We start from the raw sequence: 181,124 nt of genomic DNA, 5'->3' as shown, positions 1-181,124 counted from the left end.
ACATAAAGAAACTCGGCAACATCCCCGACGGCGGCGGCCACAAGGTCCTGGGCCGTCAAGCGGGCCGCAAGACCCGCTCCGGGGCCGGCTACAGCTACATCCACACCGCCGTCGACGACCACTCCCGCCTCGCCTACAGCGAAATCCACGCAGACGAGACGAAAGAGACCGCCGCCGGCTTCTGGACCCGAGCCCAGGCCTACTTCACCTCCTGCGGGATCACCGTCGAACGGGTCCTGACCGACAACGGCTCCTGCTACAGGTCGCAACTCTGGCGCGACACCCTCAAAGCAGCCAGGATCACCCACAAACGGACCCGCCCCTACCGTCCGCAGACCAACGGCAAGGTCGAACGCCTCAACCGCACCCTCCTCGACGAATGGGCCTACGCCAAGCCCTACCGCTCAGAAACCGAACGACGCGAAGCCTTCCCGCAATGGCTCCACACCTACAAACACCACCGCGGCCACACCGCACTCAAAGGCCAACCACCCGCAAGCCCCGTCCCCAACCTCACAGGTCAATACACCTAGGGCGTGTCCGCAAAGTGATTGGTTCGTTGGTAAGTCGTGGTGAGGCGTCATGAGTTGAGTGATGAGTCGTGGGCTGTGGTGGAGCCGTTGTTGCCGCAGTCGCGGATGGGGCGGCCTGTGCGGGACCGGCGGCAGGTGATGAACGGGATCTTGTGGAAGCTGTCGACCGGGGCGGCCTGGCGGGATCTCCCGGAACGGTACGGGCCGTGGAAGACCGTGTATGAACGCTTCCGCCGCTGGTCTGCGGACGGCACCTGGGACAGGCTCCTCGCGCACGTCCAGCAGCACTCCGACGCGGTCGGCCAGGTCGACTGGTCCCTGGTCTGTGTCGATTCCACGACGGTACGGGCCCATCAGCACGCGGCCGAGGCCCGAAAAGGGGGCTCTGGGCGGGTGGGGCCCTTGGCCGGTCCCGGGGCGGACTGACCACCAAGATCCACCTGGCCTGCGACGGGCACGGGCGGCCTCTGGCCTTCACCCTGACCGGCGGCAACACCAACGACTGCACCCAGTTCGAACCCGTCATGAACAGCATCCGCGTAGCCCGGCCCGGCCCGGGAAGGCCCCGCACCCGGCCCGGCCGGGTCGCCGCCGACAAGGCGTACTTCTCCCGCGAGATCCGCGCCTACCTGCGTAAACGAGGCATCGCCTGCACGATCCCCGAACGCACCGACCAGATCAACGGCCGGCTCCGGCGTGGCGAAAAGCCCTGCCGGCTCGACCGCGTCTCCTACCGACGCCGCAACGTCGTCGAACGCTGCATCGGCCGCCTCAAACAAAACAGAGCCCTCGCCACCCGCTACGACGAACGAGCCGTCCACTACCAAGCCATGGTTACCCTCGCCTGCCTACAACTCTGGCTCCCATGACTTTGCGGACACGCCCTAGGAGGCCGGGGCGGCGCCGGGTTCGAGGCCCGGTCAGGCCTCGGGTACTGACGGTGTGGGGATGAGTGACGTGTCGAAACACTGGTTGACGATGTCGGTCACCAGGTCCGTCACGCGCAGGCCGGAACGCCATCCAGGCGGGAGCCCGCGCGCGCCGCGCCCGTACGCCCCGAGTCAGGACAACGCCTGTGCCCGGAAGGACCACCCATCGACCCGAACCACCCTGGGCCGCTGAGCAGCGCAGGCGGCCCCCGGCCGCGACCCGGGCCAGGTCGATGCCGGTCGTCTCGCCGCCGCACATGTCTGCCCCCAGGTGGTGTAGCCGAGGTTCAGATGCCCAAGGCCGACCAGGCGCTGCACTTGGGCGACGAACGCCCGGGTGAATAGGCGCTGCGCCGACGGCTCAGCCGGGGGCAGGGGCGCCAAGATGCCACGACCGTACCCGGCCTGCGGATGCGCTCGTCGGCGAACTATTCCATAGTCGGCATGTCGAACGTTCGTGATGACTCCGGAAAGGGCCGAACTGTGCGAATAACTGGGCTTGGGCATGCGGGACTGTTCATCGAAACCAACGCGGGATCGGTGCTGTGTGATCCGTGGGTCAACCCTGCGTTCTTCGGCTCGTGGTTTCCGTTTCCGGACAATACTGCCCTGGACTGGGCGTACTACGGAAAGGCGGCGGACTTCCTCTACGTCTCCCACCTGCACAGAGACCATTTCGATGCGGAGAACCTGCGCCGAAACGTACGCAAGGATGTCACCGTGCTCCTACCGGCCTTCGCCACCGACGAAATGGAGGTCGAACTGCGCGCGCTTGGATTCGGCCGATTCCTGCGAATCCCGAACGCGGTCCCGGTCGAACGGGACGGTCTGCGCATCATGATCACCGTGCTGAGTGGTCCGGGCGACGGTCCCATCGGCGACTCCGCTCTGTCACTTGATGACGGGGAGACCGTGCTGCTCAACCAGAACGACGCCCACCCGTTGTCCGTCCCGGCCATCCGCGAGTTCGGCGAGGTCGATGCGTACTTCGCGCAGTTCTCCGGCGCGATCTGGTACCCCATGGTCTATCGGCTGCCGCACTCCGCGAAGCGCAAGCTCGCGGCCCGCAAGCGCCAAGGCCAGTTCGACCGTGCGGTGCGCTACATTGACGCGGTCCAGGCGAAACACGTATACCCCAACGCTGGGCCACCGTGTTTCCTTGACGAGGATCTCTTCGACATCAACGGCACCGGTCTGGACGGAGAAAGCATCTTCGTCGATCAGCGGGAGTTCCTGGAACAACTCGCAGAAGTCCGGCCGAGCGTATCGGCGCACCTATTGTTGCCGGGGACGGTGGTGGAACCGCAGGCAGCCGTATGCGAACCGGTACACCGCTACTCGACCAAAGAAATCGATTACATCTTCGACCACAGGCGTGAGTATCTGCGCGCCTTCGCCCAAAGGCAGCAGCACACGCTCGCCGCCGAGCGCGCCAGCAGGGCTCACGCGCTGCCGCGCGAGCGCCTGCTGGCCGAGCTCAAACTCTGGTGGGAACCGCTGATGGCCCGGGCCGACCGGATCTGCTCGGGGATCGGCGGGCCGGTGCGGATGGATGTCGACGACATCCCGATAGTCCTCGACTTCCCCGTGCGGGAGGTCCGGCTGTGGGATGGGGAGCGTTGCCGGTACACGCTGGCCGTCGCAGGCGACCTGATCGCCACCAACATCGCACGGCGTGAGGTTGACTGGTCCAACAGTTTGCTCCTGTCGCTGCGGTTCACCGCCAGCCGGATCGGCCCGTACAACGAGTTCCTGTACGTATTTCTGAAATGCCTGTCACCGGAGCGCATCGACTACGTGGAGAATTACTACGGTTCCATCGAGGACGAAGGCGAGGAAATCGAGATCGACGGCTGGCGAATTCAACGGTACTGCCCCCATCTCGGTGCGGATCTGAGCAAGTTCGGTACGGTTGAAGGCGCGGAGCTGACCTGTACAATGCACGGCTGGCGATACAACCTGTCCGCAGGCCGCTGTCTTACCTCGGACGGCCACGACATACGCGCCACCCCCCTCGCCTGACGTCCAGTGGCCGCCGAAATCGTCCCCGCCAGCCCCTCGATTCGAGGTGCCTCGGGCGGGACCGCATCCGTCACTCGATTAGCCGAGGGTCGTTGCAGGTGTAGATCAGCACCTGATGCGAGGGAGACATGGTGGGCCGTCGATTGTGATCGAGAAACTGGAGTTCCAGCGCAATGGAGGCTGGCAGGTCCGGTTCATGAGGGGCCTGGTGACCTTCCTGGTGGGCCACTCAGGGGCGGGCAAGTCCACCGCGTTGGAGGCGCTGCTCTACCCGCTAAGCCTGACCACGGCGACGATCACGCCGGAGGTCAGCGCCTGTCAGCAGATCCGGCTGAGTCATACCCCCTGGTTGGCTGGCTGGTCAATGCCAATGGGACCTGCGCAGCCCCCGAGGGGATGTTCGTCGAACCAGCGGTGGCCGAGAATTTTGTTCGCTATTACCACCCGGACGTCGATCTGCCCTCTCATGAGTGATCGGGTCCAAGATCTGTCATGCTGAATATGCGGTGCCGTCCAGTTGCTCTGGCGTTGCGCCTGGTGTGGAAGCCCCACGGGTAGAGCATCACACGGCGTTGAGACTCCGGCGGCCCCGCCATCACACCTTGCCGAGTACGCGCAGGCTATTCGAGTGCGGCACACTCACCCAATACGTGGTGGACCCCAGAGTGTGACCGGCGCATCCAGGCCATCGCCCACTAAGCTGCGGGTCAGGAAGAGTCCTCCCCGCCAGCGCGGGGGTGTTCCGGGCATCTGCGTGCCCTGCGCCGCCCCAGCGGCGGCTTCCCCGCCCCGGCGCGGGGGTGTTCCGGCGTCAGCCTCGGTGGAGGTAGCCGGGTGCTGGTATTCCCCGGTGCGGAAGTGTTCCGGAGAGCCCTCGCACCGCGCCCCAGGCCGAGCGGGCCTCCCGGCCGGCGCGAGGGTCCTCCGCTCGCCAAACCTGCGGAGATCAAGGGAAAAAGAACGAGACCGCACCAGCGCGCGGCACCCCACTCCCCTACGGCTCTGGACCACCGCCTGGCACTGCGAAGTTCGAACAATCTTCCTCGATCGGATGCCATCTCCACGTACCCTGACCAGCGCTCCAGAGCGCCTGACGCTCCATCAGAACGAGCGTCAAGATACCTCTGAGAGCGTCATTTCAGCGTCAAGACATCGCCCTTAACGCACATAGGGCACATCATGCGCACCCGCCAAAGCCGCAGGTCAGCGGCCCTTTACGGCAGGCTCAAGGATCGCCACGCACTCCACATGATGCGTCATCGGGAAGAGGTCGAAGGCGCGGAGTTTTCGGGGCTTGTAGCCGGCCTCTCGGAAGTAGGCCAGGTCTCGGGCCAGGGCCGCCGGGTCGCAGGCCACGTAGGCGATGCGGCGGGCGCCCAGGGTGGCGATGTGTTTGACGACCTGTTTGCCGGCGCCCGCGCGTGGGGGGTCCAGGACGATCAGGTTCGTCTCCGTGATGTGGGTGCGCGGCAGGACCTGGTCGACCTTGCCCTGTTCGATCCGGACCCGGGGCAGGTCCTGGAGGTTGTGGCGCGCGTCCTCCACCGCTCGCTTGCCCGACTCGATGCCCAGCACCGCGCCGGTCTCGCCGACCCGTTCCGCGATGGCGCCCGCGAACAGGCCCACCCCGCAGTACAGGTCGAGCGCCGTGTCGCCCTTCCTCGGCATCAGGCCCTGCATCACGGCCTCCACCAGCATCTGGGGTGCCTCAGGGTGTACCTGCCAGAAGCCGCCCATGCCGACGCGGTACGTACGGCCGTCCGCCCGCTCGCGGACGAACGCGCGGCCGTGCACCCGGTGCACTCCCCCGTCGTGCTCCTCGACCCGCAGGACCGACACCGGCTTGTCCAGTTCGACCAGCGGCAGCCTCCCGCCGGGCCTCGGCGCCAGGACGACCTGGCGGTCGCCGGAGCCCGACGCGCCGATCGCCTCCACCGTCGCGATCTGCGGCCAGCTGCGCTTCTCCACGCCCAGTTCGCTGACGGCCTCGGTGGCGATCATGCAGTGGTCGACCGGCTCGATGTCGTGCGAGCGGTGCTTGCGCAGGCCCGCGCGGCCGTCCTCGTCCACCGCGTACTGCACCCGCGAGCGCCACGCCGGCACCTCGCCCGCCGGCAGTTTGTCGCCGGGCGCGGGCATGACGGTCCCGTCCCACCCGGCTTCCTCGGGCGTCAGGCCCGCGAGCCGCTGGAGCTGTTCGGTGATGACCTCACCCTTGAGCCGCCGCTGGGCCCCGGGCTTGGCGTGCTGCCAGTCGCAGCCACCGCACCGGCCGGGGCCCGCGTACACACACGGCGCCTCGACCCGGTCCTTGGACGCGTCGAGGATCTCCACGGCGTCGGCGCGCAGGAAGCGGGAGTCCGCCTCGCCCTCCGTCACACGGACCCGGGCCTTCTCGCCGGGCAGCGCGTGCCGTACGAACAGCACCCGGCCCTCGTCGGTACGGGCCACACAGTGGCCGCCGTGCGCGACAGGGCCGACCTCGACCTCGTACTCCTCCCCCACCAGCGACGCCTGCTCGGAAGAAGGCTGCGGTTCTGTCTGCATGAGGGACCGGCTCCAAAGATAAAAAGATAAAAGGAAGAGAAGTGGGGAGAGCGTCAGCGGGGCAGTCGCGCCGATGCGTGTTCCCGCGCAGCCCACCAGTGTACGTGCGCCCCGTCCCGCCGCCCGCCACCCCGAAAACCGAAGCCCTCAGCCCTCAACCCTCAGCTCTTGTTCGTCGGCTCCTTCGGCCTCTCGTCCACCGGGCCCCGCCGCACCGCGCCCGGTGCCTGGTACACCGCCCTCTTCTTCGCGCGCTTCTTCGCCCGCTCCGAGGACTCCAGCTGGTACGGCACCGAGGTCACCATCACCCCCGGCGTGAAGAGCAGCCGCCCCTTGAGCCGCAGCGCGCTCTGGTTGTGCAGCAGGTGCTCGTACCAGCGGCCCACCACGTACTCCGGGATGTAGATGCTGACGGCGTCCCGCGGGTTCTCGGTGCGCAGGCCCCGTACGTACTCGATCACCGGGCGGGTGATCTCCCGGTACGGGGAGTCCAGGATCTTCAGCGGCACGTTGATGCCCCGCCGTTCCCACTCCTCCCGCAGCACCTTCGTCTCCGCCGGGTCGACGCTGATGGAGAGCGCCTCCAGGGTGTCGGAGCGCATCAGCTTCGCGTACCCGAGGGCGCGCAGCGTCGGCTTGTGGAGTTTGGAGACGAGGACGATCGAGTGCACGCGGGACGGCCTGACGCTGTCGTCGGACGGGCCCTCGGCCGCCGCGATCTCCTCGGCGACCCGGTCGTAGTGCTTGCGGATCGCGGTCATCACGGCGAAGAAGATCACCATGCCGAGCAGCGCGACCCAGGCGCCGTGGGTGAACTTGGTCGCCAGGACCACCACGAGCACCAGACCGGTGAAGAACGCGCCGAAGGCGTTGATGGCCCGGGAGCGGACCATGTGGCGGCGCTTCGCCACGTTCTTCTCGGTCCTGAGGTGGCGGTTCCAGTGCCGGACCATGCCGGTCTGGCTCAGCGTGAAGGAGACGAAGACCCCGACGATGTAGAGCTGGATCAGCCGCGTCGAGTCGGCGCCGTAGATCCAGACGAGCAGCGCCGCCGCGCCGGCCAGCAGGACGATGCCGTTGGAGAACGCCAGGCGGTCGCCGCGGGTGTGGAGCTGGCGGGGCAGGTAGCGGTCCTGGGCGAGGATCGAGCCGAGGAGCGGGAAGCCGTTGTACGCGGTGTTCGCGGCCAGGAACAGCACCAGCGCGGTGGCCGCGGCGAGCACCACGAACAAGAACGTTCCGTCACCGAAGACGGCGGCGGCCACCTGGGAGATCACCGGGTTCTGGACGTAGCCCTGCCCGACCGGGATCCCGCTGCTCCTCAGAAGGTCCGTCTCGGGGAACTCCGCCATCTTCACGTGCGTGGCCATGGCCAGGCCGATGATGCCGCAGAACATGGTGACCGCGAGCCCGCCCATCAGGGCGAGGGTCGTGGCGGCGTTCTTGCTCTTGGGCTTACGGAACGCCGGGACGCCGTTGCTGATCGCCTCGACGCCGGTGAGCGCGGCACATCCGGAGGAGAAGGCGCGCAGGAGCAGGAAGACCAGCGCGAAGCCGGCCAGTCCCTGGTGCTCCGCCTTGATCTTGAAGTCGCTGGTCGGGGAGTGCATGGTCTCGTTGAGGACAATTCCGCGGAACGCGCCCCAGAGGATCATCAGGAAGACGCCGCCGACGAAGACGTACGTCGGGATCGCGAAGAGCTTGCCCGACTCCCGTACCCCGCGCAGGTTCATCACCGTCAGCAGGATGATGATCCCGACGGCGCACGCGACTTTGTTCTCGATGACGAAGGGGATCGCCGAGCCCAGGTTCTCGACCCCGGACGAGATCGACACGGCCACGGTCAGGATGTAGTCGACCAGCAGCGCGCTGGCGACGGTGAGACCGGCCTTCGGCCCGAGGTTCGTGTTGGCGACCTCGTAGTCGCCGCCGCCGCTCGGGTAGGCGTGCACGTTCTGCCGGTAGGAGGCGACGACCGTGAACATCAGGACCACGACGGCGGCGGCGATCCACGGGCTGAAGTGGTAGGCCGACACACCCGCGACGGACAGGACCAGGAGGACTTCTCCCGGTGCGTACGCCACCGAGGACAACGGGTCGGAGGCGAAGACGGGCAGCGCGATGCGTTTGGGGAGGAGAGTCTCTCCCAGCCTGTCGCTACGCAGCGCCCGCCCGATGAGAATCCGTTTGGGCACGTCGGTCAGTTTGGACACGCAAAGGATCGTATGCGTTCGAACGATGGGCTGTGCAGGCAGCACCGCCTACTGAGATGGCGGCAACGACGGCGTTGCCGCATAAGCTCAGGTGCAGGGGACACCGTATACGGTGTCCCGCCGGTCGGGCGGTACGCCGAAAAGGAAGAGTGAACAGGGTGTTTTCGCAGGTCAGCGAGATGACCAGGACTGCGGGGTAAGCGCACGTGCACATCGTCATCATGGGATGCGGCCGGGTGGGAGCCGCACTCGCGCAGACCCTGGAGCAGCAGGGGCACACGGTCGCCGTGATCGACCAGGACCCCACGGCCTTCCGTCGGCTCGGCTCCGGTTTCGGCGGCCGCCGGGTCAGCGGCGTCGGATTCGACCAGGACACCCTGCGGGAAGCGGGGATCGAGGACGCCGGCGCCTTCGCGGCGGTCAGCAGCGGCGACAACTCGAACATCATCGCGGCGCGCGTCGCCCGGGAGATGTTCGGCATCGAGAACGTCGCCGCCCGTATCTACGACCCCCGCCGCGCCGAGGTCTACCAGCGCCTGGGCATCCCGACCGTGGCCACGGTCCGCTGGACCGCCGACCAGATGCTGCGGCGGCTGCTGCCGTCCGGCGCGGAGCCGCTGTGGCGGGATCCGAGCGGCGGGGTGCAGCTCGCCGAGGTGCACACGTCGGCGCACTGGATCGGGCACAAGATCAGCACGCTCCAGGAGGAGACGGGCGTCCGCGTGGCGTTCCTCACCAGGCTGGGCGAGGCGATGCTGCCGACGTCCCAGACGGTGCTCCAGGAGGGCGACCTCGTCCACGTGATGATGCGTACGGACGAGATCGAGAAGGTCGAGGCGTCATTCGCCGAGGGCCCGGACGAAGGCGGGAACTGATGCGCGTCGCGATTGCCGGGGCCGGGGCGGTGGGCCGTTCCATCGCGGGCGAGCTGCTGGAGAACGGTCACGAGATCCTGCTGATCGACAAGGCACCGACCGCCATCTCGGTGGAGCGGGTGCCGTTGGCGGAGTGGCTGCTGGCCGACGCCTGTGAGATCACCTCGCTGGACGAGGCCGCGCTGCAACGCTGCAACGTGGTGATCGCCGCGACCGGCGACGACAAGGTGAATCTGGTCGTCTCGCTGCTCGCCAAGACCGAGTACGGGGTGCCGCGGGTGGTGGCCCGGGTGAACAACCCCAAGAACGAGTGGCTGTTCAATGAGTCCTGGGGCGTCGACGTCGCGGTCTCCACGCCGCGTCTGATGTCGGCGCTGGTGGAGGAGGCGGTGAGCGTCGGCGATCTCGTACGGCTGCTGCGTTTCAGCCACGGCGACGCGAACCTGGTCGAGCTGACGCTGCCGCCGGAGTCCGCGGTGACGGGCACGCAGGTCGGGGACGTGGTCTGGCCCGAGGACACCTCGCTGGTGACGATCATCCGCGGCACGCGCGTCCTGACGCCGAATCCGGAGGAGACGCTGGAGGCGGGCGACGAGCTGCTGTTCGTGGCGGCGCAGGCGCGCGAGGAGCAGCTGGAGGACCTGCTGTCGGTACGCCGCGAGGAGACGGACTGACGGGCCGGCTGACAAAAAACGGCTTCGGGCGCCGGACCGACTGGTCCGGCGCCCGAAGTGCGTCTTGTACGGGGATCCCGACTTATACGGGGGTCCCGTACCGAGCGGGCTCTACGCCTCCCGCCGGTGGCTCACCGGGCCGTCCGACGTCCCGGCGGCGGCGGCCTTGCGGGCCTTCTCGGCCTCCTCCTCCGCCTCCATCTCCGCGAACACGTCGATGGGCGGCGGCGCCTTCGCCAGGAAGACCCAGGTCAGCCAGACCGCCAGCAGGAACGGCGGGATCTTGAGCGCGACCAGGACCCAGCCGAGCTGCGCCGTGTCGGCCCACCAGTACAGCGGGAAGAGGATCGCGCACTTGGCGAGGAGGATCAGGCCCCACGCCCAGCTGGCCTTCGCGTACGCCTTCTTGCGGCCGGGGTTACGGGTGCGCCAGGAGAGGTTCTCCTTGAAGACCGGGCCCAGGATCAGACCGATCAGCGGCACTCCGGCGGCGGCGGTCGCCAGGTACGCGATGGCCAGGCCCAGCGTGTAGAGCATGCCCGGCAGGTAGAAGTCCTTGGCGTTGCCGGTCATCATCGCGAAGACCACGCCGAAGGCGACCCCGAAGACCCCGCTGAACGCGTGTTTCACCGTGTCGCGGCGGACCAGCCGGACGACGAGGAGCACCAGGGAGACCCCCACGGCGGCGATGGCCGACGTGTGGAGGTCCTTGTTGATCGTGAAGATCGTGACGAAGAGCAGTCCGGGGAGGACGGTCTCCACCATGCCGCGCAGGCCGCCGAAGGCCTCGAAAAGCGCCGCCTCGGTGACGGCTTTCGCGTCGGCTGCCTGCTGGTCTGCCGTGGCGGGAGAAGCGGGTGGGGCTGTCGAGGCGGCGGGCTTGTCGAGTGACGTCACCGGCTACTCCTGTCCGAGCGGTCGGATTTCGTATTTGGGATTGAACAGCACCCGGCGGCCGTGGCTCATGGAGATCCGGCCGGAGGCGATCAGCTTGCGGCCCGGCTCTATGCCCACGATGGAGCGCCGGCCCAGCCACACGACGTCCAGCGGCGCGGTGCCGTCGAACAGCTCCGCCTCCAGAGCGGGGACTCCCGCCCGTGGACGCAGGGTGACCGTCCGCAACGTACCAGCCACCCGGACGATCTGGCGGTCGCTGCACTCGGAGATCCGCGTGCAGCCCGACGCCTGCGTGTCCTCCCGCAGCTCCTCGGACTCCAGGTCCTCCTGGGAGCTGGACAGCCGTTCGAGCATCCGGCGGAAGCGGCCGCTCGGCTTCTCAGCACTCATACCTTGAGGGTACCGGGCCCCGGGCTCCGCGTTCGCGGGTCTCGCACTGGGTTTCGAACCGGGTTTCGGACCGCGACACACCCCCCGTTCGAGTCGTATTCGCATCAACGTTCGAAGCGGTAGCCCATGCCCGGTTCGGTGACGAAGTGCCGCGGGTGCGAGGGATCCGTCTCCAGCTTCCGGCGCAGCTGGGCCATGTAGACCCGCAGATAGTTGGTCTCCGTGCCGTACGAGGGCCCCCAGACCTCCTGGAGGAGCTGTTTCTGGCTCACCAGCCGGCCCGTGTTCCGTACGAGGACCTCCAGCAGGTGCCATTCGGTGGGCGTGAGCCGTACGTCCCGTCCCTCGCGGTGCACCTTCTTCGCGGCCAGGTCGACGGTGAAGCCCTCCGTCTCGACCAGGGCCACTCCCTCGTCGCCGTCCCCGCCGACCGGTTCCGCGCGCCGGACGGCGGCGCGCAGCCGGGCCAGCAGCTCGTCCATGCCGAAGGGCTTGGTGACGTAGTCGTCGGCGCCCGCGTCGAGCGCCTCGACCTTCTCGTCCGAGGTGTGGCGGGCGGAGAGCACGAGGATCGGGACACGGGTCCAGCCGCGCAGGCCCTTGATCACCTCAACGCCGTCCATGTCCGGCAGCCCGAGGTCGAGGACGACGACGTCGGGGTGGCGGGCGGCGGCGAGTTCGAGGGCGCCCGCGCCGTCGGCCGCCGCGTCCACCTCGTACTTGCGCGCCTTGAGGTTGATCACGAGGGCGCGCACGATCTGCGGCTCGTCGTCGACCACGAGCACCCTGGTCATAGGGGTCTGCCTTTCTGCGGGCCCGGTCATGAGCTGACGCGGGCGGGTTGTCCCGAGGGGGCCGGCGCGGGCCCGGGGGCCGCTCGGAGCGTGAGGACCATGGTCATGCCGCCGCCGGGGGTGTCCTCGGCGGCGAGGGTGCCGCCCATGGCCTCGGCGAAGCCGCGAGCCACCGCGAGGCCGAGGCCGACCCCGGCGCCGCGCGGCGCGTCGCCATGGCGCTGGAAGGGTTCGAAGATGCGGTCCTTGGCATCGTCGGGGACACCGGGGCCGCTGTCCACGACGCGTACCTCGACGCGCGTGCCGAGGGTGCTGGCCGCGACGACGACGGGCTGTCCGTAGGGGCTGTACTTGACGGCGTTCTCCACGATGTTGGCGACCGCGCGCTCCAGGAGACCGGGGTCGACGGCGACCATGGGCAGCGATTCGGGGACGTCCAGGACGACGCTGCCGTCGGGTACGCCTCCCAGCGCCATCGGGACGACCTCGTCGAGGTCTATCTCGCGGATCAGGGGGGTGACGGTTCCGGTCTGGAGGCGGGACATGTCCAGGAGGTTCCCCACCAGGTGGTCCAGGCGGTCGGCGCCGTTCTCGATGCCCTCCAGCAGCTCCGCCCGGTCCTCCTCCGACCACTCGACGTCGTCGGAGCGCAGTGAGGTGACCGACGCCTTGATGCCCGCCAGCGGGGTACGGAGGTCGTGGCTGACCGCCGCGAGCAGCGCCGTACGGATCCGGTTGCCCTCCGCCAGCGCCCGCGCGTGCTCGGCCTCCCCCACCAGCCGCTGCCGGTCCAGCACCACCGCCGCCTGCGCCGCGAAGGCCGCCAGCACCCGCCGGTCCTCCGCCGGCAGCACCCGACCCGACAGCGCCAGCGCCATGTGGTCCCCCACCGGCATGTCCACGTCGGCGGCCTCGGGGCGGTCCACGGGCGCGGGCCCCACGCTGCCCGCGCGGGTCCAGGGCTCGACGTCGCCGCCGCGCTCCAGGAGGGCCACCGACTCCATCGCGAACGTCTCGCGCACCCGCTCCAGCAGGGCGTCCAGCGTCGTCTCGCCGCGCAGGACACTGCCCGCGAGGAACGACAGGATCTCGGACTCCGCCCGCAATCGGGCGGCCTGGTGGGTACGGCGGGCCGCCAGGTCCACCACCGACGCGACGGCCACGGCGACCGCGAAGAAGATCGTGATGGCGACGAGGTTCTTGGGGTCCTGGATGGTGAGGGTGTGGGTGGGCGGGGTGAAATAGAAGTTCAGCAGCAGGGTGCTCACGGCGGCGGAGGCGAGGGCGGGCCGCAGCCCGCCGAGCAGCGCGGACAGCACGGTCAGGAACAGGAAGAGCAGGACGTCGTTGGCGAGTCCGAGTGTGTCGTGGAGGGCTGTGAGCAGCAGCGACAGCAGGACGGGCGCGACCACCCCGACCAGCCAGCCCCAGATGATCCGCTGACGGCCCAGGCGCGCGCCGCGCGCCACCGGCAGGCCGCGCCCCTTGGCCACCTCCTCGTGCGTGACGATGTGGACGTCGAGATCGGGGCCCGACTCCCGGGCCACGGTCGTGCCGACGCCGGGGCCGAACACGTACTGCCAGGTCTTGCGGCGGCTGGAGCCCAGCACGATCTGCGTGGCATTGACGCCCCGGGCGAATTCGAGCAGCGCGGAGGGGATGTCGTCGCCGATGACGTGGTGGAAGGTGCCGCCGAGGTCTTCCACGAGGGTGCGCTGGACGGTGAGTTCCTTGGGCGACACGGCGGTGAGGCCGTCGCTGCGCGCTATGTAGACGGCGAGCACCTCGCCGCCCGCGCCCTTCTCGGCGAGGCGGGCCGCGCGGCGGATGAGCGTACGGCCCTCGGGTCCGCCGGTCACGCCGACGACGATGCGTTCGCGGGCCTGCCAGGTGGAGCGGATGTTGTGCTCGCCCCGGTACTCCTGGAGGTATTCGTCCACCCGGTCCGCCACCCAGAGCAGCGCCAGCTCACGCAGCGCGGTCAGGTTCCCGGGCCGGAAGTAGTGGGAGAGGGCCGCGTCGACCTTGTCGGGTTTGTACACGTTCCCGTGGGCCATGCGGCGGCGCAGGGCCTGCGGGGACATGTCGACCAGCTCGATCTGGTCCGCCCGCCGCACCACCTCGTCCGGTACGGTCTCCCGCTGCCGTACGCCCGTTATGGACTCGACCACGTCACCGAGTGATTCCAGGTGCTGGATGTTGACGGTGGAGACGACGTCGATGCCGGCCCTGAGCAGGTCCTCGATGTCCTGCCAGCGTTTTTCGTTGCGGGAGCCGGGGACGTTCGTGTGGGCCATCTCGTCCACGAGGGCGACGGCGGGGTGGCGGGCCAGGACGGCGTCCACGTCCATCTCGGTGAACAGCGTCTCCCGGTACTCCAGCTCCCGGCGCGGGACCTCTTCGAGGCCGTGCAGCATGACTTCCGTACGGGACCGGCCGTGATGCTCGACGAAGCCGACGACGCAGTCCGTACCGCGCTCGACCCGGCGGTGGGCCTCGGAGAGCATCGCGTACGTCTTGCCGACCCCGGGCGCCGCACCCAGATAGATCCTCAGCTTGCCGCGTCCCATGGCCCCATTGTCGTCTTCCGTACGCTCCGGCGCGTCCGGCCCGCGGTGGTCGTCGCGGGCCGGACGGGCCGGGTGGTGTCCTGGCGCGGTCAGCCGGCCAGTTCTTTCAGGGCGGTGTTGAGGGCGAGGACGTTCACCGTGGGCTCGCCGATGAAGCCGAGCGTGCGCCCGTCGGTGTGGTCGTCGACCAGCCGGCCGACCTGTGCGGCGGTGAGGTGGTTGCGCTCCGCCACCCGGTTCACCTGGAGCCGGGCGTAAGCCGGTGAGATGTCCGGGTCGAGGCCCGAGCCCGAGGAGGTCACCGCGTCGGGCGGCACCTCGGAGGGCTCGACCGGGTTGCCGGGGGTGGAGTTGTCCTTCACCACGGCGGCCTTGGCGTCCTTGACCCACTGGATCAGCTCTTCGTTGTCGCCCGAGCGGTTGGTCGCCCCGGAGAGGATCAGCTTGTACTGGGTGTTGACGGAGTTGCTGCCCAGGCCGTTGGAGGGGCGCGGCTGGAACCACTTGAGGTCCGGCGCGGGGGTCTCCTGGCCCTTCTTCAGCGGCAGGTCGTAGCGCTGGCCGATGAGCGAGGAGCCGACGACCCGGCCGTCCGATGTCACCTCGGAGCCGTTCGCCTGATGGGAGAAGAGGCCCTGGGCGACGCCGGTGACGGCCAGCGGGTAGAGCACGCCGCACAGGACGGTGAGGACGATGAGGGCGCGCAGGGCGGCCCCGAGGAGCCGTGCGCCGCCACTTGCGGAGCTGTTCATGAGAGACATGCCGTTCACCCGATGCCGGGGATGAGGGAGAGGAGCAGGTCGATGATCTTGATCCCGATGAACGGGGCGATCAGCCCGCCGAGGCCGTAGATCCCCAGGTTTCTCCTGAGCATCCGGTCGGCGCTCGTCGGCCGGTAGCGCACGCCCCGCAGGGCGAGCGGCACCAGCGCCACGATGACCAGCGCGTTGAAGACGACGGCGGAGAGGATCGCGGACTCGGGCGAGGACAGGTCCATGATGTTGAGCCGGTCCAGGCTCGGGTAGGCGACCGCGAACATCGCGGGGATGATCGCGAAGTACTTCGCGACGTCGTTGGCGATGGAGAAGGTCGTGAGCGCGCCGCGCGTGATGAGCAGCTGCTTGCCGATCTCCACGATCTCGATGAGCTTGGTGGGGTTGGAGTCCAGGTCCACCATGTTCCCGGCCTCCTTGGCGGCCGAGGTCCCGGTGTTCATGGCCACGCCCACGTCCGCCTGCGCCAGCGCCGGAGCGTCGTTCGTCCCGTCGCCGGTCATGGCGACGAGCTTGCCGCCCGCCTGTTCCCGCTTGATGAGGGCCATCTTGTCCTCGGGGGTGGCCTCGGCGAGGAAGTCGTCGACGCCGGCCTCCTCCGCGATGGCGCGGGCCGTGAGCGGGTTGTCGCCCGTGATCATGACGGTCCTGATGCCCATACGGCGCAGCTCGGCGAACCGCTCGCGCATGCCCTCCTTGACGACGTCCTTGAGGTGGATCACCCCGAGGACCCGGGCTCCCGCGCCGTCCTCCACCGCGACCAGCAGCGGGGTGCCGCCCGCCGTGGAGATCCGCTCGGTGAGGGTCCTGGCCTCGGCGGAGGCGCGGCCGCCGCTCTGCTCGACCCAGGCGACGACCGAGCCGGTCGCGCCCTTGCGGATACGGCGGGTGGCGCCGTGCTCCGTGAGGTCGACGCCGGACATCCGGGTCTGGGCGGTGAAGGCGACCCACTCGGCGCCGGCCAGTTCGCCCCGGCCGCGCTCGCGGAGCCCGTACCGCTCCTTGGCCAGGACCACCACGGACCGGCCCTCGGGGGTCTCGTCGGCCAGCGAGGAGAGCTGGGCGGCGTCCGCGAGTTCGGCGGCCGTCACTCCGGCGACCGGGACGAACTCGGCGGCCTGCCGGTTGCCGAGGGTGATGGTGCCGGTCTTGTCCAGCAGGAGTGTGGAGACGTCCCCTGCGGCTTCGACGGCCCGGCCCGACATGGCGAGCACGTTGCGCTGCACCAGCCGGTCCATGCCCGCGATGCCGATCGCGGAGAGGAGCGCGCCGATGGTGGTCGGGATGAGGCAGACCAGCAGGGCCGTCAGCACGATCAGGGACTGTCCTGCGCCCGCGTAGACGGCGAACGGCTGGAGGGTGACGACGGCGATCAGGAAGACGATCGTGAGGGACGCGAGCAGGATGTTCAGCGCGATCTCGTTGGGCGTCTTCTGCCGGGCCGCGCCCTCGACCAGTTTGATCATGCGGTCGATGAAGGTCTCGCCGGGCTTGGTCGTGATCTTGATGACGACCCGGTCGGAGAGGACCTTCGTACCGCCGGTGACGGCCGAGCGGTCGCCCCCGGACTCGCGGATGACGGGCGCGGACTCGCCGGTGATGGCGGACTCGTCGACGGAGGCGACCCCCGCGACGACGTCCCCGTCGCCGGGGATGATGTCCCCGGCCTCGCAGACGACCAGGTCGCCGATGCGCAGCTCGGTGCCGGGCACCCGCTCCTCGGCGCGGCTCGCGGGGTTCCTCTCCACGAGCCTGCGGGCGACGGTCTCGGTCTTGGCCCGGCGCAGGGTGTCCGCCTGCGCCTTGCCGCGGCCCTCGGCGACGGCCTCCGCCAGGTTGGCGAAGATCGTGGTCAGCCAGAGCCAGGCGGCGATGGCCCAGCCGAACCAGTCCCCCGGATGAGTGAGGGCCAGGACGGTGGTGAGGACGGAGCCCACCTCCACCACGAACATCACGGGCGACTTGACCATCACCCTCGGGTCGAGCTTGCGCACCGCCTCGGGGAAGGACGTGATCAGCTGCTTGGGATCGAACAGACCCCCGCCGACGCGGCCGTCCCCCGGGCCGTGGCCGCCGGGTATGTCGCTGTGCGGCGCACGGGTCGGAGTGACAGTGGACATCGGATCCTCGTGCTCGGGACGGACGCTCATGACCCCAGCCCCTCGGCCAGCGGGCCCAGGGCCAGCGCCGGGAAGTAGGTCAGAGCGGTGACGATCAGGATCGTGCCGACGAGCAGCCCGACGAAGAGCGGCTTGTGGGTACGGAGGGTGCCCAGCGTCTCGGGCACCGGTTTCTGCTCGGCGAGCGAACCGGCCAGGGCGAGGATGAACACCATGGGGAGGAAGCGGCCGAGCAGCATGACGATGCCGAGGGTGGTGTTGAACCACTGGGTGTCGGCGTTGAGCCCGGCGAACGCCGAGCCGTTGTTGTTGGCCGCCGAGGTGTACGCGTACAGGATCTCGGAGAAGCCGTGGGCGCCGGAGTTGGTCATGGAGTGGCCCGGGGTGGGCAGGGCCATGGCCACGGCGGTGAAGCTCAGGACCAGCGCCGGGGTGATCAGGATGTAGAGCGCGGCGAACTTGATCTCGCGGGTGCCGATCTTCTTGCCCAGGTACTCGGGCGTCCGTCCGACCATCAGGCCGGCGAGGAACACCGCGATGAGCGCCATGATCAGGATCCCGTAGAGACCGGAGCCGACCCCGCCGGGCGCCACCTCGCCCAGTTGCATGCCGAGCAGGGCGATACCGCCGCCGTAGCCGGTGAACGAGGAGAGGAAGGCGTTGACCGCGCCGGTGGAGGTGAGGGTGGTGGCCACCGCGAAGATCGACGAGCCGCCGACCCCGAAGCGGGTCTCCTTGCCCTCCAGGGCGCCGCCCGCGGCCTGGAACGCGGTTCCGCCGTGGTGGAACTCCGTCCACAGCATCAGGGCGGTGAAGCCGATCCAGATCACCACCATGGCGGCGAGGATCGCGTAGCCCTGCTTGACGCTGCCGACCATCCTGCCGAAGGTGCGGGTCAGGGCGAACGGGATGAGCAGGATCAGGAAGATCTCGAAGAGGTTGGAGATCCCGTTGGGGTTCTCGAAGGGGTGGGCGGAGTTGGCGTTGAAGTAGCCGCCGCCGTTGGTGCCCAGCTCCTTGATGGCCTCCTGGGAGGCGACGGCGCCGCCGTTCCACTGCTGCGAGCCGCCCATGAATTGCCCGACCTCGTGGATGCCGGCGAAGTTCTGGATCGCGCCGCAGGCCACCAGGACGATCGCGCCGATGACGGCGATCGGCAGCAGGATCCGTACGGTGCCGCGCACCAGGTCCGACCAGAAGTTGCCCAGCTCGCCGGTGCGGGAGCGGGCGAAGCCCCGTACCAGCGCCACCGCGACGGCCATGCCGACGGCGGCCGAGAGGAAGTTCTGGACGGCGAGGCCGCCGGTCTGTACGACGTGGCCCATGGCCTGCTCGCCGTAGTACGACTGCCAGTTGGTATTGGAGACGAAGGACGCGGCGGTGTTGAACGCCTGGTCCGGGTCGATGGAGGAGAAGCCCAGCGAGCCGGGCAGACCGCCCTGGACCCGCTGGAGCAGGTAGAGGAACAGGACGCTCACCGCGGAGAAGGCGAGGACGCCGCGCAGATAGGCGGGCCAGCGCATCTCGGTGGTGGGGTCGGCGCCGATGATCCGGTAGACGGCCTTCTCGGCCTTGAGGTGCTTGGACGAGCTGTAGACGCCTGCCATGTAGTCGCCGAGGGGGCGGTACGCCAGCCCGAGGGCCACGGCGAGCGCGACCACCTGGAGCACGCTTGCGGGGACGGGACCCATCACTCAGAACCTCTCCGGGAAGAGGAGGGCGAGGACGAGATAGCCCAACAGGGCGACGGCCACGACCAGGCCGGCGATGTTCTCGGCGGTCATAGCTTCGCGACCCCCTTGGCGATGAGGGCCACCAGCGCGAAGACCGCGATCGTGGTGACGACGAAGGCCACGTCGGCCATCGTGTGCTCCTAGATGATTTCCGGGAAATGTGACTTCCTGAGGAAACCCCCTGTTTTGAGCGGTCCCGCAGTTGTTGACGTCTCCCATACGTCCCCGGGCGCCGGCTTGACGGACTCCTTACGGACGGGCCCGTGACCGTCGGACAGGGCACCGGAAAAAGCACCGGAAAAGGCCAGTGGGCCGCACCCCGGCGAAGGGGTGCGGCCCACCGGCCACAGGTTCGGGAAAGGTCGTACGGTCTCGTACGGCGGAGGTCAGCGCACCTCGGTGATCTCGGGACCGCGCTGGAGCGAGCCCATGCCACCGGAGAAGCGGGATCCTTCCTGCTCCTCCTGCTGGACACCCTCGGCGACCATCTGCGCGTCGTCGGGCAGCTTGAGGACGATCGGGTCACGCGGCGCCATCGGGCCGTCGCCGCGGACGACGACGGTGTCCCGGAAGATCTGCTCCAGGAGCCCCGCCGCCTCGGGCTGGACGGCGCCCTGGCCGGAGATCACCCCGCGCAGGAACCAGCGGGGGCCGTCGACACCGATGAAGCGCACCAGCTGGATGCCGCCGGTGCCGTCCGGCAGCTGTACGGGCACCTGGGCCCGCAGCTCCCAGCCGAGCGGGCCCTCGACCTCGTCGATGATGCCGCCCTGCTGGGTGATGCCGGAGGCGATCTCCTCGCGCACCTCGCCCCAGATGCCTTCCTTCTTGGGCGCCGCGAAGGCCTGGAGCTGTACCGCGCTGTCGCGCAGGACGATGGTGGCGGCGACGATCGCGTCACCGGCGACCTCGACGCGCAACTCCATGCCCTCGACCCCGGGGACGAAGACACCGCCCAGGTCCACGCGGCCCTCGTCGGGCTTGGAGACCTCCGAGATGTCCCAGGGACCGTCGGGGCGGGGGGCCGGGGGAAGATTCACCCGGCGGGAGCCCGACGCGGCCTCGGCGCCGGCGTCCGCGTCGACGCCGTCGACGAACTGCTCGGCCTCGCCTGCCGCGTCCGCCGCGTCCTCTGCGGAACCACTCTTCTTGCGACCGAACACGTTACTGTCCTTCCCGGTCTGATACGACCGAAGCGTATCGATTCCCACCCTGTGCGCCGCCCACGGAGGCGTGGCCCCCGGTGGACCCGAAGCCCCCTTCGGCCCGCGCGGACCCGGGAAGCTCCGCCACCTCGTGGAAGCGCACCTTCTCGACCTGCTGGACGACCAATTGGGCAATCCTGTCGAATCGTTCGAACCGCACACCCTCGCGCGGATCGAGATTCACCACGATCACCTTGATCTCTCCACGGTACCCGGCATCCACGGTCCCTGGGGCATTCACCAGGGCGACACCGCAGCGGGCGGCCAGCCCCGAGCGCGGGTGCACGAAGGCCGCGTACCCGTCGGGCAGCGCGATCGACACCCCCGTCGGCAGCACGGCCCGCTCGCCCGGGGCCAGCTCGGCGGCCTCGGTGGTCACCAGATCGACCCCGGCGTCGCCGGGATGCCCGTACGCGGGCAGCGGGACCTCGGGATCGACCCGGCGGATCAGTACGTCAACGGGGGGACGGCTCATGGGTTCACCTCGACGGCGCGGGGGGCGCCTGGCGCGGTCCGCCGGCGGCGGACCGGTGGCGGAACAGTGGCGGCACGTTACTCACAGCCGCAGACCTTACCCGCGCGGTGGTCCCCGGACAGCACCGTGCCAAGCTTGCGCCCATGGAGCCATCCGCCACGCGCTACGACGAACGTCTGACCGCGCCCCCTTCCTGGTGGGCGATCGCCGCCCTCACCGGGGTCGCGGGCGGTCTGATCCTGCTGCCTCTCGGGCCACTGCCGCTGCTGGGCGGAGTGATCGTCGCGGGGGCCTTCGCCGCCGTGCTGGTCAGCTCCTACGGATCCGTGCGGATCCGGGTCGTGGCGGACTCCCTCGTCGCGGGCGACGCCCGGATCCCGGTCACGGCGCTCGGCGAGGCCGAGGAGCTGGACGAGGAGGAGGCGCGGGCCTGGCGGCTGCACAAGGCCGATCCCCGGGCCTTCATGCTGCTCCGCAGCTATGTGCCGACCGCGCTGCGGATCCCGGTCACGGATCCGGACGACGCGACTCCGTACCTCTACCTGTCCACCAGGAACCCGCGGGCGCTGGCGGCGGCGCTGGAAGCGGTACGAACGGGCTGAGCGCCCGAGACCGCCCGTATGCCCCGAGGCCGGCTGTGCGCCCGAGGACCGGGCGGCCGGCTCAGGCGCCGGCGGAGGGGGCCGGCCCGCTCAGGGCCCCAGCTCCTCGGGCAGCTCGGGCGGCAGCTCCCTGGGCTGCTCCAGCGGGGGCAGCTCGGGCAGTGCCTCCCAGGGCACCTGCCGCGAGCGCAGGTCCTTGCGGACGCGCCCGGCGACCTTCTGGGTGTCCCGGCGGTTCATCATCGCGCCGACGGCGGCGCCGATCATGAACGGGACCAGGTTCGGCAGGCTGCGGACGGTGCGCTTCATGATCTGCTGGCGCAGCTCGCGCTTCATCCGGCCGCTCAGCGCGCTGTTGATCGTCGACGGACGCGTGACGTCGACCCCGCGCTCCTCCGTCCACGCGGTCAGATAGGCGAAGCCGCGCTCCTTGACCGTGCCGGGCGGCCGCTGTCCGTAGACCTCGTGCAGCTCGGCGATGAGCTTGAGCTCGATCGCGGCGACGGCGGTGATCTCCGCCGCCAGCTCGGCGGGCATCGCGGGCGGCACGGGCAGCATCGCCGCCGCGCCGATGCCCGCGCCCACCGTCGAACTGCCGTTCGCGGCGCCCGCGATCAGCTTGTCGGCCAGTTCCTCGGGTCCGAGACCCGGGAACTGGCGGCGAAGCGTCGCCAGATCGCGGACCGGGACCCGAGGAGCGTTCTCGATGATCCGGTCGGCGAGATGGCCGAGCGCCGCCTTGGCGCCCACGCCTCCTTTGCGTACTCCCCGTGTGACGGCTGCCAGGCGCCGGCCCTTGGTCCTGGGGCCGTCGTGGTCGTCCTGGGCCGCTTCGAGCGAGACCGGCAGGCCTCGCTCGTCGTCGTCCGGGTCCGGAAGGAGCAGGAGAGCGGCGTGCTCGGCGGGAGGCTGAGGGCCTCCTGCCGGGCCTGAGCCGCTCTCGAACGCCTCCGGTGGACCCGCAGGGCCGAAGCGCCGTTTCCGGGACGGTGAGTCGCCTGTCACGGCCGGCCCGCCCTAGTCGCAGTCGCGGCAGATCGGCTGACCGTTCTTCTCCCTGGCCAACTGGCTGCGGTGGTGCACCAGGAAGCAGCTCATGCAGGTGAACTCGTCGGCCTGACGGGGCAGCACACGGACGGAAAGCTCCTCGTTGGAGAGATCCGCGCCGGGCAGCTCCAGGCCTTCAGCCTGCTCGAACTCGTCGACGTCGACCGCTGAGGTCGACTTGTCGTTCCGACGGGCCTTCAGTTCCTCAAGGCTGTCCTGATCGACGTCGTCATCGGTCTTGCGTGGGGTGTCGTAATCCGTTGCCATGTCGCTCTCCCCCTCTGGGTTTCTGTGGTGTCTCCAGCGCACGTAACGCGTGAGAGGCCGGACTTGTGCCCGACCTGAGGCGGAGATTTTGCCTCACATCAAGGTCTGTTACTCAATCGACACCCAATCGCACTCCTGCTGAGTGATCGACTTCGGGTGGCGAAGGGGACCGTACACGGTCCTGAGGTCGTGCTACACGGGCGCCACCCCGTGTACTTCCCGTGATCCGGGGCCCTGGAAACCCGGACTTTACCGGCTTTCCGAAGGTGGCTTGATCACAGAGAGTGGATGGGCGTGAATTCGACCCTGTGATCGATCACACAAGCCCCAACCTGGCAGGGGCCCCGAAAATTCCGCGCAAAGCGAACAAAAGCCAGCCTCGTCCGGAATGCCGCGAGCAGCATCTCAGACCGGGAGGGTGACCCGCATCACGAGGCCACCGCCCTCGCGGGGCTCCGCGATGATACGGCCGCCGTGGGCCCGGGCCACGGACCGGGCGATCGACAGGCCGAGGCCCACGCCCTTGTCGCTGCCGGTCCGTTCGGTACGGAGCCGGCGGAACGGTTCGAAAAGATTGTCGATCTCGTAAGCGGGAACGACCGGACCGGTGTTCGACACCACCAGGACCGCCTGTCCCGGCTCCAGCGCGGTCGTGACCTCCACCCAGCCGTCCTCCGGCACGTTGTACCGGACGGCGTTCTGGACCAGGTTCAGCGCGATCCGCTCCAGCAGGACCCCGTTGCCCTGGACCACCGCGGGCGACCGCTCCCCGCGGATGACGACGTTCTTCTCCTGGGCCTCACCGAGGGTCTGGTCGACCGCGCGGTCGGCCACCTCGGCGAGATCGACCGGTTTTCGCTCCACCAGCTGGTTGTCACTGCGGGCGAGCAGCAGCAGACCCTCCACCAGCTGCTCGCTGCGCTCGTTGGTCGCCAGCAACGTCTTGCCGAGCTGCTGGAGTTCACTCGGGGCGCCGGGGTCCGAGAGGTGGACCTCCAGCAGGGTCCGGTTGATCGCGAGGGGCGTACGCAGTTCGTGGGACGCGTTCGCGACGAAGCGCTGCTGCGCCGTGAAGGCACGCTCCAGCCGCTCCAGCATCTCGTCGAACGTGTCCGCGAGCTCCTTCAGTTCGTCGTCCGGGCCGTCCAGCTCGATCCGGCGGGAGAGGTCGGAGCCGACCACGCGGCGTGCGGTACGGGTGATCCGGCCCAGCGGCGAGAGCACGCGGCCCGCCATCGCGTACCCGAAGGCGAACGCGATGATGCTCAGGCCGACCAGGGCGAAGAGTGAGCGGGTGAGCAGGTCGTCGAGCGCCTGGGCGCGCTGGTGGTTGACGCAGCTGTTGATCGCCGCGTTGAACTCGTCGGGGGTGGGCCGGTCGTTCGGGAACGAACAGGTGTCGCTGCTCACCGACCCCGAGACGATCTTGAAGGGGAGGTTGCTGCCCACGTGCAGGGCCTGCGCCGCGAGCAGATAGATGATCGAGAGCAGCAGGATCCCGGCGATCAGGAACATCCCGCCGTACAGCAGCGTGAGACGTATGCGGATCGTCGGACGCACCCACGGCAGCGTCTGGTCGGGCCGCCTGGGGTCCCAGGTCGGCTTCGGAGGTGCCGAGGGCGGCACCGGGTTGGTCGCCATCCGCGTCAGATCCGGTAACCCGAACCGGGGACCGTGACGATCACGGGCGGTTCCGCCAGCTTGCGGCGCAGGGTCATGACCGTGACGCGCACGACGTTCGTGAACGGGTCCGTGTTCTCGTCCCACGCCTTCTCCAGCAGCTGCTCGGCCGAGACGACCGCGCCCTCGCTGCGCATCAGGACCTCCAGCACCGCGAACTCCTTGGGGGCGAGCTGGATCTCCTTGCCCTCCCGGAAGACCTCGCGGCGGTTCGGGTCGAGCTTGATCCCCGAGCGCTCCAGGACCGGCGGCAGCGGCACCGTCGTGCGCCGGCCGAGCGCGCGGACGCGGGCGGTCAGCTCGGTGAAGGCGAAGGGCTTGGGCAGATAGTCGTCCGCGCCCAGCTCCAGTCCCTCGACCCGGTCGCTGACGTCGCCCGAGGCGGTGAGCATGAGGACCCGGGTGGGCACCCCCAGCTCCACGATCCGCCGGCAGACGTCGTCGCCGTGCACCAGGGGGAGGTCGCGGTCGAGCACCACCACGTCGTAGTCGTTGACCCCGATCCTCTCCAGGGCGGCCGCGCCGTCGTACACGACGTCGACGGCCATGGCCTCCCGGCGCAGTCCGGTGGCCACCGCATCGGCGAGCAGCTGCTCGTCCTCGACGACGAGTACGCGCACGTCGCTGTTCCTTCCTCTGGTCGCCCGTCACCTGGGATCAGGGCAGGTCGTCGCACTGGGTGTGCGCCTCCATCCTGCCCGCTACGCCCATAAACCGGCGGTAAGACGAGACCGGGCCCCTGTCGCCGCACGGCGCACGGCCCCCACCGGGCACGACGGGAATACTCAGGATTCTTTGAAGAGTTGAGGTTTCTTGAAGACGGAGCCTGGGGAAAACGACTTCACATCCGAGATCACGCCCTGTTTGTGGCATGTCAGGTCCCACAACTGCCCCCCAGAAGGCAGTGGGCGCGTGATCACCCGCCGTCGGCACACCCCCGTGCCATCGACCACGACGTCGGCACACCCCCGTGCCACTGACCCACGACGAGGGGGCGCAATGGACGCATTCACCGCAGGGCTGCTTCAGCGTATAAAAGCCACGGAAACTGATCTCACACATGCCCGGGAAGCGGGAGACGACTTCCTCGCGGACGTCGAGCAGGAAGAGCTGGACGATCTGCGCCGGCTCGCCGCGGAACATGGCGTGGAGGTCGGCGCGGCCAGCGTCTGACCAGCCCGTACGACGCAGCACCACCAAGCAACGCACCACCACCACTGAACACTGATGAACACCGCTGAAAAAACACACGAAGCACACGCATCACACGGATGACACCACTGAGAACAGCCCCGGTGCCGAGGGGACGGCATCGGGGCTGTTCCGTGTGCCCGGACGGGCGGGGGGCCGTATCCGGTCGTACGTACGTGCCGGGCCCTTGCCCCTCAGTCGTGCCAGGCGCCGTACTCCTCCAGCAGTGTCTGGAGCGGCTCGAACACACCGGGCGGGGCGGCCACCGTCAGGTCCCACGCCGGCCGCTCGCCGGGCCGGCCGCCCGTGAGCGCGCCCGCCTCCCGCGCGATCAGGTCCCCGGCCGCCAGGTCCCACGGGTGCAGCCCACGCTCGTAGTAGCCGTCCAGCCGGCCCGCCGCGACGTCGCAGAGATCGACGGCGGCCGAGCCGCCCCGCCGGATGTCCCTGAGCCGCGGGATCAGCCGGCCGGCGATGTCCGCCTGGTGGGCGCGGACGGTGGTGACGTAGTTGAAGCCCGTCGACACCAGGGCGCGCTCCAGCGGCGGGGCCGGGCGGCAGCGGACGGGCCGGTCGTTCAGGAAGGCGCCGCCGCCGAGGACGGCCCGGAAGGTCTCGCGGCGCATCGGGATCTCCACCACGCCCACCAGCCGCTCCCCGTCCCGCTCGGCGGCGATCGACACGGACCAGGTCGGCAGGCCGTAGAGGTAGTTCACCGTGCCGTCCAGCGGGTCGATGACCCAGCGGATGCCACTGGTGCCGGCCGAGCTGGCGCCCTCCTCGCCGAGGAAGCCGTCGTCGGGGCGGTGTTCGGCCAGGTAGCCGGTGATCAGCTTCTCGGCGGCGATGTCCATCTCGGTGACCACGTCGATGGGGCTGGACTTCGTGGCGGCGACGGTGAGGTCGTCCGGCCGGCCGTCGCGCAGGAGCGCGCCCGCGCGCCGCGCGGCCTCCAGGGCCAGGGTCAGCAGTTCACCCGTGAGGGGGTCGGTGGCCGGTGCGTCGGCGGGTACGTCGTGCGAGGGATCGTGCGGGGCGTCGTGCGGGGCGTCGGTCACAGCGGGCTCCTTCAGGCGTACGGACTGTCGGCGCCCGCGGCGGCGGGCCGCGGGGCCCGGGCCGGGCAGCAACCGACCGGGCAGAGGTCGTGGCTGGGCCCGAGCGCGCCCAGGGCGCAGCGCTCCACCGGCCGCCCCCGTTCGGCGGCGGCGCGCTCCAGCAGGAGATCACGTACGGCCGCCGCGAAGCGCGGGTCCGCGCCCACGGTGGCCGAGCGGCGGACGGGCAGGCCCAGCTCCGCGGCCTTGGCGGTGGCCTCGGTGTCGAGGTCGTACAGGACCTCCATGTGGTCCGAGACAAAACCGATGGGGGCCATCACGACGGCGGGGACGCCCTGTTCACTCAGCGTCTCCAGGTGGTCGCAGATGTCCGGTTCGAGCCAGGGGATGTGGGGGGCGCCGCTGCGCGACTGGTAGACGAGCCGCCAGGGGTGCTCGACGCCGGTCTCCGCGCGGACGGCCTCCACGATCACCCGCGCGGCGTCGAGGTGCTGGGCGACATAGGCACCGCCGTCGCCGTGCTCCTCCACGGGGCCCGAGGTGTCGGCCGCCGCGGTCGGGACGGAGTGGGTGGTGAAGGCGAGGTGCGCCCCCGCCCGTACGTCCTCGGGCAGGTCGGCCAGGGAGGCGATCACGCTGTCGATCATGGGGCGCAGGAAGCCGGGGTGGTTGAAGTAGTGCCGCAGCTTGTCCACGCGGGGCGGTTCGATCCCCTCGCCGACGAGGGTGGCGAGGGCGTCGGCGAGGTTCTCGCGGTACTGGCGGCAGCCCGAGTAGGAGGCGTACGCGCTGGTGGCGAGGACGGCGATCCGGCGCCGGCCGTCCTTGGCCATCTCCCGCAGGGTGTCGGTGAGGTAGGGCGCCCAGTTCCGGTTCCCCCAGTAGACCGGCAGGTCCACGTCGTGCGCGGCGAAGTCCTCGCGCAGCGCGTCCAGGAGGGCGCGGTTCTGTTCGTTGATCGGGCTGACGCCCCCGAACAGGAAGTAGTGCTGGCCCACTTCCTTGAGCCGCTCCTCGGGGATGCCGCGGCCCTTGGTCACATTGGCCAGGAACGGAACCACGGCGTCCGGTCCTTCGGGGCCACCGAAGGACAGCAGGAGCAGGGCGTCGTACGGGGTGGTCGGGTGCTGTTCGGGCATGTTTTGATCCTGCCATCCGCCGGGGTACGACGGACCACCGCGCCCCCTCGGGCGGGTGTCTTTCCGCCGCCCGACCCGGCGGCGGACCGGCGCCGGGTCGGCAGCGGACCGGCGGCGGACGAGCGGCGGAAAAAGCGATGGGCACGCCCGTGATCCGACCGTAGGCTGTGGGCGCCTCAGCGATCCCCCTGAGTGATTCCCCGCCGGAGCGTCGTGTGCTCAGTTCCTACCGCTCGATCTTCTCCGCTCCCGGGACCAGGGGTTTCAGCGCCGCCGGTCTGCTCGGCAGACTGCCGTTCGCGATGCTCGGCATCGGCGTCGTGACGATGATCTCCCAGCTCACCGGGCGGTACGGCCTGGCCGGCGCGCTGGCCGCCACCCTCGCCGCCGCCGAGGCCGTGGCGGGCCCGCAGATGTCCCGGCTGGCCGACCGGTACGGGCAGCGGCGGGTCCTGCGCCCGGCGACCCTGGTCGCGGCGGCCGGCATCGCGGGCCTGCTGGTCTGCGCCCATCGGGGCGCCCCGGTGTGGACGCTGTTCGTCTTCGCCGTGGCCGGGGGCTGCATACCGGGCGTCGGGGCGATGGTCCGGGCCCGCTGGGCGGCGATCCTCCGTGGCTCTCCCCGCGCCCTGCACACCGCGCACGCGTGGGAATCGATCATGGACGAGCTGTGCTTCATCGTCGGCCCGATCGTCTCCATCGGGCTCTCCACCGCGTGGTTCCCCGAGGCGGGTCCGCTGCTCGCCGGTGTCTTCCTGGTGGCCGGGGTGCTCTGGCTGACGGCGCAGCGCGCGACCGAACCCGTACCGCAGCCGTGCGAGCGGCACATCCGCGGCGGCGCGCTGCGCTCCCCCGGGCTGCGGGTGCTGGTGGCCACCTTCGTCGCGACGGGGGCGATCTTCGGGGCCGTGGACGTGGTGACGGTCGCCTTCGCGGACGAGCGGGGGCACAAGGCCGCGGCCAGTCTGGTGCTGGCCGGCTACGCGTGCGGATCGTGCCTGGCGGGGATGGTGTTCGGGCTGGTGCACGTGAAGGGCCCGCCCGCCCGGGGGTGGGTGGTGGGGGTCGGTGTGATGGCGCTGAGTATGATCCCCCTCCAACTGGCCGGGAACCTGCCGTTTCTGGCCGTGGCGCTCTTCGTCTCGGGCCTGTCCGTCGCACCGACGATGGTCAGCACCATGGCCCTGGTCGAAGCGCACGTACCGCGCAGCAAGCTGACCGAGGGCATGAGCTGGACGACCACCGGGCTCGCGGTCGGCGTCGCGCTCGGCGCCTCGACCGCCGGCCGGGTGGTGGACGAGGCCGGGACACGGGCGGGGTACGCGGTGCCCGCCGTGGCGGGAGCGCTCGCGGCCGCGGTGGCGTTCCTGGGGTACCGCCGGCTGCGCGAGCCGGTCACTGTTCGGGGAGGGCACGGGCCGGATGAGCAACGACCGTACAGACACGACGAGCAGGACCGCGTGGCGTAACTGGGCGGGCAACGTCACCGCCCGGCCCGCCCGTACGGTCTCCCCCGCCTCCGTGGACGAGCTGTCCGCGGTCGTCCGCAGGGCCGCCGCCGACGGGCTGAAGGTGAAGGCCGGCGGTACGGGGCACTCGTTCACCGCCGTGGCGGCCACCGACGGGGTACGGATACGGCCCGACCTGCTCACCGGCATCCGGGAGATCGACAGGACCGGGAGCCCGGCCACCGTCACGGTCGAGGCGGGGACCCCGCTGAAGCGGCTGAACGCGGCGCTGGCCAGGGAGGGGCTGTCGCTCACCAATATGGGCGACATCATGGAACAGACCGTCGCGGGCGCGATATCCACCGGCACACACGGCACCGGCCGCGAGTCGGCGTCGATCGCCGCGCAGGTGCGGGCGCTGGAGCTGCTCACCGCCGACGGCTCGCTGCTGCGGTGCTCGGCGGAGGAGAACGCGGACGTCTTCGCCGCGGCCCGGGTGGGCCTCGGCGCGCTGGGGGTGATCACGGCGGTCACGTTCGCCGTCGAGCCGGTCTTCCTGCTGACGGCGCGTGAGGAACCGATGAGCTTCGACCGGGTCACGGCCGAGTTCGACCAGCACGTCGCGGAGAACGAGCACTTCGAGTTCTACTGGTTCCCGCACACGGGGAATTGCAGTACCAAGCGGAACAACCGCAGCGCGGGGCTGCCCGCCCCGCTGGGCCGGGTCAGCGGCTGGGTGGAGGACGAGTTCCTCGCCAACGGTCTCTTCGAGGTCGTCTGTTCGGTCGGCAAGGCCGTACCCATGGTCATCCCGCCGCTCGCGCGGGTCTCCAGCCGCGTCATGTCGGCCCGTACGTACACGGACATCCCTTACAAGGTCTTCACTTCTCCGCGCCGGGTGCGTTTTCTGGAGATGGAGTACGCCCTCCCCCGGGAGCACGTGGTGGAGGCGTTGCGCGAGGTCAAGGCGATGGTCGAGCGGTCGCCGCTGAAGATCAGCTTCCCGGTGGAGGTCCGGACGGCGCCCGCCGACGACATCCCGCTGTCGACCGCGTCGGGGCGGGAGAGCGCGTACATCGCGGTGCATCTGTACCGGGGCACGCCCCACCGCTCGTACTTCACCGCGGTGGAGCGGATCATGGTCGCGTACGGCGGCCGGCCGCACTGGGGCAAGGTCCACACCCGGGACGCGGCGTATCTGGCGGGGGTGTATCCGCGCTTCGGCGAGTTCACGGCCGTACGGGACCGGCTCGACCCGGACCGCCTCTTCGGGAACGACTATCTGCGGCGGGTCATCGGGGACTGACGCCTGTCGGGGGCGCGGCCGGGGCCGGGGTCGTGTCCGGGGTCGTGTGCGGGGGCGGGGGCGTGTGCGGGGGCGTTTCCGCGGGCGGGGTGGTGGCGGAGTGCGAGGGCGACGGGGTGGGGGCCGGGGACGCGGGCGGGGTGCCGCCGCCGTTCTGGCCCGTACCTCCGCCGGGGGTGGTGCCGGGCGAAGGTGTCGCCGGGTCCGTACCGCCGCCGGATTCCCCACCGCTGTCGGTGCCGGGCGTGGTGCCGGGGTCCTGGCCCGGGTTTGGGGTGTCGCCGGGTGACCGGGAGGGGGCGGACCGGTCGTGGCCGCCGCCGACGACGGTCCCGACGGTGGTCCCCTTGCCGCCGCTGAGATCGCGGCCCGAGATCAGTTCAAAGCCGGTGATGCCGATCATCGCCACCAGGAAGACCACGACGGCCGCCCGGACGGGGCGCTTCCACCCGCGGACCCGCGTGCCGTGGACGGTGGCCTCGCCGAACTCCCCGGTGGCCTTGCCGAACTCTCCGTCCGGGGTCCCGCGCGGTTGAGCCTTCCGTAGCGATGTCGGGGCGGCCGGCACCTGACGGCCCTTCGGCTTCGCCTGGACCGTCACCACGCGTATCTGCTCGCCGGTGCGCCGGAAGACGTGCTGGAAGACCGACGCCCCGCAGGTGGCGACCACGCTGACGACGCCGGCGCCGATGATCGTGCCGTACACGCCGAGCTGGGAGGCGAGCACGGCCGCCGTGATCGCCGCGACCGCGCTGCCCGCGACCTGCGGCACACTCAGATCCAGCCGCTTCTGTGTCAGTTTTGCGTCGATCTCTCCCTGGTCCTCTTCCTCGTACCTGCCGTCGGTCTTCCTCTGGTCCATCTCCACCCCCTGCCGACCCATCTGTCCCACCCTGCACCAGGAAGGGACCGTTGAGCGAAGGGAATCGTTCCGCTTCTGTGGATTGTGTGAAGCTTGACACGCGTGTGCGACGGTTGCCCGGGCCCAACTCCCGTGCCGGTGGAGAACTTGGGCGGCGTGCCGCTCCACCCGCATGGCCCAAATGGAGTACTGTGGCGAGCCCTGGGGCCGGACTCCCGCGATCCAGGGCACTTGCCCGACACGCCGGGCAGCACGGCAAGGTTGTGGCAGGCTGCACCCGGGCAGGTCACACTCGACTAGCGGAAGCAGCGACGCACGTGACGTCGGCAGGCACCACCCGGGAGGTCCCCATGCCCGAACTGCGTGTCGTGGCCGTCTCCAACGACGGCACACGACTGGTGCTCAAGGCTGCGGACAGCACGGAATACACGCTTCCGATCGACGAGCGCCTCCGGGCTGCCGTCCGCAACGACCGCGCCCGGCTCGGCCAGATCGAGATCGAGGTGGAGAGCCATCTCCGGCCTCGTGACATCCAGGCCCGGATACGGGCGGGCGCCTCCGCCGAGGAGGTCGCGCAGCACGCCGGCATCCCGGTGGACCGGGTCCGCCGGTTCGAGGGCCCGGTGCTGGCGGAGCGCGCCTTCATGGCCGAACGGGCCAGGAAGACCCCCGTACGCCGGCCCGGTGAGAACGCGGGACCCCAGCTCGGTGAGGCCGTGCAGGAGCGCCTGACGCTGCGTGGCGCGGAGAAGGAGACCGTCCAGTGGGACTCCTGGCGCCGCGACGACGGCACCTGGGAAGTCCTGCTGGTCTACCTGGTCGCGGGTGAGCCGCACTCGGCGAGCTGGACGTACGACCCGCCCCGGCGGCTCGTCCAGGCCGTCGACGACGAGGCGCGCGCGCTGATCGGTGACACGGACGACACGCTCGCCACGAAGGAGCCGAGCTTCCCGTTCGTGCCCCGGATCGCCCGGCTGCCGCGTGACCGGCCGATGGACCGCGCACTCGACCGGGGGCCCGAGCGTGCCTCGCCGCCCGAGTCGGACGAGAGCGAGCGGGACTCGCTGACCAGCCTGCTGGAGGCGGTGCCCAGCTTCCGGGGCGACATGGTGGTGCCCGAGCGGCCCGCGCCGCCCGAGCCGCCGGACGTGGATCCGGGGCCGGCCCCGGACGAGGAGGAACCGGTCGCGCCCGCCGCGTCGGCCGGTGCCGGTTCGGCGTACGCGGACGTGCTGATGCCCCGCTCCGTGGCAGGTCATCGCGACCGGCTCACGGGCACGACGGACCGCCAGGCGGAGGCGGACGGCGTTCGCCCGGGCCGCCGGGCGGCCGTGCCGAGCTGGGACGAGATCGTGTTCGGTACGAGACGGAAGAAGCAGGACTAGTCGGAAGCCCGACAGGGCTGGTCAGACACCTGGGAGGAGCGCCGCCCGTACGTGGGCGGCGCTCCTCCTGTCGTACGGGCCGGACTCACGCCGTCGTACGGATCAGGCACAGGCCCTAGCGCGGGTCCGGGCCCGTGGCGACCGGGCGGGACTCGTCCGAGGACCACTCCGACCAGGAGCCCGCGTACAGGGCCGCCCGGTGTCCGGCGATCTCCAGGGCCAGCACCTCATGCGCTCCGGAGACACCCGAGCCGCAGTACACGCCCACGTTCTTGGTCTCCTCCGTGGCTCCCAGCGCGCCGAAACGGGCCGCGAGGCGGTCGGCGGGCAGGAAGCTCCCGTCCTCGGCCACGTTCTCCGTCGTCGGGGCGGACACCGCGCCCGGGATGTGGCCGCCGACCCGGTCGATCGGCTCCACGTCCCCGCGATAGCGCTCCGCCGCCCGCGCGTCCAGCAGCAGGCCCTCGTCCGCCAGCGCCGCCGCGCCGTCCGCGTCCAGCAGCGGCATCCCGCCCGGCACCGGCGCGAAATCGCCCTCGGCCGGAGACGGGGTGTCGGTGGAGAGCGGGCCGGTCCAGGCCGCGAGACCGCCGTCCAGGACCCGTACGTCCAGGTGCCCGGTCCAGCGCAGCAGCCACCAGGCGCGGGCCGCCGCCCAGCCCTGTCCGCCGTCGTACACCACCACGGGCGTGTCCGCCGAGACGCCGGCCCGGCGCATCACCGCGCCGAAGGCCGCCACACCCGGCAGCGGGTGCCGGCCGCCGGCGCCGGCCGGGCCCGCCAGCTCCGTGTCGAGGTCGATGTAGACGGCGCCCGGCAGATGCCCCGCGTCGTACGCGGGACGCCCGGGAGGCCCGCCCAGGCTCCAGCGCACATCCAGGAGTACGGGCGGTCGCGGCCCGGCTGACTCGCTCGCGAGTTGGGCGGCAGAGATGATGGCAGTCATGGATGCATCCTCGCGCATCCTTCCGTACGGCCACCACAACGGTCCGAGGAGCAGTGACGATGACCGACGCACCGGTCCGGCGTACCCCCGGCACACCCTGCTGGGTCAGCCTGATGGTGCACGACGTGCCCGCGACCGAGGCGTTCTACGGCGCCCTGTTCGGCTGGGAGTTCGCGCCGGGACCGCCCGAACTGGGGCTGTACGTGCGGGGCCGGATCGGCGACGACGAGATCGCGGGCATCGGCCAGCTCCAGCCCAACCCGATGCTCCGCGTCGCCTGGTCCACGTACCTGGCGTCGGACGACGCCGACACGACGGCACGCGCGATCAGGACCAACGGGGGTACGGTCGCGGTCCCGCCGCTGGCGGCGGGGCAGGCCGGGCGGCTGTGCATCGCGTCGGACCCGGCGGGCGCGCTGTTCGGGATCTGGGAGGCGGGCACCCATGTCGGCACGATGGTCTCCGGGCCGCACGGCACCCCCGTCTGGTGCGAGCTGATCACGCCGGAGACGGCGTCCATCGGCGCGTTCTACCGGGGCCTGTTCGCGTACGACGAGAGCGCGGCGGGCCCGGCGGGGGGCGACGGTTCCGGCCCGGACGTCCAGACGCTGGCGCTGGCGGGCACGCCGGTGGCCTCGCTGCACGGCATCGGCAGCGGCCGCTTCCGGGAGCGGCACCCGCACTGGATCGTTTACTTCGAGGTCGACGACACGGACGCCGCCGCGCTGCTGGTGACCGAGCGGGGAGGCCAGGTGCTGCGGGCGCCCCGGGACGGCGCGCACGGGCGGACCGCGATCGTCACGGACCCGGAGGGCGCGCTCTTCGGAATCGTACGGTCACCGGACAGGACCGTACGGTCACCGGAGGGTGGGACCGAACGGTCAACCGGAGGTGACGGGCAGGACGTCCGGTGACAGCGCGCCCGCGTGGGAAGCCGCGCTGGTCATCCTGCGGCGGTGGTGGCGCCGGCAGAGCACCTCGTAACCGACGTCCCCCGTCGAGTGGTGCACATCCCCCACCACCACCTGCGCGCCCTCGACCACCATCCGGCCGCCGACCGTCCTCGCGTTGTGGGTCGCCCGCGCGCCGCACCAGCACATGGCCTCGACCTGGAGGGCCTCGATACGGTCGGCCAGCTCGATCAGGCGCTGGGACCCCGGGAACAGCTTCGTACGGAAGTCGGTGGTGATGCCGAAGGCGAAGACGTCCAGGTTGAGGTCGTCGACGATCCGGGCGAGCTGGTCGATCTGGCGCGGGGCGAGGAACTGCGCCTCGTCCACGATCACGTGGTCGGCGCGGCCGCCGCGGGTGATGTGGTCGACGAGGTAGGCGTACAGGTCCATGTCCTCGTCGGCCTCGACGGCGTCCGTGACCAGGCCCAGACGGGAGGACAGCTTGCCCTCGCCCGCCCGGTCGTCACGCGTGAAGATCACGCCCTGGAGCCCACGCGCCGAACGGTTGTGCCCGATCTGGAGGGCCAGCGTGCTCTTCCCGCAGTCCATCTACTAAGAGTCTCCATGAGGTACAAAGCTAGCAGGCGGAGCCTGCAAGTCGCTTGGCGCTCCACAGATGTTGAGTACTCGTCGGTACCACTCGTCGTCACGCTCAGGGGCGGACGAGAGGTGCTCAAGCAGCCATTCTCTGGCGGCCTCCGGGCTTATCGCTCTGTCCCTCATGACGTCTCCCTACGGTGCTCTACGGCACCGGTGGACTTCCGCTCCGGAATCGTGGAGCGGGCAGTGCCGCTCGTAGGTCTGCCCGCAGAAGCGGCAGTTCGGTGCGGCCCGCAGGCCGCACGAGCACACGGGCCCGACCTGCCGGGGCAGGTGCTCCAGCGCCTCGTGCACGACTTCTGCGGGGACGTCGCCCCGGAAGAAGTCCCACGCGTCGCGCGGTTTGAGGAACGCCGGCGCGAGAAGGAAGCGCCCGTCCCCCTTGCCGGTCTTGGTGTCCCAGGCGAGCTGCTGGCCCACGCCGCGTGCGGCGGGACCGCCCTCAACGGCTCGCTCGAACTTCTCCTTGGAGTCCAGGATGCCCCGTGCGCTGAAAGGCCCCAGGACGACCGTGTGGAGCGGTCCTGAGGCCTCGTACCGCAACTGGCCGACGACGGCCATGCGGTGTGTCGTGGCTCTGACGGTGTCGAGCGCGTCGATGACGCGCTCGGCGACCTCAGCTCCCGTTCGGTTCTCGTTCTCCGGGTCCGTCAGCACCGCTTCCACGGCGCTCTGCTCTCGTTTGCTCACGCTTCTCCCGCATCTCCCGGCCACGGGTGCGCCAGTTGCTGACGGTCTGAGCCGTGACCCCCAACTCGTCCGCGATCTCGTATGTCGTGAGCCCCTGCTCGGTCGCGAGGTAAATGCGGATCTTGTCTCGCTCGTCCGCCTGCACGGCGGCCTCGTGGCCGAGCTGGAGTTCTTCCAGCAGCGCCGATCTCACATGATCTGGCATGGCGATCTTCCTTTTCGGCGGCATGACTGTGGGGGTCTCCTATGTGGTCGGTCGGTGGCAGCGCGAAAACAGTGTGCGGCGGGTGAAGGGCTCTCCGCTGCCGCACACACGTCTTGGCAGGAACTTAACCGAACGTGAGCACGAGGGGGACATCATGCATCGAACTCGGTCATCGCGAATCGTTACGCGTGCCTCCAGAAGCGCGTGCGTGACGGCTTGCGGTGCTGGCCCCGCTCGCGCGACTGGACGCGCGTGCTGGGCATGTCGTGCCGGGTGCCCTTGCGCCTGCCACCGCTGTCTGCGGTGACGACGACCTGGACCTTGTGGGGGGAGAGCACCCGCGTGACCATCCCGTACGTCGGTGACAGCCACCCCTGGCGGGGTGGGAGGATCACCGCTGCGCCGGTGCGTAGAGGCAGCGGGGTCTGGGCTGCGAGAGCGACGCTCACGTCTGCTTCCTCTCCTCCGCGATCTTCTTGCCCTTGAGCGCGCGGCCCCTGATGGCGGAGGGCGATACGCCGCCGATGGCGGCGGCCACGTTCGCCTGGCTCAGGACGCCAGCAAGCTCGGCGTCGTAGATGGCCACGAGGAGATCCTCGGCGGCCGTCTCGGCGGCCTCGTACAGCTTCTCAAGCCGCGCCATCGCGCGGCGCTTCTCGGCCCTCGTGGGGGTGCTCACGCCTCCCCCTTGCCGAACTCGAAGCCGATGACGCGCGGCAGGCGCTCCGTGCTGCGCCACGACAGGACGTTCAGCGACTCACCCTGGACGTGGGCGTTCCACGCCTTCACGACGAGCGCGTACGCGTGGTCGCGGCGGCCCTTGTCGCTCGCGAGGCCGACGTGGAAGCGTCGACGCAGGAGGAGCCGGGGGTCACCGGCCTCCAGGCCGGCGCCCGTATGGACACCCTCGATCCATGTACTGATGTCCGGGGCGTACTCCGTACGCGTGGCCTGCGCGAGCGCGGCCAGGTGCGGCCCCGCCGGGATGCCGGCCTCACGCCAGCACGCATGCCCGGATGCGCCGAAGCGCGTCAGCTCGGGCCAGGCGTGGAACGTGGCCACGATCTCCGGTGTGGTGATCTTCGGGAAGCGCGGCATGCCCCACGGGTCATTGTCTGTCAGCGCCGCCAGGTGGCGGGACGCTGCTGCGAGGCTCGTGGCGTACGGCACGCGCAGCACGTGCGCGGCGGTGCGCTTGTAGCCCTGGTCCACGACTTCGAAGATGTCGCGGGGCTCGCCAGGGAAAATCCACATGCGGAGCGTGACGTTGCCGTTGGCCTGCGCCTTCATGCGGTGCTGGCCGGAGATGATCCGGCCCGTGGTGTCGAAGATGTACCCCTCGGGGGTCGCTTCCCGGAAGCGCCCTCCGGTCATGTCCGCCTGGTACTTGGCGGTGACGGCCGCCGACAGCGGCCGGTTGAGCGGGTGGTTGCGGTACGACACCCAGTCGGACGCCATGTCGGGCGTCACCGTGATGATGCTCGGCACGCTGGGCAGATGAAACCGGCTGTTCTCCGGGACCAACTCGTCCCTGACGGGACGCTCTCTCTCGATCGTCATGCGCGGCTTCCTCTCCCTGGAATGAAAGGAGCCCCTGCCATCTCACTATGGCAGGGGCTCCGGTCGGCCACTTGGTTTGAGTTCAGGCTGGCCAGACCTCGCTACAGGCGTCTCCTGGGGTGGGGTTGACGCGTGCCTCACTCGGACTTTCGCTCCACCGGAGGCGCTGGCCGGGCCCTTCGGGGCGTTCCACCCCTTGAGGTGGCCGGCGTTCCTCTTGGATGTGTCCCACAGTCCGGTGGACCTCGCGGGATCGAACCGCGAACCGGGGTCCATGAACCCCAGCGTGCGCGCTGATAGGGCAGCTCCAGCACGGTCCTGTCCGTCTCGGCGGTGGCGCCCGCCGTTCCGGACCCAGGGAGGCTTCAAGAGGGGCACTCCCAACCCTCGTGAACAGCGGGGAGTCGAACCCCTGAGGCATGACCTCGCGCGGCCTACTGAGCCGCGTACCGGCGAGAACCGACCGGTCTGCTGTCCATGGCGGAGCCCCCACCGCGTGGCAGGGGCTCCGGGTCGTACGTGGTACTAGACGATGTTCGCGGGATGGCGGGCTTCGACCGTCGGCACGGCGCCCCATGTGCGGTAGCAGTGCTTCAACCACGCGGTGGCCTGCTTGAGCGCCCGCTCGCCCTCAGGGGCGTGAACGTCCCCGTTCGGGACGGCCCAGCGGAGCGGACGGACCGTTCCGTCCTCCTCCGTGATCGCGCACTCCGCGAAGAGCGTGCGATCGTAGATCACCCACCAGGACCGCGTGATATCGAAGCTGATCTTGTAGCGCAGCATCGCTCAGCCCTCCCTGGTGACGATGAGCGTGCTCGGCACGCCCTTCACCCAGAAGGGGCAGCGGTACTCGCCGGCAGCCGCGAGGGCGGCCTCCACCGCCCCGTCCTGGAAGTCCCTGTTCGCCTGTGCGGCGCTCATGGCGACCCCGTCGGGGTCCTGCGCCAGCAACCCCGTCACGGCCTCGGCCGAGGCGGCCTGGACCTCTCTCATGCCGCCCTGCGCCAGTACGGCGCCGTCGAGCGTGACCTTGTACTTGTACGTCATGGCTTCCTCTCCGTGGATCCATGTGTACGGACATCATGGCGCGCGATCCCTGGCGCTGTCAGCCGCGTGCCCGATCCAGGCGTGCCAGGCATGCTAGGCGTTCTAATCTCGCCTGACGCGCCAATCGCGCCTAGGTTCCCTGCGTGATCATCTTCGTCCACGACGTCCCGCGCTGGATCCAGGTAGCCGAAGAGCTGCGTAAACGCATCTCCGACGGCACCTACGCGCCCGGCACTCGTGTGCCGTCCGTGATCCAGCTGGGGGCCGAGTTCGGGATCGCCCAGGCGACCGGGCAGAAGGTGCTGCGCGCCCTCCGCGCGGAGGGCTTGATCTACACCATCCCGGGCTTAGGGAGCTTCGTCTCCGAGGACTAGGCGTCCTCGCCGAACCAGACACGGCGGACGTCCTCACGGACCTCCTGACGGCCTCTCTCGCCGTCCTCCCGCTCCTGCTGCGTGCGCTTCGTGCTGGCCGCTCTCATCGGCCGCTGGACGCGTTCCTGCTTCACCTTGGCTCCCTCTCCTTGGCCCCCAGCCCGCCCGGACTCACGTCACGGGCGAGTAGGGGGAGTTCATGAGTCACGCGCCGTCCGACGGGACGGCCAGACGCGTCGTGATCAGGGCGCGCCAGAGGGTGTTGAGCGTGTCGTAAGCGGCGTTCTGGGCGTCTAGGACAACGTCCGAGTCCTTGGTGTCGTCCAGTCCGTACGCCTCCGGCGTATCGGCGCTCTCCGCGTTGAAGCCATGCAGGACGTACGTGCCATCGTCGCCGGACGTCAGGTCCAACTGCTTCATGCCGGTGCGGAAGTCGCTCCTCCCGCTGAGCTGCGCGGTCACACAGACCGCGCCGTTCGCGATGTCGAGCACGTCCAGGTCGACCTCGCGCTCCCATCCGGGGCGCTTCTCGTCCAGCAGGGCGGCGCCCTTGGCGACGCGTGCCGCGTAATCGATCTCGTTCATTGACTTCCTCTCCAAGGAGTCGGTGATCGGACGGCCCCGTGCCGTCAAGAACCGCGCGCTACAACGACGGAGAGGTAATCGGAGCGCGCGGCACTTCAAGACAGGGGGTGAAGGGGCGGGCCCTCCCGCCAGGGGATAGCGGGAGGGCCCTGGTAGCCCGGCGGGGGAACCGGGCTGGTCTATCCGGGGAGCCAGTCCAGGCGAGGCTTGAACGGCTCCGTGCCGAGGGCGTTGCCCTCGCGTTTGGTGAGGTACTTCACGCTGTAGATCGCGGCCTCCCCGCTGTTGCGGGGCACCTCGCGCTCACTCGCGGAAACGTAGAGCCAGCGGCGTGGGAGACGCTGGCGCAGCTCGTCAAGGTCCACGGGCTACCGCCCCGCGATCTCTTCGGCGGACACAAGGTAGCTACGCCCTGTCGAGTCCAAGCGCACGTAACCGAGGCGCCCGCCGTTGGTGACGGCAAGCAGCGTCCCTCGCACGTGAACGCCAAGGGTGGGCCAGATCGTCTCCACCCGGGCGCCGGGCTTAAGCAGCAGAACCTTCACGCCGCTCACCGTCCCGCGATCTCGAACGCGGAGAACAGGCGTCCGGCCCTGCGGCCGGCGACCCACACGATCACGAGCGGCTGGCCCTTGCGGTCCTCCCCGTCCCACACGTTGACCGTGGCGTGCGACCGCTTCGCGTGGTGCATGTCCTCGCGGAGGGTCTCCTCCGAAATGACGCGGTTGAACCGCCAGGATCGCTCCCGGATGACTGGATCGATGATGCTGAGCATGATGCTCGCCCCTCTCCATGGGCATGGTCACTCCGAGTGATCAAGCTCGGGGCGTGGTCCGCTGCGGAACCAAAAGAGCAGCCGTACAAGACGGCTGCTCGATGGCTCTTACAGAAGAGCCTTACGCGCTCGCGCCCGATGGGCGTGAACGGCAAGCAGTGCGCAAGTGCGGCAAAGCCGCGTGCCGTTGGGCCGGAGGCGCGTGTTCTCGGGCGTGAACTCATGACCGCGCTTGCAGTGGGTCTGGGCGCGCTTGACCGCCCCGGCAAGGCCACGTCGCACGTTCTCGCGGTTGGTCACCGCTTCTAGATGAAGCGGCGCCACACAGTGCCGCACGCGGCACAGGTGATCCAGCTGGAGTCCAGCGGGAATCTCGCCATAGGCGAGTACGTACGAGACGCGGTGAGCGGCTGCGTGATGCGCGCCGATCCTGATCCGTCCGTAGCCTTTGGTGGTGGTGGACGCAGTCCACAGCATGCAGCCCTCCCGGTCGGGGAGGGCCACCTTGGACCAGAAGCGACGTTCGTCGCTCTCTGTGAGTTTCAAGCGGTGCCGTCCTCTCGTACGGGCACCCGATGGCGCTACAGGTCAGTAAAGCGACGTGAGCGCCCACACGCTGAGCGTGCGGTACTCGCCGGTCACGGCGTTGCGCAGCATGTAGCGCTCACCCTGGACGGCGCGCATCAGGCGCCAGGTGCGGGGCGTCTTGTCGCCCGGGGCGGTACACATGCGTCCGACGTTGTTGAAGCGGTCAACAGTGAACATGATCTCCCTCTCCAAGAGATCACGGTCCGACTGATCCTCGGACCGTGCTTCCAGCCGTAGAAGCAAGGGGGCGCACCCCTCTCCGAGGTGCGCCCGATGCTCCGGCGGTTGGTCAGTGGCCCGGGAAGCGGCAGTAGGAGCTGCACTGGCCGAGGCGGTGCGCCTCGGCAGCGGCAGCGGTGTCGCGCAGGTAGTTCGCCGGCAGGACGGTCAGCAGGGGCTCGGCCCCCTTGGCGACGCCCTCCGGAACTCGGTCCGTCACGGCGTAGGCCGTGACGACCAAGCACCCGTGGCCGAGGTAGTCCTCGCCGATGAAACGCGAAGGCCACACGGTCTGTGCGAGGTAGCTGCTGTCCGCCGCGTTGCGAGCGTGGACGAGCATTCCGTCCGTGAGTTCATGCACACGAACGGCCGTGCGGGCCGTCCGGAAGTTGCGCTGCTCCATGATCAGTTCCTCTCCAAGGCTGATCAAGCCGCCCGGGGATCAAGCCGGGCGGCCGGGTGACTTGCCCATCAAGCGGGTCGTACTCAGATGCCGTGCGTGTCGCCCTCTTCGGGGTCGTCGTCCGCATGGGCGAGCAGCCACTCCTTGGCGACCTCGGGGGCGCCCAGGGCGGTGAGCATGGACGCCATCGCGTCCACCTCGGAGCACGTCATGCTGGGCGCGGTGTCCCGCGCCGTGACCTCGTCCCCGAACGCGTCGATGAACGCGGTCCGGGACTCTTCGCTGATCTCGTGCGACATGTGATCCCTCTCTCGAATCACGCTTCGCGCTCTGCAAAGCCAAGGGGGCGCGCGGCTCTCTCTTTCCGCGCACCCGATGGCTCGACAGTCGCTCAGGCGACGTCAGCGATGAACTGGGCCCATCCGCCCTCGTAGTGGTTGTTCGTGCCCTGGACGATGTCTTCGTCCGTCCAGTCGTCATCGCCGTTGGCGAAGGCGTCCTTCACCCAGTAGCGAGCCTCCGCAAGCTGCTCGGGAGTGGCCGTGCTCATGTCGATGCTCTTGCGCTTCATGTGATCCCTCTCCAGTGATCAGACGACTCATCAAGCGAGCAGGGAGATCAAGCCCTGCCCACATGACGAGTGACGGGCCGCACATGGTCATCGCGTCACTTCGTGATCGATGACCTGCGCTACAACCCCACGCACCTCAGTGCGTTGCGCTGTAGCACTCTGCGAGCCCCTGACGCGGTTTTGACGCGCTGCCAGGACCCCGTTGAAGGGGCGGCGCCGGTATGGCGGCCGGCGCGCCGTACCCCGCAGGAGACGGCCCGTCAATGTCTTGTGGTGTTGCCGCGCCCCACTTGAAGGGGCGCGTTGTACTGCGACGTCCTATCGCTGCGCCGGTCAACGTGGGGGTAACCCACTCGGGAACGCGCTCTCAGTGCCTTGCACTCACCCGCCTGACGCCTCGAAGCGCCTACGGGTGGACGTTGCGTATGTGCAGTACGCAGGGGCCGCATTGGCTTCTGGCGTGATCAGTGGAGCGTCTCCGTGCGGAGACTCCGAGCCACTGATGCCCATCCCTGCTGTCCTGTTGTTGGTCATGTGAACGAGTAGTGAAGACTGGCTCGTTCTTGCCCTGCGTATCGTCCAAGTTCTTCCCGTTTCGGGGTTCCCCTTGGCGATGACCTAAGACTGCACTGTGCCAAAGCTCTTTGGCAAGAGGGTCGGGAAGACTTCTTCATGATTCTTTTGAACCAGCGCTCTGAACTGCGCTTATGAGGGTTGCCTTAGCGGGGGCGACTTTCTGAACCGGATTCACTTTGAAAGCTGCTTTGGCCTTGAGCGCAAGATCCACGGTCGTGGGCGAGACGTGAAGACACGCAAGGGCGCGATCCGGTCACACCCCGTGTGAACGGGTGCTGACCAGGGGGAACGCGAGTCCTGATGCACGGTCATGGGCGGGCCCGCAAGGGCGCTGGCAGGGCGCACAGGCGCCCTGTGGGGGCACTTGGGCTCGAAGGGGCGCGGGTCGTACGGCGCGAGGCCGTACGCGGGCACACAGGAGCGCCGGGCCTGACGGCCGGCGGAAGCGTGCGGCGTAGCAGAGGAGTGTCCTCACGCGCGCGTACGCGCGAGCTGACGGCCGCAGGCCGTCGGCTGTGCCCCTCGGGGGCACTGCTCCCCCCTTCCGACGCACGCCCCCGGAGGGGGCTGTCGGTACGACGGATCGGCGTGAGCAGGAGCAGGACCCTGTCCTGCGACATGCGAGCGCAGCTGTGGCCACATGGTGGCCACCCACGCTCATGCGCACGTCGGTGCGCATGCGTGAGCGGATGACCGAAGGTCATCAGCATGTGTGTGCACGTGAGTGCACACAGCTGTACGCGTGAGCTGTGTGTGCGGAGCACACACGCATGCGTGCGCACATGGTGCGCAGCGGATGGCCGTAGGCCATCAGCTATGTGTGAGCCGAAGGCTCACCGCTACGCATGGGGGCAGCACCGCATCGGGAGATGCGGGGTTGTCCGCCTCGCTTCATCGAGCGAGGCACCCTTTCCGCGCGCTTGCGCGCGCGCTCTCTTGCGTGCTGGGCCCTTTGGGCCCCGCTTTGTCCCCTTTGACCCCCCGGTGTTAAACCGGGGTGCCTCGCTCGATCGATGGTGCAACCCCATCGATCGCTGCTAAAGCCCCTAGCGTGTGAGCGGGTTTCAGACCCGCTCCGCAACGCGAAAAGACCCGGTCTTGGGGACCGGGTCTTGAGCGTTCGTACGGAGCGGCCTGACGGCCGCTCAGCTGTGCCGACATTCAACATACGGGTGTCAAGCCCCTGAGTCAAGATCCGGAAGCGGAGCACCCCTCCGCTTTGCCACCGGTACTACCTGTCGTACCCTCCCCGGCCATGGCGACCAGACTCAAGACCCCCGACACCCCCGCACCTCTGGTGAAGTTCACGGTGTACATGTACCCGATGCAGCGTCAAACCCTGCGTGAGCAGGCAGCTCGTCGCGGAATGGCGATGTCGGAGTACATCAAGTTCTTGATCGACAAGGACCAGCGGGGCTTCCTGGAGCAGGGATCATGAGGGCGCGCTACTCCGGCTGGTGCCGGGTTTGCCGCGAACGGATAGCGCCCGGCGAGGAAATCGCCGTCGCCAAGGGCGAGGAGGGCTGGGCACATTGTGACTGTCCCGTTACCTTGGGGCTCTCTGCGGCGCGATCTCCCGCGCTTCATCCGGCCCGCACGGGATTCACTGGCGGCCGCCGTCGCGGCCACACCCGGGGCATCCGCAAGATGACCTGAGCGCGCAGCGCCGCTTTCGCAGGGACCCCCGTTCTGCGGGGGTTCTCCGCGTTTCTACGGCCGTTCACCGGCCTGAATGCCCGGATGTACCCTCCGCTTCCGCGCGGCCCCCCAAGGGGCCCCCAGGCGGGGAGGCGGAGATGGTCAAGCTGATCCAGGGCGACCTTCCGCCCCTCAAGCCCCGCGACAGGCGCTCCTCGACGCTCTCCTCGAAGGAGAAGAAGGACACCATCCTCGCGACCGTCCGTATGGGCGGGAAGATTGTCGACGGGTGCCGTCAAGCCGGCGTCTCGGTCAAGTCGCACGAGTACTACCGCAAGACGGACCCGGACTACCGGGACCTGATGGACCGTGCGCTCCAGGCGCAGATCGAGGGCGCGGAGGCGAACCGCAAGGAGGTCCCCGACTTCCCGGAGTTCTGCGAGAAGTACCTGGGCACGCGGCTCTTCGCGCACCACCTCCAGTGGTACGACCTGCTGGAGGGGCGACCGCCCCGCGACCTTCACCAGCGCCAGCGGTTCATCCAGGGCGATCCGGACACGGTCCTGATCAACACGCCCCCGGAGCACGCGAAGAGCACGACCGTCACCGTCAACTACGTGACGTGGCGGATCGTTCAGGACCCGTCCATCCGCATCCTGCTCGTCTCCAAGACGCAGAGCTTGGCCTCGAAGTTCCTCTTCTCGATCAAGCAGCGTCTCGCCGAGGGCAAGGCATACGCAGACTTGCAGAGGGACTTCGGCCCGCCGGGCGGGTGGAGCGAGGGCAGCTCCACGTGGACGAGCACGCAGATCCGCGTGGCCGGAGTGGACTCCGGCGAGAAGGACTACACGGTGGAGGCCGTCGGCATCGGCGGCCAGATCTACGGCACGCGTACCGACCTGGTCATCATGGACGACTGCGTGGACAACACGAACCACCAGCAGTTCGAGAGCCAGATCGACTGGATCCAGAACATCGTGGGATCCCGCGTGGCCGACGTCGGCGGTCGGATGCTCCTCGTGGGCACGCGCATGGCGACCGCCGATCTCTACTCGGAGATCCTCAAGCCGATCTACTACTCCGAGGGCGTGAGCCCGTGGACGTACCTGACCCAGCCGGCCGTCCTGGAGTTCGCGGACGACCCGAAGGACTGGGTCACGCTCTGGCCGAGGACGAACCGCCCGCCGGTCACCATCGCGGCGCGGAAGCTCGTCTCTCCGGACGAGAACGGCCTGTGGCCCATGTGGCCCGGCCCCTCGCTCGCGAAGAAGCGCCGAGGCATGTCGCCCCGGAACTGGTCCATGGTCTACATGCAGGACCAGGTTGCCGATGACGCCGTCTTCCGCCAGGAGGACGTGCAGGGCTGCGTGGACCGCGCTCGGTACCCGGGCCGTATGTACGACGGCCAGTCGGACCACCGCAAGTTCGGGATGGACGGGCTGCTCGTCATCGCCGGGCTGGACCCGGCCGCAGCGGGCTACACCGCGATGGTGGTCGTCGGGCTGGACCGTCGTACGGGCCAGCGCTGGGTCCTTGAGGTCGTCAACCGCCAGGCCCAGCCGCCGCACGAGATGCGCGCGGAGATGGAGCGCCTGACCGAGCGGTACGGCATCTCCGAGTGGCGCGTGGAGAAGAACGCGTATCAGGCGTCGATCGTCCAGGACCAGCTGATCCGCACGTACATGACCGCCCGCGGCACGCTGCTCAGCGCGCATCAGACGGACAGCAAGAAGTGGGACACGGACTTCGGCGTCGCGAGCATGGCCAACCTCTTCGAGGGCTGGGCCAAGGGCAACAACCTGATCCGCCTGCCGTCCCCTTCGCAGTCCGAGGGCGTACGCGCCCTCATCGAGCAGCTGGTGAGCTGGTTCCCCGCGACCAAGGGTCTGACGGACACGGTCATGGCCTGGTGGTTTGTGGAGATCCGCTGCCGGGAGCTGATGTTCACCGACTTCAACGGCTGGCACACGAGCAACAGCGAGTTCACCTCCGAGCGCGACGCCTCGGGCCAGATGGTCATCGACGTGGACTTCGCCCTGCAACAGCAAGGCGCCGGAGCCTGGGACGGGAGCATGAGTGGCTGGTGAGACGTTCACCGCCGTAACTGCCGAGGTGGCCTTGGGGGCCGCCGCGCGACTGCTCCGCAACGCGGAGCTGGAGACGAACCTGGCCCTGATGGAGCGCATCGAGGCGCTGGCGGACTCGTGGGTGAGCATCGCTCGCCTGCTCATAGAGAGGGACAGCTGATGGTCGATCTTTGGATGCCCGGCGCAATCAAGCGCGCCGTGGGCAACACCGCGCCGATGAACGGCGGCCCGGCCCGAGTCACACACCACGCCACCTCGAACGCCAAGGACTGGACCTTCAAGAACGAGTCGGCCTACTTCGCCGCAGGCGGCCAGGGCGTAGCGCCCCACCTCGTGGTCGATCCGTTCACTGGACAGATCGCGCAGTACTTCCCCGCGACCTCGCGCGCGCTCGCGCTCAAAAACGCCGACGGCGAGCAGACCAACCGAACCGGCAGGTACAACATCCAGATCGAGTGGGTTTTCACGGCCAACGAGATTGTCAGCGGCAAGAAGTACGCAAACCTCAAGAACACGCCCATGAAGGGCTGGCCCGAGGTGCGCGCGTGGCTCAAGTCCCTCGGCATCGCCGAGGGTTTTCCTGGCGGTACGCCTACGTCGTGGAGCCGAGACACCGTTTCGCTCGACATGTGGCGTAAGAGCGGTGGGCATTACACCCACTCTCAGGTTCCGGGCAACGATCACGTCGACTTGCCGATGCCCTCCGAGGTGGCTCTGTTCGGCAAAGCGAGCTACGAGCCCTTCCCCGGTGCCGGTTGGTTTGCGGTGGGCCGCAAGAGCCCGATCGTCGCAGCGATGCACGACCGCTTGGTGGCGGTCGGGTGCGGCAAGTACGCGTCGTCGTCCAACAAGGACGTCATCGGCTCGGGTGACGTGGCGTCGTACGAGGCGTGGCAGAAGAAGTGCGGCTACTCGGGCGCCGCTGCGAAGTGGCCGCCCGGTAAGACCACGTGGGACCTGCTCAGGGTCCCGAACGCATAGCGAACGATCAGGTCGTACCCTGCGCCCTCAGGAGGTGGTCATGGCGGACATATCAGTAGTGACCCGGCGAGTTGAGGCCCTGCGCCGTGACGCGTCCGAGCGCGACTCGCGGCACCAGACGGTCTTCGACGCCCGAGCCCAGAAGCTCGACAACATCATGCCGGGCTCGATGCCGGACGCGTGGCCGCGTCCCATCACCGCGAACGCGATCGACACCGCCGCGCGGCAGCTGAGCGAGAATCTCGCGGCGCTGCCCAGCATCAACTGCGCCTCCGGCGTGATGACGACCGAGAAGAACAAGAAGTTCGTCGGCCGTAAAACCAAGATCGCGTACTCGTACGTGCTGGACTCGAAGCTCAAGTCCAAGATGCCCACCGGCTGCGACTGGTATCTGACCTACGGCGCGATGCCGATCGTCGTGGAGCCCGACTTCGTCCACGGCCGCCCGCGCCTGCGCATCGACAACCCGATGAAGCACTACGCGCAGTACGACCTGAGCGGCAACGTCATCTCGTACACGAAAGTCTGGCGCGAGACTGCGCGCCAGCTCGCCGCGAAGTTCCCGGAGCACGCCGACACGATCATCGGCGGCGACCAGCCGTACGGGCGCCAGGCCTCCGGTGACACCGAGCTGGAGCTGGTGAAGTACTGCGACAAGGACGCGTACTTCCTCTACATGCCCGAGCGTCAGAACCACGTTCTGATGGAGACGGAGAACCGTCTCGGCAAGTGCCCCGTCGCCATCGCGCAGAAGCCGACCTGGGACGACCAGGAACGCGGCCAGTTCGATGATGTGATCTGGCCGAGCCTCGCTCGTAACCGCATGGCGATGTTGGGCCTCCAGGCCACACAGCAGACCGTACGGGCGCCCCTGGCGATTCCGACCGACGTGCAGCGCATCCCCATGGGGGATGACGCGGTGATCCGCACGAACTCGCCGGAGAAGATCCGCCGCGTGGGTACGGACATGCCGCAGGCGGCATGGCAGCAGGAAGCCATGCTCGCGCAGGAGGTGCGCGACGGTACGCGCACGCCGGCGAGCGCCACTGGCCAGGTGGACGCCTCGATCATCACGGGCCGCGGCGTGGACGCCCTAAACGGCGGCTATGACATCCAGATCGCCACGGGCCAGCTGATGATCGGCACGGCGCTTGAGCAAGCGCTGGAGATCGCGTTCGAGATGGACGAGAAGTTCTGGCCCGACGCCAAGAAGTCCGTCTCCGGCGTCATCAACGGGACGCCCTTCGAGGAGTCGTACACGCCCTCGAAGGACATCAAGGGCAACTACAAGGTCTCGGTGTCGTACGGCTTCGCGTCGGGGATGAACCCGAACCAGGCCCTCGTGTTCCTGCTCCAGCTTCGCGGCGACCAACTAGTGCCGCGTGACTTCGTGCAGCGTCAGCTGCCCATGGACGTCGATGTCGCCCAACTCCAGGCGCAGGTGGACATCGAGCAGGTGGAGGACGCCCTCAAGCAGGGCATCTTCGCCCTGCTTGCCAACGCGCCGATGATGGCGCAGCAGGGCATGGACGCCTCGAAGACGCTCCAGCAGGCAGCGAAGATCATCGCGATGCGGGAGAAGGGCATGCCGATGTCCGAGGCGGTCCTCAAGGCCTTCGCGCCCGAGCCCGAGCCGGCCGCCGCGCCGGAGGACCCGATGGCCGCCCTGATGGGCGGGGGCGGCGCACCTCCCGGGATGGGCGGCGGCATGCCGCCCGGCGCAGCTCCGGGCCAGGCCCAGATGGGGCCGGGCGGACAGCCCGACCTGATGAGCATGCTGGCCGGTTTGACCTCCAGCGGGAAGCCGTCCATGTCCACATCCGTCAAGCGTGAGGTACCGGTATGAGCTGCCAGAAGTGCGGCCGGGAAGACGGCCACTGGGTCGGGTGCGAGGCCGCCTCAGGCGGCACGCAACCCCCCGGCGTGCCGCCTGAGGCGGCCGAGAAGGACGGTTGCGAGCACGGTAAGTGCTCCAACGCCAAGCGCCCCGCGCAGGGCAAGGGGCCGAAGCCCAAGTACTGCGACGACCACAGCACCCCCAAGAGCAGGAAGGCGTGACCATGTCCGAAGGATTCGCTGGCGACCCGTTCCACGAGGGCGGCTCGCAGCCGCTCGACAGCCTTAAGGGCGGGATGGAGCAGCCGCATACGCAGATGCCTGCCACCTCCGAGGCGATGACCAACCCGCGCAGCGCCGGTACGGACAACGTCGGCCAGACGTGGAATTCCACCTCGCTCGGCGCCAGCGCCGGGACCACGGGCAGCAACGACAAGAACAAGGCCCACTGAACTACTAGCTACCTACTAGTAGCTCCCGGATCAGTAGTTACGGAGGAGCGATGGCGTCTGGTGGGTACCGCCAGCCCAGCAACCCGGCGCCCGTCAGCGGCCCGGGAGCGATGAGCAAGAGGACGGACGGTGGGCCCGGTCAGCCCGTACGGACCCCGTCGGGCGGCGCGTACGGCGAGCGCAAGGAGCTGGACCAGCTCCAGCAGGGGGCGCCCCTCTCGTCCTCGCCCGGCGGTGACGCGGCCTCCGGGCCGCCCGTAGATCCGACGGCAGGTCTGATCGGCCTGGGCGAGCCGTCGCAGATGCCCGACGTCCCGGTGACGTCCGGCGCCGCCGCAGGCGCGGGGCCGGGCATGGAGGCCCTCGGCCTCCCGAACCAGCCGGACGAGGACATGCGCCGCTTGGTGCAGTACCTCCCCGTGCTGGAGCACATGGCCAACGTTCCCGGGTCGTCCAAGGCGGCCCGGAACCTGGTCCGAGCCGTGAAGGGTCAGGCGTAGCCATGGAGTGGTTTCAAGCGCTCGGGCACATGTCCCGTCTGCTGCCCGACGCGCCTGGGCTCGCCTTCGACTTCGCCCTGAACGGGGCGAACCCCGACGCGGTCGGTTACGGGCTGGCGTACGGCCTTCAGTCCACCGCCACGCCCATCGACGTGTATCCGCCCGAGGGGGCGGTCTGATGGGCCTTGGTGACTTCCTGTCGGACATGGTGGACGGCGCGGCCAACGCCGCGAACACCGTCGACCGGTACATCAACCCGCTCCACCGCGAGGCGGAGTGGAAGGACGGCACTGCCAAGGAGGACAAGAGCCGCAACGCGCCGCTGACCAGCGTCGTAGCGGATCCGATTACGAACAGCCTTGAGCGCACCATGGCCGGGCTGAACTGGGTCTACTCCAACGGAATTTCGCAGCCGATCAGCTCGTACCTCATCAACACCGGGTCGGACCAGGGGGACATCTTCTCCGCGAGCGCCTGGGCGAAGTCCTGGCATGTGGCCGAGCACGTCTCCCCGGGCCAGGCCCTCAGCCTGGGCGTCAAGGACATGGCGAAGGAGGGGGTTACGGCCAGTCCGGACAGCTCCGGGAACATGGATCAGACGGTTCGATCCCCCCTCGCATACGCGAAGCCTGCGCTGAGCAGTCTTCCACCCGGCTTCAACGACCTCCCCGAAGACGAGCAGCAAGCGCTCCTCAAGGACGCGGGCATGCCCGCCATCGGGAACGCGTACGTGGAGAAATTGCGCGCGGACTCAGACTTCTTCAACTACTCGTCCGGAGCGGTCGACTTCGCAGCCCGCTGGTGGCTGGACCCGACGATCCTCGGCGGCAAGGCCGCCGGCGCCGCGCGCGAAGCGACGGTGGTCAAGACCCGCCCGAAGGAGGGCTGGTCCGGCCCGGACATCGACAGGCTGATGGCTGACAGCGCCATGACCAAGGCGCAGCGGTTCCTGTGGGAGAACAAGGACAACCCGGCGCTGGTCAACAACCTGACCATGTTCCAGAAGAGCGCCCTTGGCCCCCGCGCCGGCGGGATCATTTCGACGCTCCGCAGCCCGGAAGAGGTCTCCCTCTTCCTGCGCACGTCGCTGGGCGACGTGAACGCCCGAGGCCTCCTCCAGGAGCGGAACAGTGTGGCCGCGCAGCGGCTGGAGAAGGACACGGGGCGCCTGAGCGAGCTGGACCTCGCGCTCCCGCGCGTGATCGCGCACGAGAACCCCGCCGCCGAGGCGCTGGTCCAGGCGCAGCGCGACAAGCTGACGCAGCAGATCAACGCGGACGAGCTGCTGACGACGCGGTACAAGGGGATGCTCGCCCACTACGGCGAGCTGGACGCGATCAACCTGACGCGCTGGAGCTTCGACCGCGCGCAGCGGCGCACCGCCGCCGCAGCCGAGTTCCGTACGGGTCCCGCCCGTGGCGGGGCCACCAGTTCCCGCCCGATCGCGGCCATCAGCCGCGTGAACTCGGACGACTTCTTCGGCAACCCGCTCACGATGGTGCGCTCCTTCAAGGAGGCGCACCCGAACGGGACGATCCAGCTGGACGACATCCATCCGGACTCGGTCGCGGAGCTGCGCTCCCAGATCGCCCGCATCCCGGCCATCGGGCCGGACATTCGCCAAGACCTGCTGAACCGGTACTTGAAGACGACCACGGAGGGCGAGCGGCTCGACCTCCTGGACGAAGTCGGCAACCTGGGCGTCAATCAGGTGGCGCGCAAGCACGGCTTCACCGGCGACGAAGCCGCCGCGATCTACGACGAGTACCGCAGCGCACTGACCGGCGGACAGGAGAGCCTGCGCCGGTACAGCGCCGGGTCGTTCCCTGGAGAGGCCGTCCACCTAGATGAGTTCATGGGGCACGGCGGCAAGCTGACGGTGCACCCGAACCTCGTGACCCGCCTCGCCAACGATCACGTCCTGATCGACCTCAAGGCGCTGGACACCACGCTCGCGCGCCACGGCAGCGCCATCAAGGCGCTGCGCACCAAGAGCGGCAGCGCGAAGGACTGGATGGTCGACGGCGTCGACTACATGAACCACCTGTGGAAGTTCGGCGCGCTTTTCCGCCTTGGCTACATCCCGCGCGTGCTCGGTGACGACATCGCCGGGCAGATAGCCCGGGTCGGCACCGCCGCCATGGCCATGCGTACGGGCATGGGCGTGAAGAACCTCGCCACCAACCTGGCCCAGTGGAAGACTGCCTCCGCGCGCGAGGCCCAGGAGGCTTCGCTCCGCGAGGGTCTGCGCTACGCGGACGACGAGCTGGCGGCACTGGCGCCGCAGGTGGACCTGATGCGCGTCAAGGTCGACACGCGGGAGATGCTCCAGAAGGACGCCATCAGGCGCTCCAGGGACCGCGTCCGCACGGCGCAGAACCGGGCCAACGCCCTGGACCCGGCGACTACGTCGCCCGTCGTGCTGAGCGCCCACCAGGCGCTCATCGCGAAGCACCAGGGCCTCCTGTCCCGTAACGAGAGCGCCATGACAACTCGCCTCGCCGGCCCCAAGGCCAGGCTGACCGAGCTGGAGGAGCAGCTGGCGTTCCTGCGTGTCAGCCGAGACGACGCCTTCCGCGAGGCGGAGGAAGCGTCCCTGCGCAAGGCGCGCGGGTTCGGACAGGCGAGCCAGCTCCACCGCGAGGTGAAGGCTGGCGGCGGCATCGTCCTGCCGCCCGCCTTCGGCGGCGCCAAGGGCGAGTACTACCAGAAGATGATCTCCTCGGACGACTCGCTGAGGAACCTCTTCGCGACGAACAAGAAGATGGTCCACGGCAACCTGATGCGGTCCTTCTCGCACTCGGGGAAGTCGATGTCGTACCCGCAGGGCGCGCGAGAGTTCGTGGAGTCCTGGCACGGCGCGGTGAACAACCAGATCATGCAGGACGCCCTGGCGCTCCAGGCAGTCAAGGGCGCGTCCATCGAGGACATGACGCACTGGCTGGGCCGCACGCCCGCAGGCCGGGCGTACCGCAAGCGCCTGGGCCTCAAGTACACGTCGAACGACCGCATCGCGACCAGCGTGTTCCACGACGTCCAGGCGTACCTTCCGGACCCGATGGTCCGTGAGGCCGCGCTCGCGGGGAAGGCGGACATCCCCTTCCTGACCGAGGCCGCCAAGCAGGGACGGCACCCCTTCGAGGTGCACACGACCTCTCTGGGCGAGAACCTCGCCGGCTCGAACGTCATGTCCAAGGGCATGGACCGCGTCATCGACAAGTGGTTCAAGGTCGTGGCGTCCATGCCCGCTGATCGAATGAGCCGGCACCCGCTTTTCAACCAGCTCTACGAGGGGCACGCGAAGACCCTGGTCAACCAGGAGTTGAAGCAGGGCCAGAAGGTCACACAGGCGCATGCGGACCAGATCGCGGAGACGGCTCGCCGTCTCGCTCTCAAGGACACGCGGAAGCTGGTCTTCGACATCGCGCACCGCTCCGACGCGGGGCACATGCTGCGCTTCGTGAGCCCGTTCTTTTCGGCCACGACCGAGGCGTGGCAGCGCTGGTCCAGGATCATCGCGGACCGCCCTCAGGTGGTGGGCTATGCGGGCAATTTCTTCAACGCCCCGGCCAGCATGGGCTGGATGCAGGACGCCGACGGCAACAAGATCGGCCTGGACGGCACGGCCATCGATCCCGTGACGGGCAAGAAGCGGCTCGTCCCCAAGGGCGAGCGCTACATCATGGCGCGCGTCCCGAGGTTCATCGCCGACGGCCCCGTCGGCAAGGCGATGGGCATGAACCGCGACGGTGGGATGCTCATCAGCCAGGACAGCATGAACATCATCACGCAGGGTGACCCCTGGTTCAACCCGGGCGTCGGTCCGGTGGTAAGCATCCCCGTGAACGAGTTCGTCAAGGACAAGCCCTCCCAGGGCGAGCTGGCCAGGAAGCTGGGCATCCTGCCCTTCGGCCCCACCGCCGGCTCACCACTCTTCGGGAACACGCCGCTGGGGCGCGCGAGCGACCTCGCGCTCCCGGCCACGGTCAAGAACTTCCTGACGTCGTTCGACACGACGGACGAGCGCTACCAGCGCGTGAAGCTCCAGATCATGCAGAAGGCCGCGTACGAGCACGCGAACCTCGGCAAGCCGATGCCGTCGTCCCGCGAGATCGCGGACATGACGCGGGACTACTGGCTCAAGAGCGCGGTCTGGTCCTTCACCCAGCCGGCCGCCACGCAGCGCCCCGACGAGTATCAGTTTTACCGGGACCAGTACAACAACCTGCGGCGCAAGGACCCGCTCACGGCGGACGAGCAGTTCCTCTCCCGCTTCGGGGAGTCGTACTTCATCTTTGCCCAGGCCACCAGCAAGAACAAGGTCGGCGCCGAGGCCACGAAGGCGGCCGTCGAGCTGTCCAAGAAGTACGAGCAGCAGCTCGCGGCCAACCCCGAGCTGGGCGCGCTCATCATCGGACCCGAGGGATCCGGGCCGTTCAGCCCGGAGGCGTACACGTACCAACTGACGCACCCGCTCGTTCCGGGCGGGAGCGAGATGCAGCGCATGAAGCTGAGCGCCGAGGACGCCATGAACGAGAACCAGCGGCGCCTTGGGTGGGCAAAGTTCACCAAGATGCAGAACGCCGTGACGGCGCAGCTGCACGGTGCCGGCTTCGCGTCCTTCTCGGACAAGGGCGCTGAGCAGTTCGCCGCGCAGCGCGGCGCCATCGCAAAGCTGTACGGAGACCCGCTCCTGCCCGACGGATCGGACAATCCGTACTATAACGAGCAGTGGAGCGCGGACTTCAACACCTTCGACCCGAAGAAGTACGACCGACTCGTCCCTGCGCTGACCAGCGTGGCGTTCTCCGACATCGCGGAGAACCCGAATCGCGGCGACCTGCGGTCGCTCCAGACGTACCTGCAAGGCCGCCAGGAGGCCCTCGCGGAGCTGGCCCGGCGCAAGGCCGCCGGGGGCGCCGGGACGCTCAAGGCGCAGTCGAACACGGACCTCGCGTCCACGTGGTCCCGCTTCGTGGATGACCTGCGCGAGAAGAACACCGCCTTCGGGGACCTGCACAGCAGGTACCTGAGCCGCGACCTCGGAGTGGACGTCGAGACGCTCGCCGCCGAGCTGGACGACATGAGCAGTGAGGAGATGCCGTAGTGGTGATTCAGGCGCCCAAGCCCCCGGGCGGCGGCGAAGCCGCGATCCTGGGGCAGTTCGCCCAGGGCACTCCCACGTCCGGCGATGCCGGGCGCGTGTACATGGGCCGCGTGCCCCTGACCAACGCCACGGACGAGCGCGCCGGCCGCGCCGGCCGCGCGCAGTCGGATCTGTGGGTCACGACGGACGAAGCGCTCAACGACTTCTACGGCTGGAACTCCAAGCGCCAGCGCGACTTCCTCGCGCAGGGCGTCGTCTCCGGACAGCTCGCCCTGGGCGACGGCCCGATGGAGGCCGGGAAGCTGTGGGCCAAGCTCGTCAAGGAGGCCTCCTTGTACGGGAAGGCCGGGCAGAAGGTCAGCCCCTTCGACCTGTTGGGGTCGTACGTGGACGCCGCTGGCGGCTCCGGGAAGTCCGCCTGGACTTCGATGGGCGCCTTCCAGGTCAACACCGTGACCGGCGAGAAGCGGTACATGGGGCCGGGCAAGTACCTGGGCAACGGCAAGGCGCAGCAGACCGACACCAGGACGGACCTAACGGACCCTGACACGGCGAAGGCGATCGCGACCAAGCTGTTCCAGGACTTGATGGGCCGCGACCCTGGACAGGGCGAGCTGGGGGCTTTCGCCACGGCGCTCTCCAGCGCCGAAGCGGCGAACCCCATCACGCAGACGACCACGACCGAGTACAACATGGACACCGGCCAGGCGCTGTCCTCGGACACGGCGTCGTCCGGCGGCGTGAGCGCCGAGGGCAAGGCGTACCTCGGTCAGCAGCAGATCAAGAAGAAGAAGGAGTACGGCGCGGTCCAGGCCGCGACGACGTACCAGAACGCCTTTGACTCCTTGATCTACGGGGCTCCCGAGTAATGGCCACCGGAGAGCAGATCGTTGAGTTGGCCCGGACGTACCTGGGCCTTGCCTACGTGTGGGGTGGCGAGACACCCTCGGGCTTTGACTGCTCGGGTCTGGTGGAGTACGTCTTCGGGAAGAACGGCATCGAGGTTCCGCGCGTCTCGTACGACCAGATCAACGTGGGCCAGAGCGTGCAGCCCAACAAGCTCAGGGCCGGTGACCTGGTCTTCTTCGACACGGACAAGAAGAAGAGCGGCCCGGACCACGTCGGCATCTACATCGGGGGCGGGAAGTTCATCCACGCCCCGAAGACGGGCGACGTGGTCAAGATCTCGTCTCTGTCCGAGGGCTATTACATGGACCGCTGGATGGGTGGACGCAGGGTTCCCGGCGTGTCCACCAGTGCTACCAGCGCGGCCCTGGACGGCCCGGCGGAAGAGGTCGCACCGCACCTCGACGCCACGGAGCTGGCGGAGACGTACGGCATGTCGTACGCGTTCTTCAAGAGCCAGCCCGAGCTGTGGAAGAAGCTCAACTCGGCCGTGGAGGGCCAGTGGTCGCCCGCGAAGTTCCAGGCCGAGGTGAAGAACACGAAGTGGTGGAAGACCAACTCCAGCACTGCCCGTCAGGCGCAGCTCCTGGAGAAGAGCGACCCCGCCACGTACAAGGCGACCATGGAGGGCGCCCGCGCGCAGGCGCAGGCGATGGCCGTCCAGGCCGGCGCCATCCTCTCCGCGAAGAACGTCGAGAAGCTCGCGAAGAACATGGTCACGCTCGGCTGGGAGCAGGCTCAGGTGCAGAACTTCCTGGGCCAGTACATCAAGTTCGGTGCGGACAAGACCATGGGCGGCATCGCCGGTCAGGCAGCCAAGGAGATCCGCAAGCAGGCGTACGACATGGGCGTTTCGGTGACGGACCAGAGCATCCTGAACAACGCGCAGTACCTCGTGCGCGGACTTACGACCATGGAGAAGGTCACCGGCTCCATGCGCGCGCAGGCGGCCGGGCTGTACCCGGCCTTCGCCGACCAGATCAAGGCGGGTGCCAGCGTCCAGGACTTGGCGAGTCCGTACGTACAGGTACTCGCCGGGGAGCTGGGCCTCCCGGCCACGGACGTGGACGCGTTCTCGCCGAAGATCAAGGCGGCGATCAACAGGGTTGGTCCGGACGGCAAGCCGTCTCCGCTCTCGCTGACGGACTTCGTGCAGCAGGTGCGTAGCGATCCCGCCTGGCGCAAGACGCCGACAGCGGGCAACCAGGCCCTGACGATCGGCCGTCAGGTGCTTGCGGACATGGGATTGGCGAGCTGATGGCATCCCTGATGAGCATCCTCCAGCAGGCGGGCTTCAAGGGCGCTGGGCTTCAGATGGCCTACGCCATTGCCATGGCGGAGTCCGGAGGTAACGCCAAGGCCCACAACGGCAACGCCGGTACCGGCGACAACTCGTACGGCCTCTTCCAGATCAACATGCTTGGCGCGATGGGCCCCGAGCGGCGCAAGCAGTACGGGCTGTCCAGCAACGAGGCTCTGTACGACGCGCTGACCAACGCCAAGGTCGCGTACAAGATGTCCAAGGGCGGTACGAGCTGGGGCCCTTGGTCCACCTACGGCAATGGTGCGTACAAGCAGTACTACGGAGGCTCGGGCGCGACCGTCACGTCGTCCGGCTCTGGAGGAGGTACGACAACCACCATGGCGAAGCTCAGCTCCTCCGAGCTGGCCGAGCAGTACGGCCTGACATCGGCGCTGATCAACTCCTCGGGGGAGTTGAAGTCGCTCTTCAACAAGGCCGTGAGCGGGTCCTGGAGCGCCGCGCGCTTCCAGGCCAGCCTCAAGAACACCAAGTGGTGGAAGACGCAGTCCTCCTCACTTCGGAAGTACCTGACGACCAAGTACACGGACCCGGCCACCTGGAAGCAGCAGCGCGAGGCCGCAGGCGCGACCCTCAAGGCGATGGGCATCGCCGTGGGCGTGGCGCCCAGCTTCCTGGTCAAGGACGGCAAGTGGACGTCCTTGCTGAACGACGTGGTGTACAAGAAGGTCGCGCTCGGCTGGACCGACGCGCGAATCAAGGACTACCTCGGCACCAAGACGACCAGCCACGACGGGATCATGTACGGCGAGGCCGGCGAGGCCTTCGACAAGCTGCACGAGGTCGCGTACCTCAACGGCATGAAGTACTCCACGTACTACGCCACCGCCGCTCGAGCGATCGTCTCCGGCAAGAGCACGCTGGAGACCGAGGAAGCAAAGATCCGCGCCCAGGCCGCCGGGCGCTACAGCGCCTATGCCGAGCAGATCAAGGCGGGGCAGAACGTCATGGACCTCGCCGCGCCGTACATCAAGTCCGTGGCGACGATCCTGGAGTCGCCCGAGACGGACATCGACCTCTTCAACGCGCACATCGCGAAGGCGATGACCGCGAAGCCGACCGCAGGCGCGGCCCAGGGCTCGCAGATGCCGCTGTGGCAGTTCGAGAACGACCTCAGAGCGGACCCGCTCTGGAAGAAGACCAACAACAGCCGGGAAAGCATCATGACGGTGGCCCGCCAGGTCGCCCGCGATTTTGGGGTTGCGTACTGACATGAGCGTTCCGATCGAGCAGTACATCCCGGAAGAGTTTCAGGACACGATCGACCTCCCCGCCCCGGGGAGCGAGCTGGACCCCTACGCGGCGGTGAAGTTCCAGGGCACGGTGGTTTCGCAGCGGCGCACCGCCGCGCAGGCCATGGATACGTACAACAAGGCCAAGGCCGAAGCCGCCGCGCAGCTGGCGAAGTACAAGCGGAAGGGCGCCACGGCGGCCCAGAAGACCGCCGCGACCAAGGCGCGCGCCCGCGCGCTCCAGGACATGAAGCTCCAGACCGGGATCCGCAACAACGCCTTGAAGTTCCAGGCGGCTGCGCAGAACGGCATCTACAAGGCCACGGGGCAGTTCGACAAGCTCCTGACCGGGGCGAACAGGGACGCCTACGCGGCCCTCCAGTCCATGTTCAACCAGATGGGCCTGGGCAGTTTGGCGCCCAAGATCTTCGACTACGTGAAGCAGGGCTACGGGGCCGACACCATTGGCCTGCTGCTCCAGGACACCAAGGAGTACAAGGAGCGCTTCGCCGCCAACGACGCGCGCGCGAAGGCGGGCCTGCCCGTCCTGAACCCGGCCGAGTACCTCGCGGCCGAGACGTCGTACCGCCAGATCCTTGACAGCGCGGGCATGCCCAAGGGCTTCTACGACAATCCTGCCGACTTCCGGTCCTGGATCGCTGGCGACGTTTCGCCGACCGAGATCAAGAGCCGCGTGGACATGGCGACGGAGGCCGTCGACAAGACCGACCCCAACTACCGCGCGGCGCTGTACCAGATGTACGGCATCCAGGGGCAAGACCTCGCGGCGTACTTCCTGGACAGGAAGCTCGCGGAGCCGATCCTCAAGAAGCAGGCGGCGGCCAGCGCCATCGGCGCGGCGGCCCTGCGCAGGGGCTTCGGGCTCAACGCCCTGGATCTGGAGGGCTACGCGTCGCTGGGCATCACGGGCGCGGACGCCGAGCAGGCGTACGGGCAGATCGCGGGCGGTTTCGAGCAGATGCTCGGTATCGCCGGGCGCTTCGGGACCACGTGGTCCCAGAAGGAGGCGGAGCAGGAGGTCTTCACGCCCGGCGCGGCCAGCGCCGTGGGCAAGGACAGCGCCTTCGAGAAGGGCAGGAGCCTCAAGTCCCAGGAGCGGGCGATGTTCGCCGGGTCGCGCGGCTCCTCCACGCAGGGCCTCGCCGCAGGCGGCGGCCAGCGGTAGTACCCTGCGCTCAGCCGCGTCAGGGGTCCGCTTGAGAACGGACCTTCAACGAACATCGTGCCGCCTGGCGCCGTACAGCCTTAGCCCCCCGGTCCCTTCCGGGGGGCTTTGTGCTGCCATAGCGCTGATCACGTACATCCGTTAGCAGATGTACCCTCCCGGTCCGACGGACCGACCGGCCCCGTCCCAACAGGTCAAGGCCGGTAGCGGAGCGCGGACCCCCTCCCCAGGGGGCGAGCAGGCCGCGAAGGAATGAGGGAGCGGCAGTGAGCGAATACAGCTTCGGTTATGACCCTTCTGGCGAGCAGCCGGGCCTGGGCGAGACACAGGACCAGCCTCAGGGACCCAAGTGGTTCCGCGAAGGTCTGGACAAGCTCTCCAGCCAGGTAAGCGAGTTGAAGGCGGAGAACGACCGCCTCAAGGAAGCTCAGGTCAAGACCCAGGTGGCTGACGCGCTCAAGGCCAAGGGCTACGCCCCGACGGCGGCAACGCTGTACACGGGTGCGCCCGACAAGCTGGACGAATGGCTGGGCACCCACGGTGCCGCGCTCGCCAAGGTCCCTGTCGACGGACAGGAGCAGGGCGAGACGCAGGCCCAACAGGGCCCCCCGGTCACCGTCGTTCCGGCTGACGGTCAGGAAGCGATGCAGCGCATGCAGGAGGCCGGCACGCAGGGCGTGGCGCCTCCGCAGGGAACCGACCGGGAGCTTGCCGCGGCCCTCAAGGCCGCCAACCCCGAGCAGTTCGCGGCGCTGATGCGCGCCAACGGCTCCCAGCACGACTGGCTGGGCACCGTCTCCTGACCTCTTCCCCGTTCCTACGGCACCCCGGAAGGGGTGAGAGGCCACCATGGTTAACGCATTTACGGACTCAACCGCGATGAGCAACGCCGTCCAGACGGCGTATGACAAAACGTTCGAATTCGCCCTTCGCTCGCAGCCCCTCTTCCGGGCTGTCGCTGACAAGCGTCCCCACAACCTGACCGCGCCCGGTGCGTCGATGGTCCTGGAGCGCTACGCCGACCTTGCGGTGGCGACCACGCCACTGACCGAGACTGCGGACCCGGACTCGGTTGCCATGGGCAACCCGACGACCGTGACGCTGACGCTGAACGAGTACGGCAACCCCGTCTTGAGGACGCGGAAGCTTTTCCTCACGTCGCTGACCGACGTGGACCCCGCGATCGCCAACATCGTCGCTTTCAACGCGGCCGAGTCGATCGACACCGTCGTGCAGACCGAGCTGCGCTCGGGCACGAACGTGATCCAGCGCAAGGCCGGTACGGTCTCGTACGTCACCAACGGCACCGTCTCGCTGCCGGTCGGTACGACCATGGCCGCGACCGACATCTTCAATTCCGCCATCGCGCGGCTGGCTGTGGCCAAGCTGCGGACCAACAAGGCCGTCCCGCGCCGGGGTTCGCTCTACTGGTCGGCGATCCACCCCGAGGTCTCCCACGACCTCCGGGCGGAGACCGGCTCCGCCGGATGGCGTGACCCGCACAACTACAGTGCGGTGGGCAACGTCTGGTCGGGCGAGATCGGCACCTACGAGGGCGCCTTCTACGTCGAGACCCCGCGCGCGTACAACGCCGTGGACGCCGGCACCGGCGACAACACGGTGCGGCGCTTCCGGACCTACTACGCGGGCCAGCAGGCCCTCGCGGAGGCCGTGGCGGACGAGTTCCACATCGTCGCCGGTCCCGTCGTGGACAAGCTCGCGCGGTTCCGGCCGCTGGGTTGGTATGGGATGGCCGGCTGGAAGCTGTACAGGCAGGAGGCGCTCATCCGCGCCGAGACCTCCAGCTCCATCGACTCCAGCTGATGGCGGGCTGGGTCTTCCGGCCCCCCACGGTCGATGAGGGCCCGGCCACCTGGACAGACCCGCTGTTCCTGCGGCTCAAGCTGCCGCGAGGCATCACGGTCCTGGAGGGACCGCCCGGCGCTTACCGGGCGGTCCGCTTCCCGACTCAGGACGAGATCGCGGCGTCTGCGCCAGCGATGTACATGGGCGGCCACGAGTACGTCGTGGACGACGCCACCAAGGCCGCCCTCATCGCCGGAGGCGTGGGCGTGGACGAATCGAACTTCTCCGCTCAGTGAGGGCGACATGGACGACGACAAGGACTGCTGCCCCACCGGGGACGGTGGCAACAGCACCATCACCAACCAGGACGAGATGGAGATCCTGGCACGCACCACGGCCGGGATGACCGTGCGCATCGAGGGCTACCAGGCTGCGGAGCCCCAGCGATGACCTGCTCGACTGGGTGTAAAACCCAGGACCACACGAGCTACGCGGCCTGCCTCTCCGACAAGGCCGTCAAGACGTTCCTCGCCAGCCCCAGCAAGGGGCTGGACGGCTCCACGCAGAAGCGCTGGGACGCGGAGCTGTCCGCGTACCGCAACGCCCGCTCCGAGGGCATACAGCCCGACGGGACGACCATGCGGAAGGTCACGGAGGCCGTGAAGGCCTCCGACAAGACCGGCATGGCGTACGGGCGGGACTTCAATGTGGCGACGCCCATGAAGGCCGAGGCCGCCTGATGGAGATGCGCGTAGGCATCGAGGACGCGAACGGGGACATCCTCCAGATGGACTCCTCGGGGCGGATCACCGCCAACAGCGTGGCGCAGATCGCCACGACCATGTTCACCGAGGCCACCACCGCTCGTCTGACGACGAACAACACCACCACGCAGACGTGGCTGGCCAATGCCAGCACGTGCTGGGTGAGCGTGAACCTCACCGCCCTCTCGGGCGGTACCGCTCCGACCGTGGTCGTCTCGCTCCAGCAGCAGGACGGCAACGCCAACTGGCAGACGCTCGCCAGCACATCGGCGCTCAGCGCTGTGGGCCTGACGCAGTTCTCCGTGGGCGCCGGCATGACCAACGGGGCCATGCTCCTGGCGGGCGGGAACTACCGCTTCTCCTGGGTCATCACGGGCACGCCCGCCGCCTGCTCCTTCCAGATCGCCATGTCGGGCCGCTGATGGCGACCTTCGACCAGCTCGTCTCTCAGGTCCGGCAGAAGCTCCTGGGCTTCTCGATGAGCCAGGAGTCGATGTCCGTGCTGGGCGCGGACATCACTGCTTCCGACATCACCTTCCAGGCCGACGGGGCGACCATCACCAACCTGTCCCGTGGCCTGGCGGAGATCGGGGACGAGCTGGTCCTGGTCCAGAAGTGGGACCAGCAGAGCGGCACCGTCACGGTGCTGGGCGGCACAGCGGGCCGTGGCTACGAGGGCAGCACGGCTGCCGCGCACGCCACGGGGACGCTCATCACAGCGGCTCCCGCGTTCCCTCGCGTGCGCATCAAGGAAGCGATCAACGAGGCCATCGCGGGTCTCTACCCGCACCTGGTCGTGTTCAGCACGACCGACTTCGCGTACAACGCAGCGCAGATCGAGTACCCGCTTCCCTCGGAAGCGAAGGACGTCTGGTACGTGGTGGGCCGCTGGGTCGGCCCCGAGAAGGTCAGCGCTCCGATGCCCAACTGGCGCTACAACCCGAAGGCGTCGCTCGCGGACTTCCCCACCGGGAAGTCGATCCAGCTGTTCGACGGCATCACTCCGGGCCAGAACATCCGCATCGTGTACGCCACGCAGCCAGCGCCTCTGGCGGTCGGTACGGACGACTTCGCGACCGTGACGGGCCTTGCTGGCCGGGTCTCCGACCTGGTCGTCTACGGGGCCGTGAAGCGCCTTCTGCCCGGCCTCCTGGGAGGCCGTCTCCAGCAGCAGGCCATCGAGGCGACCGAGAGGGCTGCACTGGTCACCGTGAAGGACATCTCCGGAGCGACGCAGATGTACGCCTCGCTGTACGCGGAGCGCCTCGAAGAGGAACGGACGCTCATGTTTTCGGAGCTGCCCAATTATGCGACGTTTCAGGGGAGTTGACCGATATGGCGAACAGCTACTTCTACTCGAATACGGCACTCCCCACCGCGCTCACAGGCTCGATCTCCTCGGGCGCCACCGCGCTCAACGTCGGCGCCACCACCGGGTTTCCCAGCTCATTCCCGTACATCCTCGCCGTGGACTATGGCGCCGGGACGGAGGAGCTGGTCTCCGTTTCATCGGCCGCCGGCCTCACGCTGACCGTGGCCCGGGGCTTCGGCGGCACGAGCGCCCAGAGCCACAGCCTGGGCGCTGTCGTACGGCACGTGTACAACAGCGTGGACGCGACCGACTTCCGTACACACGAGGCCGCCACGGCCTCCGTGCACGGCGTGACGGGCGCCCTGGTGGGCGCCACGCAGACGCAGACGCTCACCAACAAGACACTGACCTCGCCTACGGTCAACAGCGGCATCTTCGCCAACGGTGGGAGCTTCGCCGGTACGTACACCGGCACGCCAACGTTCTCCGGCGCGGTGGTGCTCTCCGGCACCCCGAGCATTTCGACCGGCGCCGCCCTGGCGGGCACCTTCACGGGCACGCCGACCTTCTCGGGGGCCCTGACCCTGTCCGGCACCCCGAACCTGACGAGCCTGATGCGCGGCAGCCGTGGTGCTACCACCGACACGCAGTACGAGACGCGCGTGACGGGCGACGCCAGCGCCCGCTGGTACACCCAGGCCGACGGGAAGCTCGCCTGGGGCCCCGGCTCAGGAGCGGTGGACACGCTCCTGTACCGCTCGGGGGTGGGCACGCTGGGCACGGACACCACCTTCGAGGTGGGCGGGGATCTCCACGTCTTCGGCGTGGGCAAGGAGCTGTTCGCCTACAAGGCGGCCCAGACGTCCAGGACGAGCCTGGACGTCCCCGCAGCGGACCCGGACCTCCAGCTGAGCGTGGTCGCGAACGCGGTGTACCGCATGGACGGCGTGCTGTTCTTCGCCGGTGACGCAGGCGCGGCCCAGGGACGCATCAACGTCGACTTCAACGCGCCGGCAGGCGCGACCGGCACGTGGACGGGCACGTTCATCGACCTGTCATCCACGGGCGAGCCGTCCTCCATGCGTCAGCTCGCGACGGACCTCACGGCCGCCCGGGGCGGTGGGGCCTACGGCTCCGGTACGGACGCGGCCGTCATGCTCCGAGGGCTGATGATCACATCAGGCACAGCAGGCTCGTATCAGCTGCTCTGGTCGCAGCTGTCCACCGACACCACGGCGACCATTGTGCGCGCGCATTCCTGGCTCAGCCTTCGACGGGTGGCGTAGCCCATGGCAGGCATCGTCAGCAGGCTCCCGTTCCCGCTCTCGGGCCGTACGGCCACCGCGTCCAGCTCGTTCGGGATGGACGGCGTCCAGTACGCGTACGCCCTGGGCGGGATGCCCTGGCTGACCGCCATCAGCGATGAGCGGACGCTGACGCGCGCAGGCGCGGCCAGCAAGAAAGACCAGGTCGATCAGCAGCAGATCCCCGGCGAGCAGTCGCTCGCCGGCTGGTGGCTGCGGAGCCAGATGTCCTTCATCGGAGGAGCCGGGCTCCTCTACCAGGACCCCTCCAGCGACAACCAGTACGCGATTCGCTACGGCGACTCCGTCGGCGTGAATCCCTGGATCAACGGCGAGCTGACGCTCCTGCGCGAGACGTCCCAGCGCATCGCCGACGGAACGTCGGACAAGCATCTCCTGGTCGGCTGGAACGACGGCACGGACCGCTACTGGTCCGCCGTAGGCAACGTCCTCAAGAGCGACACGGGCGCGGCCACCACGACGATCACGTGGGGCGGCGCCAACGCGATCCGCTCGCTCGCCGCGGACGGGACGAACTACTACGCGGCCGACAACGTCGGCGTGTACAAGGGCGCCGGGAACGGCGCGGGCACCAAGCTCTGGAACACGGGCTCCACGAGCACCGTGGTCCGGTGGGTCAAGGGCCGCCTCATGGCGGGCATCGGAGCAGCCGTCTACGAGCTGGTGGGCGGCGCCCCGCCCACCCTGCCCACGGCCAAGTTCACGCACCTCAATGCCTCGTGGACATGGACGGACATCGCGGAGGGCACGAACGCGATCTACGCGAGCGGCTACGCCGGAAGCCAGTCGGACATCTACAAGTTCGTGCTCGACACGAGCGGGACCGTACCCACGCTCGCCTCCGGCGGCGTGCTTGCCGCCCAGCTTCCGCGCGGCGAGGTCGTGTACAGCATGACCACGTACTTGGGCGCCTTCGTCGGCATCGGCACCTCACGCGGCTTCCGCGTCGGGGAGATCAACGACAACGGGGACCTGAACTACGGCCCCTTGCTGATCGAGAACGCCTTGGGCGTCAAGGCCGTGGCGGCGTACGACCGCTTCTTCTTCGTCGGTGCGACGAACGCGATCGCCAGCGCGAGCGGGCTGTACCGGGTGGACCTCGGTCAGCCCATCCAGGACAACGGCGGGTCCCCGAGCGTGCGCTACGCGTACGCGACGGACCTCCAGTCCAAGCAGACCGGGGAGGTCTGCTCCGCGACGAACTTCGGGAACTCCGACCGCATGGTCTTCGGCGTGGTCGGACAGGGCAGCTACCTGGAGTCCGCCTCCTCGCTGGAGGCGAGCGGCTACCTCCGTACCGGCCGGGTCCGGTACAACACGCTGGAGCCGAAGATCTACAAGTTCGTGTCGGTCAAGACGCCGAACTCCCTGATGGGCTCCGTGGGCGTCTCCGTGCTCGATCCCGGCGGAGCCGACACCACCATCATCACGGTGGCGGAGGGCTCGTCCCTGGCCATCCAGGACGTCATCATGGCCGCGCCCGCCAGCGCGGTGGAGTGGGTGCAGCTCAAGCTGACGCTCACGCGCAGCTCGACCGACACGTCCCAGGGCGGGGAGGTCAACGGGTGGCAGCTCAAGGCCATGCCGGGCGCGGTGCGCCAGCGGATCCTCACGATCCCGTTCCTGTGCTTCGACCTGGAGGCCGACCGCTCCGGCCAGAAGATCGGCTATGAGGGTCGTAGCCTCGCGCGCCTGGAGGCGTTCGAGCAGATCTTCGCGAGGGGAGACGCGGTCTCCCTGCAAGACCTCAAGAACGACACGTCGAGCCTTGTGGTCATTGACGATTACAGGTTCGAGCAGAAGGCGGAGCCCGGCTCCAACCTCTCCACCACGGGCGGAGTGCTGTGGGTAGAGCTGAGAACCATCGCTGATGTCATCACCACGTAAGGAAGCTGCCATGGATCAGAAGCCCAGCGTCGGACGCATCGTCCACTACGTCTCGTACGGCACGCCCGGAGGCGAGTACACCTCGCAGTGCCGCGCGGCCATCATCACCGAGGTCGCTCCCCTCGAAGGCAACGATGCCGCCCAGGCGGACATCGAGAACTGGGACGAAGGCCAGCGCTGCTCCGTCAGCCTCGCGGTGCTGAACCCCGGGGGGATGTTCTTCAACACGCGCCTGTTTCAGGACGAGACCGCCCAGCGCGGCGGTACGTGGCACTGGCCGGAGCGCGTCTGATGCCCATCGACTTCGAGTCCATCCCCGAAGAGGACGCGCACGACTATCCCGTGACGCCCTTCCTGGACTTCGCCAGGGAGCAGGAGCGTCCCGAGCCCGAGGGATCCAAGCGGTTCGCTGCGGCGCAGCGAGAAGTGGAACACCTCTTGGAGGCGGACGCCACGCCCTGGAGCATCGTCTATGCCCTTTGGGGGCGCTTCAAGTTTCTGGACAGCCAGTCGGGACACGTCTACCTGTCGACGGCGTGCCTCCACGAGGAGCACGCGTACTGCCAGGCCAAGAAGGGCCAGGCGGGCCCGAAGAAGCCCGGCGAGTGCAAGTTCTGCACCGCGCGGTGCATCTGCGACTGCCACAAGGAGGCCGACGATGTGGCCTCCTGACCGTGCCATCATCGCGCCGGCCAACGAGGCCGAGCGGGACGCGATGCGCACCGCCCAGCGGGCGCTGAGGCTCAACGAGACGGGCCTCATGGATGAGGCCACCAGGGCCTCCCTGCGGGGCACGCAGGCGCTCTTCAAGCTTCCGGTCACAGGGGTCCTGGACCGGGCCACAGCGGAGGCTCTGGACCGCCTCCGCCCACCATCCCTCCGAGAGGACTAGCGCATGAAGATCACAGGGTTCCAGTTCGGAGCGCTCGCCGTCATAGTCGTGGGCACCGTCGCCCTGATGCTGTTCGACAAGCCCACCGGGTCGTACATCGCGCTGGTGACGCCGATCCTGGCGGCGATGTACCTGGACAACAAGACCGAGAAGCAGAACGTCGTCCTGGACGAGCAGGACAGGAAGCTCGACCAGATCACGCACCAGACCAACGGGATCCTGACCGAGCGCATCAAGACCGCCGTGGGCGAAGCGCTCGCGGAGCGGGACAGGCAGTAGCCTGCCCAACGGCAGCGCACCTCCTGGTGGGCAAACGAAAAAAGAGGGCCCCCTCATCGCGAGGGGGCCTTCTTCATGCGGTCCAGCCTGGCGGCCGGATGATCAATCCCACCGCCAGGGGGCGACCCGGAGAGAGGTCCGGGTGATCAAGCCCAGAAGCCGGGTCGCGTGGCGACCCGTTGTCCCTGGAGAGGAAGCCGCCGGGGACATCCTGTCACGCCTTGGCGCGCTTGGACGAGACGTCCTCCAGCTTCACGCTGATGTCCCGGCTGACCTTCGTCAGCTCGGAGCGCTGGAAGCGCACGACCGTCAGCGGGTCGTCGTACCGGGGGGCCAGCTCCGTGGCCCGCTGGAGGGCGGTCTCGTAGTTCGTGGTCCGCCCGTCGTCGCCGAGGTTGTGCGACTCCATGGGGAGTGGTGTCCCACTGGGGCCCTCCACGCAGTACCACTCGCTATCCATCGATGTCCTCCTTGTGGGACAGGGTGTCGAGAAACTTGATGCGCATGGCCAGAGCACACACGCCGAGCTTGATCGCGTCCGACACGGTCATGCCCGTACCGAGGCATGTGGCGAGGTCGTCGTGGAGGGTCTGGTCGACCCTGGCACCCACCTTGGTGCCGACCTGTGGGACGTCACCCGGCATCGTGGGACACCCGCCTCGCGGTGACGTTGGCGGTGACGTACACCGTCGCGAGGTACGCGACTCCGCCAAGGATGAGGCGGGTCCAGGTGAGGCCTGGCCCGCCCGGCACAAGGCCCGCCGCGAAGACGCTCAGGCCCACGGCCTGGGACGTGGCCCACGTGATCCAGAAGCGCCTACCCACCGTCGGACACCTCCGCCCGGCGCAGCAGCTCTTCGTGCCACGCGTCGGACACGTCCGTGAAGCGGACCATGGGACTGTCGTCGTGGTACTGCATCTCGCTCCCCATCCACTCCGTGGCCAGCGAGCGGAGTTCACGGTCCTCGTAGTAGTTGTGGTCGCGCTCGTCCCGAGGCTGCGCCTCGCGGTCCGCGAAGGTGACTTCCGCGATCAGGAAGAACCGGCGCACCGGTTCCCCGTCGATCCGCAAGCGGTCGATCTTCACCCGGACACCTCCGGGTCGATCAGGTCGGCGGCGGAACGCCACCCGGCGACATGGCGGATCACGTGCTCGGCTTCGCCGGGATACGACCATGGCCCGACAAAGTCCCGGATCTTCTCCGCCAGCTCGTGGGCGTAGGCGTTGCGGTAGGCCGCGAAGTGCTCCTCGATCTGGTCGGCAGACCAGCCCGCTTCGTCCAGGGTGTGCCACAAGGTGCGCTCCGCCTCGGAGCGCTCGGGGTCGATGGCCTTGCTCACACCTGCTCCTCGGGTGGGATCAGCTCGTAGTCCGCGCCCTCCGGCACGGCCGGCGGCTCCGCCATGGGCTTGGCCCAGCCGAGCGTGGGTGGCTGGTACTGCGCCCCGGGCGGCGCGTGGAGGTCCCGCACGATCGGGTTGAAAAGGGCGGACGGTGCCCGAGCGGGCTGCTCGCCCTCCACGAGGGCGATGATCCGCTTGAGCTTGCGGACGAGAGCCTCTTCGTCGTCCTCCGGGAGGAGGGAGACGGTGGACTCCACCTCGCCGTCCGCCCAGAGGAAGCGGACGCTTGAACGCTCACGGGACATGGTCAGGGCCATCAGGCGGTCTCTTCCTGCTTGAAGGCGGCGCGGCGCTCGGCGGCGCGAGACGGCTGGCGTCGTTCGGTGTAGTACCAGGGCCGGAGCTTGATCCACCTGGAGGGCATGCCCCTGGGGCGCATTAGTCGGTCTCCTCTTCGATTCCGTACCGGCGGACTACCGCGAGCTCTGCGCGCAGGTCGTTCACGTACGACTGGAGCGCGCTTTCCGAGCGCTTGATCGCCTCGATGGTTCCGCACAGACCGCGCTGCTCTTCGTCCGCCACGGCCATGACGGCTTCGGCGGCAACAGATGACAGCGGACTGTTGAAATCGGCCCGTACGAGCGCTGTTCGATATCGTTCGCGTCGCTCGCCCTCCGCCATCAGCTGGCCTCCTTCGCGGTGATGGGCTGTATGCCGACGATCCCGGCCACTTGGCCGGGCGTGTGCTTGATGACGAGCGCGCCGTCCACGGCCGTGACCGTGGCGTCCCCGGGGAGCGCCACCTCGTAGAGGTGACCGTCCACGCTGTACGCCACGGCGTACGGCGGGCGGCGCACGGGCTGGGGAGGCCTGGGGTCCAGGGAATTCGGCCCGCACCCTGCGGGCCCCGTCGCGCACTCCTCGGGGGTTCCAATCCCGCAGTGGCAGAGCTGGGGAGGGACCTGCTCCTCTTCCTCGGGCGTGAGGGGCGGCTCCGTCTCGGGCTCCGCAAGGAGACTCACCGCGTCGCAGGCGCACTTGAAGACACCGCCGGTCTGGTCGTGCGGCTCCGCTGCACGGTCCGCGACCGCCTGCCAGTTGGCTCGCCTCTCGTCGCGGTCTCTCGTGGTTACGTCGTACAGCGGAGCCTCGCTCAGCGGGACGGGGGCAGGCGAGTCCGCCTCGAACTCATGGAAACCGTGATCCTGGCAGCCTCTCGGCTTGCCCATGTGCCGGGAGCGGGTGCACCCGCAGGTGCAGACGGGCTCACTCAGCGATGAGACGGCGGACACCGTCTGCTCCTTCGCGTCTGAATACGTCGTTGACATCAGAACCTCTCGGCATGGAAATCGGTCTGGCCTTGGCCTCTTTGGCCAGGAAGGAGCTGAACTTGCCGCCCGCGTCGTCACCGTCGCCGAAGGCGTACACGGTGTCGAAGTCCTCAAGGCAGCGGGAGAAGTGGGCGGCCCACGTGTTCACGCCGGGCACGCCGACGGCCGGCAGGCCGCACATGGACAGCGTCAGCGTGTCGATCTCGCCCTCGGCGACGCAGACGAAGGGCGAGTCCTTCTTCAAGTCCAGGACGTTGAAGAGGTTGCTTCCCCCGTCGGGGAGGGACAGGTACTTCGCGTGCCCCTCGCAGGCGTGCTGCTCGATGCAGCGGAAGCGGATGTTCACCGGCCCGGAGGGCGTCAGGTACGGGATCGCCATGCGACCCGCGTACTGCTCGTGGCCCGTCAGGGGCGTCCTAACGGCGCCCAGGCGGAACTGCCCCGCTTCCAGCTCGCCGAAGCCACGGCCGGCCAAGTAGGCCTGCGCCGCAGCATCCAGCGCGAGGTCTGCTTGGTACCGAGACACCGCTTGCTCGAAGAAGCGCCGCTCCTCAGACGACGGAGTCTGCACGGCGCCGCCTGCTGTAGTCGCGGTTCTGCTCGCGACCGCACGCCCGGCAGCGACGATGGCCGCGAGGATAGACGTACGTGTTCTCGCTGCTGTATGGATGCCCCTGCGGGCAGTGGGTCTTGGCGCGCATGTTCCCGCCGGCGTCCCCCCGCCGGTGATTCTCAATCCCGGCGACGGCTTCGAGATGCGCAGGCGCCACACAGTGGCGGTTCGTACAGCCCTTGGCCTTGACGTGGTCGATGACCAGTCCGTCGGGTATCGACCCGTACGCCAGGGTGTACGAGACCCTGTGAATGAGGACTTGCTTCCCGCTCAGGTAGAACGAGACGTAGCCATCGGGGCGTACGTACTTCGTCCACAACATGCAGCCCTGCTCGTTCGGCAGGGCGACCTTGGACCAGAAGCGACGTTCGTCGCTCTCTGTGAGTATCACGCGCTCCTTCTTCCTGGCGGGACGTATCTGCGTCCCGCCGGTGCGGTATCAGCGCTCTCGCCAGGACGCTGATACCGGCCCCGCGTGGCTCGCTTCGGCACTTCGTGGCCCGAAGCGGCAAGGATCTTGCTGGCCCTGTCGAGAGCGTCTCCACGCGAGCAGCCCTCCATTGCCATGATCAAGTTGAGTGCGGTGCCCTTGGCGTCGCACGAGAAGCAGAAGAAGACGCCCTTGTCGACGTTGACCGTCATGGAAGGGCGTCTCTCCGAGTGCACGGGACACAGCACCGCTGTGTTGCCCCAGCGGTTGCCGTCCAGGTCCACGCCGTAGTGGAGCAGGATTGGGACGAGCGGGATCAGTGGAGAGACTGGATCATCCGACCGAGAACCTCGCGACCGAGTTCGAAATCCATCCGGACCCATCGGCACACCTCCGGGAGCTTTTCCGGCGGCGTGTACATCAGGTCTTCGAGGCCGACCTGATACGCCGGTACCCAGAAGTCCCACTTGGCCACCGGCTTGTACGGCACCTTGATGACCAGGAAGCAGTGGTCCGCTTCCGCGTTCGCCATCTCGGTCAGCGTCTCGCGCTGCCACTTGACCAGCTCGATCTTGACTGCCGCCTTGATCTCCCCGACTGTACGCGGGATGCCAGCGATGTCGCCCTTGTCCTTGTTGCCCGCGAGCGCTCGGCGCTCGGCGAGCGGCCAGTGCTCCTTGAGGAACTTCACGGAGTCGGTCTCCGCTTTGGTGCCCTTCGCCTTCGACTTGGTCACGAGCCCTCCCTGTACTTCGCGAGGGCTTCCCGGACGGACTCCTCGCTGGAGTCCGCCGAGTCCCACCACTCCACGGCGTGCCAGACGTCGGAGAGCCGCTTGATCCGGACTTCGGCCCGGATCTCCCACTGCTGGAGCATGACGAGCAGCTCCTCGGTCTCCGCTGCCGCGTCCGTGGCGTAGCCGAGACCGGCCAGACGGTCGGCCATTTCACGCAGCGCGTAGCGCTTGTTGTTGATCTCCTCCAAATCGCTTGCCCAGCACAGGTAGTTGTAGCTTCCGCCGCTCACCAGCACCCCTGGGCGTGCTTCAAGGCCGCCGCGAAGGCGGCGCGCTGACTGGGCATCTTGAACTCCGTCGCGATCACTTGGCGATGCGGGCAGTGGTGGAACCACGACCAGCCGCCCAGGCGGCGGAGTCGCCTGACCTTCACCTTGACGATCACTGGCACGGGCCAGTTGGGCACGTACTCGGGCAGGTCGTGGGGCAGGTGCTCGCTCACGTGGGACGCCTCCACTCCATGACGAGCACTCCACCCGTACCGGGATCTTCGGCTCCGCCGAGGCGGATTTCCGCCCAAGCGCACTCGCACTGGGCGTCGTCGGAGATCCAAAGCATGTGGCCCTCGCGCTGCGCGTCCAGGATGACGTTCTGGATCCTGTCCGCCCATTCTTCGGCGCTCACGACGTCACGATCCTCACCGGAATGCCCGCCAGCTTGGCGAGCTTGATCGTGCCCTGCGTACCCGAGCCCTCGGGCAGCGGGAAGGCGAGGACCAGGTCCGCGCCCGCCGCGATCATGCGGCGGTTGCGCTCGGGGCCGGCGGCCTTGCCGCGATGTCCCCAGTCGGCGTGGAAGCGCTCGACGGTGCACCCGTCCCGCTGGCCCACCAGCTCGAACCACTCCTGCGCCATCGCGTCCGCCCCGGTGGAGCAGTCGCCGTGCATCAGATGGAAAGCGCCCTGCTCCTGCCAGACGTCGCGCAGCGCCCAGAAGACGGCCTTCCTGTCGGGCCAAGCCCTTGAGCCCGTGACGATCACACGCATGCGTTCTTCCTCTCCTGCTGGTCGCCGCAGCGGCGGCAGATGCGCCACTGGCGGCCGGGGTTGAAGGAGATCGAGCTGTCGTGCTCGACCAGGGACCCGCACCAGCGGGTCCAGCGGTGGGTGGGGCGGCAGAGCCGCCGTACGGCCCACCAGGCGCCAATCGCGGCGCCAGACAGCAAAGGGGCCGCCACGATGGCGGCCCCCAGTACGCGCGCGGCTGTCATGGCTGCGTCTCGGCGGCGGGCGGGTCCGGGAGGATGTCCCGGTCGTGGGGTTCGCCGCCGATCAGCTGAGCAGGCGTGTAGCCGCTGCCCTGAATGGCCGGGCCGGTGTGCCGGGGACGGGACCTGGACGGGCAGGCTGCGGAGTGCCTGGGCGCGGGCAGCTTGCACTTCCCGCACCGCCGGTCGTGGTCGGGCATCACGCTTCCTCCAGGCCCTTGAGGATGTCCGCGTACGCGTCGGCGTCCGCCTGGATCTCCCTGACCTGCTTGCCCAGGGCGGAAGCCCTGGGGCCCGTGGCGGGCGCTGTGCGCCACTCGGAGCGCAGGCGCTCCGCCCTGAGGTCGAGCGTCGCGTGGCGGAGTCTCAGCTCCTTGAGAACGAGATCAGTCATCGCTCTTGGCCTCCAGCTCGGAGGCGGCTTCAATGCACCTCGCGGCCAAGGCACGAAGCTGAGCGGGGTTGAGGGGGTTGCCGTTGTAGGCGACGTCGAAGTTGCCTTCGTCGGCCTGGAGACACAGCGTTCCCTCGGGGGAGAAGCCATCCGTCAAGCTCCACCCTCCGGTGTCGTCAGTCATCGACTGATGGTCACTCATGAGTCCCAGTCCTCTCCGCCCCAGCCGGGCGCATAGCCCCGGGGCGCGTTCACGTAGTCGGAGACGTACGACGTCTCCGCGTCGAGCGTCATCGGAAAATGGTTGTTCGCATCGGCGTCCGCCTTGGCGTGGCGGTTCTTCACGCACGCCACGTGCAGCTCGCCCGTGGGCGTCAGCCCGCACGTGACGATCAGTTCGGGGATGGCCGCGACCTTGCCGTGGATGTCCGAGCGACGCGGGCACGGCCGCTTCGTGCGCTCGCTGTCAGCGGCGTGGTGTACGAGCAGGACGTGAGCGCCCGTCTCGCGCGCCAAGACCTTGGACTGGCGGAGCAGGTCCCGCAGGGACCCCCACTCGTCCCCGGTGTCGTGTCCGATGTCGGACGCGATGTCCACGACGATCTGGTCCGGGTACCGGCCCTCGCGCTCGTGGAACGCGTACGCCTCCAGCCAGACGTCATCGAGCGACGGGTCCGGGCGGAAGCACCAGGTGAGGAAGTCGTACTGCGCCAGCAGGCGCTTGCACTTGTCGGGCTCGGTGCGGAGCCACTCCTCCGTGACGGAGGTGGGCGTACGGGTGTTGATGGCCAGCAGGCGGGACGCGACGGTGTCGGCGTCGCTGTCCGTGGAGAACGCCAGCGTGGGCGTTCGCATGTTCACGAGAGCGTTGAGGACGATGCGGGTCTTGTGGGAGCCGGGAAGCCCGGCGAGCATCGAGACCGACGCCCCCCGGAACTTGATCCCGCGCTCGGACCATGACGCGAAGGGGCTCGCCAGGGGTTCCTTCCCCAGCGAGCCCCTTGCTACAGAGCGGGACAGCGTCTCCAACTAGAGACCTGCCCCCAGAAGCCCGAGCCACGGTGCCGCGTCGCGCGCCGAGAAGATCGGCGGAAGCTCGACGTGTACGACCGGATTCGGCTTGCGGACCTGCTCCAGCTCGGCGAGGAACGCCGCCGTGCGCGCTTCGTCCTCCGCCGTGCGGGCCGGCGCGAAGCGCCCTTCCGGGTCGTTGCGCGTCAAGTGCCTGGACCGTGATGCCATGGGATCACCCCCTCCCCCTCGCCGCCCAGTGTGGCGGCAAGAGGGAGCGAGCGGGAGGGGATCCGCCATCTCAGGCGGGGACGGGGGTGAACTGGCCGAACGCCTGGACGGCTTCGGGGGTGACGTGCCAGCTCTTGTTCGCCTTGTTGAAGCTGACCTGCCCACCCTCGGTGGGGCGGCCCTTACGCATGCCATACTGCGTGACCAGCGCGTCGAACGCGGCCTTCGGACCACCGAAGCCGACGGTCAGCTTGTACCAGCCCGCCTGGCGATACTCGGCGGTGTTGTCCTGCACGGCGGCGCCCCCGGCCGGGGCGCCCGCGTTCTGCCACGCCGCCGGGGCGGTGCCCGGCGCGCCCGGGAACTGCTGCGCGGGCTGCTGGTTGAACTGCTGCTGCGCAGCGGGGAACTGCCCCTGCGGGGGCAGGGCGGGAGCGGGCGGGCCCTGAGGGGCCGGAACGGCGCTGACCGGGCCGAGACCCTGGGCGACGGCCATCTCCGCCTTCATGTGGCTGAACACGGCCGCCGCGACGGACGTGGTGCCGGCGTCCATGAGCGCCTGGTAGCGCTCGTTGATCTCCTGCGGGGTGTTGCCCCGGACCACGATCATCGGACCGCGCCCGTCCATCGAGATCGTGTAGAGGTGGTTGTTGGGGTTCAGAGGAAACTCGGGGAACGAGGGGCCGCTCTCGGCCTCGAAGTCCTCGGTTGCCACGGTCTCGGTTACAGCCTCGGTCGTCATGCGCTCCTCTTCCTGCTCGTGTATGCGCGCTGGTTCATGGCCCGACAGATGCGGCACTGCCGCTGGCCGGCCGGGTCGTTGTAGGTGTTCTTACTGTCGTACGCATGACCTCGACAGCACTTCGTCTTGCGGCCATTGAGGGCCGAGGGGGAATCGCTGCGGCGATTGTTCTCCGCGTACGTCACCGCCTCCAGGTGGAGCGGTGCGACGCAGTGGCGGTTCGTGCACCCGTTGAGCTTGACGTGGTCAACGATCAGCCCGGCCGGTATCGGGCTGTAGGCCAGCTCGTACGAGACGCGGTGGACAAGCGGCCGTTTCCCGTTCAGCCAGAAGACGGCGTAGCCCTTCTTTCCGACACTGTCCAGCCACAACATGCAGCCCTGCTCGTCCGGCAGGGCGACCTTCGACCAGAAGCGACGTATGTCGCGTTCGGAGGCCGGCAACTACTCCTCCGCCCTCTTGTTACGGATGCAGCCCGGGTGGTGGCCGCACGCCTCACAACACGCACCGCAATCACACTGCGTGAGCGTCACTTCTCGTTGTCCCGATGCGTGCCGTGCGTGTGGCACCAGCCCGGAGACCGCTCCGGCTCGGGCGCCGGAGGCGGGGGCGGATTCTTGTCGTCCGCCGCGAAGGCGGCGAACATCAGCGGGTAGTACGCCTGGCCGATGAGCCAGGCGATGGCGGCACCGGTCAGCACGGTGCCCACAGCCCCGAGGTCCATCTAGAAGATCTCCTTCCAGACGACCAGCGCTTCGTTCTCGCCCAACCTGTTGACCTTGGCAATGAGCGCCAGGACGAAGTCCAGGACTTCGTCATCCAGGTTCATGTCCAGGGTCGGCTCGTCCTCGAAGCTGATCTCCGGAATGTGGAAGCCGTGCTCGACAGTGACCGGGTCCTCTTGATCAACGAGCTTCGCTCGGATGTAGCTCACTGCTCTCCTTAGTACGGAGGGTCGTTGCTGGGGTGACCCGGGCTCGCAGGGTCGTAGATGTGGGCCAGGGGCCCGTTCTGCTTCGCGCACGCGCTCTGCACGTCGCAGATGAAGCACGCGTTCGGGAAGCCGTTCGCGGGGAAGCTCCCGCGCTTGATCTCGTCCCACGTCTCGGAGAAGACCGCGCCCACGAACTCGGGCGTGTGCCCGGAGAGGTCGAAGGGCTTGCCCAGCTCGCTCTTCCTGTTCAGGAAGGCGACGCCCCAGTCCACCTGGACGTCGTACTTCACGCGCAGCAGCGCGGCGTACACGCCGAACTGGTCGGGCGTGGTGGGCGCCCGCTTGCCGCTCTTGAGATCGAGGATCCAGAGCTTCTTGAAGACGGGGTCCCAGAAGACCCGGTCCAGGTACGCCTTGATCTCCGGCTCGCAGCCGGGGAGACGTCCGCTGATGTCCAGCTCGATGGCCGGTTCGCCATCGGGCGTGGTCCACAGCTCCCACGGGGAGCGCTGACGCCAGTCGATGTACGACTGGACCAGGCTCGGGCCCATGGCCCGCCACTCCTCCAGGCCCTCGGCCTGGGTGCGACGCCAGAGGTTCTCGTTCGGCTCCTTGGCGCGGATCTCCGCGAGCTGCTTCTCCAACGCGGTGTTCCAGATCAACTGGACCTGCTCCGCGTTCATGTCCCTGCCCCGCTTGGCGTGGAGGTCATAGAACTCGGTCGCCTCGTGCACGGCGGATCCGCCGGCCGACCACACGGCCGGTCTCTGCGGTGCTCCGGCTTTGTACTTGAGCATCCAGCTCTTCGCGCAGCGCTCCATCGTCTCCCTGGAGGAGTGGGAGAGGTGCTTGACCTCGCGCAGCTCACCCGGCTTTCTGGGCCCGCTCACGGTCCACCCGCCCTACGTAGTCGAGGATTTGCTTGGGCTGGGGGTGGTAGATGCGCACGTTCTCCGCGCGCACCCACTTCTGGACGACGTCCTTGATGGCGAAGACCTGCACGAAGATCCAGCGCCCGTCCTCGGTCTCGCCCTTGTAGTGGGCGTCCGCGAAGACGCTGTTGTGCCAGACCCACGCGTGCCGGCGCCCGTCCATCGACGGGAAGACGAGCGTCTTGCCCGCCTCGGGCAGCGGCAGGTCCACGACCTGTCCGCGCCGCTCCTCGCCCAGGGCGCGCTTGTGCGCCAGGTACTCCCGGATGAGCCGGGAGCCGAGGATGTCGCTGATCCCGGTCATGTGCCGTACGCGCGTCCAGCTCACGTCACGTGAGCGCAGAGCGTGAAGCTCCTTGCCCCATGCCAAGCGGCGCTCGGTGGTCCAGTGACGGGCGAGCTTCGACATCTTCTTGCGGACGAGCCAGCGTTCGCGCTCGTCCCGTCCGCCCCAGACGCCGTACTCCTCGCCGATGGAGTCGCGGCGGCACTCCATCCGTACGGGGCAGAAGGAGCAGATCTTCTTCGCCGCGTCCCAGTGCGCCTGGACCTCGGGACTCGGCGGCTTGCCGAGCGCCGGACCGTGCTTGGCGAAGAAGCGCTCGCTGTCCACGCTCCGACAGCTCGCGCGGATGATCCACTTGCGTTCGGGGTCGTACAGGACCGTCCTGGTTACCGGTTCGAGAGCCACAGCGTGACCATCCCGAGTCCGATGGCACCACCGACGACACCGCCTGCGGCGTTCCACGCGAGGCGCCGTACGCCGCTCTGGTGGGCGCGCAGGAAGCGCAGCAGGTGCAGGCGGTCGGTGATACGAGAAAGGCCGCCACGAGGGCGGCCTGACGGGTCGTTCGGCGTGCTCACGTCGACACCTCCGGGAGGTCGTAGCAGTCGACTGCCGTGTGGACCCGGAGAGAGGTCTCCCCGTCACACGCGCATTCGCGCTGGTAGATCTCGCACTCCGGGTCGATGAGGTCGGCGGCTTCGCCGCGCCCGTCGTACCAGCCGTTCGCGTAGATGAGGAATCGCTGATCCGCGCTATCTGGGCCCTTGGCCCAGCGGATCTTCTCCGCCAGCTCGTGGGCGTAGGCGTCGAGGGCGGCCTCCGCCGCTTCGGCACTGGGCGCTCCGAAGGAGAAGCAGAGCCAGGTCAGAAGCTGACCTCGGGCGTTCATCGCGCGCCCCGGCATGCGCAGGGGTACTGCCTCTTGCATCCGGGGCAGACGTCGTACGTCATGCCAGTCCCTTCTTGATCTGCTCCAGCTCGCGCCGGAGGCGTTCGTTCTCCTGCGTCAGGCGGTAGCCCGCCCGGCTGTCTGCCGCGTTGCGGCCGTTGCCGTACGCGTCCCGCAACAGCGGGTACACCGCGTCGGTGACGCCCTCGATGGCCACGTCGGTGGCCCACTCGCCGAACCACATGACGAGTACGGGACCGAGCTGCTCGCGCAGCGCTTCGCGGCGCTGGGCCTTGTTCATGCCCCTCCAATGCGAAGAGCCCCCGGCGGGTGCCAGGGGCTCGTGGGTTGTTGTTGCAGGTCAGGCGGCCCAGATGGGCTCGATCAGATCCGGATTGAACTTGTGTCCGGTACGACCCGACGGGTGGATGATCACAGCCTTGAGGCTTTGGAGCACCAAGGCGCGCTGCCTGTCCAGCGGACGCGTGAGGAAGTCCTCACGCGTCTCGACGTCGGCCGCCTCGGCGGCTTTCGCTTGAACGGCTTTGGCCTCAAGGCGACGACGCTCGTAGAGCAGATCGTCCCGCTCCGCCTCCAGCGGGGGGAGTAGCTCGATCAGCACCGCGACGGAGAGTTTGGCCGCCTTCCTGGCGGCGATCAACTCTCCGATCTCGCTCTGTACCTGAGCGAGCCTTTCCGCGCCGCTCCAGGCGTCGGCGGGCGCTTCACCGCCCCGCCTCCGGCGGTGCCGGTCGGCGAGGACAAGGTCAATGATCAGGTCATCGACCGGCGCGCCGGCGCGGCCGACCTTCCCGCAGCGGAAGTCGGGCGAGTAGTTGTTGCAGGAGTACAGATAGCTCGCCCTCTTGACGCCGCCGCGCATGCCCTTGCCACACGCCCCGCATCGGGCGATGCCGGACAGCAAGTACTTGGCCACGCCCTGACCGCCCCGAGTCGTGCGAGCACGGTCACGGAGCGCCGTGACCACCGCGTCCAGCTCCGCTGGCGAGCAGATTCGCTCCCAGTTCCCGGAGATGGGAGCGCCGTCCGTCCCGGCGACAACCTCACCCCTGTACGTCTTGATGCCCGCGAGGGCGGGGTGCGTCAGGGCGTGCTGAACCGTCTTGTGCCGTACGGCACCCGGCGCCTTCCCGCTCTTCACGCTGCCCACGTAGCGCGCGCCCTGTGCGTTGGTCGGGCCAACGCCGCGCTCGGCCCAGTCGTCCTGGATTGCCGAGATGCGGTCTCCGGCGAGAATCCGGGCATGCCCGGCAAGGATCTCCCGCTTGGCGTCCGGGTCAACGCTGCCGTCGGGCAGCCACCCCCAAGGGCGGCGCCCTCCGTGCAGGAGCTTGCCTTCGGCCACCAAGGCCGCCTGCTTGCGCTTCACGCGCCGACTCGTGTCGGCTGACGACTTGTTGGCGAACGCCACCATGACGCGGGCCATGGTGCGGCCATCGGGTGACGTCAGATCGATGTCGCCCTGATATGAGGAGAAGACATAGCCCGGGTTCTCCTCGTAGATGTCGATCAGGCGCTCAAGGTCTCTCGGCTGGCGAACGAGGCGGTCAAGGTCGTAGACGACGACCCCCTTGATAACGCCGGACTCCAGATCCGTGAGCATCTGCTCGAACTGCGGCCGTACGACCTTCCGCTGATAGGCGGAGAGGTCGTTGTCCTCGTAGTCCCGGGCGATGTCCCATCGCCGAATGCTGGCCAGCGCGTGACAGTCCTCGCGCTGGCGCTCAACGCCAGCGCCGGTGTCCTCCGCGTCGTCCGAGATGCGCTCGTAGGCCCCTACGATGACAGGCACTTGATCCCCCCGTGTTGCCGTGACTGATGCGTCACTGAGGATCGTAGTAGATCGTTCCGGAGAAGAAGACGAGCTCTGGCATGCGGGGTGACGGCCTTTCGGATGTGCGGGCAGCTCTGCGCCCCGGAACGCTGCCTGCGAACCGGGCGACTAGGAGCGTACTTCGAGGAGGGGGACGAGCTGTTCGACGGGGGTCATCGAGCCGTGCATCCCGACCATCGCCGACTCGTGGGGCTCCTGGACCGAGGCGGTGATCACGACGTCGGCGTGGGCCGCCGCGACCACGTCGCCGATCCTGCCGTACACCCGTTCCTCGACCGTGCCCGGCGGGCCGAACCAGCCCGCCTCGACGGCCTCGTCGCGGCTCGCCACCCAGAAACGGTCGCCGATCACGTCGCGCCACACGGTCAGGACGTCGGCCTCGGCGCCCGGGACGGCGTACACGTAGCGGGCGCGGCCCTCGCCGCCCAGCAGGGCGACTCCGGCGCGCAGCTCCCAGTCCTCGTCGAAGTCGATGCGCGACTCCTCGTCGAAGGGGATGTCGATCATGCCGTGGTCGGCGGTGACGTAGAGGGCGGCGCGGGGCGGGAGTTGTTCGGCGAGGCGCTGGACGAGCCGGTCGACGTACATCAACTGGCCGCGCCAGGCGTCGGAGTCGACGCCGAAGCGGTGGCCCTTGCCGTCGACCTCGCTGTAGTACGTGTAGACCAGCGACCGGTCGGCGGCGGCGAGTTGGGCCGCGGCGAGGTCCATCCGGTCCTCGCCGGTGAGCCGGCCGTGGAACGTGCCGCCGCTCAGCGCGACCTGGGTGAGCGGGGTGTTGCGGAAGGTCGGGGACGACACCTGGGCGGTGTGCACGCCGGCCGCGTCGGCGAGCTGGAAGACCGTCGGATACGGCTGCCAGACGTGCGGCGCGGTCCAGGGCTGCCAGCGGAGCTGGTTCATCAGCGCGCCGGTCGCGGGGTCGCGGACGGTGTAGCCGGGCAGGCCGTGCGCGCCGGGCGGCAGGCCCGTACCGACGGAGGCGAGCGAGGTCGCGGTGGTGGCGGGGAACCCGGCGGTGATCGGCCGTCCTGTGGAGCCGCGGGAGGTGCCGAGCAGCGAGGTCAGGTACGGCGCCTCGTCGGGGTGCGCCTTGATCTGCTCCCAGCCGAGGCCGTCGATCAGGAAGACGCAGTTGCGGTCGGCGGGGGTGAGTTCGGGGATCGCCGCCGTCAGGTTCGGTACGCCCTGTCCTGCGGCGAGGGTGGGGAGCAGGTCGGCGAGGGAGCCGCTGCCGTACTCCGGTACGGGGGCGGTGCCGAGGGCGAGCGGGAGTGGGTCGTCGGGCCAGCGGGCCGTGGTCGGGGCGGGGTCGCGGGGCGCCGGCGTCGGCGTGGGGTCGCGGGGCGCCGCTGTCGGCGTGGACGCGGGCCGGGAGCTTGTCCGCGCGGTGGGCGTCGGGGGCTGCCGGGGCTTCGCCGGCTGCGGGCGGGGGCGGGGCCGTGGCCTGGGTGGTGGCTGCGCGGACATCAGCGGGCGGTCGCCGCGGTGGCCGCGGTGGCTTCCGAGAGGGCCTGGGCGAAGGCGAGCGTCTGGCGGACGGTGTCGGGGCCGTCGCCGGCCTCGCTGACCCGCAGGCTCAGGTCGTCGGCGGTCGAGCTGCCCGTGTAGCCGTGGTCCGCCTCGCAGTTGGGGTCGCCGCAGGCGGCGGGCTCCAGGTCGATACGGGAGACCGCGCCCCATCCGATGGTGAGGACGACCTCGCGGGGCAGCGTGCCGGGGGTGTACGACTCCGGGTTGCCGACGACCCTGCTGACCACGACCGACGAGATGCGGTCGATCTTGACGGACTCGGTGGAGGTGGTGGCGTAGGGCGTCGGGGAGCTGGTGTCGGAGGCCTGTTCGTCGGTGTGGCTGACGATGAAGCGGTGGGCCGTCAGGACGAGGACGGTGACATGGCGGCGCACCTCGTTCGCGTCGAAGGTGGTCTCCTGGTGCACCACGTACGACACGATCGGCTCGCCGCCGACAGCGGCCTCCACCGCCTCGGCCACGAGAGCCGGGTAGTAGCCGCTGCGCTCGATCGCCGTGCGCAGCCCCTGGGTCGTCGTACCGGTCTTCGCCATGGGCTCCATCCTACGGTGGCCGGATGGCTTCGGAGGACGGCGTGCGGGGTGGCGTCCGGGCCTGGTCCGGGGCGGCTCGTCTCCCCGGGGCGTGTCCGCCGGATCGTCAGTAGCTCGGCAGGCGGCGCGGGCCGAAGTCGTCGCGGGCGGGGGGCGGGGCGAGGCGGACGCCCGCACCGAGGACGGAGAGTCCGTGGGTGGCGACGACGACGGGTTCGAGGTCGACGGAGACGATCTCGGGGTGGTCGTCGACCAGCCGGGAGACGCGGAGCAGCAGTTCTTCGAGGGCGGGGGTGTCGACGGGCGTGGAGCCGCGCCAGCCGAACAGGAGCGGGGCGGCCCTGATGGACCTGATCTGCTCGGCGGCGTCGCGGTCGGTGGCGGGGACGAGGCGGTGGGCGAGGTCGCCGAGGAGTTCGGAGGCGGCGCCGGCGAGGCCGAAGGAGAGGACGGCGCCGGCGGCCGGGTCGATGGCCGCGCGCACGACGGTGTCGACGCCGCGGGGGGCCATGGACTGGACGACGGGGAGCAGTTCGGCGGGGGTGCCGAGGGCGTCGGTCAGCTCGCCGTACGCGAGGCGGAGTTGGGCCTCGTCACCGAGGTCGAGCCGTACGCCGCCGAGGTCGGCGCGGTGGCGCAGGTGGGGCGCGGTCGTCTTGAGCGCGACGGGGTATCGGAGCCGCGTGGCGGCGGTGGCGGCGTCGTCGGGTCCTGGCGCGGGGAGGGTGGGCCGTACGGAGATCCCGTACCGCCCGAGCAGCGCCACGGCGTCGTCGTCCCCGAGCCTCACCCCCCGGGGATCGGCCACCCCGTCCCCGAGCGCCCGCCGGATGAGCGCCCCGGCCCCGGCCTCGTCGATGGTGTCGTACTCGGGCACCTTCCCGGGCTCGGCGATCGCCCGCCGCCAGTCGGCGTACTGCACCACCTCGGCGAGGGCGCGCACGGCGCGTTCGGCGGCGGGGTAGGCGGGGACGGCCCGGGGGGCGGGGGACGGCTGCTCGGGGGCGGGACCCCCGGCGGGCCCACCGCTCGCCGGGTCCGGTTCCGTCGCCGACAGTGCCTCCGGCAGGCCCGGCAGTTCCACGTGGACCACCGCCACCGGCTTCGGCGGGGCGCCGGTGGTCGCTTCTCTCAGGGCTCGGGCCAGGGCGGTGGCCTCCGTTGTCTCCGCGGCCTCCGTGAGAAGCGGGGTGGACGTTTCGCCCACGTGGGGGATCACCGTGACCACCACCGCGTCGCACGACGGGTCGGACAGGGCCGTGGCCAGGGCCGTACGGAAGTCCGGCGGGGTCGCGGACGTCGTCAGGTCGCGGGGTGGGAGCGGGCGCAGTCCCTCCGCCAGGCAGGCGTCGTACGTGAGGAGCCCCAGGGACTCGGAGTTGCCGAGGATCGCGACGCGGGGGCCCGCGGGCAGGGGCTGGGACGCCAGGAGAAGGCCCGCGTCGACCAGTTCCGTCACCGTGTCCACGCGGATCACGCCCGCCTGGCGCAGCAGCGCCGAGACCGTGGCGTCCGGGATGCGGGTCACCGGCACCGCGTGGCCGGGCGGCGCGCTGCCGCTGTGGCGTGCTCCCTTGACCGCGACGACCGGCTTCACGGCGGCCGTGCGGCGGGCCAGGCGGGTGAACTTCCTGGGGTTGCCCAGGGATTCCAGGTACATCAGGACGACATCGGTGTCCGGGTCCTCGTACCAGTACTGGAGGAAGTCGTTGCCGGACACGTCCGCCCGGTTGCCCGCCGAGATGAACGTGGACAGGCGCGCCCCGCGCCGGTGCAGTCCTGCCAGCAGCGCGATGCCGATCGAGCCCGACTGCGTGAACAGGCCGATCCGGCCGCGCGCCGGCGGCTCCGGCGCGAGGGAGGCGTTCAGCCGCACGGCCGGCGAGGTGTTGATGATCCCGAAGGCGTTGGGGCCGATGAGGCGCATCCCGTACGAGCGGACCTGCCGTACGAGTTCGCGCTGGCGCGCCCGCCCCTCGTCGCCGCTCTCCGCATACCCGGCGGAGAGGACCACCAGTCCCTGGACGCCGTGCTCACCGCAGCGCGCGACCGCTTCGGGCACGCGCCGCGCGGGCACCGCGAGGATCGCGAGGTCGACGGGGTCGGGGATCTCCGCGAGGGAGCGGACGGCCGGGACGCCGTCCAGTTCCCGCGTGTCCGGGGCGAAGGCGTCGTTCACCGCGTACGTACGGCCCGTGAAGCCCGCGGCCGCCAGGTTCCGCAGGACCGTGCGGCCGACCCCGCCCGGCGTACGGCCCGTGCCGATCACGGCGACCGAGCCGGGCGCGAGCAGGCGCTGTACGGAGCGCGCCTCCGCGCGCTGTTCGCGCCCGCGCTGTACGGCGAGCGACGCGTCCGTCGGCTCCAGGTCGAGGGTCAGGTGCACGGCCCCGTCCTCGAAACTGCGCTTCTGGGTGAACCCGGCGTCCCGGAACACCTTGATCATCTTGTTGTTCGCGGGCAGCACCTCCGCCGCGAACCGGCGGATCCCCCGCTCCCTGGCGACCGCCGCGATGTGTTCGAGGAGCGCCGAGGCGATCCCCCGCCCCTGGTGCGCGTCCTGGACGAGGAACGCGACCTCCGCCTCGTCGGCCGGCGCGGACGCGGACCGCCCCCGCTCGTCGACGCGGTCGTAGCGCACGGTCGCGATGAACTCGCCGCCCACCGTCACCGCGAGACCCACCCGGTCCACGTAGTCGTGGTGGGTGAACCGGTGCACGTCCTTGTCGGACAGCCGGGGGTACGGTGCGAAGAAGCGGTAGTACTTCGATTCGTCGGAGACCTGTTCGAAGAAGCTGACGAGGCGCTCCGCGTCGTCGGCCGTGATGGGCCTGATCCGGGCGGTGCCCCCGTCCCGCAGCACCACATCCGCTTCCCAGTGGCCGGGGTACGCGTGCTCCGACGGCGTCTCCATAGGTCGAAGCCTACGGCGGACGGGCGCAGCGGGTCGGCAGGAGTGGACCGTACGGCACGTGAGAGACTGGTCTAGACAACCTCATGATTTCGAACCTCATGAGTCCGGATGAGTCCGGCTCATGAGTCCGGCTCATGATCTCGACCTCGCGACATCGAACCTCGTGACACCGAAGGGCACCACCATGGCAGAGCGACACGTCCACGTCGGCTGGACCGAGGGCCTGCACGCCCGCCCCGCCTCCATCTTCGTCCGTGCCGTCACGGCCACCGGCGTTCCCGTCACGGTCGCGAAGGCGGAGAGCAGCCCGGTGAACGCGGCCTCGATGCTCGCGGTGCTGGGCCTGGGCGCGCGGGGCGGCGAGGAGATCGTGCTCGCCTCGGACGCGGAGGGCGCCGACGCGGCGCTGGACCGGCTGGCGAAGCTGGTCACCGAGGGGCTCGACGAACTGCCCGAGACGGTCTGACCACCGGTCACGGCCGGAGATTGTCCGGGGATCCCCCGAATTCATTTCACGGCTGAGCCGTGGTGCGCGAGAATTCAGCGCACCACGGCTCAGCCTTTTCCGTGCGGGCAGCAGAAAAGAAGTCCTGCGTATTACTTCTCTTTGTATACGGTGTGGATGTTAAGAACGAGCACTCGCGGTGTTTACGGCATGTTGCGAAGGCCTCACCTTTTCCCGGCCCCGCTCCGGCCGCCGCAGCCGGTGCACGGCCGCCGTGCGCTCCGCGTGCAGCGTCGTGAGCGCCCGCGCGCGCTCCGCGTCGCCGCGCGCCACCGCGTCCACGATCGCGCCGTGCTCGGCCCAGGACTCCACGGGGTGGGCGGGCTGCTCAACGACGTACATCCAGGCGATCTTGTGCCGCAGCTGGGTGAGCAGTGAGGTCAGCGCGGGGCTCCCGGAGGCCTGCGCGAGGGTCTCGTGGAACCACGCCCCCAGGGCGCGCAGGTCCTCTCCCTGCCCTCGCCTGGCCCGCTCCTGTCCCAGTCTGACCAGGCCGCGCAGGACCTTGAGGTGTGCTTCGGTACGGCGCTGGGCGGCCCGGGCCGCCCCGAGCGGTTCCAGCAGCAGCCGGACCTCCAGGAGGTCCGCCGCCTCCTGGTCGGTGGGCTCGGCCACACACGCGCCGACGTGGCGGCGGGTGGTCACGAAGCCCTCCGACTCCAGCGTGCGCAGCGCCTCGCGCACCGGGACGCGGGAGACGCCGTACCGCCGGGCCAGCTGTTCCTCGGTGAGCCGGCTGCCCCGCTCGAATACACCGGAGACGATGTCGTCGCGGATCGCCGTGCATACCGAGTGCGCGGGAATGCGCATGTCCGAACCTCCGACTTAATCCGCGCGAAACACTGCCGATTGACTCCTGTTCCGTGACTCTATTGCAATCTTCGCGGATTTCCGATGGGTGCCCGGAATTTGTGCATACCTTTTGGCCAGCCGGCCGGCCGGGGACGGCGCTCGGGCGGGCGATCGGGCGGAGGCGTCAGACGTCCACGCCGTGGGTCCGCAGATACGCGACGGGGTCGATGTCGGTGCCGTACGCGGCGCTCGTACGTGCCTCGAAGTGGAGGTGGGGTCCTGTGGTGTTGCCGGTGGCGCCCGAGTGGCCGATCCGCTGCCCCGGGGCGACCGCCTGCCCCACGGACACGCCGAGGGAGGAGAGGTGCCCGTACTGGGTGTACATGCCGTCGGCCATCCGGAGCACGACGCTGTTGCCGTACGCGCCGCTCCAGCCGGCCTCCACGACGGTGCCCGCGCCGACCGCCACCACCGGGGTGCCGGAGGCGGCGTGGAAGTCGACGCCGGTGTGGCTGCCGGAGGACCAGAGCGACCCGCCGGTCCGGTAGCCGGTGCTGACGTACGAGCCCGCGACGGGTGGCCGGAACGAGCCGAGACGCCTGCGCTCGGCCGCCCTGGCCGCGCGCTGCTTCTCCCCGCGGACCTCCTTGGCGCGGGCCCGCGCGTCGCGCTCGGCCTCGGCCTTCGCGGCGGCCCTGGCCCTGGCCTCCGCCTTCGCCAGCGCCTCGGCCTTCGCGGCCCGGTCGGCGGCCTCGCGCTGGGCGACCGCCTGCGCGTCGATCGTGTCGGCCAGGGTGTCGTCCAGGGCCAGGGCGCTGCTGAGGACCAGTGCGCCGTCGAGGCCGGCCTCCTGGAGGGGCGCGGTGCGCGGGGCGAGCGCGCCGGTGGCGAGCGCCGGGGACGAGAGGGTGCCCATCACGCCGCCGACGGTGAGCGTCGCGAGGCCGGCGATGCCCGCGCCCCTGCGTGTCGTACGGCTCCGGGCACGGTGCTTCCCGGTGGGACGGGTGAATGCCGGCAAAGCGGGGATCCTTTCGTTCCTCTCGCCTGCCGGACAGGGCCTGTCCGATGCCACGGTGGTGGCGGGGTGCCGGCGAAACAACCGGACCGACGCTAGGCGGACGCTCTTTCAATCACCAAACGGGCAGGCCCGTTTGTAGCGCACACCACAGGACCGAACGGACATAAAGGGGAAACCCCGGCGACGTGGCGCCGGGGTTTCCCCTTGTCCGAGAAAGCGTCCGGAAAAGCACCCGGACGAAATCAGCCTGAATCAGCCCGTGACAACCGTCACTTCGCCGATTCCCAGCGCCTCGACCGGTGCCTTGATCTGGGACGCGTCGCCGACGAGCACCGTGACCAGCCGGTCCACCGGGAAGGCGTTGACCGCCGCGGCGGTCGCCTCGACCGTTCCGGTCTCGGCCAGGCGCGCGTACAACTGCGCCTGAAAGTCGTCGGGGAGGTGCTGCTCGACCTGGTCGGCCAGCGTGCCCGCGACGGAGGCCGCCGTCTCGTACTTGAGCGGGGCCACCCCGACCAGGTTCTGCACGGCCACGTCACGCTCGGCGTCCGTCAGGCCCTCGGCCGCCAGCGTGCGCAGCACCGTCCAGAGGTCCGACAGCGCCGGGCCCGTGGACTCCGTGTCGACGGAACCGCTGATGGCGAGCATCGCGGCGCCCGTGCCGTCCGGGGCGGAGCGCAGCACCTGGCCGAAGGCCCGTACGCCGTACGTATAGCCCTTCTCCTCGCGCAGCACCCGGTCGAGGCGGGAGGTGAGCGTGCCTCCCAGGCAGTACGTGCCCAGTACCTGGGCCGGCCAGACCCGGTCGTGCCGGTCGGCGCCGATGCGGCCGATGAGCAGCTGCGTCTGGACGGCGCCGGGGCGGTCCACGATCACGACCCGGCCGGTGTCGTCCGCCGTGATGGCCGGGGCGGGGCGGGCGGCGGCGGTGTTGCCGGTCCACGCGCCGAGGGTCTCGGCGAGCAGCCCGTCCACGTCGACACCCGTGAGGTCGCCGACGATCACGGCGGTGGCGGTGGCCGGGCGGATGTGCGCCTCGTAGAAGGCGCGTACGGCGGCGGCGTCGATCCGGCCGACCGTCTCCTCGGTGCCCTGGCGGGGCCGGGACATGCGCAGCGAGGCCGGGAACAGCTCCTTGGAGAGCTGCTTGGCCGCGCGGCGGCCGGGGTTGGCGGTCTCGTGCGGGATCTCGTCGAGGCGGTTGCGGACGAGCCGCTCGACCTCGGGGTCCGCGAACGCCGGGGCGCGCAGGGCCTCGGCGAGCAGGCCGAGCGCCTTGGGCAGCCGGGAGACGGGGACCTCCAGGGAGACCCGCAGCCCGGGGTGGTCGGCGTGCGCGTCGAGGGTGGCGCCGCAGCGCTCCAGCTCGGCGGCGAACTCCTCGGCGGTGTGCTTGTCGGTGCCCTCGGACAGCGCCCTCGCCATGATCGTGGCGATGCCGTCGAGGCCCTCGGGCTCGGCGTCCAGGGGGGCGTCGAGGTTGATCTCGACGGCCACCACCTGCTGTCCGGGGCGGTGACAGCGCAGCACGGTCAGCCCGTTGTCGAGCGCGCCGCGCTCGGGGGCGGGGAAGGCCCACGGCCTGGCCTCGCCGGCGGTCGGCTGCGGATGGAACTCCATGGTCACGGCAGCGTCGGTCACTGGTCCGCCCCCTCGTGCTCGTCGGTCTCTTCGGCGGCTTCGTCTTCTGCGGTGACCGGTTCGTACACCAGCACGGCCCTGTTGTCCGGGCGCAGCCGGGCGGCGGCGACGGCCTTGACCTCGTCGGCGGTGATGTCGAGCACGCGTGTGACGGCGCTGAGCGCCAGCTGCGGGTCGCCGAACAGCACGGCGTACCTGCACAGTTCGTCCGCGCGGCCCGCGACCGTACCGAGCCGGTCCAGCCACTCGCGCTCCAGCTGGGCCTGGGCCCGCTCCATCTCCTCGGCGGTGGGGCCCTCGGCGGCGAGCCGGGCGAGTTCCTCGTCGACGGCGGTCTCGATCTGCGGGACCTCGACCCCGCCGGACGTCTTCACGTCCAGCCAGCCGAGCGAGGGCGCGCCGGCGAGGCGCAGGAGGCCGAAGCCGGCCGCGACGGCGGTCTGGTCACGCCGTACCAGACGGTTGTGCAGGCGGGACGACTCGCCGCCGCCGAGGACCGTCAGCGCCAGGTCGGCGGCGTCGCACTCACGGGTGCCGTCGTGCGGCAACCGGTAGGCGGCCATCAGCGCGCGCGCCGGGACCTCCTCGTGGATCTCCTCGCGCAGCTGGCCGCCCATGGTCTCGGGGAGGGAGCCGTCGCGCGGCGGCTGCTTGCCGTCGTGGGAGGGGATCGAGCCGAAGTACTTCTCGACCCAGGCGAGCGTCTGCCCGGGGTCGATGTCGCCGACGACCGACAGCACCGCGTTGTTCGGCGCGTAGTTCGTACGGAAGAAGGCGCGCGCGTCTTCGAGGGTCGCCGCGTCGAGGTCGGCCATGGAGCCGATCGGCGTGTGGTGGTACGGGTGGCCCTCGGGGTACGCGAGCGCGGTCAGGCGCTCGAAAGCCGTACCGTACGGCACATTGTCGTACCGCTGGCGGCGCTCGTTCTTGACGACGTCCCGCTGGTTTTCCATCGACTCGTCGTCGAGCGCGGCGAGCAAGGAGCCCATCCGGTCGGCTTCCAGCCAGAGCGCCAGCTCCAGCTGGTGGGTGGGCATGGTCTCGAAGTAGTTCGTGCGCTCGAAGCTGGTGGTGCCGTTCAGGGAGCCGCCGGCGCCCTGGACCAGTTCGAAGTGGCCGTTCCCCTTCACCTGCGCCGAGCCCTGGAACATCAGGTGCTCGAAGAGGTGGGCGAGTCCTGTACGGCCCTTGACCTCGTGCCGGGAGCCGACGTCGTACCAGAGGCAGACCGCGGCGACCGGGGTCAGGTGGTCCTCGGAGAGCACCACGCGCAGGCCGTTGGCCAGCCGGTGCTCAGTCGCTGTCAGGCCGCCGGAACCGGCCTGCGCTGTGGCCGTGTGACCCATGGGCATGTACGTCCCTTCGATCGCGATATGGAGAAGTCCTGCCACTGTATGCAAGCGTGCCGACGCCTGGCGAAGTTCCCGTGCGTCACACGCTGGGAGACGGGGCGAGGTCGGCGTTGTCGGTGGAGCGGTCCACAATGGTCGGCGTCAGTTCAAGTAGTTGCCGTACAGGACCTGTGAAGGAGCCGCAGCAGCGATGGCCCGCCGCAGCACGAAGACCCCGCCGCCGGAGGACTTCGAGGAGAAGATCCTCGACATCGACGTGGTCGATGAAATGCAGGGCTCCTTCCTCGAGTACGCGTACTCGGTGATCTACTCCCGGGCCCTGCCGGACGCCCGCGACGGCATGAAACCGGTGCACCGCCGCATCGTGTACCAGATGAACGAGATGGGGCTGCGCCCCGACCGCGGGTATGTGAAGTGCGCCCGTGTCGTGGGCGAAGTCATGGGAAAGCTCCACCCGCACGGGGACGCGTCGATCTACGACGCGCTCGTCCGGATGGCACAGCCGTTCTCCATGCGGCTGCCCCTGGTGGACGGTCATGGCAACTTCGGGTCGCTCGGGAACGACGATCCGCCCGCCGCCATGCGGTACACCGAGTGCCGGATGGCTGACGCCACGTCACTGATGACGGAGTCGATCGACGAGGACACCGTCGATTTCCAGCCGAATTACGACGGCCAGGAGCGGGAACCGGTCACGCTGCCCTCGGCGTACCCGAACCTCCTGGTCAACGGAGCCACCGGGATCGCGGTCGGCATGGCTACGAACATGCCGCCGCACAACCTCGGTGAGGTCGTGGCGGCAGCTCGCCACCTGATCCGGCACCCGACGGCCGACCTGGAAACGCTGATGCGTTTTGTGCCGGGCCCCGACCTGCCGACCGGCGGCCGCGTGGTCGGCCTCGGCGGCATCAAGGACGCGTACGAGACCGGGCGCGGGACCTTCAAGATCAGGTCCACGGTCACGATCGAGGACGTCAGCGCGCGCCGCAAGGGCCTGATCGTCACGGAGCTGCCGTTCACCGTCGGCCCCGAGAAGGTGATCGCGAAGATCAAGGATCTGGTCTCCGCCAAGAAGCTCCAGGGCATCGCCGACGTCAAGGACCTCACGGACCGTTCGCACGGTCTGCGCCTGGTCATCGAGGTCAAGAACGGCTTCGTGCCGGAGGCCGTGCTGGAGCAGCTCTACAAGCTCACGCCGATGGAGGAGACCTTCGGCATCAACAACGTGGCGCTGGTCGACGGCCAGCCGCTGACGCTCGGACTCAAGGAGCTGCTGGAGGTCTACCTGGACCACCGGTTCACCGTGGTCCGCAGGCGCAGCGAGTTCCGCAGGACCAAGCGGCGCGACCGGCTGCACCTGGTCGAGGGGCTGCTCGTCGCGCTCATCGACATCGACGAGGTCATCCGCCTCATCAGGTCGAGCGACAACTCCGCCCAGGCGAAGGAGCGGCTCATCGAGCACTTCTCGCTGAGCGACATCCAGACGCAGTACATCCTGGACACGCCGCTGCGCCGGCTCACCCGGTTCGACCGGATCGAGCTGGAGAGCGAGCGCGACCGGCTCACCGGCGAGATCGACGAGTTGACCGGGATCCTGGACTCGGACGCGGAGCTGCGGAAGCTGGTCTCGACCGAACTGGCCGCGGTGGCGAAGAAGTTCGGCACCCCCCGGCGCACGGTGCTGCTGGAGTCCGGCGCGTCGACGGTGGCGTCGGTGCCGCTGGAGGTCGCGGACGACCCGTGCCGGGTGCTGCTGTCCTCGACGGGCCTGCTGGCCCGTACGGTCAACGGCGAGCCGCTGGAGGGCGGTGACGGCCGGCGGACGAACCACGACGTGATTCTCTCGGCCGTCCCGGCGACGGCACGCGGCGACGTGGGCGCGGTGACGTCCGAGGGGCGGCTCCTGCGGATCTCGGTGATCGACCTGCCCCAGCTGCCCGACACGGCCTCGGCGCCGAACCTGTCGGGCGGGGCGCCGGTCGCGGAGTTCCTGACGCTGGAGCCCGACGAGGAGCTGATCTGCCTGACCACGCTGGACGAGTCCTCCCCCGGGCTCGCGCTGGGCACGCTCCAGGGTGTGGTCAAGCGGGTGGTCCCGGACTACCCGTCGAACAAGGACGAGCTGGAGGTCATCTCCCTCAAGGAGGGTGACCGGATCGTCGGCGGCCAGGAGTTGCGTACGGGCGAGGAGGACCTGGTCTTCATCACGTCCGACGCGCAGCTGCTGCGCTTCCAGGCCGCGCAGGTACGGCCGCAGGGGCGGCCCGCGGGCGGGATGGCGGGCATCAAGCTGGCCGAGGGCGCGACGGTGATCTCGTTCACGGCGGTGGATCCGGCGGCGGACGGCTCGGTGTTCACGGTGACCGGCTCGCTGGGCACGCTGGACGACTCCGTACGGACCGCGAAGCTCACCCCGTTCGACCAGTATCCGCGCAAGGGGCGGGCGACGGGTGGCGTGCGCTGCCACCGGTTCCTCAAGGGTGAGGACTTCCTCGCGCTGGCGTGGGCCGGCGCGGGGCCGGCGCGGGCGGCGCGGAAGAACGGGGCTCCGATGGAGCTGCCGGCGCCGGACCCGAGGCGCGACGGGTCGGGGACGCCGTTCACGGCGGAGATCGCGGCGCTGGCGGGGCCGGCGCACTGACGAGGCCGCCGGTCGCGTGGGGCTGACGCCTCCTCCGCGACCGGCGGCCGGGCCTTCAGTCGCCGGGCGGGCCTTCGGGTCCGTCCGGCGATCGCGGATCGGGTGCGGTGGTGTCGGGTGCGGTGGTGGTCGGTGGCACGTCCGGACTGTCCTCGTCGGACGGTACGTAACGCATGACGCCCCACATCGCACGGTCGTCGGCGGCGTCCCGCGCGGCGGGGCCCTGGCAGGCCGCCAGCTCCTTGAGGAGGACGTCCCCGTCGATGCCCGCGCCGATCAGGACCAGTTGGGTGAGGCGTTCCTCGCCGGGGCCCCAGGGCTCCGGGTGGAAGCGCAGGAAGCGGCCGACGGTGTGCAGGGCGTAGCGGTTCGCCGGGTCGCCGTCGCCGAAGTCGACAAATCCCTTGATGCGGTAGAGCCCTTCGGGCCGTGAGTCCAGGAACCGCATGACGCGGCGGGGGTCCATCGGGGCGGTGGCCGTGAACGACACGGTGTCGTAGGCGGCGTGCGGATGGCCGTCGTGGGGGCCGGTTCCGGCGTGGTGCGGGTGGGGCTCGTCCGCGTACAGGTCCTCGAACGTCAGCTGACGTACCTTCTCGTCCTCGGCGGACCTGACCGCCGGGTCGAAGAGCAGCTCCGGATCGATCCGTCCGTACGAGGAGGAGATCACCGGCGTCCCGGGGCTCAGCTCGCCCAGGGCGGAGCGGATGCGCCGCCGGTCGCCCTCCACCACCCGGTCGGTCTTGTTGAGGACGACCAGGTCAGCGAGGGCCAGGTGACGGTCGATCTCGGGGTGGCGGGTGCGGGTGGTGTCGAACTCGGCGGCGTCGACGACCTGGACGAGTCCCCCGTACACCGTGCCCGGATGGTCGCCGGTCAGGATCATCCGGACCAGTTCCTGCGGCTCGGCGAGACCGCTCGCCTCGATGACGATGATGTCGATCTTCGCCTCGGGGCGGGTGAGGCGCTCCAGGTAGCCGTCGAGTTCGCTCGCGTCCACGGCGCAGCACAGACAGCCGTTGCCGAACGAGACGGTGGAGCCGACCTGTCCTGCGACGGTCATGGAGTCGATCTCGATGGCGCCGAAGTCGTTGACCACGACCGCGATCCGGCGGCCCGCGCGGTTGCGGAGCAGGTGGTTGAGGAGGGTCGTCTTGCCGGAGCCGAGGAAGCCGGTGAGCACGACCACCGGGATCTGCCGCCTGCCGGCCGGGTCCGTGCCGCTCATCGCCGTGCCTCCGTGTCGGTGCTGTCCATGCTGGTGCTGTCCGTGCTGCGCTGTCCGTGTCGGTGCTGTCCGTGCCCGTGCTGTCCGTGCCCGTGCTGTCCGTGCCCGTGCTGTCCCTGCCGCTTGTTCCGGCGGTCGGCCGTGGAGCCCGTCCGCCCGCTCCAGGGTATGCCGGGGCGTGACACGCGGCCCGGTGGTGGGACGCGCGTCATCGCCCGTACGGGGATCTCTCGTCCAGCAGGGTCCAGAGGGCGGTCTCGTCCTGTTCGTCCATCGTGAAGGCCGCCGTGAACAGGCGCAGGGTGTCGGCCGACAGCAGGTGTCCGCCGAGCGCGCGGGAGACCCGGTCGCGCAGGGCGCGGGGCAGGAGTTCGCTTCCGGCGGCGTCGCCGTTGAGCCAGAGCCAGTGAGCCAACACCCGTGCCACGGCAGCCTGGTTGACCGGTTCGGGGGTGGCGCGGACGACCTGGCGGAGCCAGCGGTCGCGATACGGGCCGGGGCGGGCGAGCAGTTCGGCGAGGTGACGGCCGGCGGCGGATCCGGTGCCGGTGCTTGTGCTCGTACCGGCGCCAGGGGTCGTACCGGCGCCTCGGCTCGTACCGGCGCCTCGGCTCGCATCAGCGGGGGTTCGGGGGTGGGTGACGGCCACGTGGTCCGCTCCTGGGCGTAGAGGTGGCGGGTGCGACACAACTGCGACACAGCGCCGATATTCTGACGAAGACCGCGCATTGGTCCAGACCATAGCGGAGCCGCGGGCGCTGACGCCATGGTCGCCAACTTCTCTTCCCCGGGGAGTGGTTCGGCGATGCGGCGTGTCCGCCGGGGCGAGCCCGCCAGGGCTGTCCGCGAAGTGGGGTCGCTCGCCGAAGCCGCACCTGGAGGTCGTCATCACCCGCTCCGCGCCCAGCACCCCGCGTACCGCCCGCCCGCCGGCCGTTCCCGCGTCGACCGTTCCCGAGCTGCTCGACGCGCGGGCCGCCGAACACCCCGACCGGCTCGCGCTCCGGGTCGTCGGCGGTGGCTCGGTCACGTACCGGCAGTGGCGGGACTCGGCGCTGAGGGCGGCCGTGGGCCTGGCGGAGGCGGGGGTACGGCCGGGGGCGCGGGTCGCCCTGCGCTTCCGGAACGACGCGTGGGAACGGTTCGCCGTCGCGTTCCTCGCCGTGCAGTACGCGGGCGGGGTTCCGGTGCCCGTACGGGAGGATCTCGCGGAGCCGGAGGCGGCGAGGCTCGCGGCGCTGGCCGAGGCGGGGACGGTGGTGCGTGACGCGGGAGCCGGGCCGGTGGCGTCGTCGCCCGCTCCCCGTGCTCTGCCCGGCACGGTGGACCTGCTCCTGTCCGATCTCCTGACGAAGCATCAGGCAACACCGTCCGAACCCCCGTACCGGGTGGGCCCGTTGGACCAGGCCCAGGTGATCGGCACGTCCGGCACCACCGGTGCGCCGAAGGGCGTGTTCGCCGCACACGGCAACCTGACGGCGGGGCTGACCCTCAACCCCCGCCCCCGGCCGTACGCGCACTCCCGGCACGCGCTGCACGCGTTCCCCCTCGGCACGAACGCCGGGCAGGTGATGCTGATGAACGCCCTCACGGGGGCGCCTGCCACCTTGGTCCTCCCCCGCTTCGACGCGGATGAATTCGGCCGTACCGTCGAGGAGTTCGGGGTCGGCACGGTGTTCCTCGTCCCGTCGATGGCCGTCGAACTGCTCAACGCGGGCACGGCGCGTACGTACGACCTCTCCAGTGTGCTGCTGGTCAGTTCGTCGGCCGCCGCGCTGCCGGGTCCCGTCGCCACCGCCCTGGCCGCGGCGCTGCCCGGGGCCACCCTGGTGAACACGTACACCTCGGCGGAGGCCGCTCCCGCGCAGATCTCCGCGATCGTCGACGCCCGGCACCCCGGGTCGGTGGGCCGCCCGGCCGACCCCGCCGACCTGCGGATCCTCGACGCGGAGGGGCGGGAACTGGCGGTGGGCGAGGTCGGTGAGGTGTGGCTGCGCCAGCCGGGGCCGCCGCGCGGCTACCTCGGCGGGGGCCCCGGGGCGGGTGCCGGTGCGGGTGCCGGTATGGGTGCCGGTATGGGCGCGGCTCCCGGCGCGGCGGACAACGCGCGGGTGTTCCGTGACGGGTGGGTGCGGATGGGGGACCTGGGGCGGGTGGACGACGGGGGCCGTCTGTACCTGGTCGACCGGGAGAGCGATGTCATCAAGTCCGGTGCGCTGAAGGTCTCGACGCTGCGGATCGAGGAGGTCCTGCACGAACACCCGCGCGTGGCCGACGCGGCGGCGCTCGGGCTGCCGCACGCGGTGATGGGCGCGGTGCCGGTGGCCGTGGTCGTACCGGGCCGGGACGGTCTGGACCTCGACGAGCTGCGGCTCTTCCTGAGCGCGCGCCTGAGCCGCCCCGAACTCCCCCTCCGCATCCTGCTCGTGGACCGGCTGCCGAAGAACCCGACCGGCAAGGTGGTCAAGCACCTGCTGCGCCCGCTGTTCGACGCACCGGCGGCGGGGGCGGCGGCGGTCGTCACGCCCTCCACCCCCACCGAACTGCGGCTGGCGGCGATCTGGCGCAGGCTGCTGGGCCGGGCGGTGGCGGACGTGTCCGCGGAGTTCTTCGCACTCGGCGGGGACTCGTTCCGGGCGGTGCAGCTGGCGGCTGCGCTGGACGCGGAGTTCGGGGTACGGGCGGGAACCGCGCTGATCTTCGAACGCCCTTCGCTGCGGGCGCAGGCGGCGTGGGTGGATGGGCGGGAGGGGGCTGCCGCGGGGAGTGGGACCGCCACGACCAGCGCCCCCGACTCGGCCGCCTCCACGTCCACCGCCACGTCCACCGCCACGGTGACGCCGTACCTCAGGCGCCTCCGCGCCCAGGCGCACGCCGTCCCGCTCACCTCCCAGCAGGAGAACTTCTTCCGCTGGATGGCGGAGGCGCCCGGCCGGGACGCGGGCGCGGTCACCGCGCTGTTCCGGGTCACGGACCGGCTGGAGCCGGACACCCTGGGGCGGGCGCTGGCCGAGGCGGTGCGCAGGCATCCCGCGCTGCGGACCCGCTTCGAACCGGTGGCGGGGGAGCCCGGGGTGGTACGGGTGGTGCTGGACGAGGAGCCGGCCGTACGGATCACCCTGCGCGAGGCGCCCGGCGCGAGCGACGCGGAGGTGGACGAGCTGCTGCTCGCCGAGCGGGACCGGCTGACGGATCTGGCGCGGGATCCGATGGCGCGACTGCTGGTGGTGACGCGGGGGCCGGAGGACCATGTGGTCCTGCTGGCGGCCCATCACATGGTCAGCGACGGCTGGTCGGTGGGTGTGCTGTTGTCGGACCTGGGGGTGCTCTACTCGGCGCTGCGGCGCGGGCGGACGGCGCCGCCGGTGCGGTCGGGGCCCGGCTACCGGGAGTTGGTGGAGTGGTCCCACGCGCACTGGCCGCAGTCGCGGAGTCACTTCGCCGCCGCGCTCGCGGGCGCGCCGCCCGCGGTGGAGGTGTTCCCGGGGCGCCGGGAGGTGGCGGAAGTCCTCACCAAGGCGTACCGGTTCGACCTGCCGGCCGAGTGGGCGGAGGCCCTGCGGGCGCGGGCGGCCGAGCTGGGAGCGACGCCCTTCCTGGCGGTGACGGCGGCGTGGACGGGGTTGCTGGCGGCCCGGAGCGGGCAGAGCGAACTGGTCCTGATGACACCCGTCCCCGGCCGGCCGCGTCCGGACGCGGAGCACGTGGTCGGCTGTTTCGTACAGTCGTTGCTGCTCCGGGTGGACGCGTCGGGGAGCCCGGGCTTCGCGGAGCTGCTGGACCGGTTGCGGGTCACGGCGACGGAGGCGCTGGACCACCAGTTGTACCCGTTCGCGGAGTTCAGCCCGGCGGCGCCGTTCGCGGCGTGGCTCCGGTACGAGGCGTGGACCGCGCCCGCCCAACTCCCGGGTCTGCGCTGCGCCCCCTGGGAACTGCCACGCGGCACGACGGTGCCGTGGCCCTTGCCGGGCGGGGACCGGGGGGTTCCGGAGCTGACGGTGGTGGAGCAGCCGGGGGGCGGTTTGGCGTGCTGGCTCCAGTACAACGCGCTGGCGTTCGAAGAACGCGTTGTCGCGGCGCTGGCGGCGGAGTTCGTGAGCGCACTGGAGGCGGCGTGCGGCGCCCCACAACCGAACCGCCGCTGACGCGGCGTCGTCCTCAATCGCCGGACAGGCTTGATTTGCCTCCGACGCCGGACGAACAGATCAGGCCGGTCCGGCGTTCCCCCGCGCATGCCCTCCGGCGCCAGGCGGGCACCTCAAGCCCGTCCGGCGCTTGAGGACACCCACCCACCGGCCCGCGCGGGCGCATACATCCCGTCCGGCGATTGAGGACAACGCCCACGCGGCGGCGTACCGCGCAACGCCACCCGCTGAGTCAGGCGCGCGCGCTCAACGGGCGCAAGTCCGTCCACACCTCCCCGATCCTCGCCAGGCACTCCTCCCGCGTCCCCCTCGTCCCCTCCGCCCGCCACCCCGCCGGGATCTCCTGATCGGTCGGCCAGACCGAGTACTGCTCCTCGTGGTTGACGACCACAGCAAACATCGTTCCTCCTGGGGATGTGGGACATGAGTCAAAGGTGGGGGGCCAGCAAACAGGGGGACACGCACAGCCGTCGCCTCACGGCGACAACCGCTCCGCCGCCTCCCCCTCCGACAGCGCGTCGATCTCCGCGATCAGCAGCTCCTCCACGCGCGCCGCCAAGTCGGAAAGCACCCGGTGGTCGAAGACGTCCCGGATGCTGATCTCCAGGCCCGCCACCGAGCGGATCCTCGCCGCCACCCGCGTGACCCGCAGGGAATCGCCGCCGAGTGAGAAGAAGTCGTCCAGGGCGCCCACCCGTTCGACGCCCAGCACCTCCTCCCACAGCTCCGCGACCAGCGCCTCCGCGTCCGTGCGGGGCGGGACAAACGCGGGCGCCGCGGCGGAGGGGCCCGGCAGCGGCAGCGCCGAGACGTCCGGCTTGCCGTTGACCGTCAGCGGCAGCCGGTCGAGGACCGCCAGACCGCTGGGCACCATGAAGGCCGGGAGCAACCCCTCCAGGTGTGCGAGGAGTTCGGGGACGACGGGCGTCCCACCGGGCGCCGGGACCACATAGCCCAGCAGCCGCTCCTCCCGAAGCACCACCAACGCCTGCGCCACAGCCAGGTGGCTCGTCAGCGCGTGTTCCACCTCGCCGGGCTCGATCCGGTAGCCGCGCAGCTTCACCTGCCCGTCCGTCCGCCCGAGGAACTCCAGCTCCCCGTCCGGCAGTCGGCGCACCCGGTCGCCCGTGCGGTACATCCGGCCGCCGTCCGCCGCGAACGGATCCGGCAGGAAGCGCTCCGCCGTCAGGTCGGGCCGGCCCGCGTACCCCCGGGCCAACCCGCTTCCACCGAGGAAGAGTTCACCCTCGGTGCCGTCGGCCACCAACCCGAGCCGTTCGTCCAGCACATGGCAGCGCACCCCGGCCAGCGGCCGGCCGATCGGCGGCCGCGCGACGGCACCTCCCGAAGGCACCGACAGGTCCGCGCTCGTGGCGATCACCGTCGCCTCCGTCGGACCGTACGTGTTCACCAGCCGGACCCGCCCGCCGTGCCGCGCGTGCCAGCGCGCCAGTACGGTGCCGTCCACGGCCGAGCCCCCGAGCACCACCAGACGCAGATCGGCCGGCCAGGTGAACTCGTCCTCCATCAGGACGAGTTCGTGCCAGTACGCGGTGGGCAGGTCGAGGACCGTGACACCCGCGCCGCGCTCCGTGCGCAGGACGTCGGGGAGCGTACGGGAGCCGCCGGGCAGCAGGACGCAGCAGGCGCCGGACGCCAGGGCGGGCCAGATCTCCTCGGCGTGGGTGTCGAAGCCGATGGAGGCGAACTGGACGATCCGGTCGCCGGGCCGAAGGCCGTACCCCTCCCCGTCGGCCGTCCCGGTCGTCGCCGTAACCGTCGTCGCCGTAGGCGTCGTCGCCGTCCCGGTCATCCACTCCACCCGGTCGGCCAGCGCGCCCTGTTCGACCACCACTCCCTTGGGCCGCCCGGTGGACCCCGAGGTGAACAGCACGTACGCCGGATCGCTCGCGACGACGTCCGGCCACGTACCGGCAGACGGGTCCTCCACCGGGACCGCCGGGCCGCCGAGCCACTCCGTGGGGACGGCCACGGCCGGTATCCCCAGGTCAGGCACCTCCCCCGCCGTGATCAGCAGCCGCGCTCCCCCGTCCCCGACCAGCTGCCGCAACCGCTCCGGCGGATACGCCTCGTCCAGCGGCAGGTAGCCGCCGCCCGCCTTCCACACCGCCAGGAGCGCGATCACCAACGCGTAGGACGGAGCGATCCGTACAGCGGCCACCCCACCCTCCAGCGGTCCGATCCGCGCGGCCAACAGCGAGGAACGGCGGTCCAGTTCGCCGTACGAGAGGGTGTCGTCGCCGAGCGCCAGAGCGGGCGCGTCGGGCCGCAGGGCGACCTGTTCGGCGAAGCGGGCCGGTACCGTACGGCGGCCGGGGTCCAGCCGTGGTCCGGTGCCGCGCGCGAGCACGGCGGCCCGCTCCGCCGCGTCGAGCAGCCAGTCGCCGTGCACGGGCAGGAGCGGATCGGCGGTGGCCCGGGTCAGCACGGTGCGGTAGCGGCGGGCCAGGGTCTCGACCGTCGACCGGTCGAACAGCTCCCCGTCGTAGGAGAAGGAGCAGGTCAGCCCGGTCTCCGTACGCCATGTGTCCAGCAACAGATCGGCCTTGGCCTGGGCGAAGCCCGAGTCCAGGGACAACAGGGTCACGCCAGCGGGGAGTTGGGGTTCCCCGGCGCCTCCGCCCGTCTCGTGCTGGCTCTGGAGCACAAACAGCGTCCTGAACGGCAGCCCGCCGGGCGGTTCGCCCAGATCCGCCGCCAGCCGCTCCAGCGGCACGTCCTGGTGGGCGAGCGCGCCCATGGTCGCGGACCGGACCCGTCGCAGCACCGTACGGAAGTCGGGTCCATGGCCCCGGTCACCCCGCAGGTCCGCGCGGATCACGGCGGTCCGGGTGAAGTAGCCGATCAGCGCCTCGTGCGCCACGTCGGCCCGGCCCGCGAGCGGCGTACCGACCGTGAAGTTGTCCTGGCCGCACCAGCGGCCCAGCACGCTCTGGTAGGCGGTGAGGAGCACCATGAAGGGGGTGCAGCGCTCCTGCCGGGCCAACTGGTCGACGGCGTGGGTGAGTTCGGGGCCCAGCGCGATGTCCACAAATCCGGCGGGCCGCAGCGGATCCGCCGGCCGGGGACGGTCCAGCGGCAGCCGGAGGGGCTCGGCGCCGGCCAGCCGGTCCCGCCAGTGGACGTACGCCCGCTCCCGCTCGTCGGGGCCCAGCCGCGACTCCTCGGCGCGCGCGTGGTCGCCGTACTGGATGGCCAGGACGGGCAGTCGCGGTACGGAGTCCGTCAGCGCGGCCCCGTACAGCGTCAGCAGTTCGTGCCAGAGCACGCCGGCCGACCAGCCGTCGCCCGCGATGTGGTGCAGCACGAGGCACAGGGCGTGCTCGTGTTCTCCCGCGCGGACCAGCACGGCGCGCAGCGGCGGTCCGGCCGCGAGGTCGAAGGGCGTGTTGACGTACGGCGCCACCGCCTCGGTCAGGGCCCGCTCGACGTCGTCCTCCCCGGCCGGGGACACATCGTGGCGGACGAGCGGCACGGGGGCGGGCGGGTCGACCACCTGCCGGGGCCCGTCGCCGACCACCACGAACCGGGTACGGAGGATCTCGTGGCGGGCCGTGAGGGCGTCCAGGGCCGTGCGCAGGGCGCGGACGTCGAGCGGGCCGCGCCAGCGCCGTACGAGATACAGGTGGTAGCCGGTGTCGGTGGGGTCGAGCTGTTGCAGGAACCACAACCGGCGCTGATCTACCGTCAGCGGGTAGTCGGTGGTGTGCCGCTCGGGGTGCGTCGGGACCGGCGCCTGGAACGGCGCCGGCGTCGGGTCAACGGCCGCTGTCATGGGCCACCTTGTCCTTCGTACGGGCTTGCGGGGTCGTAGCGGCTTGCGGGGTCGTGCGGGCTTGCGGGGTCGTACGGGCTTGCAGGGTCTCCAGGCCGATTAGGTCGTCCGAGACGGCGTCGGGCACCTCGCGGTCGAACCGGGCGAGCACGGGGATCCGCAGGCAGATCAGCGCGAGCAGGGCCATCGCGAGGCCGAAGAGCAGATAGAGCAGACCGATCCCCCGGCCCTCGCCGGTGCCGATGACCTGGCCGACGGTGCCGGCGAGCGCGCCGTGCTCCTCCATCAGCGGCTGGAGCAGGCCGGGTGCGAGCGGGGCGATCACGGCGAAACCGACCGGCAGGGTGGACCAGGCGACCATGGTGTTGACGGCGATGATCCGGCCGTGGAAGCGCAGCGGCACCTTGGTCTGGATGATCGTCGCGTACGTGCCGTTGAGCAGCGCCAGTCCGAGCGTCATCCCGAACGCCCCGAGGGCGACCAGCGGCAGCGAGGGGCGCAGCCCGGTGAGGACGCAGGCGACGGCCAGGCCCGCCGTGGCGTACAGGACACCGCGCAGGCGGTGGTGGCGGGGACCGCCCCAGATGAGCAGGGTGAGTCCGCCGACGACGGCGCCCGCTCCCGCAGCGACCGCCACCCAGCCGGTGGCGGCCAGGTCGGCGAAGGAGAGCACCAGCGGGGTGGTGAGGAGGAAGAGCGGGGAGAGGAAGATGTTGAGGGCGGCGAAGAACAGCAGCATCGCGCGGAAGTGGCGGCTGCCGAGCGCACGCCGGAACCCGCCCTTGATCTCCTCCAGCACACTCTCCCTGCGCACGGCGGCCATGGCCTTCGGGAACCGTACGGCGAGGGTGATCGCGACGGCGGCGGTGTAGCTGACCACGTCGAGGACGAGGATGCCGCCGAGTCCGATGCCCGCCAGCAGCCCGACCGCGAACAGCGGGACGAGGAACTGGGCGAAGCCCAGGGCCATTTGGGTCACGCCGTTGGCGCGGCCGAGGAAACGCTTGGGTACGAGTTGGGGCACCGACGAGCCCCAGGCGAAGCGCTGGAAGACGAGGGAGAGGGAGAGGAGGCCGATCAGGACGTAGGCGTGCCAGACCTGGAGGCTGTCGGTGAGGTAGAGGACGAGCAGGGCGGCCTGGGTGGCGCCGGCCGCGAGGTCACCGGCGAGCATGACTTTGCGGCGGTCGCCGCGGTCGACGACGGCGCCGGCGAGGGGGGCGGCGAGGATGCCGGGGACGAGGGCGCAGGCGGCGAGCAGGCCGAAGCTGGCCAGGGAGCCGGTCCTGAGGTAGATCCAGAGGGGAAGCGCGAACTCGGTCAGGGCCGAGCCGATCATCGAGACCTGCTGGCCGGTGGCGACGGCCAGGAAGCGGCCGAGGCTGGGGCGTACGGTCGTACGGTCAGCGCGCTCGGCCTCTGCCTCCCGTGCCGCACCGTCCTCACCCGCCGGAACCGGACCGGTGTCCCCCTCCCGCGACACCCCCTCCAGCCACCAGGTGGCCCCGGGTGTACGGGCATGGCGCCGGTCGGCGCCCTCCGCGATGGCCGGGGCCACCTCGGTGAGGACAACGGCCAGTTCCTCCGCGCGGTACTTGAGGAAGAAGTGCCCGGCCTCGTCCAGCACCACCACACCGGCGGTGTCGGTGAGGCGGTGCCACTCCCGGTAGCGCTCCTGGTAGAACTCCGTCGCGGGGTCACGGTCGCCCGCCACCGCGATGACCGGCGCCCGCAGCCGCCCGCCCTCGGTGCGGAACAGCTCCCCGAAGTAGCGCTCGGCCTCCTTCGTGCCGGTACGCCGGTTGTGGACGATCAGCCTCAGCTGCTCGGAGCTGAAGTCGTCGGTGTCGAGGCCCGCGGCCGTCAGCGCGTTGACCATGTCCTGGTCGCTGCGCAGCCGGTCCACCAGCGCAGAGAAGCGTTCCGCGAGCGCGGCGCCCCGGCTCTCCGGACGGGCGAAGGGGAAGATGCCGCCGAGATGGACGGCGTCCACGACCCGGCCCGCCGCCTCCAGCCGCCGCGCGACCTCGACGATCAGCATGACGCCGAGCCCGCAGTGGCCGTAGAGCACGATCCGGCCCTCGACGCCGTCCAGGATCTCCTGTGCCGTCTCCGCCGCCACCTGGTCGAACGGCCGTGCCTCCTCGCCCAGTTCGTGTCCCGGTACGGCGAGCGAGTGCAGCGCCCAGTCCGCCGGCAGCGCGTCCGCCAGCGGTTTGTAGATGAGCGCGCTGCCGCCGCCGTAGGGCGCGCAGATCACACTGCCGGTGGTACGGGTACGGGGCGGGGTGAGCCGGTGCAGCAGCCTGCGCGGGCCCCGGTCCTCCTCGGACGAGCTGAGCAGGGCGGCCAGCGCCCGTACGGTCGCGTGCTGGAAGAGGTCCATCACCCCCAGTCCCGCGGCCTGTTCGGGCAGCGCGCGGCGCAGCCGGGCGACCACCTGGGTGGCCATGAGCGAGTGGCCGCCGAGGACGAAGAAGTCGTCCAGCGCGCCGATCCGCTCCACATCGAGCAGGTCGGCCCAGAGGGACGCGATCAGCTCCTCCGTCTCGCCCTCGGGCCGAAGGTGCTCCCCCGTACCGGCCCCATTGTCCTCGGGCGCGGGCAGCGCGGCGCGGTCGACCTTGCCGTGCGCGAGCAGCGGGAGCCGGTCGAGGACGACGTACCGCGCCGGGATCATGTAGTCCGGCAGGAGGTCGAGCAGGCGGGTGCGCAGCTCGGCCGGGGCGGGCGGTTCGCTGTCGCCCGATCGTTCCAGGTAGCCGACCAGCTGTTGTTTCACGCCCTCGCCCCGGGCGACGACAACCGCCTGTCCGACGCCGTCCACGGCGCTGAGCGCCGCCTCGATCTCGCCGGGCTCGACGCGGTAGCCCCGTACCTTGATCTGGTGGTCGGCGCGGCCGAGGAACTCCAGCTCGCCGTCGGCCCGTTGGCGTACGAGATCGCCCGTACGGTACATCCGCGCGCCGGGCTCGTCGGTGAACGGGTCCGGCACGAACCGGTCGGCCGTGAGGTCGGGGCGGCCGAGGTAGCCCCGGGCCAACCGGTCGCCGCCGATGTGCAGTTCGCCGGTGACCCCGGGGGGTACGGGCCGCAGCGCGGCGTCGAGGACATGGGTCCGCGTCCCGGCGAGCGGCCGGCCGATCGGGGTGGAGCCGTGGTGCGGGCCGTCCGGGGTGACCTCGTGGACGGTGACACCGACCGTGGTCTCGGTGGGGCCGTAGTGGTTGAACACCGCGCACCGGCCCAGGGCGGCGAGGCCGCTCGCCCACGCCGCCGGGGACGCCTCGCCGCCCAGCACCAGCGCCTTGCGTGGCAGGAGACGCTCGGCGGATGCGTCGGCCGTCAGCGCGGCCAGGTGGGAGGGGGTCATCTTGAGGTAGTCGATGCCCGACTCCTCCATGCGGTCGGCGAGTTCGGCGCCCGATATGCGGCGTGGCAGCAGGTGCACCCGGCCGCCGGTGGACAGGCCGAGGTAGAGCAGGGTGATGCTGAAGTCGAAGGCGAGCGACTGGAGCAGCCCGTACACGCCGTGGTCCTCGATGCGCAGCCGCTCCCGCGCGCCCGCCAGGTAGGCGAGGATCTGCCGGTGCTGGACGGCCACGCCCTTGGGCGTTCCGGTGGAGCCCGAGGTGTAGATGACGTAGGCCAGGTCATCGGGACCCGCGGTCCGAGGCAGCGGCTCGGCGCCCCCGGCGGTCTCCGCCGCCGGGTCCAGGTGGAGGACGCTTCCCCGGAATCCGGGGGCCTTCGCCGCCAGTACGGGATCGGTGACGAGCACCGCCACGCCGGCGTCGGCGAGCAGGAACTCCACCCGGGCGGTGGGCTGTTCGGGGTCGAGCGGCAGATACGCGGCACCGGCCTTGAGGACGCCGAGCATGGCGACGGCCAGCTCAGGGGACTGCTCCAGGCAGAGGGCGACGACGGCGCCGGGGCCGACGCCGAGTGCTCTGAGCCGGTGTCCGAGGCCGGTCGAGCGGCGTTCCAGTTCCCCGTACGAGAGGCTGTCCCGGCCGTCCGTCAGCGCCACGGCTCCGGGGTTCTCCGCCGCCGCCCGGGAGAGCAACTCGGAGAGCGTGCGCGCATCTTGACTCATCAGGGGCGGTCCTGCGGACCACGCGGCCAGCCGGGCGCGCTCGCCGTCGGCCAGCAGGGGCAGGGCGCCGAGGGCGCGTCCCGGGTCGGCGAGGGCGGCGGTCAGCAGGACCTGGAAGCGCTCGGCGAGCCGCTCGACCGTCGTGGGCCCGAACAGGTCGGTGCGGTAGGTGAACAGGCCGTACACCCCGCCGTCCGCCTCGTCCCGCAGATACAGCGCGAGGTCGTGATGGGTGGTGGTGGCGCGGTAGCCGAATCCCTCCGCGTGCGGCGCCCCGGTCGCGGCCCCGACGGCGGGCTCGCCGTAGTTCTGGAAGGCCAGGGTGGCCTGGAAGACGGCGGCGCGGCTGACGTCGCGCTCCACCGCGAGGTCGCTGACGATCTGCTCGAACGGCACCTCCTGGTGCGCGTACGCGTCCAGGGTCCGTTCCCTGACCTGCCCGAGCAGGCGCGCGAAGGTCAGGTCCGGGGTGATCCGGGCCCTGATCGGCAGCATGTTGACGAAGATGCCGACCAGCGGCTCCAGTTCGCTGTGCAGCCGGCCCGCCACGGGCGAGCCGACCGCGAAGTCCCCCTGGCCGCTGTGGCGGGACAGCAGTGTTTGGTACGCGGCCATGAGCACCATGTAGCGGGAGGCGCCGTACGCCGCCGCGACCTCGGTGACGCGCTCGGACAGGGCGCGGTCCCAGCGGAACTCGTGCGCGGCGCCCTCGAAGGTGAAGGCCGGCGGCCGTGGCCGGTCGACGGGCAGCTCCAGCGCGGGCACCCCGTCGAGTTCGGTCCGCCAGTGGTCGCGGGAAGCGGTGAGGGTGCCGTCGGTGAGTCTTCCGCGCTGCCAGGCCGCGTAGTCGCCGTACTGGAGCTGGGGTTCGGCCAGGCCGTGCGGGGTGCCGTGGGCGTGGTGGGCGTGGAGGGCGTCCACCTCCCGCTGGAGGAGGTCGATGGACCAGCCGTCGCAGACGATGTGGTGCATGGCCAGGGCGAGGACGTGGTCGTGCTCGCCGATCCTGACGAGCAGGACCCTCAGCAGCGGGCCTTCCGCCAACTCGAAGGGCCGGGCAAGCAGTTGCTCGACGGCCTCGGCGGCCCGTGCCTCGCGCGCCCCGGGGTCGGGCTCCTGGCTCAGGTCGAGGAACTCCGCGCCGAACGGGGCCGGTTCGGCCACCACGGCGTGGGCCGTGCCGTCCTCCGTCGCGGGGAAGACCGTACGGAGCACTTCGTGCCGGGCGACCAGATCGGTGAGGGCGGCGTCGAGGGCGATCCGGTCGTACGGGCCCCGGATGCGGCGGGCCGGGGCGAGGGTGTAGGCGGTGGATCCGGGGGTGAACTGCTCCATGAACCAGAGGCGTTCCTGGCTGCTGGAGAGCGGTGGCGCGGTGCCCTCGGGTCTGCGGCCGACCGTACGGCCCCGGCCCCGGCCTCCGCGCAGGCGCTGGGCCAGCAGGGACCGCTTTGCCTCCGACCACTCCGTGGTCGGGGGGTGTGTTTCTGTCATCGTCGTCCTGTTCGGGTCAGGATCGCCGGAGCTGGGCGCCCGGGGGCGGACCAGGGGGCGAGGCCGTCGGCCCTGCGATGGGGCACAGGGGACGCGGTGGACACAGGGGACGCGGTGGGGCGCGGGGGTCGAGCGGGGTGGGACGGGGTCGGACGGGGCCTGCGAGGTCCGGCGGGGCGGGGTCCTGTGACGCCGGGGAGGGGCCGCGCGATCAGCGCGACGCGCTCACCACGCGGGCGATGCCCGCCACCGTCGGGGTGTCGAAGAAGACGTCGAAGTCCACCTCCACACCCAGGGATTCACGGATGCGCGCGGCGATGCGGATGATCGTCAGCGAGTGGCCGCCCAGATCGAAGAGGTCGTCCTCGGGGTCGACGGCCGGCAGGTCCAGTACCTCGCACCAGATCGCGCACAGGGCCGGGACGAGCCCGTCCCCGGCGGAGGCGGTCGGGACGGCGGCGGGCAGAGCGGCGGCGGAAGCGGCCGTGGGGGCCGCCGCCGGCACCGGCAGCGCGCGCCGGTCGAGCTTGCCGTTGGGGGTCGTCGGCAGCTCCTCCAGCGTGACGAACCGCTGGGGGCACATCACCGCGGGCAGGGTGCGCCGCAGGTGCGCGCGCAGCGCGTCGGCGTCCGGCGCGCTTCCGGCGGGGACCAGATACGCGGCCAGTACGGGACCGTCGGCGCCGCCCTCGTGGACGGCGACCGCGGCTCGCGCGACCGCCGGGTGCTCCAGCAGGACCGCCTCGATCTCGCCCAGCTCGATCCGGTGGCCCCGGATCTTGACCTGCTGGTCGATGCGGCCGAGGCACTCCAGTTCGCCGTCGGCGGTCCGGACCGCGAGGTCGCCGGTGCGGTAGAGACGGGACCCGGGCGGGCCGTACGGGTCGGGCACGAAGCGGTCCGCGGTCAGCTCGGGCCGGCCGAGGTAGCCGAAGGCGAGGCCGTCCCCGCCGAGCAGCAGCTCCCCGGCCTGTCCGACCGGGACGAGCCGCAGGTGCCGGTCGACCACATGGGCGCGGGTGTGGGCGATCGGGCGGCCGATCCCGACCCGTACCGGATCGGCGGGGATCTCGGCGCGGGTCGACCAGATCGTCGTCTCGGTGGGGCCGTAGACGTTGAACAACCGCCCCACGAGGGACCGCAGTTCGCGCGCCAGCGGGAGCGGCAGCGGCTCACCGCCGGCCAGGGCGGTGAGCCCCGCGAGATCCGCGGGGCCCGGCTCCGCCGCCAGCAGCACCTGCCAGCCGGTGGGAGTGGCCTGGGCGTGGGTGACCTTCTCGTCGCGGACGAGCCGGAGCAGGCCCGGTCCGTCGGTCGCCAGGCCGTCCCGGGCGAGTACGAGGCGCCCGCCGGTGATCAGCGGCAGGAACAGCTCCAGCGCCGAGATGTCGAAGGAGAGCGAGGTCAGACCGAGCCAGACGTGCCCGGGTCCTGAGCCCAGCAGGCCGGCGAACGAGCCGAGGAGGTTGACGAGTGCGCGGTGGCCGACCGCCACCCCCTTGGGGCGGCCGGTGGAGCCCGACGTGTAGAGGACGTAGGCGGTGTCCGTCGTCACCGGCCTGGCCTCGGGCTCCCAGGTCACCGCCGCGCGGTGCGCCGCCGGAGGTGCGATGTCGTCCAGCAGCAACACCGGTGTGGTGGCGGCCAGTTCGGGGGCGGGCGGCCGGTCCGCGAGGAGCAGGGAGGCGCCCGAGTCGGCGGCGATGAAGGCGAGCCGCTCGGCGGGGTAGCCGGGGTCCAGCGGCAGGTAGGCCGCGCCGGTGAGCAGGACGGCGAGCAGGGCGACCGGGAGGGCGGAGGTGCGGTCCAAGTGGACGGCGACCAGCTGCCCGGGGCCGATCCCGCGCGCTCTCAGTACGGCCGCCAGGGAGGCCGAACGGGCTTGCAGGGTACGGAAGTCGAGCGTCGTGTCCGTGGCGGTGACGGCCACGGCGTCCGGCGTGAGGTCTGCCTGACGCTCCATCAGGTCCACCACGGTCAGGCCGCCCGCGAAGCCGTCCGGGAGCCGGGCGTCCGGTCCGGGTTCCGCCGTCTGCCAGGTCTCGGTGAGGAGGCGCAGTTCGTCCCCGGCCAGCAGGGGCAGGTGGGCGAGCGGGCGGTCCGGCGTGGTGATCGCGGCGTCCAGCAGGGTGGTGAAGTGGCCCGCGACGCGTTCCGCGGCGGCCGGGGGCAGCACGGCGGGGTCGTACTGGAACGCGATCAGCGTGCGCGCGGACTCCTCCACGACCTGGATGTTGAGCGGGGAGCGTGCGGCGCGGTGGAAGACGGCCCGGTCGACCCGTGTCCGCGCGCCCTCGAAGTGCGGGTCCGCGCCGGATCTTCGGTAGCTGAGGGTGACGGGGGTCAGGCCCACGCGCGGGCCGAGTCCCCGTGCCACGGCGCCGTACGGCACCGCGCGGAAGCGGTAGAGCGTGCGCAGATCCTTGCGCAGCGCCGTGGCGAGGTCGGCCAGTGCGGTCGTGTCGGGGTCCACGGCCGGTGCGCGGACGGGGAGTTCGTTGACGTACAGGCCGATGGCGTCCCGCTGTTCGGCGGTGCGGGTGGAGAGGGACACACCGACGGCCGCGTCCTCGTTGCCGTACCGCAGCAGCAGGGCGTGGACGGTGGCGAGCAGCAGTTCGAAGACGGTCACGCCGGCTTTGTCGGCCGCCGCGCGCAGGGTGTCGTGCGCGGCCCCTTCGAGCCACCGTTCGACGCTCTCCCCCGCCCCGGCGGCCCTCGCGGAGACCTGGGCCGCGGGTCGGACACCGGGCAGCAGGACGGCCGCGTCGACCATGCCGGCCGCCGTGCCCCCGCCGTACCACTCGGCGGCTTCCCGGACGACCGATTCCGGGGGCTCGGGGGACGGCGGTGCCGCCACGGCGGCCGGACGTACGGGTGTCCCGCCCCGCAGGCGTGCGGTGTACGCGTCCGCCAGATCGGTGAGCAGCACGTCCTTCGAGGTGCCGTCGAAGACCGCGTGATGGGCGACGGTCAGCAACTCGGCGCTTCCGTTGGCGCGTTGGTAGAGGGTGGCCCGGATCAGCGGGCCCGTGTCGAGCCGGAAGGGGCGGGCGATCTCGGCCTCGACGCGCTCGGCGTAGGCGCCCGCGGTGTCGGTGCTCACGTCGGTCACGGCCAGGGAGGGCCGCGTGGGCGCGGGCACCGAGCCGAGCCGGCCGTCCCGCTCCACCAGCGCGCGGGCCAGGGCCGGATGACGGTCGACCGTGTCCTCCCACGCCTGGGCGAGGGCGTCCGGGTCGACCCGGTCGAAGACCGTACGGACCGGCATGTGGTAACAACGGCCCGCCAGTTCCAGGCGCTCGGTCAGCCAGACGCCGTACTGAGCCGCGCCGGCCGGAGAAAAAAGAGGGGCAACGTTCTGTTCAGGCATCGTCGCTGCTCACTTCTGCCGCGTGTTGCGTGCCGCAATGGTCCAGACCTGTGCAGAGATTGACATAGGAAAATGCAGGCCGTCAAGACAAACCGTGAACTACTCCGACGGCCCCCAACTCTTCATGTTCTGCGGTGATTTGAGGGCCGGGACATTACGGTCCCGGCCACTGAACGCGGACAGCCGCCCCCGGCGTCACAGGAGTGACGCCGGGGGCGGCTGTCCATGCCGGTCGCGGGAACCCGCTCAGGCTCAGGGCGTGCGCGCGGGCCAGGAGCAGCCCTGCCAGACCGTGTTCCAGCCGGAGTTTCCCCCGCCGTCGGTGAGCGCGAAGGTGCCGCCCGGGTAGGGGCAGTTGTAGATCCCGGCCGCCCCCACGGCGGTGGCCCTGACGTTGCTGAGCCGCGCACTGCCCGCGGTCTCCGCCTGGACCGCCACGGTGCCCACCTTGGTGATGGTCGCGCCGTTGATGTTCACGTTCCTGACGGCCTTGCCCGTCCCGCCCCCTGAGACGAACTGGAAGGCGCTGTACGGGCTGTTGTCGAATGTGGTGTTGTTGATGTTGACCGTCGCGTCGATGGCGCTGTCGTACGCGTCGACCCGCAACGCACCATGCGGGTGGCCCCAGTTGGGGTTCAGCGCGCCGGTCCGTACCAGTGTGTTGCCCGAGACCGTGATGGTGCCGGCCAGCGGGAAGAAGGGGTCGGCGAACTTCTGGTTGGAGATCGCTATTCCGCTGCCCAGGGCGTTGGTGTCCTGGATCTGGTTGTTGCTGACGGTGATGTCGCGGCCGCCGTAGATCGCCACACCGTTGGCCAGGTTCGGCTGCGAGATGGTGTTGTTGGCGAACGTGCTCGACGCGTTGGTCGAGTTGAGCGACCACATGGCGAGGGAGTCGTCGCCCTGGTTGCGCAGGAAGTTGTTGCGCACCTGGACGCCGTTGGCCCCGCCGTTGAGGTTGAGGCCGTCGGCGGTCGTGTCGAGGATGCGGTTGTTCTCGACCACCAGGTTGTTGTTGTTCCCCATCAGCCAGAAGCCGACCTTGAGGTGCTGGATCCATACCCCGGCGACCACCGAGTTGGGGCCGAGCGAGCCGTTGACGAAGTTGTCGGGGTTGTTGTCGACCCGCTCGGTGACCTCGCCGAGGACGGCGAAGTCACGCAGCTGCACCCGGCCGGTGGGGGCACTGGACTGGTCGATGAACCGGGACGTGCGGATGACCGAGTGCCAGCTGCCCGCGCCCTTGATCTGGACGTTGTCCACCCCGCTGAGCGACTGCGTCAGCCGGTAGGTCCCCGGCGGGACCCAGACGGTGCCACCGCGCGCCGCGTTGATCGCGTTGCGGAAGGCCTGGGTGGAGTCGCCCGCGCCGCTGGGGTCCGCGCCCTGGGAGACCACGGAGACGGACCCGGCCGACGCGGCGGACGCCCCCGCGACCTGTTCGAAGTCGGCGACGTCCACGGTGGTCTGGACGCTCGGGACCAGCTTGACCTTGGCGCCCGCGGCGAGGTTCTGGCCCAGCAGCAGCCGGGTGTTGTCGAAGAAGTGGTGCGTCTTGGCCCCGGCGATCCAGGGGGTACTGATGTACGAGTACTTCGACGTGACCGGGAGCGTCTTGTTGATGCTCTGCCCGTTGACGTACACCGCGAGGGTGCCGGACTGCCCGTCGGGCACGCTGTAGGCGACGTTGAGGGCGTTGGCGGCGGCCGGGAGGGTGAACTCGACGCTCTGGCCCGCGTTCAGCCGTACCGCCTGGCGGCCCGACGCCTCGGAGGCGAGGGAGCCCTGCGTGTAGTCGGGGCCGATTTTCGCGCCGTTGGTGGTGGCGCTCTCCGCCTCCACGGACCGGAAGGGGAGACTCGCGCCGGCGGCGGCGGCCGTCGCGGGAGCGGCCACTGTCGCGCCGGCCTTGACGGGTGCCGCGGCCGTCGCTGTGGGGGCGACGAGGACGAGCCCCGTCGCGGCGACGGCCACCGCGGTGGAGAGTGCGGTTGCCATGTACCTGACATGTGCATGCATGTGCGGATCCTGCACCTTTCTGTGGGGGGGGTGGAGGCGTAGGCCTCCGCTCGCCGCTCCGCGCCGTGGGACGGCGCGGAGCGGCGAGGGGTCGTACGGGGCGGCCCGCGGGGTCAGGCCCGCAGCCAGGCCGCCGTGTCCTGCGGGAGGCGACCGCCGGTGTCCAGTGGGTTGCTGGTCAGCAGGACGGCCGAGTGGGCCGGCAGGTCCGCGGGCTCCGCGCCGAGATTGAGGACGCAGATCAGGCCGTCGGCTCTCGCGAAGGACAGCACACCGGGCGCCGCGTCCAGCCAGTTCACGGGACCGTCGCCGAAGCCGGCCTCGGTCCGCCGCAGCCGCAGCGCCACGCGGTAGAGGTTCAGCATCGACGTGGGATCGGCCGCCTGGAGATCGGCGGCGTAGGACGCCCAGGACGCCGGCTGCGGCAGCCACGGCTCGGCCCCCGAGCCGAATCCGGCGTACGGCTCGTCCGCGACCCACGGCAGCGGTACGCGGCAGCCGTCGCGCCCCGGGTCCTTGCCGCCGGAGCGGAAGTGCATCGGGTCCTGGATCCGGTCGAGCGGGATGTCCACCTCGGGCAGGCCCAGTTCCTCGCCCTGGTAGAGGTAGACGGCGCCGGGCAGGGCCAGCGAGAGGAGCGCGGCGGCGCGCGCCCTGCGGGTGCCCAGCTCCAGGTCCGTCGGCGTGCCGAAGGCCTTGGCCGCGAAGTCGAAGCCGGTGGCCTCGCGCCCGTACCGGGTGACCGTGCGGGTCACGTCGTGGTTGCAGAGCACCCAGGTCGCGGGCGCCCCGACGGGCGCGTGTTCGGCGAGCGTCTCGTCGATCGCGGCCCGCAGCAGCGCCGGGTCCCACGGACAGGCCAGGAACTTGAAGTTGAAGGCCGTGTGCAGCTCGTCGGGGCGCAGGTAGCGCACGAAGCGCTCGGTGTCGGGCAGCCACACCTCGCCGACGAAGATCGCGTCGTACTCGTCCGCGATGGCCCGCCACGAGCGGTAGATGTCGTGCAGTTCGTCGCGGTCGACGAACGGGTGCGGGTCGCCCTCGCCGAAGTCGGGCAGCGCCGGGTCCTTGGCGAGCAGCGCCGCCGAGTCGATCCGTACACCGGCGACCCCCCGCTCGAACCAGAAGCGCAGCACGTCCTCGTGCTCCCGGCGCACCGCCGGATGCGCCCAGTTGAGGTCGGGCTGCTCGGTGGCGAAGAGGTGGAGGTACCACTCGCCGTCGTCCAGGCGGGTCCAGGGGGTGCCGCCGAACTCGGACACCCAGTCGTTGGGCGGGATCTCACCGCTCTCGCCGCGCCCGGCCTTGAAGTGGAACAGCTCGCGCTCGGGGCTGCCGGACCCGGCGGCCAGCGCCGCCTTGAACCAGGCATGCCGGTCCGAGACATGGTTGGGCACGACGTCGATGATCGTACGGATGCCCAGCTCACGTGCCTCGGCGATGAGCTTCTCGGCCTCGGCCAGAGTGCCGAACGCCGGGTCGATGGTGCGGTAGTCCGCCACGTCGTAGCCGCCGTCCGCGAGCGGCGACAGGTACCACGGGGTGAACCACAGCGCTTCGACGCCCAGCTCCACCAGATACGGCAGCCTGGCCCGCACTCCCGCGAGATCCCCGGTGCCGTCTCCGTCACCGTCGGCGAAGCTCCGTACGTAGATCTGGTAGATGGCGGCGTCCCGCCACCAGTTCGGGGCGGCGGGCTCCAGAGGGCTGCCTTCCATGCGATGTTCCTTTCGGGCTGGTGCGTGGGCCCTCACGGCGGTGCCTTCCGTGACGAGACGAGGGTGGTGCGTGGGGAGCTGCGCACCGCCGCGCCGCAGCGGGGACTGAATCGGCGCGGCGGTGCGCAGGATCGTCGGCCCGGCCGGGGGCGGCCGGACCCTGGAGCCTGTCCCCGGTGGTGCGGGACACCGGGGACGCCAGGTGCACGGAGGGACGACGAGGCAGGGGAGAGCTGCCTCACGGTGCGAAGGCTTCGGCAGGGTGAGATGAGGGGGGTGGGACGAGCGGGGTGATGCGGTGCGGGACCGATCCTGGCCGGGTCAGCCCTTCGTACTGCCGGCGCTGATGCCGGCGATGATGTGGCGCTGGAACACGAGGAACATCAGCACCATCGGGATACTGGCGATCACCATGGCGGCGATCAGCACCGACAGGGAGATGTTCTGCGACAGCTGGACGAGCGCCACGCTGATGGGCTGCTTGTCGGTGTCCGAGAAGACCATCAGCGGCCAGAGGAAGTCCTGCCAGACCGCGACCAGCGCGAAGATCGACACCACGCCGAGGACCGGCCTGGACATCGGCAGCAGGATCGACCAGAGCGTCCGGAGCTTCCCCGCCCCGTCGATCTCCGCCGCCTCCAGCACGTCTCGCGGGATCTGGTCGAAGAACCGCTTGAGCAGATAGAGGTTGAAGGCGTTGGCGACGGCCGGCAGCCAGATGCCCAACGGGTCGTTGAGCAGGCTGGTGTGGATGATCGGCAGGTCGGCGACCGTCAGGTACTTCGGTACGACCAGGGCCTGGGCCGGCACCATCAGGGTGGCGAGGATGCCGCCCAGGATGACGTTCCCGAACGCGGGCTTCAGCTTGGACAGGGCGTAGGCCGCGGCCGTGCAGAAGACGAGCTGGAGGATCCAGGCGCCGGAGGCCTGCACCACCGTGTTCCACAGATGCGTGGGGAGGTCCATCAGCTCCCACGAATCGGTGTACGCGCTGAGGCTCCAGGTCTTCGGGATCAGCGTCGGCGGTGTCTGGACGAGTTCGTCCGGCGACTTCATGGCCCCCGTGACCATCCAGTACACGGGGAACAGGAAGGCGAGGACGAAGGCGAGCACGACCCCGGTGAAGATGGTCCAGTAGACCGCCCTGCCCTTGGTGCTCGCGAGGGCGAGCGGGGACACGAGGGTGCGTACCGCGGGTCCCGCGGAACGTTTCCTGGCCGCGAGGTCGTCGGGAGACACCTCCCGGGGAGGCGGCGCGATCTGGGTCATGGCGCTGCGCTCCTCTCAGTCGTCGGTGCGGGTGAGCCGCAGGTAGAGGGCGGAGAACAGACCGAGCACGACCAGCAGCATCACGCTCAGCGCGCAGGCGCCGCCGAAGTTGTTGTAGAGGAAGGCGTACTTGTAGATCAGGTAGAGGATCGTGACGGTGGAGTTCTCGGGACCGCCCCCGGTGATCACGAAGGGCTCGGTGAACACCTGCATCGTGGCGATGATCTGGAGGAGCATCAGCATCAGGATGATGAAGCGGGTCTGCGGGATCGTCACGTGCCTGATCCGCTGGAAGATGTTCGCGCCGTCCAGCTCCGCGGCCTCGTACAGCTCCCCGGGGATGCCCTGGAGCGCCGCGAGGTAGATGAGGACCGTGCCGCCCAGGTTGGCCCAGGTGGCGACGATCACCAGCGAGATCAGGGCGGTGTCGGCGCCGTTGGACCAGTTCGACGTCGGCAGGTGCAGCGTGCTGAGCACCTCGTTGGCGAGGCCCGCCCCCGGATCGTAGAACCACTTCCAGAGCAGGGCACTGACCACCGGCGGGATCATCACCGGCAGGTAGACGACCACCCGGAAGAACGACCTCGCGTGCCGCAACTCGTTGAGGACGAGCGCCATCACGAACGGCACGGCGAAGCCGATCAGCAGGGCGATCAGCGTGAACGTCAGGGTGTTGCGCCAGGCCGCACCGAACTCCGGGTCCTGGAAGACCTGGGTGAAGTTGTCGGTCCCCACCCACTCCGGCGCGGACCCGGGGGTGTACTTCTGGAACGCGATGATCACCGCGCGGATCGCCGGGTACCAGGAGAACAGCGCGAAGCAGAGCAGGCCGCCGATCAGGAAGCCGTAGGCGCGTGCCTGGTGGGACAGCTTGCGGCGGAAGGGGCTGGGGGCCCCGCGGCCCGCCGGCCGCTGCCCCTGGGTGGGGGGCGGCACGGCGGCGGACCGCTGGGGGACCTGGGCAGTCTTCATCGGAGCGTCAGCCTCGCGAGAGAATTCCGTCGATCTTGGACTGGGCATCCTTCAGCAGGTTGTCGATGTTCGCGTCCTTCTTGGTGAGGACCGCGGACACCGCACCGTCGAGGACGGAGTAGATCTGCTGCGCCTGCGGCGGCTCCAGCTTGAGGGTCAGCGCCTGGCTGCCGTCGAGGAAGGGCTGGTAGTTCTCCACCGGGACGTTGGCGTACTGCTTCTTGAGCGCCTGGTCCTTGGTGTCCGTGGCACCGGTCCACAGCCGCGGCTCGGGCAGGCCGACCGGGGCCTTCAGGTCGGACGCGCGCTTCCAGTTGTTGAGACCGGAGCCGGGGGTGTTGGTCTGGAACTCCAGCCACTTCAGGCCGGCCTTGATCTGCGCCGGGGTGTCCTTCTTGTTGAACATGTAGCCGTCGCCGCCCGCGAGCGTGCCCTTGCCACCGGGCATGGGGGCCAGCGCGAGGTCCTCGTACTTGCCGCCCTTCTCCTTGACCAGGATCGGCACGTTGTCCGGCGCGGAGATGTACATGCCGAGCTTGCCGGAGCCCATCATCTGCTGGACGTCGTTGAGGATCAGCAGCTGCTTCGTCCCCATCGAGTTGTCGGCCCAGCGCATGTCCTTGAGGTTCTGGAGCACGGCCTTGGCCTCGGGGGTGTCGACGGCGCCGTTCTTGCCGTCCGGGGTGACCACGTCACCGCCCTGGGAGTAGATCTCGGCGGTGAAGTGCCAGCCGCCCTGGTTCTGGGCGCTGTAGTCGGCGTAGCCGACGTAGCCCTTGCCGAGCGCCGCGATCTTCTTGGCGGCCGCGCGGACCTCTTCCCAGGTGGCCGGGGGCGTGTTGGGGTCGAGGCCCGCCTCCGTGAAGAGCTTCTTGTTGTACAGGAGCCCCATCGAGTAGTTGGTGCGCGGGACACCGTAGACCTTGCCGTCCACGCTGTAGACGTCGCGCAGCGACTGCTGGATGTCGCTGTAGCCCTTCATGTCCTTCACGTACGGCGTGATGTCCGCGGCCTGCTTGATGTCGACGACGTGCTTGGCGTCGGTGAAGTACGTGTAGAACACGTCCTCCATCTGGCCGCCGGCGAGCTTGGCGTCGAACGTCTTGGGGTCCTGGCAGGGGAACGCGTCACGGCCGACCACGTCGATTTTCGGATTCGCCTTCTCGAACGCCGCGATGTCGTCCTCGAAGCTCTTCCGGTCGATCTTGGCGCTCTTGGGCGGCATGCAGTTCACGGTGATACGTGTCTTGCCGTCCGCGCTGCTGTCATCGCCCGAGCCGCAGGCGGCCAGACCGGTGAGGGCGAGCGCGGTGGCTATCGCGGCGGTACAGGTACGGCGGAACCCGGAACTTCTCATCGGTGGGACCCCTCTTGGGCAGGAGCGTGGCAAACCAACAGCCGCATCGCTGTGTGGCGGCGCTCACTCAACCACTAACTACGGATGTCCGCAATATGTCGCTCCGATTTCGCAAATACTTGACAGCTACCTGCATGCGCTGACCTCAGCGCGAGGTCCCTACCCCATGCTTTCGGACCTCACGCCTCATGGTCCCGGACACGGCCGCCACCAACCCGCCACAGTGGCCCCGCGAGGCCACGGGGTGACCCACACCGACCGGAGGAGCCCCGGCCCCACCTGCCTTCCGAGGCTCAACCCGCTTTTCCCGAAGGGGATTTCAGCCATCCCGCGTCGCGTGTGAGGGCTCACATTTCTTACAGATCCTGCGAGAGGCCGACGCAATTTTTACGCAGATACCGCAAGCGGCTTGCCCCGGGCCGGCACGGCGGGCGGGAGACCCGGCAGGCGGCCGTACGGTGAACGACGCAGCGCGAGTAGACCGCCGCCGACTGATCGACGTAGACGAAGTCCCTCGCGCTCGGAGCGGGCTCCCTGGGGAGCCCGTCAAATGTCTGGCTTTTGCGTCATCCTCGTGAAAAGTTGCTGTCAGCGAGGGGGGTCAGATGACAGAACCGGACAAGCGGAACGACCTGAGCGGCCTGGACGACCGTGCGGACGGACCACTGGTGGAGGCGCGCGCCCTGCGCAAGGCCTACCGGGCCAAGGGCGACCGGGGCGAGTTCACCGCCGTCGACGGGATCGACTTCGAGGTCCGCCGGGGCGAGGCGTTCGGCCTGCTCGGCGCCAACGGGGCGGGCAAGTCCTCCACGATGCGCATGATCGCCTGCGTCTCCCCCGTCTCCGGGGGCAGCCTGCGGGTCCTCGGGCTCGACACCGCCACGGACGGGCCGCGGATCCGCTCCCGGCCCGGCGTCGTGCCGCAGGACGACAGCGTGGACACGGAGCTGACCGTACGGGAGAACCTGCTCATCCACGGCCGCTACTTCGGGCTGTCCCGGGTCATCCTGACGACCCACTACGTGACTCCTCCCCCGGATAAGTCCGGGAGCTTCTCGTGACGCCGGGTTGGCGTCGCGACGGACCAGCCCGGCCCGTAGAACGTTGAGTGCTCCGACAGTGTCGGCGTGCGCGGTGTGGCCGCAAGCGACGCAGTGGAACTTCTCCTGTGTGGGCCGGTTCTCCTCGGCGGTGTGCCCGCATTCGGGGCATCGCCTGGAGGTGTTGCGGGGGTCCACGGCGATCACTTGCCGTCCGGCGCTTTCAGCCTTGGCGTACAGGATCGTCAGGAACACCCCCCAACCGGCATCGGCAATAACGCGGTTGAGCCCGGCCTTCGCCGCCGCCCCGTTGGGCAGGAATCCGCCCGGCTGATCGAGGTCGGGCCTGGGTGCGGGGGCCTTGTTCATGCTGCGGATCTTGAGGTCTTCGTGCGCGATGAAGTCGTGCGTACGGACCATGGTCAGGGCGGTCTTGTGTGCGTGATCGAGGCGCTGGCGTCGCACCTTGCCGTGCAACTGGGCGACCTTGTCCACGGCGCGCCGGTGGTTGCGGGTACGGTTTTCGGCCTTGCGGCGTGGGAACCGGGACAGGGCTTGCTGCGCGGCTTCGAGCTTGGCGGCGGCGCGGCGGCCGTGGCGCGGGTTGGGCACGTGTTCGGCAAGCTCAAGACGGACCGTACGTACGAGTCGATCCTGACGACGCCGATGACGGTACGGGACGTCGCGCTCGGCGAGGTCACGTGGGCGCTGCTGCGGGGCACCCTGGTGACGGTCGGGTTCCTCGCCGTCGTCGCGGCCTTCGGCCTCGTCCACAGCCCCTGGGCGCTCCTGGTGGTCCCCGGCGCCCTGCTGATCGGCTTCGCCTTCGCGGCGGTCGGCCCGGCCGTGGTGACGTTCCTGCGCGACTGGCAGGACTTCCGGTTCATCCAGCTGGCGATGCTGCCGATGTTCCTCTTCGCGACGACGTTCTACCCGCTGGGTGTCTATCCGCGCCCGTTGCAGATCGTGGTGGAGTGCCTGCCGCTCTACCGGAGCATCGAACTGCTGCGCGGCCCGTTCCTCGGCGAGGCCGGTACGGGGCTGATCCCGCCCGCCCTCCATCTGCTCGCGCTCGGCGGCCTCGGCCTGGCGGTGGCGGCGCGCCGGCTGGAGGGCATCCTGGGCACCTGAGGGCGGGCACGGGTCTGGGCACGCAATATTTCACGCGTGTTACGAAAGAGTTCGACAATGATGTCCCCGTTGACAGCGTTGTCGGCGTTTCCGGTGGTCGGCGGGGCGCTCAGCCGCGTGCCGCCGCCTCGGCCCGTACCGCCGCCCTCGGCGCCTGTGCCGTGGAGCCCCGTACCACCAGCTCCGGCTCGAACAGCAGCTCCCCCGGCGGCACGGCGCCGCCCTGGATCTGCGCGGTCAGCATCTCCACCGCCGCCCGCCCCATGGCCTCGATGGGCTGGCGGACCGTGGTCAGCGGCGGCTCGGTGCAGTTCATGAAGGCGGAGTCGTCGAAGCCGACGACCGAGACCTCGCGCGGCACGTCGAGGCCGCGCCTGCGAGCGGCCCGTACCGCCCCCAGGGCCAGCGGGTCGCTCGCGCAGATGATGCCGGTGACACCCCGGTCCAGCAGGCGTGACGTGGCCGCCTGGCCGCCCTCCAGGGAGAACATGGAGCGCTCGATGTACTCGTCGGGGAGCTTCGCCCTGGCGGCCTTGGCGGTCGCGAGGGCCGCCGCCAGCTTGCGCCGGGACGGCACGTGGTCGGAGGGACCGAGCACCAGCCCGATGCGCTCGTGGCCCAGTGAGGCCAGGTGGCGCCAGGCCTGCTCGACCGCGACCGCGTCGTCGCAGGAGATGCAGGGGAAGTCCAGGTTCTCGATCGGCGCGTTGATCAGCACCACCGGGATCTTGCGCTCGGCGAGCTGGCGGTAGTGGTCGTGCGGGGCGTCCGCCTGCGCGAACAGCCCGCCGGCGAAGACCACTCCGGACACCTGCTGCTGGAGCAGCAGCTCCACATAGTCCGCCTCGGAGACCCCGCCCTTGGTCTGCGTACAGAGCACCGGCGTGAGCCCCTGCTGGGCCAGCGCACCCCCGATCACCTCGGCGAACGCCGGGAAGATGGGGTTCTGGAGCTCGGGCAGGACGAGGCCGACGAGCCGCGCGCGCTCCCCGCGCAGCTGGGTGGGGCGCTCGTAGCCGAGGACGTCCAGCGCGGTGAGCACGGACTGGCGCGTGGACTGCGAGACACCTGGTTTGCCGTTGAGAACCCGGCTGACCGTGGCCTCGCTGACCCCAACCTTCTTAGCAACCTGAGCAAGTCGTCGCGTCATACACGCAAGACTATCGCAAATTCTGCAAGTGGCTTGCTCCCCAGCGTAAAGAGCCCAGCAAGTGCCTGAACAAGTGCCCGACACGTGCCCGGCAGGCGCGATGCCGGCCGGATCGCTCCGGCCGGCATCACCCTAGGGGCCCTGGGGAAGGGCCGCCCCACTGCCCTCCTACGGGTTGATGATGATCTTGAAGTTGGGCGTCGTGTTCTTGATGTCCACGGCGTTCCCGTTGAGCGTCAGCCGGTTGAAGGTGACCTCACCGACCGCCGGTCCCTGACCTGCCTCCGGCAGCTCGTTCGCCCACAGTCCGAAGCCGGACTTGGCGTCGAAGGCGTCGCCGCTCTTCTTGGCCCCGGTGATCGAGATGTCGTTGAGGATGGTGTCCTTGATCGGGAACTGCGGCTGACCGCCTACGTAGTTGGTCTGGAACATGATGCCGCTGTAGGTCGGATCGACGATGTCGACGTTGTTGATCCGGATCCCCTGGAACACCTTCGAGGCGGAGAACAACCAGATGCCGGGGAAGGTCTGGCTGCCCCAGAAGTGGCCGCCGGCTCTGACGATCGACACGTTCTCGATCGTCGTCGGCTCGGTCCCGAACCCGTTCATCGCGTAGCCGAAGTCCAGCGAGCTGACCGTGATGCCCGAGTAGACGAGCGTGTCCGCGATGTGGATGTTGCGGAACGTGTTGCGGTAGCCGCCGTATACGGCCAGGCCCGCCGCACGCCACACCAGCGTCGCCGAGAGGTTCTCGTAGACGTTGTTGTACATGTCCGCGCCGCCCGCGTCGATCGCCGAGAAGAGGGCGAACGCGTCGTCACCGGTGGCCCGCGCGTCGTTGTTGACGACGTGGTTGTCGGTGCTGCCGTTGGTCATGTTGACCCCGTCGGCGAACGTGTTGCGGATACGGGAGTTGCTGATCGTGATCCGGTCCGCGTTGGCGCCCCAGTAGAGGCAGACGGTGTGTTCGTTCCAGATGTTGTCGATCGTGATGTCGGTGACGTTGGAGAGGTCGAAGACCTTTCCTGGACCGTCGATGCGCGAGGTGTAGTTGCCGAAGAACGAGAAGCTCGTGAAGGACGAGCCCTTCGCGGCGGCCTCGACGCGGAAGCCGGCGTCCGTGTTGTCCTGCGTGGCCGGGGCGAAGAACCTGGTGAACCAGGGTCCCGCGCCGATCACCTTCACGGGCTTGCCGTAGACCTGGAACTTGCTGGACGTCTGGTAGTCACCGGCCGGCAGGTAGACACCGACGAGCTTGCCCGTGGTGTCCATCCGGACCCGGTCGAGGGCGTTCTGGACGTCCTGGTGGGTGAATCCGGTCGGCACGGTGTACGTGGCCGGGTCCGGGTTCGCCACCGCGGTGGCCTGCTCCAGGTTGATGAAGTCGATCGCGTACGTGGTGGTGTTCGCGGCGTCCTTCTGGAGACGGATCTTGCTGCCCGCCGGGACGGTCTTGCCCAGGAGGATGTTGGCCTCGTCGTAGATGTGACGGGGGCCGCCGGAGCCGGGCGAGTTGCCGGGGCCGGTCTCGTTGCCGTACAGCCACGCGTACTTCGACGTGAGGTCGATCGCCTTGAGGTACGTGCCGTCGACGTAGACGTTCAGCGTCGAGTTGATGCCACCGCCGCCCGCGGAGTCCGGGATGGAGAAGCGGGTGACCAGCGTGTTGGTGCTGGCCCTGGTGGTGAACTCCACGTAGTTGCCGGTGTTGTTGAGGGTGACGGCCTTGCGTCCCGAGGCCTCGCCCGCGACGTCGCCGACGGTCCGGTTGGGACCGACGACCTGCGCGCCACCACCGGTGACACCGTCCTCCGCCTCGTACATGTCGTACGGCATGTTGGCGCCGCGGCCGACGAAGAGGGGCTGGGTGCTGGTGTTGTTCGCGCGCTTGACCGGCAGTTCGTTCGTGTCGTCCGCGAGGACGACCCGGACGGTGTACGAGCCGTTCGTGGCCGCCCACGTGCCGAGACCCACCGTGGCGGAGGTCGCGCCGGGGGCGATCGTGCCGTTGTAGGCGCCGGTCAGGGTCTTGACCGTGGCGCCCGTGGAGTTCAGCAGCGTCAGCGTGATGCCGTGGCTGCCGGCCGCGGAGGCCACCGTGCCCTGGTTCTTGATCGTCGCCGAGAAGGTGACGGTCTGGCCGGCCGACGGCGAGGACGGCGAGGTGGTGACCGAGGCGGCGACCAGGTCGGAACTGTCGACCGGCCGCACCACGAGGTTGGTGGCGCTGGTGAAGGTGTTGTTGGTCTCGTTCGACTCGACGACCGCGTTGGCCGGGTCCGCGACCGCGCTGAGCTGGTACGTACCGGAGTCACGCGGGCCGATGTTCGCCGTGACGGTGGCCGAGGCCCCCGCCGCGAGGGCGCCCACCGAGGCGGAGCCGACCTTCGTGCCGCTGAGCCGCAGGTCGACGGTGCTGGCCGGCGCGGCGAGCGCCCCGGCGTTGCGCACGGTCGCCGAGACGGTGATCGCGTCGGACTCGACCGGGGACGCCGGGCTGGCGCTGACGGCCGTGACCTGGAGGTCCGGGTTGGGTGCCGGGTCCCCGAGGATCTGGAACTCGGCCACCTGGCCGGCGCTGGAGCCGGTGTTGGAGTTGAACTTCAGCTGCACGTCGGCGACGCGCGCGCCGACCGGGATGGTCACCGAGTTGCCGGTGCCCGGGGTGAAGGTGTAGTCCTTCGCGGCCACCAGGCTGGTGAGGCCCGTGGCGTTCTGCTCGCGTCCGAGCACCTGGATGTTCTGGGTGCGCTGTCCCCAACTGTTGTCCGGGTTGAGCTTGACGACGACGGAGTCCGTGTCGGCGTTGGAGCCCAGCTTCACCGTGAGGGTGTTGGGGTAGCTGCCGCCCGCGCCCTCCCAGTAGGTGCTCGTGCTGTTGTCGTTGGCGTTCTCCGCGACGAAGGTGAAGACCGAGGAGGACGCGGTGATCGGCTTGCCGACGGCCAGGTTCGAGGCCGTGCCCGGCGTGCCGTTCCTGGTCACGGTGTTGCTGTTGACCGAGACGTTCCCGGCCGCGTCCTTGGCCCGTACGAAGTACGAGACCGTGGCGCCCGCGGACTGGGTGTCCGTGTAGGTGAGGACGTTGCCCGCGACGCTGCCGCGCAGCGTGTTGTTGGCGTAGACGTCGTAGCCGGTCACGCCCGTGTTGTCGCTGGACGCGCTCCACGCCAGGCGGACCTGGCCGGAGGCGGGCTGCGTGAAGGTGAGGTTCGCGGGAGCGGTCGGCGCCTGCGTGTCACCCGAGGCGCCCGCGCGGGTCACGGTGTTGCTGTTCCCGGAGACGTTCCCGGCCGCGTCCTTCGCCCGTACGTAGTAGGCGACGGTCGCGCTCGCGGGCTGGTTGTCCGTGAAGGTCGTGACATTGCCCGCGACGCTGCTGCGCAGCTGGTTGTTGGCGTAGATGTCGTAACCCGTCACGCCCGTGTTGTCCGTGGACGGACGCCAGGACAGCCGGATCTGGCCGGAGGCCGGCTCCGTGTACGTCAGCTCGGTCGGCGCGCTCGGGGCCGTGGTGTCACCGGTCTCGGGGCCGTAGACCTCCAGCTCGGAGAGCTGGCCGCCGGGCTGCTGGCTGTTGGCCGTGAGGAGGATCCGCACATAGCGCTGGGTGGTGGTGTCGAAGGAGATCGTCACCGAGTTCGCGCCGGCGGAGTTGAACGTGTAGGCCTTGGACGCCGTCAGGTCCGTGAAGGCGCTGTTGTTGGTGCTGCCCTGGACCTTGAGGGTCTGGTCCCTGGCGCCCCAGCCGTCGGGCAGGCGCAGGACCACCTGGTTGACACCGACGGACGAGCCGAGGTCGGCCTGGATCCACTGCGGGAAGGCGTTGTTGTTGCTCTCCCAGTAGGTGGCCTTGTTGCCGTCGTTGGCGTTGCCGGGCCCGTAGACCTGGGTGAAGGTGCTCGCCGTGAGGGTCTTTCCGAGGGCGAGGTTCACCGAGGCCGCCGCGGCGGCGTGCACCTCCAGCTCGGACAGCTGGGCCTTCTTGCCCGCCGAGTTGCCGGTGAAGTCGGCGCGGACGTAGCGCGCCTTGGTGGCGGGGAAGGCGACGGTGACCTTGTTGCTCGCACCCTTGCTGAATGAGTACGTGGCGGACGACTTCAGCGTGGAGAAGCTGGTGCCGTCGTCGCTGCCCTGGAGCGAGAGGGTCTGCTTGCGGCTCTCCCACCCTGCGGGGAGCTTCAGCGTCACCTCGTCGATCCGCTTGCTGGACCCGAGGTCCGACTGCACCCACTGGGCGGACTTGCCGTTGCCCTCCCAGTAGGTCGACTGGTTGCCGTCCGTGACACTGCGGGCCGTTCCGTTGCCCGTGGTCGCGTTGGCCGCCGCGGTCCGCCCCGCGGCGATGTTGGGGCCGTCGGCCGCGGAAGCGGCGAGTGACGGCCAGCCCACCATCAGAAGACTGGTGGCAACGGCGGTGGAGAGGAACCGCCATCTCCGGCGTAGCGATCTCATGGATCCCCGATCTTCGGCCTCGGCGCGGGGGCGGCGAGGGCGCGGCTCTGGCTGCCTGCCTCATTGGCAAGCGTTTCTGCACTGATCAGCGGAGTCTTTTGCGTTTTGCGGTCAGAGAGTTGCAGAGAAATGCGAGTCCGTCCACATCTCCGGCAGAACCAAATCACTCGGCCTGCCTCCCGAGTTGGTGCCCGGGGCAGGCCAACACCCGGTATCTGGCCCCCGAACAGGGAAACGTAAGTGATCTGCAAACCTTGCAAGTTTTTTGCGTGAATGTGGAAATTTCGGAAAGGACGCCCGGCCCTCTACCGTTCGTACACATGAGCGCCGGACCGATCACCCTGGGGTTGGCGCCGTCGGAGCGACGACGGCGGTTCGGCCGGCCACGCCGGGTCTTCTCCCAGGTTCTGCTGATGCAACTGGCCATCGCCGCCGGGGTGACCGTGCTCGCCACCGGCCTCTTCGTGGCCCCCCTCAGCGCGCAGTTGGACGACCAGGCGATGCGCCGGGCCCTCGCGATCGCCGAGACCACCGCCTCCGCCCGGGTCGCCGACGCGCTCCTGGGCTCCCGCCCGTCGAGCGGGGGTCCGGTGCAGGCCGAGGCGGAACGGATAAGGAAGGCCACCGGCGCCGAGTACGTCGTGATCATGGACAGGCGCGGGGTCCGCTGGTCGCACACCGACACCCGCCAGATCGGCCGGGTCGTCTCCACCGACCCGGGCAAGGCGCTCGCCGGCGAGCACGTCATGGAGATCGACAGCGGCACCCTGGGCCGCTCGGCGCGGGGCAAGGTCCCGCTGCGGGACGACGCGGGGGACATCGTCGGAGCCGTCTCGGTCGGCATCGCGTACGACAGCGTCCGCGACCGGCTCCTCGCCGCGATCCCGGGGCTGCTCGCCTACGCCGGCGGGGCGCTGGCGGCCGGCGCGCTGGCCGCGTACCTCATCGCCAGGCGTCTCCAGCGCCAGACCCACGACCTGGCCTTCTCCGACATCGCAGCCCTGCTCGCCGAACGCGAGGCCATGCTGCACGCCCTGCGCGAAGGGGTGGTCGCGCTGGACCCCACCGGCCGGATCCGGCTGATGAACGACGAGGCGCAGCGGCTCCTGGGCCTCGGCCCCGAGGCGACGGGCCGCCCGCTGGAGGACGCGCTCGGCCCGGGACGTACCACCGACGTCCTGTCGGGGCGCGTCCAGGGCGAGGATCTGCTGACCGTACGGGGCAGCCGCGTCCTGGTCGCCAACCGGATGCCGACGGACGACGGCGGCGCCGTCGCCACCCTCCGTGACCGTACGGAGGTGGAGCAGCTGAGCCGGGAGCTGGACGCGACCCGGGGGCTGATCGACGCCCTGCGGGCCCAGGACCACGAGCACGCCAACCGGATGCACACCCTGCTCGGGCTGCTGGAGCTGGACATGCACGAGGAGGCGGCCGAGTTCGTGACCGAGGTGGTCGGGGTGCACCGGGTCACCGCCGAGCAGGTCACCGAGCGTGTCCATGACCCGCTCCCGGCGGCGCTGCTGGTCGGCAAGGCGACGGTCGCCGCCGAGCGCGGCGTCTCGCTGCGGCTGTCCCGGGAGACCTTCCTGCCGGACCGGCTGGTGGATCCGCAGGGCCTCGTCACGGTCCTCGGCAATCTGGTCGACAACGCGGTGGACGCCGCGGCGGGCTCCGGTCGGGCGCGCATCGAGGTGGAATTGCGCGCCGAGGGACGTACGGTCGTGCTGTGTGTCTCCGACAGCGGCCCGGGGGTCCCGGACCATCAGCGCGAACTGGTCTTCTCCGAGGGCTGGTCGACGAAGGCCCTGCCGTCCCACGGCAGGCGCGGCCTCGGTCTGGCGCTGGTGCGCAGACTCGCGGAACGGCAGGGCGGCAGCGTACGGGTCGGTGAGTCGGCGGACGGCGGCGCGGAGTTCACCGTGGTCCTCCCGGAGGCACTGACGCCGGACGAGCGTGCGACAGAGCGTGTGACAGCGGGGGAAGAGTGATCGACGTACTGGTCGTGGACGACGACATCCGGGTCGCGGAGATCAATACCGCGTACGTGGCGAAGGTGGCGGGATTCCGGGTCGTGGCCCGGGCCCACTCCGCCGCCGAGGCGCTCGCGCGGCTCGCCGAGCGCCCCGTCGACCTCGTCCTGCTCGACCACGGCCTGCCCGACGAGAACGGGCTGACGGTCGTACGGGAGCTGCGGCGCCTGGGCCGCGAGACCGACGTGATCATGGTGACGGCGGCGCGTGACATGGCCACTGTCCAGGCCGCGATGCGGCACGGCGCGGTCCAGTACCTGGTCAAACCGTTCACCTTCGCGGGCCTGCGGTCGAAGCTGGAGGCGTACGCGGCGCTGCGCCGCGCGCTGGAGAGCGGCGGGGAGGCCGAACAGTCCGAGGTGGACCGGATGTTCGGGGCGCTCTCCGCGTCCGCGGTCCCCACCCTCCCCAAGGGCCACTCCCCCACCACCGCGGAAGTGGTCCGCCAGGTGCTCCTCGGTGCCGGGGGCCCGCTCTCCGCCCAGGAGATCGCGGCGCGGGCGGGCATGAGCCGGCAGACCGCGCAGCGCTATCTCAAGCTGCTGGAACGGGCGGGGCGGGTACGGCTGACCCTGCGGTACGGCGAGACGGGCCGCCCGGAACACCGCTACGCGTGGCCGCACGCCTGAGACCGGCCCCGACGGCTTCGCTTCCGGGGCGCACGCCCCCACGAACCCCTCACACCGCCCCCGCGCCCGTCAGCGACCGCACCTCCGTCTCGGCGTGCTTCGCCGCGTCCGGCGGCTCCGCCGAGGTGACCGTACCGATCCAGCCGGCCAGGAAGCCCAGCGGAATCGAGACCACACCCGGGTTCTCCAGCGGGAAGACATGGAAGTCCACGCCGGGGAAGATCGCCTCGGGGCCGCCCGAGACGACCGGCGAGAGCACCACGAGCAGAACGGCCGGAATCAGTCCCCCGTACACCGACCAGACCGCGCCCCTGGTCGTGAAGTTCCGCCAGAACAGCGAGTAGAGCAGGACGGGGAGATTCGCCGAGGCGGCGACCGCGAAAGCCAGTCCCACCAGGAACGCCACGTTCAGGTTCTGCGCCAGCAGGCTCAACCCGATCGCCACCGCCCCGATGCCCGCCGCCGCCACCCGCGCCACCGCCACCTCGCTCCGCTGCTTCGCCTGTTTGGCCTGTTTGCGCCTCAGCGACGCGTACAGGTCGTGTGCGACGGACGCCGACGAGGCGAGTGTGATGCCCGCGACGACGGCGAGGATCGTGGCGAAGGCGACCGCCGCGACCACCGCGAACAGAACCGTTCCGCCGGTCGATCCCGCCCCGCCGCCCAGGTCCAGGGCGAGCAGCGGTACGGCGGTGTTCCCCGCCGCGTTCGAGGCCCGTACGGCGTCCGGGCCGACCAGCGCCGCCGCGCCGAACCCCAGCACGATCGTCATCAGGTAGAAGCTGCCGATGAGCCCGATGGACCACACGACGGAACGGCGGGCGGCCCGCGCGGTGGGCACGGTGTAGAAGCGGGACAGGATGTGCGGCAGCCCCGCCGTGCCGAGGACCAGCGCGAGGCCGAGGCTGATGAAGTCGAAGCGCGCGACCCAGTCCCCGCCGTACTTGAGCCCCGGCGACAGGAATTCGCGCCCGTGGCCGCTGCGCGCGACGGCGCTGTTCAGGAGGGCGTTGACATTTCCGTGGAAGCGGACGAGCACCAGCACGGTCAGCGCGATCGTGCCGGCCATCAGCAGCACGGCCTTGACGATCTGGATCCAGGTGGTCGCCCGCATCCCGCCGAGCGACACGTACACGACCATCAGCGCGCCCACCCCGACGACGGTCCACGCGCGCGCCGCCCCGCTCGTACCGCCCAGCAGCAGCGCCACCAGACTGCCCGCGCCGACCATCTGCGCCACCAGGTACAGCACGGAGACGGTGACCGAGGACGTACCGGCGGCGATCCGTACCGGGCGCTCGCTCATCCGCGCGGCGACCACGTCGGCGAGGGTGAACCGCCCGCAGTTGCGCACCAGTTCGGCGACGAGGAAGAGCACCACCAGCCAGGCGACCAGGAATCCGACGGAGTAGAGCACGCCGTCGTACCCGAAGAGGGCGATCACCCCCGAGATCCCGAGGAAGGAGGCGGCGGACATGTAGTCGCCCGCGATCGCGAACCCGTTCTCCATGGGCGAGAACAGCCGGCCGCCCGCGTAGAACTCCTCGGCCGAACCACGGCGGTTGCGGCTCACCCACGTGGTGATGCCCAGGGTGACCGCGACAAACGCGCTGAACAGCAGCAGCGCCAGGGTCTGGTGGTCGCCGCTCAACGTTCCGTCCCCCGCGTCATCTCCTGGGTCTCCCAGCGCAGTTCGAGGGCCGCCCGGTCCCGGTGCAGCCGGGCGTGACGCGCGTACGCCCAGGTCAGCAGGAAGGTGGAGAGGAACTGGCCGAGTCCCGCCACCATCGCCACGTTCACCGCGCCCGCCACCGGCCTGGCCATGAACTCCGGCGCCGCGGTCGCCGCCACCACGTACGCGAAGTACCAGACGAAGAAGGCGACCGAGGCGGGGACGACAAACCTGCGATAGCGGCGGCGCACCTCCTGGAAGGCGGCGCCGCGCTGCACCTCCCCGTAGATGTCGGCGGCGCTGTGGCCGCGCCCGGGAGCCGGCGGTCCGTCCGGTACGGCGGGGGCGGCGAGGCCGGCCGGGAGGCCCGTACCGTCCAGGTCCCCCCAGCCGTCGGCCAGTGCGTCGTACCACGGGTCGTCGAGCCGCACCGCTGCGGCGTCACGCCCTTCCTGCTTCTCCACCGGTCAACTCTCCTTGTCAGCGAACCGTTTCGGCCGCGCCCCAAGGATGGACAGAGTAGGAAGATCCCGGACTCTCCACTCCCCCGACTTCACTCCATCAGGTGACAGTGGTCCCCTGCTCAGGGGGTGGGATGAGTCCGCGCTGATACGCGTAGCGCACCGCCTGCGCGCGGTCCCGTACCCCGGTGGCGAAGTGGTCCAACACCGTCGATGCTGCGGAAGGGCACGCCCCGGAACATCGGCGCAGGGGTGGAACGAAGGTGGACCGGTGTTCTCCACCCGTGGGTGGAGAACACCGGTCCGGTCCCGGGGTCCGTTCTGGCGTCTCAGGCGTCGATACGGGAGCGATCCAGCGTCGCCGCCGAGCTGGTGATGAACTCCTTGCGGGGGGCCACTTCGTTGCCCATCAGCAGGTCGAAGACCTGCTCGGACGATTCGAGGTCCCCGATGTTGATCCGCCGCAGCGTGCGGTGGCGGGGGTCCATCGTGGTCTCCGCCAGCTGGTCGGCGTCCATCTCGCCGAGGCCCTTGTACCGCTGGATGGCGTCCTTGAAGCGCACGTTCTTGCGCTGGAACTGGGCCATCGTCTCGCGCAGCTCGTTGTCCGAGTACGTGTACACGTACTTGTCCTGGCCCTTCTTGGGCTGGACCAGCTCGATCCGGTGCAGAGGCGGCACGGCGGCGAAGACCCGGCCCGCCTCCACCATCGGCCGCATGTACCGCTGGAAGAGCGTCAGCAGCAGGCAGCGGATGTGCGCGCCGTCGACGTCGGCGTCGACCAGGAGCACGATCTTGCCGTAGCGCGCGGAGTCGATGTCGAAGGTCCGGCCCGAGCCCGCCCCTATGACCTGGATGATCGCCCCGCACTCGGCGTTCTTGAGCATGTCCGAGACCGATGACTTCTGGACGTTGAGGATCTTGCCCCGGATGGGCAGCAGCGCCTGGAACTCACTGTTCCTGGCGAGCTTCGCCGTACCGAGCGCGGAGTCGCCCTCCACGATGAACAGCTCGCTGCGGTCCACGTCGTCGCTGCGGCAGTCGGCCAGCTTGGCGGGGAGCGAGGAGGACTCCAGCGCCGTCTTCCTGCGCTGCGCCTCCTTGTGCTGGCGCGCCGCGATCCGCGTACGGGCGGCGGCGACGGCCTTCTCCAGGACGGCCCGCGCCTGGGCCTTGGCGTCGCGCTTCGTGGAGGTCAGGAACTCCTTGAGCTCCTTGGCGATCACGTTCGCGACGATCCGGTTGGCCGCGGACGTACCGAGGATCTCCTTGGTCTGGCCCTCGAACTGGGGCTCCGCGAGCCGTACGGTCACGACGGCGGTGAGGCCCTCCAGGGCGTCGTCCTTGACGATGTCGTCCTCGGCGACGCGCAGCATCTTGGCCGAGCGCAGCACCTCGTTGACCGTCCTGGTCAGGGACCGCTCGAAGCCGCTCACATGGGTGCCGCCCTTGGGGGTGGCGATGATGTTCACGTACGACCGGATCGTGGAGTCGTACCCCGTGCCCCAGCGCAGGGCGACGTCGACGCCCAGCTCGCGGGTGACCTCGGTGGGCGTCATGTGGCCGCGGTCGTCCAGGACGGGCACGGTCTCCTTGAAGGTGCCCGAGCCGGTCAGCCGCAGCACGTCGCAGACGGCCTTGTCCTGCGCCAGGTACTCGCAGAACTCGCTGATGCCGCCGTCGAAGCGGAACGTCTCCTCGACCGTGCCGTTGCCCTCGCTCTCGCCGGCCGCGCGCTCGTCCCTGACGACGATGGTCAGGCCGGGGACGAGGAAGGCGGTCTGGCGGGCGCGCTGGTGCAGGTGCTCCAGGGAGAGCTTGGCGTCCTTGAGGAAGATCTGCCGGTCGGCCCAGTACCTCACCCGGGTGCCGGTACGGGTCCTGGGGACGCGCTTGCCCTTGAGGAGCCCGTTCGCCGGGTCGAAGGGCGCGTCGGGGCCCTGCTCGGTGAAGATGCCGGGGACACCGCGCCGGAAGCTGATGCCGTGCGTGGCGCCGTTGCGGTCCACCTCGACGTCCAGCCGGGCGGACAGGGCGTTGACGACCGAGGCCCCGACGCCGTGCAGACCGCCGGAGGCGGCGTACGAGCCGCCGCCGAACTTTCCGCCCGCGTGCAGCTTGGTCATGACGACCTCGATGCCGGAGAGGCCGGTCTTGGGCTCGACGTCGACCGGGATGCCCCGGCCGTTGTCCTTGACCTCGACGGAGCCGTCCTCGTGGAGGGTCACGTCGATGTGGTCGCAGTAGCCCCCCAGGGCCTCGTCCACCGAGTTGTCGATGATCTCCCAGAGGCAGTGCATCAGCCCCCGGCTGTCGGTCGACCCGATGTACATCCCGGGTCGCTTGCGGACCGCTTCGAGCCCCTCAAGGACGAGCAGGTGCCGCGCGGTGTAGTTGGAACCGTCACGGTCTGCGGTCAGCAGCGCACTGGACGGCACGGACGTATCGGCGGTCACGCGGTTCGCTCCTCGCTGAATTTGAGATGGGCCCAAGTGGGGTAAAGGCCCGGCGTCTGTCACCGGTCAGAGGGTACAGAGGCCTGGTAGAGCCGTTGTCACGCCACCCTCGCGATTTCTCATGCTAGTCCAAGGTCGCATAGGTGTTCGATCCCTCGATGGAGTGAAGCACACATCACGTTCCCTTCCAGGCATGAACCATTTAGGCTCCGGGCACGTCCTCATCAACAACCGGCAAGCCGGCCGGGAGGGCTCCCCCACCTGTGACAAGCAACGTCAAGCAACGCGAACCCCGTAGTGCGAAGCCCAGCGAGCAATACGGCTCATTCGCCGCCATCCGCCAACACCCGACCACCACGAGAAGAAGTTTCGAGGAAAAGCCGCGAGCGGGAACGTTTTCGGCCTGGTTGGATGTTGACCCTGGTACGACAGCTCGTCGAGCTAGAGAAGAGGCGACGTGACTACTGTTCTGACCCCCGCGAGCCCGCTGACCGCGGCTGACCGCTGCGACCGGTGCGGCGCCCAGGCCTATCTGCGCGTTGTCCTGTCCAGCGGTGGTGAACTGCTCTTCTGCGCCCACCACGGACGTAAGTTCGAGCCGGAACTCAAGAAGATCGCCGCGGAAATACAGGATGAGACCGACCGGCTGACGGCCGTCCCTGCCGTCCCCGGTGAAGAGGAACACTGACACCTCGCATCCACGACGAGCCAAGGGCCGGTCCTGGACCGACCGACGGGCGACCGTCCCTGCACAGCAGGGGAGGCCGCCCGTTCTCGTCAGGGCGGGGAGCACGCGGGGCGCCGGCGGAGCCGCCGGCGCCGTTTGTGCTGCCTTTTGCGCTGTTCAGGGGGCGTCAGCGCCGCTTCCCGGCCTTGGCCTGTACGGCTTCCGCGACGGACTGGACCGCCGTCGTGACCCGGGTGTAGACCCCGGGACTCTCCGCGCGCCCGCAGCCGCTGCCCCACGACACCAGGCCGACAAGCCGCCCACGGGCCACCAGCGGCCCGCCACTGTCCCCCTGGCACGCGTCGTGCCCGCCGGCCGTATCGCCCGCACAGAGCATCGTGGAGGCCTCGTAGCGGCCCCCTGAGCCTCCCGGGTAGGCCCGCTCACACGTCGCGTCCGGGAGGACCGTCACGGGCGCGGAGCGCAGTCCGTACGCGTAGCGCCCCTCCCCCGTGGTGTCACCCCAGCCGTAGACGGCCGCCGGGGTGCCCGGAACGGCCGCCTCGTCGCCCGGCTCCGCGGACCGGATCACGTACGAGTCGGGCAGCGCGTCGGTCAGCGTCAGGACGGCGAGGTCCGACGCGTTGGTGGCCGGGTCGTACGCGGGGTCGACCAGGACCGACCGTACGGCGATCTCGCTCCCGCCCGCCCCCAGCAGCCGCTCCCGTCCCGCGACGACCCGCAGGTCCCGTACGGTCTCGGGTTCGGCCCCCAGGACGGACCGGCTCATGCAGTGGGCCGCCGTCAGGACTTTTGTCGGCGCCACCACCACGCCTCCGCAGAACTGGCCCGCCCGCGATCCGCCGAAGCGGGCACGGCTGGACAGGGCCACGACCCACGGACTGTCGGTGATCCGTACCGCCTGGCCGCCGATGACCACACGGTCCGCGGCGGCGGGCACGGGCGAGGCGAGCGGCAGCACGGCCCCCGCCGCGATCACGGCCAGTCCTCCGGTCAGCGCTCGGGCAAGAGGACGACGCATACAGGCTCCTGACTCTCCGGTGGACTCTGGTACACCCAGAGTCATCCCACCGGCCGAGTCTCGCACCCCCGGACCGCACGAAGGCCCGGTCCCGCGGAGACATGCGCTCCGCGGGACCGGGCCTTCGAACAGCCGTACGGCCGCACCTGTGCGGCTGTACAGATACGTCCTGGCCGCGCGTGTCCTAGTCGAGATAGTCGCGCAGAACCTGCGAACGCGACGGGTGGCGCAGCTTCGACATGGTCTTGGACTCGATCTGGCGGATGCGCTCGCGCGTAACGCCGTAGACCTTGCCGATCTCGTCCAGTGTCTTCGGCTGTCCGTCGGTGAGGCCGAAGCGCATGGAGACCACGCCGGCCTCCCGCTCGGAGAGGGTGTCGAGCACCGAGTGCAGCTGCTCCTGGAGGAGCGTGAAGCTCACGGCGTCGGCGGGTACGACCGCCTCGGAGTCCTCGATGAGGTCTCCGAACTCGCTGTCGCCGTCCTCGCCCAGCGGGGTGTGCAGGGAGATCGGCTCACGGCCGTACTTCTGGACCTCGATGACCTTCTCGGGGGTCATGTCGAGTTCCTTGGCCAGCTCCTCCGGGGTGGGCTCACGGCCCAGGTCCTGGAGCATCTGGCGCTGCACGCGCGCGAGCTTGTTGATGACCTCGACCATGTGCACCGGGATGCGGATGGTGCGGGCCTGGTCGGCCATGGCGCGTGTGATCGCCTGGCGGATCCACCAGGTGGCGTACGTGGAGAACTTGTAGCCCTTGGTGTAGTCGAACTTCTCGACCGCGCGGATCAGACCCAGGTTGCCCTCCTGGATCAGGTCCAGGAAGAGCATGCCGCGGCCGGTGTAGCGCTTGGCCAGCGAGACCACCAGGCGGAGGTTGGCCTCCAGGAGGTGGTTCTTGGCGCGGCGCCCGTCCTCGGCGATGATCTCCAGCTCGCGCTTGAGCTTGGGGGCGAGCTTGTCGGCGTTGGCCAGCTTGTCCTCGGCGAAGAGACCGGCCTCGATGCGCTTGGCGAGTTCGACCTCCTGCTCGGCGTTGAGGAGCGGGACCTTGCCGATCTGCTTGAGGTAGTCCTTGACCGGGTCGGCGGTGGCACCGGCGACGGCGACCTGCTGAGCGGGCGCGTCGTCCTCGTCGTCGTCGGAGAGGACGAAGCCCTTGTTCTCGCCCTCGGTCTCCTCCTCCTCGCCCTTGCCGGCCTGGACCTCTTCGGCCGACTCCTCGCCGTCGGCGTCGTCGGCGTCCTTCTTGGCACTGGTCTTCTTGGCAGCCGTCTTCTTCACGGCGGCCTTCTTGGCAGTCGCCTTCTTGGCCACGGTCTTCTTCGCCGCCGCCTTCTTCGCGGGGGCGGCCGTGACGTCGTCGGCGCCCGCGTCCACGGACTCGGCCGACGGGGTAGCGGTGGCGGCCGCGACGGTCTTCGTCGTGGTCGTCTTGGCGGCGACGGCCTTCGTGGTGGCGGTGCGCTTGACCGGGCTCTTCGCAGCGACGCTCTTGCGGGCGCGCTTCGGCGACTCCGCGGCACTGACCATCAGCGTCACACCCTCTTCCTCGAGGATCTGGTTGAGGCTGCGCAGAACATTCTTCCACTGGGTTGGCGGAATCTGGTCAGCGTCGAAGGCCCGACGCACGTCATCGCCGGCGATCTGCCCATCAGCCTTTCCCCGCTCGATGAGCGCCATCACAGACTCGGACTCGGCGATCTCCGGCGGGAGCGTACGGGATGTGCTGGCCGACACGAACAACCTCTCGGAACGATGGAAACGGCTTCCGGCCCCGCCCAGGATCGGGCCGGAGCCGACGACCGGCGGCTGGGGATGTCGCCGACGGCGCGGGCTAGGACCTCAGAGGTGAATACAGCGCCATGCGCGGCGGACGTATTCCCTCCTCGGCTCTCACCTCTTAGGTCATCGCACGGTGCCGAGGAGTGTTACGCCCAATCCACGTGGCCCGAGTCACACCCCATTTGCGACAAGGTGGCCAGAAGGGGATCTAAGACCCCACATTCGTGTCGCCGGGCCCGGCGGGCCCGGCGACACACGACGCGTACATCCCCGTACGCCCTGACCCGAGCGGTGTTCAGTGCTCGCGCGGCGCCGGAACGACGCGCTCCACTTCCGGGTGGACCGTGAGCAGTTGGCGCATGGCCGCCTCGGCCGCGTTCGCGTCACCGGCGGCGAGCGCCTCCAGGATCCGCCCGTGGTGGGCGATCGAGGCCTCGGTGGGCCGGTCACAGCCGGTGATGGGGGACCCGGAGACCTGGAGGGCGGCGGAGACGATGCCCGAGAGGTGCTCCAGCATGCGGTTGCCGGCGAGCTGGATCAGCAGGTTGTGGAATTCGGCGTCCGCCCGGGCGAAGGTGATCGCGTCGCCCTGGGCCAGGGCATGGCCCATGATCTCCACCATGTCGGAGAGGCGCTGCTGGACGTCCTCCCGGCCGTGGCCGGCCGCCAGGCGCGCGGCGAGGGGCTCGATGGTCCAGCGCAGCTCGGCCAGCTCACGACGCTGGTCGTCGCGCGAGGGGCCGAAGGCCCGCCATTCGATGATGTCGGGGTCGAGCAGGTTCCAGTCGCTCACGGGGCGGACGCGGGTCCCGACATTGGGGCGGGCGCTGACGAGCCCCTTCGCCTCCAGCACGCGCAGCGATTCACGGACCACCGTGCGGGAGACCTCGAAACGCTGTCCGATCTCCTCCGGTACGAGCGGCCGGTCGGCGCCCAGGTCGCCCGAAACGATCATCTGGCCGAGCTGCTGGACGAGTTGGCCGTGCAGCCCGCGGCCGCGGCTGCCCGCCGTACGGCGGCCGACCCGGCCGAGGTCGGTATCCGCCCCGTCCCAGACGGGCGAGGCCACGCGTTCGGCGCCGGGCGCCTCGGCGAAGGGGTAGCGGTCGAGTTCACCCGGTCCGGCGAGGCCGGAGTCGACGGAGCGGGCGGCGGTCATCATGGTGTGCGCAAGGGTACTCACGCATCCTTTGTCGGCGTTGATTCCGCCACCCTTGAGGTCTTTGGTGAAAAGCACACGAAAGGGTGATCGGCGCCCGCCCTTCGATTGACGCCTTATCGGAAAGAAGCGGGCGTTTTCAGGGGAGTTGTGCCCACTCGGGCACGCTTCCGGCCACCTTCGGTCACCAACGGGCCCTTCGGCGAAGGCCGGTGAGCAAATACGCGCAGAGGAGGGCCAGGAGCGACAGGGTGAGCGCCGCCGCGACCGGTTGGGCGGCCAGCTTGACGGTCGCCAGCAGCCAGCGGTCGGCCTGATGGGGCCAGGCGGGCCAGGCCAGCTCGCGCAACCGGCCCGGGAGTCCGACGATCGAACGCGCGGACGGGCCCGCGAGCGCCTTCTGGACCAGCGGTACGACCGCGACGGGTACGGCGAGGACCGCCGCCACCCCCGCCGCCGTGACCCGGAAGACCCCGGCGCCCAGCAGCCCCGCCCAGGCGCAGCCGACCGCGAGCAGGGCCCAACCCGCGCCCAGCGCGAACCAGTTGTCCGGCACGGGCGCGGCGTCCGCCCCGTACGCGAGCCGCAGCGCCCCCGCGTCGGCGACCACCACCAGGGCGGCGAGCAGCAACGCCGTACCGGCGGTCACGGCGAGCTTGGCGAGGAGGAGGCCGAGGCGGCGCGGGACGGTGCCCCGGGCGCCGGCCAGCGCCGGATACCGGAACTCGTCGCCGAACGACAGCGCGCCGAGCAGTCCCGCGCCCAGGGCGGCGGGCGGCAGGGGCAGGATCCCGGGCCAGGCCGCGAGCAGGCCGGGCAGCGGGGTCCCGCCGGTCCTGGCGAGCGGCACGGCGAGCGCCACCGACGCGACGAGGACGGCGACCGCGATCACCGGCGCGGTCCGTACGCCGAGCATGCGGCGCAGCTCGTACCGCACGGGCCTGAGCGGGCTGCGGGCGGGCCGGGACGCCAGGGCCCTCGGCCGCGGCACGGGCCGGGAGTCGTGCGCCTCCTGGCGCTTGGCGGCGGTCGTGGGGATCTTGAGGAGCGGGTCGGAGGCGTCGGCGGGCGCGGGGATCAGGGGCGGTACGGGGCCGGTGTCGCCGATCTCGTCGGCGAGCCGGTGGACGAGGACACCGTGCCGGAAGGCCGTCTCGCCGATCTCCGGGCAGCTGCTCCCGTACACGGTGAGCCTGCTGCCCGCCTCGGCGATCACCTCGACGGAGCGCTTGCCCGCCCTGGCCTCGCGGCTCAACGCGTCGGCGAGGCGCGCGGCGTGCGGTGTCCTGACGGCGACCCGGGGGCGCAGCCGCGTACGGGAGAAGGCGGCGCGGTCCTGGTCGGCGACGAGGCGGCCGCCGTCCACGGTCACGACGCGGTCGGCGGTGCGGGCGGCCTCCTTGGGGTCGTCGGTCGTGTAGAGCACGGTGCCGCCGTGGGCGGCGTGGGCGGCGAGCAGTCCGAACAGCCAGCTGGTCTCGCGGGGCGAGAGGCCGGCCGACGGGGTGTCGAGCAGCAGTGTGTGCGGGTCGCCCAACAGGGCGGAGGCGAGGCCGAGTCTGCGGTCCATGCCGAGGGAGAGCGCGCCGAGGGGTTCGTCGCGCAGGGCGGCGAGGCCCACGACTTCGAGCAGTTCGTCGGCGCGCGAGGCGGGCACGCCCGCGGCGGCGCAGAGCATCCGGAGCTGGCCCCGGGCGGTCCTGGCCGGATGGCCCGGCACATCGCCGAGGAGCACGCCGATCTCGCGGGCGGGGTGGGCGATGCGGTGGAGCGGGCGGCCCCGGAAGTAGGTGACCCCGCGGCCGCGTTCGAGATCGAGCATGAGCCGCAGGGCGGTGGTCTTGCCCGCGCCGGGGGCGCCGAGCAGCGCCGTGACACAGCCGGGCCGGGCCTCGAAGGTCAGATCGTCGACGGCGGGGGTGAGGTCTCGACGGGGGGCGCTGGTCAGTCCGATGGCCTGGAGCATCGCTTCTCTCGCGGGGAAGGTGTGACCGCTCGGCGGCAGAGTGGCTACCCAGCAAGATAACGCGATATGTCCGACTTGTTGCGCAGGGTGAGCACGCCGTGTCCGATCTGCCCGCGCCCGCGATCGGCCCGCGCCCGCGATCGGCTCCCGTCCGCCATCAAACCTCGGCCGTGTTCAGAACCCGCCTGTGTTCAGACCTCAGGGCGCAGCATCGGCGGATTGAGCACGGTCGCGCCGCCGGCCCGGAAGAGCTGGGCGGGCCGGCCGCCCTGCCGGGTGGTGGTGCCCCCGGACGGGACCAGGAAGCCGGGGGTCCCGGTGACCTTGCGGTGGAAGTTACGGGGGTCGAGGGCGACGCCCCACACCGCCTCGTACACCCGCCGCAGCTCGCCGACGGTGAACTCCGAGGGACAGAAGGCGGTGGCGAGCGAGGAGTACTCGATCTTGGAGCGGGCGCGCTCGACGCCGTCCGCGAGGATCCGCGCGTGGTCGAAGGCGAGTTGCGCAGGCTGCTCGTCCTCGCGGGCGAACCCGCCCTCCCCGTGGAGCAGCGCGTCGACCGGCGCCCACCGCGCGCTGTTGGCGTCGCCGCCCGCCCGGGGCGCGGGCAGGTCGGGCGAGAGCGCCAGATGCGCCACGCTGACCACCCGCATCCGGGGGTCCCGCCCGGGGTCGCCGTAGGTGCCGAGCTGTTCGAGATGGGCGGTGTTCCCGGGCGCCGGGGACGACGGGTCGTGCGCGGGCAGGCCGGTCTCCTCGGCCAGTTCCCGCGCGGCCGCCGCGGCCAGATCCTCGTCGCCCCGGACAAATCCGCCCGGCAGCGCCCACCGCCCCTGGAAGGGCGCCTCCCCGCGCCGGACCACCAGCGCGCAGAGCACGTGGGCCCGCACGGTGAGCACGACCAGGTCGACGGTGACAGCGAAGGGCGGGAAGGCTGACGGGTCGTAGGGCGACATGCCCGCGATCATAGTCGTCTGCCTGACGATAAACACCCGTTACGGCATCCGCGCCGCCCGCGTCCGCCGCGGCCCGGAGGGGGCGGGGGCACGGCGGGCTCCGCACGGCCGGAAACGGAGCACAACGGGGAGCTTTCCGTAAAGGAAGGACTCCGTCGACCGGGAACGCACCCGTGCCGGGAAACAACCTTTGATGCGGTCGATAAAGTTGAGGGCCCGCAGGGGGCGGACAATATCGCGAAGACTGTCAATATTCGCATCATTTGACGTGGCACGGCCAATCATAACCGGTCAGGTTTCCTTGCCCCGCATCCCCACAGTTTCTCTTGGGCCTCGCAGGGCAGGCGCATGGCGCACGAATTTCTCACCGGGAATACTGATGACGGGATGAATGGATCGCCGGCGTTTCCCGAAACCCGAGACAAAGGCAAACCGGAAAAAGGTGAATGCGCGTGGCGGAGATCGGGAAGAACCCGGAAAACGCTCCTGGCCCCGAGGAGCCGTGGCGGTGGCCGGAGGAGACCTGGCGGGCGCTGTCAGAACGGGTACGGCCGGGGCGGGGCCTCACGTCGCCGGCCTGGCCGGACGGGGCGCGCGTGGCGGTGGCCGTCAGCTTCGACGCCGACAACGAGACGGCGGCGTTCTGCCAGAACGCCACCGCCCCCGGGCCTGTCTCCCAAGGCCACTACGGGTCGCGCGTCGGACTGCCACGGATCCTCGGCCTGCTGGCCGACTTCGACGTACGGGCCTCGTTCTTCGTTCCCGCGGTGGCGGCCCTGCTCGACCCGCGGGGAATCGACGCCATCCGGGCGGCCGGACACGAGGTGGGGTTGCACGGCTGGATCCACGAACGGTGCGGTGATCTCACCGAGGACGAGGAATACGAGCTGGCGGAACGCAGCATGAAAGAGCTGCGCCGGCTCACCGGCTCCGCGCCCACCGGAATGCGTACACCGTGGTGGGACTGCACCGCACATACATTACCGATCGCGTGCCGACTGGGCCTGATGTACGACTCCTCACTGATGGCGGACGACGAACCCTACGAACTGCTGCGGCACGGCGGTCCGACAGGAATGATCGAAATACCGGTTTCCTGGATCCGCGACGACGCGCCGTATTTTCCGGACGATCCCGCCGCCCGGCAGATGATGGCCCCCCGCCAGGTACTGGAGATCTGGAAGGACGAGTTCGACGGGGCCCTGGAATCCGGCGGGCTGTTTCAACTGACCTTGCATCCGCACGTGATCGGCCACCGCTCCCGCCTCCTCGTTCTGCGGAAGCTGCTGGCGCACATCACCACCCATTCCGGCGTCTGGTTCGCGACCCACGAGGACATAGCGCGCCACACCCACCACACCCTCGTACGGCAGGACGGGACCACGTGACCGCTCCGGCGCCGTGGCACCTCGTCCCCCCAGGACGGACCGCATGATGTCGCAGAACCCGGCCGCGCAGTTCGACTGTCATCCGGCCTCGCACGACCACCGTGACCAGCTCATAGCGATCTACACCGACGCCTTCTACGACGACCCGGTCTTCTCGTGGCTGTTCCCGGACGACGGGACGCGCACGCCGCAGCTGGAGAAGTTCTTCACCACCATGGTGGATCACACCTTCGGCCATGGCGGCTCCGCGTTGCAGACCCGCGACTACGGCGCGGTCAGCATGTACTTCCCACCCGAGGCCGTGGAGCAGCCGGAGGATGTCCAGGCCACCTTGCTGCGCTCCCTGCGGGACGTACTGGGCCCCGACGCCCGGCGCGCCGTCCACCTGCTGACCCTCCTCGGTGACACGCACCCCAAGGACCTGCCGCCCCACTACTACGGCACGTTTGTCGCGGCGCGTCCCGAGCACCAGGGCGCCGGGCTGGGAACGCGGCTGAAGCAAGGCGTCTTCGCCCTGGCGGACCAGCGCGCCGCCGGCGCCTACGCGGAAGCCTCCTCCCCCCGCAACCTCGCCCTGTACGAACGCCTGGGCCAATGCCGCCTGGGCATCGACGTGACCCTGCCCCGGGGTCCGCAGATCTTCCCGATCTGGCGGCCACCGCGGCCCGCGCCCCGCACCGTGACCGGCACCCCCGGCACTCCCAGCACCCCCGGCACGGCGGAAGGGGCGTGACGAGCCGATGTCCGGCGAACACTCCGACCGCGCCAACACCCCGGCGGCGCCCGGGGATACGGACGAGCCCGTCGTCCCCGAGGGGGCCGACCTCCTGGCAGAGGTCGCGGAGTACGCCCACGCCTTCCTCCGGACGGCGCGGCCCATGCACCCCCGCGCCCCCGAACACCTCAAGAACCTCCTGGGCGGGAGCATCCCGACAGCGGGAAACGATCAGGAGACGACGCTCCGGCGCCTCATCGACGCGGGCGAGGCCGGCCTCCTGCCCTCCGGCGGCTCGCACAGCTTCGGCTACGTGGTGGGCGGCGCCCTGCCCATCGGCACCGCGTCCGACTGGCTGGTCAGCCTCTGGGACCAATGCGCGGCCGTGTACGACACCAGTCCGCTGGCCTCGGTCGCCGAGGACGTCTGCGAACGCTGGCTGACCGAACTGTTCGGCCTGCCGGACCACACCGTGATGGGACTGTCCTCCGGCTGCACCACGGCCAACCTGGTGTGCCTGGCCGCCGCCCGCCAGCACCAGCTCCACGCGGCGGGCTGGGACGCCAACGAACAGGGCATGCGCCACTCGCCGCGGCTGACCGTCCTGATCGGACAGCACACCCATGTCTCGGTGCTGCGCTGCCTGCGCCTGCTCGGGCTGGGCGGTCGGATCGGCCGGGTCGACGCCGGCGACGACGGCCGCATGAACGTGCGCCACCTCGCCGAACTGGCCGACCACGCACCCGGCGGCCTGATCGTGTGCGCCCAGGTCGGTTCCACCGACTGCGGATCCGTCGACCCGCTGCCCGAGATCGCGGCCATCACCCACCAGCACGGGGGCTGGCTCCATCTGGACGCCGCGTTCGGCATGTGGGCGTCCGCCTCCCCGGCCCTGCGCCCCCTGCTCAACGGCCTGGAACACGCCGACTCCTGGGCCACCGACGGCCACAAATGGCTCAACACCCCCTACGACTGCGGTATCGCCCTGTGCGCCCACCCCGAGACGTTCCGCGAGGCGGTCGGCTTCTCCGCCGACTACCTCAACACCACCCCACGCGCCGGACGCGACCCGATGGACTACCGCGTGGAGATCTCCCAGCGCGCCCGCGTCCTGACCCTGTGGGCCACCCTCCACCACCTCGGCCGCGACGGCATCGCCGACATGATCGAACGCAATTGTGAAGCGACCCGCACCCTCGCCCAACTCCTCAGCCGCGAACCGGGAATCGACCTCCTGGCGCCCGTGACGCTCAATCAGGCACTGCTGGGCATCGGCGACGAACCCACCACCCGGCGGATCATCGACACCCTCAACAGCAACGGCTCCTGCTGGGTCACCCCGACCACCTGGCACGACCAGCCGGCCGTCCGCATCTCCGTGACCAACTGGCAGTCCGGCCCGCGGAGCGCCGAACACACCGCGGCCGCCTTCCTCCGGGCCCACCGCGACCACCACAGCCCCTGACCGGGCCTTCCGCCCGATCCGGGCAGGCAGGAAGACATGAACGACGCCGTGCTGGTCACCGCCCCCCGATGGTGGGACGGCCACCGCGCCCGCACCCACGCACGCGTCCTGGTCCGCCACGGCCGGATCACCGACACCGACTGCCGCCATCCGCCCCCCGGCACCACCCGCCTCGACCTGCCCGGCCACACCCTGCTGCCCGGACTCATCGACTGCCACGTCCACCTCGCCCAGGCCCCGCCCGCCACCGCCCCCGACACCACCGCAGGCCGGACCCTCACCGCACTGCCCGCGCTGCGCGACCTGCTCACCAACGGGTTCACCACCGTCCGCGACCTCGGCAGCACCCTCCCCGACCCCCCGACCGTCCACCTGCGGCACGCCCTCGCCACCGGCGTCGTCCCCGGCCCCCGGCTCCTGCTCGCCCCGCACATGATCTCCGCACGTGCCGGACACGCCGACCACTCGCCCTATGCCGCGGCCCCCGGCACCCGGGAAACCGGAACCCTCGCGGACGGGGCCGGCGAAATCCTGCGCCAGGTACGGCTCGAAGCACGCCTGGGAGCCGACTGGATCAAGTGCGCGGCCACCGGCGGCCTGACCAGCCCCACCGACCGGCCCGATCTCCCCGCCTACACCCAGGACGAACTCGACACCCTGGTCAAGGCCGCCACCGACCTCGGCCTGCCGTGCGCGGCCCACGCCTTCTCCGACGAAGGCATCACCCGCGCCGTCCGGGCGGGGATCCGCTCCGTCGAACACGCCTGCCTCGCCACCCCCGCCGCCCTCGAACTCCTCCGCGCCCACGACGTGTTCCTCGTCCCCACGCTCTACGGCGTCACCTACTACCTCGACCGTCTCGACGACGAACAGTTCTGGAAGGACCGCCCTCAGGAACACGCCAAGGTCGCCCGCCACGCCGAAACCCTGCGCGGCCACGGGGCCCGCGTCGCCGCCGGCCACACCAAGCTGGCCTTCGGCACCGACGCCGGCATGTTCCCCCACGCCGACAACTGGCGCGAGTTCCCCGCCCTGACCACCGCCGGCCTCACCCCCGGACAAGCCCTGCGGGCCGCCACCTCCACCGCCGCCGACCTCCTGCGACGCCCCGACCTCGGCACCATCACCCCCGGCGGCCGGGCCGACCTCGTCGCCGTGCCCGGGAACCCCCTGCACGACATCGACACCATGAGCGCCGTGGACCTCGTCATGCAGCACGGTGTCATCCGACGCTCCCCCCACCCCTGACACAACACGCGCCCGTGCGGCCACGCGGCCCCGCGGATCCCGCCCGTTCGGCTTCCGGCCGCGGCGCGTCCCTTGTGCGCCCTTTATGCTCCCGCACGCCCCCCACCAGACGGTTGGCATGCCGGATCCGCCACGCAAGGGTGAAGCCCGCGCCGATCGGCGCCCGTTCGCCGCCGTCCGGCCTGGGGTGGGTCCCGGCGGCACCAGAGGCGGACGGATGTGACGAGGGGGGACACACCCATGCCATGGGACGAGCTCAAGCAGGCACTCACCGCGCAGAACGCCGCGTACACACCGGGCGATCCGTTGTGGACCGTGAAGGTGAAGGGGCCGAAGCCGGAGTCCTTCCGCGCGCACCCGGCGTTCCTGGACGAGGTCCGGCTCGGTAACGAACTGCCCGACCTGGTGACCGCGACCGACCGGACGTTCGGCGCCGCGCTCGGGAAGTGGCGGGTGACCCTGGACAGTCACCTCGAGGAGATACCGGAGATCCGCACCGCCCTCGGGCTCGCCGCTGACCGTTTCCCCTCCCTGGACGAGCAGATCGCGCTGCTGCGCCACCGCGACTCCGTGAGGTCCCTGCGGGGCGGCTCCGACCCGGTGATCGCCGCGGCCGGGACGGCGTTCGCCGACCGCCACCGGGCGGCGACGGTGCACGACTACGTCCAGCTGCACTCGTTCTTCCTGACCGCCGTGAACAGCTTCGGCGGGGTCTACGACCCCCACACGTACCCGGCGCGGGTGGACGCGATGTACGCCCTGGCGGCCGGCTCGCCCGCCGCCGCGGGGGCGGGGCTCGTACAACTGGGCGCGGAGACGGACTGGAAGACCCACCAGCCGGAATTCGCCCGGGCGATCCAGGCCGCGGCGGCACGGCTCAACTTTGGCACAGCCCAGGCCCTGGCCGGGCACACCCTCAAGCACGTCCTGCGCGGCGGGCCCCCGGTCCCGGCCGCCGCGGCCGGCGTCCACGCCCTGGTCGCCGACTATCTCGCGGAGGCCCGCGGCAAGATCACCAACACCGCCACGAACGACGTCAGGAGCGCCCTGGCACAGACCGGCGCCACCCGCACCTACTACTTCGGCATCGTCAATCAGCACGCGAGCATGGTCGCGGTCAACTCCACCGGCCAGGCCTGGATCAGCACCTACTACGCACCGACCCGCACTTGATCGTCCCGACCCCGGCCGGCACCCCCGTCCCGCGCCGGCCGAAGGGAGCGAAGTGACCGGCGAGGACGTGCGCCACCGGGCGGGATCCGCCCGGCGGGCCGTCACCGCCCGCTCCTCGTGCCGCGCCGTCCGCTGCGGCGGTCGGCTCCCCTGCGGTCCGCCGGTACCCCGGGGCGTGTGGCACCGGCGGGCGGCAGCGCCTTGCGCGCGGCGGGTGGCCGGACGGGGCGGGGCCTGGGGCGCCGGGCCGCGCGGCGCGGGTCGGACCGGTCCCGCGCCGCGCGCTCCCTGCGCAGACAGTGCCGCAACTCCTCCGGGTCCATGCCCTGGTTGCAGGCCTGGTGGAGCAGGCGGGCGAAGACGTACCGGGGATCGAGGCGCAGCGCCAGGCCGAGCGCGACCCGGGCCGCCGGCTCGTCGCCCAGGGACCAGGCGACCCAGCCGGCCAGGCTCAGGGGCGCCGCCCCGTGCTCCACGTAAGGCCCCACACAGCGGCGGGCCAGCGCCCGCCACAGCCGGAGCGCGGGCTCCGCCTCGGCCCCCTCCATCCATTCCGCCGCCCGGTCCCGGGTGACCCGGTCCTGGAGGCCGAGGATGACCGCGGCGGCCTCGTCGTCACCGATGAGCCGGTCGTCCGCCGCGTCCTGCTCCCCCGCGCCGCTGTCCGGCACGCCCCGGCGGGGCGCGTCTCCGAGCCGCCTCATCAGGACGCGCGCCAGCCGTAAGGTCTCCGCGCCGACCCGCTCGCGGCTCCCGCCGCTCAGGATGCGGGGCACGAGGGTGGCGCCCGCGTCGTCCAGCGCCCGAGCCTGCCCGTCGGCCGCCGGGGCCGGCCGGGGCTCCAGGCGCGCCTCCATCTCCCGCAGCGATCCCCGCACCCGGATGCCGGCATAGGCGGCGGCCGCCGCCATCACCGACGTACCGGGCAGGGCCAGGCCCGTACCCTCGGGCGGGCAGCAGCGGACGTCGGGGCAGCAGTACGACCAGTACCGCCCGTCCGAGATGCAGAGCGCCTCGTACACGGGCACGTCCAGCGCGCCGCAGGCGGTGCGCAGCCGCTGGGCGAGCGGGCGCAGACGCTCCATCACCCGCCGCCCGCTCTCGCCCTCCGCCGGGTCCTGGCAGAGGAAGACGACGATGCCGTCCGGCCGGGTCCCGCGCCGCTCGCTCCCCTCGACCAGGCATTCGGCGAGCTGCTCGGCCACGGGCGGCCATTCTCCCGGCGAGCGGGGGATACCGAGCCTGAGCCGCCCGCCGAACCTCCCGCGGCCGCCGTGCAGCGCGACCATGACGACGGAGTCGGTGGGGTGGAATCCGAGGAGATAGGGCAGGGCGTCGGCGAGCTCCGCGGGACTGCGCAGGGTGATCTGCTGTTCGTCGGCGGATCCGGTCGGTTCGTGGTGCTTGTTCATGGCATGACCGTCTCGCGGAAGTACCGGATCCCGCGACCCCTGTGGATAACTTTGTCCACAGGGCAAAGGCCGCATTCGGGCGCGAGGCGGCGGAGCCGGAATCCCCTACCCGGCCTGGGCGAGAACCAGCGGGAGCACCTGCTCCGCTCCCGCCTGGCGCAGGAGGCGCGCGCCCACGGCCAGGGTCCAGCCGGACTCGGAGTAGTCGTCGACGAGGAACACCGGGCCGGGAGTTCGGGCCAGGGCCGCGGCGAGTTCGTCGGGCACCGTGAACGAGGCGACCAGGGCGCGCAGCCGCTGCGCGGAGTTGCTGCGGTGCGGGGCGTGCTCGTCGGCCTGCGGGGTGTAGGTCAGACCGCCCAGCATCGGGAGCCTGCCGACCCGGGCCACCCCCTCGGCCAGGGAAGCGATCAGCTGGGGGCGGGTACGGGAGGGCATGGCGACGATTCCCACGGGCCGCGCCATCGCGTCGGGAGAGCCGCCGGCCCAACCGCCCGGCGAGCGGGACCAGTCGGCCACCACCGTCACGACGGCGGCCAGCACCTCCTCCGCAACCGGCCTGTCGGTCGCCTGCGCCGAAAGGATCGGACGCAGGCGGTTGCCCCAGCCGATGTCCGACAGCCTGCCCAGTGCGCGCCCCGCGACCGCCTGCTGGCCCACCGGGATACGGCCCTTGAGGTCGATGCCGACGGCGGCGAGCCCGGTCGGCCACATCTTGCGGGGCTCCACCTCGACCCCCGGCCGGTCCAGCTCACCCCTCGCCGCCGCCAGGGCCCCCGGAGAGACGGCCGGGTCGAGCCACGGACCGACGCAGCGGTCGCAGCGACCACAGGGGACGGCCTTCTCGTCGTCGAGCTGCCGCTGCAAGAACTCCATCCGGCACCCGGTGGTCGCCACGTAGTCCCGCATGGCCTGCTGCTCGGTCTCTCGCTGCCGGGCGACCCACGCGTACCGCTCCGCGTCGTACGCCCACGGCCGGCCCGTGGAGGTCCAGCCGCCCTTGACGCGCTCGACCGCCCCGTCCACGTCCAGGACCTTCAGCATCGTCTCCAGCCGCGAACGCCGGAGGTCGACCAACGGCTCCAGAGCCGGCAGCGACAACGGACGCCCCGCCTGTTCGAGAACCGCCAGCGTGCGCCGTACCTGCTCCTCGGGCGGGAAGCCCACCGAAGCGAAGTACGCCCAGATCGCCTCGTCCTCCCTGCCCGGGAGCAGCAGCACGTCCGCGTGGTCCACCCCACGCCCCGCACGCCCCACCTGCTGGTAATAGGCGATCGGGGACGAGGGCGAGCCCAGGTGCACCACGAAGCCGAGGTCCGGCTTGTCGAAGCCCATCCCCAGCGCGGAGGTCGCCACCAGCGCCTTCACCCGGTTCGCCAGGAGATCCTCCTCGGCCTGCAGACGATCGGCGTTCTCCGTCTTCCCCGTGTAGGAGGAGACCGGATACCCGTGCCCGCGCAGGAACGCCGCGACCTCCTCCGCCGCCGCCACCGTCAGCGTGTAGATGATCCCCGAACCCGGCAGATCCCTCAGCCGCTCCCCCAGCCAGGCCAGCCGATGGGCCGCGTCCGGCAACTCCAGCACTCCCAGCCGCAGGCTCTCCCGGTCCAGCGGCCCCCGCAGAACCAGAGCGTCGCCGCCCCCCGTGCCCAGCTGCTCGGCCACATCGGCCGTGACACGCGCGTTGGCGGTCGCGGTGGTGGCCAGCACCGGCACGCCGGGGGCGAGCTCGGCGAGCATGGTCCGCAGCCGCCGGTAGTCCGGGCGGAAGTCGTGGCCCCAGTCGGAGATGCAGTGCGCCTCGTCGACCACCAACAGGCCCGTGGTGGCCGCGAGCTTGGGGAGCACGTGCTCCCGGAAATCCACGGAGTTCAGGCGTTCCGGACTGACGAGGAGCACATCGGTCTCCCCCCGCTCGACCTCGCCGTAGATCGTCTCCCACTCCTCGGGGTTGGCCGAGTTGATGGTGCGCGCCTGGATACCGGCCCGCGCCGCCGATTCGACCTGGTTGCGCATCAACGCCAAGAGCGGCGAAATGATCACGGTGGGGCCCGCGCCCCGCCGCCGGAGCAGAGCGGTGGCCACGAAGTACACAGCCGATTTGCCCCAGCCGGTCCGCTGGACCACCAGCGCACGACGGCGCTCCTCCACCAGGGCCGCCACCGCCTGCCACTGGTCCTCCCGCAGCCGCGCCGACCCCCCGGCGGCACCGACGAGCTCAGCGAGAACGGCATCGGCTTCGGTACGGAGCTCCAGGTTGTCCATACCCCCATGCAACCCGATGGCAGTGACAATCAACGAATCCACGCAGCGTGCCGGACCACTCACCCGCGTCCGGGACCCCGGACCGAGCGAGCCGGGCCCCGGATTGAGCGAGCGGGGCCCCGGACCGAGTGAGCCGCGGGCCATGTCCGCCGGATCAGGACGCCGGGTGTGTTTCCGCTGGTCTTCGCGGTTCGGGAGGGACGAGAATCAGCGGCCGCGGCCGGTCTCGGCAGGGATATGACACACATAACCCCGCATTCCGGTCAGTCGGGCCAATTGCTCGTTGCCGCATGCCGATACGCCAGCGAGAATTGGAGAGTCTCCCCGCACGGCCCCCCTGCGGTCCGCAAGGGCTGTGCTGCGGTGCGCCCCCACCCGACCCTGCCCGCACCGTGGGCGTGAATGCGAAGGGAGGATCGTGACCTTCGGATTCGCTCCGTCCGCAGCCACTTCGATCACCACGTCAGCGGCCGATTCCGTCAGCCGCCTCACCAGGATGCTGGAGCCGGCCGAATGGGCGGCGGCGGGCATACCGCTGCTCAGCAACCCCCGTGAGGTGGTCAGCGGCCTGCACAGCCGGCACCGCCCGAAGCCCGCGACAGCCGTCGTGGCCGTGCTCGACCATGAGGAACGGCTCGCCGCCAGTGCCTCGTTCGTCCCCCGCGCCGCGCCGGTGGACGGCTGGGAGTTCCGCAACGCCCTCCTGGCGCATCTGCGCCGGGTCATCCCGCACGACCTGCGTCGTCGTTCGCCGGTGCGCACCGCGGTCCTGCTCTACTGCCGCGAGGGCGACGAGCGCTGGACGGAGGAGGACGGGGCCTGGATGTGGGGGCTGCGGGACGCCTGCACCCTGCACGGGCTGCGGTGCGGCGCGTACATCACGCTGACCCGCGGCGGCTGGCAGGTACTGGGCGAGGGCCGCGGCGGCCGGCGGCCCAACTCCGAATCCGCACCGGTCGATCTGGCCGACACGGCGTCCGATCCCGAGGTGACACCGCTCCGCAGCGGGGCGGTGGAGGCGCTGAGGCGTACGGCCGCGCGCTGAACCGCCGTACGGCCGCGCGCCGAGCGTCCCGTACGGCCGCGGCACCGCACGTTCCGTACGGCACAAACGCGACCGCCGTACGACCGCGCGGCGAAAGCACCCGCGCGCGGGTACGCGTCACACGCGCACGCCGGACCGCCTCAGCGGCCCGGCCGCCCCCTGACGGGCAGCCGGGTCACGACATGGTGAGGCTCAGACACCCGCGCCGAGCACGGCGTTGACCCGCTCGGGGTCACCGCACACGACCAGCAGCGCCGTGGCGCGCTCCCGGGCCGCGGGCAGCACGCGGGCGTAGACCTCGTCACCGCCCCCGTTGACCACCACGACGACCACCGGACGGGGCTGCGCACGGGCGACGGCGGCGGCGTCCGCGAAGAACACGTCTTCGCGGGCGTCGTGCTGGGCCCAGTAGGCGGCCTCGCCGAAGGACAGCTCGTGCGTGGCCCACGGGTGCTGTTCGCCGGTGGTGAGCACGAGGATGTCGCCCGGCGCCCGACCGGAGTCGAGCAGCAGGTCGACGGTCTCGTCGGCGGCGTCGAGCGCGCCGTCCACCGAAGCCGGGGTCAGCTGGATCTTGGGTGCGGAAGGGGTGGCGGGCCGGGGTGCCTGGGGCACTCCGGCGGAGCCGGCCGAGCGCTGCGCCGGCGGCGCGGGCCTCGCGGGACCGGGACCCGGACCACCGGGACGCGGGGTCGCCGCGGAGCGCGGCCCCGGCACGGGACGCGGGCCGGGTACAGGACGGGGGGTCTGCGCGGTCCGGCCGGTGGCCGGGGTGGCGCTGGGACCCTGGGCTCTCTCGTGAATCTGAGGCTCCTCGGGGAAGAGAGGCATAACTGGATGTCTATCAAATACCGACGCGAAAAGCATCGGCGGGTTGGCACATTTGTACCCATGTCCGCGGTCGGAAGACACACGGGCCGGAGGGTTCACCGGAAGTTTCAGAAGTCGAAGCCGAGTTGGCCCCCGCTTTCCATCGCGGCCGTCTCCGCGGAGACCCTGACCTTCTTGAGGTGCCGCCAGCGCGGCAGGCCGTCGAGGTAGGACCACGAGAGCCGGTGCTGCGCCGTCGGCCCCCGCTCCTCCAGCGCCGCCTTGTGCACCGGCGAGGGATAGCCGGCGTTGGCGCCGAAGGCGAACGGGGCGTACTCCTCGGACCCGGCACCCAGTTCGGCCATCATGGCGTCCCTGCGCACCTTGGCGAGCACCGAGGCGGCCGCCACCGAGACACAGGACTGGTCGCCCTTGATGACCGTACGCACCTGCCAGGGCCCCCCGAGATAGTCGTGCTTGCCGTCCAGGATCACCGCGTCGGGCCGAACCGGCAGCGCCTCCAGGGCGCGTACGGCGGCGAGCCGCAGTGCCGCGGTCATCCCCAGCTCGTCGATCTCCTCCGGGGAGGAGTGTCCGAGCGCGTGCGAGGTGACCCACCCCGCCAGCTCACCGGCCAGCTCCGTACGGCGCTTGGGGTTGATGAGCTTCGAGTCGGTGAGGCCGGCCGGAGCCCTGCGCAGTCCGGTGACGGCGGCGCAGACGGTGACGGGTCCGGCCCACGCTCCGCGTCCGACTTCATCGACGCCGGCGATGATCCTGGCGCCGGTGGTCGCTCGGAGCGATCGCTCGACAGTGTGCGTGGGTGCTTCGTACGGCATGGCGTTCGCAACATTACGCCGACCCGACGCGACGCGACAGGGCGGGTACCCACTGTCGCGCCGCGCGCCGTCACGGACCGGCTCAAACAGGCCGCGCTCCCCCGTACCGGCTCAAACAGGCCGCGCGCGCAGCAGCGGCACCATGACCCGGTCGATCATCTCGGCGATGTCCTCGTCGGGCCATTCGCTCGCGCACATCTTGGAGCGGTACATCATCAGGGCCGGGATCACGTCGAAGACCAGCTCGCCGGTGGCGTCGGGGCGGACGTCTCCCCGCTGGATCCCCCGGCACACGACCTCTCCGAAGAGGCGGTTGGACGGTTCGATGACACCGCTGAAGATCAGCCCGTGGAAGCGCTCGGCGGTGGGCCCGTCGCATTCGTGAACGACCGCGCGGAGCGCGGCCCCCGGCAGGGAGTACATCGCGTCCCGCATCCGGCGGCACAGTTGGTACAGGTCCTCGCGCACGCTCCCGTGGTCGGGCGCCTCCCCGAACGTCGGCAGTCCGGCCTGGAGGGCGTCCGCGACCAGATCCTCCTTGGAGGGCCAGCGCCGGTAGACGGCGGCCTTGCCCGTCTGGGCGCCCGCGGCGACCCCCTCCATCGTCAGGCCGTTCCAGCCGACCCTGCTCAACTGCTCCAGCGCGGCCTCGAGAATGGCCCGTTCCAGTACGGGCCCCCGTCGGCGCAGGGACACCGGCCGAGACCGGGCCCCGGCCGCGGGACGCGAAGAAACCATCAGTAACTCTCCATCGGGGGACGGCTCCTGGGCGGCGGCACCCAGGGAACGCCTGCGGGCAGCACCCAGTGAACGCTTGCGTGACAGCACCCAGTGAACGCTTGCGTTCCTTGAAGGGGACTCACTACCGTGTACGGGACAGTGAACGGATGCGTTCACTAATTCACTTGTGGGGGATCCAACAGTGACAACCTCTCAACTCGACCTACCCGGCAGATCACCTGGCGCGGCCCGACGGAGCGGGCGCCCGGGGATCGCGCTCGCCGTCATCGCCGCCTGCCAGCTCATGGTGGTGCTTGACGCCACCATTGTGAACATCGCGCTCCCGCACATCCAGAACGCGCTGAGCTTCTCCACCACAGATCTTTCCTGGGTGCTGAGCGCGTACACCCTCACGTTCGGCGGTCTGCTGCTGCTCGGCGGCCGGGCCGGCGACGTCCTGGGCCGCCGCCGGGTCTTCATGGCGGGCATTCTGCTCTTCACGTTCGCGTCCCTCCTGGGCGGTTTCGCCCAGGAGCCGTGGCAGCTGCTCGCCGCCCGCGTGCTCCAGGGGGTCGGCGGCGCGATCGCCTCCCCGACCTCGCTGGCGCTCATCACCACCACGTTCGCCGAAGGCCCCGAGCGCAACCGGGCGTTCGGGGTCTTCGCCGCCGTGTCCGCGGGCGGCGGCGCGGTCGGGCTGCTGGCCGGCGGCATGCTCACCGAATGGCTCGACTGGCGCTGGGTGTTCTTCGTCAACGTGCCGATCGGCGTGCTGATCGCCGTCCTCGCTCCGGTGTACATCAACGAGTCCGAGCGGCACCCGGGGCGCTTCGACCTCACCGGCGCCGCGACGTCCACGCTCGGCATGGCGTCACTCGTGTACGGCTTCATCCGGGCCTCCGAGGAGGGCTGGAAGGACTCGCTCACCATCGGCTCGTTCGTGGCGGCGGTCGTGCTGCTGGCCGCGTTCGTACTGGTCGAGTCGCGCGCGAAGGAACCCATCACTCCGCTGCGGATGTTCGCCGACCGGAACCGGTCGGGGACGTACGTCATCATGCTGAGCCTCGCGGCGGCGATGTTCGGCATGTTCTTCTTCATCGTCCTCTTCGTGCAGAACGTGCTGGACTACAGCCCGATCACCTCGGGCCTGGCGTTCCTGCCCGTGACGGTCGCGATCGCCGTGGGCGCCGGTCTGTCGCAGCGGTTCCTGCCGGTCCTCGGTCCCAAGCCGTTCATGGTGGCCGGGTCGGCGTTCGCCGGGGTCGGGCTGCTCTGGCTGACCCTGATCGACCCGGGGAGCACGTACGTCGGCGGGGTGCTCGGCCCGCTGGTGATCTTCGGTTTCGGCATGGGGCTGAACTTCGTCACCCTCACGCTGACCGCGGTCTCCGGGGTGGCGCAGCACGAGGCGGGCGCGGCGTCCGGTCTGCTCAACGCGAGCCAGCAGGTGGGCGGCTCGCTCGGGCTCTCGATCCTGGTCACCGTCTTCGGTACGGCGAGCCGCGACGAGGCCGACAAGCAGCTGCCCTCGTTCCTGGCGCAGGCGAACCCCGGGGAGAAGGCGGAGCTGGCGAAGACGCAGCAGCTGCCGGGGCATTGGGGTCACGCGGTACTGACCCAGGGCATATCGACCGCGTTCATGGCGGCGGTGGCGATGGTGGTGGTCGCGCTGCTGACGGCGGTGCTGGTGATCCGGGTGCGGAAGAGCGACCTGGAGGCGCTGAGCGGCAAGGCGGCGGGGCCGGTGGCCTGATCGCCTGAGGGGATCGCCTGAGGGGCGGGTACGGAGGCGGTACGGGACGCTCCACGCGGGAGCGTCCCGTACCGCTTTCGTACGCGTGGTACGCCGCCCTGTGCGCCTTGGGCGCCTCTACGGTGCGTCCCGGCCGTCCTCGTACTCCCCGTACTCGCCGTACTCGTCGTAGTCGCCGTACGGGTCCGAGGGGAACCGCGTCGCGCAGGAGTAGCGCTCCGGTTCGATCCTCCGCTCCGCCAGGAGGTCGCGGGCCCTGCTCTCCGACCAACTGGTCGCGTACCAGGGCTCGGCCCCGTCCTCGGCCAGATTCCGCTCGATGCCCCCCAGCGCACACGAGCGCAGCTCGTCGGGAAGCCGGTCCAGCGCGGGCACCGCGTCGGCGGACAGCTCCTGGAGATAGCGGATGTCGATCTTGCCCGAGCTCTCGTACCGCTGGACGTTCCGCTCCGCGACCAGCGCGTCCGGTGCGAACAGCCCGAAGAGCAGGACGGCAGCCGCCCCGCTCGCGGCGACCGCGCGCGGCAGCCAGCGGCCACCGACGGCCCCGGCGGCCAGCATCAGGACGATCACCAGTCCCAGCCACAGCTCCACCGCCGCGACGGAGAGCCGCAGCCGGGTCAACCCGTAGGCGTCGACGTACAGATCCATCCGGCGCAGCGCGGAGGCGACCACGACCAGGGTGAGCACACAGAGCGCGCCGAGCACACAGCGCACCAGGGTGCGGTCGCCCGCGCCGTCGCGCGGGGCCCAGCGCCGGGCGAGGCCGATGACGACCAGGACCAGGAGGGTGGCGCCGAGCAGCTGCCAGAAACCCTGCCGCGCGTATGCGGAGTAGGTCAGCCCCGTCTTACGGAGGACGTCGTCGTACCCGCCGGCGAGCACGGCCAGCTGGACGGCGATGAAGACCGCGAAGAGCAGGTTCAGGACGATCAGCGGCAGCGCCCACTCCAGCCGGGCGCGGGCCCGCCCCGGCCGTACGGTGATGCGGTCCCAGCGCAGTGGCGCGGCGGCCGTGTGGGCGGCGGCGAGCGCCCCGGCGAGGCCGAGCGCGAAGAGCAGGACGTGCCAGGGGCCGTCGACGACGGTGACGTCGGGGGTCAGGTCGCCGAGCAGCCCGGCGAACGCCTCGTCGGCGCTCGCGAAGAGCGCGCCGAAGACGACCAGCAGGACCACGGCGACCACGACGGTACGGACCACCGGCATCACGCGGCTCCGTGATCCGCCGACGCGCTCCCGCAGGCCGCGCCATCCCCAGACCACACCGGAGCCGAGGGCACCGAAGAGGCCCAGCGGACCGAAGATCACACCGGGCCAGGTACGGCAGCCCTGGAGGGCGAGCGCCCCGAGCGCCAGCGCCGCGGCGACCGACAGGAAGGTCGGCAGCCCGCCGTCGCGCAGGGCGGGGACGACAAGCAGCGCCACCCCGCCGAGGGCCCAGACGAGCGTCCAGGGCCGGGGCAGGCGGCCGGCCGCCTGGGCGGTGAAATACGCGCCGAGCGCGGCGGGGACCGTCACGATCAGCAGGTTGAGCCCGAGCCCGTCGCCCAGGAGGAGGGTGCTGAGGAGCGCGGTCGCCAGGACGGACCAGAGGGCCGCCACCTGGATGCGGGCGGGGGTGACGGGCTTGACGGCGGTGACCCAGGCGGGCGGTTCCGGCCGCTGGGGCTGCCACTGCTGCCAGTCCGGCGCGGGGGCGGGCGCGGGGCGCCGTGGCCGGGCGCCGGACGAGGCGGCGGGCGGGCGCCGTACGGAGCCCGCCGGGGCGGTGCCGAGGGCGACGGCACCGCGCGGCGTACCGCTCCCCGCTTTGGCCTTCGACATCGCGTCCTTGGAGGACGTGTCCTTGGAGGACGTGTCCTTGGTGGACGCGACCTCGGCCGACTCGGCGTCCTCTCTTACGGCATCCCGCGGTTCCGGTGCGTCGGCCTCAACGGCATCCGGCTCACCCGCCGGTGCGGGTACGGACGGTTCTTCTGGCACGGGACCCCCTCCCGGCCGGGTTCTCCCAGTGCGGCGCGAACGGCGCGCGGAACCCGGCATCTCGTCGGCGCTCAGCCGTTGAAGATCAACAGCGTGGCGTGGCCGAAAGATTAACGGAGCCGTGACCTCCGGCCGCCGGCGCAAGGGACCTGTGGCAGGACCGTGACAGATCAGGCGGGGGGACGCCCGGCCGTGTCCCCCCACGCGGGCAGCTCTTCCGTCCGCTCCAGCCACTCCCGCGGCGGCGCCCCGGCACGCCCGGAGGAGACCACTCCGCCGGCGATCGCGCAGGTCGTGTCGACGTCGCCGCCCACCTGAGCGGTGGTCCAGAAAGCCCGCTCGAAGTCGCCGAGCCCCCGGGCCGCCGACCACAGGGCGAACGGCACGGTGTCGTGCGCGCTGGTGCGCCGGCCGCAGCCGAGGACCGCCGCCACGGTGCTCGCGTCGTCGTAGTCCAGCATGTCCCGCGCCCGCCGCAGCCCCGCGCCGACGGCGCTGCGCGGCAGGAGCGCGATCACGCCGTCGAGCAGCGCCTCCGGCGAGGGCGGCCCGGCGGGATCCGCCGCGAGCGCCGCGGCCACCGCCACCGCAACGGCCCCCATGACGGCCTCGCGGTGGTGATGGGTGGGGTACGCGGACAGCTCAGCCTCGTGCGCGGCCCGTTCGGGGTCGTCGGCGAACCACGCGCCGAGCGGCGCGACCCGCATCGCCGCGCCGTTGCCCCAGGAGCCCTGTCCCTCGAAGAGCCCGGCGGCCAGCTCGCGCCAGTCGCCGCCCTCCCGGACCAGCCTGAGCATGCGGTTCACGGCGGGGCCGTACCCGCGGTCGAAGTCGTGGTGGTCCGCGAACGAGTGCGCGAGGACGTCCTGGTCGACCCGGCCGTGCGTGGCGAGCACCACCAGCACGGACACGGCCATCTCGGTGTCGTCGGTCCACTGCCAGGAGCCGGGCGGCGGCTCGCGGCGCGCCAGCAGCGGATAGTTCGAGGGGACGAAGAACTGGGAGCCGAGGGCATCTCCTACGGAGAGTCCACGCAGGCTGTCGAGGGCACGTGCGAAGCGCCCGTTGTGGGTCGCGTCATCGGGGGAAAGAGAGGAATCCAAGGTCATCGCGGGGCACTCTACCGGGTGAATACCGCCGGTTACTTGGTCATTCCGTACGGCTCCGGGGTACGCCAGTGCGCGAACGGCCGGTCCAGGACGTACCGCCCGTCCTCTCCGAGGAGAAGGGTCCTGGTCTCCGCGTTGTCGGGGTTGGAGAGGGACTCGAATTCCGCGACCGACCAGTGGAACCACCGCATGCAGAACAACCGCATGGTCAGCCCATGGGTCACCAGCAGGACGTTCGACGGCGAGTCCGGCGCCTCGAAGCTGCGGTAGAGGCTCTCCAGGAACGCGCCGACCCGGTCGTACACGTCGGCGCCCGACTCCCCCTGCGCGAAGCGGTAGAAGAAGTGCCCGTACGCGTCGCGGTACGCCTTCTGGAGGCGTACGTCGTCCCGGTCCTGCCAGTTCCCCCAGTCCTGCTCGCGCAGCCTGGGCTCTTCCCGTACGCGCACCAGGTCCGGGTCGAGGGAGAACGCGCGCAGGGTCTCGTGGGCCCTGCGGTACGGCGACACATAGACGCTGACCTGCTCGTGTCCGAACAGCTCGCGCAGCTCGGCGCCGGTCTCCTCGGCCTGCCGCCGGCCCCTCTCGGTGAGCTTCAGGGCATGATCGGGCTCGCGTTCGTACACGGTGTCGTCGGCATTGCCCTCCGACTCGCCGTGCCGGACCAGAACGATGCGCCGCGGTCGTGCCATGCCACGACCCTAGATCGGTCCGGATCCGCCCGACACGCGGGGAGGTCCTTAGGCTCCGCCCAGGATGATTTCCGTACCGCGCCCTACACCGTCCAGGACGGTTCGAGCGCGACGATGTCCCCCGCGAGTGCCGCCACGTCGGCCGCCGTCTGCGCGCGCAGCGTCAGCCGCTCGACCCGTTCCGCCCGGTATTTCCCGTGCTCGGCGGCCGAGTGCCACATCGACAGGACGATGAACTCGTTGCCCGGCGCCTCGCCGAACAGCCCGCGCAGCATGCCGGGCGATCCGGCCATGGCGGGGTTCCACACCTTCTCCTGCATCAGCGCGTAGTGCTCGACCCGGTCCTCATGGACCTTGCAGTGCGCGACCCGCACCACGTCGGCGTCTGTGAACCGCGGCTCGAAGCCGGTCTTCACATCGAACCGATGATCGAACAGTTTGACCTGATTGTCCCTGTACGTGCCCGACTGCGCGGCGGCCAGCCGGTCGTGCGAGCGTGCCATGAAGGAGTCGTAGAACGGCCTGCTCTCCCAGAACGAGAAGACATGGGCCACCCCGGGCCGCACCCTGCTCCATCCCCCGCCCTGCCCCCGGAACCCCGGCTCACCGAGCAACCCCGCCCATTTCCGCTGTCCGCGTTCGTACCCTCTACGGTCGATCACGGTGCAGCGGGTCCACTTGACCAGCACCGCGCCATCGTACGGGGCCCGGCGTGTCGCCGGTCACTCCCGCGCGACTCCGTCTAGGCTTCCCCGCCCCCACCCCGGCCCCCGCACAATGATCGTCATGACGGCACTGCACATCCCTGGACTCTTCGCACGGCTGGAGCCCGCCGAACGTGTCCTCGTCGCGGGCGCGGGCGGCGGATTCGACATCTACGCGGGCCTGCCCCTCGCGCTGTCCCTCCTGCACCAGGGCAAGGAGGTCCATCTCGCGAACCTGACGTTCAGCGCGATCGAAGGGCTTCCCCTCGCCGCCTGGCTCGCCCCGGACGTCGCCGTCGTCACCCCGGAGACGTCCCTCCACCAGACGTACTTCCCGGAGCGCACGCTCGCCCAGTGGCTGGACCTCCACGGCTACCCGAGCACCGTGCACGCGTTCGCACGCGTCGGGGTCCAGCCGCTGCGGGCCGCGTACCGCGCGGTGGTCGAGGCGTACGACATCGACGCGGTCGTCCTGGTCGACGGCGGTACGGACATCCTGATGCGCGGGGACGAGTCGGGGCTCGGCACCCCGGAGGAGGATCTGGCGAGTGTCGCCGCGCTGGCCGGGATCGAGGGCCCGGAGCGGCTGGTGATGTCGGTCGGCTTCGGCATCGACGCCTACCACGGGGTGAGCCACGGGCTGGTGCTGGAGAACATCGCCGCGCTGGAGCGCGACGGCGCCTACCTGGGCGCGTTCTCGATCCCCCGTACGTCCAAGGAGGGCGCGCTCTTCCTCGACGCGGTGGCCCACGCGCAGGCGAACACCCCGGTCCGTCCGAGCATCGTCAACGGGTCGATAGCGGCGGCGGTCCGGGGCGACTTCGGGGACGTACGGTTCACGTCGCGCACCCGGAACAGCGAACTGTTCGTCAATCCACTGATGTCGCTCTGCTTCGCCTTCGAACTGGAGGGCCTGGCCCGGCGCTGCCTCTACCTCGACCGGATCGAGGACACCCATCTGATGCGGCAGGTGAGCAGCGCGATCGAGCTGTTCCGCGAGGAGGTCGCCCAGCGGCCGCCGCTCCGTATCCCACACTGACCGGCCTTGGGCCGGCTGGCGAGTACCGGCCAACGTGGCGTCAACTGGCCATATGTGCCCGTGCGTTGTCGGTGCGCGGGTCTAGCCTTGCGTACAAGGCCCGGGGATCCGCGGCCCGGTTCGGACAAGGGGGACAACAGGTGAGCGGTTTCAACAAAGGGGTGTCGAAGGTCGAGGTGACCCTCAAATGGAACCCGAGCCGCCTCGGCGAGCCGGACCACGACCTGGACATCGTCGCGGCGACGTACACAGCGGCCGACCCGACGGGCAAGCCGGTCTACCTGGTCCACTTCGGCAGCCGCTCCCCCGACGGCACGATCACCCTGAACCGCGACAGCCGCACCGGCCAGGGCTTCGGCACCGACGAGGAGATGACCCTGGAACTGGACCGCCTGAACGCGTCCTTCGGCCGGGTCGTGGTGGGCGTAGCCATCCAACAACACAACAGACGCCGCACCTTCGCCGACATAGCCGCCCCCGAGATCCGCTTCGCCGAGGGCTACACGGAACTCCTGGAACACACCTTCACCGACGTCCAGGACTCCACGGCAGCCACGGTCGCGGAATTCCTCCGCACCCCCTCAGGCGCCTGGGAATTCCACCCCGCCCTGAAGGGCTTCGACGCAGACCCAGAACACTTCGCCACCATCATGGGCACCCGCTGACCCCGCCGGACGGCCAGAAGCCCCACGCGGAGGGCGGTGAAGCCGGTCTCGGGCTTCACCGCCCCCCACGTCGATTCAGTTACGGACCCGGCCTCGTCGCACGACCCGGCCGCCCGGTGTCAGCCGCGACCGGGAATCAGCTGCAACCGCTCGTCGAGCCGCAACCCTCGCAGATGTAGCAGGAGCCCGCTCGCTGCATCTTGGTGCCGCAGGAGAAGCAGAGCGGGGCGTCGGCGCTGATGCCCAGTTGCATCTCGACCAGTTCGGCCGAGGTGTGGGCCTCCTTGGGGGCCGGGACCACGGCCGGGTTCGCCTTGGCGGGGGCCGTCGGGGGCTTCGGGGTGGTGGCCTGGGTCGTCGGGCGCGGGGCCGACTGGGCCAGGGTCTCGGTGTCCAGGTCGTCGTCCATGGACGGCACGTACGAACCGGTGTCCAGGTGGCGCTGGCGCTCGTCCGCCGAGTGGATCCCCAGCGCCGAGCGCGTCTCGAACGGCAGGAAGTCGAGGGCGAGGCGGCGGAAGATGTAGTCCACGATCGACTGCGCCATCCGCACGTCCGGGTCGTCCGTCATCCCGGCCGGCTCAAAGCGCATGTTGGTGAACTTGGACACGTACGTCTCCAGCGGGACGCCGTACTGCAGGCCCACCGAGACGGCGATCGAGAAGGCGTCCATCATGCCCGCGAGGGTCGAGCCCTGCTTGGACATCTTGAGGAAGACCTCGCCGAGACCGTCGTCCGGGTAGGAGTTGGCGGTCATGTACCCCTCGGCGCCACCCACCGTGAAGGAGGTGGTGAGGCCCGGGCGGCCCTTGGGCAGGCGCTTGCGGACCGGGCGGTACTCGATGACCTTCTCCACCGCCGTGCGGATGGTGTCCTCGGTCTTCTCCGCGACCTTCTCGTCCCTCTTCTTCGCGGAGAGGGGCTGGCCGACCTTGCAGTTGTCGCGGTAGATCGCGAGCGCCTTGACGCCCATCTTCCACGCCTCGAAGTAGACCTCCTCGACGTCCTCGACGGTCGCGGTCTCGGGGAGGTTGACCGTCTTGGACAGCGCGCCGGAGATCCACGGCTGGATCGCCGCCATCATCCGCACGTGGCCCATGGCGGAGATGGAACGCTCACCCATCGCGCAGTCGAAGACCTCGTAGTGCTCGGTCTTGAGACCGGGCGCCCCGACCACCACGCCGTTCTCGGCGATGTGGGCGACAACCGCCTCGATCTGCTCCGTCTGGTAGCCGAGCCGGCGCAGCGCCTGCGGCACCGTGCCGTTCACGATCTGCATCGAGCCGCCGCCGACGAGCTTCTTGAACTTGACCAGCGCCAGGTCGGGCTCCAGGCCCGTGGTGTCGCAGGACATCGCGAGACCGATGGTGCCGGTGGGCGCGATGACCGAGGCCTGCGCGTTGCGGAAGCCGTTCTTCTCGCCGAGGCGGAGCACGTCCTGCCAGGCCTCCGTGGCGGCGGCCCAGATCGGGGTGTCCAGGTCGTCGAAGCGCACGGCCGTGCCGTTGGCGTCCGAGTGCTGCCTCATGACGCGCTTGTGCGGCTCGGCGTTACGGGCGAAGCCGTCGTACGGGCCGACCACCGCGGCCAGTTCGGCGGAGCGGCGGTACGACGTGCCGGTCATCAGCGAGGTGATGGCGCCGGCCAGCGAGCGGCCGCCGTCGGAGTCGTACGCGTGGCCCGTCGCCATCAGCAGGGCGCCGAGGTTGGCGTACCCGATGCCGAGCTGGCGGAAGGCGCGGGTGTTCTCGCCGATCTTCTGCGTCGGGAAGTCCGCGAAGCAGATGGAGATGTCCATCGCGGTGATGACCAGCTCGACAACCTTGGCGAAGCGCTCGGACTCGAAGGACTGGTGGCCCTTGCCGTCGTCCTTGAGGAACTTCATCAGGTTCAGCGAGGCCAGGTTGCACGAGGTGTTGTCCAGGTGCATGTACTCACTGCACGGGTTCGAGCCGTTGATCCGGCCGGACTCCGGGCAGGTATGCCAGCGGTTGATCGTGTCGTCGTACTGGATGCCCGGGTCGGCACACGCCCACGCGGCCTCGGCCATCTTGCGGAAGAGGGACTTGGCCTCGACCTCTTCGATGACCTCGCCGGTCATCCGGGCGCGCAGCCCGAACTTGCCGCCGGCCTCGACGGCCTTCATGAAGTCGTCGTTGACCCGGACGGAGTTGTTGGCGTTCTGGTACTGGACGGACGTGATGTCGTCGCCGCCCAGGTCCATGTCGAAGCCCGCGTCGCGCAGGGCGCGGATCTTCTCCTCCTCCTTGACCTTGGTCTCGATGAAGTCCTCGATGTCGGGGTGGTCGACGTCGAGGATGACCATCTTGGCCGCCCGGCGCGTGGCGCCGCCGGACTTGATCGTGCCGGCGGAGGCGTCGGCGCCGCGCATGAAGGAGACAGGACCCGAGGCGTTGCCGCCGGAGGAGAGCAGTTCCTTGGAGGAGCGGATCCGGGAGAGGTTCAGGCCGGCGCCCGAGCCGCCCTTGAAGATCATCCCCTCTTCCTTGTACCAGTCGAGGATCGAGTCCATCGAGTCGTCCACGGAGAGGATGAAGCACGCCGAGACCTGCTGCGGCTGGGGCGTGCCGACGTTGAACCACACCGGTGAGTTGAAGCTGAAGACCTGGTGGAGGAGGGCGTACGCCAGCTCGTGTTCAAAGACCTCGGCGTCGGCCGGCGAGGCGAAGTAGTGGTAGTCCTCGCCCGCCTTCCGGTACGTCTTCACGATCCGGTCGATCAGCTGCCTGAGACCGGTCTCGCGCTGCGGAGTGCCGAGGGCGCCGCGGAAGTACTTGCTGGTGACGATGTTGACCGCGTTCAGCGTCCAGAAGTCGGGGAACTCCACGCCACGCTGCTCGAAGTTGACCGAGCCGTCGCGCCAGTTCGTCATCACGACGTCACGGCGCTCCCAGCTGACCTCGTCGTACGGATGCACGCCGGGGGAGGTGTGGATGCGGTCGATACGGAGTCCCTTGCCGGCCTTCGTTCCCTTGGTGCGGGTGCCTCGCGCGGGTCCGCTCGTCGTCTCTGTCATGCCGCCTCCTACGTACAAAACGCACTGAAGTGCCATGTTCTTCCCGTGGCACATGTGTATGTGATGCCTCGGGCGCGGTCGGTCGCGCCCGGGGCAGGCCTGTGTCGTCACGAAGCGGCCGGCACGACGGTCGAGGGCAGGCCCTGCGGGCCGGGACTCGGTCGGTCAGTACGCGGTCGGTCAGTCGGTGACAGTGGCGGGGACGGGGCCCTCGAAGGTGTCGCCGGTCCCGCTTTCCTGCGAGAGAGGCCGCTCACGCAGCTCCGCGACGGCGGCCTCGAAGTCTTCGAGCGAATTGAACGCCCGGTACACGGATGCGAAGCGCAGGTACGCGACGAGGTCGAGTTCCTGCAACGGGCCGAGTATGGCCAGCCCCACGTCGTGGGTGGTCAGCTCGGCGCTGCCGGTGGCGCGCACCGCCTCCTCGACCCGCTGGCCGAGCTTGGCGAGGGCGTCCTCGGTGACGGGTCGTCCCTGGCACGCCTTGCGGACGCCGGAGATGACCTTGGTACGGCTGAAAGGCTCGGTCACGCCGCTGCGCTTGATCACCATCAGCGAGGCGGTCTCGACCGTCGTGAAGCGGCGCGAGCAGTCGGGGCACTGACGGCGGCGGCGGATCGACGTCCCGTCGTCGGTGGTGCGGCTGTCGACGACCCGGCTGTCGGGGTGCCGGCAGAAGGGACAGTGCATGGTTCCCATCCCTCCTTCGCAGCGTGACTGAACAGCACCGTAGAGGCCCGGAACGGGCCCCTCGAAGCAACTCCCAGCATAGGCGATGGATACCGGCCACGAGCACCGGGACCACAACCTCTGGGTGGCTGAAACAATCCAACCACTAGATCTGGGGTTTTCCGCATCTTAGGCCCCCGCGTGTTCCGCGTGTCGCCCCGGGGGTCACCCGCCGGGGCGCGCCCCGGCGGGGGCGGGTGGCGAGGACCGGCCACGAGGGTACGGGAAGGGCGCGGCGGCCCGGATTCCGGCCCGGGCGGTGGGAGGATACGGCGCGGGGACCGCCTGCGAACCGGCCCGGTCAGGACCGGCTATACACCTGGTAAGTCGCACACGTAAGGCACTCTTCAGTTTTTCACTCGAACGTGTGTTTGGCGCAACCTTTCGAAAGCAACTACCGTTGTCCAGCTAGGGAGAACATTTCGAGAGGGGCCGACGTGACCACCACCGCAGACAGTGCCACCATCACTGCCCAGGACCGCTCCCAGAGCCGACTCGAGCCGGTGCATGCAATGAATGACGCAGTCACGAACCCGGAGGGGCCCAAGCCCAACCGGTCACTGCCCGGCAGGCCTCCAGGAATCAGGGCGGACAGCTCCGGTCTCACGGACCGGCAGCGGCGGGTCATCGAGGTCATCAGGGACTCCGTCCAACGGCGCGGGTACCCCCCGTCGATGCGGGAGATCGGCCAGGCCGTCGGTCTCTCCAGCACGTCGTCGGTGGCCCATCAGCTGATGGCACTGGAGCGGAAAGGGTTCCTCCGCAGGGATCCGCACCGCCCGCGGGCGTACGAGGTCAGGGGCTCCGACCAGCCGAGCACCCAGCAGACCGACACGACCGGCAAGCCCGCCGCGTCGTACGTCCCGCTGGTCGGCCGGATCGCGGCCGGCGGACCGATCCTCGCGGAGGAGTCCGTCGAGGACGTCTTCCCGCTCCCCCGTCAATTGGTGGGGGACGGCGAGCTGTTCGTGTTGAAGGTTGTCGGTGACTCGATGATCGAAGCCGCGATCTGTGACGGTGACTGGGTGACGGTGCGCCGCCAGCCGGTCGCCGAGAACGGCGACATCGTGGCCGCGATGCTCGACGGCGAAGCCACTGTCAAGCGCTTCCGGCGGGAGGACGGCCACGTGTGGCTGCTCCCGCACAACGCGGCGTACCAGCCGATCCCCGGCGACGAGGCGACGATCCTCGGCAAGGTGGTCGCGGTGCTGCGCCGGGTGTGAGGAAGCCACCACCGGCTCCGACGGGGGCCCCGGGACCTGAGGTCCCGGGGCCCCCGTTCACGTTCCCGGACCGGTCACTGGCCGTCCGCCTTCGCCTTCGCGTCGATCGCGGCCAGGGAGCGCCGGACCTGGCCGCCGTCCGTCGTGTACCAGAACGCGGGCAGGGACGCCCGCAGGAAACTGCCGTACCGCGCGTTGGCCAGCCTCGGGTCCAGGACCGCGACCACACCCCGGTCCCCGGTCGCCCGGACCAGCCGGCCCGCGCCCTGGGCCATCAGCAGTGCCGCGTGCGTCGCGGCCACCGCCATGAAGCCGTTGCCGCCCGCCTCCTCCACCGCCTTCTGGCGCGCGCTCATCAGCGGGTCGTCCGGACGCGGGAACGGGATACGGTCCATCACCACCAGCTGCGAGCTGGGCCCCGGCACGTCGACCCCCTGCCACAGCGAGAGCGTGCCGAACAGACAGGTCCGGGGATCGGCCGCGTACGCCTTGATCAGCTCGCCGAGCGTCTCCTCGCCCTGGAGCAGGATCGGCACGTCCAGCCGTACGCGCAGCTCCTCCGCCGCCGCCTGCGCGGCCCGCATCGAGGAGAACAGCCCGAGCGTGCGACCGCCGGCCGCCTCCACCAGCTCCGCCAGCTCGTCCATCATGTCGCCGCGCGAGCCCTCCCGGCCCGGCGTGGCCAGGTGGCGGGCGACGTACAGGATCCCCTGCTTGGGGTAGTCGAACGGCGAGCCCACGTCGAGGCCCTTCCACTGCGGGACGTCGTCGCCCGCCGTGCCCTCCGGCGCCAGCCCCAGCGAGGCGCCCACCCCGTTGAAGTCCCCGCCCAGCTTGAGGGTGGCGGAGGTCAGGACGACCGAGCGGTCCGCGAAGAGCTTCTCCCGCAGCAGCCCCGACACGGAGAGCGGCGCGACCCTCAGGGACGCGCCGAACCGGTCGTGGCGTTCGTACCAGACGACGTCCCACTCCGACCCGTTGGCGATCCGCTCCGCCACGCCGTGCACACCCTCGACGGCGGCGAGGGCCTGCTTCCGTACGACGTCCTCGTCCTGCACGGACTTGTCGCGGGTCGAGCCCAGCGCCGAGATCACCGTACGCGAGGCGTCACGCAGGGACATCAGCGCGTAACCGAGATCCTCGGGGATCTCTTCGAGGCGGCCGGGCAGGGCCAGCTCCATCAGCCGCTCGAAGGTCTCCGCCGCCGTCTGGAGCTCGTCGGCCACCTTCTCGTTGACGAGCCGGGCGGCCCGGCGCACCGCGCGGTTGACCTGGCCGGGGGTCAGCTCGCCGGTGGCGACCCCGGTGACCCGGGAGACCAGCTCATGGGCCTCGTCGACGATCAGCACCTCGTGCTGGGGAAGGACCGGCGCGCCCTCGATCGCGTCGATCGCGAGCAGGGCGTGGTTGGTCACCACGACCTCGGCGAGCTTGGCGCGCTCACGGGCCAGCTCGGCGAAACACTCGGCGCCGTACGCGCACTTCGTCGCTCCCAGGCACTCCCGGGACGAGACGGAGATCTGCGACCAGGCCCGGTCGGAGACCCCGGGGGTGAGGTCGTCGCGGTCCCCGGTCTCCGTCTCGTCCGCCCAGTCCCGCATCCGGAGCAGGTCCTGGCCCAGCTTGCTGGTGGGTGCGGCGGCCTCGAACTGGTCGAAGAGCCCGTCGTCCTCCTCCTGCGGCATCCCCTCGCGGAGGCGATGCAGACACAGGTAGTTGGAACGGCCCTTGAGCATGGCGAACTCGGGCCGCCGCCGCAGCAGCGGGTGCAGCGCGTCGACCGTGCGCGGAAGATCACGCTCCACGAGCTGGCGTTGCAGCGCCAGCGTCGCCGTGGCCACCACGACGCGCTCTCCGTGCGCCAGCGCGGGCACCAGATAGCCGAGGGACTTTCCGGTGCCGGTGCCGGCCTGCACGAGGAGGTGGGACGGGGCGTCGATGGCTTCGGCGACGGCCTCGGCCATGGTGACCTGGCCTGGCCGTTCCACGCCGCCGACCGAGGTCACGGCGGCATGGAGGAGCTCGGGGAGTGTTGGCTTCGTCATAGCCCGACCACCCTACGGTGCACCACTGACAACGGCGTTCACCCGCGGCTCTCCCGGGAGGCGAGCGGGTTGGGAACCGTGCCGTGCACGGCGGCGTGCGGGCGCTGGGCCCGGTCGCGGTAGCCGTCGAGGTGGAGCCGGTTCCGGTTGAGGCAGAGGCGCGCGATACGCGGGGTGAGCAGGTCGAACGTCTCGAAGCGCTCCTGGAGTTCCGGGAAGCGCTCCTGGTGCCGGACGATCTCCGCCCGTACGAGGGACCAGAACTCGTCCTCGGACACGTCCAGTTGTTCCTCGCAGAGGGGCGCCAGATAGCGGAACACACCGACGAAGAGCCCTGAATGGATGAACTGCACCAGGAAGCCGGGCTCTTCCGTAAGAAGGACGTCCTTCACCTCGCGGGGCATCGTGTCGTGCTCGGGCAGCGGCCGGGCGCTGACGTTCACGTCGTCGACGAAGTCCTTGATCGCGAGCCGGACCGGCACGTCCTGGTCGTCGAAGACGACGATCGCGTTCTCGCCGTGCGGGGAGAAGACCGTCCCGTAGCGGTAGAGGAAGTGCAGCAGGGGCGGCAGCAGGGCGGCGAAGAGCCGTTCGAGCCAGACGGCGGGGGCCAGTCCGGAACGGGCGACGAGTTCGGCGGTGAGGGCCCGTCCGCGCGGGTCGGTCTGGAGCAGGGAGGCCAGCGTACGGGCGCGCTCGCCGGGGGCCAGCCGGGTCTGAAGGGGTTCGCGCCAGATCGCGCCGAGCAGTTCCCTGTACTGGTACGGGACCTCGGGGAGGTGGTCGTACAGCGGATGCTCGACGGCCACGGACGCCACCTCGCCGAGGAGGATCACCCCGCACTCGTCACGCAGGAAGGGGTCGGCGTCGCGCAGGGCGTGCACCCAGGCGGTGACGGCGGGGGCGGCGAGGGTGCGTTCGGTGGGCAGTCCGCGCCAGACGAGGGTGTTGAGGACGGACAACGGCAGTTTGACCGTGTGCCGGTCGGGCCGGTCGACGTTGAGGAAGGTTCTGACGGACTGCTGCGGCAGCCGGAGGTCACCGTCTGAGGGCAGCGGCACGACGGCTCCCCGGGCTATCTCGGGGGTGTAGAGCGGGAGGAGTACCTCGTCCCACTGCCAGGGGTGGACGGGGAGGTAGAGGTACGTGGCGGGGTCGAGGCCCCGGTCGCACAGGACGCGGTCGTAGCGTTCGCGGACGGCGGCGTCGAGTTCGAGGGTGTAGAGCCGGTCGGGGGTGTGCAGGGCGGGGACGCCGCGATAGGTGGCCAGCGAGGTGCTGACGGCGATCCACGGGAGCGCGGCGGCCGTGCGGGCCTCGGGGGCCCAGCGGGCGGCGTCGGGGGCGGAGAAGCCGATTCTGCCCTTGTTGAGGACGATCCACGGGTGGCCGGTCTGGTGCCCTTCGAGCTCCGCGTAGCCGAGGTCGGCGAGGCCGGCGGCGCTCAGGGCGGTGTGGTCGAGCCTGACGTCGGCGGCGAGGGTGGTGGTGAGTTCGCGGACGAGGTGGCCGAGGGTCGCGCCGTCGAGCGCGAGGAGTCCGCGGGCCAGGAGCAGGAAGCGCAGCGGGTCCGTGAAGGGCCGGCCCTCGTACATGACGCTGTCGGCCTCGACGCGCCAGCTGCCGTACGAGCCGCGGGCGGCGCGGAAGGTGAGGGTCTCGCCGGCGTCGAGCGTGAGGGTGTAGAGGCCGTCGTCCTCATCGGGCCGCGGTTCGATGATCTCCTCGTACGCGAACTCCCCGAGCATCTTGGCGAGAAGGCGGGCGGCCGCGCGGTCCCAGGCCCGCGGGTTCAGCTCGGGCGGCGAGAACAGGCCGGCGGAGCCTTCGGCGGCGGCCGGGGCCGCGTCGTGGCCCGCGTGGTGGCCCGTGTCGTGAGCCGCGTCGTGGGTGGAGCCGTGGGTGACGGAGGACTGAGGCACGGGGACTCCTCGGGAGGGGAACCGGAAGGGATCGAGCGGTGTATTCAAGGCAGCGGTCCGGTCAGAGCAGGTCGCGAAGGGCGCGTTCGCGGACCATCAGGGCGGCTCTTTTGTCGGGGAGATCGATCTCGGCGCCGAAGCGGAACCCGGCGCTGAGGAACGCGGAGACGGAGGGGGTGTTACGGAGGTCGGGTTCGGCGACGACACGTCCGCAGCGGGGGCGGTGGTCGAGCACCAGGTCGGCGACGGCCCTGAGCAGGGCGGTGCCGACACCCCGGCCCCGGTCGGTGACGCCTCCTAGGAGGAGGTGGATTCCGGTGTCGTGCGGGCGGGCCGGGTAGTGGCGCGCGAGCGGGTCGAGATCGGCCCGGTAGATCTCCCAGTAGCTCATGGGGATCCCGCCGAGCACGCCGAGGCACGGAGCGGTGCGTCCGTCACCGTCGAGCTGCGGCCGCAGGTGGTCGGCGGTGACGGATTCGGGTCCCGCCAGCTCCCAGAAGGCCGCGACGGCAGGATCGTTCATCCACCGGCTGATCAGGGCAAGGTCGCGCTCGACGCGTACGGGTACGAGTTGGAAGACACCGACGGAGGTGGTGACGGGACCCCACTGGGCGGGGGAATCGAGGAGCCGGCTGTCGGGGGCACGGCCGGGCGGATCGCCGTCCGCGAACAGCGCGGTCAGTTCGTCGGTCAGCCGCAGATCAAGGGTGTCCTCGGCGCTCGCATCGGTGGGAGGCACAGTGGCGCTCTCCTCTCGGCAGTTCGGACAGGGAGGTGTTCCTTCAACGGCGAAGGGGGTTGGTGATCGTGACGTAGACGGACTGGGTGTCGACGGGCCCGACCAGTTCGTCGAGGCCGTGCAGCCGGGTGAGCAGGTTGGCCTTGCAGCGCAGGGTGGGGGCTTCCAGGAGGAGCGAGGGCAGCGGCGAGCCGAGCGCCGTGGCCCCGGCGAGGAACTGGCGCAGGGCGGCGAGGAGCACCCGCTCGTCGGCGAGCCCCTGTGCCCCGAAGGCGCCGATCAGGCCGAGGACGTTGTTGATGCCGAGGTAGTAGGCGAAGCGTTCGTCGGTGACCGCGTCGGAGACGAAGGTGTCGCTGACCGCCCCGATGCCGGGGAGGCGGCGCTCCAGGGAGGAGCGGTGGGACTCACGGAAGTAGTAGCCCTGGTTGTCGCGGTAGCGCCCGCCGGACGGCCAGCCGTCGGCGTCGAGGAGCACCAGGGTGTTCTGCTGGTGGGCCTCCAGGGCGATGCCCGCGGTGCCGTCCAGCCAGAGCACGGGGCGTACGACGTGGTCGAGGTAGCGCAGGAACCACTCGGCGGACACGGCGGCGGTGGAGCGGCCGGTACGGGCGGCGAGCGCGGCGACGGTCGCGGCGAGCCGGGAGTGCGTACCGGACATGCCCGGGTACGGCCGGGGCGCCGTCAGTGCGGCGATGCAGACGGCGTCGTCGCCGGGGCGGAACGGGTTGTGGCGCAGCATGACGTCGAGTCCGGTGACGGGGTGTCCGTCCGGGGTGTCCACGGCGAGCCAGGCGGGGTCGCGGACGATGTCGAAGCCGGGGTGGGCGGCCTGCCACTCCTTGGCGAGTCCGCTGCGGAGCAGGCGGTGGACCTCGACGCCGCGGTGGAGTTCTTTGCGGAGGTTCTCCCGGCGGGAGTTGGTGATGCGCAGGCCGAGGGAGAGCTTGAGCATGGCCGGGGTGCCCGGCCGGTGCACGGTGCGGATCGAGGAGGTGGGGTGCCAGGAGTCGCCCTGCGGCCCGAGGTCGTGGAGGAGTCCCGCGTCGAAGAGGCCGGCGACTTCCTGACGATGCCTCAGGTCCCTTGCCTGCCAGGGGTGGAGGGGCAGCGGGACGGTGTGGTCGGGGAGGGGGAGGTCGCCGAGGAGGCGGGCGGTGAGCTGTCCGGCCGGGACCACACGGCCCTGTTCGGTCCAGGCGGAGTCGGTGGCGAGGACGGAGCGGTCGACGGCCATCCAGTGGAGCGGGAAGGAGCCGCGCAACTCCGGTGAGTAGAGCCGGGCTTCGGCCTCGGAGAGACCTTCGCGGCTCTTGGGGGTGGGGTGCAGGGGATGGCCGAGTACGAGTGACTGCTCGGCGGTCAGGAACAGGTCGGCGCCGACGGTGGGCCCGGGTCGGCGGCGCCGGTCGGTGATGAACTCCGCGGTGTGGCGTACGGAATCGGCGACCCTGCCGACGAGGTCGGCGCCCTGGAAGCGGCCGGACTCGCGGCCGAGGAGGGCCGCGAGGGCGACGGCCTCGACGGCCGGGGCGTCGCTCGGGGCGCTCTCCAGGAACGGCATGCCGAAGCGGTGCCAGCCCGTCGCGGACCAGTACCGGACGGGTACGAGCAGTGCGGTGCCGCTCACGTGGAGCGGGACGCGCAGCACGTCGCCGTCGGGGCGGGCGATGCCGTTCTCCCGTACCCAGCAGCGCAGGAGGTTCTCGACCGCCGCCGCGTCGGCCGCCTTCTGCGGGTCGGGGTGGTCGAGATGGTCGGGGTGGCCGGACCGGTCGCCGGCGGGGGCGGCGACAGCGGCGCGGGCGGCGGAAACGGCAGGAGCGGCTGACGGCTGTCGCGTCTCGGCGGGGCTCGCGACCGGTTGCCGCGGCACCGTCGCCGACTCGGCGGTGTGGGGGGTCTCGGCGGAGGAACGGCCATCGGCCTCGGGCGCATCGGGTGCGGTGGGGTTCACGAGTGAGGGCTTCCTTGTGATGGGGTCCGGGATCAGTGCGACGGACCGGATTCTGTCCGGAGGAGCGCTCCGCGCTCGGCGGCGGCCAGAGCGTCGGCGAACCGGTCGAGGACCGCCGCGGCCTGTTCGTCGGTGAGCGTGAGGGGAGGGAGCAGCCGGACGACGGCGGACTGCCGGCCGCCGAGCTCGACGATGAGCCCGCGACGGAGGCACTCCTGCTGGACGGCCCTGGCGAGGACGGGGTCGGGCGGAGCGGGAGCGTCGGCCTCCGGGGAGACCAGCTCCACCCCGATCATGAGGCCCCGGCCCCGGACGTCCCCGATGCAGGGGTGGTTGGCGGCGAGTCCCTGGAGCTGTCCCAGCATGCGGGCACCGAGGAGCGCGGCACGCTCGGCGAGCCGGTTCTCCCTGACGTACGCGAGGGTCGCCGCGCCCGCCGCCATGGCGAGCTGGTTGCCGCGGAACGTCCCCGCGTGGGCGCCGGGCGGCCAGCAGTCGAGGTCCTCGTGGTAGACGATCACCGCCAGCGGGAGGGAGCCGCCGATCGCCTTGGAGAGAACCATGACGTCAGGGGTGATTCCGCTGTGCTCCACGGCCCAGAAGGTACCGGTCCGCCCGACTCCTGTCTGCACCTCGTCGGCGATCAGCGGGATGGAGCGGGCCGTGGTGATCTCCCGCATCCTGCGGAGCCAGGCGTCCGGGGCGGGGATCACTCCGCCCTCGCCCTGCACCGGTTCGAGGATCATCGCGGCGGGGGCGGGCACCCCGCCCTTGGGGTCGTCGAGGAGGTTCTCGGTCCAGCGGGCGGCGAGTTCGGCGCCGCGCTCCCCGCCGATGCCGAAGGGGCACCGGTAGTCGTACGGGTAAGGAAGCCGTGTCACCCGTACGTCGGGGGCTCCGCCGGAAGCCGCGAGGGCGCCGGCCGTCATCCCGTGGTAGGCGCCGGTGAAGGAGAGCAGGCCCGCGCGGCCGGTGGCGGTACGGACCAGTTTGAGGGCGGCCTCGACGGCGTCGGTGCCGGCGGGACCGCAGAACTGCACCCGCGCGTGGCGCGCGAACCGCGCGGGCAGCGTGGCGAACAACTCCGTGGTGAAGGCGTCCTTCACCGGCGTGGCGAGGTCGAGGACGTGGAGCGGCGCCCCGGAGTCGAGGACCTTCCTGATCGCCTCCAGGACAACCGGGTGGTTGTGCCCGAGTGCCAGGGTGCCCGCGCCGGACAGACAGTCCAAGTACCTTCTGCCGTCGGCGCCTTCGATGGTCAGGCCCCGGGCGCGTACGGGCACGATGGGCAGCGACCTCGCGTACGTACGAGCCGCCGATTCACGCAGCGCCTGGCGCCGCAGAATGCCCTCGTGTGCGACGGTCGGTGCCGCCGGAGCTGGTTCGGTCACGGCCACGGCTGATGGTCCTCCCGCAGTCACAGGTCGGTTGCATGTCAGTACGGCGCTCGGCCGCCGGTTCCCGGCGGTGGGCGCCGTCTTGTCCCCCCGCACATGTCAACGACGGGGAATGCCCCGGATCACGGGCCCGTGCGAAGATCCTTGGGCGCGGAACCACGCCCCTGCCGTATGCCGTCCCCAACGGCAACGGCATAGTTGGGAGGCGCGTCCAGGGTCAGGACCGTGACCGGGTGCGCCGTTGGTTCCTACAGCTGAGAACAACTCCGAAGTCCCAGGGAGATTCACGCATGCGACCCATTCGCCCGATGTCCGCCGTCCGCAGGGGAAGGCGCGCGGGGCGCGGGATGTCCTCCGCTCTCGCGGCGGTCTCCATGGCCACGGTGCTGGCACTCACCGCCACGGCCTGCGGCTCGGGTGACGACACCGCGTCCGGCTCGTCCACCGCGAGCGCCGCCCCCGCCGACGGCAAGATCCAGATCCCTGACGATCTCAAGGAGCGCCTCAAGGAGCGCGGGATCGACATGGACAAGTGGAAGAACGGCGAGTGGAAGGACTGGGACAAGGACAAGTGGCTGCGTGAGGCCAGGGACTTCGTCAACCCGATCATCAAGGACCTCTGGGACCCGGACCGGATGCGCGACGCGCAGAAGCCCCCGGAGCAGCCGGTCGAGGCCCACGACATCTCGGGCGACGCGGGGGTCACCGACCCGACGCCGCAGCCGGTCGCGGCCCAGGCCGTGAGCACGCCGTACGACGCCGCCGAGCCCGCGTCCGGGAAGCTGTTCTTCGACGGCCCCAAGGGGTCGATGGTCTGCTCGGCGACGGTGGTCCAGGACCCGGCCCACCCCGGCAAGTCCAATATGGTCTGGACGGCGGGGCATTGTGTGCACGCGGGCAAGGACGGCGGCTGGTACCGCAACCTGGTCTTCGTCCCGTCGTACAACAACGACGGCCTGTCGGAGGCCGAGTTGCAGGCCGATCCCGACAAGCAGGCGCCGCACGGCCTCTGGTGGGCGGACGGGGCGCAGACCTCCGACCAGTGGATCGCGCAGGGGTCGTCCTCCGGTGGTCTCGGCGCTCCCTACGACTTCGCGGTCATCCACGTGACGCCGGAGAAGGGCGGCACGGGCGCGTCCTTGGAGGAGACGGTCGGCGCGGCGCTGCCGGTCGACTTCGACGCCCCGGCCACTGCGGACATCGCGAGTGTGACGGCCACCGGGTACCCGGCGGCGCCGCCCTTCGAGGGCCAGAAGCAGTTCCAGTGCGCGGACCGGCCGGGCCGCCTGTCGCTGAAGGCGGACGACCCGACGATGTACCGCATCGGCTGCACGATGACGGGTGGTTCGTCCGGCGGCGGCTGGGTCGCCGAGGGTGCGGACGGCAAGCCCGCCCTGGTGTCCAACACCTCGATCGGCCCGGTGAAGGCCGGCTGGCTGGCGGGCCCGCGCCTGGGCGACGTGGCCAAGGGCATCTACGACGGTGTCAGCGAGAAGTTCGCGAAGTAGCGGCACCGCAGAAGCCCGGAAGGACAACGCCAAGGGGCCCGGTCCCTCATGAGGAGGGATCGGGCCCCTTGGCGTTCAACGTCGCTCGGTCACATACGTTCTCGTACGGTCAGGGCGCCACGGGCACCGGCACGTACGCGGACAGCGCCGCCGCCAGCTCCTCGTGGACACGCGCCTTCAGGAGCGTGCCCTCCGGGGTGTGCTCCTCGGAGAGGACCTCACCCTCGGCGTGCACCCGCGAGACCAGCCCGCCCAGGGTGTACGGAACGAGCACCTCGACCTCGACCTCGGGCCGGGGCAGCTCGGCGTCGATGAGCGCGAGCAGCTCGGCGATGCCCTGGCCCGTACGGGCCGAGACCGCGATCGCGTACCGCTCGGCGCCCAGCAGCCGCTGGAGGACCAGCGGATCGGCCGCGTCGGCCTTGTTGATCACGACGATCTCGCGGACGTCCACCGCGCCCACGTCACGGACGACCTCGCGCACGGCGGCCAGCTGCTCCTCCGGCGCGGGGTGCGAACCGTCGACCACGTGCAGGATCAGGTCGGAGTTGCCGACCTCCTCCATCGTGGAGCGGAACGCCTCGACCAGGTGGTGCGGCAGGTGCCGGACAAAGCCGACCGTGTCGGCCAGCGTGTAGATCCGGCCGCCCGGCGTCTCGGCGCGGCGCACGGTGGGGTCCAGGGTGGCGAACAGCGAGTTCTCCACCAGCACCCCGGCGCCCGTCAAGCGGTTGAGCAGGGACGACTTGCCCGCGTTGGTGTATCCGGCGATCGCGACCGACGGCACCCGGTTACGACGCCGCTCCTGCCGCTTGATCTCGCGGCCGGTCTTCATCTCCGCGATCTCCCGGCGCATCTTCGCCATCTTCTCGCGGATCCGGCGCCGGTCCGTCTCGATCTTGGTCTCACCGGGGCCGCGGGTGGCCATCCCGCCACCGCCGCCGCCACCCATCTGCCGGGAGAGCGACTGGCCCCAGCCGCGCAGCCTCGGCAGCATGTACTGCATCTGGGCGAGCGCGACCTGCGCCTTGCCCTCACGGGACTTGGCGTGCTGGGCGAAGATGTCGAGGATCAGGGCCGTACGGTCGACGACCTTGACCTTGACGACGTCTTCGAGGTGGATGAGCTGGCCGGGGCTCAGCTCACCGTCGCAGACGACCGTGTCGGCGCCGCTCTCCAGGACGATGTCCCGCAGCTCCTGGGCCTTGCCGGAGCCGATGTACGTGGCCGGGTCGGGCTTGTCACGGCGCTGGATCACTCCGTCGAGGACCAGGGCGCCGGCCGTCTCGGCGAGCGCCGCCAGCTCCGCGAGGGAGTTCTCGGAGTCCTGCACGGTCCCTGTCGTCCACACGCCGACGAGCACCACACGCTCCAGGCGCAGCTGCCGGTACTCGACCTCGGTGACGTCTTCGAGCTCCGTGGACAGTCCCACGACACGGCGGAGCGCCGCGCGGTCGGAGCGGTCGAGCTGCTCGCCGTCCCGCTCCCCGTCGATCTCATGGCTCCAGGCGACGTCCTCTTCCATCAGAGCATCGGCCCGAAGGCTGTCCGTGCGGGTGTCCGCAGTGCTGTCGTCCGCGAAGGTCTGCGCGTGCTGGGAAGGGGAGGAAGAGGAGGTCATTGGATCCTTACGTCGCTGGGGGAAGTGAATACGGGAGAAGCCGCGGCTCCAGGCTCTGGCATTCCCCTCGATCGTCACAACGCGTGACGGTCCGGATTGATTCCCGGCCGCGCCATCCGCTGTCCGACCCGTTGATGGTGGCACGCTTCGGGCCGGTCGTCACTCCGGTTTCACGGGCTGTTCCCCCGCTGCCCCGGGGGCCGTGTCCCGCCCGCCGGGGCGGTTGGCGGGCGTCGTCTCGGTGCGCCAGTCCGGGTGACCAGGCATCGGCGGTGTCTTCTTCCCGTACAGCCAGACCCGGAAGAAGCCGCTCAGGTCACGCCCCGCGACCGCCGAGGCCAGCGCGGTGAAGTCGGCCGTGGTGGCCGTGGCGTCCCGGTGCTGCCGCACCCAGAGCCGTTCCAGCCGCTGGAAGGCGCTCGCGCCGATCTCCTGGCGCAGCGCGTAGAGCACCAGGGCGCTGCCGTCGTAGACGACCGGCCGGAAGAGGCTGATCTGGTGGCCCGGGGTGGGCGGCGCGGGAGCGGCGGGCGGCCCTCCCCCGGCGCGCCAGCCGTCGGACATCTCGTACGCGCTGCGCATCCGCTCCTCCAGCGGCTTCTTGCCGTACTCCTCGGCGTAGAGGGCCTCGTACCAGCTCGCGTGTCCTTCGTTGAGCCACAGGTCGGACCAGTTGCGGGGGGTGACGCTGTTGCCGAACCACTGGTGGGCCAGTTCGTGGACCATGATCGCGTCGACGTACGACTCGCCGTACTCGGACCGGGTGAACAGGGAGCGTTCAAAGAGGGAGAGCGTTTGTGTCTCCAGTTCGAAGCCCGTCTCGGCGGCGGCGATCAGCAGCCCGTACGTCTCGAAGGGGTACGGGCCGACCTGCTGCTCCATCCAGCGCAGCTGCGCGGGGGTCTTCTTGAGCCAGCGCTCCAGCTTCGCCGCGTCGGCGGCCGGCACGACGTCCCGTACGGGCAGTCCGCGCGGTCCCTCCCGGTGCAGGACTGCCGACTTCCCGATGGAGACCTGCGCCAGCTCGGTGGCCATGGGGTGGTGGGTGCGGTAGGTCCAGGTGGTGGTCGCGCCCGCGCGGTTCTTCTCCTCCGGCAGACCGTTGGCCACGGCCGTCAGGTTCTCGGGGACGGTGATACGGAAGGTGAAGTAGGCCTTGTCGGCGGGGTGGTCGTTGCCGGGGAAGACACGGTGCCCGGCGTCCGCCTGATTGGCCATCACCAGTCCGTCGGTGGTGCGCACCCAGCCGCCCGCCGTGCCCCGGGGGTCGCTGGTGTGGCTGACGGTGACCGACATGCGGGCCCCTGCTCCGAGGGGCCTGGCGGGGGTGACGACCAGGTCCTCCCCGGCCGTGGCGAAGGCGGCGGGCTCGCCGTTGACCCGCACCGAGCGGACCACACCGTGGGTGAAGTCGAGATTGATCCGCTCCAGTCGCCCCGTCGTCACGGCGTTGATCTTGGTGACGCTGTCCAGCGGTTTGGTGTTGTCACCGCCGTAGGCCAGATCGAGGTCGTAGGTGAGGACGTCGTACCCGGGGTTGCCCAGCGTCGGGAAGAGCGGATCGCCGATGCCGAGCGGCTCGGGCGGGGGCG

Annotated in this window: 171 protein-coding genes and 3 pseudogenes (1 of these 174 only partly in view); 58 read left to right on the top strand and 116 right to left on the bottom strand. The window is 70.2% G+C overall.

The genetic code is table 11. The features are described from left to right. The 3 genes and pseudogenes from ACIO1C_RS29980 to ACIO1C_RS29970 all read left to right on the top strand — a co-directional run. On the top strand, positions 1-533 hold a 533-nt coding region (locus ACIO1C_RS29980), incomplete at its 5' end, for a DDE-type integrase/transposase/recombinase (RefSeq protein WP_401869185.1). A 39-nt stretch (positions 534-572) separates the two neighbouring features. Further along, positions 573-1,402 (top strand): annotated as a pseudogene (locus ACIO1C_RS29975) (IS5 family transposase). A 504-nt stretch (positions 1,403-1,906) separates the two neighbouring features. Further along, positions 1,907-3,484: a Rieske 2Fe-2S domain-containing protein gene (locus ACIO1C_RS29970; protein ID WP_401869182.1), complete on the top strand. Its 1,578-nt coding sequence runs from the start codon at positions 1,907-1,909 to the stop codon at positions 3,482-3,484. 1,203 nt (positions 3,485-4,687) lie between these two features. Here the strand turns inward: ACIO1C_RS29970 and ACIO1C_RS29965 are convergent. Beyond that, complete coding sequence (locus ACIO1C_RS29965; protein ID WP_401869179.1) at positions 4,688-6,031, bottom strand: class I SAM-dependent RNA methyltransferase; 1,344 nt, start codon at positions 6,029-6,031, stop codon at positions 4,688-4,690. A 161-nt stretch (positions 6,032-6,192) separates the two neighbouring features. Then, the gene (locus ACIO1C_RS29960; RefSeq protein ID WP_401869176.1) at positions 6,193-8,244 is read right to left on the bottom strand and encodes an APC family permease; all 2,052 of its coding nucleotides are present in this window, start codon (positions 8,242-8,244) and stop codon (positions 6,193-6,195) included. A gap of 206 nt (positions 8,245-8,450) precedes the next feature. Here ACIO1C_RS29960 and ACIO1C_RS29955 point away from each other — a divergent pair, with 206 nt between their 5' ends. After that, positions 8,451-9,119, top strand: coding sequence for a TrkA family potassium uptake protein (locus ACIO1C_RS29955; protein ID WP_161308300.1), 669 nt, complete (start codon positions 8,451-8,453; stop codon positions 9,117-9,119). Continuing rightward, positions 9,119-9,793 (top strand): potassium channel family protein, encoded by a 675-nt coding sequence (locus tag ACIO1C_RS29950; protein WP_401869173.1) that lies wholly within the window; start codon positions 9,119-9,121, stop codon positions 9,791-9,793. The genes ACIO1C_RS29955 and ACIO1C_RS29950 overlap by 1 nt, the downstream gene beginning before the upstream one ends. A gap of 111 nt (positions 9,794-9,904) precedes the next feature. On the opposite strand, the gene ACIO1C_RS29945 is transcribed toward ACIO1C_RS29950, so the two are convergent. The 10 genes from ACIO1C_RS29945 to dut form a co-directional block, all read right to left on the bottom strand. Then, positions 9,905-10,690 (bottom strand): DUF3159 domain-containing protein, encoded by a 786-nt coding sequence (locus ACIO1C_RS29945; RefSeq protein ID WP_401869170.1) that lies wholly within the window; start codon positions 10,688-10,690, stop codon positions 9,905-9,907. Positions 10,691-10,693: 3 nt separating this feature from the next. Continuing rightward, on the bottom strand, positions 10,694-11,044 hold the full coding sequence (locus ACIO1C_RS29940; RefSeq protein WP_388336682.1) for an OB-fold nucleic acid binding domain-containing protein: 351 nt from the start codon (positions 11,042-11,044) through the stop codon (positions 10,694-10,696). 140 nt (positions 11,045-11,184) lie between these two features. Beyond that, the gene (locus ACIO1C_RS29935; protein WP_161308296.1) at positions 11,185-11,874 is read right to left on the bottom strand and encodes a response regulator; all 690 of its coding nucleotides are present in this window, start codon (positions 11,872-11,874) and stop codon (positions 11,185-11,187) included. 26 nt (positions 11,875-11,900) lie between these two features. Further along, the gene (locus ACIO1C_RS29930) at positions 11,901-14,444 is read right to left on the bottom strand and encodes a DUF4118 domain-containing protein (RefSeq protein ID WP_401869167.1); all 2,544 of its coding nucleotides are present in this window, start codon (positions 14,442-14,444) and stop codon (positions 11,901-11,903) included. Between the two features lie 89 nt (positions 14,445-14,533). After that, complete coding sequence (locus tag ACIO1C_RS29925) at positions 14,534-15,196, bottom strand: potassium-transporting ATPase subunit C (protein ID WP_401869164.1); 663 nt, start codon at positions 15,194-15,196, stop codon at positions 14,534-14,536. Between the two features lie 14 nt (positions 15,197-15,210). Further along, positions 15,211-17,337: a potassium-transporting ATPase subunit KdpB gene (gene kdpB / locus ACIO1C_RS29920; RefSeq protein ID WP_401869216.1), complete on the bottom strand. Its 2,127-nt coding sequence runs from the start codon at positions 17,335-17,337 to the stop codon at positions 15,211-15,213. A 26-nt stretch (positions 17,338-17,363) separates the two neighbouring features. Beyond that, positions 17,364-19,028: a potassium-transporting ATPase subunit KdpA gene (gene kdpA, locus ACIO1C_RS29915; protein ID WP_401869161.1), complete on the bottom strand. Its 1,665-nt coding sequence runs from the start codon at positions 19,026-19,028 to the stop codon at positions 17,364-17,366. Positions 19,029-19,031: 3 nt separating this feature from the next. Further along, the gene (kdpF, locus tag ACIO1C_RS29910; protein WP_167025832.1) at positions 19,032-19,121 is read right to left on the bottom strand and encodes a K(+)-transporting ATPase subunit F; all 90 of its coding nucleotides are present in this window, start codon (positions 19,119-19,121) and stop codon (positions 19,032-19,034) included. A 335-nt stretch (positions 19,122-19,456) separates the two neighbouring features. Next, complete coding sequence (locus ACIO1C_RS29905) at positions 19,457-20,233, bottom strand: DUF3710 domain-containing protein (protein WP_401869158.1); 777 nt, start codon at positions 20,231-20,233, stop codon at positions 19,457-19,459. A 1-nt stretch (position 20,234) separates the two neighbouring features. Continuing rightward, positions 20,235-20,750, bottom strand: coding sequence for a dUTP diphosphatase (gene dut, locus ACIO1C_RS29900; RefSeq protein WP_401869156.1), 516 nt, complete (start codon positions 20,748-20,750; stop codon positions 20,235-20,237). A gap of 143 nt (positions 20,751-20,893) precedes the next feature. On the opposite strand from dut, the gene ACIO1C_RS29895 reads away from it, so the two are divergent. Further along, positions 20,894-21,352 carry a DUF3093 domain-containing protein gene (locus ACIO1C_RS29895; RefSeq protein ID WP_401869153.1) on the top strand — a complete coding sequence of 153 codons (459 nt, stop codon included), beginning with the start codon at positions 20,894-20,896 and terminating at the stop codon, positions 21,350-21,352. Positions 21,353-21,442: 90 nt separating this feature from the next. On the opposite strand, the gene ACIO1C_RS29890 is transcribed toward ACIO1C_RS29895, so the two are convergent. From ACIO1C_RS29890 to ACIO1C_RS29875, 4 genes are all read right to left on the bottom strand, one after another. Beyond that, positions 21,443-22,357 carry a hypothetical protein gene (locus ACIO1C_RS29890; RefSeq protein ID WP_401869150.1) on the bottom strand — a complete coding sequence of 305 codons (915 nt, stop codon included), beginning with the start codon at positions 22,355-22,357 and terminating at the stop codon, positions 21,443-21,445. 12 nt (positions 22,358-22,369) lie between these two features. Beyond that, positions 22,370-22,666, bottom strand: coding sequence for a DUF4193 domain-containing protein (locus ACIO1C_RS29885; protein ID WP_030350183.1), 297 nt, complete (start codon positions 22,664-22,666; stop codon positions 22,370-22,372). A gap of 405 nt (positions 22,667-23,071) precedes the next feature. Then, positions 23,072-24,307: a sensor histidine kinase gene (locus ACIO1C_RS29880; RefSeq protein WP_401869147.1), complete on the bottom strand. Its 1,236-nt coding sequence runs from the start codon at positions 24,305-24,307 to the stop codon at positions 23,072-23,074. A 5-nt stretch (positions 24,308-24,312) separates the two neighbouring features. Next, complete coding sequence (locus tag ACIO1C_RS29875) at positions 24,313-24,966, bottom strand: response regulator transcription factor (RefSeq protein ID WP_161312429.1); 654 nt, start codon at positions 24,964-24,966, stop codon at positions 24,313-24,315. Positions 24,967-25,345: 379 nt separating this feature from the next. Here ACIO1C_RS29875 and ACIO1C_RS29870 point away from each other — a divergent pair, with 379 nt between their 5' ends. Then, positions 25,346-25,519 carry a hypothetical protein gene (locus ACIO1C_RS29870; RefSeq protein WP_167025849.1) on the top strand — a complete coding sequence of 58 codons (174 nt, stop codon included), beginning with the start codon at positions 25,346-25,348 and terminating at the stop codon, positions 25,517-25,519. Between the two features lie 212 nt (positions 25,520-25,731). Here the strand turns inward: ACIO1C_RS29870 and ACIO1C_RS29865 are convergent, their stop codons facing one another. Next, a complete protein-coding gene (locus ACIO1C_RS29865; protein ID WP_401869214.1) occupies positions 25,732-26,508 on the bottom strand; it encodes an inositol monophosphatase family protein in 777 nt (258 codons plus the stop codon). 98 nt (positions 26,509-26,606) lie between these two features. After that, on the bottom strand, positions 26,607-27,734 hold the full coding sequence (locus ACIO1C_RS29860; RefSeq protein ID WP_401869144.1) for a ferrochelatase: 1,128 nt from the start codon (positions 27,732-27,734) through the stop codon (positions 26,607-26,609). A 215-nt stretch (positions 27,735-27,949) separates the two neighbouring features. On the opposite strand from ACIO1C_RS29860, the gene ACIO1C_RS29855 reads away from it, so the two are divergent. Together ACIO1C_RS29855 and ACIO1C_RS29850 are read left to right on the top strand one after the other, a co-directional pair. Beyond that, positions 27,950-29,203 (top strand): MFS transporter, encoded by a 1,254-nt coding sequence (locus ACIO1C_RS29855; protein WP_401869141.1) that lies wholly within the window; start codon positions 27,950-27,952, stop codon positions 29,201-29,203. Then, positions 29,157-30,488, top strand: a complete 1,332-nt coding sequence (locus ACIO1C_RS29850) for a D-arabinono-1,4-lactone oxidase (RefSeq protein ID WP_401869138.1) — start codon at positions 29,157-29,159, stop codon at positions 30,486-30,488. The genes ACIO1C_RS29855 and ACIO1C_RS29850 overlap by 47 nt, the downstream gene beginning before the upstream one ends. Here ACIO1C_RS29850 and ACIO1C_RS29845 read toward each other — a convergent pair. After that, on the bottom strand, positions 30,475-31,350 hold the full coding sequence (locus ACIO1C_RS29845) for a hypothetical protein (RefSeq protein WP_401869135.1): 876 nt from the start codon (positions 31,348-31,350) through the stop codon (positions 30,475-30,477). The two genes, ACIO1C_RS29850 and ACIO1C_RS29845, sit on opposite strands and share 14 nt — an antisense overlap. 350 nt (positions 31,351-31,700) lie before the next feature. Here ACIO1C_RS29845 and sepH point away from each other — a divergent pair, with 350 nt between their 5' ends. After that, complete coding sequence (gene sepH, locus ACIO1C_RS29840; RefSeq protein ID WP_401869133.1) at positions 31,701-32,735, top strand: septation protein SepH; 1,035 nt, start codon at positions 31,701-31,703, stop codon at positions 32,733-32,735. 115 nt (positions 32,736-32,850) lie between these two features. Here sepH and ACIO1C_RS29835 read toward each other — a convergent pair whose 3' ends face one another. Continuing rightward, positions 32,851-33,681 (bottom strand): sulfurtransferase, encoded by an 831-nt coding sequence (locus ACIO1C_RS29835; protein WP_401869131.1) that lies wholly within the window; start codon positions 33,679-33,681, stop codon positions 32,851-32,853. A 59-nt stretch (positions 33,682-33,740) separates the two neighbouring features. On the opposite strand from ACIO1C_RS29835, the gene ACIO1C_RS29830 reads away from it, so the two are divergent. Then, positions 33,741-34,595 carry a VOC family protein gene (locus ACIO1C_RS29830; RefSeq protein ID WP_401869129.1) on the top strand — a complete coding sequence of 285 codons (855 nt, stop codon included), beginning with the start codon at positions 33,741-33,743 and terminating at the stop codon, positions 34,593-34,595. Here ACIO1C_RS29830 and ACIO1C_RS29825 read toward each other — a convergent pair. The 8 genes from ACIO1C_RS29825 to ACIO1C_RS29790 form a co-directional block, all read right to left on the bottom strand. Beyond that, a complete protein-coding gene (locus tag ACIO1C_RS29825; RefSeq protein WP_401869126.1) occupies positions 34,563-35,183 on the bottom strand; it encodes a thymidine kinase in 621 nt (206 codons plus the stop codon). The genes ACIO1C_RS29830 and ACIO1C_RS29825 overlap by 33 nt on opposite strands. A gap of 183 nt (positions 35,184-35,366) precedes the next feature. Then, positions 35,367-35,924 (bottom strand): hypothetical protein, encoded by a 558-nt coding sequence (locus tag ACIO1C_RS29820; RefSeq protein ID WP_401869124.1) that lies wholly within the window; start codon positions 35,922-35,924, stop codon positions 35,367-35,369. Continuing rightward, entirely contained in the window at positions 35,851-36,129 is a 279-nt protein-coding gene (locus ACIO1C_RS29815; protein ID WP_401869121.1) for a helix-turn-helix domain-containing protein, read from the bottom strand. Before ACIO1C_RS29815 ends, ACIO1C_RS29820 begins: the two co-directional genes overlap by 74 nt. 182 nt (positions 36,130-36,311) lie before the next feature. After that, entirely contained in the window at positions 36,312-36,578 is a 267-nt protein-coding gene (locus ACIO1C_RS29810) for a hypothetical protein (RefSeq protein ID WP_401869119.1), read from the bottom strand. Further along, positions 36,575-36,808 (bottom strand): hypothetical protein, encoded by a 234-nt coding sequence (locus tag ACIO1C_RS29805; protein ID WP_401869116.1) that lies wholly within the window; start codon positions 36,806-36,808, stop codon positions 36,575-36,577. The genes ACIO1C_RS29810 and ACIO1C_RS29805 overlap by 4 nt, the downstream gene beginning before the upstream one ends. Further along, positions 36,805-37,689, bottom strand: a complete 885-nt coding sequence (locus ACIO1C_RS29800) for a hypothetical protein (RefSeq protein WP_401869114.1) — start codon at positions 37,687-37,689, stop codon at positions 36,805-36,807. Before ACIO1C_RS29800 ends, ACIO1C_RS29805 begins: the two co-directional genes overlap by 4 nt. Before the next feature lie 525 nt (positions 37,690-38,214). Further along, positions 38,215-38,472 (bottom strand): hypothetical protein, encoded by a 258-nt coding sequence (locus ACIO1C_RS29795; protein WP_401869112.1) that lies wholly within the window; start codon positions 38,470-38,472, stop codon positions 38,215-38,217. A gap of 3 nt (positions 38,473-38,475) precedes the next feature. Then, positions 38,476-38,736, bottom strand: a complete 261-nt coding sequence (locus ACIO1C_RS29790; RefSeq protein WP_401869110.1) for a hypothetical protein — start codon at positions 38,734-38,736, stop codon at positions 38,476-38,478. 143 nt (positions 38,737-38,879) lie between these two features. Between ACIO1C_RS29790 and ACIO1C_RS29785 the strand changes: the two genes are divergently transcribed. Further along, positions 38,880-39,110 (top strand): GntR family transcriptional regulator, encoded by a 231-nt coding sequence (locus ACIO1C_RS29785; protein WP_401869108.1) that lies wholly within the window; start codon positions 38,880-38,882, stop codon positions 39,108-39,110. Here the strand turns inward: ACIO1C_RS29785 and ACIO1C_RS29780 are convergent. From ACIO1C_RS29780 to ACIO1C_RS29740, 9 genes are all read right to left on the bottom strand, one after another. Beyond that, complete coding sequence (locus tag ACIO1C_RS29780) at positions 39,107-39,244, bottom strand: hypothetical protein (protein WP_401869105.1); 138 nt, start codon at positions 39,242-39,244, stop codon at positions 39,107-39,109. The two genes, ACIO1C_RS29785 and ACIO1C_RS29780, sit on opposite strands and share 4 nt — an antisense overlap. 70 nt (positions 39,245-39,314) lie before the next feature. Continuing rightward, entirely contained in the window at positions 39,315-39,695 is a 381-nt protein-coding gene (locus tag ACIO1C_RS29775; protein ID WP_401869103.1) for a hypothetical protein, read from the bottom strand. A gap of 179 nt (positions 39,696-39,874) precedes the next feature. Continuing rightward, the gene (locus tag ACIO1C_RS29770; RefSeq protein WP_401869100.1) at positions 39,875-40,060 is read right to left on the bottom strand and encodes a hypothetical protein; all 186 of its coding nucleotides are present in this window, start codon (positions 40,058-40,060) and stop codon (positions 39,875-39,877) included. 185 nt (positions 40,061-40,245) lie between these two features. Next, positions 40,246-40,470 carry a hypothetical protein gene (locus ACIO1C_RS29765; RefSeq protein ID WP_401869097.1) on the bottom strand — a complete coding sequence of 75 codons (225 nt, stop codon included), beginning with the start codon at positions 40,468-40,470 and terminating at the stop codon, positions 40,246-40,248. A gap of 108 nt (positions 40,471-40,578) precedes the next feature. Continuing rightward, entirely contained in the window at positions 40,579-41,016 is a 438-nt protein-coding gene (locus ACIO1C_RS29760) for an HNH endonuclease signature motif containing protein (RefSeq protein WP_401869094.1), read from the bottom strand. A gap of 42 nt (positions 41,017-41,058) precedes the next feature. Continuing rightward, a complete protein-coding gene (locus tag ACIO1C_RS29755) occupies positions 41,059-41,235 on the bottom strand; it encodes a hypothetical protein (protein ID WP_401869092.1) in 177 nt (58 codons plus the stop codon). A gap of 112 nt (positions 41,236-41,347) precedes the next feature. Beyond that, positions 41,348-41,680, bottom strand: coding sequence for a hypothetical protein (locus ACIO1C_RS29750; protein ID WP_401869089.1), 333 nt, complete (start codon positions 41,678-41,680; stop codon positions 41,348-41,350). Positions 41,681-41,763: 83 nt separating this feature from the next. Continuing rightward, entirely contained in the window at positions 41,764-41,979 is a 216-nt protein-coding gene (locus ACIO1C_RS29745; RefSeq protein ID WP_401869088.1) for a hypothetical protein, read from the bottom strand. 92 nt (positions 41,980-42,071) lie between these two features. Further along, complete coding sequence (locus ACIO1C_RS29740) at positions 42,072-42,251, bottom strand: hypothetical protein (protein ID WP_401869085.1); 180 nt, start codon at positions 42,249-42,251, stop codon at positions 42,072-42,074. Positions 42,252-44,082: 1,831 nt separating this feature from the next. Between ACIO1C_RS29740 and ACIO1C_RS29735 the strand changes: the two genes are divergently transcribed. The 27 genes from ACIO1C_RS29735 to ACIO1C_RS29605 all read left to right on the top strand — a co-directional run bounded on the left by ACIO1C_RS29735 (position 44,083) and on the right by ACIO1C_RS29605 (position 68,338). Next, positions 44,083-44,265 carry a hypothetical protein gene (locus tag ACIO1C_RS29735; protein ID WP_401869083.1) on the top strand — a complete coding sequence of 61 codons (183 nt, stop codon included), beginning with the start codon at positions 44,083-44,085 and terminating at the stop codon, positions 44,263-44,265. A 358-nt stretch (positions 44,266-44,623) separates the two neighbouring features. Further along, positions 44,624-46,552, top strand: coding sequence for a hypothetical protein (locus ACIO1C_RS29730; RefSeq protein ID WP_401869080.1), 1,929 nt, complete (start codon positions 44,624-44,626; stop codon positions 46,550-46,552). Further along, positions 46,542-46,712: a hypothetical protein gene (locus ACIO1C_RS29725; protein WP_401869077.1), complete on the top strand. Its 171-nt coding sequence runs from the start codon at positions 46,542-46,544 to the stop codon at positions 46,710-46,712. Before ACIO1C_RS29730 ends, ACIO1C_RS29725 begins: the two co-directional genes overlap by 11 nt. Further along, positions 46,712-47,533 carry a peptidoglycan-binding protein gene (locus ACIO1C_RS29720; RefSeq protein WP_401869074.1) on the top strand — a complete coding sequence of 274 codons (822 nt, stop codon included), beginning with the start codon at positions 46,712-46,714 and terminating at the stop codon, positions 47,531-47,533. Before ACIO1C_RS29725 ends, ACIO1C_RS29720 begins: the two co-directional genes overlap by 1 nt. A gap of 40 nt (positions 47,534-47,573) precedes the next feature. Then, positions 47,574-49,379 (top strand): hypothetical protein, encoded by a 1,806-nt coding sequence (locus tag ACIO1C_RS29715; protein WP_401869071.1) that lies wholly within the window; start codon positions 47,574-47,576, stop codon positions 49,377-49,379. Further along, complete coding sequence (locus tag ACIO1C_RS29710) at positions 49,376-49,591, top strand: hypothetical protein (RefSeq protein WP_401869069.1); 216 nt, start codon at positions 49,376-49,378, stop codon at positions 49,589-49,591. The genes ACIO1C_RS29715 and ACIO1C_RS29710 overlap by 4 nt, the downstream gene beginning before the upstream one ends. Next, a complete protein-coding gene (locus ACIO1C_RS29705; protein WP_401869066.1) occupies positions 49,588-49,821 on the top strand; it encodes a hypothetical protein in 234 nt (77 codons plus the stop codon). Before ACIO1C_RS29710 ends, ACIO1C_RS29705 begins: the two co-directional genes overlap by 4 nt. Positions 49,822-49,931: 110 nt before the next feature. Next, a complete protein-coding gene (locus ACIO1C_RS29700) occupies positions 49,932-50,321 on the top strand; it encodes a hypothetical protein (RefSeq protein ID WP_401869063.1) in 390 nt (129 codons plus the stop codon). 2 nt (positions 50,322-50,323) lie between these two features. After that, on the top strand, positions 50,324-50,500 hold the full coding sequence (locus tag ACIO1C_RS29695; protein WP_401869061.1) for a hypothetical protein: 177 nt from the start codon (positions 50,324-50,326) through the stop codon (positions 50,498-50,500). Beyond that, positions 50,500-55,428, top strand: coding sequence for a hypothetical protein (locus tag ACIO1C_RS29690; RefSeq protein WP_401869059.1), 4,929 nt, complete (start codon positions 50,500-50,502; stop codon positions 55,426-55,428). Before ACIO1C_RS29695 ends, ACIO1C_RS29690 begins: the two co-directional genes overlap by 1 nt. Then, a complete protein-coding gene (locus ACIO1C_RS29685) occupies positions 55,428-56,297 on the top strand; it encodes a hypothetical protein (RefSeq protein ID WP_401869056.1) in 870 nt (289 codons plus the stop codon). The genes ACIO1C_RS29690 and ACIO1C_RS29685 overlap by 1 nt, the downstream gene beginning before the upstream one ends. Further along, complete coding sequence (locus ACIO1C_RS29680; RefSeq protein ID WP_401869053.1) at positions 56,297-57,592, top strand: C40 family peptidase; 1,296 nt, start codon at positions 56,297-56,299, stop codon at positions 57,590-57,592. The genes ACIO1C_RS29685 and ACIO1C_RS29680 overlap by 1 nt, the downstream gene beginning before the upstream one ends. Next, positions 57,592-58,866: a transglycosylase SLT domain-containing protein gene (locus ACIO1C_RS29675; protein ID WP_401869052.1), complete on the top strand. Its 1,275-nt coding sequence runs from the start codon at positions 57,592-57,594 to the stop codon at positions 58,864-58,866. The genes ACIO1C_RS29680 and ACIO1C_RS29675 overlap by 1 nt, the downstream gene beginning before the upstream one ends. Position 58,867: 1 nt before the next feature. Continuing rightward, the gene (locus ACIO1C_RS29670; protein WP_401869049.1) at positions 58,868-60,073 is read left to right on the top strand and encodes a hypothetical protein; all 1,206 of its coding nucleotides are present in this window, start codon (positions 58,868-58,870) and stop codon (positions 60,071-60,073) included. A 266-nt stretch (positions 60,074-60,339) separates the two neighbouring features. After that, positions 60,340-60,876, top strand: coding sequence for a hypothetical protein (locus ACIO1C_RS29665; protein ID WP_401869047.1), 537 nt, complete (start codon positions 60,340-60,342; stop codon positions 60,874-60,876). 46 nt (positions 60,877-60,922) lie between these two features. Continuing rightward, positions 60,923-61,897 (top strand): N4-gp56 family major capsid protein, encoded by a 975-nt coding sequence (locus ACIO1C_RS29660; RefSeq protein WP_401869045.1) that lies wholly within the window; start codon positions 60,923-60,925, stop codon positions 61,895-61,897. Continuing rightward, complete coding sequence (locus ACIO1C_RS29655) at positions 61,897-62,175, top strand: hypothetical protein (RefSeq protein ID WP_401869043.1); 279 nt, start codon at positions 61,897-61,899, stop codon at positions 62,173-62,175. The genes ACIO1C_RS29660 and ACIO1C_RS29655 overlap by 1 nt, the downstream gene beginning before the upstream one ends. A gap of 7 nt (positions 62,176-62,182) precedes the next feature. Continuing rightward, the gene (locus ACIO1C_RS29650) at positions 62,183-62,329 is read left to right on the top strand and encodes a hypothetical protein (RefSeq protein WP_401869040.1); all 147 of its coding nucleotides are present in this window, start codon (positions 62,183-62,185) and stop codon (positions 62,327-62,329) included. After that, positions 62,326-62,619 carry a hypothetical protein gene (locus tag ACIO1C_RS29645; RefSeq protein WP_401869038.1) on the top strand — a complete coding sequence of 98 codons (294 nt, stop codon included), beginning with the start codon at positions 62,326-62,328 and terminating at the stop codon, positions 62,617-62,619. The genes ACIO1C_RS29650 and ACIO1C_RS29645 overlap by 4 nt, the downstream gene beginning before the upstream one ends. Beyond that, positions 62,619-63,065 (top strand): hypothetical protein, encoded by a 447-nt coding sequence (locus tag ACIO1C_RS29640; protein ID WP_401869036.1) that lies wholly within the window; start codon positions 62,619-62,621, stop codon positions 63,063-63,065. The genes ACIO1C_RS29645 and ACIO1C_RS29640 overlap by 1 nt, the downstream gene beginning before the upstream one ends. Next, entirely contained in the window at positions 63,065-63,973 is a 909-nt protein-coding gene (locus tag ACIO1C_RS29635) for a hypothetical protein (protein ID WP_401869033.1), read from the top strand. The genes ACIO1C_RS29640 and ACIO1C_RS29635 overlap by 1 nt, the downstream gene beginning before the upstream one ends. A gap of 5 nt (positions 63,974-63,978) precedes the next feature. Then, positions 63,979-65,241 carry a hypothetical protein gene (locus tag ACIO1C_RS29630; protein ID WP_401869031.1) on the top strand — a complete coding sequence of 421 codons (1,263 nt, stop codon included), beginning with the start codon at positions 63,979-63,981 and terminating at the stop codon, positions 65,239-65,241. A 3-nt stretch (positions 65,242-65,244) separates the two neighbouring features. Beyond that, positions 65,245-67,167 carry a hypothetical protein gene (locus tag ACIO1C_RS29625; RefSeq protein ID WP_401869029.1) on the top strand — a complete coding sequence of 641 codons (1,923 nt, stop codon included), beginning with the start codon at positions 65,245-65,247 and terminating at the stop codon, positions 67,165-67,167. Between the two features lie 10 nt (positions 67,168-67,177). Further along, positions 67,178-67,459, top strand: coding sequence for a hypothetical protein (locus tag ACIO1C_RS29620; RefSeq protein ID WP_401869026.1), 282 nt, complete (start codon positions 67,178-67,180; stop codon positions 67,457-67,459). Continuing rightward, positions 67,459-67,839, top strand: coding sequence for a hypothetical protein (locus tag ACIO1C_RS29615; protein ID WP_401869024.1), 381 nt, complete (start codon positions 67,459-67,461; stop codon positions 67,837-67,839). The genes ACIO1C_RS29620 and ACIO1C_RS29615 overlap by 1 nt, the downstream gene beginning before the upstream one ends. Further along, on the top strand, positions 67,826-68,059 hold the full coding sequence (locus ACIO1C_RS29610; RefSeq protein ID WP_401869022.1) for a peptidoglycan-binding domain-containing protein: 234 nt from the start codon (positions 67,826-67,828) through the stop codon (positions 68,057-68,059). The genes ACIO1C_RS29615 and ACIO1C_RS29610 overlap by 14 nt, the downstream gene beginning before the upstream one ends. 3 nt (positions 68,060-68,062) lie before the next feature. Continuing rightward, a complete protein-coding gene (locus ACIO1C_RS29605) occupies positions 68,063-68,338 on the top strand; it encodes a hypothetical protein (protein WP_401869019.1) in 276 nt (91 codons plus the stop codon). A 214-nt stretch (positions 68,339-68,552) separates the two neighbouring features. On the opposite strand, the gene ACIO1C_RS29600 is transcribed toward ACIO1C_RS29605, so the two are convergent. The 35 genes from ACIO1C_RS29600 to ACIO1C_RS29430 form a co-directional block, all read right to left on the bottom strand. Next, positions 68,553-68,798, bottom strand: a complete 246-nt coding sequence (locus ACIO1C_RS29600) for a hypothetical protein (RefSeq protein WP_401869016.1) — start codon at positions 68,796-68,798, stop codon at positions 68,553-68,555. Beyond that, positions 68,791-68,982, bottom strand: a complete 192-nt coding sequence (locus ACIO1C_RS29595; RefSeq protein WP_401869013.1) for a hypothetical protein — start codon at positions 68,980-68,982, stop codon at positions 68,791-68,793. Before ACIO1C_RS29595 ends, ACIO1C_RS29600 begins: the two co-directional genes overlap by 8 nt. Continuing rightward, a complete protein-coding gene (locus ACIO1C_RS29590) occupies positions 68,972-69,163 on the bottom strand; it encodes a hypothetical protein (protein WP_401869010.1) in 192 nt (63 codons plus the stop codon). The genes ACIO1C_RS29595 and ACIO1C_RS29590 overlap by 11 nt, the downstream gene beginning before the upstream one ends. After that, positions 69,156-69,425: a hypothetical protein gene (locus tag ACIO1C_RS29585; RefSeq protein WP_401869008.1), complete on the bottom strand. Its 270-nt coding sequence runs from the start codon at positions 69,423-69,425 to the stop codon at positions 69,156-69,158. The genes ACIO1C_RS29590 and ACIO1C_RS29585 overlap by 8 nt, the downstream gene beginning before the upstream one ends. Next, the gene (locus ACIO1C_RS29580; protein ID WP_401869005.1) at positions 69,422-69,679 is read right to left on the bottom strand and encodes a hypothetical protein; all 258 of its coding nucleotides are present in this window, start codon (positions 69,677-69,679) and stop codon (positions 69,422-69,424) included. Before ACIO1C_RS29580 ends, ACIO1C_RS29585 begins: the two co-directional genes overlap by 4 nt. After that, on the bottom strand, positions 69,676-69,999 hold the full coding sequence (locus tag ACIO1C_RS29575) for a hypothetical protein (protein ID WP_401869002.1): 324 nt from the start codon (positions 69,997-69,999) through the stop codon (positions 69,676-69,678). Before ACIO1C_RS29575 ends, ACIO1C_RS29580 begins: the two co-directional genes overlap by 4 nt. Before the next feature lie 121 nt (positions 70,000-70,120). Further along, positions 70,121-70,363, bottom strand: a complete 243-nt coding sequence (locus ACIO1C_RS29570; RefSeq protein WP_401868999.1) for a hypothetical protein — start codon at positions 70,361-70,363, stop codon at positions 70,121-70,123. After that, entirely contained in the window at positions 70,363-70,911 is a 549-nt protein-coding gene (locus ACIO1C_RS29565) for a hypothetical protein (RefSeq protein ID WP_401868997.1), read from the bottom strand. Before ACIO1C_RS29565 ends, ACIO1C_RS29570 begins: the two co-directional genes overlap by 1 nt. A gap of 37 nt (positions 70,912-70,948) precedes the next feature. Then, complete coding sequence (locus tag ACIO1C_RS29560; protein ID WP_401868994.1) at positions 70,949-71,584, bottom strand: toprim domain-containing protein; 636 nt, start codon at positions 71,582-71,584, stop codon at positions 70,949-70,951. Beyond that, on the bottom strand, positions 71,565-72,017 hold the full coding sequence (locus tag ACIO1C_RS29555) for an HNH endonuclease (protein WP_401868992.1): 453 nt from the start codon (positions 72,015-72,017) through the stop codon (positions 71,565-71,567). Before ACIO1C_RS29555 ends, ACIO1C_RS29560 begins: the two co-directional genes overlap by 20 nt. Further along, positions 72,014-72,439 carry a CHC2 zinc finger domain-containing protein gene (locus tag ACIO1C_RS29550; RefSeq protein ID WP_401868989.1) on the bottom strand — a complete coding sequence of 142 codons (426 nt, stop codon included), beginning with the start codon at positions 72,437-72,439 and terminating at the stop codon, positions 72,014-72,016. Before ACIO1C_RS29550 ends, ACIO1C_RS29555 begins: the two co-directional genes overlap by 4 nt. Next, positions 72,373-72,792: a hypothetical protein gene (locus ACIO1C_RS29545; protein ID WP_401868987.1), complete on the bottom strand. Its 420-nt coding sequence runs from the start codon at positions 72,790-72,792 to the stop codon at positions 72,373-72,375. Before ACIO1C_RS29545 ends, ACIO1C_RS29550 begins: the two co-directional genes overlap by 67 nt. Then, entirely contained in the window at positions 72,789-73,082 is a 294-nt protein-coding gene (locus ACIO1C_RS29540; RefSeq protein WP_401868985.1) for a hypothetical protein, read from the bottom strand. Before ACIO1C_RS29540 ends, ACIO1C_RS29545 begins: the two co-directional genes overlap by 4 nt. Further along, positions 73,079-73,294 carry a hypothetical protein gene (locus ACIO1C_RS29535; protein WP_401868982.1) on the bottom strand — a complete coding sequence of 72 codons (216 nt, stop codon included), beginning with the start codon at positions 73,292-73,294 and terminating at the stop codon, positions 73,079-73,081. Before ACIO1C_RS29535 ends, ACIO1C_RS29540 begins: the two co-directional genes overlap by 4 nt. Beyond that, a complete protein-coding gene (locus tag ACIO1C_RS29530) occupies positions 73,291-73,476 on the bottom strand; it encodes a hypothetical protein (RefSeq protein WP_401868981.1) in 186 nt (61 codons plus the stop codon). The genes ACIO1C_RS29535 and ACIO1C_RS29530 overlap by 4 nt, the downstream gene beginning before the upstream one ends. After that, on the bottom strand, positions 73,473-73,838 hold the full coding sequence (locus tag ACIO1C_RS29525) for an SLOG family protein (protein WP_401868978.1): 366 nt from the start codon (positions 73,836-73,838) through the stop codon (positions 73,473-73,475). The genes ACIO1C_RS29530 and ACIO1C_RS29525 overlap by 4 nt, the downstream gene beginning before the upstream one ends. Next, on the bottom strand, positions 73,829-74,062 hold the full coding sequence (locus ACIO1C_RS29520) for a hypothetical protein (protein WP_401868976.1): 234 nt from the start codon (positions 74,060-74,062) through the stop codon (positions 73,829-73,831). The genes ACIO1C_RS29525 and ACIO1C_RS29520 overlap by 10 nt, the downstream gene beginning before the upstream one ends. Next, positions 74,059-74,259, bottom strand: coding sequence for a hypothetical protein (locus ACIO1C_RS29515; RefSeq protein ID WP_401868974.1), 201 nt, complete (start codon positions 74,257-74,259; stop codon positions 74,059-74,061). Before ACIO1C_RS29515 ends, ACIO1C_RS29520 begins: the two co-directional genes overlap by 4 nt. Continuing rightward, positions 74,259-74,453, bottom strand: coding sequence for a hypothetical protein (locus tag ACIO1C_RS29510; protein ID WP_401868971.1), 195 nt, complete (start codon positions 74,451-74,453; stop codon positions 74,259-74,261). The genes ACIO1C_RS29515 and ACIO1C_RS29510 overlap by 1 nt, the downstream gene beginning before the upstream one ends. Continuing rightward, complete coding sequence (locus tag ACIO1C_RS29505) at positions 74,446-74,637, bottom strand: hypothetical protein (RefSeq protein ID WP_401868969.1); 192 nt, start codon at positions 74,635-74,637, stop codon at positions 74,446-74,448. Before ACIO1C_RS29505 ends, ACIO1C_RS29510 begins: the two co-directional genes overlap by 8 nt. Before the next feature lie 14 nt (positions 74,638-74,651). Next, positions 74,652-75,482: an AAA family ATPase gene (locus ACIO1C_RS29500; RefSeq protein WP_401868967.1), complete on the bottom strand. Its 831-nt coding sequence runs from the start codon at positions 75,480-75,482 to the stop codon at positions 74,652-74,654. Beyond that, on the bottom strand, positions 75,483-75,695 hold the full coding sequence (locus tag ACIO1C_RS29495; protein ID WP_401868965.1) for a hypothetical protein: 213 nt from the start codon (positions 75,693-75,695) through the stop codon (positions 75,483-75,485). Between the two features lie 70 nt (positions 75,696-75,765). Beyond that, positions 75,766-76,437 (bottom strand): hypothetical protein, encoded by a 672-nt coding sequence (locus ACIO1C_RS29490; RefSeq protein ID WP_401868962.1) that lies wholly within the window; start codon positions 76,435-76,437, stop codon positions 75,766-75,768. Further along, positions 76,434-76,880: an HNH endonuclease signature motif containing protein gene (locus ACIO1C_RS29485; RefSeq protein ID WP_401868959.1), complete on the bottom strand. Its 447-nt coding sequence runs from the start codon at positions 76,878-76,880 to the stop codon at positions 76,434-76,436. The genes ACIO1C_RS29490 and ACIO1C_RS29485 overlap by 4 nt, the downstream gene beginning before the upstream one ends. Before the next feature lie 86 nt (positions 76,881-76,966). Then, positions 76,967-77,161: a hypothetical protein gene (locus tag ACIO1C_RS29480; RefSeq protein ID WP_401868956.1), complete on the bottom strand. Its 195-nt coding sequence runs from the start codon at positions 77,159-77,161 to the stop codon at positions 76,967-76,969. Further along, complete coding sequence (locus ACIO1C_RS29475) at positions 77,162-77,371, bottom strand: hypothetical protein (protein ID WP_401868954.1); 210 nt, start codon at positions 77,369-77,371, stop codon at positions 77,162-77,164. An 8-nt stretch (positions 77,372-77,379) separates the two neighbouring features. Beyond that, positions 77,380-78,261, bottom strand: a complete 882-nt coding sequence (locus ACIO1C_RS29470) for a RecB family exonuclease (protein ID WP_401868952.1) — start codon at positions 78,259-78,261, stop codon at positions 77,380-77,382. Continuing rightward, entirely contained in the window at positions 78,236-78,994 is a 759-nt protein-coding gene (locus ACIO1C_RS29465) for a WhiB family transcriptional regulator (protein ID WP_401868949.1), read from the bottom strand. Before ACIO1C_RS29465 ends, ACIO1C_RS29470 begins: the two co-directional genes overlap by 26 nt. Beyond that, positions 78,976-79,167 (bottom strand): hypothetical protein, encoded by a 192-nt coding sequence (locus ACIO1C_RS29460; protein ID WP_401868947.1) that lies wholly within the window; start codon positions 79,165-79,167, stop codon positions 78,976-78,978. Before ACIO1C_RS29460 ends, ACIO1C_RS29465 begins: the two co-directional genes overlap by 19 nt. Continuing rightward, positions 79,164-79,478, bottom strand: coding sequence for a hypothetical protein (locus ACIO1C_RS29455; protein WP_401868944.1), 315 nt, complete (start codon positions 79,476-79,478; stop codon positions 79,164-79,166). Before ACIO1C_RS29455 ends, ACIO1C_RS29460 begins: the two co-directional genes overlap by 4 nt. Before the next feature lie 58 nt (positions 79,479-79,536). Further along, positions 79,537-79,779 (bottom strand): hypothetical protein, encoded by a 243-nt coding sequence (locus ACIO1C_RS29450; protein WP_401868942.1) that lies wholly within the window; start codon positions 79,777-79,779, stop codon positions 79,537-79,539. 60 nt (positions 79,780-79,839) lie between these two features. Then, on the bottom strand, positions 79,840-81,291 hold the full coding sequence (locus ACIO1C_RS29445; protein WP_401868941.1) for a recombinase family protein: 1,452 nt from the start codon (positions 81,289-81,291) through the stop codon (positions 79,840-79,842). Between the two features lie 150 nt (positions 81,292-81,441). Beyond that, positions 81,442-82,803 (bottom strand): alkaline phosphatase family protein, encoded by a 1,362-nt coding sequence (locus tag ACIO1C_RS29440; RefSeq protein WP_401868939.1) that lies wholly within the window; start codon positions 82,801-82,803, stop codon positions 81,442-81,444. Beyond that, positions 82,803-83,399, bottom strand: coding sequence for a DUF5998 family protein (locus ACIO1C_RS29435; RefSeq protein WP_161309731.1), 597 nt, complete (start codon positions 83,397-83,399; stop codon positions 82,803-82,805). The genes ACIO1C_RS29440 and ACIO1C_RS29435 overlap by 1 nt, the downstream gene beginning before the upstream one ends. Before the next feature lie 106 nt (positions 83,400-83,505). Next, complete coding sequence (locus ACIO1C_RS29430) at positions 83,506-86,313, bottom strand: GNAT family N-acetyltransferase (RefSeq protein WP_401868936.1); 2,808 nt, start codon at positions 86,311-86,313, stop codon at positions 83,506-83,508. A 184-nt stretch (positions 86,314-86,497) separates the two neighbouring features. On the opposite strand from ACIO1C_RS29430, the gene ACIO1C_RS29425 reads away from it, so the two are divergent. Then, positions 86,498-86,779, top strand: coding sequence for an HPr family phosphocarrier protein (locus ACIO1C_RS29425; RefSeq protein WP_401868933.1), 282 nt, complete (start codon positions 86,498-86,500; stop codon positions 86,777-86,779). Positions 86,780-86,938: 159 nt separating this feature from the next. On the opposite strand, the gene ACIO1C_RS29420 is transcribed toward ACIO1C_RS29425, so the two are convergent. The 4 genes from ACIO1C_RS29420 to ACIO1C_RS29405 form a co-directional block, all read right to left on the bottom strand. After that, entirely contained in the window at positions 86,939-87,628 is a 690-nt protein-coding gene (locus tag ACIO1C_RS29420) for a GntR family transcriptional regulator (protein ID WP_327234101.1), read from the bottom strand. 166 nt (positions 87,629-87,794) lie between these two features. Further along, entirely contained in the window at positions 87,795-88,631 is an 837-nt protein-coding gene (locus tag ACIO1C_RS29415; protein ID WP_401868930.1) for a M23 family metallopeptidase, read from the bottom strand. Positions 88,632-88,883: 252 nt separating this feature from the next. After that, entirely contained in the window at positions 88,884-90,251 is a 1,368-nt protein-coding gene (locus ACIO1C_RS29410) for a M16 family metallopeptidase (RefSeq protein WP_401869211.1), read from the bottom strand. A 17-nt stretch (positions 90,252-90,268) separates the two neighbouring features. Next, positions 90,269-91,618, bottom strand: coding sequence for a M16 family metallopeptidase (locus tag ACIO1C_RS29405; RefSeq protein WP_401869208.1), 1,350 nt, complete (start codon positions 91,616-91,618; stop codon positions 90,269-90,271). Positions 91,619-91,814: 196 nt separating this feature from the next. Here ACIO1C_RS29405 and ACIO1C_RS29400 point away from each other — a divergent pair, with 196 nt between their 5' ends. Further along, positions 91,815-94,265, top strand: a complete 2,451-nt coding sequence (locus tag ACIO1C_RS29400; RefSeq protein WP_401868928.1) for a DNA topoisomerase (ATP-hydrolyzing) subunit A — start codon at positions 91,815-91,817, stop codon at positions 94,263-94,265. Between the two features lie 55 nt (positions 94,266-94,320). On the opposite strand, the gene ACIO1C_RS29395 is transcribed toward ACIO1C_RS29400, so the two are convergent. After that, positions 94,321-95,493 (bottom strand): CobW family GTP-binding protein, encoded by a 1,173-nt coding sequence (locus tag ACIO1C_RS29395; RefSeq protein WP_401868925.1) that lies wholly within the window; start codon positions 95,491-95,493, stop codon positions 94,321-94,323. A gap of 208 nt (positions 95,494-95,701) precedes the next feature. Then, the gene (locus ACIO1C_RS29390) at positions 95,702-96,142 is read right to left on the bottom strand and encodes a hypothetical protein (RefSeq protein ID WP_401868922.1); all 441 of its coding nucleotides are present in this window, start codon (positions 96,140-96,142) and stop codon (positions 95,702-95,704) included. A 163-nt stretch (positions 96,143-96,305) separates the two neighbouring features. Here ACIO1C_RS29390 and ACIO1C_RS29385 point away from each other — a divergent pair, with 163 nt between their 5' ends. Further along, positions 96,306-99,638, top strand: coding sequence for an AMP-binding protein (locus ACIO1C_RS29385; RefSeq protein WP_401868919.1), 3,333 nt, complete (start codon positions 96,306-96,308; stop codon positions 99,636-99,638). A 232-nt stretch (positions 99,639-99,870) separates the two neighbouring features. Here the strand turns inward: ACIO1C_RS29385 and ACIO1C_RS29380 are convergent, their stop codons facing one another. From ACIO1C_RS29380 to ACIO1C_RS29340, 9 genes and pseudogenes are all read right to left on the bottom strand, one after another. Next, the gene (locus ACIO1C_RS29380; protein ID WP_401868917.1) at positions 99,871-100,038 is read right to left on the bottom strand and encodes an MbtH family protein; all 168 of its coding nucleotides are present in this window, start codon (positions 100,036-100,038) and stop codon (positions 99,871-99,873) included. Positions 100,039-100,113: 75 nt separating this feature from the next. Continuing rightward, on the bottom strand, positions 100,114-103,434 hold the full coding sequence (locus ACIO1C_RS29375; protein WP_401868914.1) for an amino acid adenylation domain-containing protein: 3,321 nt from the start codon (positions 103,432-103,434) through the stop codon (positions 100,114-100,116). Then, positions 103,418-109,024: an amino acid adenylation domain-containing protein gene (locus tag ACIO1C_RS29370; RefSeq protein WP_401868911.1), complete on the bottom strand. Its 5,607-nt coding sequence runs from the start codon at positions 109,022-109,024 to the stop codon at positions 103,418-103,420. Before ACIO1C_RS29370 ends, ACIO1C_RS29375 begins: the two co-directional genes overlap by 17 nt. A gap of 211 nt (positions 109,025-109,235) precedes the next feature. After that, positions 109,236-112,397, bottom strand: coding sequence for an amino acid adenylation domain-containing protein (locus ACIO1C_RS29365; RefSeq protein ID WP_401868908.1), 3,162 nt, complete (start codon positions 112,395-112,397; stop codon positions 109,236-109,238). 267 nt (positions 112,398-112,664) lie between these two features. Further along, positions 112,665-114,395: pseudogene (locus ACIO1C_RS29360) on the bottom strand (glycosyl hydrolase family 28-related protein); the annotation flags it as partial. Between the two features lie 134 nt (positions 114,396-114,529). After that, on the bottom strand, positions 114,530-116,134 hold the full coding sequence (locus ACIO1C_RS29355; RefSeq protein ID WP_401868905.1) for a glycoside hydrolase family 13 protein: 1,605 nt from the start codon (positions 116,132-116,134) through the stop codon (positions 114,530-114,532). A gap of 321 nt (positions 116,135-116,455) precedes the next feature. Continuing rightward, positions 116,456-117,403, bottom strand: a complete 948-nt coding sequence (locus ACIO1C_RS29350; RefSeq protein WP_401868902.1) for a carbohydrate ABC transporter permease — start codon at positions 117,401-117,403, stop codon at positions 116,456-116,458. Between the two features lie 15 nt (positions 117,404-117,418). Beyond that, positions 117,419-118,375, bottom strand: a complete 957-nt coding sequence (locus ACIO1C_RS29345; protein ID WP_401868899.1) for a carbohydrate ABC transporter permease — start codon at positions 118,373-118,375, stop codon at positions 117,419-117,421. 7 nt (positions 118,376-118,382) lie between these two features. Then, positions 118,383-119,732 carry an ABC transporter substrate-binding protein gene (locus tag ACIO1C_RS29340; protein WP_401868897.1) on the bottom strand — a complete coding sequence of 450 codons (1,350 nt, stop codon included), beginning with the start codon at positions 119,730-119,732 and terminating at the stop codon, positions 118,383-118,385. Positions 119,733-120,337: 605 nt separating this feature from the next. On the opposite strand from ACIO1C_RS29340, the gene ACIO1C_RS29335 reads away from it, so the two are divergent. After that, positions 120,338-120,793, top strand: coding sequence for an ATP-binding cassette domain-containing protein (locus ACIO1C_RS29335; RefSeq protein ID WP_401868894.1), 456 nt, complete (start codon positions 120,338-120,340; stop codon positions 120,791-120,793). Positions 120,794-120,805: 12 nt separating this feature from the next. Here the strand turns inward: ACIO1C_RS29335 and ACIO1C_RS29330 are convergent. After that, positions 120,806-121,387: pseudogene (locus ACIO1C_RS29330) on the bottom strand (RNA-guided endonuclease InsQ/TnpB family protein); the annotation flags it as partial. Here ACIO1C_RS29330 and ACIO1C_RS29325 point away from each other — a divergent pair. After that, positions 121,277-121,903, top strand: coding sequence for an ABC transporter permease (locus ACIO1C_RS29325; RefSeq protein ID WP_401869205.1), 627 nt, complete (start codon positions 121,277-121,279; stop codon positions 121,901-121,903). The pseudogene ACIO1C_RS29330 and the gene ACIO1C_RS29325 overlap by 111 nt on opposite strands. 109 nt (positions 121,904-122,012) lie before the next feature. Here ACIO1C_RS29325 and ACIO1C_RS29320 read toward each other — a convergent pair whose 3' ends face one another. Further along, positions 122,013-123,053, bottom strand: a complete 1,041-nt coding sequence (locus ACIO1C_RS29320) for a LacI family DNA-binding transcriptional regulator (protein ID WP_401868891.1) — start codon at positions 123,051-123,053, stop codon at positions 122,013-122,015. A 168-nt stretch (positions 123,054-123,221) separates the two neighbouring features. Continuing rightward, positions 123,222-127,508: a discoidin domain-containing protein gene (locus ACIO1C_RS29315; RefSeq protein WP_401868889.1), complete on the bottom strand. Its 4,287-nt coding sequence runs from the start codon at positions 127,506-127,508 to the stop codon at positions 123,222-123,224. Positions 127,509-127,828: 320 nt separating this feature from the next. Here ACIO1C_RS29315 and ACIO1C_RS29310 point away from each other — a divergent pair, with 320 nt between their 5' ends. Together ACIO1C_RS29310 and ACIO1C_RS29305 are read left to right on the top strand one after the other, a co-directional pair. Further along, positions 127,829-129,496: an ATP-binding protein gene (locus ACIO1C_RS29310; RefSeq protein ID WP_401868886.1), complete on the top strand. Its 1,668-nt coding sequence runs from the start codon at positions 127,829-127,831 to the stop codon at positions 129,494-129,496. After that, complete coding sequence (locus tag ACIO1C_RS29305) at positions 129,493-130,167, top strand: response regulator (RefSeq protein ID WP_401868883.1); 675 nt, start codon at positions 129,493-129,495, stop codon at positions 130,165-130,167. Before ACIO1C_RS29310 ends, ACIO1C_RS29305 begins: the two co-directional genes overlap by 4 nt. 49 nt (positions 130,168-130,216) lie before the next feature. On the opposite strand, the gene ACIO1C_RS29300 is transcribed toward ACIO1C_RS29305, so the two are convergent. From ACIO1C_RS29300 to ACIO1C_RS29290, 3 genes are all read right to left on the bottom strand, one after another. Beyond that, positions 130,217-131,818: a cation acetate symporter gene (locus ACIO1C_RS29300; RefSeq protein ID WP_401868881.1), complete on the bottom strand. Its 1,602-nt coding sequence runs from the start codon at positions 131,816-131,818 to the stop codon at positions 130,217-130,219. Further along, positions 131,815-132,303: a DUF485 domain-containing protein gene (locus ACIO1C_RS29295; protein ID WP_401868879.1), complete on the bottom strand. Its 489-nt coding sequence runs from the start codon at positions 132,301-132,303 to the stop codon at positions 131,815-131,817. Before ACIO1C_RS29295 ends, ACIO1C_RS29300 begins: the two co-directional genes overlap by 4 nt. Positions 132,304-132,629: 326 nt before the next feature. Next, positions 132,630-134,756 (bottom strand): type IIA DNA topoisomerase subunit B, encoded by a 2,127-nt coding sequence (locus ACIO1C_RS29290; RefSeq protein ID WP_401868876.1) that lies wholly within the window; start codon positions 134,754-134,756, stop codon positions 132,630-132,632. A 457-nt stretch (positions 134,757-135,213) separates the two neighbouring features. On the opposite strand from ACIO1C_RS29290, the gene ACIO1C_RS29285 reads away from it, so the two are divergent. After that, positions 135,214-135,444 carry a hypothetical protein gene (locus ACIO1C_RS29285; RefSeq protein ID WP_167025966.1) on the top strand — a complete coding sequence of 77 codons (231 nt, stop codon included), beginning with the start codon at positions 135,214-135,216 and terminating at the stop codon, positions 135,442-135,444. 166 nt (positions 135,445-135,610) lie between these two features. Here the strand turns inward: ACIO1C_RS29285 and ACIO1C_RS29280 are convergent, their stop codons facing one another. From ACIO1C_RS29280 to ACIO1C_RS29260, 5 genes are all read right to left on the bottom strand, one after another. After that, positions 135,611-136,465: a S1 family peptidase gene (locus ACIO1C_RS29280; protein ID WP_401868873.1), complete on the bottom strand. Its 855-nt coding sequence runs from the start codon at positions 136,463-136,465 to the stop codon at positions 135,611-135,613. A gap of 184 nt (positions 136,466-136,649) precedes the next feature. Further along, positions 136,650-138,203 carry an RNA polymerase sigma factor gene (locus ACIO1C_RS29275; RefSeq protein WP_327234126.1) on the bottom strand — a complete coding sequence of 518 codons (1,554 nt, stop codon included), beginning with the start codon at positions 138,201-138,203 and terminating at the stop codon, positions 136,650-136,652. A gap of 340 nt (positions 138,204-138,543) precedes the next feature. After that, on the bottom strand, positions 138,544-139,431 hold the full coding sequence (locus ACIO1C_RS29270; protein ID WP_401868871.1) for a FadR/GntR family transcriptional regulator: 888 nt from the start codon (positions 139,429-139,431) through the stop codon (positions 138,544-138,546). Positions 139,432-139,591: 160 nt separating this feature from the next. Continuing rightward, positions 139,592-141,373 (bottom strand): ATP-binding cassette domain-containing protein, encoded by a 1,782-nt coding sequence (locus ACIO1C_RS29265; protein ID WP_401868868.1) that lies wholly within the window; start codon positions 141,371-141,373, stop codon positions 139,592-139,594. 191 nt (positions 141,374-141,564) lie between these two features. After that, a complete protein-coding gene (locus ACIO1C_RS29260) occupies positions 141,565-142,329 on the bottom strand; it encodes an NUDIX hydrolase (RefSeq protein WP_401868865.1) in 765 nt (254 codons plus the stop codon). A 452-nt stretch (positions 142,330-142,781) separates the two neighbouring features. Between ACIO1C_RS29260 and ACIO1C_RS29255 the strand changes: the two genes are divergently transcribed. The 5 genes from ACIO1C_RS29255 to ACIO1C_RS29235 all read left to right on the top strand — a co-directional run bounded on the left by ACIO1C_RS29255 (position 142,782) and on the right by ACIO1C_RS29235 (position 148,318). Then, the gene (locus ACIO1C_RS29255) at positions 142,782-143,717 is read left to right on the top strand and encodes a polysaccharide deacetylase (protein WP_401868863.1); all 936 of its coding nucleotides are present in this window, start codon (positions 142,782-142,784) and stop codon (positions 143,715-143,717) included. Between the two features lie 43 nt (positions 143,718-143,760). Then, positions 143,761-144,450 (top strand): GNAT family N-acetyltransferase, encoded by a 690-nt coding sequence (locus ACIO1C_RS29250; protein WP_401868860.1) that lies wholly within the window; start codon positions 143,761-143,763, stop codon positions 144,448-144,450. A gap of 7 nt (positions 144,451-144,457) precedes the next feature. Further along, on the top strand, positions 144,458-145,897 hold the full coding sequence (locus tag ACIO1C_RS29245) for a pyridoxal phosphate-dependent decarboxylase family protein (RefSeq protein ID WP_401868857.1): 1,440 nt from the start codon (positions 144,458-144,460) through the stop codon (positions 145,895-145,897). 36 nt (positions 145,898-145,933) lie between these two features. Further along, the gene (locus ACIO1C_RS29240) at positions 145,934-147,145 is read left to right on the top strand and encodes an amidohydrolase family protein (protein ID WP_401868855.1); all 1,212 of its coding nucleotides are present in this window, start codon (positions 145,934-145,936) and stop codon (positions 147,143-147,145) included. Between the two features lie 240 nt (positions 147,146-147,385). After that, complete coding sequence (locus ACIO1C_RS29235; RefSeq protein WP_401868852.1) at positions 147,386-148,318, top strand: hypothetical protein; 933 nt, start codon at positions 147,386-147,388, stop codon at positions 148,316-148,318. Between the two features lie 101 nt (positions 148,319-148,419). On the opposite strand, the gene ACIO1C_RS29230 is transcribed toward ACIO1C_RS29235, so the two are convergent. Further along, a complete protein-coding gene (locus ACIO1C_RS29230) occupies positions 148,420-149,730 on the bottom strand; it encodes a DUF4192 domain-containing protein (RefSeq protein ID WP_401868850.1) in 1,311 nt (436 codons plus the stop codon). Between the two features lie 105 nt (positions 149,731-149,835). Further along, entirely contained in the window at positions 149,836-151,995 is a 2,160-nt protein-coding gene (locus ACIO1C_RS29225) for a RecQ family ATP-dependent DNA helicase (protein ID WP_401868848.1), read from the bottom strand. Positions 151,996-152,413: 418 nt separating this feature from the next. Here ACIO1C_RS29225 and ACIO1C_RS29220 point away from each other — a divergent pair, with 418 nt between their 5' ends. Then, entirely contained in the window at positions 152,414-153,040 is a 627-nt protein-coding gene (locus tag ACIO1C_RS29220) for a hypothetical protein (RefSeq protein ID WP_401868846.1), read from the top strand. Between the two features lie 192 nt (positions 153,041-153,232). Here ACIO1C_RS29220 and ACIO1C_RS29215 read toward each other — a convergent pair whose 3' ends face one another. The 3 genes from ACIO1C_RS29215 to ACIO1C_RS29205 form a co-directional block, all read right to left on the bottom strand. Further along, positions 153,233-153,871, bottom strand: a complete 639-nt coding sequence (locus tag ACIO1C_RS29215) for a hypothetical protein (RefSeq protein ID WP_401868844.1) — start codon at positions 153,869-153,871, stop codon at positions 153,233-153,235. A 107-nt stretch (positions 153,872-153,978) separates the two neighbouring features. Further along, on the bottom strand, positions 153,979-154,689 hold the full coding sequence (locus ACIO1C_RS29210) for a ribonuclease HII (protein ID WP_401868841.1): 711 nt from the start codon (positions 154,687-154,689) through the stop codon (positions 153,979-153,981). 111 nt (positions 154,690-154,800) lie between these two features. Then, complete coding sequence (locus tag ACIO1C_RS29205; protein WP_401868838.1) at positions 154,801-155,427, bottom strand: TetR/AcrR family transcriptional regulator; 627 nt, start codon at positions 155,425-155,427, stop codon at positions 154,801-154,803. A 184-nt stretch (positions 155,428-155,611) separates the two neighbouring features. Here ACIO1C_RS29205 and ACIO1C_RS29200 point away from each other — a divergent pair, with 184 nt between their 5' ends. Beyond that, complete coding sequence (locus ACIO1C_RS29200; RefSeq protein WP_401868837.1) at positions 155,612-157,162, top strand: MFS transporter; 1,551 nt, start codon at positions 155,612-155,614, stop codon at positions 157,160-157,162. 117 nt (positions 157,163-157,279) lie between these two features. On the opposite strand, the gene ACIO1C_RS29195 is transcribed toward ACIO1C_RS29200, so the two are convergent. The 4 genes from ACIO1C_RS29195 to ACIO1C_RS29180 form a co-directional block, all read right to left on the bottom strand. Further along, positions 157,280-159,205 carry a DUF4153 domain-containing protein gene (locus ACIO1C_RS29195; RefSeq protein WP_401868835.1) on the bottom strand — a complete coding sequence of 642 codons (1,926 nt, stop codon included), beginning with the start codon at positions 159,203-159,205 and terminating at the stop codon, positions 157,280-157,282. A gap of 110 nt (positions 159,206-159,315) precedes the next feature. Continuing rightward, on the bottom strand, positions 159,316-160,254 hold the full coding sequence (locus ACIO1C_RS29190; RefSeq protein ID WP_401868833.1) for an ADP-ribosylglycohydrolase family protein: 939 nt from the start codon (positions 160,252-160,254) through the stop codon (positions 159,316-159,318). Positions 160,255-160,286: 32 nt separating this feature from the next. After that, positions 160,287-160,946, bottom strand: a complete 660-nt coding sequence (locus tag ACIO1C_RS29185; protein ID WP_401868831.1) for a histidine phosphatase family protein — start codon at positions 160,944-160,946, stop codon at positions 160,287-160,289. 83 nt (positions 160,947-161,029) lie between these two features. After that, entirely contained in the window at positions 161,030-161,635 is a 606-nt protein-coding gene (locus ACIO1C_RS29180) for a YdbC family protein (protein WP_401868829.1), read from the bottom strand. A gap of 97 nt (positions 161,636-161,732) precedes the next feature. Here ACIO1C_RS29180 and ACIO1C_RS29175 point away from each other — a divergent pair, with 97 nt between their 5' ends. Next, positions 161,733-162,689 carry a DUF1152 domain-containing protein gene (locus ACIO1C_RS29175; RefSeq protein WP_401868826.1) on the top strand — a complete coding sequence of 319 codons (957 nt, stop codon included), beginning with the start codon at positions 161,733-161,735 and terminating at the stop codon, positions 162,687-162,689. 140 nt (positions 162,690-162,829) lie between these two features. Then, complete coding sequence (locus ACIO1C_RS29170; protein ID WP_401868824.1) at positions 162,830-163,354, top strand: TerD family protein; 525 nt, start codon at positions 162,830-162,832, stop codon at positions 163,352-163,354. A gap of 136 nt (positions 163,355-163,490) precedes the next feature. Here ACIO1C_RS29170 and ACIO1C_RS29165 read toward each other — a convergent pair whose 3' ends face one another. Both ACIO1C_RS29165 and nrdR read right to left on the bottom strand, forming a co-directional pair. Next, positions 163,491-166,391: a vitamin B12-dependent ribonucleotide reductase gene (locus ACIO1C_RS29165; protein WP_401868821.1), complete on the bottom strand. Its 2,901-nt coding sequence runs from the start codon at positions 166,389-166,391 to the stop codon at positions 163,491-163,493. Between the two features lie 180 nt (positions 166,392-166,571). Beyond that, positions 166,572-167,081 carry a transcriptional regulator NrdR gene (gene nrdR / locus ACIO1C_RS29160; RefSeq protein WP_401868818.1) on the bottom strand — a complete coding sequence of 170 codons (510 nt, stop codon included), beginning with the start codon at positions 167,079-167,081 and terminating at the stop codon, positions 166,572-166,574. A 476-nt stretch (positions 167,082-167,557) separates the two neighbouring features. Here nrdR and lexA point away from each other — a divergent pair, with 476 nt between their 5' ends. Further along, entirely contained in the window at positions 167,558-168,343 is a 786-nt protein-coding gene (gene lexA, locus ACIO1C_RS29155) for a transcriptional repressor LexA (protein WP_161309411.1), read from the top strand. A 74-nt stretch (positions 168,344-168,417) separates the two neighbouring features. On the opposite strand, the gene ACIO1C_RS29150 is transcribed toward lexA, so the two are convergent. From ACIO1C_RS29150 to ACIO1C_RS29130, 5 genes are all read right to left on the bottom strand, one after another. Then, complete coding sequence (locus ACIO1C_RS29150; RefSeq protein ID WP_401868814.1) at positions 168,418-170,388, bottom strand: ATP-dependent DNA helicase; 1,971 nt, start codon at positions 170,386-170,388, stop codon at positions 168,418-168,420. 38 nt (positions 170,389-170,426) lie between these two features. Further along, positions 170,427-172,202 (bottom strand): IucA/IucC family protein, encoded by a 1,776-nt coding sequence (locus tag ACIO1C_RS29145; protein WP_401869202.1) that lies wholly within the window; start codon positions 172,200-172,202, stop codon positions 170,427-170,429. A 169-nt stretch (positions 172,203-172,371) separates the two neighbouring features. After that, positions 172,372-173,049, bottom strand: coding sequence for a GNAT family N-acetyltransferase (locus ACIO1C_RS29140; RefSeq protein ID WP_401868811.1), 678 nt, complete (start codon positions 173,047-173,049; stop codon positions 172,372-172,374). 43 nt (positions 173,050-173,092) lie between these two features. After that, on the bottom strand, positions 173,093-175,006 hold the full coding sequence (locus ACIO1C_RS29135) for an IucA/IucC family protein (protein WP_401868808.1): 1,914 nt from the start codon (positions 175,004-175,006) through the stop codon (positions 173,093-173,095). A 32-nt stretch (positions 175,007-175,038) separates the two neighbouring features. Continuing rightward, on the bottom strand, positions 175,039-176,403 hold the full coding sequence (locus ACIO1C_RS29130) for a diaminobutyrate--2-oxoglutarate transaminase family protein (RefSeq protein WP_401868806.1): 1,365 nt from the start codon (positions 176,401-176,403) through the stop codon (positions 175,039-175,041). A gap of 290 nt (positions 176,404-176,693) precedes the next feature. Here ACIO1C_RS29130 and ACIO1C_RS29125 point away from each other — a divergent pair, with 290 nt between their 5' ends. Then, positions 176,694-177,911 (top strand): trypsin-like serine peptidase, encoded by a 1,218-nt coding sequence (locus ACIO1C_RS29125; protein WP_401868804.1) that lies wholly within the window; start codon positions 176,694-176,696, stop codon positions 177,909-177,911. 109 nt (positions 177,912-178,020) lie between these two features. Here the strand turns inward: ACIO1C_RS29125 and hflX are convergent, their stop codons facing one another. Both hflX and ACIO1C_RS29115 read right to left on the bottom strand, forming a co-directional pair. Continuing rightward, the gene (gene hflX, locus ACIO1C_RS29120; RefSeq protein ID WP_401868802.1) at positions 178,021-179,532 is read right to left on the bottom strand and encodes a GTPase HflX; all 1,512 of its coding nucleotides are present in this window, start codon (positions 179,530-179,532) and stop codon (positions 178,021-178,023) included. 159 nt (positions 179,533-179,691) lie between these two features. Beyond that, positions 179,692-181,124: the 3' portion of a M1 family metallopeptidase gene (locus tag ACIO1C_RS29115; protein ID WP_401868799.1), read on the bottom strand. Its footprint extends 85 nt past the window's final position; only the last 1,433 of its 1,518 coding nucleotides appear in the window; its start codon lies off the right edge, out of view; its stop codon occupies positions 179,692-179,694.

This window comes from Streptomyces sp. NPDC087420 (genome assembly GCF_044744165.1).
In the GTDB taxonomy this organism is placed as follows: Bacteria; Actinomycetota; Actinomycetes; order Streptomycetales; family Streptomycetaceae; genus Streptomyces.
This window is presented reverse-complemented; position numbering and strand designations above follow the sequence as displayed.

Coding starts and splice junctions, on each gene's coding strand:
- ACIO1C_RS29970 (WP_401869182.1), top strand. CDS start 1,907: ATGTCGAACGTTCGTGATGACTCCGGAAAGGGCCGAACTGTGCGAATA.
- ACIO1C_RS29965 (WP_401869179.1), bottom strand. CDS start 6,031: ATGCAGACAGAACCGCAGCCTTCTTCCGAGCAGGCGTCGCTGGTGGGG.
- ACIO1C_RS29950 (WP_401869173.1), top strand. CDS start 9,119: ATGCGCGTCGCGATTGCCGGGGCCGGGGCGGTGGGCCGTTCCATCGCG.
- ACIO1C_RS29940 (WP_388336682.1), bottom strand. CDS start 11,044: ATGCTCGAACGGCTGTCCAGCTCCCAGGAGGACCTGGAGTCCGAGGAG.
- ACIO1C_RS29935 (WP_161308296.1), bottom strand. CDS start 11,874: ATGACCAGGGTGCTCGTGGTCGACGACGAGCCGCAGATCGTGCGCGCC.
- ACIO1C_RS29930 (WP_401869167.1), bottom strand. CDS start 14,444: ATGGGACGCGGCAAGCTGAGGATCTATCTGGGTGCGGCGCCCGGGGTC.
- ACIO1C_RS29925 (WP_401869164.1), bottom strand. CDS start 15,196: ATGAACAGCTCCGCAAGTGGCGGCGCACGGCTCCTCGGGGCCGCCCTG.
- kdpB (WP_401869216.1), bottom strand. CDS start 17,337: ATGTCCACTGTCACTCCGACCCGTGCGCCGCACAGCGACATACCCGGC.
- kdpA (WP_401869161.1), bottom strand. CDS start 19,028: ATGGGTCCCGTCCCCGCAAGCGTGCTCCAGGTGGTCGCGCTCGCCGTG.
- kdpF (WP_167025832.1), bottom strand. CDS start 19,121: ATGACCGCCGAGAACATCGCCGGCCTGGTCGTGGCCGTCGCCCTGTTG.
- dut (WP_401869156.1), bottom strand. CDS start 20,750: ATGAGCCGTCCCCCCGTTGACGTACTGATCCGCCGGGTCGATCCCGAG.
- ACIO1C_RS29895 (WP_401869153.1), top strand. CDS start 20,894: ATGGAGCCATCCGCCACGCGCTACGACGAACGTCTGACCGCGCCCCCT.
- ACIO1C_RS29885 (WP_030350183.1), bottom strand. CDS start 22,666: ATGGCAACGGATTACGACACCCCACGCAAGACCGATGACGACGTCGAT.
- ACIO1C_RS29880 (WP_401869147.1), bottom strand. CDS start 24,307: ATGGCGACCAACCCGGTGCCGCCCTCGGCACCTCCGAAGCCGACCTGG.
- ACIO1C_RS29870 (WP_167025849.1), top strand. CDS start 25,346: ATGGACGCATTCACCGCAGGGCTGCTTCAGCGTATAAAAGCCACGGAA.
- ACIO1C_RS29860 (WP_401869144.1), bottom strand. CDS start 27,734: ATGCCCGAACAGCACCCGACCACCCCGTACGACGCCCTGCTCCTGCTG.
- ACIO1C_RS29850 (WP_401869138.1), top strand. CDS start 29,157: ATGAGCAACGACCGTACAGACACGACGAGCAGGACCGCGTGGCGTAAC.
- ACIO1C_RS29845 (WP_401869135.1), bottom strand. CDS start 31,350: ATGGACCAGAGGAAGACCGACGGCAGGTACGAGGAAGAGGACCAGGGA.
- sepH (WP_401869133.1), top strand. CDS start 31,701: ATGCCCGAACTGCGTGTCGTGGCCGTCTCCAACGACGGCACACGACTG.
- ACIO1C_RS29835 (WP_401869131.1), bottom strand. CDS start 33,681: ATGACTGCCATCATCTCTGCCGCCCAACTCGCGAGCGAGTCAGCCGGG.
- ACIO1C_RS29830 (WP_401869129.1), top strand. CDS start 33,741: ATGACCGACGCACCGGTCCGGCGTACCCCCGGCACACCCTGCTGGGTC.
- ACIO1C_RS29825 (WP_401869126.1), bottom strand. CDS start 35,183: ATGGACTGCGGGAAGAGCACGCTGGCCCTCCAGATCGGGCACAACCGT.
- ACIO1C_RS29815 (WP_401869121.1), bottom strand. CDS start 36,129: ATGCCAGATCATGTGAGATCGGCGCTGCTGGAAGAACTCCAGCTCGGC.
- ACIO1C_RS29800 (WP_401869114.1), bottom strand. CDS start 37,689: ATGACGATCGAGAGAGAGCGTCCCGTCAGGGACGAGTTGGTCCCGGAG.
- ACIO1C_RS29795 (WP_401869112.1), bottom strand. CDS start 38,472: ATGCTGCGCTACAAGATCAGCTTCGATATCACGCGGTCCTGGTGGGTG.
- ACIO1C_RS29790 (WP_401869110.1), bottom strand. CDS start 38,736: ATGACGTACAAGTACAAGGTCACGCTCGACGGCGCCGTACTGGCGCAG.
- ACIO1C_RS29775 (WP_401869103.1), bottom strand. CDS start 39,695: ATGAACGAGATCGATTACGCGGCACGCGTCGCCAAGGGCGCCGCCCTG.
- ACIO1C_RS29765 (WP_401869097.1), bottom strand. CDS start 40,470: ATGCTCAGCATCATCGATCCAGTCATCCGGGAGCGATCCTGGCGGTTC.
- ACIO1C_RS29755 (WP_401869092.1), bottom strand. CDS start 41,235: ATGTTCACTGTTGACCGCTTCAACAACGTCGGACGCATGTGTACCGCC.
- ACIO1C_RS29750 (WP_401869089.1), bottom strand. CDS start 41,680: ATGGAGCAGCGCAACTTCCGGACGGCCCGCACGGCCGTTCGTGTGCAT.
- ACIO1C_RS29745 (WP_401869088.1), bottom strand. CDS start 41,979: ATGTCGCACGAGATCAGCGAAGAGTCCCGGACCGCGTTCATCGACGCG.
- ACIO1C_RS29740 (WP_401869085.1), bottom strand. CDS start 42,251: ATGAAGCGCAAGAGCATCGACATGAGCACGGCCACTCCCGAGCAGCTT.
- ACIO1C_RS29735 (WP_401869083.1), top strand. CDS start 44,083: ATGGCGACCAGACTCAAGACCCCCGACACCCCCGCACCTCTGGTGAAG.
- ACIO1C_RS29730 (WP_401869080.1), top strand. CDS start 44,624: ATGGTCAAGCTGATCCAGGGCGACCTTCCGCCCCTCAAGCCCCGCGAC.
- ACIO1C_RS29720 (WP_401869074.1), top strand. CDS start 46,712: ATGGTCGATCTTTGGATGCCCGGCGCAATCAAGCGCGCCGTGGGCAAC.
- ACIO1C_RS29715 (WP_401869071.1), top strand. CDS start 47,574: ATGGCGGACATATCAGTAGTGACCCGGCGAGTTGAGGCCCTGCGCCGT.
- ACIO1C_RS29710 (WP_401869069.1), top strand. CDS start 49,376: ATGAGCTGCCAGAAGTGCGGCCGGGAAGACGGCCACTGGGTCGGGTGC.
- ACIO1C_RS29700 (WP_401869063.1), top strand. CDS start 49,932: ATGAGCAAGAGGACGGACGGTGGGCCCGGTCAGCCCGTACGGACCCCG.
- ACIO1C_RS29695 (WP_401869061.1), top strand. CDS start 50,324: ATGGAGTGGTTTCAAGCGCTCGGGCACATGTCCCGTCTGCTGCCCGAC.
- ACIO1C_RS29690 (WP_401869059.1), top strand. CDS start 50,500: ATGGGCCTTGGTGACTTCCTGTCGGACATGGTGGACGGCGCGGCCAAC.
- ACIO1C_RS29680 (WP_401869053.1), top strand. CDS start 56,297: ATGGCCACCGGAGAGCAGATCGTTGAGTTGGCCCGGACGTACCTGGGC.
- ACIO1C_RS29675 (WP_401869052.1), top strand. CDS start 57,592: ATGGCATCCCTGATGAGCATCCTCCAGCAGGCGGGCTTCAAGGGCGCT.
- ACIO1C_RS29670 (WP_401869049.1), top strand. CDS start 58,868: ATGAGCGTTCCGATCGAGCAGTACATCCCGGAAGAGTTTCAGGACACG.
- ACIO1C_RS29660 (WP_401869045.1), top strand. CDS start 60,923: ATGGTTAACGCATTTACGGACTCAACCGCGATGAGCAACGCCGTCCAG.
- ACIO1C_RS29655 (WP_401869043.1), top strand. CDS start 61,897: ATGGCGGGCTGGGTCTTCCGGCCCCCCACGGTCGATGAGGGCCCGGCC.
- ACIO1C_RS29650 (WP_401869040.1), top strand. CDS start 62,183: ATGGACGACGACAAGGACTGCTGCCCCACCGGGGACGGTGGCAACAGC.
- ACIO1C_RS29645 (WP_401869038.1), top strand. CDS start 62,326: ATGACCTGCTCGACTGGGTGTAAAACCCAGGACCACACGAGCTACGCG.
- ACIO1C_RS29640 (WP_401869036.1), top strand. CDS start 62,619: ATGGAGATGCGCGTAGGCATCGAGGACGCGAACGGGGACATCCTCCAG.
- ACIO1C_RS29635 (WP_401869033.1), top strand. CDS start 63,065: ATGGCGACCTTCGACCAGCTCGTCTCTCAGGTCCGGCAGAAGCTCCTG.
- ACIO1C_RS29630 (WP_401869031.1), top strand. CDS start 63,979: ATGGCGAACAGCTACTTCTACTCGAATACGGCACTCCCCACCGCGCTC.
- ACIO1C_RS29625 (WP_401869029.1), top strand. CDS start 65,245: ATGGCAGGCATCGTCAGCAGGCTCCCGTTCCCGCTCTCGGGCCGTACG.
- ACIO1C_RS29620 (WP_401869026.1), top strand. CDS start 67,178: ATGGATCAGAAGCCCAGCGTCGGACGCATCGTCCACTACGTCTCGTAC.
- ACIO1C_RS29615 (WP_401869024.1), top strand. CDS start 67,459: ATGCCCATCGACTTCGAGTCCATCCCCGAAGAGGACGCGCACGACTAT.
- ACIO1C_RS29610 (WP_401869022.1), top strand. CDS start 67,826: ATGTGGCCTCCTGACCGTGCCATCATCGCGCCGGCCAACGAGGCCGAG.
- ACIO1C_RS29605 (WP_401869019.1), top strand. CDS start 68,063: ATGAAGATCACAGGGTTCCAGTTCGGAGCGCTCGCCGTCATAGTCGTG.
- ACIO1C_RS29600 (WP_401869016.1), bottom strand. CDS start 68,798: ATGGATAGCGAGTGGTACTGCGTGGAGGGCCCCAGTGGGACACCACTC.
- ACIO1C_RS29595 (WP_401869013.1), bottom strand. CDS start 68,982: ATGCCGGGTGACGTCCCACAGGTCGGCACCAAGGTGGGTGCCAGGGTC.
- ACIO1C_RS29575 (WP_401869002.1), bottom strand. CDS start 69,999: ATGGCCCTGACCATGTCCCGTGAGCGTTCAAGCGTCCGCTTCCTCTGG.
- ACIO1C_RS29570 (WP_401868999.1), bottom strand. CDS start 70,363: ATGGCGGAGGGCGAGCGACGCGAACGATATCGAACAGCGCTCGTACGG.
- ACIO1C_RS29565 (WP_401868997.1), bottom strand. CDS start 70,911: ATGGGCAAGCCGAGAGGCTGCCAGGATCACGGTTTCCATGAGTTCGAG.
- ACIO1C_RS29550 (WP_401868989.1), bottom strand. CDS start 72,439: ATGGGTCCGGATGGATTTCGAACTCGGTCGCGAGGTTCTCGGTCGGAT.
- ACIO1C_RS29525 (WP_401868978.1), bottom strand. CDS start 73,838: ATGCGTGTGATCGTCACGGGCTCAAGGGCTTGGCCCGACAGGAAGGCC.
- ACIO1C_RS29520 (WP_401868976.1), bottom strand. CDS start 74,062: ATGACAGCCGCGCGCGTACTGGGGGCCGCCATCGTGGCGGCCCCTTTG.
- ACIO1C_RS29515 (WP_401868974.1), bottom strand. CDS start 74,259: ATGCCCGACCACGACCGGCGGTGCGGGAAGTGCAAGCTGCCCGCGCCC.
- ACIO1C_RS29510 (WP_401868971.1), bottom strand. CDS start 74,453: ATGACTGATCTCGTTCTCAAGGAGCTGAGACTCCGCCACGCGACGCTC.
- ACIO1C_RS29505 (WP_401868969.1), bottom strand. CDS start 74,637: ATGACTGACGACACCGGAGGGTGGAGCTTGACGGATGGCTTCTCCCCC.
- ACIO1C_RS29495 (WP_401868965.1), bottom strand. CDS start 75,695: ATGGCATCACGGTCCAGGCACTTGACGCGCAACGACCCGGAAGGGCGC.
- ACIO1C_RS29490 (WP_401868962.1), bottom strand. CDS start 76,437: ATGACGACCGAGGCTGTAACCGAGACCGTGGCAACCGAGGACTTCGAG.
- ACIO1C_RS29480 (WP_401868956.1), bottom strand. CDS start 77,161: ATGGACCTCGGGGCTGTGGGCACCGTGCTGACCGGTGCCGCCATCGCC.
- ACIO1C_RS29455 (WP_401868944.1), bottom strand. CDS start 79,478: ATGAACGCCCGAGGTCAGCTTCTGACCTGGCTCTGCTTCTCCTTCGGA.
- ACIO1C_RS29450 (WP_401868942.1), bottom strand. CDS start 79,779: ATGAACAAGGCCCAGCGCCGCGAAGCGCTGCGCGAGCAGCTCGGTCCC.
- ACIO1C_RS29440 (WP_401868939.1), bottom strand. CDS start 82,803: ATGTCCGCGCAGCCACCACCCAGGCCACGGCCCCGCCCCCGCCCGCAG.
- ACIO1C_RS29435 (WP_161309731.1), bottom strand. CDS start 83,399: ATGGCGAAGACCGGTACGACGACCCAGGGGCTGCGCACGGCGATCGAG.
- ACIO1C_RS29430 (WP_401868936.1), bottom strand. CDS start 86,313: ATGGAGACGCCGTCGGAGCACGCGTACCCCGGCCACTGGGAAGCGGAT.
- ACIO1C_RS29425 (WP_401868933.1), top strand. CDS start 86,498: ATGGCAGAGCGACACGTCCACGTCGGCTGGACCGAGGGCCTGCACGCC.
- ACIO1C_RS29420 (WP_327234101.1), bottom strand. CDS start 87,628: ATGCGCATTCCCGCGCACTCGGTATGCACGGCGATCCGCGACGACATC.
- ACIO1C_RS29410 (WP_401869211.1), bottom strand. CDS start 90,251: ATGGAGTTCCATCCGCAGCCGACCGCCGGCGAGGCCAGGCCGTGGGCC.
- ACIO1C_RS29405 (WP_401869208.1), bottom strand. CDS start 91,618: ATGGGTCACACGGCCACAGCGCAGGCCGGTTCCGGCGGCCTGACAGCG.
- ACIO1C_RS29400 (WP_401868928.1), top strand. CDS start 91,815: ATGGCCCGCCGCAGCACGAAGACCCCGCCGCCGGAGGACTTCGAGGAG.
- ACIO1C_RS29395 (WP_401868925.1), bottom strand. CDS start 95,493: ATGAGCGGCACGGACCCGGCCGGCAGGCGGCAGATCCCGGTGGTCGTG.
- ACIO1C_RS29380 (WP_401868917.1), bottom strand. CDS start 100,038: ATGTTTGCTGTGGTCGTCAACCACGAGGAGCAGTACTCGGTCTGGCCG.
- ACIO1C_RS29375 (WP_401868914.1), bottom strand. CDS start 103,434: ATGACAGCGGCCGTTGACCCGACGCCGGCGCCGTTCCAGGCGCCGGTC.
- ACIO1C_RS29370 (WP_401868911.1), bottom strand. CDS start 109,024: ATGACAGAAACACACCCCCCGACCACGGAGTGGTCGGAGGCAAAGCGG.
- ACIO1C_RS29365 (WP_401868908.1), bottom strand. CDS start 112,397: ATGCCTGAACAGAACGTTGCCCCTCTTTTTTCTCCGGCCGGCGCGGCT.
- ACIO1C_RS29355 (WP_401868905.1), bottom strand. CDS start 116,134: ATGGAAGGCAGCCCTCTGGAGCCCGCCGCCCCGAACTGGTGGCGGGAC.
- ACIO1C_RS29350 (WP_401868902.1), bottom strand. CDS start 117,403: ATGACCCAGATCGCGCCGCCTCCCCGGGAGGTGTCTCCCGACGACCTC.
- ACIO1C_RS29345 (WP_401868899.1), bottom strand. CDS start 118,375: ATGAAGACTGCCCAGGTCCCCCAGCGGTCCGCCGCCGTGCCGCCCCCC.
- ACIO1C_RS29340 (WP_401868897.1), bottom strand. CDS start 119,732: ATGAGAAGTTCCGGGTTCCGCCGTACCTGTACCGCCGCGATAGCCACC.
- ACIO1C_RS29335 (WP_401868894.1), top strand. CDS start 120,338: ATGACAGAACCGGACAAGCGGAACGACCTGAGCGGCCTGGACGACCGT.
- ACIO1C_RS29320 (WP_401868891.1), bottom strand. CDS start 123,053: ATGACGCGACGACTTGCTCAGGTTGCTAAGAAGGTTGGGGTCAGCGAG.
- ACIO1C_RS29315 (WP_401868889.1), bottom strand. CDS start 127,508: ATGAGATCGCTACGCCGGAGATGGCGGTTCCTCTCCACCGCCGTTGCC.
- ACIO1C_RS29310 (WP_401868886.1), top strand. CDS start 127,829: ATGAGCGCCGGACCGATCACCCTGGGGTTGGCGCCGTCGGAGCGACGA.
- ACIO1C_RS29280 (WP_401868873.1), bottom strand. CDS start 136,465: ATGCGTCGTCCTCTTGCCCGAGCGCTGACCGGAGGACTGGCCGTGATC.
- ACIO1C_RS29265 (WP_401868868.1), bottom strand. CDS start 141,373: ATGCTCCAGGCCATCGGACTGACCAGCGCCCCCCGTCGAGACCTCACC.
- ACIO1C_RS29260 (WP_401868865.1), bottom strand. CDS start 142,329: ATGTCGCCCTACGACCCGTCAGCCTTCCCGCCCTTCGCTGTCACCGTC.
- ACIO1C_RS29250 (WP_401868860.1), top strand. CDS start 143,761: ATGATGTCGCAGAACCCGGCCGCGCAGTTCGACTGTCATCCGGCCTCG.
- ACIO1C_RS29245 (WP_401868857.1), top strand. CDS start 144,458: ATGTCCGGCGAACACTCCGACCGCGCCAACACCCCGGCGGCGCCCGGG.
- ACIO1C_RS29240 (WP_401868855.1), top strand. CDS start 145,934: ATGAACGACGCCGTGCTGGTCACCGCCCCCCGATGGTGGGACGGCCAC.
- ACIO1C_RS29235 (WP_401868852.1), top strand. CDS start 147,386: ATGCCATGGGACGAGCTCAAGCAGGCACTCACCGCGCAGAACGCCGCG.
- ACIO1C_RS29230 (WP_401868850.1), bottom strand. CDS start 149,730: ATGAACAAGCACCACGAACCGACCGGATCCGCCGACGAACAGCAGATC.
- ACIO1C_RS29225 (WP_401868848.1), bottom strand. CDS start 151,995: ATGGACAACCTGGAGCTCCGTACCGAAGCCGATGCCGTTCTCGCTGAG.
- ACIO1C_RS29215 (WP_401868844.1), bottom strand. CDS start 153,871: ATGCCTCTCTTCCCCGAGGAGCCTCAGATTCACGAGAGAGCCCAGGGT.
- ACIO1C_RS29210 (WP_401868841.1), bottom strand. CDS start 154,689: ATGCCGTACGAAGCACCCACGCACACTGTCGAGCGATCGCTCCGAGCG.
- ACIO1C_RS29205 (WP_401868838.1), bottom strand. CDS start 155,427: ATGGTTTCTTCGCGTCCCGCGGCCGGGGCCCGGTCTCGGCCGGTGTCC.
- ACIO1C_RS29195 (WP_401868835.1), bottom strand. CDS start 159,205: ATGCCGGGTTCCGCGCGCCGTTCGCGCCGCACTGGGAGAACCCGGCCG.
- ACIO1C_RS29190 (WP_401868833.1), bottom strand. CDS start 160,254: ATGACCTTGGATTCCTCTCTTTCCCCCGATGACGCGACCCACAACGGG.
- ACIO1C_RS29185 (WP_401868831.1), bottom strand. CDS start 160,946: ATGGCACGACCGCGGCGCATCGTTCTGGTCCGGCACGGCGAGTCGGAG.
- ACIO1C_RS29175 (WP_401868826.1), top strand. CDS start 161,733: ATGACGGCACTGCACATCCCTGGACTCTTCGCACGGCTGGAGCCCGCC.
- ACIO1C_RS29165 (WP_401868821.1), bottom strand. CDS start 166,391: ATGACAGAGACGACGAGCGGACCCGCGCGAGGCACCCGCACCAAGGGA.
- nrdR (WP_401868818.1), bottom strand. CDS start 167,081: ATGCACTGTCCCTTCTGCCGGCACCCCGACAGCCGGGTCGTCGACAGC.
- ACIO1C_RS29150 (WP_401868814.1), bottom strand. CDS start 170,388: ATGACGAAGCCAACACTCCCCGAGCTCCTCCATGCCGCCGTGACCTCG.
- ACIO1C_RS29125 (WP_401868804.1), top strand. CDS start 176,694: ATGCGACCCATTCGCCCGATGTCCGCCGTCCGCAGGGGAAGGCGCGCG.
- hflX (WP_401868802.1), bottom strand. CDS start 179,532: ATGACCTCCTCTTCCTCCCCTTCCCAGCACGCGCAGACCTTCGCGGAC.